The sequence below is a fragment of the Pseudomonas sp. JL27(2026) genome (genome assembly GCF_056933555.1).
The window spans coordinates 5,037,507-5,260,074 of the sequence record NZ_CM167794.1 but is presented as its reverse complement, the minus strand read 5'-3'; the positions used below and the strand labels follow the sequence as shown (position 1 = coordinate 5,260,074).

Sequence of the window (222,568 nt, the reverse complement as noted above, 5' to 3'; positions counted from 1 at the left end):
GCCCGCCAGCGCGGCGATCTCGCTGTCATTGAAGTGCGCGACCACGTGGCCCGCCGGGTTCAGTTGGTTGATCGCCAAAACGGTGGCCAGCGTCAGGTCGTCGGAGCGGGTCCGCACCAGCACGCGTTCGGCGCCGGGGACGCCGGCGCGTAACAACAGCGCTGCCGAGGACAGACTTTCGCCCTTGATGAACGATGCCTTGCCGGGCATGGGGTTCTCTTCCAGTGTGGCATCGCAAATGACGATCAGGTTGTCGTTCGAGGTTTCGTCCTGAAGCAACAACTCAATGACACGTTCGCTGGACGAGCCTTCCCAGCCAATGAGGACGGTATGGCCGGTCTTGCCGGTGTAATCGCCTTTGCCCTTCATGCCTTTTCTCCATACATCAATGACGCTGCCAGTGGTTTTGCCGATTGCGGCGGTCAACAGGGCGATGCCGCCGAGCATCACCCAGGTGGCCACGAAAATTCGCCCTGCCGGGGTTTGTGGCGCGAGGTCGCCATAACCGACTGTCAGCGTAGTCGTGAGGTAGAAATAGATGAATGTCGCGGGATTGGTGAGCGGTAGCTCACCCAGTGCCAGCAGGCCCAGATAGGCAGTGGCAATGTGTACGCCCAGGGCAATGGCAAGGCCGGCCCAGCCAAACTTGTGGAAGAAGGACGCTGCGTACACGCGTAACAAGAGGAAAATCGACATTCGTCCCTGGCTCCCTGGGGGTGACGCGTGCGTGGCGAAGAAAGCCGCCGCAGACCTTGTTGGGTACAGCGTGTTTACCGGGCAGCATTAGACCCGTTGCGTGGCGCCGAGAACAGTAGTCGCGCAGCAATAAATCCGGCAAATGCGCCGCCGATATGGCCTTCGAAAGACACGCCCTGACGTGGAATGAAGCCCAGAATCAGCCCGCCATACAGGAAGGCAACAATCACCGCGATCAGCACGTTGCTCCAGCTGCGGTGGAACCAGGCGCGGGCCAGCAGGTAGGCCCAGAGGCCAAAGATCCAGGCACTGGCGCCGATATGTACGCCTTTGAAACCGAACAGCCAGACCAGTGAGCCGCCGAGCAGGATGATGATGGCGCTGACGGTCACAAAACGTTTGAGCCCATCGGCGATCACCAGGGTGCCCAGCACGAGGAACGGCACCAGGTTGGTGAGCAGGTGCGCAAGGGAGCCGTGCAGAAACGGTGAGGTGACAATCCCGACGAGGCCGTACCCGGTGCGGGGCACCAGGCCGAACATCGTCAGGCTGTAGCCTGTCAGCATGTTCAGCAGTTGTATGGCGACCATCGCCAGGGCCAGGCCTGCGATGATCTTGAAGCCCGATACCTTGTCCATCCTTGTCCTCTGGTCGATAAAAAGAAGGGCATCCAATATGTCGATGCCCTTCTTTTTGAATGTGTGCCTGAGCCGGTTATTCGGCCGTTTGCTTCTTCAATCGCTCCAGAATCGCGTTCGCGCTGCCCTGGTCCGGGGTGATACCGGCTTCGCGCAGCTTGCGCTCCAGGTCATTACCGGTGGACGCGTCCGCCAGTTCGTCGTGGGCTTCGAGTTCGGCGGCGCGTTGTTCCTGCTTGGCTTGCAGGCGGTTCAAGGTGCCGACCGCGGTTTCCAGTTTGCCGTTGGCACCGCCGCTGGCGATGGACGCGCTGACCTGTGCTTTCTGTACGCTTTCACGAGCCTTGGCCATGTCCACTTGCTGGCGCAGGCTCTTGATGCGGGCTTCGGCCTTGGTGATGTCCTTGCGCATTTTGTCGGCGTAGGCACCAAACTCGGTGGCTTGCTTCTGTTCGGCGTCGAGGTCGTTGGTCAGGGTCGAAATGGCTTCGGCCACTTCCAGTGCCAGGTCTTCACGGCTGGCCTGGAGCGCGGCCATGGCCTTGGACTCCAGGTCCTTGATCTTGGCGTTGAATTGCGACACGCGTTCGGCCGAGAGTTTGTGCTTGGCCATGATGGTGACCAGTTCGCGCTTGGCGTTGGCCAGGGCGTTGTCAGCGTCGCGGATTTCCTGGTCGAGGATGCGCAGGGCCTGTTGGTCGGCAATGGCTTCGCCGACTTCGCTGGCGCCGCCGCGCAGGGCGGTGAACAACTTGCTCCAGATCGATTGGTTTTGCATGAGTCGGTACTCCCGGAAATTAGTTGAAGAAGCTTTCGAAGGCTTCGCTGGCACGCTGAACGTTGTCGACGAGGGTTTTGATCTCGGTCACGACGTTGGTCAGGCTGGATTCGGAGCTGAGTGCGCCGAACATGCTGTAGACGGTCTGGCCGTTGGGCATGGCTTCGATGCCGATCGACGACAGCGGGAACATTTCCCGGCTGCGCAGCACGGCTTCATTGAAGCGTGGCACGTCCTTGATCGATTCGAGGTCGACCAGCACGGTGTCGACGATGATTTGCTCGCCCACGACAGCGATGTAAATCGGCAGCCCGCCAAACTCGTTCATTTCCAGCTTGATGCTTTGCTCGGAGCCTTGAACCAGTGTCAGGGTGATTTCGTTGGAAACCACCTCATCAAGGGCCTGCAGGGCGCTGAAGAGACGGTCGATGTTCCAGTTATTACCTGCGCTCATGTAATCCTCCAAGTTGAATGAGCCCGCCAGAATCGGCTGGCGTAGCTGTTTCTCCATGAGCTTGAGCAGGCTTCGGTTTTCAGGAAGCACCCAAGTCTCATGCTTTACATAACCGGCGGCGCTAAGGCCTCCGCGCATCTGCTTCATGTAGAAGCTCGATGGTTTTTTCGCGGCAGGTTTCGAGCGCTCTCCCTGGCGGCTCTCTGGAGCAGTATCTGACGCTGGTGGAGAGCGGCGTTTCATGACTGTGACTCCGTTTTGCTTTTATCACGCGTGATAAAGCTACAGGCGATTTATGGCGCCATCAATAGCTCACGCGTGAGATTGTTATCTACCCGACGAAGAGACCAGGCAGCCTCAATGCCTGATCAGTTTGTTGTGTAATTCAGCGTGAGCCTGTTGATCGAGATCCAGCCAGAAATGCTGGGTGCCGGCAATGTCGGCGGCGGCCGGTAGTCCGTCGCGGTACACCAGTCGATTGTTCGTCAGTGCCGGGACTTTGGGCCCTGGCAGCAAGGTGCCGGCGAGGTTCAGCGGGTCGACGCCACACACGGCAACCAGGCTGCCGTCGTGGGGGCGGCGCCGGACTTCGCGCAGCAACGGGATCGCTTCCGGCAGCGCAAATTGCTCACCGGCCAGACCGCTGACGAAGCGCCCGCCGCGAATCTCTCCGCGTGCCTCCAGTCGATGAAAAGTGCGCAGCAATTCACGCCAGCTCGGCAACCAGTCGGCCTCGCGTGCAAGCAACCGCCAGAACACCACGCCGTAGCGGTGCAGCAAGGTCATGGCGATGTGTTCGAGGGTGTCGCCCGGTGTCGATGCCGGGCGTTTGTTATCCACAATCGGCGCTGGCGTTCCGCGTCGCAGCAAAGCCCAGCGCCCGGCATCGTCCATCCCGCCAATGAATGCCCCGCGACCACGCCGGCTGCTGCGGGCCTGGCGTTTGCTCGCCGGGGTAATCAAGGCCCGCAGGCCGGCGAAACTGTCGGCGTTCACCAGGCCTGCGCCTACCAGTTCCTGCAAGGCGATTTCCAGTTCGCTGCGCAGCAGGTGGGCTTCGTGGATCAGTTCATCGAAAAACAGCGCACCGTGTTGGCTGAGCGCGGCATGGACTTTTTGGGTCTTGGGCGACAGTTCGCTGGCCGGTGTCTGCTCGGTCAAACTGCTCCACAAGGCAACCTGACTGCGCGGCAGCAGCACAATCGGCGTGCTGCGAAGCGCCGTGCCGGTGCCTTGGTGGCGGGCAGTCAGGCGGGTCCAGACCAGTTTGCCGCTGCGGCACAACTCATCCAGCCAACTCGCCGAATAGTCTTTGAGCCGCGCGGGCAGAATGTCGCTGTCCCAGGCTGATGCGGCCGCCGGATAACCTTCGAACTGACGGATGATGGCCGGTAGCATCGCGCTGCCCTGGCCTTGGGTCGCACTGGAGAGGTGTTGCCAGTCAAACAGAAACCGCATGAAGTCCTGCAACGCCACCGGCTCGATTTCCCGCCGCAGGCGTTTGACGGTGTAGCGATGAATCCGCGCCAGCAGATGCCGCTCGCACCACTGCTCCTGCGTGGCGCCAGGGCTGAAGTGACCGCGCAGCACGTAACCTTCGCGTTCCAGTTGTGCCAGGGCCTGGCCGACGTGAGCCGTGGTCAGCCCCAGCGGTTCGGCGATCTCGCGCAAGGTCAGCGGGCCGAATGCGCCGAGCCGCGCGCGGATCAGCTCGACCAGCGCCTGGTCGGCTTCCCACGGCTCATCGAAATCCGCCAAGGCGTACAGCGGCGGTTGCAGCGAGGCCTGTGGATAAACCGCTTGCAGGCAGGTCAGGCGTTCCAGCGCCAACCATAACGCTTGATTGGCGTTGATCTGCAAACGGCTGGCGCGACCACCGTCGGCCAGGGTTTGCAGCCAACCTGACCACTGTGGGTTGGCCTGCGCTTCGGCATCGCTGATGGCGGCGAGGCTCATCAGGGCTTCATGCATTTCATCGACGCTGGCAGGCGCAGGCCAAGCCTCTTCACGCACGGATTGAATGGCTTCGGCATCCAGTGCGCCAAGGTCGTCGGTTGAGTGCGGGTCGCTCCAGCGGCGGTTGAGCACCGCTTGGGTGCGGCGTTCTTCCAGAGGCGCGTCGTCGAGAAAGGTGTACGGCCGGGCGCTGAGAATCTCTGCCGCAAGCGGCGAGGGTGCGGGTAAGTCACGGCTGAGCAAGCGCACCTCGCCACGCTCCATGCGCCGCAACAAGGCGAGCCAGCCGTCGCAATCCATGGCGTCGTGCAGGCAATCGTCGAGGGTTTGCTCCACCAGCGGGTGGTCGGGAATTTCACGCTCGCCCGCGAGGTTTTCCAGGCAGGCGATCTGATCGGGAAAGACGCTGGCGATCAGGTCTTCGCTTTTCATCCGCTGGATCTGCGGCGGTACCTTGCGGCCACCGCTGTAGCGCGGCAGCGCCAGCGCCACACCGGCATTCCAGCGCCAGCGCACGCCGAACAACGGCGCGTCGAGCACGGCTTGAGTCAGCAGGTGTTCGGCGCTGTTGCTATGCAGGTAACGCCACACCTCATCCAGTTCGAAACTGTGGCTGGTGGACAGTGACAACACAATCGCGTCTTCGCTGGCGGCGGCCTGTAGCTCGAAGTTGAAGGTGCGGCAAAACCGCTTGCGCAGGGCCAGGCCCCAGGCGCGGTTGATGCGGCTGCCGTACGGCGTGTGGATGATCAGCTGAGTGCCGCCGGACTCGTCGAAAAACCGCTCCATCAGCAGCGTGTCCTGGGACGGCAGGGCACCGAGGGTCAACCGTGCACGGGCGAGGTAGTCCACCAGTTGTTCGGCGCTGGCCAGGTTCAGGCCGAGTGTCTCGGTCAGCCAGTCGAGGCTGGGCTGCAAGTCACCGGGGCTGGCGCCGAGCAGTTCATCGAGCCGGGCGTGCAGGCGCGCCACGGCGAACGACAGTTCCGCACTGCGCCCCGGCGCTTCGCCGAGCCAAAACGGAATAGTCGGCGGCTGCCCCTGGGCATCTTCGACCCGGACCTTGCCGGTTTCGACCCGCAGGATCCGGTACGAGGTATTGCCCAACTGAAAGACATCGCCCGCAATACTTTCCACCGCGAAGTCTTCGTTGACGCTGCCGATGTTCAGGGCTTGCGGCTCCAGCAGCACGGCGTAGTCGGCGTTGTCCGGGATGGTTCCGCCGCTGGTCACGGCGGTCAGCCTGGCCCCGCGTCGGCCGCGCAGGGTGCGGCTGACGGCGTCGCGGTGCAGGTAGGCGCTGCGGATGCCCTGGCGGCCGTTGTAACCCTCGGCGAGCATCTGCAACAGGGCCTGATAGTGACGCTCATCGAGCCCGGCGTAAGGGGCGGCGCGGCGCAGGGTGTCGAGCAGCGCCTGTTCCGGCCATTCCTGACAACTGACCTCGGCAATGATCTGCTGCGCCAATACGTCCAGCGGCGCGGTGGGGATCAGCAGGGTGTCCAGCTCGCCCCGGCGCACGCAGTCAAGCAGGGCGGCGCATTCGATCAGGTCGTCGCGGGTGGTGGCGAACAACCGCCCCTTGGGCGTGCCGCCGACCTGATGCCCGGAGCGTCCGACCCTTTGTAGAAACCCGGCAATAGAACGCGGCGAAGCGATCTGGCAGACCAGGTCGACGTCGCCGATGTCGATGCCCAGTTCCAGCGAGGCGGTGGCGATCAGCACTTGCAGCTCGCCGCGCTTGAGCCGTTGCTCGGCGTCGAGTCGGAACTCCTTGGCCAGGCTGCCGTGGTGGGCGGCCACTGCGTCTTTGCCCAGGCGTTCACTCAAATGGCGGCTCAGGCGTTCAGCCAAACGACGGGTGTTGACGAAAATCAGCGTGGTCCGGTGTTCGCGGGCCAGTGTGGCGAGGCGGTCGTAGACCAATTCCCAGACATCGTTGGCCATCACGGCCGACAGCGGCACGGGCGGGACCTCGATGTTCAGGTCCCGAGGGCGGGCGTGGCCGATGTCGACGATTTCGCACGGACGCTCGGTGCCCACCAGAAACCGTGACACGGCATCGATGGGTTTTTGCGTGGCGGACAGACCGATGCGCATCAGCGGTTCGCCGCCTGCCTTGCTTAAGGTCAGCGCCTGCAAACGCTCCAGGCTCAGGGCCAGGTGGCTGCCACGTTTGCTGGCGGCGATGGCGTGGATTTCATCGACGATCACCGTGCGCGTGCTGGCGAGCATGCGCCGCCCGGAATCAGAGCCGAGCAGCACGTAAAGCGATTCCGGGGTAGTCACCAGAATGTGCGGGGCGCTTTTACGCATGGCACTGCGGTCTTTTTGCGGGGTATCGCCGGTGCGCACGGCGGTGTTGATCGTCAGTTCGGGCAGGCCCATCCCGCGCAATTGTTCGGTGATGCCGGCCAGCGGGTTTTGCAGGTTGATTTGAATGTCGTTGGACAAGGCCTTGAGCGGCGAGACGTAGACCACCAGGGTTTCGTCCGGTAAATGGCCGCCGTTGGCCAGTCCGCGATGAACCAGGTCATCAATGACCGCGAGAAACGCAGTGAGGGTTTTGCCTGAGCCGGTGGGTGCGGCGATCAACGTCGAGCGGCGTTGGCGAATCAACGGCCACGCCGCGGCTTGAGCGGCGGTGACCGAGGGGAAAGTACTGTTGAACCAGGCACTGACGGCGGGGTGGAAGTCGTTCAGCACGCGGTTGGCTGATTCGGGCAGGTTCATGGGGCAATTTATGCGGGTAGAGGAATGAAGAAGCAAGTACCGCTCAAGATCTCCAGCGATCCTTATGGCCCTTTCGCGAGCAAGCCCGCTCCCACACTGTGAATGCAATATTTGTGAACCACAGAGAACACTGTGGGAGCGGGCTTGCCCGCGAAGAGGCCAGTAGCGGCACCACAAACACCTGCGATCTACACTTTACGGATGACGGTTGCGCACTAAACCCGCAAAATGCAACGATTCTGGCAACTTTCAACGACAACGCCTGCGGGCGCTGTCGATAAAACCATCGTTCCAATCAGACTGGGCCTGCTGACTCTATGCGAATGCGCCTTATGTTACTGGGCGGCGGAAATGCCCTTGGGCAGGCGCTGATTCGCCTCGGTGCAGAGGAAGACATCGGTTTCCTCGCCCCCCGTCCGCCTCAGGACGGCTGGGATGCCGCGAGCCTGACGCAACTGCTCGACGACACCCGCCCGGATGCGGTGATCAACCTCGCCTATTACTTCGACTGGTTCCAGGCGGAGACGGTCAGCGAGACGCGCCTGGCTGGCCAGGAACGCGCCGTCGAACGCCTGGCCGAACTGTGCCAGCACCACAACATCGTGCTGGTGCAGCCTTCCAGCTATCGGGTGTTCGATGGTTCACGGGCAACCGCCTACAGCGAAAAAGACGAACCGGTACCGCTGGGCCTGCGCGGTCAGGCGTTGTGGCGTATCGAGCAAAGCGTGCGCGCCACCTGCCCGCAGCATGTGATGCTGCGATTTGGCTGGCTGCTCGATGACAGTGTCGACGGCACCTTGGGGCGCTTTCTCGCCCGCGCCGAACAACCGGAAGAATTGCTGATGGCCGACGACCGGCGCGGCAACCCGACGCCGGTGGACGATGCGGCGCGGGTGATCATTTCGGTGCTCAAGCAACTCGATTGCGCGGCGCCGTTGTGGGGCACTTATCATTACGCCGGGCACGAAGCGACCACACCGTTGGCGCTGGGCCAGGCAATACTCACTGAAGCACGCAACCTGCATGCGCTAGCCATCGAAGCCCCGACCGCCCAGGCTCACGCCGCGCGACCGGACGCCGCCGAGGAGCCGCAACACGCGGTGCTGGCCTGCAAGAAAATTCTGCACACTTTCGGGATCAAGCCCCGCGCCTGGCGCGCGGCACTCCCGGGTTTACTGGATAGGTTTTATCGCCATGGCTGACGGCCCTGTTTTGATCACCGGTGGTGCCGGTTTTATCGGTTCGCACCTCACGGATGCTTTGCTCGCCAAGGGCCATTCGGTACGTATTCTCGACGACCTGTCCACGGGCAAGCGCAGTAACCTGCCGCTGGACAATCCCAAGGTCGAACTCATTGAAGGCGATGTCGCCGACAGCGCTTTGGTGGCGCGGTCGATGATCGGTTGCAGCGCGGTGGCGCATCTGGCCGCCGTGGCCTCGGTGCAAGCCTCGGTGGACGACCCGGTGCGCACGCACCAGAGCAATTTCATCGGCACCCTGAACGTGTGCGAAGCCATGCGCGAGGCCGGGGTCAAGCGTGTGTTGTTTGCCTCAAGCGCAGCGGTCTACGGCAACAACGGTGAAGGCGAGTCGATCGATGAAGACACCGCCAAGGCCCCTCTGACGCCTTACGCTTCGGACAAACTGGCCAGCGAATACTATTTCGACTTTTACCGTCGCCAGCATGGCCTGGAGCCGGCAATTTTCCGCTTCTTCAACATTTTCGGCCCACGCCAGGACCCGTCCTCGCCGTACTCCGGGGTCATCAGCATTTTCAGCGAGCGCGCGCAAAAAGGCCTGCCGATCACCGTGTTCGGCGACGGCGAGCAGACCCGCGATTTTCTGTATGTCGAAGACCTGGTAGACCTGCTGGTGCAAGCCATTGAAGCGCCGCAGGTGGAAGTCGGTGCGGTCAACGTCGGCTGGAATCAGGCGACGACCCTCAAGCAAATGCTTGCGGCCCTGAGTGAAGTGGTGGGGCAGTTGCCACCGATCAGCTATGGCCCGGCGCGCTCGGGCGATATCCGCCATTCGCGGGCGAACAACCAGCGCCTGAAACAGCGTTTCACGCTGCCGGAACGCACGCCAATGAGCGTGGGGCTGGCGCGGTTGTTGGGGCGCTAGAAATAGCCCCCGAGCGATCAACAAGAAAGGCGCCCAAGGGCTAATGCCAGTCAGTGAAAGAAAAACCAGATCTGAAACCGCGAAGATCTAATGTGGGGGCGGGCTTGCTCGCGAAGGCGATCAGTCACTCAACTATGATGTTGACTGACCCACCGCTTTCGCGAGCAAGCCCGCTCCCACAGATATTTCACTTAACTGACAGGCATTAGCCCAAGGGCGCCTTTTTTGTGCGTGTACGGTTTAGAACTTGTAGCCCAGGCCGACCATGTAGACCCATGGGTCCACGTCGACGTTGACCTTGGCGCGAGTGCCTTGGGCCAGGGCGTTGTTGTCGACGTAGGCGCGGGTGTCGATGTCCATGTAACGCGCCTGGGCGTTGATCATGACGTTGTCGGTCAGCATGTAGTCAGCACCGATCTGCCAGGCCATGCCCCACGAGTTTTTTGCGCGGAAGTTGCTGAAACCGTTGTTGCTGGCCTGGCTGCCGACGTGTTCGTCGTAGATCCAGGTGTAGTTGATGCCGCCGCCGACGTACGGCTGGAACGCGGACTTGGCGTCGAGCGGGTAGTAAACCAGGCTGAGGGTCGGTGGCAGGTGCTTGAGTGTGCCGAGTTTGCCGTTGGCCGCATCCAGAGAGGTGCCCTTGATCTTCACGTCGTGCTCGAACGGCGTGGCCGCGAGCAACTCGATCCCCAGGTTGTTGGTGATCATGTAGGCGAAGTTCAGGCCCAGTTGCGTGTCGCTGGACATGGTGGCCTTGCCACCCAGGTTGGCGCCGGCCAGTGGGCCGCGGTCGACCTTGACGCTGGAGCTGTCGGCTTTCGGGTTGACGGTGATTGCGCCGGCCCGGACGATGATGTCGCCAGCCTGGTGGGCGTGGGCGAGCGGGGCTGCGAGCGCGAGGGCAAAGAGGGAAGCGCTGAGCAATGACTTGTGCATGGGGGCTCCAAAGGACAGATTCAAATATTCTGTGTCCAATTGTATGGAGCACCCGGTCAGGGGCTTTGACTCAGCTCAATGAAATCGCAAGAGGGAATAAAAACCGCTTTATCCATTGCGTTTTTGGTCTTTACTCCGGCAATTCGTACACGTAAATCTTGTCCGCATCCATCTGGTAACCCGCGTCCGCCAACTCACTGGTGGAGGCTTTCACCTGCATCGCGCCTTCGACCCAATACGGCTGATACAGCTCATCGAGTTTGACCCCGACCGCGCTCTTGACGTGAACGATCTGGTTCGACGGTGGCGGTGGCACGTGGATGCACGCGCCGAAATACGGCACCAGCAGAAAGTCCGTCGTGCGGCCCTCTTCGTTGACTTCCAGCGGCACGATGTACCCCGGCAGGCGAATGACCTGACCGTCGAGGCTTTTCACCACCGGTGCGTTGGGCATGTCCTGCCTGGCGGCCGGCGCTGATTCGGCGGCGAGCGCATCGCTCATTTGCGACAGGTCGTGCAGCGGTTTCATGTTCGGCACTTCCGCCGGGGCATCTGGCGGGATCATCTCGGACCACGCCAGGTCCTTGGGCTGCGCCGCCCAGAGCGGCAGCGCGACCAGCATCAACAGCGCAAGCAGAGCGCGGGGCATGTTCAACGTCCTCATAAACGGATCGACAGGCCATCGGCCAGCGATTGGCGATAAGCGCGCCAGGCGGGCACGCTGCCCATCAACAGGGCGGCCGCCAGAATGCCACCCAGCAGCGTCCATTCATATTCGCTCGGCCAACTCAGTGGCAGGAACAGCCCATACGTCGACTGCACATACCCCTGGGCCGCCGCGATGCAGGCATAGAGCAGCGCCACCCCGGCGATCACCCCGGACAACGCCAGGGCAAACGCCTCCAGCACCAGCAAGGTTGCGATGTGCCAGGGCCGGGCCCCCACCGAGCGCAGGATCGCCATCTCGCGGCGGCGCTCGTTGAGGCTGGTGAGAATCGCGGTGAGCATGCCGATCAACCCGGTCAGCACCACAAACAACGACACCACGAACAAGGCTTTTTCGGCGGTGCCCATCAGGCTCCACAACTCTTGCAAGGCCACGCCCGGCAGGATCGCCAGCATCGGCTCGCCACGGAATTCATTGATCTCGCGCTGCACCGAGAACGTCGCGATTTTGCTGTTGAGGCCGAGCATGAACGCGGTGATGGCTTGCGGGGTGAGGTCCATGTTGCGCGCCTGATCGGCGCTGATCCGGCCATTGCCCTGGGCAGGCACGCCGTTGTGCCAGTCGATGTGGATCGCCTCCATGCCACCGAGGCTGATGTGCAACGTGCGGTCGACCGGCGTACCGGTGCGTTTGAGGATACCGACCACGGTGAACGGTTTGTCGTCATGTTTGACCAGGCTGATCACGGCCACGCCGTGGGCCAGCACCAGTTTGTCGCCGAGCTTGTAATGCAGCGCATCGGCCACTTCGGCGCCGAGCACCACTTCGAACGGGTCGGTGGCGAACGCCCGGCCACGGGCCAATTGCAGGCTCTGCTGACGGCCGTACTGGTAATGCTCGAAGTAGGCGTCGGTGGTGCCCATCACGCGGTAGCCGCGATGGGAATCACCGAGGGAAATCGGGATCGCCCATTTCACTTTCGGGTTGTTGGCGAAATGCTCGAAGCTGTCCCAACGGATGTTGTTGGTGGCATTGCCGATGCGAAACACCGAGTACAACAGCAGGTTCACCGAGCCCGAGCGTGCGCCGACAATCAGGTCGGTGCCGCTGATGGTGCTGGCGAAGCTGGTCTTGGCTTCGGTGCGCACCCGTTCCACGGCCAGCAACAGGCAAACCGACAGGGCGATGGCGAACGCGGTCAGGAGCGCGGTGAAGCGGCGGTTTGCCAGGCTGGCCATGGCTAGACGAAACAAATACATCTCAAACCTCTAACGGCGTGGCGGCGCGATTGAGTTCGCTCAGCGACAGGTGACGATCGAACAGCGGTGCCAGGCTCTGGTCGTGGCTGACGAACAGCAGGCTGGAACCGGCCTCGCGGCATTCGGCGAACAGCAGGCGGATAAACGCCTCGCGGGCGTCGTAATCGAGGGCCGAGGTCGGTTCGTCGGCGATCACCAGTTCCGGTTGCCCGATCAGCGCCCGGGCGGCGGCGACCCGTTGCTGCTGGCCGATGGACAGCGAATCGGCGCGGCGGCTCAGGATGTTTTGATCCTTGAGCCCAAGGTGCGCAAGCAAGGTCGCGGCCGCTTGATCGACACTGCCGTGGCGCTGCACCGCACGGCTGGCGCGCAGTGTTGAGAAGTGGCACGGCAGCTCGACGTTTTCACGCACCGAGAGAAACGGCAGCAAGTTGAACTGTTGGAAAATGTAGCCGGTGTGGTCGACCCGAAAACGGTCGCGGGCACCGGCCGACAGGTCGGTCAGCTCCTGGCCGAGCAGGCGAATGCTGCCGCGATCAGGTTTTTGCACGCCACCCAGCAGGCCGAGCAGCGTGGTCTTGCCGCTGCCGCTCGGGCCCTTGAGAAACAGGGTTTCACCGGGTTCCAGGCGAAACGCCGGGATGTCCAGCAAGGGCGGATGAGCGGGCCAACTGAAGCTCAGGCCGGACAGTTCGATAAGGGGTTGGGTCATGTGAAACCGGTCAGGTTGGAAGTGAACCCTGTGGGAGCGGGCTTGCTCGCGAAAGCGGTGGGTCAGTCAACATCAATGCTGAATGATAAATCGCCTTCGCGAGCAAGCCCGCTCCCACATTCATTTTGGGTGTATCAGAATTTGAGGGTGGCAGCCTTGGCGGTCACTTCGACGCCTTGCTGGCCACCCGGGCTGATGAGTTGTACCTGAATTTTCTGAGTCGCGGGGAAGGTCTTGAACACCTGCGTCAGGTCCAGGGTTTTCAACGCGCCAGGGTTTGCACAACTGAACTGATAGCGAGCGTGAATCTCGCTGTGATCGTGATGATGCTCTTTGGCGGCCAGGCCTTTGCCGTCGGTGGCATGGTCGTCGTCATCGTCATGCTCATCGGCGTCCGGTTTATCACCGAACAACGGGCTTTCCAGTTCCTGCTGGCTGACCACGCACTGGGCGGCTTTCGGCAGGTTGAACAGCACCAGCGGTTTTTCCAGCTGCGCGCGGGCGGCGGTGACGTTGGCTTTGTCTTCTGCGCTGCTGGCGACGTGTTCGAAACCCACCAGGTTCATCGCCGGGCTTTCCAGTTCCAGCTCCAGGGTCTGGCCGTCCAGCGCTGCGTTCAACCGCCCGACACCATGTTCATGGGCGCCGAGGCTGCCGTGCTCATGTTCGTGATCATGAACCTCGGCGGCTTGAGCGGCAGCCAGTGGCAACAGGGCGAACGGCAGAGCGAGAAGCAGACGGCGCATGGCAAGTCTCCAGGAGAGAAGGTGAAATATTTGTTATGTGATCTTATAACAATTAAGCCAGGAGTTTGACTGTCCGCTTGGCGTTGCGCAAGGCGCGTGGGAGCATGTTCGTCAGAAATGTGAGGAAACCCTAATGTTGCGCATACGTGGAAGCATCGGCGACTGGCCGGTGGATTTGACGCTGGAACTCGATGATGGCGACTGGGCAAGGCTCGGCGCGCAATTGCAGGTCAGTCAACCGGTGAGCGATAGCGCGCCGGTGATCAAACCGGTCAATCAGGACGAAGCGCTGTGGCAGATCGCCAAGGACTTGCTGCGCAAGGCCGGGCAGTTGACCGGGCCGGACTTGCTGGAGCAGTTGGAAGGGTTGACCGGCAACGCGGTCGCCGGCAAGCGCTTGCTGGTACGTTTGCGCCACAGCGCCGACGTCAAGGTAGTGAGCGGTGGGGATACGCCGCTCTACAGCTGGATTGAGCCCGCGTAGGCACTGAGCTTGCTCCGGGCGGCTTGCCGGCGATGGCGATCAAGGGCGCCATCGCCGGCAAGCCGCGCTCCTGCGAGGCCGCTTAGTACAGCGCGGCGAACAGCTTGCGGCGGTACACGGTCACCAGTGGGTGATCGTTGCCCAGCAGTTCGAATACTTGCAGCAAGGTCTTGTGCGGCAGGCCTTCGCTGTAGCTGCGGTTGCGGATGAACAGCTTGAGCAGCGAATCCAGTGCCGGCTCGTATTGCTGGCGGGCCAGTTGCTGCACCGCCAGTTGATAGACCGCTTCGTCATCTTGCGGGTCTTTCGCCAGGCGGGCTTTCAGATCCGCCGCATCCGGCAAATCCTTGGCCTGCCCCAGGAACTGGATCTGCGCCTTGGCGCCAGCCAGGGCAGCCTTGTGCTCATCGGTCTTGACCGCGTCGAGCACGATTTGCGCTTCGCCCAGTTCACCCCGTTCGGTCAGGCAGCGTGCGTACAGAATCAGCGCACGGGCGTGGGTGTTGTCTTCGCCCAACAGCACTTTCAGCGTGGCTTCGGCGTCGGCGAAACGGCCTTCGTCGAACAGCGCTTGAGCCTGCTCGAACGGGTCGGCGGCGGCTGGCGGCGGCATTTGTACATGCGGTTCAAGCAGGGCGCGCACGGCAGACTCGGGTTGTGCGCCGGCAAAACCGTCTACCGGCTGGCCATCCTTGAACAGCACCACGGTCGGCAGGCTGCGAATGCCGAAGCGCGAAACGATGTCCGGCTCGACGTCACAATTGACCTTGGCCAGCAGCAACTCGCCCTGATAGCTCTCGGCGATGGTTTGCAGCATCGGCATCAGCGCCTTGCACGGCGCACACCATTCGGCCCAGAAATCCACCAGCACCGGTTTGTGGAACGAGTTTTCGATCACCGCCTGGTCGAAATCGGCAGTCGTGGCGTCGAAGATGTACGGCGTGTCTTGACTCATGGGCTCTCTCGAAAGAAACGTGAATGGGGCAACTATAAGGCTTGGCGGGGGGCGGCTGAAAGCCGGAACGATCAGGGGCGGGCGGCATGGTAGAGGCTCACATGCCGAAACTCTTGCGGTTCGGCCAGGTCCGGCAAGGTCATGGCTTCGAACATTCCCAGCCGTTGATACGAGGGATGACGAAAATCCCGAACCCGCGAGTCCGCCACCAGCGCTTCCCGCCCACGGCTCAAGAACTCATCGAGCAATGGCAGGTTCGCCCGGTCATACAGCACGTCGGCCACCAGAATCAGATCAAAGCGATCCGCCTCGGCGAAGAAGTCTGTCGAGTAGCTCAGGTGCACGTCATTGAGTTCGGCATTGGCCCGGCATGCGGCAATCGCCAAGGGATCCAGGTCACAGGCCACCACCTCCAGCGCTCCGGCTTTCACCGCCGCGATACCGGCCATGCCGGAACCGGCACCGAAATCCAGCACGCGCTTGCCGGCAACCCACTGCGGGTGTTCGGCCAGATACCGCGCCACCGCCAGGCCACTGGCCCAGCAAAAGCTCCAGTACGGCGGTTCATGCAGAATGCGTCGGGTTTCTTCGGGGCTGAACGCGCGGTCCATGTTGTCGCCGTCGATCAGCCAGAGTTTCAGGTCGGTGTCCGGCAACTCGCAGGCCACCAGTTGTGCGTCGCCGAGCAGTTCACCTAACGCCTGTTGCAGGTCGAGCGGCGTCTTCATGGGGCTTTGATGAACTGCAATTGGCCCAGGGCCTGGGTGGTCGGTTGATTGATGCGTTGCGCCGGCAGGTGCAGGATCAGTTGCCCGGACTGGCTGGCACGGCCGCGCAGTTCAACGCGGGCTCCGGCGGGGAAGGCGTCGGGGTTGAAGCGCAGGCGAAACGGCAGCGCCTGGCTGGTGCCGATCAGGTTGGTGCTGGCGAGCAATTGCTGGGGCCGGTCACGGTCATCGATTACCAGCAACGCCAGTTCTACCTCGGCACCGGCCGGCACGCCCAGCAAGCTGCCGCTCAATTCTCGCTGGTAGGCGGGCAGGGGGCCGAGCTCGGCCGGCGCCTGGGCTTTTTTCTGCGCCTGTTGCGCAGTGCCCTGGGTCGGTGCTGCCGGTTTGGGCGCATCGCTGCTGCAGGCGATCAGCAGGCTGGCGAGACTGAGCAAAACAAGCGGTCTTAGCGGCATTTGCGGCTCCAGCAAGGTGAAATCCATGGATCAGACAGGGTGTTTTGCCTCGCAAATGTTCCTTTTTGACGGTGTCTGTTGTCGTCATGCGGCGTTGCCGTTCCTCGCCATGGCGGGCTACGACTCGTCGCGGCGCCTTGCTTGACGACAACAACCATGTGTCAAAAGAGCAACATTTGGTGAGGCAGGACACTAGCCAGTCTGTATACCGTAAACCCTATGGCTTGTCTTGCCAGTGGGATGCGCTACCATGGCCCTCCCTTTTTTTGTTGCCTGCCACCATGCACTGTCCCTTCTGCGGTGCCAACGACACCAAGGTCATCGACTCTCGTCTGGTCGCCGAGGGCGAACAGGTGCGCCGCCGGCGCGAATGCCTGGCCTGCGGTGAGCGTTTCACCACCTTCGAAACCGCCGAACTGGTGTTGCCGCGCCTGATCAAAACCGACGGCAGCCGCCAGCCCTTCGACGAAGAAAAACTGCGAGCCGGCATGCAGCGCGCGCTGGAAAAGCGCCCGGTCAGCGTCGAACGCCTGGAATTATCGCTGGCGCATATCAAGCACAAACTGCGGGCGACCGGCGAGCGCGAGGTCAAATCCCTGGTGGTCGGTGAGCTGGTGATGGCCGAGCTGCAAAAACTCGACGAAGTCGCCTACATACGATTCGCTTCGGTGTATCGCCGCTTCCAGGACCTCAACGAGTTCCGCGAAGAGATCGATCGCCTGGCCCGTGAGCCGGCCAAACCATGACGATTTCCCCGGAACAAGCGATCCTCGACGCCCACTACATGGCCCGTGCCCTGGAGCTGGCGCGCAAAGGTCACTACACGACTCACCCCAACCCACGGGTTGGCTGCGTGATCGTGCGTGATGGGCAGATAGTCGGTGAAGGCTGGCACGTGCGCACCGGCGAACCCCATGCCGAAGTCCACGCCCTGCGCGCCGCTGGCGAAAACGCTCGCGGCGCCACCGCGTACGTGACGCTCGAACCGTGCAGTCACCACGGACGCACACCGCCGTGCGCCGATGCGTTGGTGAATGCCGGTCTGGCCCGCGTCGTGGCGGCGATGCAGGACCCGAACCCGGACGTTGCCGGGCGCGGCCTGCAACGCCTGGAGCAGGCCGGCATCGTCACCGAAAGCGGCGTGCTCGAAGGCGAGGCCCGCAAACTCAATCAAGGGTTCCTCAAGCGCATGGAACACGGCTTGCCGTTCGTGCGGGTCAAGTTGGCCATGAGCCTCGACGGTCGTACCGCCATGGCCAGCGGCGAAAGCCAATGGATCACCGGCCCTGCTGCTCGCTCGGCGGTGCAGCGTCTGCGCGCGCAGGCCAGCGTGGTGCTGACCGGCGCCGATACGGTGCTGGCCGATGATGCCCGCTTGACCGTGCGCGCCGATGAGTTAGGCCTGGATGCCGAGCAAACTGCGCTCGCCATGAGTCGTCCACCGCTTCGCGTGCTGATCGACGGCCGCCTGCGGGTGCCGCTCGACGCGCCGTTTTTCAAGGCTGGTCCAGCACTGGTCGCCACCTGCGTCGCGGTGGAAGAGCAATACGCCAACGGTCCCGAATGTTTGATTGTGCCGGGCGACGACGGTCAGGTCGACTTGCGCAAGCTGCTGCTCGCACTCGCGACGCGTGGTGTCAACGAAGTGCTGGTGGAAGCTGGCCCGCGCCTGGCCGGGGCGTTTGCCCGGCAAGGGTTGGTGGACGAATTCCAGATCTTCATCGCCGGCAAGTTTTTGGGCTCCACGGCCCGGCCGCTGCTCGACTGGCCGCTGGCGCAGATGAAAGACGCGCCGGAGCTCAAAATCACTGAAATTCGTGCTGTTGGCGATGATTGGCGAGTCACCGCCATCCCTATGCCCCAACCTGTGTGAGAACTACTGCACTCGGCAATACTGCGTTAAAAACAGGCTCGGAATGCTCATTTACAACCCGTAAACTCCGCTTCCTCGCCTGTTTTTGCCTTGTCTTGCCTTCGCTCGTTACGTTCTCACACAGGCTGATCGGCGAGCGTATAATTCTCGGCCATTGCGTTAGCACTGGCCCTGTTCTCGAGGAGGACTCCATGTTTACCGGCATCATCGAATCCATCGGCAGCATCCGTGCATTGACCCCAAAGGGCGGTGATGTGCGGGTTTATGTAGAGACCGGCAAGCTCGACCTGAGCGACGTCAAGCTCGGTGACAGCATCGCGGTCAACGGCGTATGCCTGACAGCGGTCGAGCTGCCGGGCAATGGTTTTCTGGCTGACGTCAGCCGCGAAACCCTTGATTGCACCGCCATGAACGACTTGAAAACCGGTAGCCCGGTCAATCTGGAAAAAGCCCTGACCCCGACCACGCGTCTGGGTGGGCACCTGGTCAGCGGCCACGTCGACGGCGTCGGCGAAGTGATTGCCCGCACCGAAAACGCGCGGGCCGTGGAGTTTCGCATCCGTGCGCCGAAAGACCTGGCCAAGTACATCGCGCACAAAGGCTCGATCACCGTCGACGGCACGAGCCTGACGGTCAACGCAGTGGATGGCGCCGAGTTCGAACTGACGATCATCCCCCACACCCTCAGCGAAACCATCATGGCGGCCTATCAGCCAGGTCGCCGGGTGAACCTCGAAGTGGACCTGCTGGCCCGTTACCTGGAGCGTTTGCTGCTGGGCGACAAGGCTGCCGAGTCCACCAAGGGCACCATTACCGAAAGCTTTCTGGCCGCCAACGGCTACCTCAAATCCTGACTCAAGGGGGTGCCGCGTGGCGCTCAATAGCATCGAAGAACTGGTTGAAGACATCCGCCAAGGCAAGATGGTCATCCTCATGGATGACGAAGACCGCGAGAACGAAGGCGACCTGATCATGGCCGCCGAGTGCTGCCAGCCTGAACACATCAACTTCATGGCCAAGCACGCCCGTGGCCTGATCTGCATGCCGATGAGCCGCGAGCGCTGCGAACTGCTCAAGCTGCCGTTGATGGCGCCGCGCAACGGTTCCGGTTTTGGCACCAAGTTCACCGTGTCCATCGAGGCGGCCACCGGCGTGACCACCGGTATTTCCGCAGCCGACCGTGCGCGCACCGTGCAAGCGGCCGCGGCCCGTGACGCGAAGGCTGAAGACATTGTCAGCCCGGGCCACATCTTCCCGCTGATGGCCCAGGCCGGTGGCACCCTGGCCCGTGCCGGCCACACCGAAGCGGCGTGCGACCTGGCGCGCATGGCCGGTTTCGAGCCGAGCGGGGTGATCTGCGAAGTGATGAACGACGACGGCACCATGTCCCGTCGCGCCGAGCTGGAAACCTTTGCCGCTGAACACAACATCAAGATCGGCACCATCGCCGACCTGATTCACTACCGGATGATCCACGAACGTACCGTTCAGCGGATTGCCGAGCAGCCACTGGACAGCGAACTGGGTCACTTCAACCTGGTGACCTATCGTGATTCGGTAGAAGGCGACGTGCACATGGCACTGACCCTGGGCACCATTTGCGCCGAAGAGCCGACCCTGGTTCGCGTGCACAACATGGACCCGCTGCGTGACCTGTTGATGGTCAAGCAACCTGGCCGCTGGAGCCTGCGCGCCGCCATGGCTGCGGTCGCCGAGGCGGGCAGCGGTGTGGTGCTGTTGCTCGGTCACCCGCTCGATGGTGACGTGTTGCTGGCGCATATCCGCGAAACGGCCGACCACGCGCCGGTGAAAAAACCGACCACCTACAGCATTGTCGGTGCCGGTTCGCAGATCCTGCGGGACCTGGGTGTACGCAAAATGCGCCTGATGAGTGCGCCAATGAAATTTAATGCGATATCCGGTTTCGACCTGGAAGTTGTAGAATACGTGCCCTCCGAATAAAGGCCGGTCCTTTTCGCCCCTTGTTCGCGGTTCAAATATCACTGAGGGACGCGTACTGAACGCGTCCCGGCTCTTTAAGAGATTTGTCGAATGACCCTGAAGACCATCGAAGGTACCTTCATCGCCCCCAAAGGCCGCTACGCTTTGGTTGTTGGCCGTTTCAACAGCTTCGTCGTTGAAAGCCTGGTAAGCGGTGCTGTTGATGCCCTGGTTCGCCATGGCGTGAGCGAAAGCGACATCACCATCATCCGTGCCCCTGGCGCCTTCGAAATCCCGCTGGTTGCGCAAAAAGTCGCTCAGAAGGGCGAGTACGCGGCAATCATCGCACTGGGCGCGGTCATCCGTGGCGGTACTCCGCACTTCGAATACGTGGCTGGCGAATGCACCAAGGGCCTGGCCCAGGTGTCCATGGAGTTCGGCGTACCGGTTGCCTTTGGCGTGCTGACCGTCGACTCGATCGAGCAAGCCATCGAACGTTCCGGCACCAAAGCCGGCAACAAAGGTGCTGAAGCTGCCCTGTCCGCTCTGGAAATGGTCAGCCTGCTGGCGCAGTTGGAGGCCAAGTGATTAGCGACGAAAGCGATCGTTTCAACCCGCGCGATCCAAAACCTGCGGATGCTGGCAAACCATCGAAAAGCGTCAAGCGTCGCGAAGCCCGTCAGCTCGCGACCCAGGCGCTGTATCAATGGCACATGGCCAAGCAATCGCTGAACGAGATCGAAGCGCAGTTCCGGGTCGATAACGATTTCAGTGATGTCGATGCTGCCTACTTCCACGACATCCTGCACGGGGTTCCGGCGCACCGCACCGAAATCGACACCGCGCTCAAGCCATGCCTGGACATCGAAATCGAAGAACTGGACCCGGTTGAACTGGCCGTTCTGCGCCTGTCGACCTGGGAACTGATCAAGCGTGTCGACGTGCCTTACCGCGTGGTGATCAACGAAGGCATCGAGCTGGCTAAAGTCTTCGGTTCCACCGACGGCCACAAGTTTGTCAACGGTGTCCTCGACAAACTGGCCCCGCGCCTGCGTGAAGCTGAAGTGAAGGCGTTCAAGCGCTGATCAGTGCTTGCCGTGCCCTGTCTCGCCGATAGGTTCCCTTTTGGCGAGTGACTGTTGTCGCCGACAAGACGCCGCGACGTGTCATCGCCTGCCAGGGTGAGGCGCGCCAACGCAGTCTGGCGACAGCAGGCTCTGCCCAAAAAAAGAACAGTACCGGTGAGACAGGATACCCAATGGGTGAGTTTGAGCTGATCCGCAACTACTTCGCCGCCGCGCCGTGCGCACAGGCCGGCGAAGGGGTGGCCCTGGGGATCGGCGATGACTGCGCCTTGCTCGCTGTTCCCGCTGGGGAACAGTTGGCCATTTCCACCGACACCCTCGTGGCCGGTGTGCATTTCGCAGACCCTTGCGACCCGTTTCTGCTCGGTCAGCGCTCGCTGGCCGTGGCGGTCAGCGATCTGGCTGCCATGGGCGCCACCCCTGTCGCTTTTACCCTTGCCCTGACATTACCGACGGTCACCGCCGATTGGCTGGACGCCTACGCCCGTGGTTTGAACGCCATGGCGCAAAACTGTGGCGTGCGGCTGGTGGGCGGCGACACCACGCGCGGCCCGCTGAGCCTGACGATGACCGTGTTTGGCCGAGTCCCGACCGGCCAGGCCCTGACCCGCAGCGGCGCGCAACCTGGCGACTTGCTGTGTGTCGGCGGTGAGTTGGGGAACGCCGCCGGGGCATTGTCGCTGGTGCTGGGTGGGCGCGTCGCCCCGGCGAATGTCAGCGAGCCGCTGCTGGCGCATTATTGGTCGCCACAGCCGCAGTTGGCGCTGGGGCAGGCCCTGCGCGCCAAGGCGACCTCGGCGCTGGACATCTCCGACGGCCTGCTCGCCGATTGCGGGCATATCGCCAAGGCCTCAAAGGTGGGCTTGCAGGTCGAGCGCGAGAAAGTGCCGCTGTCGGCGGCGTTGCTGACGTTCCTCGGTCGGGACGCTGCGCAAGTCGCGGCCCTCAGCGGCGGCGACGATTACGTGCTGGCCTTCACCTTGCCGCCGCTGGAGCTGCCGGCATTGCTGGCCGACGGCTGGCCGATCCACGTCATTGGCCGGGTCGTGACCGGGCAGGGCGTGACCCTCATGGACGCAAACGGAAAGGACATCACCCCGCAAACCCGGGGTTATCAACATTTTCGGGAGACCCCGTGACAGATCACCCCAAACAGGTTCCGGCAGCGAGTGTGCCGCCATCGGTCTGGCGCAATCCCTGGCATTTCCTGGCCTTCGGTTTCGGCTCCGGCACCCTGCCCAAGGCACCGGGCACCTGGGGCTCATTAGTTGCGCTACCCTTTATCCCGTTGTGGCAGATGTTGCCCGGCTGGGGTTACTGGCTGATGCTCGGCGTCACCCTGCTGTTCGGCATCTGGTTGTGCGGCAGGGTGGCCAGCGATTTGCGGGTACACGACCATGAAGGCATCGTCTGGGACGAGATGGTCGGGATGTGGATCACCCTGTGGCTGGTGCCGCAAGGTTGGTATTGGATGTTGGCGGGGTTTTTGATATTCCGTTTTTTCGACATTCTCAAGCCGTGGCCGATCAGTTGGGTCGACCGGCATGTGCACGGCGGCTTCGGGATCATGCTCGACGATGTACTGGCCGGGGTGTTTGCCTGGCTGGCGATGCAGGGGCTGGTCTGGTTCTTCGTCTGAAGGACTGAATAAGGGGTTAAGGATGGTGGGGCGTTGGTGGTGGGTTCTGGTGTTTGCGCTGCTCTGTTCGGTTGCCCGAGCGGAGGAAGTGGCGTCGACGCCTGTGCGAATACAACTCGTCAGCGAAGACTGGACCGACTACACCGCCGCTGACGGTCATGGGCTGGGCTGGGACATTCTTCGGGAAATCTTTGAGCCGGCTGGCGTCAAGCTGCAGATGCGCACCGAGCCTTACACCCGGTCTGTCGGCCTGGTACAGCTTCGCGAGGTAGACGCGGTGGTGGGGTCCTACCGTGACGAAGCAAAGAATGTGCTGTATCCGCACTGGAACTACGACGCCGATCACATCTACACGCTGGGCCTGGCGAGCAGTCCGGCGCCGACCCTGGCGACCTTGGGCAAGTACCGACTGGCCTGGGTGCGTGGTTACCGCTATGAAACCTATCTGCCCAACATCCGTCGCTACAACCAGATCGAGCGCCGTTCCGGCATTCTGCCGATGCTCAAGCAGAGCCGCGCCGATTACTACATCGATGCCCTGACCGAAATCAACAGCCTGCTTGCCGAGGCGCCAGATGTGTCGCTGTACAAAAGCACGCACTTGGCAGAATTGCCGCTGTACCTGGGTTTTGCCGATACGCCACAGGCCCGCGCCTTGATGGCCTTGTACGATCAGCGCATGGAAGCGCTGATCAAGAGCGGCCAGTTGAAACCGATCTTCGAGCGTTGGAAGCAACCTTACCCATTCAATGCGAACTGAAAGCAAGCCTTGTGGCTGGCAACGATCCATTGTGGGAGAGGATGTCGGTGTAGTTATCAAACTTCCTGATCGTTATGGCCGATAATTCAGCCTAAGCGTCTGTCAGAACCTGCTGTTACAATGCCGCCTCTGCGAATCTCCACTCCTCATACAGATCAGGAGCACACGGTGCCCGTCGTTTTCGTCGCTGCTTCCAAGCTGCCAACCCCTTTTGCGCAATTCACCATGCATGGCTTTCTCGATGAGGCCACAGGCCGCGAGCACGTTGTACTGAGCCTGGGTGAGTTCGCCGATGGTGCCCCGGTACTCGGCCGGTTGCACTCCGAGTGCCTGACCGGCGATGCCTTGTTCAGCCAGCGTTGTGACTGTGGTTCGCAACTTGAGGCTGCCTTGCAGGCGATTGCCCGCGAAGGCCGTGGCGTGTTGCTGTACTTGCGTCAGGAAGGTCGTGGCATTGGCCTGCTGAACAAGATCCGCGCCTATGAACTGCAGGACGGCGGCGCCGATACTGTGGAAGCCAACGAGCGTCTGGGCTTTGCCGCGGATCAGCGCGACTACGCCATGTGCCTGCCGATGCTGGAGCACCTGGGCGTCAAATCCCTGCGCCTGATGACCAACAACCCGCGCAAGGTCAAGGCCTTGACCGACATGGGCATCGTCGTTGCCGAGCGCGTGCCGCTGCACACCGGTCACAACCCGCACAACAAACTCTATCTGGCGACCAAGGCCAGCAAGCTCGACCACATGATGGGCAACGAGCATCAGGGCGAGGCGGACCGGGCGTGACTCGCGGCCAGGTTCGGCGGCGACTGTCCGTCAGTTGGTGGCAATACCTGGCGCTGGCCTTGTTGCCGCTGTTCGTGATCAACGGTGTGTTTGGCCTGGGCGAGGCGATTCTGCCGATGCTGGCGATGCCGTTTTTCATTGCGGGCGTGGCGTCGATGTTTGTCAGCCTGCGTTTTTTTGGCGGTTACAAACACGCCCTGATCGCTACCCAAAAAGCCCTCGACACCCCGGATGAGCCTGCGGCCTGGATCGCCTTGGCGGCCAAGCGCCGCGTGGCGTTTCTGGCGGCAGGGCTACCGGCCTGGATTGGCGCGCTGGCGGTGTTTGTCGGCCTCGAAGCGGTGCCATTGGTGCTGCTGGCGTTGTCCACTACGGTGCTGTTTTACCTCTACCGTATTCCGCGTCAACTCGGTTGATGCGCCGCTGGCTGGCGGTTCTGCTGCTGGTCGCCAGTGGCTCGGCGGTGGCGCTGGAACGGGTGGTCAGCCTCGCGCCGTCACTCTCGGAAATCGTCGTCGAACTGGGTTCGGCGGACCTTCTGGTCGGTGTGCTGGATGCGGGCGACCGCCCCGCTGAACTCAAGTCCGTGCCGTCGGTTGGCCGTTACGGTCAACTGGACATGGAGCGCCTGCTCAGTCTCAAGCCTGACTTGCTGCTGCTCTGGCCCGGCAGCGTCGGCCCGGCACAACGCGAGCAACTGAGCCGCTTGGGGATCCCCACGCTCGTTGCCGAACCCCATAGCCTCGAACAACTCACCACCCAAATCGAAGTGATTGCCCAACAGCTTGGCCGGCCCGAGCGTGGGCAGAAACTGGCGGCCGATTTGCGCACGCGGCTCGGCGGTTTGCGTCAGCGTTATCGTCGCGATGAGCCGCTGAAGGTGTTTTATCAGGTCTGGGATCAGCCGCTCTACACCGTGGGCGGTGGCCAGATCATCAGCGATGCGCTTGAAGTGTGCGGGGCGCGCAACGTGTTTGCCGACCTGAACCTGCCCGCGCCGCAAGTCAGCGTGGAGGCCGTGCTGCAACGCAACCCGCAAGCGATCCTCGCCAGCACCCAGGCACAACTGGATGCCTGGAAAACCTGGAAGCAGGTGAGCGCGGTGGTGCAAGGGCAATTGCTGCTGGTGACAGACAAAGGCCTGGAGCGCCCGAGCGGGCAGATGATCGACGCGACCGCCAAGCTGTGCCGGTTGATCGCGCCCGACCGCTGACCTGTGGCGAGGGAGCTTGCTCCCGCTGGGCTGCGAAGCAGCCCCAAGACCTGCCAATGGTTTTCTTCAGATCAATAGTGTCGTATTTGATTGCGGCTGCTGCGCACCCGAGCGGGAGCAAGCTCCCTCGCCACAATGGCCAGTGTTGTTTGTTAGATTTCCGGCGTCCAGGTCACGCCAAACATCCACGCCCGACCTTCTTCGCGATAGCCATACGGGTTGCCTTCGTGCTGGTACAGCGCGCGGCTATAGCCTTTGTCCAGCAGGTTATCGACCTTCAGCTCAAGCTTGACCTCGCGATTCATCGCCCAACTGCTGCGTAGCCCGAGCAAGGCATAACCGCCCAGTGGCCGGGTGTTTTTTTCGTCGTCGTAACTGCTGCTCACCGCTTGCCAACTGGCGCCGAGGCCCAGTTGATCGAATTGACGGTCAAGGTCCAGGCTCAACGTGCGCCGGGCGCGGCGTGCCAGGGTATGGCCGCTGTCACGGTCCCGTGGGTCGATGATCGAAACCCCGAGGTTGCTCTGCCAGCCGAACAACTCTTGTTTGAGCGCCGCTTCGAAACCGTTGATCTGTGCCGAGGCGACGTTTTCTGGACCGTCGCCGCCGAACACAATCGCCTCCTTGATATCGGTTCGGTACAGCGAGGCTTCCAGTCGGCTGCTGTCGCTGAGCTGGCTGCGCCACTGCACTTCGTAGCTTTTCGAGGTTTCAGGCTTGAGGTTCGGGTTGCTGTTTTTCTGGTATTGGTCGTCCGGGTAATAGAGGTCGTTGAACGTCGGCGCGCGGAAACCTTCGCTGTAGTTCAGCAGTACGTCGTTGTTTGTGTTCAGCGGCAGGGTGACGGTGCCACTCCAGCTGTTCTGGCCGCCAAACTGCTGGTTCTGGTCGCGGCGCAGGCCCAGTTCGGTGGAGAAATGTTCAGCCTGGAAGCGATGCTGGATGAACGCCGCACGGTTCCAGCGGCTGTCTTCGTCGAGCGTTTTGCGCTCGCCAAAGACGTCGAAGTCGCTGCTGAGCCGGTCTTCATACCAGTCGCCGCCGAGGATCAGGCTGTTCTGTTTGTTGAGCGTCAGGTCGTTCTGCCAGTTCAACGAGTTGCGGTAAGTGTTGAATACGCTGTGTTCGTCGCTGAGCGTGTCGAGCGTTTTTTCACGGTTTTCGCTGTGGCCCAGCTCCACGCGGGACTTCCATGCATCGTTGATGCGGGCGTCGACGTAACTGCTGACGCCGCTGACCATGAACTCGCTATACGGCTTTTGCTGATAGCTTTTTCTCGTGACGGAATCATAACGCCCGAACGGGCTGTCAATTTCGCTCTTGCCTCGGTTATCCAGCACATTGAAACCAACCTCAAGTCTGTCATTAAAGGCGTGGCTCAAGCTCAGGCTCAGGGACTTGTTGCGATAGGCATCGTGGTCGCCATCGCTTGAGTAGGACTGATGCGTGCGGTTGATCCCGGCCGTCTCATCGAGGCTGGCGCCCAGGTTGAAGCGGGTTTGCGCATCGCCGCCAGACACGCCGAGGCTGCGTTCCCAGGTCTGGTTGCTGCCAAACCCCATGTGCAGGCGCGGTTGCAGGCCCTGTTCGGTGCTGCGGCGGGTGAAGATCTGAATCACCCCGCCAATCGCGTCACTGCCGTAGATCACCGAGCGCGAGCCACGCAGTACTTCGACGCGCTCGATCTGCTGAATGTTCAGGTGCTGCAGGTTGCTGTCGCCGGAGGTCGAACTGCCGATACGCTGGCCGTCCACCAGCACCAGGCTTTGCGCCGATTTGGTGCCGCGTATGTAAATCCCGGGCAGGCTGCCGCGTCCACCGGTCTGCGAAACCTGCACGCCCGGCACACGGCGCAGCAGATCGGTCACGCTGCCCGGTTGCAGGCGATCGATGTCTTCGCGGGTGAACACCGTGTTGGCGGCGCTGCTGTCATTGCGTGCCTCGACCTGGCGGTTGGCGCTGATCACTACGTCGGGCAGCTTCAATGCCTGTTCGCGCTCGAAGGTGTCGGCCAGAAGGTGTCCGGCCGGCAGAAGGGTCAGCGTCAGGGCGAGGCGGGGGAGTTTCATGGGCAATCCATTGTCATTTTGCAGCGAGTACATATCTGAAGGTTGCACAAAACCAATGTGGGAGCGGGCTTGCTCGCGAAGACGGTGGCACATTCAACATCAATGTGACGTTTACACCGCTTTCGCGAGCAAGCCCGCTCCCACAGGGTATTGCGTGAATCCGGGGTTTAGAGGCCCAGCAGTTGCAGGCGCTCGCGCACCGCCGCTTCGATCCCGGCCTCATCCAACCCACATTCGGCGAGCATTTGCGCCGGTTTGGCGTGCTCGACGTAAATGTCCGGCAGGCCCAGGTGCAGCACAGGCTTGAGGATGTTTTCTCGGGCGAGAAACTCGCTGACTGCGCCACCGGCACCGCCCATGATGGCGTTCTCTTCAACGGTCACCAGCAGCGCATGGCTGCCGGCAATCTCGCGGACCAGCGCTTCATCCAGCGGTTTGACGAAGCGCATGTCGACCACCGTCGCATCCAGCGTCTCGGCGACTTTCAGCGCTTCGGCCAGTTGCACGCCGAACACCAGCAAGGCAACGGTGCTGCCCTGACGACGAATCACGCCTTTGCCGATCTCAATCGGTTCGAGGTTCTTCTCGATGGTTGCGTTCGGGCCGGTACCACGCGGGTAACGCACTGCCGCCGGGCCGTTGTACAGGTGGCCGGTAGTGAGCATTTTGCGCAGTTCGTTTTCGTCGCTCGGGGTCATCACCAGCATGCCGGGGATGCAGCGCAGGAACGACAGGTCGAAACTGCCAGCGTGGGTCGGGCCGTCTTCGCCCACCAGGCCTGCGCGGTCGATGGCGAACAGCACGTCGAGGTTCTGCACTGCAACGTCATGCACCAACTGGTCGTAGCCGCGTTGCAGGAAGGTCGAATAGATCGCCACCACCGGTTTTGCGCCTTCGCAGGCCATGCCGGCCGCGAACGTCACGGCGTGTTGCTCGGCAATCGCCACGTCGAAGTAGCGCAGCGGGAAGCGCTCGCTGAAGGCCACCAGATCGGAGCCTTCTTTCATTGCAGGCGTGATGCCGACCAGCCGTGGATCAGCGGCGGCCATGTCGCACAGCCACTCGCCAAATACGCCGGAGTACTTCGGCCCGCCGGATTTCTTCGGTGCGGCAGCCGGTGCGTCCAGCGGTTCGAGTTTGGTGATGGCGTGGTAACCGATCGGGTCGACTTCCGCCGGGGCGAAGCCTTTGCCTTTTTTGGTCACCACGTGCAGGAACTGCGGGCCCTTGAGGTCACGCATGTTGCGCAGGGTGGCGATCAGGGTCGGCAGGTCATGGCCGTCGATCGGGCCGATGTAGTTCCAGCCCAGTTCTTCGAACAAGGTGCCGGGTACCAGCATGCCTTTTGCGTATTCTTCGGTACGACGGGCGATTTCCCAGGCGCCGGGCAGGCGCGACAGGACCTTTTTGCTGCCTTCACGCATGCTTGCGTAGGTGCGGCTGGAAAGGATTTTCGCCAGGTAGTTCGACAGCCCGCCGACATTGCGCGAGATCGACATGTCGTTGTCGTTGAGGATCACCAGCATGTTGGCGTCGACTTCAGGCGCGTGGTTCAGCGCTTCGAACGCCATGCCGGCGGTCAGTGCGCCGTCGCCGATCACTGCAATAGCCTTGCGATCACTGTTTTGCAGGCGGGCAGCAATGGCCATGCCCAGCGCGGCGCTGATCGAGGTGCTGGAGTGGCCGACGCCAAAGGTGTCGTACTCGCTCTCGGAGCGACGCGGGAACGCGGCAATGCCGTCCTTCTGGCGCAGGGTGCCCATGCGCTCGCGGCGGCCGGTGAGGATCTTGTGCGGATAAGCCTGATGACCCACGTCCCACACCAGCCGGTCGTCCGGGGTGTCGAAGACGTAATGCAGCGCGATGGTCAGTTCGATGACGCCAAGACCTGCACCGAAATGCCCGCCCGTCTGACCGACGGTGTAGAGCAACTCCAGGCGCAACTCATCGGCCAGGGTTTCCAGCTCGGCTTCGCCTAACCTGCGCAGGCCGTCCGGCGTGTGGGCACGGTCGAGCAGGGGCGTGGTCGGGCGCTTGCGGGGAATCTCATGAAACGTCGTGGGCATCAGGCGAATCGTTATAGGTATAAAAGAGGCGGCAGTTTACCTGATGCATCGCCCCCTGCCCACGCGTTGCTTTTAAGTTGGCGGATCCGCTGTCAGCTGCGGCGTTCGACGATATAGCGGGCCAGCTCGCGTAGCGGCTCGGCGCACGCGTCAAACGGTCGCAGGGCGTGCAGGGCCTGATCGCGCAGTTCCAGGGCATAGGCCTTGGCCGCATCGAGGCCGAGCAGGGCCGGGTAAGTCGGTTTGTCGCGGGCAATGTCGGCGCCCTGGCGTTTGCCGAGGGTCGCGGTATCGCTTTCGACGTCGAGAATGTCGTCTTGCACTTGAAAGGCCAGGCCGATGGCCTGTGCATAAGCCTGCAAGGACTTGAGTTCGTCTTTTTCGGCGCGACCACTGGCCAGTGCGCCCAGTTTGACGCTGGCTTCGATCAGCGCACCGGTTTTGTGCCGGTGCATGTATTCGAGGGCTTTCTGGTCGAGCTTGAGGCCGACCGAACCGAGGTCGATGGCCTGGCCGCCGACCATGCCGGCCGGGCCTGCCGCCAACGCCAGGGCGCTGACCATTTGCAGGCGAGTCTGGGCGTCGGCACCGTTCAGGTGCGGGTCGAGCAGGGCGGTGAAGGCCAGGCTTTGCAGGCCATCACCGGCCAGAATCGCACAGGCCTCATCGAACGCCTTGTGGGTGGTGGGCTGGCCGCGACGCAGATCGTCGTCGTCCATGGCCGGCAGGTCGTCGTGCACCAGCGAATACGCGTGGATCAACTCCACCGCACACGCCGCGCCGTTGGCCTGTTCAGGGTCGGCGCCCAGCGCTTCGCAGGCCGCGTAGGCCAGCAACGGGCGCACGCGTTTGCCGCCGTTCATTACGCTGTAGCGCATGGCTTCATACAGGCGCGCCAGTTCCGGGCTCGGCGCGACGAAGAGCGTTTCCAGTGCCGCGTTGACCCGGGCCTGACTGCTGGCCGAATACGCTGCGATCATTCTGGCTGTTCCGCGTCAAAGGGCGCCTCGGTCAGCTCGCCGTCACGCTCGAGCAACACTTGAACCTTTTGCTCGGCCTGGGCCAGCGCAGCCTGGCAGTCGCGGGTCAAGCCGATGCCTTGTTCGAAGGCGGTCAGCGAGTCTTCCAGCGACAACTCGCCGTTCTCCAGGCGCTCGACCAGTGTTTGCAGGTCAGCGAGAGATTGTTCGAAATCCAGTGCAGCTTTTTTGCGGGCCATGGCGGCAATTCCGGTAGACGTTAAACCGGCGCGACACTAGCAGATAGGGGGGGGAGGGGCAATTCGCCTGTCAGCATAGCGCTGCCGCGCGCCGGGTTGATTTGTGTTCGGGGCCTGACGTAGGCTGGCGCGGCTGGCCGTTTGCGGCGCCGCTCAGGGTTGAGCGCTCAGCGTGGTTCTTCAGGATGCAGGCGACAGGCTCGGTTCGAGGCGTGTCGGCTGCCTTTAATGCATTAGCGACACCCGTTCATTGAGACGCGCATGTCCTTGTACTTTTTCTCCTCCATTCGGCAGCCCTTGACGACCCGTCCAGGTCACGCCGTTTCGGATCCTCATTCGGCCAACAGCCGCCGTCGCAGCATTTTGTTCGCGTTCACTTTTTCGCCTCCCGCCAAAAAACACTGATTTCTTCGCGAGACGTTCGCCACCTCGACGGGCGTTTGGGCGCATGGCCTGAACCGTTGATGGGCGAGGGCGTGTCTGTGTGGTTTTTTTGCGGATGTGGAGGATTGATGAATAGCTCAATGAATCGAGCGTTGTTGGCGGCGCTGATACTCGGTGTGTCGATTGTCGGCCTGAGTATCGGCTCGACGGTCCCGGTGGTCGCACTGCGCCTGTATCAGGCCGGTGCATCGAATGTGCAGATCGGCGTGATGTCGGCGCTGCCTGCGGCGGGCATGATGCTCTCGGCGTTTATCGTGGGGTGGCTATGCCAGCGGCTGAGTCGCCGACACATTTACCTCGGCTGTTTCGCGCTTTCAGGCCTGAGCATTGCGGCCATTGAGGGCCTGTCGACCAATGGCTATGGCCTGGCGGTGGCGCGGCTGCTGATGGGGCTGGCGGCCGGGGTCATCATTATTCTCGGGGAGTCCTGGGTGAATGAGCTGGCCGAGGACGGCCATCGCGGCCGGACAGTGGCGATCTACACCACGTGCTTCACGGTGTTCCAGTTGCTGGGGCCGGGCATGGTCGCGGTGTTCGGCACTGAAGGCCCGCACGTGATTGCCAGCGTGGTGGCCGGGCATGTGCTGGCCATGGTGGCCATTGGCTGGGCGATGCCGGGCGGTGTGAGCAGCCACCCGCAGGACGGGCAACGGTCTTTTTCGGTGCTGGGGTTCATTCGGGTGGCGCCAGCGCTGTGCATGGGGATCATCTTCTTTTCGTTCTTCGATAGCGTGATTCTGTCGATGTTTGCGGTTTACGCCGCCAGCCACGGCTACGCCATCCAGCTCGCGGCGTTGATGGTGACGGTGATCCTGCTGGGCGATGCGGTGTTTCAGTTTCCCCTGGGCTGGCTGTCGGACAAGATCGCCCGGCCGAAAATCTACCTGGCCTGCGGCGTGCTCGCGGTGCTGATCGGCATCAGCCTGCCCTGGCTGATGGGGCGGCCGTTGCTGCTGTGGCCGGGCCTGGCCGTGCTGGGCGCCGTTGCGGGCGGGATTTATACCCTGGCGATTATCCTGATCGGCCAGGGCTTCAAAGGTCAGGACCTGGTCACGGCCAACGCCAGCGCCGGGTTTCTATGGGGGCTGGGCAGCCTGCTCGGCCCGCTGCTGAGCGGTGTGGCCATGTCGACCAGCGCCCATGGCCTGCCGTTGGCGTTGTCCGCCGCGGCTTGCGTGTTTGTGGTGTTTGCACTGTCGTTGTTACGGCGTTCGGTGCTGGTTGGTGTGCTGGAGTGATTACGGTTTGATCGTCTGAGGGTAGTTGATTCGATAACGGGTGCTCCGTCCGCCGCCCGGCAGGCGGGCGAGGCAGCCTTTTTCCAGCAGTTCAGCCAAATGGCGAGTGGCAGTGGCTTTGGAGACCTTCGCGACGGTTTGGTACTGAGCAGCGCTGATGCCATCCTCAAAGCCCTTTTCTCCACCATCGAGCAGACGGTTCAGGACTTTGATTTGTTCGACGGACAACGGCTGCTCTCGATGGTCATTCCAGAAGCGCGCCTTGCCGAGTACTCGTTCGATGCGGACCATCGCCTGTTGAAGGCTGCGTAGCAACGTTTGCAGAAACCACTCCAGCCATTCGCTGATATCCAGGTTGGCTTTCTGGGTGGTTTCAAGTACGCGGTAATAGCCTGCCCGGTCATCGAGAATGCTGGCCGACATGGCATAAAAACGGATCGACTGGTTTTCGCCCTGAGCGAGCGCAAGGTCGGTCAGGGTACGTGTCAGGCGGCCATTGCCATCATCGAAGGGGTGCAGTGTCACGAACCAGAAATGGGCCATCCCCGCCCGCAAAAAGGGATCGAGGCCAGCTTGCCGCTCGCTGGCATTGAACCAGTCGAGGAAACCCCTCAGTTGTTGTTCCAGACCCTCTCGCGGCGGCGCTTCGAAATGCACTGTCGGTCGGTCCAGTCGGCCGGACACTACTTGCATCGGTTCCTCACCACGCAGTGCACCGACGCGAAAAGACCTTGGCATAAGGTCGTCCTGTGCGGGAAACAGACATTCATGCCAATGCATCAGCCGTTCAAGGGTCAACGGTTGAGCGAAATGTTGTGTCGCGTCCAGCATCAACTCCGCCAAACCTTCGCTGCGTTTGCTTACGCGGTTATCGGCGTCCTGCTCCAGGCCTAACCGACGGGCGAGGGATGAACGTACCGAGCCAACATTTAACGGTTCACCTTCGATGGCCGACGAAGTCACGATGTTTTGCAACAAGGCATCGAGTTCGTTCTGTGCACTGAGTGCTTCATTGACGGTGCCTGCCATGCCCAGCAGCTTTCCCTGGGCCTGCACGCACTCGCGCAATAAGGGTGCGAGACGCTCGGTTTGCCAGTGAAATTCTGGCCAATCGGGGTGCTGCCAGATCCAGTGAGGGTATGACATGAGGTCGGTACTCGGGCTGTGAGCCGAATAGAAAAGCTATTCGGCTCATTTAGTGAGCCGATTGTCGACGCTAATCGGCTCACCGTCCAGCTCAGGCTTGCCAGTGTGGCAGTCTCAGAGGGTGATGGTTACCTCAAAAACAAATGTATCCGATTGTTAATAAGTAGCCGAATCGCTAACCTTCCGACCTTTCGTACAACCGTCGACGATAGCGCTGCTGAATCAGGCTCTATCCTGTCTGTACTGCGTCGAGGAATGGGCGCAAGGTTTCGTCATGCATGGCAGGAGGCATCACATGCGTCTTTTTCTTTCGCTCGCGATGACGCTGGTGTGGGCGACGGTTGCCTGGGCAGAGCCTTCGGCCGAACTTCAGGAGCCAGTGGGCGGCTGGCGGTATTCCGGCCTGATGGACCGCACTGAAAACCCTCGCGTCGCCTACCCCACGCCGCCCATCGACCGTGGCGTTCAGCGTAATCGCACGATGATCGAAGGCCAGCTCAAGGCCATCGGCAGTCAGCGCGGGCCGCACACCCTGGCTGTCAACGGCAATCCCCTGAACCTGTACACCGACGAGCAAGGCCGTTTCGCCCGCCCGTATGCGTTTGGCGCCGGTTCCAACAGCGTCGAAGTGCGCAGCGCCGAAGGGCGCTCGCTCAAGCGCGTGCAATTTTACGAAGCCAATGATTTGCGAACCCCGGTGCGCATCCGCGTGGTGCTCGGCTGGGACGATCCCAAGGCTGAACTCGACCTGCACATCATCACCCCGGACGGCCAGCACGCGTTCTTCGCCCATACCGCGTTGACCAATGGTGGCGGACTCGACCCGGACGGCGTCGACGGGCCGGGGCCGGAAATGTTCACCATGACCGCGCCGATGAAGGGCACCTATCTGGTTTACGTGAACTACTGGGGCAACTTCGGCGACGGCGGCTATAACTTCGAAGAAGGCAGCAACCAGAACGAAGTGATCACGTCGCAGATCAACCTGGTGCTCAACGAAAACACCGTTAACGAAAAACGCGAGAGCTTCGTCGTGCCTTTACGGGCAATCGGCGACCTGCTGCTGGTCAAGACTTTCAACTATTGAACATCCCGCTCCACGGATGAATTGGGTTTTGTGAATCATGAGCGAAAACATTGCTTCCCCGGACGCCGGCACACCGGCTACCACACCCTCTCGCCGTTGGCCGGCGCTGCTGATCGGGCTGTGCCTGGCGGCGGGCGCGGCGGGTGGGCTGGGGTGGTTTTTGCACACCTCCAAAGCCCCGCCCGCGCAGTTGGCCAGCGACAAACTGGGCCTGAGCCGTCCCGATGGCCTGCTGGAAACCCATTCCCTGAGCCAGTTGCCCAAGGACCTGCTGGCGGTGCCGTTCCTGCGCGAAACGCTGACCGAGGACTTCGTTTTCTATTACGAGGCCCATGCCGACCGCCTCGGGCTGATCGGCAGCCTGCGCCGGATCATCTACGAGCATGACTTGAAGATGCAGGACAGCATGATTGAGGAGTTGCTCGACCAACCGGCCGATGTCGCCTTGTGGCGCGGGGCCGACGGGCGCTTGAAAGACTTCCTGCTGGTGATGGACCGTGGCGGCCTGGCCAAAATCCTTGAGCCGCTGGCCAAGGTTGCCCTGGACGACTCGCAGTTGAGCCAGGTGGGCACCTTGAACGTGGGCGGCGATGAGGTGGCGCTGTACCAGCTCAATTTCAACGCCAGCCGATCGCTGCTGTTCGCTTCCCGTGGCGACAAACTGGTGGTGTTGTCCAACCCCGGCAAGCTCTACGACTTCAGCAACGGCCCGACGGATGTGACGGGCGCCGTGTCGACCGAGGCCCTGGAAGCGCTGCTCAAGGGCGACAAACTGTTCCCCGAAGCCTTTGGCCTGACACCACGGGCACCCGAGGTCACTCAACGGATCTCGGTGAACGCCAGCGTGTTGGCCATGGGTTACCAGCGCTTTATTCCGAACTTTGCCGGCCTGCGTTTCGACATGGACGACAAGGGCTGGCACAGCTTCCTGGCGCTGGATGAACTGGAAAACCAGCCGGACTTCGACTTCAAGCCGATCTGGCAGGCCATGCCGATGGGCGCCAGTGCCTGCGTGGCCTTGCCATTGGCGGCCGAACAGCAGAAACCCTTGCTGGTGAAACTGGGTGCCGAAGAGCCGGTGGCCCAGGCGTTGACCGAGCACATGGCCGGTGCCGCAGGCCTGTGCTGGTACGCCGATTCGCGGCTGTACACGCCGCTGCTGGTGGCCAGCCTCAAGGACAAAAACAGCGACAAACTCGATGGCGACCTGGGCAGCCTGTTCGGCTCGATGGTCGGCGCCTATGAGAGCAAGGTCGCTGAGCATGCATTCCCGGTCGAGGAAAAACAGCAGGGCGAGGTCCACCAGTGGCAGCGTCAGGTCAGCTCCAACTTCGGGCAGTATCCGGCCAGGGAGGCGAGCGATCCGAACGCGATTACCGGCAAAAGCTTCCTGCGGGTGAGCCTGGCGCGGCATGCCTCGACGTTGCTGTTTTCGTTGGACGACAAACTGGTCGACAAAGCCCTCGGCACCCTCGACAAACGCTTCCCGCCATTGGCCGACGTGCTGCCCAAGGATGTGCTGATGCCGATCTACTTCGGCCCGGACGCCATGGCGCAACTGATGCAGCAGGAAACCCTCGACAGCCTGCCGCAGGATATGGAGCCGGTGTTCTACAACGCTGCCCAGACGTACCTGATTCCGAAACTGCGCAAACTCGGCGGTTACGGCAAATATGCCCTGACCTTGCCTGAAGGCAGCGAGCCGGACGGCCACTGGCAATGGCTGCCGCTGCAATGGAAAGCCCTGTGACAGCGTTGCTCAGAGGCCTGGGGCTGCTGGCGTTGTTGCTCGGCACGCGTTTGCACGCCGCCGAAGCACCGCCCGTGGCGGCCCTCGATGCACAACAGTCCCAGGTGTTTCGGGCCTGGTTCGTGCGTATTGCCCAGGAACAACTGACCCAAGGCCCGAGCCCGCGCTGGTATCAGCAGGACTGCGCCGGGCTGGTGCGGTTCGCTGCCAACGAAGCACTGAAAACCCATGACGACAAATGGCTGCGCAGCAATGGCCTGTCCAATCGCTACCTGCCGCCCGAGCTGCAACTCAGCGACGGCCAGCGCCGCCTCGCCCAGCAATGGCAGCAGGGCGGCGGCAAGGTCGGGCCGTACGTCAACGCGATCAAACTGATCCAGTTCAACAGCCACCTGGTGGGCCGTGACCTGAGCCAGGCACGCCCCGGCGACTTGATGTTCTTCGATCAGGGCGACGACCAGCACCTGATGATCTGGATGGGCCGCTACATCGCCTATCACACCGGCACCACCACCCCCACCGACAACGGCATGCGCTCCGCTAGCGTGCAGCAACTCATGACATGGAAGGACACCCGATGGATACCCGACGCAGCCAACCCCAACTTCATCGGCGTCTATCGACTGAACTTCCTCTCGCAATGATCGGAGCCCGCATGCTGCGTCTGTGTTCACGTTTGCCCCTGTTGCTGGCATTGCTCGCGCCCCTGGCCACGGTCAACGCCGAGGACTCGGTGGAGCCGAGCAATTACACGCCGATGTCCGGCGAGAGCTTTTTCCTGCTGGCCGACAGCAGTTTTGCCAGCGACGAGCAGGCGCTGGTGCGACTCGAAGCGCCGGGCCGCGACTATCGGCGCTTTCGCATGGAACCGTACGGCGGCGCGGACATCCGCGTGTATCGGATCGACAAGCCGCTGGACTTCCTCAAGCGCCAGAAAAACCTGCACCGGGTGGTCAGTGACGGCCAGTTCAAGGGCGAAGGCTTGTCCAACACCCTCGCGTACCTGTGGGACAACTGGTATCGCAAATCCCGTCGGGTGATGCAGCGGGCGTTCTCCTACGAGTCGCGCAAGCAAGTGACCGAAGACGTCCCGGAACTGAAAATGGGCAACGCCATCGTCGCTCCGACACCGTACGAGGCGCAGCCGCAATTTGCGCTGATCCCGGGCCTGCCGGTGGTCAGCCAGTTCCGTTATCCGCTGTGGCAAGCCAAACCGATCCAGCCACCGGCCGGGGTCAACCTGGCCGGTTCATCCAGTGAGTTCGTCAGCGTCGCACCCGGCAACGTCTATATTCCGTTGGGCAAGCTCAAACCGGGCCTGTACCTGGTCGAAGCGCTGATCGGCAAGTACCGCGCCACCACCATGGTTTTTGTTTCCAACACCGTGGCCGTGAGCAAGATTGCCGGTGACGAGTTGCTGGTCTGGGCCGCGGGCAAACATGAAGGCAGCTCGGTGCCCAAGGTCAACGTGCTGTGGACCGACGGTCTGGGCGTGATGAGCAGCGGCGCGACCGATACCGATGGCCTGTTACGCTTGAAACACGTCAGCCCGGAGCGTTCTTTCGTGATCGGCGAGGACGAGGAGGGCGGCGTTTTCGTCTCCGAGAACTTCTATTACGACAGCGAAATCTACGACACCAAACTCTACGCCTTCACCGACCGGCCGCTGTACCGGCCGGGCGATTGGGTGTCGCTGAAAATCGTCGGCCGAGAGTTCAAGAACGCTCGCGACTCGGTGCAGCCAGGGGCGGCGGACGTGAACGTGAGCGTGCTCGACGCTACGGGCACGGCGTTGCAGTCACTGGCGCTGAAGCTGGACTCGAAGGCGGGCACCCAGGGCCGTTTCCAGTTGCCGGACAATGCGGTGGCGGGCGGTTACGAGCTGCGTTTCAGCTACAAGGATCAGGTCTACAGCAGCGCGTTTCGCGTGGCTGAATACATCAAGCCGCATTTTGAAATCTCCCTGAACCTCGCCAAGCAGGACTTCCACACGGGCGAACCGGTCAAGGGTAATCTCGTGTTGCTGTACCCGGACGGCAAACCGGTGACCGATGCCCGGCTACAACTCAGCCTGCGTGCCCAGCAACTGTCGATGGTCGACAACGAGCTGCAATACCTGGGGCAATTCCCGGTGGAGTTGACCAGCACCGAACTGACCACAGACGCCAAGGGCAACGCGACCATCGACCTGCCGGCCGCGGAGAAACCGAGCCGCTACATGCTCACCGTGTTCGCCAGCGATGGCGCGGCGTATCGGGTCAAGACCACCAAGGAAATCCTCATCGACCGTGGCGCCGCGAATTTCCGCCTGAGCGCGCCGCAGCGTTTCAGCGCCGTGGGTGACAAGGTCAACTTCAGCTACACCAACGAGGGTGGCAACACCCCGGCCAAGGCTGGTAAACCGGTGCGCTACAGCTGGGTGCGGCTGGAAGACCAGTCTACCGGCGAGGGCAAACTGGCCCCTGCCGACAAAGGTTTCAGCGTGGCGTTCGACCGTCCCGGCACCTACAACCTGACGATCAAGGACGAGCAGCAACGCGTGCTCGGCGCCACCGGGCATTCGGTCACCGGCGAGGGCGTCAAAGCCGTGCCCGGCACCGTGGAAATCGTGCTCGACAAGGCCGAGTACAAGGCCGGTGATGAAGCATTGGCGTTGATGACTTTCCCTGAACCGATCAACGATGCGCTGCTGTCGCTGGAGCGCGACAAAGTCGAAGCCACGGCGTTGCTGTCCAAGGGCGGCGACTGGTTGAAACTGGAAAAACTCAGCCCCACCCAATACCGTGCGCGGATTGCGGTGAAAGACAACTTTGCGCCGAACCTGACCTTCTCGGTGCTCTACACCAAGGGCGGCGAGTACAGCTTCCAGAACGCCGGGATCAAAGTTGTCACGCCGCAAATCGACGTCGCGATTGCCACCGACAAAGAGCGCTACCAGCCAGGCGAAACCGTGACCGTGGACCTGACCACCCAGTTTGTCGGCAAGCCGGTTCCGGCGCACCTGACGGTCAGCGTGGTCGACGAAATGGTCTACGCGTTGCAACCGGAAGTGGCGCCAAGCATCGACCAGTTCTTCTATCACCCGCGCCGCAACAACGTGCGCACCAGCGCCAGCCTGTCATTCATCAGCTACGACGTGGCGTTGCCGGGCAGCCCTGGCGCGCCGGGCAAAGCCAACCGCAGCGAACGCGGGGTGAAAGTGCTGGAGCGTCCGCGTCGCGAAGACGTCGACACGGCCGCGTGGCAGCCGGAGCTCGTCACCGACGCCAACGGCAAAACCCGTTTCACCTTCAAGATGCCGGACTCCCTGACCCGCTGGCGCATCACCGCGCGGGCGATTGCCGATGGCGGTCAGGTCGGGCAGAAGAAGCAGTTCATCCGCTCGGAAAAACCGCTGTACCTGAAGTGGAGCGGGCCGACCCGTTTCCGCACGGGCGACAAGCCTGACCTGGGGGTGTTTGCCTTCAATCAGGCCGAGCAAGCGGTCAAGGCCGAACTGGTGATCCATTACGCCGGGCAGGAACAACGCCTGTCGCAGACACTGAACAGCGGCATCAACTACATCGCCTTGCCGGCCTTCGTGGTCGGTAATGGCGACTGGAGCGCCGAGCTGGTGCAGAACGGCAAAACCGCCGATGGCCTGGCGGTGCACCTGACGACCACCGGCGACGGCTGGCAAGTGGTGAACACCCAGAGCGTGGACGTTGCCAGTGGCGATACCCCGCTGAGCCTGCCGGCCGACGCCAGCGAGGTTCGCCTGCGTCTGGACGACAGCCCGCAAGCGCTGTTCCGTGCTTCGCTCGATGACTTGTTGGGTTACCCGTACGGCGGCGTCGAGCAAACCGCCAGCCAATTGTTGCCGTTGAGCATGGCTTACCCGGTGCTGTCGGCGAACCCGCAAATCCGTGACCGCTTGCGCCTGATCATGCAGAACAGTCGCTTGCGGCTGGTGCAAATGGCCGGCCCGTCGGCGAGCTTTACCTGGTGGGGGCAGGACGGTGAGCCGGACGCGTTCCTCACCGCTTACGCCTACTACGCCGACTGGCACGCCAGCAAAGCGCTGGAGTTGACCCTGCCGCCGGAGCACTGGCAACGGGTGCTGGACGTCTACGCAAAACAGGCGGGCAGCACACCGCTGTTGCAGCGTGCATTGATCCTGTCGTTCGCCCGCCAGATGCAATTGCCGGTCAACACGCTGTTGAGCGGCCTGATGGAAGATCTGGCGAAAGCCGGTGAGGGTGACGGTGATTTTTTCAATGAGGATGGCGAAGGCAGCGTGGTAATGAGCGCTTCTGACTCTTCGCTGGGCCTGGCCAGTGCGCGGGTACTGACTGCGTCCCTGGCGCGGCAGGCCAAGGTCACGCCACCGGACGCGTTCACGCAGCAGTTGGCCAATGCACAGCAGTTGCTGGCGGTCAGCTCTGAGCCGTTTGCCGAAGCCTTGAGCCTGTCGGTGCAGGCCTTCGATCAGGCCCATGCGCAAGCGTTGCTGCAACGCCTGTTGCCACAGCAATCGACCCTGGAACGCGCATTGGCGTTGAGCTGGCTGCAACGCAGCCTCGAACAGACGCCGACGCCGGTCGCGCTGACACCGGGTCAAGGCTGGAAGCAACAGCAGGGCGCTACCGGCGAAACCTTCTGGCAATGGCAAGGTGCGCAAGCGCCGAGCGTCCTGTCGCTGAGCGGCGCACAGGAACGCCCGGTACGTGCGGCCCTGAGTTTCCTGAGCAAACAACCGGCGTCCGGTGTGGTGCCTGCGACCATTACCCGCCGCTTGTCGCGTCTGGTACCGGGGGACGAAGCGTTCAGCTTCAAGTTGGAGCCGGTCGGGACCAAACCGCTGTCCAGCGACAGCCTGTACCTGGACGAAATCATCATCAACAGCAAAAGCAAGAACCCGCTGCGCTACGGCATGGTTGAAGTGCCGCTGCCACCGGGCGCGGATGTCGAGCGCACCACGTGGGGCATCAAGCTCATCGGCAACGATGGCGACGAACCTGCACCGCTGGAAAAGGCGCGCTTCGAGCAAGGCCAGATGGCCTACGCGATTCCAGTGGACAGCCTCAGCGGCGAACTGCGGATGCGGCATCTGGTGCGCTTCTCGCAAAAAGGCCAGTTCAACCTGCCGCCAGCGCGCTTCACCCAGGTGTACGCGCCGCAGAATCAGGTCCAGGAGCAGAAGCCGGCGCTTGGTCAGGTCACGGTCAAATAACATGACGTGGCGTTTGGGCTGCCTGCTGTTGTGTCTACTCCCTGCGCTGGCAACCGCGCAGGGCGAACCGCTGCGGCTGGCCTGGAAAACCGGGCAGGCCGCCGAACTGGTGCACCTGAGCAAAACCCGGGTGCAGGAACGTGAGCCATTGCCGGCCAGCCTCCAGGCCCCGTTGGGCAGTCTGTGGAAACTGTTCGTCTACGCCTGGCTGGTCGACACTGCCAGCAACGAACCGGCCTACGAGTGCCGTGGCCAGTCCCGCGAAGAAGTCTATTGCTGCACGCCGGGCGCCAGCATCGCCCGGGATCAGGCACTGGTGCGTTCCTGCGGTTTGTACTTCGACCCGCAACGGCTGCAATTGCAGGCACCGGTCTGGCGAGCTTACTGGCAGGCCCGACAGGCGCCGGCATGGTTGCAGGACCTCAACCAACTTCAGCCTGAAACCCGAGTGTCGGTGACGGAACTGCTGCAAACACTCGCCACCTTACCGGCTCAGCAACAGGCGCGCCGGGTGTTGCTCGACGTGGTGCTGAACGCAGCGGACGGCACGGTGGTCGGTGCGTTGGGCGGGCGTCTGCGGGTCAAAACCTGGAGCTGGCTGGCCGATCAGGACGCTAGGTCGCGCCAGGGCGGGTTTGCCGGTTGGCTGACGGACGGCACGCCGATCTGGGTTGGCGGGCGGGGCACCAGTCAGCGGGTACTGAAGGATTACGCCAGCGTTCTCGCAAGCTTTCTGCCGGCCACCTGGCCGGTGGAGGCCGGACGCTGTGTCGAGGTCAGCCTGTTTTCGCGTTATCCGGTGCAACGGGTGACTCAGGATGGCCGGCCAGCGGCGGCGGGGGCTTTGCAGGGGGATTACCGGGTCGAGTTCGCCAATGGCAACCAGCTCGATATCCACAGCGGCGGCGAAGTCTTTCTCCAGCAGGACGCGTCTGCGCCCCGACTGATCGCCCGACTGGACCGTGAGGAGTACGTGGCGCGGGTGCTGCAACGCGAGGCCAGCAGCAAACCGGCAGAAGCCGCCAAGGCACTGGCCGTGGCGATCCGCACCTACTTGTTACAGAACGCCGGACGCAGTGGCGAGTGCCTGAGCATCGACGACAGCAGCAGCCGTCAACGGGTGGCGCCACGTCCGGCCACCGCCGAATCGCGCAGCATCGCCGCCTGGACCAGCGACATCGTGCTGGCCGGGACACCGGTCACCTATCACTCCGATCAGGCGGCGCCAGACAAACTGTCGTGGCAACAAGCCGTCGAGCAGGCCAGCGCCGGGCAGCGTTACGACGCCATCCTGCTGCACGCTTATCCACGTGCAAGTTTGAGCCGTTGGGACAACCCGGTCGCGTCCTGCGTGCCGTTGCCCGCCGCGCAGGAGTGGCTGCAAAACCAGCGTCGCCGCTGGCGCCAACCGCTGGAAAGCGAAGTCGGCTACAACGAAGTCAGCCAGTTCGCGGTCTGTCGTCTGGGCTTCGGTCGACCTTATGTCGACCGCGAGCGTCAGCGCATCTACGTGCGTGGCGTGCTCTCGCTGCAAGACCGCCTCGACCTGACCCATGAATACCTGCACCTGGCCTTTGAAGCCCATCCCAATGGCCAGGATGAAACCTACATCGAAGGGCTTGCCCGTCACCTTTTACTGGAATAGGCCATGAAATTCCGTTATCCACAGGTCATCCTGTTCCTCTGCGGCGTGCTGACACTGCCAGCTGTGATCGCCGAGAGCAGCATTCAGCTCGACACCCCCAAGGGTGGCTGGCGCAGCGGCGCCGTCGAGGGCGATGGCGAGTATTTCCAGCAGACCGTCAACTACCCGGCCTCCTCGGTCAATACGCGGCCAGGCCAAGCAAACACGGCGCGCATCATGGGCGAGATCAAAGGCGCACCCAAAAACGCCAATGAGCCGGGAAAACTCGTCGTCAACGGCGTCAGCATGCCGCTGAAAATCGATGCCAGCGGTCGCTTCGACCGGCCGTTCTCTTTCCCCAGCGGCAGCAACAGCGTCGAAGTGCGCAGCGCCGACGGCCAGCAACGCAAGCGCGTGCAGTTCCTCAACAGTAGCGGTGGCGCAACCCCGGCCAAGCTGCGGGTGTTGTTGTCCTGGGACAGCGACAACACCGACCTCGACTTGCACCTGGTCACGCCCGACGGCGCCCACATTTGGTACGGCGACCGCACGGCACCCAACGGCGCAGCGCTGGACGTCGACGTCACCACCGGCTACGGCCCGGAAATCTTCGCCATGCCGGCGCCGATCAAAGGCCAGTACCTGATTTACGTGAATTACTTCGGCGGCGGCTATCGCAGCGACGAGGAGGGTCAGGAAGATGCGGTGCAACCGCTGACCACGGCACAAATCACCCTCATCACCGAAGAGGGCACGCCGAACGAAAAAATGGAGTCATTCCTGGTGCCGATGCGTGCGGTCGGCGAGCTGACGCTGGTCAAGGCGTTCAGCTATCCGTGACGGGGCGAGGCTCCCGGCTCAAGGGCGGGGAGCCTGTGATCAGTTGTTCTGGTCGGCTGGGGCTTGAACGTCGTCGATCTTCCAGCAGGTTTTGTCTTTCACCAGCCGCACCTCCAGCCGCTGCGTCGTCTCGGGCGTGTTGCCCAGCGTCACACGTTCCCTGGCCGATGTGCCCTGTATGGCTGGCTCGCTGACCGCGATGTGGGAAACCCATTCGTCCATGTAATCCTGAGCCTTGATGAAATAGTCCTCATCAAGCCCATCCGGGCTGGCCATCTGCTTGTTGATCGACTGGATCAGCGCCTGCGACACGTACTGTTTCATCTGTGGCACGTCATCGGTCAGCGGATTCTTGTCCTGGCTGACACTCATGAGATACCAGGTGTAAAACGCTTCCGCTGTCTGCCTGGGCGAACTGGCGCACTCGGCCAATGCCAACGAAGTGTGCAATGAAGCGACGGCCAACAGAGGCAACAGCAGCTTTTTCATGGTTGTGTCCCTACAGATGAAAGTTGAATCGGCACTTTACCTGTTGCGGTTGGGCGTGAGGTGATGCCGGCGTCATCATCCAGCGCTAACGCCCATTGCTGGCCCAGGGAATCGGCTCATTCTGGGTAGCGTCTCGACACGGTTACGGCCGTTATCCTTGGCGTCGTACAGTGCTTCATCAGCCTGCGAGAGCAGATGAGAAAGCTCGTCACCCGACTCGTGGGTGGTCACGACACCGATGCTGACGCTGAGCAGTCCCGGCTCCAGCAGGGGCAGTTGCGCAAACGCCTGGCGAATACGCTCGGCCACGTCTACGGCGGTATGTTCGTCGGCGTTCATCAGCAGACAGGCAAACTCTTCGCCGCCTATGCGCCCCAGCAGATCCTGCGGACGCAAACTGTCCCCCACGACCTGGCTGAAGGCGATCAGGGCTTGGTCCCCCATTTGATGGCCGAAGGTATCGTTCAGGCGCTTGAAGTGATCCAGATCGCACAACAAAAGGGCGACGGGTTCGCCCCGGCGTTTGCCATCAACCAGCATCTGCTCCCCGTGAAACATGAAGGCGCGACGGTTGCCGATGCCTGTCAGCGGGTCGCAAAAGGCTGCGGCCTTGAACTTGAGTTCGGCCCGCTCCTTGACCATTGCCAACGTCACATAGGCGATCCCGATGACGTACAGCATGGACTCGAACAGCATGAAGGAGAAAAAACACACACCCGGACCGCTTCCCTGCAGTGCTTCATCCATGGAAAAGCCCTGATCGCTGATACTCCGTGCTCCATAGAAACCGGTATGCAACAAGGTCAGTATCAATGCCGGCATGTAAGCAACTTCGAGGTGATTGCGACTACGCCAAAACTCCAGAGCGGTCAGTAGCCCATAGCCGACGGCTAGCACGGAGTACACGGATACTCGCGCCGGTGTCGATTCATGGAAAGCCGGAATCAGGCACAAAACCAACCAAATGCCTGCACCTGCGAAGATTCCCGGTACAGAGGGTGAACGGCCGACGAATACGCGCATGGCGGTCCAGTTCATCGCGGCACTCAGTAACAGGACAACGTTGGCGAGTACCACCGGGATGACGTCGTACACCTTGCCACGCAAGCCGATGAGTACCACGCCCAGCGCGGCAAGCAACATCATGGCGCCCAAATAGGCCAACGGTCGTTCACGTGTTTCGCGAAGCCAGGCGTGCCCGGTCAACAAGCCCATCAGACAAAACACGAAGACCGAGACTGTCAGCAGGGTCGGGATGTGAAGCACCATTTCCTTGGCTCCCGTTGAGCGCAATACCGGCACCAGCCCAGAGAAGAGGATCCGGATAAAAGATGAGGCTTTTGTAAGGGGCTGGATTTAGCACTTAAGCGAGATGACTGGCAAGCTCTCGACCAGGGCGAGCCGTGGTTTGGAGCGGCATCAAACGTTGCTAACCTGCTTCCCCGCCTTCGAGGCGCTTGCGCCGCAGGGTTTCACAGAACATGAAGATCAGTCATTTGAAGCTTTGCTTTGGCTTCTTCATATATCAACTCAAGGGAAAGAGTCAGGTCGCTCATTCCTTCTTCCTCTGTCCACAGTGGAACGTGGAGCGCTATGCCAGAGCCATCCTTGTACTTATAAGTATCTATTTTCTCTACGAAAGAAGCTGGAGGTAATACTACTGTATTACCGTACTCAGAGATTCTTGCCTCAATATCCGGTCTGTTGAGTCTGCCATACCAGCTTTTGGCGGAAATTTTATCGAAGTCGCCATTAACGAGTGCCTCAATCAGATCAATTATTTCTTGCTCGAGACGCTTATCAATTTTCATTTTCGTCTGTTTCCTGACATGCGAGTCGAAGTCTGCGATTAAACATAGATAGCTCTTGAAGTGCTCGTCAGCATTTCTGATCAAGGCTTCGCATCAGACACCAGCGGACAGGGGAGCGCCTGAAACGCCTGTGATAGCTAGGCTATCAGGCAGGTGGATTCTCGGACGGGATAGGATTATTTCAGGCATTAAAAAGCCGGCTTGTGGCCGGCTTCTCGGGGACTGGCTTGGTTTATTTTTGGTAAACCGTACCAGCCTTCAAAACGTACACCCGGATCTTGCGTCCGGCTGTGGGACTTGGCGAGAAAGTCATCTGCCTTGTCGGGGCGATCTGACCGGCGCTGGGCGGGTTGATGCCAATGTGGGGCGCAGCATACTGATTTTTCACGGGAATGCCCAGTGGGAAGTGCAGAGTAGAGCGTTGTGGTCTCAGTTGAACGGCACTGGCGGTCGGCGTTTGTTGAGGGTGGACCACCAGAAGACCCAGCCCAGAATCTGGATGTTCTGACGCTGGATCTGTTCGGCGCTGAACAGTTCGTCGGGGTATTCGGCGCTGTTGTGGCTGCGCAGGCGCAGGGCGTTGCCGGGCATGCGGTGCAGGTACTTCACGCGCAGCATGCCGTCGTGTTCCAGGGCGTAGATCTCGCCGTCGACGACCTGGGTCAGGCTGCGGTCGAGGGCGATGATCGAGCCGTCGTCGATTTTCTCCGACATGCTGTTGCCGATCATTGGTACGCAGATGGCCTGGTTGGGATCGACTTCCAGGCTTTCCATGTGCCGTCGCGGCAGGCGAATGGATTGGCCGGGGACTTCGATCACGTGGGTCTGGGTGGCTCCCGGGTTGATCGGGGTTTCCTTGTACAACGGGAGCTCGACATCGGCCGAATGCAGGTCGACGGTGTAGATGCCTTTGACTTCCGCGGCTTCAAACACTTGGCCCGGGTAGTTCAGGGCGTACAACGGGCTTGTGTGCTTCGGGCCTTCGCCGGTACTCAGCCATTTGCTGGTGACCGACAATAACCCGGCAATTTCTTCCATTCGGTAATCCGGCACACCGCGGTGATACCAGTTGTTGACGTGCTGCGGATCGACGTTGCAGAACGTGGCAAATTCCGAAGGTTTGATGCCCACCTCTTTGAGCAACGCCCTGAAGCGCGGGCCGCATGTCTTTTTCTTTTTCATGAGCACGGAGTCTACTGACGAGTGCCGGGCGTTTAAATAAACAACTGGTTCAATTTTCGCGGGAAGTTTTTGTGATGGGCGGAGGCAGTTGCGAGGGTATTTAAACGCGGATAAACGTTTTACGGATTGCTCAATAAACAATGTGTTTATTGATGTTGCCCAGACATAAAAAAACCCCGGTCAAACCGGGGTTTCTTGAAGCGTGCAGCTAAAAGCTTGCAGCTCAGCCTTTATAGGCAGCAACCGACTTCATGATCTCGGCGCGAGCGGCTTCTGCACCGGCCCAGCCTTCAATCTTCACCCATTTGCCTTTTTCGAGGTCTTTGTAGTTCGCGAAGAAGTGCTCGATCTGCTGAATCAGCAGCGGTGGCAGGTCGGTGTATTCCTTCACGTCCACGTACAGCTGGGACAGCTTGTCGTGTGGGACTGCGATGACTTTGGCATCGCCGCCGCCGTCGTCGGTCATGTTCAGGATGCCGACCGGACGGGCGCGGATAACCGAACCTGGAGCAACCGGGTAAGGGGTTACAACCAGCACGTCCAGCGGGTCGCCGTCGTCGGCCAGGGTGTTGGGGATGAAGCCGTAGTTGGCCGGGTAGAACATTGGGGTGGCCATGAAACGGTCAACGAACAGGCAATCGCTGTCTTTGTCGATTTCGTATTTGATCGGCGCGTGGTTGGCCGGAATCTCGATCGCGACGTAGATGTCGTTCGGCAGGTCTTTGCCAGCCGGAATCTTGCTGTAGCTCATTGGGCGGTGCCCCCGTAAGTTGGCCAAATGACTTGGCCGGATTGACCAAAAAGTGGCGGCGATTATAGGCATATTCTGCCGTCGATGCCACGTACCAAGGGTCGTACAGACCTTAGTCGTGTTCGCGATAAGCCGGGTGTTCGGCTTGCAGTTGCCGCAGGCGACTCAGTGGGTCCTGACGGTAAAACAGCGTCAGTTGCCGGTAGACCTGTGGATAAGTGTCGTGCAGCAAATCCGGGGCGCTGAAGAAGTATTCACTGGTCACGGCGAAGAATTCCGCCGGGTTTTCCGCGGCGTAAGGGTCAATTGCTGTTTCGGCGTCCGGGTTGTGGTCCAACTGCCGGTTCAGGTCGTCGTAGGCCTGTTGCATCACGTGTGCCCAGTCACTGACGCGCATGTCGCTGTGCAACGGTGGCAAGCCATTGGCGTCGCCGTTGAGCATGTCGAGTTTGTGCGCCAGTTCGTGGATCACCAGGTTGTAGCCTTCCCAGCCACCACTGGCCATCACGCCGGGCCATGCGAGGATGATCGGCCCCTGTTGCCAGGCTTCGCCGCTGTGCTCGCCGTCCCATTCATGCTCGACACCGCTGGCATCGCGATGGCGCTGCGGGCTGAGAAAGTCGTCGGGGTAGAGCACGATTTCGTGAAAACCCTGATACCAGTTCAGATCGCCCAGGTGCAGCAGTGGCAATTGGGCTTGCGCGGCCAGCAACAGGCGTTGCTCCTGGTGCAGTTCAACGCCGGGCAGGCAGGTCAGGTGTTTGTCTTGCAGGAAGAGCACGGCGGTTTCGCGCAGCCACTGCTCCTCGGCGTCCGTCAGGCCGTCGAGGAAGCTCAGTTGCTGGCGCACCCGCTGCCAGGTGTCATCGGCGACAGGGTGCCTGGCCAGTGTGCGACGGCGCCGCCAGGCCTTCAGGGGCCACATGGTCGATCAGCGCGATTCGGCTTTGGAGCTCGCGTTGGCCAGTCGGTTGCGGACTACACCAATGATCATCGGTACCAACGACAGCAGGATGATGCCTATCACCAGCAGCGACAGGTTTTTCTTGATGAACGGCACGTTGCCGAAGAAGTAGCCCAGGGTCACCAGGCCGCCGACCCACAGGATGGTGCCGAAGACACTGAAGCCAAAGAAGCGTGCGTAAGGCATTTTTGCCACGCCGGCGACGAAAGGCGCAAAGGTCCGGATGATGGGCAGGAAGCGCGCCAGAGTCACGGTCTTGCCACCATGTTTGTCGTAGAAATCATGGGTTTGTTGCAGGTAATCGCGGCGGAAGATCTTCGAGTTCGGGTTGCTGAACAACTTCTCGCCGGCCGTTCGTCCCACCACGTAGTTGGTGCTATCGCCCAGAATCGCCGCGAGCATCAGCAAACCGCCCAGCAGCACAGGGTCCATGCCGCCGCCCGCGGCGACTGCGCCGGCGATGAACAACAGCGAGTCACCCGGCAGGAACGGCATGACCACCAACCCGGTTTCACAAAAGATCACCAGGAACAGGATCGCGTAGATCCACGGCCCGTAATTGGTTACCAGCATGTCGAGGTAGACGTCGAGATGCAGAATCAGGTCGATCGGGTTGAAATCCATGCTTGGCACCTGTGGTGATGGCCTGGCTCGGCAGGCCTGTGCGATGACGTCAGAGTAGAAGGCTACACGCAGGTGTAGGTTTTCTTACGGTCCGAAAAGATCGGCATTATACGGACCAGGAGGTGAAAAGCGTGTCGAGTTTGTAGCGGGGGATGTCGAGGGGAACGCTTCGGCGCTTGCCCTGTTTGTCCTCGAAGGACTGTAGACCCATTGGCGGATTTCGCGCGACAGGTCGTGCGCTCAGGGTTTTGAGGCGCGCAGCCTTCCAGCGGGGGGCAACCCCCCTCGCCGCAGAAGCCCATCTCGCTGGGAGGCGCCTTACAACTCGTTGCTGATCGGCAAGATGTAGTTCTTGAACTCGGTGTCTTCGCGAAAACCGATGGATTCGTAGGTTTTGCGCGCCACCTCGTTGTCGACGCTGGTGGACACGCGCATGCGAACGGCCTGGGTTTCCTTGGCCATTTTTTTTGCGGTGCGCATCAGGTTGTCGGCGACCAGTTGCCGGCGGGCGTCTTCGGCGACATAGATGTCGTTGAGGATCCACACGCGTTTGAGCGACAACGACGAAAAGCTTGGGTACAGCTGGCAAAAGCCCAGCAGTTTATTGTCGTCGTCATCGGGCAAGGCCAGATAGATCACAGATTCCTTGCGTCGCAGGCGCTTTTCCAGAAAGGCCCGGGACGAGTCGGGGTAGGGCAGCGCGCCATAAAATTCGCGGTATTTAACGAACAATGGCGTCAACAGATCCAGGTGCTCGAGGGTTGCTTGAGTAATCCGCATGCTAGGCCTCAACTTCCAGTGGGTATGACGGCAATGGGTCCATTACTCGGGCAGCCGTTCGTCGATGCTGCCCCAAAGCGTAGCCAATGCGCAATCAGGTAACGGCTCAGGCATCCGGCGGACTTAGCAGGAAATTGCCCTTCATATCGCCTCCAGTATCTGTCTCCAGTGTCTGAATTTGCGCTTCATCCTTCAAGTTGACCCCGGACAACTGCCGCCGACAGGCCTCGCGCATCAAGTACAGCAAGCGGTGCGCGGCCATGCCGTAGCTCAGCCCTTCGAGCCGCACGTTGGAGATGCAGTTGCGATAGGCGTCCGTCAGGCCGACCTTTGGATTATAGGTGAAATACAAACCGAGGCTGTCTGGAGAGCTGAGTCCAGGGCGTTCGCCGATCAGGATTACCACCATTTTGGCGCCCAGCAGCTCACCGATTTCGTCCGCCACCGCGACCCGGCCCTGTTCTACCAGAATCACGGGTGACAGCGACCAGCCTTCGGCTTCGGTTTGTTCTTCCATGCGCGCCAGGAACGGCAAGGTGTGTCGATGAACGGCCAGCGCCGACAGGCCATCGGCCACCACCACCGCCAGATCGACCCCGCCGGGATGGGCATGGGCGTATTCACGCAGCGTTTGCGCCGAGGCATCGCTCAGCTTGCGCCCCAGGTCCGGGCGTTGCAGGTAGCTGTGGCGATCAGTGGCCGCGCTGTGCAACAGCAGGCTGGCACGCCCGCGTTCGGCCAGTTGAGCGTTCAGCCCGACGTGATCGAATGGCAGGTGCACCGCATCGCGGGCCTGGGCGTGGGCGTACTGAAAATCCAGCTGTGCGCCGGTTGGCAGGCTGGTGCCGGTGCGGCCCAGCGCAATGCGCGCCGGGGTCAGCTTGCGCAGTTCCAGCCAAGGGTTTTGCGGGTCGAGGGGTGGTTTATCCATCAGCAGATCACTCATCCCAGTTGCGCCAGGGCCTGACGGAAGGCCGGTGGCAGGTTGTTGCCGAAGTGCACCTTGCCGTCACCTTGGGTGAAGATGCCCATTTTGGCCAGCCATTGCTCGAACTCCGGTGCCGGTTTCAGGCCCAGGGTCTGGCGGGCGTAGAGCGCGTCGTGGAACGAGGTGGTCTGGTAGTTGAGCATGATGTCGTCGGAGCCAGGGATGCCCATGATGAAGTTGATTCCGGCCACGCCCAGCAGCGTCAGCAGGGTGTCCATGTCGTCCTGGTCGGCCTCGGCGTGGTTGGTGTAACAGATGTCGCAGCCCATGGGCACGCCGAGCAATTTGCCGCAGAAATGGTCTTCGAGCCCGGCGCGGATGATCTGTTTGCCGTTGTAGAGGTATTCCGGACCGATGAAGCCGACCACGGTGTTCACCAGAAACGGCTTGAAGTGCCGCGCCACGGCGTAAGCGCGGGTCTCACAGGTTTGCTGGTCGATGCCGAAGTGGGCGTTGGCCGACAGGGCGCTGCCCTGGCCGGTTTCGAAATACATTAGGTTTTGCCCCAGCGTGCCGCGATTGAGGCTCAGGCCGGCCTCGTAGCCTTCTTTGAGTACGCTCAGGCTGATGCCGAAACTGGCGTTGGCGGCTTCGGTACCGGCGATGGACTGGAACACCAGGTCCAGCGGCACGCCACGGTTGATTGCTTCAATGGAGGTGGTGACGTGGGTCAGCACGCAGGCCTGTGTCGGGATTTCGTAGCGCTGGATCACCGCATCGAGCATGTCCAGCATGGCGCAGATCGAGGCGATGCTGTCGGTGGCCGGGTTGATGCCGATCATCGCGTCGCCGTTGCCGTAGAGCAGGCCGTCGAGAATGCTCGCGGCGATGCCGGCCGGCTCGTCGGTGGGGTGGTTGGGTTGCAGGCGTGTCGACAGGCGACCGCGCAGGCCGAGGGTGCCGCGAAATTTTGTCACCACGCGGATTTTCTGGGCCACCAGCACCAGGTCCTGCACGCGCATGATTTTCGACACGGCGGCGGCCATTTCCGGGGTCAGGCCGGGGGCCAGCGCCCGCAGGCTCTGCTCGTCGGCGGCATCGCTGAGCAACCAGTCGCGAAAGCCGCCGACGGTGAGGTGGCTGACGGTCGCAAAGGCTCTGGCGTCGTGGGTGTCGATGATCAGCCGGGTGACTTCGTCGGATTCGTACGGAATCAGCACTTCTTGCAGGAAATGTTTGAGCGGGATGTCAGCCAGCGCCATTTGCGCGGCAACCCGCTCGCCGTCGTTCAGCGCCGCGACCCCGGCCAGGAAATCCCCGGAACGTGCCGGGCTGGCCTTGGCCATGACGTCCTTGAGGTCGTCGAAACGGTAGGTCTGGGCGCCGACGGTATGGGAAAATGCAGCCATGGGCGGTGTCCTCCTGGTTCTATAAGTGACTTAAATACACCGCTGACCCCCTGTGGGAGCGGGCTTGCTCGCGAAGACGGACTAACATTCACCTCTGATGTCGACTGACAGTCCGCTTTCGCGAGCAAGCCCGCTCCCACATTGGATTGGCGTGCACTTCAATAAGGCCGGCACCGGGTGATTTGCCCGGCACCGGTGCACTCAGATACCTGTGAGCATAGCGTCCGCCGGTGCGTCGGAACGCTGTTTGGCAGTCAGTTGGAAGTAGATGAAGCCTGCCGCCATGAAGCCGAGGAAGATCAGCCCGATCAGGGTGTTGAACCAGGCCATCGCCACCAGGCAGACCACCGCCAGGAACAGCGCAATGCCCGGCACGATCGGATACCCCGGCGCGCGGAAGGTGCGTTCCAGCAGTGGCTCGGTTTTGCGCAGCTTGAACAGGCTGAGCATGCTGATGATGTACATCACGATGGCACCGAACACCGACATGGTGATCATCGCCGCGGTCAGGGTCATGCCTTGCAGGTTGACCAGGCCGTCGCTGTAGATCGCCGCGATGCCGATCACGCCGCCCGCCAGGATCGCCCGGTGCGGGGTCTGGAAGCGCGACAGTTTGGCCAGGCCACGGGGCAGGTAACCGGCGCGGGCGAGGGCGAAGAACTGCCGTGAGTAGCCAAGAATGATCCCGTGGAAGCTTGCCACCAGGCCGAACAGACCGATCCACACCAGCATGTGCATCCAGCTGGAGTTATTGCCGACCACGGCTTTCATCGCCTGTGGCAGCGGGTCGTTGATGTTTGCCAGTTGACGCCAGTCGCCCACGCCACCGGCCATGACCATCACGCCAATCGCCAGGAACACCAAGGTCAGGATGCCGCTGACATAGGCCCGTGGAATGGTGCGTTTCGGGTCCTTGGCTTCTTCGGCGGCCATGGCCGCGCCTTCAATGGCGAGGAAGAACCAGATGGCGAACGGAATGGCAGCAAAGATGCCGGGGATCGAGGCAATCGTGAACTCATTGGCGCCGGACCAACCGTTAAGCACGAAGTTGCTGAAGCTGAAGCCCGGCGCAACCACACCCATGAACACCAGCAACTCGGCCACTGCCAGCACGGTCACCACCAGTTCGAAGGTCGCGGCAATGCTGACACCGAGGATGTTCAGGCCCATGAACACAAAATAGGCACCGACCGCAGCGATTTTCGGGTCCAGTTCCGGGTATTGCACGTTGAGGTAGGCGCCGATGGCCATGGCGATGGCCGGTGGCGCGAAGACGAACTCGATCAACGTGGCGATCCCTGCGATCAGTCCGCCTTTCTCGCCAAAGGCCCGACGGCTGTAGGCAAAAGGCCCACCTGCGTGGGGAATGGCGGTGGTCAACTCGGTGAAACTGAAGATGAAGCAGGTGTACATCGTCGCCACCATCAACGCGGTGACGAGAAAACCCAGGGTGCCTGCGGTGCCCCAGCCGTAACTCCAGCCGAAGTACTCGCCGGAGATCACCAGGCCGACGGCAATGCCCCACAGGTGCAGGGTGCCGAGTGTGGGTTTGAGCGTGGTTGTTGTAGTCATAAGTCCTCTCTGTCTTTTTTATTGTTTGAACTGTTGGACTTTCGGGGGTGGTTGTCGGGTTGATGAATGCTGTTCACGCAGCGGCTGTTGTGTCGAAAATCCTGAATCACGGGTACGCAAAGCCCGTGCCAGAGCGGCCAGGCAATGTGTGGTGTATCAGTTAAGGCGCCTTCGCGAGCAAGCCCGCTCCCACAGTGGACTTGCGTCAGCCCACGCAGGTGGGTTCACCACAAACCCCCTGTGGGAGCGGGCTTGCTCGCGAAAGCGGTTGAAAGGGCGACACAGGAATACCTGTATCGCCCTCGGTTTCTAGAAGAAGCCCAACGGATTGATGTCGTAGCTCACCAGCAGGTTTTTAGTCTGCTGATAATGATCAAGCATCATTTTGTGGGTTTCACGGCCGACGCCGGACTTCTTGTACCCGCCGAACGCGGCGTGAGCCGGGTACAGGTGGTAGCAGTTGGTCCACACGCGACCGGCCTTGATCGCCCGGCCCATGCGGTAGGCGCGGTTGATGTCGCGGGTCCAGAGGCCGGCTCCGAGGCCGAACTCGGTGTCGTTGGCAATGGCCAGGGCTTCGGCTTCGTCCTTGAAGGTGGTGATGCTCACCACGGGGCCGAAGATTTCCTCCTGGAACACGCGCATTTTGTTGGTGCCCTTGAGCAGGGTCGGCTGGATGTAATACCCGGTCGCCAGGCTGCCTTCGAGTTTTTCCACCTTGCCGCCGGTCAGCAGTTCGGCGCCTTCGCCCTTGGCGATTTCCAGGTACGAAAGGATTTTGTCGAATTGCTGCTCGGACGCCTGTGCGCCGACCATGGTGTCGGTGTCCAGCGGGTCGCCACGCTTGATTTGCAGGACTTTGTTCATGACCACTTTCATGAAGTCGTCGTAGATCGACTCTTGCACCAGGGCCCGCGATGGGCAGGTGCAGACTTCGCCCTGGTTGAAGAACGCCAGCACCAGGCCTTCGGCGGCTTTTTCGATGAAGGTCGGTTCGGCCTGCATGATGTCGGCGAAGAAGATGTTCGGCGACTTGCCGCCCAGTTCCACGGTGGACGGAATGATGTTTTCGGCGGCGCATTTCATGATGTGCGAGCCGACCGGGGTCGAGCCGGTGAAGGCGATCTTGGCGATGCGTTTGCTGGTGGCCAGGGCTTCGCCGGCTTCTTTGCCGAACCCTTGCACCACGTTCAACACGCCGGGCGGCAGCAGGTCGCCGATCAGCTCCATCAGCACGGTAATGCCCAGCGGGGTTTGCTCGGCAGGCTTGAGTACCACGCAGTTACCGGCGGCCAGGGCCGGGGCGAGTTTCCAGGCGGCCATCAGGATCGGGAAGTTCCACGGGATGATCTGCCCGACCACGCCCAGCGGTTCGTGAATGTGGTAGGCAACCGTATTGCCATCGATTTCGGCGGCACTGCCTTCCTGGGCGCGAATGCAGCCTGCGAAGTAACGGAAATGGTCAGCGGCCAGCGGAATGTCGGCGTTGAGGGTTTCACGTACGGCTTTGCCGTTGTCCCAGGACTCGGTGATTGCCAGCAGTTCCAGGTTTTGTTCGATGCGGTCGGCGATTTTCAGCAGCACCAGCGAGCGCGCCTGAGCAGAAGTGCTGCCCCAGGCATCGGCAGCGGCGTGGGCAGCGTCCAGGGCTTTGTCGATGTCTTCGGCCGTGGAGCGTGGGAATTCGGCAATCGGTTGGCCATTTACTGGCGAGGTATTGGTGAAGTACTGACCTTTGACAGGCGCGACGAACTCGCCGCCGATGTAGTTACCGTATTTGCTCTTGAACGAGACGATAGCGCCTTCAGTACCGGGGTGAGCGTAACGCATGATGAATGTCTCCTTGGCTTTTGTGCTTATAAGGGAGTACGCGCAGTAAGCGCTTGTATAAGCGTAGAGCAAAGGTCGGGCCAGTGCTGTGCAGGTCAGTTAAATCAAGGGGTTATAGGTTTTCTGCGGTGACTGAAAATGTACCCTGTGACGGATGCGATACACGCGCCGTGACACTTTGTACCGCTTGTGGCACAGCCTGTGACCGGGCGGTCTTGCCAGCATTGCAATGCGCTCGGTGCTGGAGGATGCTGGGCGTTCTGTGGCGAGGGAGCTTGCTCGCGCTGGGTTGCGAAGCAGCCCCAAGATGTCCGCCGATTATGGTTTTTGGCGAGCGCTTCGCACTCGAACGGGAGCAAGCTACTTCGCCACAAGATGTGTTCAGCCCTTGATGGGACCAGCACAGCTCTCGGGGAGAATAATAAGAAATGCACAACACCCATTTAAGCCGCCACGCCCAGCAAGTGCTGACCGTGACCCAAGGCAAATCCCGCCTTCAGGGACCTGGCAGCGATCCGTCCATCGCCCGTTCCTGGTTGCGCTGCCTTGAGGATTATCACCTCGACCCGACCCTGACCATGGCGCCGACCGTCCTTGAACACGGTCGGGTGCTGGAAAGCCGCGAGCGCTTGCAGCAAGTGCTGCACATTGCCGGCAATGAGATGACCAGCCTGCATCAACAACTCTCCGGCGCCGGTCATGCGGTGCTGCTGACCGACGCTCGCGGCGTGATCCTCAACTGCGTCACCGCGCCGGCCGAACGCAAGATCTTCGAGCGTGCCGGCCTCTGGCTCGGCGCTGACTGGAGCGAGGCCTGTGAAGGCACCAACGGCATCGGCACCTGCCTGGTGGAGCGTCAGTCGCTGACGATCCATCAGGACGAACATTTTCGCGGCCGTCACACCGGGCTGACCTGCTCGGCGAGCCCGGTGTTCGATCCGCACGGTGAGCTGCTGGCGGTGCTCGACGTGTCGTCGGCGCGCCACGATGTCTCGCGCCAGAGCCAGTTTCACACCATGGCGCTGGTCAACCTCTCGGCGAAGATGATCGAGAGCTGCTATTTCCTGCGCTACTTCGACAACCAATGGCTGTTGCGCTTTCACTTGCAGGCCGAATCGGTCGGGCTGTTCAGCGAAGGGCTGCTGGCGTTCGACGGGGAAGGGCGGATCAGTGCGGTCAACCAAAGCGCGTTGAACCTGCTGGGGCATATTCGTGGCGGGTTGCTGGGCAAACCGGTCGAGGCGTTTTTCGATTGCTCGCTGGATGAACTGCTCGGCCGGGCCAGCGTGAATGCCAGCGCCAGTTGGCCGTTGCGCACCCGCGACGGGCGGGTCTTGTTTGCGTTATTGCGCGGGCAGCCGCGCAGCGTGCCGACGCCGGTGGTGCACGCACAGGTGATTGCCGAGCGCCCACGCTTGTTGGGTATTTGCCTGGGCGATGAAGGCTTGCAGAACGATTTTCGCAAAGCCTTGCGGGTCTTCGAGCGTGATGTGCCGCTGTTGATCAATGGCGAAACCGGTTCGGGCAAAGAGGCTTTTGCCAAAGCGGTGCATCAGGCCAGCCAGCGGGCCGACAAAGCGTTTGTTGCGCTCAACTGCGCCGCGATTCCGGAAAGCCTGATCGAGAGCGAACTGTTCGGTTATCGCGGCGGCAGTTTCACCGGTGCCCGCAAGGAAGGCATGCGCGGTAAGTTGCAGCAGGCCGATGGCGGGACGTTGTTCCTCGACGAAATCGGCGACATGCCGCTGGCCTTGCAAACCCGGCTATTAAGGGTGCTGGAGGATCGGCTGGTAGTGCCCATCGGCGGTGAGCCGCAAGCGGTCAACGTGCGGATCATCAGCGCCACCCACCGTGACTTGCTTGACCGGGTGCAGGACGGCAGTTTCCGCGAAGACTTGTACTACCGGCTCAACGGTCTGGAGATCGGTTTGCCGGCGTTGCGCGAGCGCAGCGACAAATCCCAGTTGCTGGACTTTTTGCTGGCTGAAGAGTCGGGCGGGGAGGCGGTGATGATCGAGGCGACGGCGCGTCAGGCACTGCTGGATTTCGCCTGGCCGGGCAACGTGCGGCAATTGCGCAACGTATTGCGAACCCTGGCGGCGCTGTGTGAAGACGGACGAGTCGGGGTTGAGGATCTGCCGGTGATGATTCGCCAGGGCCGGCCGGTTCAGGCCTTGGCGCCTGTGGATGAAGTGTCGGAGCATCCGCTGGACGATGCCGAGCGCCTGGCATTGCTCAATGCACTTGAGCAGCAGCGCTGGCACATGACCCATACCGCCGAGCAACTGGGCGTCAGCCGCAACACCCTTTATAGAAAGCTGCGCAAGCATGGGATTGCCCGTTGAACCGTGTTGCGGTCATTCGCGAGCAAGCCCGCTCCCACAGGGGATCGGCGTTGTTCACATAATGTGTACTCACTGAAGATCCAATGTGGGAGCGGGCTTGCTCGCGAAGGCGTCCGGAAGGCCGAAACACAAGGTGCGATTTTTCCCACCCTACGCTAACCTGCCTCGATGTTTAAGAGGTTGACTATGCACATTCATATTCTGGGTATTTGTGGCACTTTCATGGGCTCGATGGCAGTTCTGGCCAAAGAGCTGGGCCATCGCGTGACGGGCTCCGACGCCAACGTTTATCCACCGATGAGCACTCAGTTGCAGGCCCAGGGCATTGAGTTGACCCAAGGTTACGATCCCGCCCAGCTTGATCCTGCGCCCGACCTGGTGGTGATCGGCAATGCCATGTCCCGTGGTAACCCGGCCGTTGAGTACGTGCTGAACAAAGGCCTGCCTTACGTTTCCGGCCCGCAATGGCTGGCCGACCACGTGCTGCAAGGTCGCTGGGTGTTGGCAGTTGCCGGTACTCACGGCAAGACCACCACCAGCAGCATGCTCGCCTGGGTGCTGGAACACGCCGGCATGGCGCCGGGTTTCCTGATCGGTGGCGTGCCGCAGAATTTCTCGGTGTCGGCGCGTCTGGGCGACACCCCGTTCTTCGTGATCGAAGCCGATGAGTACGACAGCGCCTTCTTCGACAAGCGCTCGAAGTTCGTTCACTACCGTCCGCGCACCGCGATCCTCAACAACCTTGAGTTCGACCACGCCGACATCTTCCCCGACTTGCCGGCCATCGAGCGGCAGTTCCACCATTTGGTGCGGACCATCCCGAGCGAAGGCCTGGTGATCCATCCGACCACCGAACCGGCCTTGCAGCGCGTGATTGAAATGGGCTGCTGGACCCCGGTGCAAACCACCGGCAACGGCGGTCAGTGGCAGGTCAAGCTGCTCAGTGAAGACGGCTCGCGATTTGAAGTGATGTTCGAAGGCGTTGTCCAGGGTGTGGTCGAGTGGGACATGACTGGCCAGCACAACGTGGCCAACGCTTTGGCCACATTGGCGGCGGCGCGCCACGTTGGTGTGGTGCCGGCCATGGGTATCGCCGCGTTGAGCGCGTTCAAAAGCGTGAAGCGGCGGATGGAAGTCGTGGCGCAGGTCAACGGCATCACCATTTATGATGACTTCGCCCACCACCCGACCGCCATTGCCACCACCCTCGACGGCTTGCGCAAGCGCATCGGCGATGCGCCGTTGATCGCGATCATCGAGCCGCGCTCCAACTCGATGAAGCTCGGCGCACACCGTGACGGCTTGCCGGAAAGTGTGGTCGATGCCGATCAGGTGATCTGGTACGCACCGGCCAATCTGGGTTGGGATCTGGCTGCAACCGCTGCGCTGTGCACAGTGCCGTCGGTGGTCAGCGATTCGCTGGACGGCATCATCGAACGTGTCAAAAGCCAGGTCCAACCCGGCACTCACGTGGTGATCATGAGCAATGGCGGCTTCGGCGGCCTGCACGGCAAACTGGCCGAGGCGCTGCAATGAACAACGGCCCGGACCGCATCACGCTGGCGATGACCGGCGCATCCGGCGCCCAGTACGGTTTGCGCCTGCTGGACTGTCTGGTGCGTGAAGACCGCGAAGTGCACTTCCTGATTTCCAAGGCTGCGCAATTGGTGATGGCCACCGAGACGGACGTTTCGCTGCCGCCCAAGACCCAGATGATGCAGGCCTTCCTCACCGAATACACCGGGGCTGCCGCTGGGCAGATTCGTGTGTATGGCAAGGAAGACTGGATGTCGCCCGTGGCTTCGGGCTCCGGTTCGCCGGCTGCGATGGTGGTGGTGCCGTGTTCCACCGGGACCTTGTCGGCGATTGCCACAGGCGCCTGCAACAACCTGATCGAACGCGCCGCCGACGTCGCGTTGAAAGAGCGGCGGCAGTTGATTCTGGTGCCGCGTGAAGCGCCGTACTCAAGCATCCATCTGGAAAACATGCTCAAGCTGTCGAACATGGGCGTGACGATTCTGCCGGCCTCACCGGGGTTCTATCACCAGCCGCAGACCATCGATGATCTGGTGGACTTTGTGGTGGCGCGGATTCTCAACCTGCTCAACATCCCGCAAGACATGCTGCCGCGCTGGGGTGAACATCACCTGAGCAGTGATGAATAAATTGCTGTGCCTGGCGCTCGCCCTGCAACTGGGCGGGTGCGCCACGGCACGCACCCTCAATGCCGCCAAACCGGGCGCGCCGGTGGTGTATTCGGGCATGCGTCTTGATCTGTATGCACTGGACGGTGGTTGCTGCGCCAAGGACCGCTTTGGCGCCGAGGCACCGGGTTACCCTGGCCTAGACCTGCCAGCCAGCGCACTGCTCGACACATTGCTGTTGCCGTTGTCAGTGCTGACGGTGTTGGGGGTTGGGTTCCAGGCGACGGGTGGGTTGTAGCGTTCGGCTTTGAATCGGGCTTGCTCGCGAAGGCGTCCATTCAAGCGCCGCAGAATTACTTGCCTAACTTGCGCAACTCGTCCGACTCGACAATCCGCACGCCGTCCTGTTCTTCCAGCGCCAGGCGCCACATGGCGCGGGCCAGTTGGCAGGCTTCGATACCGCGGTACTTGCCGGGAATCAGTCTGGACAGCGGCCCGACCACTTGCTCGGCCAGGCGAGGTTCAAGGCGATCGCCGAGTAACAGGGAAGGGCGGCAAATGGTCAGCTGCGGCCAGCCCTGAGCCTTGAGCGCTTGCTCCATTTCCCCTTTTACGCGGTTGTAGAACACCGAGGATTTAGGGTCGGCACCAATGGCGCTGATCACGATCAGGTGCCGCGCACCCATCTCGCGAGCGCGTTTGGCGAAGGCCACCACCATGTCCAGGTCGACCGCGCGGAAGGCCTGTTCGGAGCCGGCCTGTTTGATCGTGGTGCCCAGGCAGCAATAGGCGATATCGACCCGGCCACTGAGTTGTGGAAGAAACACGGTGGGGTCGCCGACCGGGTTTTCCAGGTGCGGGTGTTCGGCTAACGGACGGCGTGAAGGCGCCAGCACGCGGCTGATGGTGGGTTCATTGAGCAGGCGGTCGAGCAGGTGTTCACCGGTTAATCCGGTCGCTCCGGCGAGCAGGATGTGCTGAGGCGTCAAGTACATAATATTTTCCCCTTGATACTGTTTCAGCTTAGTTGCTCTTTGCTTCCTTGCTGGCAATCGCGGCACTTTGCAGGGCCTTTTGCGCTTGCTGTTTGCGCAGCAGTTGCCAGTGGGCAATGACGGTTTTCGGTGCCCAGATCTGCGGCTCGGAGGCTTCGAAGCTGTCTGCCAGTTCGCGCTCGGCAACGGTGACCTTGGCCTGGTTGAAGGCCTGTTGCAGGTCGTCGGTCTGGTTCAGTGCCTGGGCGAACAACGCATCGCCGAAGTACGTGAAATCAGCCTCTTCCGAACAGCCAAAGGACACTCGGTCGGCTCGCGAGGCCGTCATGATCAGGGTGTGTTCGTCCTTGAGTGCGGGAATGAAACCGCCGGAGTAACAGGCCGAGATCACGATGATCTTGTCGCGATTCTTCAATGGCGCGAGGACGCTGGCCAGTTCATCGGCTGGCAGGTCGGCCAGCTCCATGCGCGGCTGGTCGAGCACCAGTTCATGCTCGCTGGTGCCGTGGCTGGTCAGGTAGATGAACAGCAAGTCTTCCGGACCGCTGCGTTCGGCCAGCGTCAGGGCGGCGCGGCGCAGGTTCTCGCGGGTGGCCATCGGCCGGTCGACGAGATGGTCGCGATGGTTGACCAGGCGGATCTGGCCACGGGCGCCGAAACGGCTGGCGAGCATGTTGCTGACGTAATCGGACTCGCGCAGGAAAACGCTTTGCTTGCCATCGCCACCCAACGTCAGGGTGTACAACTCGACGGCTGGCGTGGAGGCCGGCACTGCGGCCAGGGCTTGTTCGACCAGGCGGCCCTGCGCCAGCAACCCGAGTTCAAGGCTGTCGGGCAGCAACCTGCCGTCGGCATCGCGCACGCGCTGGCCGTTAGCCCAGTAGCCGCTCTGTACTGTGCCGTCGACGAGCACCAGCGTGCCCTGGCCCTGATAGCTGTCGCTGTCGAACTGGCCGATGTAGAAACTGCCGTCCGGCAGATTCAGGCGGCCGGGGCCGGTAAAGCGCCAGTCGCTGAATTGGCCGGTGTAATGGCTGCTGTCGGCACCGATCAACTCGCCCTTGCCGTTCAGCGCACCGTCCTTGAACTGGCCGATCCAGACGTCGCCATCGGCGTTCTCGTAGCGGCCCTTGCCGTTCAGTTGGTTCTGTTTGAAGCCGCCGACGTAGATGTCGCCGTCAGCACTGTTGAACGTGCCGTTGCCTTCCAGCTGACCGTCGACAAAATGCCCGGTGAACTGATTGCCGTTGCCATCACTGCGCTGGCCTTCGCCGTTGGGTTTGCCCTGGGCGAACTGGCCTTGATACTGGCTGCCGTCTTCAAGTTCGAGACGGCCAAGCCCTGAATATTGATCGGCCTTGAACTCGCCACGGTACGTCATGGCGTTTTCTTTAAGGGTGCCTTCACCGTCACGCCGCCCGAGCTTGAAGCCGCCGGTGTAGCTGCTGCCGGTGGTGGTCAATGTGCCCTGGCCATGGAACAGCCCTTGCTGGAATTCCCCCCGATAGACCTCGCCGTTGCTGCCATGCCATTCACCCTGGCCGTGCCACTGGCCCTTGTCGAACTGCCCGGCGTACCAACTGCCGTTCGGGTAGTCGATGCGACCCTGGCCCTGTAACAGCCCATTGACCAGATCGCCGCGATAACGGCCGCCATCGGGCAGGCGTGCGTCAGGCGGCAACAGCGATTCGCCATCACCGCACGCGGTGAGCAACAGGGTCAGAGCAAGGGGTACAAGTGAGCGCATAGCGGGATCCGGGCAATTAGGCGACCGAGTATGCCGCAGCAAGATGGCTTGTATATAGAGACGCGCGAAACAGCGTGAGCTCAGCCCCCATAAAAAACTACTACGCTCAGAAATACTGCGTTGAAAAAAGGTTCGGACTGCTCATTTACAACACGTAAACTGCGCGTCCTCACCTTTTTTCGCCTTGCCTTTCCTTCGCTCGTTACGTTTTTATGCGGCCTGTTCGTTTCGCAGTCAGGCGTGCTTCAGACGAAGCACAGCGACAATGGTTCAGCGATGTACGCCGGTTTTTCCGAACCTTCGATTTCCAGGGTGGCGGTGGCCTTGAGTAGCCACTGGCCGGGTTTCTTCTCGGTGACCTCGGCCAGGTCGACCTTGAGCCGGACCCGGGAATCGACCTTCACCGGTTGAATGAAACGCACGCTGTCCAGGCCGTAGTTGACCGCCATCTTCAGGCCTTGTGGCAGGATCAGGATGTCTTCCATCAGCTTGGGGATCAGTGACAGCGACAGGAAGCCGTGGGCAATGGTGCCGCCAAACGGGGTCTGTGCGGCTTTGACCGGGTCGACGTGGATGAACTGATAATCACCAGTGGCTTCGGCGAACAGGTTGATGCGGTCCTGATCGATGGTGAGCCATTCGGAACGTCCGAGTTCCTTGCCGACATAATCTTTGAGCTCTGCTACGGGAACATAGGGCATTGAGACTCTCCTTGGGTTCATCGGTTTTATAGTTTTCTGGATGGGGGGATGCCCCTCCGAACAACCACTTTAGATCATCATGGCGATTTGCTCCGGTCAAGCCTCCATACCTTTGGCGAATACCCTCGCATAGCACGTGTCGTGCTTATAATGCCCGGCCCGTTTGTGAGGGCCGAGTTCTGCTGGAGATGACGGATGTTGCTACGCGGCCTGACCTGGCTGGTGCTGTTTCAATTGCTTGGCACGGCCATCAATCACTTGTGTTTGCCGGTGCTGCCGGGGCCGATTGTCGGCCTGCTGCTGATGCTGGTTTTCCTGATTGTGCGCGGTGAAGTCGGTGAGCCGCTGAGTCAGGCGGCCAGCAGCTTGTTGCGTTACCTGCCGTTGCTGTTGGTGCCGCCGGCCGTGGGCGTGATGGTGTATGCCGCCGATATCGCTGCGGATTTCTGGGCCATCGTCGGCGCGCTGGTGCTGTCGCTGGTGCTGTCCATGGCATTCGCCGGGGTGCTGATGCAGCGTCTGGTCAAGCGCCAGGCTCGCCGTGAGGACGTGCAATGACGTTTGACTGGCAGGGCGCCTGGGCGGCGGTGATCCACCATCCGTTGTTCGGCATCGGCATTACCTTAGGCGCGTATCAACTGGTGCTGGCGGCGTTCGAGAAAACCCGCTGGATCTTCCTGCAACCGGTATTGGTGTCGATGCTGCTGGTGATCGGCGTGCTGGTCGGTTGTGGCCTGAGTTATGCCGAGTACCGCAAGAGCACTGAAATCCTCAGCATATTGTTGGGGCCGGCCACGGTCGCCCTGGCAGTGCCGCTGTACCTCAATCTGCGACGGATTCGGCAGTTGTTCTGGCCGATATTTACTACGCTGGTGATAGGTGGCGTTGTAGCCACCGGCATGGGCGTGTTGCTGGGTTGGTGGTTTGGCGCCGAACACATGATCCTGATGACCATGGCACCCAAGTCGGTGACCTCGCCGATTGCCATGCTGGTCTCCGAGCAGATCGGCGGCGTGGCGGCGTTGGCGGCAGTGTTTGTGTTGATCACCGGGGTGATCGGGGCGATCTTCGGACCGAGTCTTCTGACCCGCCTGGGTGTCCATAGTCCTGAGGCGCGTGGCATGGCGCTGGGCATGACGGCCCACGCTGTTGGCACGTCGGTGGCGTTGCAGGAAAGTGAAGAGTGCGGCGCGTTTGCTGCCTTGTCGATGAGTTTGATGGGCGTGGCCACGGCGGTGTTCCTGCCGTTGGCGGTGTCGATGGTGGTTTAAGGAAACCTTTATGAGCCTGGCGCTTTTCCCGCTGAACACCGTGCTGTTTCCCGGTTGCACCCTCGACTTGCAGATTTTCGAGGCGCGCTACCTGGACATGATTGGCCGCTGCATGAAGCAGGGGGCCGGCTTTGGCGTGGTGTGCATTCTCGATGGTGACGAGGTCGGCATCGCCCCCGAAGGTTATGCGCTGGTCGGTTGCGAGGCCTTGATCACCGATTTTAAACAGCAGGAAAACGGCCTGCTGGGCATTCGTGTCCAGGGTGGGCGGCGCTTCAACGTGCTGCGCACCGAAGTGCAGCGCGACCAGTTGACCGTGGCCGATGTCGAGTGGCTTGAAGACGAACCCGAGCAACCCTTGCAGGAAGAGGACGCCGACCTGCTCGCGTTGCTCAAGGCCCTGGCCGAACACCCGATGGTCGAAGCCCTGAACATGGGCACTGAAGCCACCGGCCAGCAATCGCTGGCCAATCAGCTGGCGTATCTGTTGCCGTTTTCCGAGCTGGACAAGATTGATCTACTGCAACTGGATGACCCGCAACAACGCCTGGATGCGATCCAGGCGTTGCTCGATGAGTTGCAGGGCGAGTTGTTCGCCTGACGATCATCTCCGCGAGGTGTCAGTACGCGTATCGCAACATTGCATGGGGCAAGTGCCGTAGTGCGAACAGCGTAAACAATGCCCCCAGTGTCGGGAGTATCCACCACCAGACCCGGGGTGGCAGCGCGGTGAGCGGACTCTGGCGCTGATTCAGCCAAAGGCTGGCGGCGCACACGCAGGCGGCGAGCAGGGTCCCGGCCAGCACATCGGTTGGCCAGTGGGCGCCCAGATACACTCGCGACAGGGCAATGGCCGCGGCTGGCAAGCTGCCGAGCAGCAGCCACGTCAGGCGCATGCGCGGTGGCTGGCCACGGCCGGCAAGCACCGCCAGGGTCAGGAACAACGCAAACGAACCGGAGGCATGGCCGCTGGGCATGCTGTAGCTGGTCAGTGGGTCGCTCAAGACTTCCGGGCGCACCCGGGCGAACAGGTGCTTGGTCGCTGTGTTCGCCAGCGCGGTGACCAGCAACGTGCTGCCCGCGAAGATCATGTGTCGCCATTGCTTCGTGACCAGTAGCAGGATCGTCAGCGCTGTGCTGATCACCAGCATGTTCCGGAATTCGCCGAGTTGGGTCACGCCTACGGCGATTTCATCGAGCATCGGGCTGCGATGCTCCTGCACTAGCGTCATCAGGCCCTGGTCAAGGGCGTTCAAGTGCGGATAACCGATAAACAGCCCGGTCAGAATCGCCAGGCTCAGGCCGGCAATCAATAGCGTGGCCTTGCGGTGCTGTCGCAGGCTGCTGTTGATGCTCAAGCCGATCAACACGGCAAGGCTGCCGACCACGACACCTGCCTGCGGCCAGAAACCTTCGGGCAACGGCAGGCGGATGGCCGCGCCGGTGGCCCAGCCCGGCAACAGATACGCCACCGACCAACCGGCGCCGGCCAGCAGGCTCACGGCAAAGAAACGCGGGAACGGCATGTCGAACATCCCGGCGACCATCGGCAGCATTGGCCGCAACGGCCCGATAAAGCGCCCGACCAGCAGGCTGGCTATCCCGTAGCGCTGGAAATAGGCCTCGGCGCTGCCGATCCATTCAGGGTGGTGGCGCAAGCCTGGCAGGCGTCGGATGTTCTGGTGGAAGTGTCGTCCGAGAAAGTACGACACCACATCGCCGAGCACACCGCCCAGAAAGCCCAGAAGCAGGGTTTCACCCAGCGACAGCGCGCCGCTGCCGGCCAGTACCGCGACGGCAAATAACAACACCGTGCCCGGTACGATCAGCCCGGCGATGGCCAGGCATTCGACGCAGGCCACGATGAATACTGCGGCTGCCAGCCATTGCGGGTTGACCGTCAACCAACCGGTCAGGTTATCGAGCCATGGGCCCATGGAGTGTGTTTCCTTACGTCAGGGAGAGTCAGTTCAGCAGAAAATAATCGCGCCCTTCGACCTGGCCACGGCGCAAAGGGTTGCGCGTGCAATAAGGCGCGTAGGCACTGTCTACGAAGCGGTACATCAGGTGCTCGTCACGTCCGTGGGGAATGCCCAGGCGCGTGGTCTGGATGATATGGGGCGGTGGTGTGCCAACGTCTTCGACAAACAGCACTTCATGGTCGAAGCGTTTGGCGTCCCAGGTCGGGACTTTGAGCCCCAGTGCCTTGCACAGCAATGTCTGGCCAGCGCAGAGTTTCTGCGAGGGGCGAGGGCGCCCGGCAGCATCGGGGTTGTTCAACAGCATTTGCGCCAGGCTGGCCGGGCCGGACACCTCGTCGACCCATGGATAAGCCGATTTGATCAGCACTGCGTTACCTGGCCCATGGGCGCTGAAATTCAGCGAATCACCGCCACGGGCGTAATACATATAGATGTGGCCGCCATCCAGAAACAAAGCCTTACGTTTTTCTGTGTAGCCGAGGGAGGCGTGGCTGCCTTTCTCTTCGCAGTAATAGGCTTCGGTTTCGATGATTCGCGCCGACAGCCACAGGTCACCCACTCGATGGCGGATCACTTTACCCAGCAGTTCACGGGCAAGGAGCAGGGCATCACGGTCGAAAAAGCGGTCAGGCAGGGCTTTTGGCAGCTTCGCAGAGGTCAGGATGGACATGGGATATCAGCGTCATGAGGCCAAACAGACCTGAATGATAACAACTCCAGTCTTAATCGAGGCTGAACGCCGGCAGAGCCCGACTATTTGCGGTCCATTTTGACCATCCGCCCGTCACCGCTGTTAGTAGGAGAGCGCGACAGCTATAATCTGCCGCTTTCCTCTTTGCCAAGACCACAGAGACCATGACTGAGTCCGTTCTTGACTACATGACCCGCCTGGGTCGCGCTGCCCGCGAAGCTTCCCGCGTCATCGGCCGTGCCAGCACTGCGCAGAAAAACCGCGCCCTGCAGGCTGCTGCCAATGCGCTGGACGCTGCTCGCGCCGAGTTGACCGCCGCCAATGAACTGGACCTGGCCGCTGGCCGGGCCAATGGTCTTGAGCCGGCCATGCTCGAACGTCTGGCTCTGACCCCCGCACGCATCGACGGCATGATCGTCGGTTTGCGTCAGGTGGCGGCGCTGCCGGACCCGGTCGGTGCGATCCGCGACATGAGTTACCGGCCGTCGGGTATCCAGGTCGGCAAGATGCGCGTGCCGCTGGGGGTGGTGGGGATCATCTATGAGTCGCGGCCGAACGTGACCATCGACGCCGCGAGCCTGTGCCTGAAGTCGGGCAACGCGACCATCCTGCGTGGCGGTTCCGAGGCGATTCATTCCAACCGTGCCATCGCCGTGTGCATTCAGCGCGGTCTGGCCGAGGCCGGTTTACCGGCCGCCGTGGTGCAGGTCGTCGAAGTGACGGACCGTGCCGCCGTGGGCGCGCTGATCACCATGCCCGAGTACGTCGACGTAATCGTGCCGCGCGGCGGCAAGGGCCTGATCGAACGGGTCAGCCGCGACGCCCGCGTGCCGGTCATCAAGCACCTGGACGGCATCTGCCACGTGTATGTCAGTGCTCACGCCGAGCTGGCGAAGGCCCAACGCATTGCATTCAACGCCAAGACTTACCGTTACGGCATCTGCGGCGCGATGGAAACCCTGCTGGTTGATCAAGCAGTCGCCAGGGAATTCCTGCCGGCAATGGCTGAACAGTTCCGCGAAAAAGGCGTCGAACTGCGTGGCTGCGAGCGGACCCGGGCGATCATCGACGCGGTGGCCGCGACCGACGCAGACTGGAACACCGAGTACCTGGCGCCGATTCTCTCGATCCTTGTGGTCGACGGGCTGGACCAGGCCATTGAACACATCAACCATTACGGCTCCCATCACACCGACTCGATTGTCACCGAACACCAGGGCGAAGCCCGGCGTTTTGTGGCTGAAGTCGATTCCAGTTCGGTGATGATCAACACCCCGACCTGCTTCGCCGATGGCTTTGAATACGGATTGGGTGCCGAGATTGGCATTTCTACTGATAAGCTGCACGCCCGCGGACCGGTGGGTCTTGAAGGCCTGACCTGCGAGAAGTACATCGTGGTCGGTGATGGCCAGTTGCGCGGCCAGGAGCCGGTCTGACTTGGGCGATCTCGACCCGTCAGCCGCAGTGATCGTCCCCCGGCGCATTGGCGTACTGGGTGGAACCTTCGATCCGGTGCACATCGGCCACTTGCGTGGTGCGCTGGAGGTGGCCGAATCGCTGGCCCTCGACGAGTTGCGCCTGATGCCCAGTGCACGGCCGCCTCATCGGGACACGCCACAGGTGTCGGCGCTGGATCGGCTGGCGATGGTCGAGTGTGCGGTGGCCGGTGTGGCACCGTTGGTGGTGGACGACCGCGAGCTCAAGCGCGACAAGCCGTCCTACACCCTTGATACCCTGGAGTTGATGCGCGCCGAGTGGGCCGCTGAGACCCAGGTTTTTCTGCTTTTGGGCTGGGACGCATTTTGCGGCCTGCCCACTTGGCACCGCTGGGAAGAGTTGCTCCAGCATTGCCACATCCTGGTGCTGCAACGCCCGGATGCCGACAGCGAACCGCCGGATGCCTTGCGCAACCTGTTGGCGGCGCGCTCGGTGAGCGACCCGTTGGCCCTTAAAGGGCCGAGCGGACAGATTGCATTCGTCTGGCAGACACCGCTCGCGGTATCCGCCACCCAGATCCGTCAACTGCTGGCCAGCGGTAAGTCGGTACGTTTCCTGGTGCCCGACGCGGTCCTGGCCTATATCGATGCGCACGGTCTGTACCGTGCGTCGAACTGAAACGGAGTGCTTCAAGGCACGAATCAACGTGTATTGAAGCGCCCGAACATATGAGCAAAACGAGTTTTATATGACTGACAAAGACGTATCTAAAGTAAAGCGCAAAGGCACGTTCAAGAGCGCCCCGCTGCCGGAAAAAGTGCTCAGCGGCGAGCCCCTCAAAGGCCAGGCACTGGTTGATGTGGCGGTAGCCGCCCTGGAAGATGTCAAGGCTCAGGACGTGCTGGTCATCGATGTCCGTGACAAGCAAAGCATCACTGACTACATGATCATCGCCACCGGTACTTCCAACCGCCAGATCGGCGCGATGCTGGATAAGGTTCGCGAAGCGGTCAAGGCCCTGGGCGTCAAGCCGTTGGGTGAAGAAGGCAAGGGCGACAGCGACTGGGTACTGCTGGACATGGACGAGGTGATCGTCCACATGATGACGTCCAATGCCCGCCAGTTCTACGACCTGGAACGTCTGTGGCAGGGCGCCGAACAGAGCCGTGCCAGCAGCGCTGCTCACCACAGCCCGGAAAACACTCACGAGCATTTCATCAAGCTCAACAAAGACCAGGAATAAGGAACGGCTGTGCGCCTGCGTCTGATCGCCGTCGGTTCCCGCATGCCCAAATGGGTGGAAGAAGGCTGGCATGAATATGCCAAGCGTCTTCCTTCCGAGCTGGCGCTGGAATTGGTGGAAATACCGCTCAATACCCGTGGCAAGAACGCTGATGTGGCGCGCTTCATCCGTCAGGAAGGCGAAGCCATGCTGGCCAAAGTCGGCCCGAACGAGCGCGTTGTCACCCTCGAAGTGCACGGCAAGCCCTGGAGCACCGAGCAACTGGCGGTCGAACTGGACCGCTGGCGGCTGGATTCGCGCACGGTGAATTTCATGGTCGGCGGCCCCGAGGGGCTGGCGCCGGAAGTCTGTGCGCGGGCCGATCAGCGTTGGTCGCTGTCGCCTTTGACCTTGCCGCACCCGCTGGTGCGGATTTTGATCGGTGAACAGCTGTATCGCGCCTGGACAGTGCTGTCCGGGCACCCTTATCACAAGTAATAGCCCTTAAATGTCCCAGCCGATCCGCATCAAGGACCACGAGAAAGACGCCCGTCTGGTGCGCGGCCGGGTCGTGTTCGGGGCAATTACAGTGGTCACGCTGATCGGCGTGCTGATCGCGCGGCTGTATTTCCTTCAGGTGATTCAGTACGAGTACCACTCGACCCTGTCGGAAAACAACCGCGTCCACGTACAGCCGATTCCGCCGACGCGCGGTTTGATCTTCGACCGCAATGGCGTGGTGGTGGCCGATAACCGGCCCAGCTTCAGCCTGAGCATGACCCGCGAGCGCTCCGGTGACTGGAAACAAGTGCTCGACGTGATCGTCGAGGTGCTTCAGCTCACGCCGGAAGACCGGGTGCTGTTCGAGAAACGCATGAAGCAGGGGCGCCGGCCATTTGAGCCGGTGCCGATCCTGTTCGAACTGACCGAAGAACAGATCGCCCGGATCGCGGTGAACCAGTTCCGGTTGCCGGGGGTTGAAGTGGTCGCGCAGTTGGTGCGTCATTACCCGCAGGGCGCGCACTTTGCGCACTCGGTCGGGTACATGGGGCGGATCAACGAAAAAGAGCTCAAGTCCCTCGATCCGGTCAACTACAGCGGCACCCACCATATCGGCAAGACCGGCATCGAACGTTTCTACGAGCCGGAGTTGCACGGTCAGGTCGGTTACGAAGAAGTCGAGACCAACGCCCGGGGCCGCGTATTGCGTGTGCTCAAGCGTACCGATCCGATTCCCGGCAAGGACATCGTCCTGAGCCTGGACATCAAATTGCAGGAAGCCGCCGAAGCCGCACTGGGTGGTCGTCGTGGCGCCGTGGTGGCGCTGGACCCTAACACCGGCGAAGTGCTGGCGATGGTCAGCCAGCCGAGTTTCGACCCGAACCTGTTCGTCACCGGCATCAGCTTCAAGGCGTACGCCGAGTTGCGTGATTCCATCGACCGGCCGCTGTTCAACCGCGTGTTGCGCGGCCTGTACCCGCCGGGTTCGACCATCAAGCCTGCCGTGGCGATTGCCGGGCTGGACTCGGGTGTGGTGACCGCATCGAGCCGGGTTTTCGACCCCGGCTATTACATGCTGCCCAACTACGATCACAAATACCGTAACTGGAACCGCACCGGCGACGGCTATGTGGACCTGGACACGGCGATCATGCGTTCCAACGACACCTATTTCTATGACCTGGCGCACAAGCTGGGTATCGACCGGTTGTCGGCGTACATGGGCAAGTTCGGCATCGGCCAGAAGGTCTCGCTGGACATGTTCGAAGAGTCGCCGGGGCTGATGCCGTCCCGCGAGTGGAAACGCGCTACCCGCCGTCAGGCCTGGTTCCCCGGTGAAACCCTGATTCTGGGGATCGGCCAGGGCTACATGCAGTCCACGCCGCTGCAACTGGCCCAGGCCACCGCGCTGGTGGCGAACAAGGGCAAATGGAACCGTCCGCACCTGGCCAAGACCATCGAAGGCGAGAAACCGGTGGATGAAAACCCGATGCCGGACATCGTCCTGCGCGACCCGTCGGACTGGACCAAGGTCAACCACGGCATGCAGCAAGTGATGCACGGTGCCCGAGGCACCGCCCGTAAAGCGGCCATCGGCGCGCAGTACCGGATCGCCGGCAAGTCGGGTACGGCCCAGGTGGTCGCGATCAAGCAGGGCGAGAAGTACGACCGCTCCAAGGTTCAGGAACGCCACCGCGACCACGCCTTGTTCGTCGGTTTTGCGCCGGCCGATAACCCGAAGATCACCGTGGCGGTGATGGTCGAGAACGGTGAATCCGGTTCCGGCGTTGCCGCGCCGGTGGTGCGTCAAATCATGGATGCCTGGCTCCTGGGCCAGGACGGCCGACTCAAGCCCGAGTACGCCAGCCCTATCAGCGCGGAGGCTACGGCCCGTGAAGAGTAATTTTGATCGCATCCTCTCCAGCGAGGATGTGATGCGTCGCCGCGCGACACTGTTGCAGCGCATGCACATTGATGGCCCGTTGCTGGTCCTGTTGCTGATCCTCGCCGCCGGCAGCCTGTTCGTGCTGTATTCGGCCAGCGGCAAGAGCTGGGACCTGCTGGCCAAACAGGCGACGTCTTTCGGTATCGGCCTGGTCTCGATGATTGTCATCGCCCAGTTCGAACCGCGGTTCATGGCCCGTTGGGTGCCGCTGGGCTACGTGTTCGGCGTGGTGTTGCTGGTGGTGGTGGACATCATGGGCCACAACGCCATGGGCGCCACGCGCTGGATCAACATCCCGGGGGTGATTCGTTTCCAGCCTTCGGAGTTCATGAAGATCATCATGCCTGCAACCATTGCCTGGTATCTGGCCAAGCGCAGCCTGCCGCCGCAGCTCAAGCACGTGGGTGTCAGCCTGATTTTGATCGGCATTCCGTTCATTCTGATCGTGCGTCAGCCTGACCTCGGTACATCGCTGCTGATTCTGGCGGGTGGTGCATTCGTGCTTTTCATGGGCGGGCTGCGCTGGCGCTGGATCCTCAGCGTGGTGGCGGCGGCCGTGCCCGTGGCCATCGCCATGTGGTTCTTCATTATGCACGACTACCAGAAGCAGCGAATCCTGACGTTCCTCGACCCGGAGAGCGATCCGCTGGGCACCGGCTGGAACATCATTCAGTCCAAGGCCGCCATCGGCTCCGGCGGTGTGTTCGGCAAGGGCTGGCTGCTCGGTACCCAGTCGCACCTGGACTTCCTGCCCGAAAGCCACACCGACTTCATCATCGCGGTGATGGGCGAGGAGTTCGGCCTGGTGGGCATTTGCGCCTTGCTGTTGATTTACCTGTTGTTGATTGGTCGCGGCCTGGTGATTACCGCCCAGGCGCAGACGTTGTTCGGCAAATTGCTGGCCGGCGCGCTGACCATGACGTTTTTTGTTTACGTTTTCGTCAACATCGGTATGGTCAGTGGCCTGTTGCCGGTTGTGGGGGTGCCGTTGCCGTTCATTAGCTACGGAGGAACTTCGCTGGTGACGCTGCTGTCAGCGTTTGGGGTTTTGATGTCGATCCATACCCATCGTAAGTGGATCGCGCAGGTTTGAATAAGGTGAAGATTTCAATGCACGTAATGCGTGGCTGGGCGACTCGATACGCTCCGTGGGTCGGCCTGGTAAGCATCCTTGGTGTGGCGCAGGAAGCGCTGGCCGGCGATTATGAAGGCTCGCCCCAAGTGGCCGAATTCGTCGGTGAGATGACCCGCGACTACGGTTTTGCCGGTGAACAGCTGATGGGCGTGTTCCGCGAAGCCGAGCGCAAGCAGTCGATCCTCGACGCGATTTCCCGGCCTGCCGAGCGGGTCAAGCAGTGGAAGGAATACCGGCCCATGTTCCTCACCGACGCGCGAGTCGCGCGCGGTGTGGATTTCTGGCGTCAGCACGAAGCCGTGCTGGCCCGTGCCGAGCAGGAATACGGCGTGCCGGCTCAGGTGATCGTCTCGATCATCGGCGTTGAAACCTTTTTCGGGCGCAATACCGGCAATTATCGGGTAATCGACGCGCTCTCCACGCTGGGCTTCGACTATCCTCCTCGTGCCGAGTTTTTCCGCAAGGAGTTGCGCGAGTTCCTGTTGCTGGCCCGCGAAGAGCAGGTCGACCCGCTGACGCTGAAAGGCTCGTACGCCGGCGCCATGGGCTTGCCGCAGTTCATGCCGAGCAGTTTTCGCGCCTACGCGGTGGATTTTGACGGCGATGGTCACATCAATATCTGGACCAACGCGGACGATGCCATTGGCAGCGTCGCCAGCTACTTCAAACGTCACGGCTGGGAAGCCGGCTTGCCTGTGGTCAGCCGCGCCGATGTTCGCGGCGACCGGGTCGACGAAGGTCTGACCACGGGCATCGAACCGACGAAAACCGTCGGGGAGTTGCGAGCCCTGGGTTGGTCGAGTCATGATGCGCTGCGCGACGATATGCCGGTCACCGCGTTCCGTCTGGAAGGTGACAATGGCCCTGAATACTGGATGGGCCTGAAGAATTTTTACGCGATTACGCGTTATAACCGCAGCGTGATGTACGCCATGGCTGTACATCAGTTGTCTGAAATGCTGGTCCAAGCACGGGGCGTCAAGTAATGCTGGCATCGCCAATCCGCAAACCCCTGAAGCTGGTGGCTTTCGCCGCGTTGTCGTTGCTCGTGGTCAGTTGTTCGACCAGTCGCGCCCCCCAGCAAAAATCCACCGCCGGCGTACGTGCCATGCCGGGCCTGGACATCAACCGGGCCCACAAGGATGGCGCGCCGTGGTGGGACGTCGATGTTTCGCGCATCCCGGACGCCACCCCGACCCTGCACACCGGCCCGTATAAAGCCAACCCGTATACCGTGTTGGGCAAGACGTATTTCCCGATGCAAGAGTCCAAGACCTACGTGGCCTCGGGCACTGCGTCCTGGTACGGCACCAAGTTCCATGGCCAGAACACCGCCAACGGCGAAGTCTATGACCTGTACGGCATGAGTGCCGCGCACAAGACCCTGCCGCTGCCGAGTTACGTTCGGGTGACCAACCTGGACAACAACCGCACGGTGATCCTGCGGGTCAACGACCGTGGGCCGTTCTATTCGGACCGGATCATCGATTTGTCCTACGCGGCGGCCAAGAAACTCGGTTACGCCGAGACCGGCACCGCGCGGGTCAAGGTCGAAGGCATCGACCCGCAGACATGGTGGGCCCAGAAAGGTCGCCCGGCACCGTTGATGCTTAACGAGCCGCAGGTCGCGCAAAATGCTGCGCCGGTGATCACTGCATCGACCGGCACCGTCGAGCAATGGACGCCACCGCCGCAGCAACACGCCGCGGCCATCGTGCCTGTGCAGATGGATGCAAAAAAAAACGTTTCTGTACCAGCCTCTGGCCAGTATCTGCAGGTGGGCGCGTTCGCCAACCCGGACGCTGCAGAACTCCTGAGATCGAAGCTCAGCGGGATGGTGAGCGCTCCGGTGTTCATCAGCTCGATCGTGCGCAATCAACAGACGCTGCACCGGGTTCGCCTGGGGCCGATCGGTTCACAGGGTGAAATCCAGCAAGTGCAGAACAGCGTGCGCCTGGCCAATCTCGGCTCGCCGAGCCTGGTCACCGCCGAATAAGTAATACCTGATTCAGGGTTCGCTTGCGGTTTGGGGGGTGAACCTGGTTGTTGGCTCGTCGAACAACAAAAGCCCGGCAAGGGTCAGAGAGTGAACAACTGAACACGCGACAATTGTCGGGTTCCGATACGAAAGCTCGCCGAGCGGCGACCAGGCAAGGCAAAAACAGGCGAGGAAGCGGAGTTTAGGGTCCTAAATGAGCATTCCGAGCCTGTTTTTAACGCAGTCTGGTCGACGCGCAGGCAGGTTTCGTGCGGAACCTGGGTTGTCTGATTAGTTTTGCCCGTAGGGCAGTTTCCATTAGCGATTTCGAGAGACGGATGAACATCACCACCTTTGCCAAACGCCTGTGCCTGCTAGTCCCGCTGCTCCTCTCGCCTGCCGCTTTCGCGGTCGAGATGATGCCGTCTGCCCCGCAACTGGCCGCCAAAGCCTATGTGCTCATGGACGCCAGCAGCGGTAACGTGCTGGTCGAGAACAACGGTGACCAGCGCCTGCCACCGGCCAGCCTGACCAAGCTGATGACCGCGTACATCGCGACCCTGGAAATCCGTCGCGGCCAGATCGGCGAGAACGATCCGGTTACCGTCAGCGAAAACGCCTGGCGTACCGGCGGTTCGCGGATGTTCATCAAGGTTGGCTCGCAGGTGACGGTCAGCGATCTGCTGCACGGCATCATCATCCAGTCGGGTAACGACGCCAGCGTTGCGCTCTCCGAGCACATCGCCGGCAGCGAAGACGCGTTCGCCGACATCATGAACAAGACCGTTACCGATCTGGGCATGACCAACAGCCACTTCATGAACCCGACCGGTCTGCCGAACCCTGAGCACTACTCGTCGGCTCACGACATGGCCGTACTGGCTCGCGCGATCATCCACGAAGACCCGGCTCACTATGCGATCTACTCGCAGAAAGAGTTCTTCTGGAACGGCATCAAGCAACCGAACCGCAACCTGCTGCTGTGGCGCGACAAGACCGTTGACGGTCTGAAAACCGGTCACACCGACGAGGCCGGCTACTGCATGGTGTCCTCGGCCGTACGTGATGGCATGCGCCTGATCGCCGTGGTGTTTGGCACCAACAGCGAATCCGCCCGTGCTGCTGAAACCCAGAAGCTGCTGACCTACGGTTTCCGCTTCTTCGAAACCCAGACCTTCTACCAGAAGGGCGCAGAGCTGGCCCAGGCTCCGGTCTGGAAAGGCACCACCAACCAGGTCAAGGCTGGCCTGGCTGAAGACCTGACCATGACCCTGCCAAAAGGCCAGCTGAAAAAGCTCGCTGCCAGCATGACCATGAACCCGCAACTGGTCGCGCCGATCGCCAAGGGCGACGTGATTGGTAAAGTCGAAGTGAAACTGGACGACAAAGTGGTGCACAGCGCCAACCTGATCGCTCTGGACGCGGTCGACGAGGGTGGTATCTTCCGCCGCATGTGGGATAGCATCCGTCTATTCTTCTTCGGCTTATTCAACTGATATTGTCGACCTGCATGCCCCTCTCCCTGATGTAGGGTGGGGGGCATGTCCGTCGCCACGGCTTACGAGGCCGTTACGCCATGACAGACACAGAAGTAAAGGCGCCAAAGATCGAATTCCCTTGCGCGGATTACCCTATCAAGGTGATCGGCGACACCGGCGTGGGTTTCAAGGACACGATCATCGCGATCCTCGAGAAGCATGCCACCGTTGACCATAAGACCCTGGCCGAGCGCCAGAGTACCAATGGCAAGTACACGACCATCCAGCTGCACATCATCGCCACCGGCCAAGAGCAGCTGTACGACATCAACAGCGAGTTGCGAGCGACCGGTTTCGTACACATGGTGCTGTGATGTCCGAACCGCTCGGCTTTCGCGAGCTCGGCCAGATGGCTTACGAGCCGGTCTGGCAGGCCATGCAACGGTTTACCAATGAGCGCGGCAGTACGGCCCCCGATGAAATCTGGCTGGTCGAGCACCTGCCGGTGTTTACTCAGGGGCAGGCTGGCAAGGCCGAGCACTTGCTGCTGCCCGGCGACATCCCGGTGGTGCAGGCCGACCGTGGCGGTCAAGTGACCTACCACGGCCCCGGCCAGTTGGTCGCCTACCTGCTGCTGGATGTACGCAAACTGGGTTTCGGTGTGCGTGACCTGGTCAGCCGCATGGAACAGTGCCTGATCGAGTTGCTGGCCAGTTACGGCGTTACTGCCGTGGCCAAGCCCGACGCGCCGGGCGTGTATGTCGACGGGGCGAAAATCGCTTCGCTGGGTCTGCGGATCCGCCACGGTTGCTCCTTTCATGGCCTGGCCCTGAACGTGGATATGGACCTGGAGCCGTTTCGACGGATTAATCCCTGTGGCTACGCCGGGCTGGCAATGACCCAGCTGCGTGATCACACCGGGCCGATTGAATTTGCCGAGGTAAGTGCCCGGCTGCGTGCGCAGCTCGTCAAACACCTCGACTATGCTGAGCAGACGACCCTAACGGGCGGAATCGACTGATATGACTACTGCGCAAGACGCTGTGCAAACCCTGATCCCGACGCTGGATGTATCCGAGCGCGCCCCCCGTCCGAAAGTTGAGGCGGGCGTCAAGCTGCGGGGCGCCGAGAAGGTTGCGCGCATTCCGGTGAAGATCATTCCGACCACCGAGTTGCCGAAAAAACCCGACTGGATTCGCGTGCGCATTCCGGTTTCCCCGGAAGTCGACCGCATCAAGGCTTTGCTGCGCAAACACAAGCTGCACAGCGTCTGCGAAGAAGCGTCCTGCCCGAACCTGGGCGAGTGCTTCTCCGGTGGCACCGCGACCTTCATGATCATGGGCGACATCTGCACCCGTCGCTGCCCGTTCTGCGACGTGGGCCACGGTCGTCCGAAGCCACTGGACGTCAATGAGCCGCAAAGCCTGGCCATCGCCATCGCTGACCTGCGCCTGAAGTACGTGGTGATCACCTCGGTTGACCGGGACGACCTGCGTGACGGCGGTGCCCAGCACTTTGCCGACTGCATCCGTGAGATCCGCAAACTGTCGCCGAACGTTCAGCTTGAAACCCTGGTCCCGGACTACCGTGGCCGCATGGACGTAGCGCTGGAAATCACCGCGGCCGAGCCACCGGATGTGTTCAACCACAACCTGGAAACCGTGCCGCGCCTGTACAAGGCTGCGCGTCCGGGCTCCGATTACCAGTGGTCGCTGACCCTGCTGCAACGCTTCAAGCAGATGATGCCGCACATTCCGACCAAGTCCGGCTTGATGCTGGGCCTGGGCGAAACCGACGAAGAAGTGATCGAAGTCATGAAGCGCATGCGCGAACACGACATCGACATGCTGACCCTGGGCCAGTACCTGCAACCGTCGCGCAGCCACTTGCCGGTGCAGCGTTTCGTGCACCCGGACACCTTCGCCTGGTTCGCCGAGGAAGGTTACAAGATGGGCTTCAAGAACGTCGCGTCGGGCCCGCTGGTACGTTCCTCGTACCACGCCGATGAACAGGCGAAACTGGTCAAGGCCGAGTTGATGTCGTCCTGACCCGCAATGCCCGCAAGGCTTACACCTTGCGGGCATTTTTGTTTTCCGGCGCTGACCTCGGTGCTACCTCACCTTCAGTCTTTTCCTGCACCCTGTGGGGCGGCTGACCCTCTTCTGTTTGCAAACAATCGCGTCTACTGTGCGTTGATACCTTTACGCAGGGAGAATCATGGATGAGCGCTCGTTCGCCTCACCTTATTTGTGAACACACCCCGGTTCCGGCGTTGCCCGTCGAAGGACGGATCGGCGTCATTGCCCCCGCAGGGCCGGCACCACTGGACACCGACAAGGCCTTTCAGTGGATGCGTGCCCGCGGTTACTCGCTGAAGATTTTCCCAGGGGTGGCAGAGAGTGACGGCTACCTGGCGGGCAGCGACGCGGTGCGCCTCAAGGACCTGCACGACGCTTTTGCCGACCCGGCAATCGACGCCATTCTCTGCCTGCGCGGCGGTTATGGCAGCCCGCGGCTGCTCGACCGGATCGACTATGACTTGCTGAGACGCAACGCCAAGCCGTTTGTCGGCTACAGCGACATCACGGCGCTGCATCTGGCGATCAGCCGTTATGCGGGCTTTGTGACCTTCCACGGGCCGATGCTCAACGCCGACCTGTTGGGTGACAAACAGCAACCGACCGAGTCGGCGATGTTCAGCCTGCTCAGGGGCCAGCTCAAGGCCGGCAGCATGCTCGCGCACCCGGTGGCCTACCCCTTGGCCACGATTGAGCCAGGCATCGCCCGTGGGCGGTTGATCGGCGGTAACCTCTCGATGATTGCCGCGACCATGGGCACACCCTTCGAAATCGATGCCGACGGGGTCATTCTGTTCATCGAGGACGTTAACGAGCCGCTCTACCGTATCGACCGGCTGCTGACGCACCTGCGCCTGGCCGGCAAGTTGAGTCAATTGCGGGGCGTGCTGGTGGGGGATGTGGCGGGGGTGGACGCTGATGCGTTGGCGCGGCTGCTCAAGCAAACCTTTGAACCGTTCTGTATTCCGGTATTGGCCGGTTGGCGCAGCGGCCATTGCGACCCGAACCTGACGCTGCCCATGGGGGCATTGGTCAGGTTGGATGCGGGGAGCAAAGAGTTGTGGCTGGAGCAGGATGTGGTCGTTCGCTAGGCGCGTGGCTTTTGTGGCGAGGGAGCTTGCTCCCGCTCAGCTGCGAAGCAGTCGTCGTTCGGTCAACGGGCTCTTGCAGGTACTGCGCATTTACCCAATTGGAGGCGCTTCGCACCTCAGCGGGAGCAAGCTCCCTCGCCACAGATTGAGGCCGAGCCTCAGCGGTTACGAAGGCCTTCCAGTAACTTGTGCGTCGGGTAGCCATCAGCCGGCCAGCCAAACGACTGCTGAGCGCTGCGAATGGCTTTGCGGGTGTTGGCGCCAATGATGCCGTCGGCCGTCCCGGCGTCGTACTGATGGGTGCTCAGCAGGTTCTGCAATTCAATCCGTTCACTGCGACTCAGCGGCAGGTCATCTTTCGGCCACTCGCCGTTGATCAGGCCCGCACCGCTGAAACGTTGCGACAACAGGCTCACGGCCAACGCATAGGACGACGAGTTGTTGTACTTGAGAATGGCGCGGAAGTTGTCGAGGACCAGGAACGCCGGGCCGCGATAACCTGCCGGCAACAGCAGGGCGGCGGACAGGTGTTCGGAGCCGGCCGGCACGTTGGCGCCGTTGGGCAGGGTCAGGCCCAGTTGCATCCACTCGGCAACGCTCTTGCGGGTCGCGCCGTCGGCCAGCGAGTAATCGAAACCTTTCGCTAACTGCACCTCAAACCCCCACGGTTGCCCACGCTGCCAGCCCGAGCTTTGCAGGTAGTGCGCGGTGGATGCGAGGGCGTCGGCCGGGCTGCCCCAGATGTCGCGGCGACCATCGCCATCGAAGTCCACGGCATGGGTGTTGTAGGTGGTCGGGATGAACTGGGTCTGGCCCATGGCACCTGCCCAGGAGCCGAGCATCTTCTCGGGCTCGATATCACCTTGTTGCAGGATTTGCAGGGCGGCCAGCAATTGGGCGTGGGCGAAGCCCGGGCGGCGGCCTTCGTAAGCCAGGGTTGCCAGCGAGCGGATCACCGACTTGTTACCCTGGAATTGCCCAAAGTTGCTTTCCATGCCCCAGACCGACACGAGCGCCTGACGATCCACGCCATAACGTTGCTCGATGCTTTGCAGGGTGTCGGCGTATTGATTGATCAGCACCTGACCTTTACGCACACGCACGGGCGACAAGGCGCCGTCGAGGTATTCCCACACCGGGCGGGAAAACTCAGGTTGGCTGCGGTCGGCCTTGATGACGCTCATGTCGGGCGTTACATCGGCGAAGGCGCGGTCGAACAGATCAGCGCGGATACCGGCGGCCAGGGCGTCCTTACGGAAACCTGCCTGCCATTCGGCGAAGGTCTGGGTCGGCTGGATCTCCAGGTTCTCGCCTGTTGGCACCACCGGAGGAATCACGGCGGGTGCGGGGACGGAAGGAACGGTCTGAAGAGGTTGGGCGTCGGCGGCGGTCGGTTTTTCCGCACAGGCAACCAGCAGAACAAGGCTTGCGGCAGTCATCAATTGGCGCAGGTGCCAACGGCGGGAGTTACAAAAGGGCATGCACGGGTCCAGAGAATACGAATTCAGGGAGGGACCTTATCACGGGGAGGGGGGTGTTTGCTTTAGGCGGCCAGAAAGTAAGAAGCCTCCCAGCTTTTAGACTGGAAGGCTTCGCGGCGGTAGCTGCCTTTGCCCTTGCCGGCGGGTTCCTGACGGCTACGGAACAGTGGCTGGGCGATAATGGATTTGGCCTTGTTGGGCCGCTTGTTTTTGCTCATGGGCGTTTCTCTCGTGGAGGTGGGGTTTGCGGGGCAAATAATCTGCCTAAGTCAGGGATCTGTCTAGTCCCACGATGTGTAGGAAATGACGGCCTGTGGCGAGGGAGCTTGCTCCCGTTCGGCTGCGAAGCAGTCGTAAATCCAAGCGAATCGGTATGTCTGAAAGAATTCAGGGGGTCGCTTCGCAACCCGGCGGGAGCAAGCTCCCACGCCACAGAAAGACTTACTCGGCCGGCAAGGTCAGGCGCTGACCGGCCATCAACAATGCCAGGCGACTCAAGCTCATCCACGGTGATCCGGCGGCCTGCCCCTTGATTTGTGCGTCGATGCGTTGCGCTTCGAGCAGCAATTGCGCCCAGCGCTGTGTCGAGTAACGTTGCAGGGCTTTGCTCATCAGTGGTTTGCGTTTGTCCCAGACTGGCGGTCGAGCCTGGCTGAACGCCTTGTCCAATGGCACACCCTGGCTGTATTGCAGCGACAGGTTGGCCAGCAGTCGCAGCTCTCGCGCCAGTGCCCAGAGAATCACTGGCGGTTCGACACCTTCGCCGCGCAAGCCTTCGAGCATGCGCAGCGCGTGGGCGGCTTCACCGTTCAGAATCGCATCGGTCAATCCGAAGACATCGAACCGCGCGCTGTCGGCGACTGCAGCTTGCACCGTTTCGACCGTGATCTGGCCACCCTCGGCCATCAGCTTGAGCTTTTCGATTTCCTGGGCTGCCGCCAGCAAGTTGCCTTCTACCCGTGCCGCAATCAGTTCAACGGCATCCTGGCTGGCGGCGAGGCCGGCCTGGGACAGACGCTGACGAATCCATTGCGGCAACTGGTTGGCATCCACGGGCCAGATCTGCACGAACTGGGTGTGCGAACCTTCGACCAGCGCCTTGCCCCACTTGGTTTTCTGCGCGCTGCCATCGAGCTTGGGCAGGCTGATCAGCAACACGGTGTCTTCGGCGGGGCGCGAACAGTATTCGATTAACGCTGCGGCGCCTTTGTCCCCCGGCTTGCCAGACGGCAAGCGCAACTCCAGCAGGCGTTTTTCGGCGAACAACGACATGCTGGCACCGGCTTGCAGCAACGTGCCCCAGTCGAAACTGGCGTCGGCGCTGAATACCTGGCGTTCGTCGAAACCTTGCTGGCGAGCGCTGGCGCGAATGGCGTCGGCGGCTTCCTGACAGAGCAACGGGTCGTCGCCGCTGACGATGTAGACAGGCGCGAGGTTACCTTGCAGGTGTTTGGCGAGTTGGGCGGGCGCGAGTTTCATAAGGCGGGGCGAGCGGGGCGCTGGTGCGCCCCGCATGGCTTACTCGGTCGGAATTTGCAGAGGCGACTGGCGCGGCGTTTGCGCTTCAGCCTTTTGCGCGGCTTCCAGGGCGTCGGCTTCTGCCTTGGCCTTGGCTTCTGCCGTTTGCTGCAATTGCTCCAGTTGAGTCGGCGTGATCAGTTGCAGGCGCAACATCATGCGCTGCACCAGGTCGCGACGCATTTCCTTGCGCGCTTCGGCGGCTTGCTGGTCGGACCCGACGAGGTTGTTACCGTCCTGCATGTACACTTTCTGCACTTGCAGCTTGTCAGTGAGCAACACAAGGTTGTCGTGACTCAGGATCTGGAAGTTCAGAACGCTGGTCAGCTCGTTTTCCGCCGAACGACCGGCACCGGAATAGCTGAGGCTGCGTCGGGTTTCCTGTTCGTCGGTCAAGATCAGTTTGTAAGGTGCGCCGGCGTGGACGTTAACGCCACTGCCTTGCATTACCTGACGAAGCATCACCACGGTTTCGCCGTAGGCATTGCGGGCGCTCAGGTCGAGTTCCTTGATCGCCAGTTCGGTGGTGCCGGTGCCGCGCAGCTGGAAGCCGCAGGCGCTCAACAGTACCGCGAGGCCCATCACCAGCAGGTTGCGTTTGATCATCTTGTTGCTCCCCTTGAAACCATGTGGGCCTTATCGAAGGCCCGAAAGGTTTGTGCGGCGCCAGGTCTGTACCCTGGCGCCTGATCCAATTAGCTCGCGACGATGTTGACCAGTTTCCCGGGCACTACGATCACTTTGCGAATAGTCAGGCCATCGACGAAACGCAGCACGTTTTCGTTGGCACGTGCGGCGGCTTCGACTTCTTCGCGGCTGGCGCTGGCTGGCATTTCGATCTGGCCGCGCAGCTTGCCATTCACTTGAATGACCAGTTGCAGGCTGTCCTGCACCAGAGCGCTCTCGTCCAGCACCGGCCAGCCTGCGTCGATCACCGGGTCGGCGTGACCCAGGCGATGCCACAGCTCGTGGCTGATGTGCGGGGTGATCGGCGCCAGCAGCAGGACCACGGTTTCCAGGCCTTCGTGAACCAGTGCGCGGTCCTGTTCGGTGTCTTGCGCGGCTTTTTCCAGCACGTTCATCAGCGTCATCACCTGGGCGATGGCGGTGTTGAATTTGTGGTTTTGGCCGACGTCATGGCTGGCCTGCTTGATGGCCTGGTGGATCGAACGCCGAATGGCTTTCTGCTCGTCGTTCAGGCTGGCGATGTCCTGTTTGCCCGGCAGGCCCTGAGTGACGTGCGCTTGAGCCAGGCGCCAGACGCGCTTGAGGAAGCGGTGCGAACCTTCGACGCCGGAGTCGGACCATTCCGCGCTCATGTCAGGTGGCGAGGCAAACATCATGAACAGGCGGCAGGTGTCTGCGCCGAACTGGTCAATCATCGACTGTGGGTCAACGCCGTTGTTCTTTGACTTGGCCATCTTCTCGGTTCCGCCGATTTCCACCGGCAGGCCGTCCGCAATCAGCTTGGCGCTAATCACTTTGGCTTTGCTGTCACGCTCAAGCTCGACGTCCGCCGGGTTGAACCAGGTGTAGGCGCCGTTGGCTTCGCGACGATAATAAGTCTCGGCGATCACCATGCCCTGGGTCAGCAGGTTCTTGAACGGCTCGTTGGAACTCACCAGGCCTTCGTCACGCATCAGCTTGTGGAAGAAACGCGCGTACAGCAGGTGAAGAATGGCGTGTTCGATACCACCGATGTACTGATCGACCGGCAGCCAGTGGTCGGCCGCTGATTTTTCTACCAGGCCGCCTTCATAGTGTGGCGAGGCGTAGCGGGCGTAGTACCAGGACGACTCCACGAAGGTGTCCATGGTGTCGGTTTCGCGCTTGGCAGGCTGGCCGCATTTCGGGCAGTTGCACTCATAGAACTCGGGCATGCGCGCCAATGGCGAACCGGCGCCGTCCGGTACGACGTCTTCCGGCAGCACGACAGGCAGTTGGTCTTCCGGCACCGGCACGTCACCGCAGGTATCGCAGTGGATGATCGGGATCGGGCAGCCCCAGTAGCGCTGACGGCTGATGCCCCAGTCGCGCAGGCGGAACTGGGTGCGCGAGGCACCGAGGTTTTTCTTGATCAGGGCGACTTCCATGGCGTCGAATGCGCCTGCGAAGTCGAGGCCGTCGAACTCGCCGGAGTTGATCAGCGTGCCGTGTTCGCCGTAAGCGTCTTGCCATGGCGCCGGGTTTTCGTCACCGGAACTGGTGCGCACCACGGATTTGATCGGCAGGTTGTACTTGTGGGCGAATTCGAAATCACGTTCGTCGTGAGCCGGAACCGCCATGACCGCGCCGTCGCCGTAGTGCATCAGCACGTAGTTGGCGACCCACACCGGCAGTTTTTCGCCGGTCAGCGGGTGCTCGACGAACAGCGACGTCGGCAGGCCTTTTTTCTCCTGGGTCGCCATGTCGGCTTCGGCAACGCTGCCGCCCTTGCATTGCGCGATGAACGCTTGCAGCTCGGGGTTGTTCTGCGCCGCCAGGGTGGCCAGGTGGTGCTCGGCAGCCACGGCAACGTAGGTCGCGCCCATCAGGGTGTCCGGACGGGTGGTGAAGACTTTCAGTGTGCCGGTTTCGCCGATGGAGTCGACGTTGTACGGGAACTGCACTTCCATGCCACGGGATTTGCCAATCCAGTTGCGCTGCATGGTCTTGACCTGTTCAGGCCAGCCTGTCAGTTCGTCGAGGCTTTCCAGCAGCTCATCCGCGTAGGCGGTGATCTTGAAGTAGTACATCGGGATTTCGCGCTTTTCGATCAGCGCGCCGGAGCGCCAGCCGCGACCGTCGATCACCTGTTCGTTGGCCAGGACGGTCTGGTCGACCGGGTCCCAGTTCACGGTGCCGTTTTTACGGTAGATCACGCCTTTTTCGAACAGGCGAGTGAACAGCCATTGTTCCCAGCGGTAGTAATCCGGCTTGCAGGTAGTGACTTCGCGCGACCAGTCCACCGCCAGGCCCAGGCTGCGCAGCTGGGTTTTCATGTAGGCGATGTTTTCGTAGGTCCACTTGGCCGGTGCGACGTTGTTCTTCATCGCGGCGTTTTCCGCCGGCATGCCGAAGGCGTCCCAACCCATGGGTTGCAGGACGTTCTTGCCTTGCATGCGCTGATAGCGGGAGATCACGTCGCCGATGGTGTAGTTGCGCACGTGCCCCATGTGTAGCTTGCCGCTGGGGTAAGGGAACATCGATAGGCAATAGAAAGTTTCCTTGCCTGGCTGTTCGCTGACTTCAAAGGACTTTTGCTCATCCCAGAACGACTGGGCGGCGGCTTCTATTTCACGGGGCTGATAGTGTTCGTGCATGGCTACTTTTGTACTGAATAGGGGTGGCCTAATCCTCTTCAATGCAACGGTGGGCGGTGAGGACGCCAGAAGGGCGTTTCGATGCCCAGCCGAGCTGGAAGTGGAGTTACAGGAAGCGCCGTAGCATACATGACCGCGCTCGGCCTAGGGAAACCCTGATTACGTCCTGTCAACCGAGCCGAGGGCCGTTGGTCGCGGCGCCAGACCGGTTTGCTCAGCGAAGCTAAGCTCTAAATGGGGAGTGAGTCTTACTTTCAATGAGGTGAGGGATGGTTGAGTCACAACGAAAAGTCACGAAGCCCGAGTTGTACGAAAGGCTGATAGAGCGCTTGGGCGTTGCCTTGGACGCAGCAAAAACGGCTGGCCGGTTACGCGATGAGCGCCCTGTCGAACTGGAGCTTCGCGGGTTGAGCAGTGCCGAGTTCGCACTGATCGAGGCCTATCTGGACCGTAGTGAACGTGAGGCGCAAGGATGCTTGATAGAAGAAGCAAAACAGGCCGGCGCGCAGCGCTCGGCGAAGATCATCTGGTTGAAAGACAAGGCACCTGTCGGCGGCGCGGTAAGGGTCCGGTCCCTGCAGTTCAAATAAGTCGGCGTTGCCCTGTGCGGGCACCTGACGTCAGCAGTAAAGGCTGTTTGTTAGAAAAGTCTGATGCATTTGTTGTCGCTTTGCTTCAACCCTCTTAGGCTTCGGGCATCTTTGGAGATGCTCGATGCCTTTTCGTTATTTCATCAAACAACTTCTCTTGCCTCCCGGCATTTTGTTGCTGCTGCTTTTGTTCGCCTGGTGGTTGCGCCGCTCAAGACCGCGCCTTGCAGGCGTGTGTTTTGCGTTGGGGGCGGGTGGCTTCTGGTTGATGAGTTTGCCGGTGATGGTGCAGTGGGGGGCGCACGCCCTTGAGCAGGAGCCGCCCTTGCCCCGTAGTGAGTGGGCGACGCTGGCCCAGCGTGCCGATGCAATTGTGGTGCTGGGCTCTGGGCGCGAGCGTGGCGACCTGGCGTGGGGCGCTGATCAGCCGACGGGGGTGGGCCTGGAGCGCGAGCGTTATGCGGCGCGGTTGGCCAAGGCGTCCGGGCTGCCGGTTCTCACCACTGGAGGGCTGCACTACGGCACGCCACCGACTGAAGCGAAACTGATGGCGGATTCATTGCTGGACGATTTCGGCGTGACCGTTCGTTGGCAAGAAGGGCGTAGCCGTACCACCTGGGAGAACGCGCAGTTCACTGCCCAGATGTTGCTGCCGGAGGGGATCAAACGGATCGTGGTGGTGACTCAGGCCTGGCACATGCCGCGCAGCGTCTGGAGTTTCGAGCAGGCAGGTTTTACCGTGGTGCCGGCACCGGTGGGTTTTCTGGGTGTGGATAACGCGCGCCCTCTGGGCGGCTGGATGCCGGAGTTCAAGTCGATCTGGCAGTCGGGGCAGTTGTTGAACGAAGCGGTGGGGCAGGTCGGGTATTCGCTGTTTTATCGATAGTCGGGTCGATACCCCGGACCTGTGGCGAGGGAGCTTGCTCCCGCTGGGTTGCGAAGCGGCCCGAATAACGGTAAATGGGGCTTGCCAGATACACCCCATTGACCGAATGCGGCTGCAGCGCAACCGAGCGGGAGCAAGCTCCCTCGCCACAGTAATCAGACAGTCTTCGAGATGCGGCTGGCCAGCAGTGCCCAGCCAAACAACAAGACGCACAAAATGATCAACGGCCATGAGCGCCATTGCAGGTACGGCGTCAGGTTGTGCATCGGCACGACTTCGCCGTACAGAATGCCGCGCTCGAACTGCGGGATCTGTGTGGTGATTTTGCCGTACGGATCAATCAGTGCAGTCACGCCGTTATTGGTTGCACGAATCATCCAGCGGCCTGCTTCGAGGGCACGCATCTGAGCCATTTGCAGATGTTGCAGCGGGCCAATGGATGTGCCGAACCACGTGTCGTTGCTGATGGTCAGCAGTAAATCACTGCGGGCCGACAGGCTGGCGGCAAATTCCGGGTACACCACTTCGTAGCAGATGAACGGGGCCACCTGATAACCCTTGGCCTGTAGCAATGGCTGGTCGGCCGGGCCTCGGGCGAAGTCGGACATTGGCAGGTCGAAGAACGCGATCAGCCCGCGCAGCAGTTCTTGCAACGGCACGTACTCGCCGAACGGCACCAGTTTTTGCTTGAGGTAAGTGCCATCGCCTTCGCCGACCACCGTGATGCCATTGAAGAAGCGTTTCTCGTGGTGGATCACCTGGCGAATCGGCACGCCGGTAATCAGCGCCGTATTACGCTCGGCGGCGAAACTTCCCATCATGTCCAGGTAGCCCTGCGCCGACTCCTTGAGTACCGGCACGGCGGTTTCCGGCCAGATCAGCAGGTCGACGCGCCTGGAGCTCAGGCTCATGTCGCGGTACAGCGCCAGTTGTTCGTTGAGCTGCGCGGGGTCCCACTTCATGCTCTGTTCGATATTGCCCTGAATGGCGGCCACGCTCAGCGGGTCACCCGATGGACTGGTCCAGGCATGGCCCTTGAGCGATACGCCGATTACCCACGGTGCAACCAGCAACGCCAGGCCCGCGACGATAAAGCCTTTGCGTCCGGCCTTGATCAGGCGGGGCAGGTTGTAGATCAGTGCGGCGGTCAGTGCCAGGGAGAAGGAAATCAGCCACATGCCGCCCAGCGGCGCCAATCCGGCCAAAGGCCCGTCGAGCTGGCTGTAACCGGAATAGAGCCACGGAAAACCGGTGAGGAACCAGCCACGGAACGCTTCCTGGCCCAACCACAATGCCGCGAAGGCCAGGGCATCGGCCAGCGGTGCTTCGTTGCGGCGCAACCAGCGTGCCCAGACCCAGGCGGGCAGGGCAAAAAACCAGGCAATCGCGGCGGTGAACGCCAGCATCAACAACCCGGCCAGCAACGCCGAAGCGCCGCCAAAGTGGTGAATGCTGTAGTAGATCCAGCTGGTGCCAGCGCCAAACAGGCCGAAACCGAAACACCAGCCACGACCCAGCGCCTGACGCGGTGTCAGTTCACGAAGGCCTGCATAGAAAAAACCGACCGCCAGCAATGCCAGCGGCCAGATATCGAACGGCGCCAGCGTCAGGGTGGTGAGAGCACCGGCCGCCACGGCCAGCAGGTTACCGGGCCAGCCGGGGCGGGTGATCCAACGCATGTCAGTCCTTAGCGGGCTATAGGGGTCAGGCGCAGCAAGTGAATGCGACGGCTATCGGCATTCAGGATGCGAAAGCGATAGGCGCCGATTTCAGTGATTTCGTTGCGTTTTGGCAAGTGCCCGAACGCGCTCATCACCAGGCCGCCGACGGTGTCGAATTCGTCATCGGAGAATTCGCTGTCGAAGAACTCGTTGAAATTCTCGATCGGCGTCAGGGCCTTGATCAGGAAGTCACCGCTGGGCAGTGGCTTGATGTAGCTGTCTTCCTCGACGTCGTGCTCGTCTTCGATGTCGCCGACGATTTGCTCCAGCACGTCTTCGATGGTCACCAGGCCTGCCACGCCGCCGTATTCGTCAATGACGATGGCCATGTGGTTGTGGTTGGCGCGGAACTCGCGCAGCAACACGTTCAGGCGCTTGGACTCGGGCACGAAGGTGGCCGGGCGCAGCAGGTCCTTGATGTTGAAGCTGTCGCCATTCTCCTTGAGGATCAATGGCAGCAAGTCCTTGGCCAGCAACACGCCCATGACGTCGTCGTGGCTCTCACCGATCACCGGATACCGCGAGTGCGCGGAATCGACGACAGCCGGGAGGAACTCGCGGGGTGTCTGGGTCGCCTTGATGCTGACCATTTGCGAGCGCGGGACCATGATGTCTCGTACTTGCAGGTCGGCGACCTGGATGGCGCCTTCGACGATGGCCAGCGCTTCGCTGTCCAGCAATTTGTTCTGATGGGCATCACGCAGGAGCTCCAGCAGCTCCTGACGGTTTTTCGGCTCGTGGGCAAAAGCTTGGGTGAGTTTACCCAGCCAGGACTTTTGCCCGTTGCTCGATCGATCTTCGCTCATAGCGATTACTCTGAATCCTTTGTTGTAACGATAGGGGATGTTTCGGTTTCGTCGTCTGCATAAGGGTCAGGATGACCCAGCTCTGCAAGCAACGTTCGTTCCAGTGCTTCCATTTCCTCGGCTTCATCGTCATCTATATGGTCGTAACCGAGTAGATGCAAGCAGCCGTGAATCACCAGATGGGCCCAATGGGCCTTGAGTGCCTTGCCTTGTTCAGCGGCTTCGCGTTCGACCACGGCCACGCAGATCACCAGATCGCCCAGCAGCGGGATGTCGAGAAACTCGTCGGGTACATCGGCGGGAAACGACAACACGTTGGTCGCGTAATCCTTCTGCCGCCAGGTGTGGTTCAGCTCGCGACCTTCTGCTTCGTCGACCAGGCGAATGGTCATTTCCGAGTCGGCGGTGCGCTGGCGCAGGGCCAGTTCGCACCATTGGCGGAACTCGGCTTCGCTAGGTGCAGACGCTTCGGTCGCCAGTTGCAGATCAAGCTCAAGCATCGCGGCGGCTGTCCTTTTCGGTGGAAAGCGTCACAGGCTCGTCGATCAGGCGATTTTCGAAGCGCTCGTAGGCTTCGACAATACGCTGCACCAGCGGGTGGCGGACAACGTCCTTGGGCTTGAAGTGGGTAAAACTGATGCCCGGTACTTCCTTGAGCACGTCGATCACGTGAATCAGCCCGGACTTGGTGCCCTTCGGCAGGTCGATCTGGGTGATGTCGCCGGTGATGACGGCGGTCGAGCCGAAACCGATCCGGGTCAGGAACATCTTCATTTGTTCGACGGTGGTGTTCTGGCTTTCATCAAGGATGATGAAGCTGTTGTTCAGCGTGCGGCCGCGCATGTAGGCCAGCGGCGCGACTTCGATTACCTGGCGTTCGATCAGTTTGGCCACGTATTCGAAGCCCAGCATCTCGTAGAGCGCGTCATACAGCGGGCGCAGGTACGGGTCGATTTTTTGCGACAGGTCGCCGGGCAGGAAGCCGAGTTTCTCGCCAGCCTCGACCGCCGGACGTACCAGCAGGATGCGGCGGATCTGCTCGCGCTCCAGTGCATCAACGGCGCAGGCCACGGCCAGGTAGGTCTTGCCGGTACCGGCCGGGCCGATGCCGAAGTTGATGTCGTTGGCCAGGATTTCCTTCACGTAGCGCTGCTGATTCAAGCCGCGAGGGCGAATCATGCCTTTTTTGGTGCGCAGGGCGACGGAGGGTTCGGCGGGGGAGACGTTGTCCATGTCCTCGACGGCCGACTCCTGCAGGAACAGGTGGACCATGTCTGGCGACAGCTCGCTACCCTTGGTTTCGCGGTAGAGGCGGCGCAGAAGGTTTTCCGCGGAGGTGGTGTGTTTGAGCTCGCCGATCAGTTCGAACTGATTGCCGCGATTGCGGATCACGATCGCCAGGCGCTGTTCGATCAAGCGCAGATGCTCGTCGAATTGCCCGCACAGATTGGCGAAGCGATGAGCCTCAAAGGGCTCGAGGATAAAGCGATGAGGTTCTATGGGTGCGTTCAAGGTTGTTTTAAGCCGCCCTGGGGCAATGAAGATAAATCAAGGATAACGCCAGCAGGCTACGTGCGAAAGCTCTTAAATAACCCAGCCTCTATTGGTTGCTTCACACCTGTGGCGAGGGAGCTTGCTCCCGCTGGAGTGCGAAGTACTCCCAGTTCAATCACTGCGGTTTTTTAAGTGATGCCGAGGCGCCCGGTTTGCGGTTGCTTCGCAACCGAGCGGGAGCAAGCTCCCTCGCCACACAAGCCCGCAGCCACAGCTACCGCGGTGATTACTGGATCAGCGACCCGCGCAGCGAGTGCGGCTGGGCGGCGTCGATGTGCACGTCCGCGAACTGGCCGATCAGGGTAGGATTGTCGCAGCGAAAGTTTACGATTCGATTATTCTCGGTGCGGCCTTGCAGTTCGCCCGGGTCTTTTTTCGAGTAATCGGTCACCAGGATCCGCTGGGTGGTACCCACCATTTGTCGGCTGATCTCGAAACCCTGCTGGTTGAGGCGATGTTGCAGGGCGTTCAGGCGCTCTTTTTTCAGCTCTTCCGGGGTTTCGTCGGTCAGATCGGCGGCCGGAGTGCCGGGGCGCTGGCTGTAGACGAAGGAGTAGGAGAAGTCGAAACCGACGTCTTCGATCAGCTTCATGGTCTGTTCGAAGTCTTTTTCTGTTTCGCCAGGAAAGCCGACAATAAAGTCCGAACTGATGCAAATGCCTGGCACGGCGGCCCGCAGTTTACGCAGTTTGGACTTGTACTCCAGCGCGGTGTGGTTGCGCTTCATCGCGGCCAGCACCCGGTCAGAGCCCGACTGCACCGGCAAGTGCAGGTGTTTGACCAGTTCCGGCACTTCGGCATGGGCCTGGATCAGGCTGTCGGAGAACTCCAGCGGGTGCGAGGTGGTGTAGCGGATGCGGTCGATGCCATCCACGGCGGCAACCACGCGGATCAGCTCGGCCAGATCCGCCAGGCGCCCGTCGTGGGTCAGGCCACGGTAACCGTTGACGTTCTGCCCCAGCAGGGTCACTTCACGCACGCCGTTTTCGGCCAGGTGGATGACCTCGGCGACCACGTCGTCGAACGGTCGGCTGACTTCTTCGCCGCGGGTGTAAGGCACCACGCAGAAGGTGCAGTACTTGCTGCAACCTTCCATCACTGACACGTAGGCGCTCGGGCCGTCGATACGTGGCTCGGGCAGGTGGTCGAATTTTTCGATTTCCGGGAACGAAACGTCGACTTGCGGCAATTTGGTGATGCGCGCCGCGTCGATCATTTCCGGCAGACGGTGCAGGGTCTGCGGGCCGAACACCACGTCGACGTACGGAGCGCGGTCGCGGATCGCCGCGCCTTCCTGGCTGGCCACGCAACCGCCGACGGCGATCACCATGTCCGGGTTGGCGAGCTTCAGTTCGCGCCAGCGGCCGAGCTGGGAATACACCCGGTCCTGGGCGCGTTCGCGAATCGAACAGGTGTTGAGCAGGATCACGTCGGCATCTTCAGCGCGTGCGGTGACTTCCAGGGCCTGATGTTCACCCAACAGATCGACCATGCGCGAGCTGTCGTACTCGTTCATCTGGCAACCGTGGGTTTCGATGTAAAGCTTCTTGGCCATGGACGGAGTCATCACGTGATTCAAAGAACCGCGCATTATAGGGAACATGTTCCCAGGTTCCTACCGCTGTGCGTCTGGCGGCTATGCTATAGTTCGCCCCCCTTCTTTTTATCCCCCGATGTGTTACCCGCCCACCATGACCAAACGTGAAGCTCCAATCTACAAGGTGATTTTCCTCAATCAGGGCCAGGTGTTCGAAATGTACGCCAAGCAGATCTATCAAAGCGATCTGTGGGGGTTCCTGGAAGTGGAAGAGTTCGTCTTTGGCGAGCGCACGCAAGTGGTCGTCGATCCGAGCGAAGAGAAACTCAAGGCTCAGTTCGAAGGCGTGGTGCGCAGTTTCGTGCCGATGCATTCGATTGTGCGCATCGACGAGGTCGAGCGCCTGGGCACACCGAAAATCAGCGAAGCCCGTGGCGCGGTTGGCAATGTCATGCCGTTTCCGATGCCGATGCCTGAGAAGTAAGCGGTTGCCCCTGTGGCGAGGGAGCTTGCTCCCGCTCGACTGCGCAGCAGTCGTAAAGTCAGCTGACGCGGTGTGACAGATAGAATTCAGGGCCGCTTCGCGCCCCAACGGGAGCAAGCTCCCTCGCCACAGTAGCTCGCGCTGGATTCAGGGAAGGGGCGAAAACGGTGTACGCCCGTCCGCGCTTTGCAGTTCCATCAGGTATTTACGGAAAATTTGCCCCAGTACCTGAGTCGCCACTTCCAGTTCATCGCGTTGCATGTGCTCGGCGACTTCGTCGGCGGTGTCCAGTGCGTCTTCAGCGCCGTTGACCGCAGCCATTTTCAGCACGATATACGCCTGAACATTATTGGCCGGCACGCCTTCGCCGTGGAAGAACATGGTGCCGAGTTTGAATTGCGCCTGAGCATGGCCTTGCAGCGAGGCTTTTTCGAAGTAGTTCAGGGCTTGCTTGAGGTCGCGCGGTGCGTTTTTGCCGTCGTAGTAGAACTCGCCCAACTCGTACTGCGCCTGCGCATCCCCGGCGTCCGAGGCTTTCTGGCAGGCGGCGAGCGCTTGGGAAAGGTCTTCAGGCTGGGTATTGAGGGTGCAACGACCCATCGCTGGGATCAACAACGAGTTGCCGCCTGCTTGTGCATGCGCGAGCAGGGGCTGAAGGAGCAACAGGCAGCCCAATGCAAGGGTGCGGCCGGTGCGGTTCATGGGAATCGACTTACCTCTGACGGGGCACGCGGACCCGCGGGGGGATCCAATAAGCGCGCATTATGAAATAAGCAGGACCTACCTTACAAAGTCTTTACTCGTTTTTCTGCTGCGCGGGGACTATATCTGCCGCTTTCGGGGTGCTTTTCGACGCTTGTGTCGGAAAACAGCGGCAGATGTAGGCAAAAGCTGACGCCGGCAATAGCCGACGTCTGCTGCGATGGCTTACTTGAGTGCAGCGAAGGCGCGCTCGGCAGCATCCAGCGTCAGTTTCAGCTCCGCTTCGCCATGGGCGATCGAAGTGAAACCGGCTTCGAAGGCGCTCGGTGCCAGGTACACGCCACCTTCCAGCATCAAGTGGAAGAAGCGCTTGAACAGGTTCGCATCGCTGGACATCACGTCATCGAAGGTCACGATGGCGTCGGCGCCGCTGAAGTACAGGCCGAACATGCCACCCGCCTGGGTGGTCACGAACGGGATGCCGGCGGCGTCTGCGCGCTGTTGCAGGCCGTCGAGCAGGCGGCTGGTGTAGTCGCTCAGCTCGGCATGGAAGCCCGGACGGCTGATCAGGCGCAGGGTGGTCAGGCCGGCAGCCATGGCCAGCGGGTTGCCCGACAGCGTGCCCGCCTGGTAAACCGGGCCCAATGGCGCGATGTGCGACATGATTTCGCGTTTGCCGCCGAAGCAGCCAACCGGCATGCCGCCACCGATGATCTTGCCGAAAGTGCTCAGGTCCGGTGTGACGCCAAAGTGCGCCTGTGCGCCCCCGAGTGCCACGCGGAATCCGGTCATCACTTCGTCGAAGATCAGCACCACGCCATGTTTGTCGCACAGGGTGCGCAGGCCTTCGAGGAAGCCAGGCGCTGGCGGCACGCAGTTCATGTTGCCGGCCACGGGCTCGACAATGATGCACGCCACTTCCTGGCCGACATCGGCGAGCATTTTTTCAACGGCATCGATGTCGTTGAACGGCAGCGTCAGGGTGTGTTTGGCAAAGTCCGCAGGTACACCGGCGGAGCTTGGCACGCCTTGGGTCAGCAGGCCGGAACCGGCTTTCACCAGCAGGCTGTCGGAGTGACCGTGGTAGCAGCCTTCGAACTTGATGATGCTGTCGCGGCCGGTAAAACCACGGGCCAGGCGAATAGCGCTCATGGTCGCTTCGGTGCCGGAGCTGACCATGCGGACCATTTCCATCGACGGCACGATCGAGCAGACCAGGTCGGCCATCTCGGTTTCCATCGCGGTTGGCGCGCCATAGGACAGGCCGTGTTCAAGCTGCTTGCGCACGGCGTCGAGTACATCCGGGTGGCTGTGGCCGAGGATCATCGGGCCCCAGGAGCCGACGTAGTCGACATAACGCTTGTCGTCTTCATCGGTCACGTAGGCGCCTTCGGCGTGCTTGAAGAACAGCGGCGTGCCGCCGACGCTCTTGAACGCGCGAACGGGCGAGTTCACGCCGCCGGGGATGTGTTTCTGGGCATTGGCAAACAGGGTTTCGGAACGAGACATGGTGGGCTCTCAAAAATCAGGAATTAAAGACTTAAACAGTGAACAAGTCGTTGAAGGCGCGAGCACGGCGCGTCACTTCTTGAGTGTCTGGCGCGCCAAACAGGCCATGCACCACCGCCAGCAGGTCAACACCGTGGGCCACCAGTGGCGCGGCGTTCTCCAGGGTAATGCCGCCGATTGCGCAGATCGGCAGGTGCAGCGTGCTGCGGGCCTGGTCGAGCAAATCGAGGCTGGCGGTCGGCGCTCCGGGTTTGGTGCTGGAGTTGAAAAAGCGGCCGAAGGCGACATAGCTGGCGCCTTCCTTTGCCGCTTGTTCCGCGAGTTCCAGTTGCGCGTGGCAAGTCGAACCGATGATCGCCTGACGCCCCAGCAGCGCACGGGCCGGGGTCAACGGGCCGTCGGTCTGGCCCAGGTGAACACCGACACCCAGGCGTGCGGCCAGTTCGGCGTCGTCATTGATGATCAGCTGCGTCTGGTAGCGTTCGCACAGGTTGCGCAGGGCTTGGGCCTCACGCAGGCGGCGGGCCTCATCGCTGCTTTTATCGCGGTACTGCAACAGGACGACGCCGCCATCGAGCGCGGCTTCTACAAACGGCAGGAACTTGCCGGCCAGTAACTGGCTGTCGGTAATGGCATACAGGCCACGTAATTTCATCGGACAAGCCTCATGGCGTTACGAGCAGAAATCCAGCGGCAAACGGCGCGGCACGAACTGGCCTTTGCCCAGCTGTTCGGCATCACGCAGGGTTCGCCAGGTGTAATTGAGGGCCGATTGCACCGCGCTGGCGAGCTGTTCGCCCTGAGCCAGGCGTCCGGCCAGTGCGCTGGCCAGCGTGCAACCCGAACCGTGATAGCTGCCGGGCAAGCGCTGGCACGTGAAGGTCTGGCGGCTGCCATCTCGGCTGTACAGGCGATTGTGCACTTCGTGTTCGTCGCCGTGGCCGCCGGTGATCAGCAAGTGTTTGACGTAAGGCAGGAGTTTTTCTGCGCATTCATCGGCCGTGCCTTCGGGCAATTCGGCGAGGATGCGCGCTTCAGGAAGGTTAGGGGTGGCAATGATCGCCAGTGGCAGCAGGCGTTCGCGCATGGCGTAGCCAACTTCGTCCTTGCCCAGTCGTCCGCCGCCGCCGGCGCGCAGCACCGGATCGCAGACTACCGGCAAGTGCGGATGCGCCCGGAGCAGTTCGACCACGGTGTCGACCATTTCCAGTGAGCCGAGCATGCCCAGCTTGACCGCCGCGACCGTCGAGTCGTTGAGCACGGCGTTGGCTTGCGCCAGCACCCATTCACGGTCGAGGACGCGGAAGTCGCTGACGTTGACGGTGTCTTGCACGGTCAGGGCGGTGACTGCCGGGGCAGCATGACAACCCTGAGCGAGCAGGGCTTCGATATCTGCCTGCAAGCCGGCGCCACCACTTGGGTCGTGGCCGGAGAGACAGAGGACAACGGGGCGAGAGCAGTAGGTATTCATGGTGCGCGAGCTTACCACCAAACAGGTTTTTTCGGTTGTCGGGCCAGCACTCCTGGCTCGGCAACGGCTGTGCAAGACGCTCGCCAGCGCCCACGTGAATCAACGGGCTTCGCGCGACCGCTCTAGATCAATGGATAGCGCTGAAACGCCCGTTCTAGAGCCTTTAAACTAAAACTTTCAATGGTGTTCAATGGCCATCAACGGCTATGCTAGCGTGGATCCAAACCAATAACAGGTCATGCCGGTTTTACGTCTACTCAAAGGGAATGGGGGGCTTCCTGACACAACCGGACAGGCCACGCTGGGGCTTTATGCGCTATTTGCTGCTGTTGCTGTTGAGCTTGCCAATCTGGGCAGGCGCGGCCGAGTTTGATGAGTTCACCCAAAGCCTCCCCTTGGGTCGAGTCATGCAAGTGTACGAAGATGCAGCCGGTACGGCGGACATCGCCGAAGTCCGCGCGCAAGCCGCTGCCGGCAACTTCAAGACCCACGACAAGGCCACGTTGAACGCCGGTTACTCGCATTCGGTGTTCTGGCTGAAAGTCGACCTGCACTACCGTCCGGCCAATCCTGGCGCCCAACGCACCTGGTTGCTGGAACTGGCGTATCCGCCCCTCGATCATCTGGACCTGTACCTGCCCGACGCTGCCGGCAACTATCGCCTGGCCCAGCGCACGGGTGACGCGCTGCCCTACGCCAGCCGGCAGATCCGCCAGAACAATTACCTGTTCGACCTCGACTTTTCTGCCGAGCAAAGCAAAACCGTTTACCTGCGCCTGCAAAGCCAGGGGTCGATCCAGGCGCCGCTGACCCTCTGGTCCAGCACCGCGTATCTGGAAGACCAGCCCGCGCGCCTTTATGTGCTGGGCCTGATCTATGGTGTGTTGCTGGGGATGCTGGTTTACAACCTGTTTATCTACCTCAGCGTGCGTGACACCAGTTACCTCTATTACATCGTCTATATCGCCTCGTTCGGGCTGTACCAATTGTCGGTCAACGGCGCGGCGGTTGAGTACTTCTGGCCGGACAACCCGTGGTGGGCCAATGCTGCGACGCCGTTCTTCATCGGTGCGGCGGCACTGTTCGGCAGCCAGTTCGCCCGCAGCTTCTTGCAGACCGCCAGCCATTCGCGCTGGCTCGATCGCCTGTTGCTGCTGTTGATCGGGTGCAGCGCGGTGGTGGTGGGCCTGTCGTTGATGGCCAGCTACGCCCTGGCACTGCGCCTGGCGACAGCGCTGGCGCTGGTGTTTACCGTGGTGATTTTTGCTGCCGGGATCTTCGCCTGGTGGCGTGGCTTGCGAGTGGCGCGGTACTTCATCATCGCCTGGTCGGCGTTCCTGCTCGGCGGCATCGTCAACACACTGATGGTGCTGGGTTATCTGCCCAATGTGTTCCTGACCATGTACGCCAGCCAGATCGGCTCGGCGATTGAAGTGGCGCTGCTCTCGCTGGCGCTGGCCGACCGTATCAACGCCATGCGCGAACAACAGGCGCAGACCTTGTTCGATGCCGGGCAGAAGCTCGAAGTCCTCAACCAGCAACTGGCCCGCAGTAATCAGCTCAAGGACGAATTCCTCGCGACCCTGACCCACGAACTGCGCACCCCGATGAACGGCGTGATCGGTTCGCTGGAGTTGATGCAGACCGTGGACCTGGGCCCGGAACTGGAGCAATACCAGCAGACCGCCGCCGGTTCGGCGCGGGACATGATGCGTATGGTCAACGGTATCCTGACCCTCACCGAGCTTCAGGCTGGCAAGCTCAAGATTTTCTCCGAAGCCTTCAGCCTGCGGGGTGTCGTCGATGGGTTGCAGCGCCAGTTCGCCGGCAATGCCGCGAGCAAGGCGCTGGATTTCAAGGTGGAACTGGCAGCGGGCCTGCCGGACCGACTGCACGGTGACAGCGGAAAACTGGCGCAATGCCTGGAGTGCCTGTTGGACAACGCCATCAAGTTCACCCGCATCGGTGGGCTGGCCTTGCGGGTAGCCGGCAAACCCGGTGACGAAGGCCGGCTGGCGTTGTCGTTCGTGGTGATTGACACCGGCATCGGCTTCACCAACCTCGATGAAGCCACGCTCTATCAACGCTTCTTCCAGCTCGATGGCTCGATGACCCGCGAATACGGCGGGCTCGGCGTGGGGCTGGCGATCTGTCGGCAACTGGTGGAGCTGCTCGGCGGGCGACTGACGCATCGCTCCGAGCCTGGGCGTGGCAGCCGTTTTCAATTGGATGTTGAGTTTGATGTGCCCGCGCCGTTGCCCGGTGCCACGCCGGCTTCATTTCAGGACTGTGGTGCACTGAGTTCGCGCACGCCCCGCGAGTGCACGGTGTTGCTGGTTGACGACGACAGCATCAACCAGTTGGTGCTGCGCGGCATGTTGCTCAAGCTCGGTTATCAGGTGCGCACCGCCGACAGTGGGTGGGCGGCGCTTGAGTTGCTGCGCGCTGAAACCGTGGACGCCGTCCTGCTCGACTGTCAGTTGCCGTCGTTCGATGGCTTGTCGTTGTGTTTTCAGATTCGCGCATTGCCTGGCTACGCCGAGGTGCCGGTGCTGGCCGTCGCCCATCAGGTTGATCAGGTGCAATGCCAAGCGGCCGGGATGACCGATTGCCTGGGTAAACCGGTGAAATTCGAGGCGTTGCAGGCGACGTTGCATCGACGGGTGCTTTGTCGGAAATAGGGTGAAAGCGCCGACAGTTAGGCGGGTATGTCACTTTGTTAGGTTCGGCGGCGGTGCTTAACTGAGGTCAGACGCTGACCCCAAGGAGGCCCCGCCATGAACCTGCATCAGTTCGCCGAAACCCACGACGTCACCAACCAGCCGCCGTCGCTGGACGGTGCCAACCTGTACCGCATCGATCTGCCGTTGCAGGAGTGGTCGCAACGTTTCGGGGCCGGTTGGGCCGACACACGCATCGACGCCTACGGTGCGTTGGCCGGTGGCCCGTTGATGGCGGCCGGTTTCCTCGCCAATCAGAACAAACCGGTGTTTTCCAGCCATGACCGCTACGGTCACCGGATCGACCTGGTGGAATTTCACCCGGCCTATCACGAGTTGATGCGCACGGCGGTCGAGCATGGCCTGACGTCCATGCCCTGGACCGACCCGCAGTCAGGCGCCCATGTGGCTCGCGCGGCCATGAGCTACCTGCACAGTCAGGCCGAGGCCGGCAGCGGTTGCCCGTTGACCATGACGTTTGCCAGCGTACCCGCGATGCGCCTGCAACCGGACATCGCGAAGCAGTGGCTGCCGAAAATCCTCGCCACCGAATACGACCCGCGCAACGTCGGCATGGCCCACAAGGCCGGTGTCACCATTGGCATGGCAATGACCGAAAAACAGGGCGGCACCGACGTGCGGGCCAATACCACCAAAGCATATCCGGTCGGCGCTTCGGGGCCGGGGCAGGCGTATGAGCTGGTGGGGCACAAGTGGTTCTGTTCGGCGCCGATGTGCGACGCCTTCCTGACCCTGGCCCAGACCGACAAGGGCCTGACCTGTTTCCTGCTGCCGCGCCATCGCCCGGACGACACGCGTAATCAGTTCTACATCCAGCGCTTGAAAAACAAGCTTGGCAATTGTTCCAACGCGTCCAGCGAAGTCGAGTTTCGCGGGGCTTTGGCATGGATGATCGGCGAAGAAGGGCGCGGCGTACCGACCATCATCGAGATGGTGGCCATGACCCGTTTCGATTGCATGGTCGGCTCCAGCGCCCTGATGCGTCAGGCATTGACCCAGGCCAGCCATCACTGCGCGCACCGCAAGGTCGGCGGCAAGTTGCTCAGCGAACAACCGCTGATGCAAAACGTGCTCGCGGATCTGGCGCTGGAAAGCGAAGCGGCGCTGGCCTTGAGCCTGCGCATGGGCCGGGCGCTGGATCATCTTGATGATGCGCAGGAAGCCAGATTCGCCCGGCTGGTGACGGCGGTGGGCAAGTACTGGATCTGCAAACGTGCGCCGGCCATGATCAATGAAGCCGCCGAGTGCATGGGCGGTGCCGGGTACGTCGAGGACAGCATTCTGCCGCGCCTGTACCGTGAGGCGCCGGTGAATTCGACGTGGGAAGGTTCCGGCAACGTGCAGTGCCTTGACGTGTTGCGTGCCTTGTCGAAAGAGCCGGGCGTGCTCGATGTGCTGTTCCATGAGCTGGGCGATGGGCATGGCGACAAACGCTTGGCCGCGCACATCAACCAGTTGCAGGCCGCGTTCAAGGACACTGGCGACATTCAATACCGTGCCCGGCAACTGACCGAAGACATCGCCCTGGGGCTGCAAGCCAAACTACTGCTGGAAGCCGGCAATGCCGCTGTCAGCGATGCCTTCATCGCCAGCCGGTTGGGAACGGCCGGGCGGGTGTACGGCACCTTGCCGCGCGGGCTGGATGTGGAAGCGATTGTCGCGCGGTCGACTCCGCAAGGCTTTTAAGCGCGGACCATACTTTTGTGATCAACCCTGATCCAATGTGGGAGCGGGCTTGCTCGCGAATGCTGACTGTCAGTCAACATCATTGTTGAGTATTGAACCGCCTTCGCGAGCAAGCCCGCTCCCACAGGGTTCCCGTCAGACTGTGTTGCAGGCAAGATGAAGGCCTGCAAGCCAGAACACAGGAAGCTGATCGTGACCGAAGCCTTTATTGTCGTTCAAACCGCCGAGCAAGCCGTGGATCGGCTTGCCGCTCTGCATGAGCGGGCCACCACTGCGCTGAATCAGGCGCTCAAGCGTTACCTCAAGGATCGCATCGAACCGGACGCTGAACAGCGTGCGATGTTTCGTTATCCCGAACTGCGTCTGACCTACCTTTGCCAAGGTGAAGTCCCACAGACTACCCGAGCTTATGCCAAGGTCCAGTTGCCGGGGACCTACAGCGTCACCGTCACTCATCCGGCGGCTTTCCGTAAATACCTGCTGGAGCAACTGGTGCCGCTGATGCACGACTTCACCGTGACGGTGGAAGTGGGCATCAGCCAGCAGAACATTCCGTACCCGTACGTGGTCGAGCAGGGCGACGAACTGGCCGGTTCCGGCGTGACCGCTGCCGTGCTGGCGCGGGTGTTTCCGAGTACCGACCTGTCGGCCGCCACCGATGGTATCGCCGATGGCCTCTACGATTGGGAAAACACCGACCCGCTGCCGTTGGCGCTGTTTGACGCGGCGCGGGTGGACTTCTCCCTGCGCCGCCTGGTGCATTACACCGGCAGCGACTGGCGTCACGTGCAGCCGTGGATTTTGCTGACCAACTATCACCGTTATGTCGACCAGTTCATCGTCCATGGTCTGGAACAGTTGCGCAGCGACCCGCGTTTTGTGCGGATGGTGCTGCCGGGCAACGTGATCATCGAAAAGAGCATGGATCACGGTGAAGCCTCGGCGATTGCTGCGGGCGTGGTCTGGCACCGTTACCAGATGCCGGCCTATCACTTGCTGGCCAGCGATGGCCATGGCGTGACGCTGGTAAACATCGGCGTCGGCCCCTCCAATGCCAAGAACATTACCGACCATTTGGCTGTGCTGCGTCCGCATTGCTGGCTGATGATCGGTCACTGCGGTGGCCTGCGTCAGTCGCAGACCATTGGCGACTACGTGTTGGCGCACGCCTACATGCGTCGCGACGGGATTCTCGACCGGGTGGTGCCGCCGAACATTCCGATTCCGGCCCTGGCCGAAGTGCAGATGGCGTTGCAGCAAGCGGCGGCCAACGTCACGGGCGAGAAGGGCGATGACCTGAAAAAACGCCTGCGCACCGGTACCGTGCTGACCTACGACGACCGCAACTGGGAGCTGCGCTGGGCCCAGGAGCGCCCGTTGATCAACCTGTCGCGGGCCGTCGCGGTGGACATGGAAAGTGGCACCATCGCAGCGCAAGGTTATCGCTTGCGGGTGCCGTACGGCACGTTGCTGTGTGTCTCGGACAAACCCCTGCACAGTGAAATCAAGCTGCCGGGTTCGGCCAACGCGTTCTATGAACGCGCGGTCAGCCAGCACTTGAAGATCGGCATTGCAGCGGTGGACCTGCTGCGCACTGAACTCAACTCGCTGCACTCGCGTAAACTGCGCAGCTTTGACGAGCCGCCGTTCCGCTGATTGTTGTCATGGTCATTTGACGGTCGGGCCACTAGCATAGTGAGCCCTGACCGTTAGATGTTGTGTTTGCCATGTCCCGTCCACCTCGTCCCGTTTCGCGCCGCCCTGGCGTGAAACCTGCGCCATCCTCTTCAGCTCCACGACGTGTCGCCAAGGCGCCACCGGCCGAGCCGAAACTGATTCTGTTCAACAAACCGTTCGACGTGCTGACGCAATTCAGTGATGGAGAAGGGCGGGCGACGCTCAAGGACTTTATCGAGATTCCCGGGATTTACCCGGCAGGGCGGCTGGACCGCGACAGCGAAGGTTTGCTGTTGCTGACCAACGACGGTCAGCTTCAGGCGCGCATCGCCGACCCGAAACACAAATTGGCCAAGACCTATTGGGTGCAGGTCGAAGGCGAGCCGAGCGCTGAGCAGTTGCAGCGCTTGCGCGACGGTGTGGAGTTGAACGACGGCATGACGTTGCCGGCTGAGGCGCGACACCTTGAAGAGCCCGCGTTGTGGCCGCGTAACCCGCCGGTACGCTTTCGCAAAAGCGTGCCGACCAGTTGGCTGGAACTGGTGATTCGTGAAGGGCGCAACCGTCAGGTACGGCGCATGACCGCAGCGGTTGGCTTGCCGACCTTGCGACTGGTGCGGGTACGGATCGGTGACTGGTCGATCGAAGGTCTCGACCAAGGCCAGTGGAAAGAAGTGCCGGCGCGCTTATAAAGTGCCGGATTCGATCAGGCCGATAACCACGCTTTTGATGATGAACGCGGCCACGCCCAGACCCAGCACAAAGAACAGGATGAACGAGCCGAAGCGTCCGGCCTTGGATTTTTTCGCCAGGTCCCAGACGATGAAACCCATGAAAATGATCAGGATGGTCACCAGACCAGTCATCATCCACTCTTCAAACAACGCAGGATCAATGGAATTCACGGGGGTCTCCGGCAGGGGCAGGCCAAACAGGGCGGCGCGCAGTATACGCCAAGGGTCAAGGGTGGCGCATTGACCTGCGTCGGTCTGCCGCACTCTTGAGGCGCCTGTCCCCTGTGGCGAGGGAGCTTGCTCGCGCTGGGTCGCGACGCGACCCCAAAACCTGCGCCTGTACTTCACGGGGTAGATCGTATTCGCTGGTCTTGCGACTGCTTCGCAGTCGAGCGGGAGCAAGCTCCCTCGCCACCAAAGTGGAATCAGCTGCGCAAATGGGTCAACGGCAACTCGGTACTGTTAAGCACCTGGTTGAGCACGAAGCTGGAACGCACGCTGGTCACGCCTTCGATGCGGGTCAGGTGGCCGAGCAGTAGTTTTTGGTAGTGGTCCATGTCGGGCACCACCACCTTGAGCTGATAGTCGGCGTCCATTCCGGTCACCAGGCTGCATTCGAGCACTTGCGGCAACGTGCGGATGGCCGCTTCGAAGTTCTCGAAACGCTCGGGGGTGTGTCGGTCCATGCCGATTAGCACGTAGGCGGTCAGGCTCAGGCCGAGCAGCTTGCGGTCGAGCAGGGCGACCTGGCGGGAGATGTAGCCGTCGTCTTCCAGTTGCTTGACCCGTCGCGAGCACGGCGATGGCGACAGGCCGATGCGTTCGGCCAGCTCTTGATTGGAGATGCGCGCGTCGCGCTGCAATTCCGCCAAAATGCTCAGGTCGTAACGGTCGAGTTTGCTCATGAATCAGGCCTTTGTCATATCTATTGCGGAAGATTATCTATCCAAGGTTAAAAATTGCGCAAGTCATGTTTAATTGAGCAATATTCGCAATCCTCTGTCGCGGCTCCACGCCTATTCTTATCACCAGAATCACTGCCCGGACAAACAGTCCACAGCGGCCCGCCGAAACAGGCCAGCCGCGGCCACCACTCCCACAGGGGTTGAGCTGGCCCCCGGGCTACACACTGTCCAGAAGACGGCGTGAGGTGAGCCGACGTCAAAAGCGTCGAGCACGGACGAAGTTCTCAAAGGGAGGCCGACGGGTCTCCCTTTTTTATTGCCTGCGAAATAAGTTCCGTGACTGATAACCTGTTGCAGAACCGGCCTGCGCTTTTCCAGTCTTACGTACAGGTCCTGAACCGCAATGAGGAATAGCATGAAGTCGCGCATCTGGCGTCTGGCAGGTGTTGGTTTGCTTTGCATGAGTGTCAGCGCGCAGTTGCTGGCCGAGAACGAGCAGCAAGATCCCTATCACGCTTCGCAACACAACGCAGGCAATGGCCGCGGTCAGCATGAGCATGGACCTGAAGGCGGGCCAGCGAATAATCAGCAGCGCCCGGAAAACACGCCACCACGCCCGCAGAATAATCAGCCACGGCCACAGAGCGAGATCATTCGCGGCGACAACAGCCGCCAGTTCGAACACAACGGCCAGCATCAGGGCGGCGACTGGCAGAGCCGTCCGCCCCACGATCCGAATGGCCAGGGCCGACCTGCGCCCGCACCGGTGCCGAGCAATAACCTGCCGATCCAGGGCCGTCCCGACACCGTGCGCCAGACCCAGGAACCACAACGCGGCTATTACAAGGACATTCCACGGCGCAACGATTACAACCCCAACTGGCACACTGGCGGTCCACGCCCCGGCTACGAGGATCACCGCTGGCCGGGTCGCCCGGACGGCCATGGCAATGGTTGGGGCCCCGGCCCACAGTACCGGCCGGGTTACGTCGTCGACCGCTTCCCTGATCGCAATTACCGCGTGCCGTACCGTGGGCAGGATTACTTCTTTTCCGGTGGCTACTGGTATCGCCCGCAAGGCCCGCGCTATGTGATAGTCCAACCGCCTCGCGGGATTCGGGTGAGTTACCTGCCCGACTATGCGCGTGAAGTCTGGATTGGCGGTGCGCTGATGTTCCTGGCAGCAGGGGCGTACTACACCTATGAGGAGAGTACCCAGCAATACGTGGTGGTTGAGCCGCCGATGGGTAACCCCGCCCCGGAATCGACCGGCAATGGTTACGACGTCGTGGCGTACCCCGCCAACGGTCAGTCTCCCGAGCAGGTCAATCAGGATGGTTACGATTGCTATCGCTGGGCGGTCCAGCAGAGCGGGTTTGACCCGCGGACGGTGACGTATCAGCCCGATCCTTCGGTGGTCCAGGCCTACCGTCAGGCGCAGGGCAGTTGCCTGAGTTCACGTGGGTATCAAGTGAATTACTGATCCCGCGCGGCCTTCACCACTTCTTGCGGGTCGGCGTGCACCAGCACTTCGGCTCGCGGGTAGGCGGCATGAATGGCATCGGCGGCTTGATCGCTGATGCCGTGGGCCACCGACAGCGTGAGTTCTCCCGGCAACTCCAGGTGTAACTGCACGAACCAGTGGCTGCCGGATATCCGTGTGCGCAGGTCGTGTGCGCCGAGTACGCCCGGCACGCTGCACGCCAGTTCGAGCATGTGCTGGCTGACGTCGGGCGGCAGTTCTTCATCCATCAACACCGCAAAACTTTCCCGGGCGATCTGAATCGCGCTCCAGAAAATGTACACGGCGATCCCCAGGCCGAACCACGCATCCAGCTGTTGCCAGCCGACACTGGCCAGCACCAGCGCCACCAGAATGCTGCCGTTGAGCAGCATGTCCGAGCGGTAATGCAGCGAGTCGGCTCGCACGGCGTTGGAGCCGGTTTCACGGATGACCCGGTGTTGCAACGTCAGCAGGGCCAGGGTCAGTGCGAGGGAAAAAATAATCACCCCGATACTGATCAATGGCGCGCCCACCGGCTCCGGATGCTTCAAGCGTTCAAACGCCTGGAACGCGATCAGCACCGCACTGCCACCGATAAACAACGCTTGTGCCATGCCCGACAAGGACTCCGCCTTGCCGTGGCCATAGCGGTGATCCTCATCGGCCGGGCGTAGCGCGTAATGCACTGCCAGCAGGTTGAGTAACGAGGTCACGCCGTCGAGCGCCGAGTCCGTCAGCCCGGCGAGCATGCTCACCGATCCACTCAGCCACCAGGCGATGGCCTTGGCGATAATCAGCGTGCTCGCCACCGCTACCGAGGCGCGGGTGGCCAGGCGTAGCAGGCGAGCGTGTTCCGGGCTGGTGGTCATTGCGACGGCGTTTCCTCGTGGTCAGGCATCAAATGGCGGGTTGCAGGCCGAGCATGGCCAGTTGTTGAGCGCTGCCCTTGTGCTGGATCAGGCGGGGGTCATCCAGCGGGAAGTCGCGGCCCAGTTCACTTTCGAGAATAGCCTGCAGCTTGTGGTTATCGACCTGGCCGTCGGCACCGATGGCTTGTTGAAGTTTCTCGGGCGCCACCTGCGCGGTCTTGCCCGGCTCGAAGTAAATCGCCCCCGTGGTGAAGTCCACGGCAAAGGCGATCAGCCCCGGGATCACATAAAACAGCAGGCCTACGGCATCGAGTACGGCAATTGCCGGGTCGATCTTGCCGTCGATCTGGCCACGGCGGTCAGGGTAGAAAATCGAACCGCACGCGGTCACTTGGGTCAGCAGGGTCGCAACCAGTACACCGCCCATCAGGCGAAAGGGAGCACGCATGGAAAATCTCCTGAGTAAAACTTGAAACGAATCGTCGTCGGTCAAAATTAGGACCGTCATTAACGCTAGGCAGTTCGCCGTTATACTCGTGGCTCTGTTTTGGAGCCAGCATGATTTCTTTGCCGATTGATGAAGTTTTACCTGCCTTGCGTGACGCCCTGGCGACACGCCATGAAGCCGTGCTGGAAGCACCGCCCGGTGCCGGTAAAACCACCCGCGTGCCTCTGGCGATGTTGAATGAGCCGTGGCTGGCCGGGCAAACCATTCTCATGCTGGAGCCGCGTCGGCTGGCGGCGCGGGCGGCGGCCGAGCGGCTGGCCAGCGAACTGGGCGAAAAGGTTGGTGAAACGGTCGGCTACCGGATTCGCCTGGACAGCAAAGTCGGGCCGAACACCCGCATCGAGGTGGTCACTGAAGGCATCCTCACGCGTCGCTTGCAGGATGACCCTGCGCTGGACGGCGTGGGCCTGCTGATTTTTGACGAATACCACGAGCGTAGTCTGGATGCTGACCTGGCGTTGGCCCTGAGCCTGAATGGCCGTGAACTGTTTCGCGATGACCAGCCGCTGAAAATCCTGCTGATGTCGGCGACCCTGGAAGGCGAACGCCTGGCCGGTTTGCTCAATGACGCGCCGATCCTGCGCAGCGAAGGCCGCATGTACCCGGTGACAATGCGCTGGGGCCGGCCGTTTCAACCGGGTGAATTCATCGAGCCGCGTCTGGTGCAAACCGTGCTGGAAGCCTTGAATGATGAAAGTGGCAGCCTGCTGGTGTTCCTGCCCGGTCAGGCGGAAATCCGTCGCGTGCATCAACAGTTGGCCGACAGTTTGGGCGAGCGCGCTGATGTGCTGCTCTGCCCGTTGCATGGTGAACTCGACCTCGCAGCGCAACGTGCGGCCATCGAACCAGCGCCGCCCGGCCAGCGCAAAGTGGTGCTGGCCACCAACATTGCCGAAACCAGTTTGACCATCGACGGCGTGCGGGTGGTGATCGACGCCGGGTTGGCGCGGGTGCCGCGCTTCGATCCCGGCAGTGGCATGACCCGTCTCGACACCCAGCGTATCTCCCGGGCCAGCGCCACCCAGCGCGCCGGTCGGGCCGGGCGGCTTGAACCCGGTGTGTGTTACCGGTTGTGGTCGCAGGATCAGCACGAACAACTGGCGGCCTACGCCAGCGCCGAAATCCTGTCGGCGGACCTTGCCGGGCTGGCCTTGCAGCTTGGGCGCTGGGGCGTGGCGCCAGGGCAACTGGTGTGGCTCGACGTGCCTCCGGCGGCCGCTTATGCACAGGCGCAGGATTTGCTCGAGCGACTGGGCGCGCTGCAAGGCACATCGGCTGAAGACTGGAAGCTGACCCGCCACGGTCAGGCCATGGCTGAACTGCCGGCCCATCCACGTATCGCTCATTTGTTATTGCGCGGGCAGGCGCTGGGGCTGGCGAACATGGCCTGTGACGTTGCCGCGTTGCTGGGCGAACGGGACATTTTGCGCGGTGCCGGTGCGGACCTGCACAGTCGTCTGGTGCTGCTGTCCGGCGAAGAACGCGCTGCGCGTGGCGCTCAGGGTGGCGTGCAGCGGGCGCGGCAGTTGGCCCGACAATATCGCGGCTACCTGCGGGGCAAAGCGGAGGCGCCGGTCAGTGACCCGGATCATCCGCGCTGGCTCGGTGCCTTGCTGGCGCTGGCCTACCCCGACCGCGTGGCCCAGCAGCGCCGCGCCGGTGGGGCAGAATATCGGCTGGCCAACGGTCGTGCGGCATTGTTCGCTGAAGCCGACAGCCTGATGAAGCAACCCTGGCTGGTGATTGCCGATTTGGGCAGTCGTCAGGGCCAGCGTGAAGAGCGCATTTATCTGGCGGCGGACTTTGATCCGACGTTGTTCGACTCGGTGTTGGCGGAGCAAGTGCGTTGTGTCGATCAGCTCGATTGGGACGAACGCGAAGGCGTGCTGCGGGCCGAGCGTCAGCGCAAGGTCGGCGAACTGGTACTCAGCCGCGAGCCGTTGACCGGTCTGGATGAGACGGCGCGCAGTCAGGCGCTGGTCAACCTGGTACGGCGCAAGGGCCTGGAGTTGCTGCCCTGGACCCCGGAACTGCGGCAATGGCAGGCGCGGGTGGCACTGCTGCGTCAGCTCGACTTGAGCAAGCAGGATCACAGTGAATGGCCGGACGTCAGCGATGGGGCGTTGCTCGTCAACCTTGAGCATTGGCTGATGCCGTACCTGGGGCGGGTGTCGCGGCTCAGCCATTTTGCCAACCTGGACCTGTCGAGCCTCGTGCATAACCTGTTGCCGTGGCCTTTGCCGCAACGCCTCGATGAGCAGGCTCCTCATCATTTGAGCGTGCCTTCGGGGTCCTCGATCCGCCTGGACTACAGCGAACAGCCGCCGATTCTCGCGGTGCGTTTGCAGGAGTTGTTCGGCCTGGCCGAAACCCCGCGTATTGCCGGTGGGCGGCAGGTAGTCAAGTTGCACCTGCTGTCCCCGGCGCGTCGTCCGGTGCAGGTGACGCAGGACTTGGCGAACTTCTGGCGCAGTACTTATGCCGAGGTGAAGAAGGATTTGAAGGGACGCTATCCGAAACACTACTGGCCGGATGATCCGCTGGTGGCCGAGGCGACGGCGCGGGCGAAACCGCGTAAGTAGACGGGTCCTGTAGTGTGGAACGGCTGACACCAATCCTGTGGCGAGGGGGCTTGCCCCCGTTGGGTCGCGAAGCGGCCCTGAAATCGATGGTCGTATTGCTTCAGAGAGAACGCATCTGCCGGTTTACGACTGCTTCGCAGCCGATCGGGGGCAAGCCCCCTCGCCACAGGTTGTTCATTGCTTCAGGGGGCGGCGGGCAGCAGAAACCGCGCAATCACCGGCAAGTGATCGGAGATGCGCAAGGTATCGTCCTGCCGCACCTGGGCTTCGACCCGTTTGATCCGTGGGCTGTAAAACAGATAGTCGACCGTGCGGTCCGGGCCATTGAGGGCGGGGTCGTTGGGGTAGTGGGTGAGCCAGTCCGCGCGGTCGACGCCGCTGGCTTCGTTGTTGGTCGGGATCATCGGGTACTTGTCCCACAGCAGGTGCAGCGTGCTGTCGGGCGAGTAGGGCGTGCGTTGTTCCGGCGCCAGGCGTTGGTACTGGCCCAGCGGCAGCAGGTTGAAATCTCCGCCGATCAGCCACGGTGTGCCGCGCCCCTCGAATTTGTCGATGACCTTGGCAACGGCTTCTACCTGGGGTTGCAGGGTGTCGTCCGGTTGCGTTGCCCGGTCCAGATGGGTATTGAGCACTGCGATTTGTCCGCCATCGCTTAATGGCAAGTAACTGACGAGCAGGGCGTCCCGAGGCTGGAACTGTCGGCGGACAAGGTTGGCCGGGGCTTGCGGTAATTGCAGGCGTTCGGCGTGTTCGATCTGGTAGCGGCTCAGGGTTGCCAGTTGCCGGCCGACGCTGCCAAAGATGTGCGTGTCCGGGACGAAGTCGGCTTTCCAGTCAAACGTGTAGACGCTGCACGGATAGAGGTCGCTCAGGCGTTCCTGGAGCAGTTTGAGCTGGTCCTGATAGTCGCTGGCCTTGGCGCCAGCGTCGAGTTCCTGTAGCAGGACAATGTCCGGTTTCTCGTCACGCACCACCCGCGCCACTTCGTCGAGGCTGAAGGCCATGTCCTCCAGGGTCGGGCGTTCGTCGGTGCCGTTGGCCAGGTCATTCCAGAACACATAGCGCTTGCCGGCCAGATACTGGACGTTCCAGGTCATCACCTTCAAGGCCTGGCCGGGCACCAGCGTGGGCGCCTCGGCGCGGCAGCTGACCGGCAGCGTTTCCTTGGCGTCGGGGCGCCAGGTCAAGCTGTAGACCATGGCGAACAACAGGCCGACGAAGATCAGCAGGCCCAGCAGGGTGTAGCGCAGTAGACGGGTCATGGCTCGGCTTATGGCGTTACAAATTTGACCCCGAGCATAGCCCAGAGCCGGGCAGACCCCAAGGGTAGAGCGCTCAGGCCATGCTGTCAGGCGTGTCAGGCTTTTCGCAAATCAACATATACAGGCGATACAGCACCACGCTGAGGAACAACTGCAAAAAGCTGTAGGCGCTTTCCATCAGCAATGACAGCGCCGGGTTTTGCGGTTCGGAGTAGATCGTCACGCTGGTGCCCTTGAGTACCCACAACGGCACCATCACGCAGAGCATACACACCAGAATCCGCAGGAAATGCCCCTTGGTCAGTTGAAAACTCTGCTTGATGGCGTCCAGTGGTTCCAGGCCCCGCAACACCAACAGGTATTCGGTGAAGGCCAGCATCACCATCAGCCAGACCCCCGGCAGAAAGTACAGCGACAGGCCCACGCGAAGCAGCATGCTGTTGATCGCGACGAGCACCGCCAGGCGCGGCCATAACGTCACGGACATGGCCAGCAGGTCGAGGGTTTTGGGGGACTCACCCCGGCTGCGGGCGTCGAGGAACAGAATCAGCGCGCCGGTGTACAGCGGATACACCAGCAACCCGACAATCAGGCTGTAGCCGGGAAACACGTCTGGCTCCACGGCATGGCCGAGCAGTTGCTGGAGCAGCGCTTCGAACACCACCAGCGGCAGGCACAGGGTGACGATCCGGCTCAGGTTGCGCTGGAAGAAGTAGAAGGAGTCGCGGAGCACATCTAGCGGATTCATTGGCAGCGGTCACAAGTAACAAGCTATGTCGACACTCTAACCGATGCGACCGTCAGTCGAGCAAACGTAAACGTTCGGTAAAGCTCGTTGAAACAATCTGTAACAGCCCCATAACTCATAGGCACCTTATCCACAATGGATAGGGCGAGGATTTTCCCGGCAATCTATGAGGTCGCCATGAACAGCGAAGAACAAACCCTGATCGATGGACTGTTTTCACGGCTGCAACAGGCCGAAACGGATTCAGCCCCGCGCGATGCCCTGGCCGAGACGCGGATCAAGGAACACCTGGGGCGCCAGCCGGCGGCGGGCTATTTCATGACCCAGGCGATTCTGGTGCAAGAGGCCGCCATCAAGAGCCTCGACGAACAGAACAAACAACTGACCCGGCACATCCAGCAACTGCAAGCCGAGCTGCAAGACGCCAGGGCACAGGCCGCCGCACCGGCACCGAGCAGCGGTGGCGGATTCTTGTCGAGTATCTTTGGCGGTGCCCGTGATACGCCGCCGGCACCGGCCTCCAGCGGTGGCTGGCGCGAGCCGGGGCGTCCTTCGGCAGCCCCGTCGCCCAGCTATGGCGCGCCACAGCAAAACTATGCTGCACCCCCTCAGCAAAACTACGCCGCGCCGCCGCAACAGGCGCCCGCAGCAGGTAGCAGTTTCCTGGGGGGTGCCTTGAAAACTGCCGCCGGGGTGGCCGGTGGCGTGATGCTGGCAGAGGGCATCAGCAGCCTGTTCCACAGCCATCAGCAACCGCAGGAAATCGTCGAAGTCATCAAGGAAGTACCGGCTCAGGTCAATGACAGCGGCAACGGTTGGGGCAATGACGATCAGCGCCTCGCCAACAACGATGCCTGGGGCAACGACCAGGGCGATGCCGATTTCAGCGACGACAGTTCCTCTTTTGGCGACGACGATTCCTTCGTCTGACACACCATTCGTCCGGGGCGTTGTAGCGCCCCGGACTGATTTTTCGCGGAACATTCCATCTGGCTGGCATACTGGGCGACTTTTCAGGCCTCGGGCCTGATCAATCGCCTGCGCTTGTGTGCGCCATGAGGATTTGCGGTGAAGAAGATCGCGGTGTTCGCCGATGTCCAGAACCTCTATTACACCGTGCGCCAGGCCTATGGCTGCCATTTCAATTACGCCGCCCTGTGGGCTGACATCAGTCAACGCGGGCAGATCGTCGAGGCCTATGCCTACGCGATTGATCGCGGCGACAGCAAGCAGCAGCAGTTCCAGCAGATCCTGCGCAATTTAGGCTTCACCGTGAAACTCAAGCCGTACATCCAGCGCAGCGACGGCTCGGCCAAGGGCGACTGGGACGTGGGCATTACCCTCGACATCATGGACGCCGCCGATCACGTCGACGAAGTGGTGCTGGCTTCCGGTGACGGGGATTTCGACATGCTGCTGGAACGCATCATCAGCAAGCACGGGGTGGAAGCGGTCGCCTATGGCGTGCCGGGGCTCACCGCCAACTCATTGATTCGCGCAGCGACGCGCTACGTGCCGATCGAAGGCGCGTTGCTGCTTAAAAACTGATTTTTACCAGTAGGAACACGTTTGGAACGCATAGCTGTCATCGACTTTGAAACCACCGGGATCTCCCCGAGCAGCAGTTGCCGGGCCACGGAAATCGCCGTGGTGATCCTTGAACAGGGGCGCATCGTCGAGCGTTACCAAAGCCTGATGAACGCGGGCGTGCGAGTGCCGGCGTTCATCGAGCAACTGACCGGCATCAGCAACGCCATGCTGCGCACTGCGCCTTCGGCAGAGCAGGTGATGAACGAGGTCAACGAGTTCGTCGGCTGCACTCCATTGCTCGCGCATAATGCGGCGTTCGACCAGAAGTTCTGGGACTTTGAACTGGGGCGGATCAAACGCACCCGCTTGCAGAATTTTGCTTGCTCGCTGCTGTTGGCCCGTCGCCTGATGCCGGCCGCGCCTAACCACAAACTCGGCACCCTCACCACCTACGCAAAACTGCCCCACACCGGACAGGCTCACCGGGCTATGGCCGACGCGGAAATGGCGGCGAACCTGACGGCCCACCTGGCCGAGGAACTGCGGCACACACACGGGGTGCGCGAGTTATCCCACGACTTGCTGTGCAGCTTGCAGAAAGTGCCAGCGGCGAAAATCAACGAACACCTCAAGCGCCATCGCGGGTTTTAAGTTCAGTGGCGCTTTAGCTGGCGCCATCGGGGGCTGAACAGTCTCCACAGAACCCAACTCACCCGCCATTTTTGCCATTGCTTTCCAACTGCCCCAACGGCACGCGCCGTTCTATGGCGCTGGAAAGCACAATCGATGTCTTGCTGGAACCGAACCGCGCCACGCGGTTGATCAGTTCCTCAAGCTCGGTCATCGAACCGACCGCCGCCCGGATGATCACGCACGGGTCGCCGGTGACTCGATGGCATTCAGTGATCTGGGGGATGCTGGCCAGTTCGTCGTATGCCTTCTGGTTACCGTGCAGGGCCAGGCGCAACTCGATCATGCACTGGATCGGCAGACCTATTTTGCTCATGTCGACAGTGGCCTGGTAGCCGGTGATCACCCCGCTGGACTCCAGCTTCGCCACGCGTTCGGCGACGGCCGGTGCCGACAGGTTCACCTTGCGGGCCAGTTCGGCGTAGGACGCCCGTCCGTTTTCCAGCAGGGCACTGAGCAGCATGCGGTCGTACTTGTCCATAAACAGGCTCCTGAAGTGGCTGGCTTTTGAAAGCACGGTTTATAGCCGTGATCTCCATGCTTTGAAAAGTGTACGGTCCTTATAAACAGGTTTTGTAACTTAAGTTCCGCCTGTCGGTTTTCTAGAATAACGTTCCACTTGTCCTGTCGTAGAGCATCCCATGCCTGGCCTTCGCCGTTTCCCGTTACCGTTGATTGGTGCCTTTTTTGCGCTGTATGTGATCTGGGGATCGACCTACCTGGTGATTCGCATCGGTGTGGCCTATTGGCCGCCACTGATGCTCGGGGGTGTGCGTTTCATCATTGCCGGGAGCCTGATGTATGCCTTTCTGCGCTGGCGTGGCGTCCCGGCGCCGACCTGGCCGCAATGGAAAGCCGCTGCGGCGATTGGCGTGTTGCTGCTCAGTTGTGGCAATGGCGCGGTGACCGTCGCCGAGCACGCGGGTGTGGCTTCCGGCGTGGCGGCGTTGGCGGTGGCGACGGTGCCGTTGTTTACCTTGCTGTGCGGGTATTTCTGGGGTGCGCGTAATACCCGTCTGGAGTGGGCGGGGATTGTGCTCGGGCTGATCGGCATCGCCATGCTCAATCTGGGTTCCAACCTGCAATCGAGCCCGCTGGGCGCAGTGTTGCTGATTTTCGCTGCCGCGGCCTGGGCCTTCGGCTCGGTGTGGAGCAAGCACTTGCCGTTGCCACAAGGGGCGATGGCCAGTGCCGCCGAAATGCTCGTGGGCGGCGTGGTGCTGATGATCGGCAGCGCATTGTCTGGCGAACGTCTGCAGAGCATGCCGCCGCTCGAAGGCTGGGTGGCGCTGATGTACCTGGTGGTGTTCGGTTCGATTGTCGCGTTCAACGCCTACATGTACTTGCTGAAAAACGTTCGCCCGGCGGCGGCCACCAGTTATGCCTACGTCAACCCGGCAGTGGCGGTGTTGTTGGGGATCATGTTTGCCGGTGAAAGCATTGGCTGGGAGGAAGCGATGGCGATGACGGTGATCATCAGCGCTGTGGTGCTGATCGGCTTGCCGCAGTGGCGACGTGTTCCTGAGCGGCGTGCTGTTTTGGTGCCGACAGAATCCCGTGTGAATTAGGGTAAACTGCGCGCCATTGCACACTTGCGCTGATTTCTCCTACGGTATTCCCATGACTTTCGCCACTCTTGGCCTGATCGAACCCTTGCTGCGCGCCCTTGAGACGCTCGGTTACCAGACGCCGACCCCGGTGCAGACGCAAGCCATTCCGGCGGTGCTGGCCGGTCGCGACCTGATGGCTGCGGCCCAGACCGGCACCGGCAAGACCGCCGGTTTCGCGGTGCCGCTGTTGCAGTTGCTGGCCATGGAAGGGCCGAAAGTCACCAGTAACTCGGTGCGTGCGCTGATCCTGGTGCCAACCCGCGAGTTGGCCGAGCAGGTTCACGAAAGCGTGCGCCAGTACGCCGAGAACCTGCCGCTGAGCACCTACGCGGTGTACGGCGGCGTCAGCATCAACCCGCAAATGATGAAGCTGCGCAAAGGCGTCGACCTGCTGGTGGCCACGCCCGGTCGTCTGCTGGACCTGTTCCGTCAGAACGCGCTGAAGTTCAACCAGTTGCAAACCCTGGTGCTGGACGAAGCCGACCGCATGCTCGACCTGGGCTTTTCCGAAGAGCTGGGGAATATCTACAGGGTGCTTCCAAAGCAGCGCCAGACGCTGTTGTTCTCTGCGACCTTCTCCGACGCGATCCGCGAGCTGGCCGGGAAAATGCTCAATGATCCGCTGAGCATCGAAGTCAGCCCGCGCAACGTGGCGGCCAACACCGTCAAGCAATGGGTGTACACGGTCGACAAGAAGCGCAAGCCCGAGCTGTTCGTTCACTTGATGCGCAAGGGCAAGTGGAAGCAGGTGCTGGTGTTCGCCAAGACCCGCAACGGCGTGGACGCCCTGGTGGAGAAGCTTCAGGGCCTGGGCGTGAACGCCGACGGCATCCACGGCGACAAACCGCAAGCCACGCGCCAGCGTGCACTGGACCGTTTCAAGGCCAGTGAAGTGCAGATTCTGGTGGCCACTGACGTCGCGGCCCGTGGGCTGGACATCGAAGACCTGCCGTTGGTGGTGAACTTTGACCTGCCGATCGTCGCCGAGGACTACATCCACCGTATCGGCCGCACCGGCCGTGCGGGCGCGACCGGTGAGGCGATTTCGCTGGTGTGCGCCGATGAAGTGAACTTGCTGTCGGCCATCGAGATGCTGACCCGTCAGACCTTGACCCGTCACATGGAGCAAGATTTCGAACCGGAGCACCGCGTGCCGGACACCGATGCCAGCGGCCAGGTGATCAAGAAACCGAAAAAGCCGAAAAAACCCAAAGCCTCCGGTGGCGGCAAGCGCAACCTGGGCAAATGGGTAGACAGCGGCGAGACGGTCGCGGATGTGCCGGTCAAGGCCGTACGCAAAGTGCCGGTGTTCAACACCGGGCCGCGTAAGCGTAAGCCTTGATTAGACCCAACGCCTGTTAGACCGCTTTCGCGAGCAAGCCCGCTCCCACATTTGATCTGGGTTGTATGCAAAATTTTCGTCAAATGAAAATCCAGTGTGGGAGCGGGCTTGCTCGCGAAGGGCACGACCCAGTCTTCAACTCTTACGTTTCAACCACTCCACCATCCCCAACCCTGCCGCTCGCCCGCTGGCGAAACATGCGGTCAGCAAGTAGCCGCCCGTCGGCGCTTCCCAGTCGAGCATTTCCCCTGCGCAGAACACGCCGGGAAGCTGCTTGAGCATCAGTTGTTCATTCATCGCTTCGAACGTCACGCCACCGGCGCTGCTGATGGCCTCGTCCAGTGGGCGGGTGTTGACCAGCGTCAGGGGCAAGGCCTTGATGGCGCTGGCCAGCGAGAACGGGTCGCTGAAGGTCTCGGCCGGCGTCAGTTCACGCAGTAACGCGGCTTTCACGCCGTCGATACCGAGTTGGCTGTGCAGGTGTTTGGCCATGGAGCGTGAACCACGGGGTTTGCTCAGCGCCGCCTGGATTTTATCCACAGGCTTGCCGGGCAGCAGGTCGAGGTGCAGGGTCGCTGAACCGGTGTGGTTGATGGCCTCGCGGATCGGCGCCGACAACGCATAAATCAGACTGCCTTCGATGCCGGTGGCCGTGATCACGCATTCGCCCAGCCGCGGCACATCGTGATTCAGCCCGATGGCGATGTTCTTCAGCGGGGCACCGGCGAATTTGCTGACCATCAATTCGCTCCAGGCCTGCACTTCAAATCCACAATTGCTCGGTTGCAACGGTGCCAATGCCACGCCGCGTTGCTCCAGTGGCAACATCCATGCGCCGTCCGAGCCCAGGCGCGACCAACTGCCGCCACCCAGTGCCAGCAGCACGGCATCGGGGTGGATGGATTGTTCACCTTCGGGGCTGTCGATGCGCAGGCTACCGTCGGTGTTCCAGCCCTGCCAATGGTGGCGGGTGTGGATAGCAACGCCGGCCTCGCGCAGGCGTTTGAGCCAGGCGCGGAGCAGGGGAGCGGCTTTCATGTCGGTAGGAAATACCCGGCCAGAGCTGCCGACAAAGGTTTCGATGCCCAGCTCATGAATCCATTGGCACAAGGCGTCGGCCCCGAATGCCCGCAGCAACGGGGCGATCTGCGGGGCGCGTTCGGCGTAGCGCGAGAGGAACGCGGGGTAGGCTTCGGAGTGGGTGATGTTCATACCGCCGACACCGGCCAGCAGGAACTTGCGCCCCACTGAGGGCATGCCGTCGTACAGATCGACCTTGACCCCGGCCTGGCTCAACACCTCGGCCGCCATCAGGCCGGCGGGGCCGCCGCCGATGATGGCGACGTGAGGGGGGAGGGAAGTCGAGAACTGAGTCATGAGAGGCGCTGAGATATGGCGGAATAAGCCGGGGATTCTACCAGCACCGATCTATGTGGGAGTGTGCTGCTCCCACATTTGATCTTCGGTGTGCCCAGGGCTGTTCAAAAAACAACCACCTCTTTGCAGGCTATACACGCTGTGGCCTGTAGGGCCTTTCGCTCAGGTTATCCACAGGCCGTTCCACAGGCATTGTGGGTAAAGCACTCACAACTCAATGACACCCTGATGACTGCCAGACTCGCTGTGCGCTGTGATGGAGGATGCCGTGGCGCCGCGCCAGGGCCTTGCGGTCCTTGCTGTAGCCGCCGCCGATCACCCCGACCACCGGAATATCGCGCCCCAGGCAATGGCGCAACACGCTTTCATCGCGGGCGGCGACGCCTTGGTCGGTCAGTTTCAGGTAACCCAGCGCATCGTCTTTGTGCACATCGACGCCCGCGTCATACAGCACCAGATCCGGTTGATAGAGCGGCAGCAGATAGTTCAGCGCGTCATCGACCACCTTCAGGTACGCCTCATCGCCCATGCCCATCGGCAGCGGGATGTCCCAGTCGCTAGTGGCTTTGCGTGCGGGAAAGTTCTTTTCGCAGTGCAGGGAAACCGTCACGGCGTCCGGGGTATGTTCCAGAATACGTGCCGTCCCGTCGCCCTGGTGTACGTCGCAGTCGAAGATCAGCACCCGACCGACCCGGCCGCTTTCCAGCAGGTAATGGCTGATTACCGCCAGGTCGTTGAAGATGCAAAAACCGGCCGGGTGATCGTAGTGGGCGTGATGGGTGCCGCCCGCCAGGTGGCAGGCCATTCCGTGTTCCAGCGCTTGCTCGGCGGCCAGCAGTGAACCGCCGACCGCACGCACGGTACGCCGGGCCAGGGCTTCGCTCCAGGGCAGACCGAGGCGCCGCTGGTCCTCGCGGGACAATTCGCCGCCCATGTAGCGCTCGATGTAGTCCGGGGCGTGGGCCAGGGCAAGAATGTCTGCCGGGCAGAGCTGCGGACGCAGCAAGGCGTGGTCCTGGGTCAGGCCGCTGTCCACCAGGTGATCGCGCAGCAGGCGGAACTTGTCCATGGGGAAGCGGTGTTCCGCCGGGAACTCGGGGCTGTAGTCTTCGTGGTAGATCAGCGGCAGCGGCATGGCAGATTTATCTAGGAAGGTATGTAGGAATAAGTGAAGGATCCTACCAGCGATGTAGACTTGTGGCATGGAAACGGAGGGGATCGATGGAGCCAATACTGGAACTCGAAAGCGCACGGTTGTTGATGCGCCAGTGGCGTGATGAGGATCTGCCGGCGTTTGCAGCGATGTGCGCTGACCCGCAGGTCATGCGTTACTTTCCGGCGCTCCTGAGCCGCCTGGACAGCGCGGCATTGATCGGGCGAATGCGCGGTCATTTTGCCGAACATGGTTTTGGTTTTTGGGCGTTGCAGCGCAAGGACACCGGGGCTTTCATCGGCCTGACCGGTTTGTTGCATGTCGGTTTCGAGGGGGCTTTTACCCCCGCCGTGGAAATCGGCTGGCGCCTGGCACGCGAACATTGGGGCCTGGGTTACGCCAGTGAAGCGGCGTGGACCGCTCTGCGCTGCGGCTTTGACCGATTGGCGCTGGACGAGGTGGTGGCGTTTACCACCGAGGCCAACCTGCCGTCGCAGAAAGTCATGCAGGCGATCGGCATGCATTACGACCCCTCGGCGGATTTTGAACACCCCAAGGTCGGGGCCGATAATCCGCTGCGTCACCATGTGCTGTACCGCATCACCCGTGAACAGTGGCTGGAAACCTTGCATGGATAAGCTGGGCGGGATGTTTACAATGTGCCCATTGTGGGTCCGAGCCTGAATCTGAATTAACCGCCGCAGCCCAGACTGCGCGGTATAGCCTGTGTGAGGAGCGTCTGAATGAGCCAAGTGTTGGAAGACCTGGTCGACTTGCTGACCCTGGAAGCGATCGAAGAAAACCTGTTTCGCGGTCGCAGCCAGGACCTGGGTTTTCGCCAGTTGTTCGGCGGCCAGGTGTTGGGCCAGTCCCTTTCCGCGGCCAGCCAGACCGTCGAGGAAGCGCGCCATGTGCATTCGATGCACGGCTACTTTCTGCGTCCCGGTGACGCCGCGTTACCCGTGGTGTATCAGGTGGACCGGGTGCGCGATGGGGGCAGTTTCAGCACCCGCCGCGTGACTGCGATTCAGAAGGGCAACCCGATTTTTACCTGCAGTGCGTCGTTCCAGTACGACGAAGAAGGTTTCGAGCACCAGAGCGTGATGCCGCAGGTAGTGGGCCCGGAAAACCTGCCCTCGGAACTGGAAATTACCCGGCAACGCGCACACCTGATCCCGGAGCACATGCGCGAAAAGCTGCTGTGCCCCAAGCCGATCGAAGTGCGCCCGGTCACCGAAAAAGACCCCTACAACCCGCAACCGGCCGACCCGATCAAGTACGTGTGGTTTCGTGCCGACGGTGCGTTGGCCGATTCGCCGGCGTTGCACAAATACCTGTTGGCCTACGCCTCGGATTTCGGTTTGCTGACCACCTCGATGCTGCCGCACGGTAAGTCGGTCTGGCAGAAAGACATGCAGGTCGCCAGCCTCGATCACGCGTTGTGGTTCCACGCTGACCTGCGTGCCGATGACTGGCTGCTGTATGCCATGGACAGCCCGTGGGCCGGCAACTCGCGCGGTTTCTCTCGTGGCAGCGTGTTCAACCGCGCCGGGAAACTGGTAGCGTCGGTCACTCAGGAAGGTTTGATTCGTCATCGCAAGGATTGGGCATGAGCCTTTCTGAAGTACGGCACTGGGTGTTTGACATGGACGGCACGCTGACGGTGGCCGTGCACGATTTTGCGGCGATCCGCGAAGCGCTGGCGATCCCCGCCGAGCACGACATTCTGACTCACCTCGCGGCGTTGCCCGCCGCCGAAGCGGCGGCCAAACACGCCTGGCTACTGGAGCATGAGCGTGATTTGGCGCTCGGCTCAATGCCGGCACCAGGCGCGGTGGAACTGGTGCGCGAGCTGGCCGGGCGCGGTTATCGCCTCGGCATCCTGACCCGCAATGCACGTGAACTGGCGCATATCACGCTGGAGGCGATTGGCCTGGCGGACTGCTTTGCAGAGGACGATGTGCTGGGCCGTGACGACGCACCGCCCAAGCCCCATCCCGGCGGTTTGTTGAAACTGGCCGAGGCCTGGGACGTGGCACCAGGCGAGTTGGTGATGGTCGGCGATTATCGTTTTGACCTGGACTGCGGCCGGGCGGCGGGGGCGCGGACGGTGCTGGTGAATCTGCCGGACAATCCATGGCCGGAACTGACCGACTGGCATGCGCAGGATTGTGTGGCGCTGCGGCAGATGCTGTCGGCTTGAAAGTACCTTTGTGGCGAGGGCGCTACGGGAACAACGCCTTCTGCCCCTCGGGCGAGGTGAACATCCGGTTCCCGTCATGCCCGACGCCGGGCACTTCGATCAGCCGTTGATTCAACCCTTCGGGATGGCGTTGTTGCAAATAGTCGAAATAGCTGTGCCCACGAATCAGCCGATACGCGCCCTGCGTCTCGGCGGCGCAGCTTCTGTCCAGGGCCGGGTGATGGGGGTTGATGTCTCTTTGGCCCAGCAAGTAGGTGACATCGCGCTGAATGTAAGCCTGCTCCAGTTGTTGCGGTGTTTGCCCGTCGGCGTAGTCCGGCAGTTTCTCCAGACCGTACTTCCAGTCATTGAAACCGGGGCACGTCGCGACATCGAACGCTGCTGGCCGCTGTGCATCGAAGTACGCGTACGAGGACGGGTTGGCGACCACAAACCGCAAGGCAATGCCGGCGGCTTTCAGGCTGGGCACGTCGTGTTCGAGCAGCGCATAGCGTTGCACCACTTGTGCGCCGCCAGAGTGACCGGCGATGACGATTTCTTTCAGGGCGGGAAACTGCTGGCGGTCACTCAGGCGTTCCAGAATCTTGTCGAGCACCGCGTAGGAACTCAGTGGGTTCGGACCGGTGGACGGCGCGCCCGCCATCCAGTCATTGCCCTGCCAGCGCAGTAAGCTGTCGGGCAAGTGATGGCGTGCGACATCGGCTTCGTTGAGAAACTGCGGCGCGATCACCAGGGTAGTGGCGCTTTGTCCGGCGTGCTCGGCGGCGGCTTCAGCACTTTGGCGATAACTTTGTGCGTTGCGCAGCCGACCGTGAATCACGATCAATACGCGCAGGATCTGCGGTGACGCCTGGCTGACGTCGACCGCCATTTCGCCAGCCCCCAGGTCCAGCCGTCCGGGGCTGATGACCTTGACCCCGCGCTCGGCGGCCTGACTGGCGGCGCAGACGATCAGCAGACCGAGCAGCACCAGCCGTTGACGGCTCATTTACAGGCTCTTCGCCGCAAAGGTGTCGCACTGGCCGACCTGGCCCTGGGCGAAACCGGTCTTGAACCAGCGTACCCGCTGCGCGGAAGTACCGTGGGTAAACGAGTCCGGTACCACGCGGCCCTGACCCTGTTGTTGCAAGCGGTCATCGCCGATGGCATTGGCTGCGTTAAGGGCTTCTTCGATGTCACCTGGTTCGAGCCAGTTCAGGCGTTTTTGCGCATTGTTGGCCCAGACCCCTGCCAGGCAATCGGCCTGCAACTCCTGGCGCACCAGCAAGCCGCCGTCGCCTTCCATGCGTTGACCTTGCTGACGCGCAGCCTGGATTTTCGCCGACACGCCGAGCAAGGTCTGCACGTGATGGCCCACTTCGTGAGCGATCACATAGGCCTGTGCGAAGTCGCCGGCGGCGCCAAAGCGCTGGGACATGTCCTTGAAGAAACTCATGTCCAGGTAGACCCGTTGATCGGCCGGGCAATAGAACGGGCCGGTCGCCGAGGATGCGCCACCGCAGGCCGAGTTCACCCGACCGCTGAACAGCATCAGCTTGGGTGCCGAGTACTGGCGGCCGGCCTGCTGGAAAATCTGGCCCCAGGTGTCTTCGGTGTCACCGAGGATGCGCGCCACGAATTCCGCCTGCTCATCGTTGGCCGGTGGCGCCTGGCGGGTTTGCGTGGTGGCCGGGGCCGAGGTTTGATCCATTTGCCCGACCAGTTGCCCGAGGATTTGCAGCGGGTCCTGGCCGGTGATCCAGCCAATGCCGACGATCAGGACGATGGCCGTCAGGCTCAGGCCCTTGCCGCCGCCGAAACGCATGCCCCCGCCACCACTGCCAACGTCATCGCCCCGCGCATCCACCACGTTGTCGCTGCGTCGGCCTTTTTTCCATAGCATGTGGGAATCCTCTGAATGAACGTGGTGATGAGTGTCGCTGTTGAGTGGTACTGACGCCAGTCCGATCGTCAGCCGGCGCCTGCTACAGTGGCTCGGCCGCAAAGGTATCGCACCGCTCGAGTCGTCCCTGGGTAAAGCCGACGTTGAACCAGTGCATGCGCTGGGCGGAGGTGCCGTGGGTGAACGTCTCAGGCAGCAGGGCGGCCGTTTGGTTCCGTTGCAGGTAGTCGTCACCGAACACGGTAGCGGCGTGCAGCGCGGCTTCGATGTCGCCCGCCTCCAGCCAGTTCAATCGGTGTTGCGCATGCTGCGCCCAGACACCCGCCAGGCAATCGGCCTGCAGTTCACTGCGCACGTGCAAACCGCCATCGCCGTCGACGGATTGGTGAGCGTCGAGCGCATCGTCCAGCGGCTTCGCCAGCCCGAGTACGTTTTGCACGTGATGGCCGACTTCGTGGGCGATGATGTAGGCCTGCGCAAAATCGCCGACGACCGAATACTTCCGGGCCATGTCATCGAAGAACGCCAGGTCCAGATAAATCCGCTGATCGCCAGTGCAGTAAAAAGGCCCGATGGCCGAGGACGCGAAGCCGCAGCCGGAAACCACGCCGTGGTCGAAGAGGGTCAGCGAGGGGCTCGGATAGGCTTGGCCCAGCGGCTTGAAAAGCTGTGTCCAGGCGTCTTCGGTGTCACCCAGAATCGACTCGACGAAGGCCCGCGAGCGGTCGTCTTCCGGTGTGTCGTGCCCCCGTAAATCCGTGCCCAGCAGGCCGATGACCGCCAGCGCCACGAGACCCATTCCGGCGGCAGCCTTGCGGTTGATCCCGGAGCGTGGGACCGAGGCTTCCCGGGTGTCCAGTACGTTGTCGCTGCGTCGTGCCTTGTTCCATAACATGATGATATTCCTTGTAGGTTGATCGGCATCCATTGCCGCCCACAGGGATAACAGCTGGCCCGCCCGCCGTTCAGGCAAATGTGTAAAGGCAAGTAATCGTGCACCGGGCGAAGTTGTATAAGAATCGTAAACGCGGGCCCAAATGGCCACCTCCCGGCTTCCTTCACTGTGGGGTGCGGCCCATAATCGCGGGCCCCTGCAGTAATGGCCGTGAACCCAGAATGACAATGACAATAGAACTTCCCGCAGCCCTCCAGGCCCCTGTGGCCGAGCCGCGCAAGAGTCGCAAGAACAACCCGGAAAAGACCCGCGAAAACATTCTGCAAGAAGCCATTGTCGAGTTCGTCCAGCAGGGGCTGGCCGGCGCGCGGATCGATGCAATCGCCGAACGAATCCACACCTCCAAGCGCATGATCTATTACTACTTCGGCAGTAAGGAGCAGCTCTATGTCGAAGTGCTGGAGAAGCTCTATGGCGATATTCGCCACACCGAAAGTTGTCTGCACCTGGCTGAGCTGGCCCCCTTGGACGCGATTCGGCGGCTGGTGGAATTCACCCTCGATCACCATGATCGCAACGTCGATTTCGTGCGCATCGTCAGCACCGAAAACATTCACAACGCCGAGTACGTGAAGCAGTCCGGGGCGATCAAGGCGATGAACAACAGTATCCTCGATTCGCTGGGGGACATCCTGCGGCGCGGTGCCGAGCAGGGGGTTTTCCGCTCGGGGCTGGAGCCGGTGGATGTGCATTTGTTGATCAACTCGTTTTGCTTCTACCGGGTGTCGAACCGCCATACCTTCGGTGAGATCTTTCAGGTCGACCTGTCGGATGAAGTGATCAAGGAACGCCATCGCCAGATGATCTGCACCTCGGTGCTGGGTTACTTGCAGGCGTAACGGCTGCTGTCATCGTTCCTGGCGCATTTCAGAACTTCCCCCCCTCATCAGGCCGGACTCCGGGTCGGCCTGCGCGCCTTTGTGTGTGCGAACTTTCTGCATTAATTGAAAATCATTCTCGACAAGACGTAAGATGCGGCCCTGTTTCCTTCAAGTTCCAGGGAGTCGGTTTGTCGGACGTGGATCTCAAAGGCCTGTTTCTCAAGCACGCCGTTACCCTGCGCGGGTACCTGGCCCGCAAGGTACGGGACCCTCAGTTGGCTGCTGATCTGGTGCAGGAAAGTTTCCTGCGCCTGGCCGAACAGACGCGCGCGGAGCGCATCGACAATACCCAGGGCTATCTCTATCGAACGGCGAGTAATCTGCTGATCGACCATGTTCGCCAGGAAGCGCGGCGCAAGACCGACTCCGTGCCCCATGAGGCGCTGGCCGAGATCGAGGATGAAATGGCCGGGTTGGAGGCTCAGGCGATGGCCGAGCAACAGCGAATGGCATTGAAACAAGCATTGGCGGAGCTGCCAGAGCGGACCCAGGAAATTTTCCGCCTGAACCGCATCGAAGGCCTGACCCACGCCGAAGTCGCCCGGCAGTTGGGCATCAGCGACAGCTCGGTGCAAAAGCATCTGTCTCGGGCGCTGGCCTACGTCATGCAGCGCTTGGGCGATCATCCGACGAACGCGTTACGGTAAATGCCGGGTTGAATCGTCACTGCTTATATATAACGAGAATTCGAGATTCACACGTGAATAGCCAGGGCCAGGATCACAGCATCACCGAGGCCGCCGCCGACTGGGCGGTGCGTCTGCACGCGGGGCCGTTGAGCGCCGCCGAACAGGCCGAGTTGCAGCGCTGGCAAGCGGCGGACAGCCGTCATGACGACGCCTTGCGCTTCGCCGAGCAGACGTGGGCGGCCCTCGGCGACTTGCGCCACGATGCCGATTTCAAACACGCCCCGGCCCCGCATCGGCGCCCGCCCGCAGCGGCACTGGTGCCGCCCCGTTCGACACGGCGACGGCGTCCCTGGCGTGTGGCCGCCAGCGCTGCGCTATTGCTGCTGGCGATCAGTGTCGGATGGCTGCGCGGCCCGCAAGCGCTGCTGCACCTGCAAGCGGATTACGTCACGGCCAAGGGCGAAGTGCGCACCGTGCACCTGGCCGATGGCAGCACCGTGGAGCTGGATTCGGCCAGCGCCATCCGCCTCGATTTCAATGGCACGCAGCGGCGGATTCGCTTGCTCAGCGGCGCCGCGTGTTTTGACGTGGCGCCCATGGGGCCGAAGGAAACACGGCCCTTTGTGGTCGACAGCGCCGGCGGCCAGACCCGCGCCCTCGGCACACGGTTTGTGGTCGGGCGTGAAGACGCCGGGCATGCGTGGGTCGGCGTGCTGCAACACAGTGTTGCGGTGACCCTGCAAACCCCGCCCGCACAAGGCTCGGCCGAGCGGGTGCTGCAAGAAGGTCAAAGCGCACGCTATAGCCAGACAGCCGGGGTGCGGGCGCTGGACGGTTTCGACCTGCAACGGGCGACCAGTTGGCGGCGCGGCGTGCTGATTTTTGATCGGCTGCCGCTGGCCACGGTGATCGAGCAACTCAATCGCTACCGTCCCGGTCGCGTGTTGCTGAGCAATCCTGAACTGGGTACGCGGGAAGTCAGCGGCGTGTTTCGCCTCGACATGCTCGACGCCGCGTTGCAGACCCTGACCCGTGAATTGCAGGTGCAACGCTTCGATCTCGCGGGCGTCAGCCTGATCTATTGAGCCGGCTTCACACCAAGGCTTCCCCCCTCATTGAAAAACTTCTGAAAAAAAACTTACTGAGTTTCGCTGCCTGACACGTCTTGCTAAGTGAGATGCATTCTCACAAACAAGCATAGTCAGCGCAGGGATATCGAGCATGGTTGTCAGCAGTTGCAAGGAGCGCCTCACCGCCAGCCGGTTGGCCCTTGCCATTCACCTTGGAGTTGCCGGGATGTTGGCCAGCGGCGGCGTGTTGCACGCCGCTGAACCACAAGGTGTCGTCACGCAGCAGGCCGACCAGCAAACCGTGCAGATGTTCGATATTCCCGCCCAGTCGCTGGGCACGGCCGTGCTGCTGTTCGCCGAGCAGGCGGGGCTGCAAGTGTTGTTCGACAGCCAGCGTTTGCAAGGCTTGCAGAGTGCTCCGCTCAAGGGCCGCTACAGCGTGCAGGAAGGCCTGGCCCGTTTGCTCGGCACGGCGCCAGTGGAATACCGCTTCACCGGCGAGCGCCAGGTGACGTTGAACCGGGTGGCTGGCCATGACGGCGCGCTGGCATTGGACACCACCACCGTCTCGGGCAACCACAACGAAGGCCAGCCCAGTGACTGGGTCTACCAGACCCCGCGTTCGGTTGCGGTGATCACCCGCGATCAGATCGACAAACGTCCACCGCGCCATGCTGCCGACATGCTCGAAGAAACCGCAGGCGTCTACAGCGCCGTCAGCCAGCGTGACCCCGGTTTGTCAGTGAACATCCGCGGCGTGCAGGACTACGGTCGGGTCAACATGAACGTCGATGGCATGCGTCAGAACTTCAACGTCAACGGCCACCAGCAGCGCAACGGCACCATGGTGATCGACCCGGAGTTCATCTCCAGCATCGAGATCGACAAGGGCAGCCAGTCCGGCATGGGCGGTGCGGGTGTGCTCGGCGGTATCGCCACCTTCAAGACCCTGGAAGCCAGCGAGTTCATCGGCGAGGGCAAGGAATACGGTGGGCGGGTGCGGGCCGGCAGCGGCATTGGTGAGCTGGGCAACGGCACCTATTTCAACGGCAGCGGGGTGTTTGCATTCGGCAATGAAGTGGGCGACGTGCTGCTGGGTTTCAGCGAACGGCATTTCGGCGACTACCGGGGCGGAACGCATAATTCCGACAACCTGGGCAGCGAGATCATGGTCAAGAAGTACCGCCCCGAGGCCTGGAACGACTGGCTCAACAGCGAAGTCGGCGACTCCGGCAGCGTGACCCGCTCGCAACTGATCAAGTTCGGCCTGAACCTGCCCCAGGACCAGCGTCTGCAACTGAGCTATATGCAATCGGACAGCGACAGCAACGATTCGTGGATCTATGAAAACGGCAACGCCTACGACTATCGCCGCCACAGCAAGAACAACCTCAGTGCGCAGAACATTGCGCTGGACTACCACTACACCCCCGACAATCCGCTGATCGACCTCAAGGCCAAGGTCTATTACGTGACCACCCAGCTGGATCGGCGCAACGCTGGCAACGATGCCACGGTGTCTTCGGGCAACCGCTATGCCGCGTACACCGATCACTACCGCACCGACACCTGGGGCGGGCAACTGGAGAACACCGCGCGTTTTGATTTCGACACGTACGGCTCGTTGAGCTGGAACCATGGCCTGGAGCTGTACCAGGACAAATTCCGCCCACGGGTCGACAAGATTCCTGCGCCCAACGAGGTGGTCCTGCCGTACATCGAGGGCGGAACTCCGGCCGGCAAACGCACCATGGCCAGTCTGTTCAACACCCTGCAATACGAATACGGCGGCTGGCTGACCCTGGACGCGGGCCTGCGTTATGACCGTTATCGGCTGGAAGGCCAGACCGGCATGACGCTGTTCAAGTACCCCGACGTGGGCGTTCGCGGCGCGGCGTCCCACGACGTGTACGACATCGACCGCGAAGAAGGGCGCTTCTCGCCGACCTTCGGCATCGGCATCAAACCGGGCGTGGACTGGATGCAGGTCTACGCACGCTGGGGCGAAGGCTGGCGTCCGCCGGCCGTGACCGAAGCGTTTATGACCGGTCGCCCGCATGCCGGTAACTCCGGGGAAATGGTGTACCCCAACCCTTACCTCAAGGAAGAGAAATCCCGGGATTGGGAAGTGGGCGTCAACGTGTTCAAGGAGTCGCTGTTTTTCAACAATGACCGGCTGGGCGTGAAGGTCGCGTACTTCGATACCAAGATTCAGGACTACTCCTTCCTCAACACGGGCGTGTCGATTCCGCACTCCACGCCAGGCCTGGGCTTCGGTCGCATGGCCTATGTGAACAACCTGAGCGACACGCGTTTTCGTGGCCTCGAGTACCAGCTCAACTACGACATGGGGCGGATGTACACCAACCTCAGCTACACCCACATGATCGGCACCAACGAATTCTGCTCGAAGAACTTCTACATGGGCGGCGCCAAGAAAAGCGGTGGGCGGGTCGGCACCATCACCGAGAAGGTCACGCTGCCCAACGGCAAGGTCGGCACGGTGCGCAGAACGGTCTACAAATGGGTCGACGACGAAAAGGCCAACGCGGCCTACGACTGCAAGGGCGTGTTCGGCAACGCCACCTACATGCCGGCCGATCGCGGCTCGCTGACCGTCGGTGCGCGGTTCCTGGAACGCACCCTGGATACCGGCGTGCGGGTGCGTTACAGCTCCGGCAACGGCGAAAACCTCGACAGCCACAGCTATGAATTCCTCGACCAGGCGACCTGGCCGAAATACACCGTCTATGACCTGTACGCCAGCTACTGGGCGACCGAAAACCTGAACATTGCGCTGGCCCTGGAAAACGCCACCGACGAAGCCTATTTCGTCGCCATGGGCGACGCCAACAACCTCACCCTGGCCCGCGGGCGAACCCTGAGCGGGATGCTGGAGTACAAGTTCTGAGTCGGCGTGTTGCCACTCGAAAGGTTTTGCTCACGAGGAGCAAAAAGTACGCCGTACGTGCGTATCGATGTTCATCATTAACTTATGAAGGATCCTGTAATGACTATCTCGGTTAACTACGCAGCATCGCAAGGCTCGACCACCATCGCCCAATACCTGGTCGACTGGACCGCTGGCTTCCAGACCGCCGGTCACGGCTACAGCAACACCGGTGGCTTCAGCAGCGGTGGTCGCAACATGAATGGCGACCAGTACGCCACGCATGGCAGCAATGGCTCCGACTACGCGTTCATTGCCGACAGCAACACCACCAACGGCCTGCACTACGTGTTCACCCCGGGCGTACCGGCCAGCAGCAACATGAACCACTACCTGTGGGGCAACCTGGACAACGTGCAACTGGGCGAAGTGCTGGGCGGCGGCAGTGGCCATGACTTCACCCTCGACAACTACGTGGTGGCGTTCAATGGTCTGGACCTGTCTGCCGCCCAAGGCGCTGGCCGTGCCGGCAACGTGGTACAGGACGTGATCTACGGCCTGATGCAAGGCAACACCGCCAACCTGGAAACCGTGCTCAACAACCTGCTGGACGACTACGGCCTGTCCACCGCATCGACCTTCGACGCACTGGCCGCCAAGGGCCTGGGACACGCCACTGCCGAATCCTTCGCTGCCGCCGACGTGGCGCTGGTGGGCGTGCAGGACGTTGGACAGGACTGGGCACTGGCTGCCTGATTTCCCTGCTGCATAAAAAAAGCGAATGAAAGATCGCTCTTTCATTCGCCGTGCTCAAACACCGACGCCGCCCGAGTTTTCGAAGGCCAGGGCGGCGCCGGTGGCGAATTCTGGGGACCGCCACGGCGACTGTCAACGCGCTAGGCGAGCCTCGAACCGAGCGGCTCCGCTTGAGCCCTCGGTCATGCAAGACCCTCAATTGCCCACGGAAGTACTTGATGAACAGGCCTCATACCCCCGCCGGTAACGAGACGCTGGCCGCACTCACGGCCTATAAAAGCGGCTTCTTCAACATCGGTCTGTTCTCGGCAGTGATCAACCTGCTGATGCTCGCCCCGGCGTTGTACATGTTGCAGGTGTACGACCGGGTGCTGGCGTCCGGCAACCAGATGACGCTGCTGATGCTGACGCTGATGATCCTCGGCATCTTCGGCCTGATGGGCGCATTGGAATGGGTGCGCAGCCAGGTGGTGATCCGCCTCGGCACGCAAATGGACATGCGCCTGAACCAGCGGGTGTACGACGCTGCATTCGAGGCGCAACTCAAGGGCGGCGTGCAGACTGCCGGCCAGGCCCTGAACGATTTGACCGCGCTGCGCCAGTTCGCCACCGGCAACGCGTTGTTCGCGTTTTTCGATGCGCCGTGGTTTCCGGTCTACCTGTGGGTGATTTTCATGTTCCACCCCTGGCTCGGTTTGCTGGCGCTGGGCGGCGCGGTATTGCTGGTGGCACTGGCGTGGATCAACCAGCACATTTGCCAGGCACCGATGACCCAAGCCAGTCAGCTGTCGATCAGTGCCAGCCAACAAGCCACCGCCCATTTGCGCAACGCCGAAACCATCGAAGCCATGGGCATGCTTGGCACGTTGCGCGAGCGCTGGTTCGGCCAGCATCAGGCGTTTCTGGCCCAGCAGAACCTGGCCAGTGAAAAGACCGCCGCCATCAGCGCCTGGTCCAAAGGCGTACGCCTGGCGTTGCAATCGTTAGTGTTGGGCCTCGGTGCGCTGCTGGCGGTGCAGGGCGAAATCACGCCGGGGATGATGATTGCCGGTTCAATCCTGATGGGCCGGGTGTTGAGCCCCATCGACCAGTTGATCGCGGTGTGGCGCCAATGGAGTTCGGCGCGCCTGGCGTACCAACGGTTGTCGGCGCTGTTGCAGGCCAACCCGGCGCGCCCGCCGCGCATGCCGTTGCCGACGCCCAAGGGTGAGCTGACGGTGGAACAACTGAGCGCTTGCGCACCGGGCAGCCGACGCCCGGCCCTGAGCAACCTGGGGTTCAGCTTGCCGGCCGGTCAGGTGCTGGGGGTGATCGGGCCGTCGGGTTGTGGCAAGTCGACACTCGCCCGGTTACTGGTAGGCGCCTGGAGTCCGGTGACCGGCAAGGTGCGTTTGGACGGCGCGGAACTGGCGCAGTGGGACAAGCAACAACTGGGGCCGCACATCGGTTATTTGCCCCAGGACATCCAGTTGTTCGCCGGCAGCATCGCCGACAACATCGCCCGGTTTGGCGCACTCGATTCGGACAAGGTCCTCGCCGCCGCGCAAATGGCCGGCGTGCATCAATTGATCCTGCAACTGCCCCAAGGCTACGACACGCAACTGGGCGAGGGCGGCGCCGGGTTGTCCGGTGGGCAGAAACAACGCATCGGCCTGGCCCGCGCGTTGTACGGCTTGCCGGCGCTGATCGTGCTCGACGAACCTAACGCCAATCTCGACGAAGCCGGTGAGCAGGCGTTGTTACAGGCCATCGCGGCCCTCAAGCAACAGCGTCGCACGCTGATCCTGATCACCCACAAACCCAACGTACTGAGCCTGACCGATCAGTTGATGATCCTGCGGGACGGCCAGTTGCAAGCGTTCGGGCCGACGGCGCGGGTGCTTGAGGCCTCGCAGAAAAGCAAGCCCGGCGCACCGGCCCCGGCAAGCAAACCGGTGTCGGGCGTGAACATGAGTTATCGGCTCGGCGTTGCCGCCAGCAGTGAAGGAAGCAAAGCATGAGTCAGCAACACGCGGCCGTCACACCGACCGTCCACGGTCCCCAGGCTTCGGCCAAGGTATTGGCGCTGGACCACACAGGGTATTCGCGGCTCGGCTGGTGGCTGGTGATCGGCGGGTTTGCCGGGTTTATCGCCTGGGCTGCCTGGGCGCCGCTGGACAAGGGCGTGGCGGTGTCCGGCAAGGTCATGGTCTCGGGCCACCGCAAAGCGGTGCAGCATCCCAGCGGCGGGGTGGTCGAGCGCATCGAGGTCAAGGACGGCGACCTCGTCAGCGCCGGGCAGGTGCTGATCCGTCTCAAGGAGACCCCGTTACGCACGCAGATGCAGTCGTTGCGTACCCAGTTCCTTGGCTCGCTTGCCAGCGAAGCGCGCTTGAATGCCGAACGCGACGGCGCAGCGAGCCTTGAGTTCGCCGCGGAACTGGTCGCGCTCAAGGATGACCCGCAGGCTGCCGCGACCATGGACCTGCAACGGCAGTTGTTCGGCAGTCGCCGCCAGGCATTGGCCATGGAGCAGCAGGGCATCGACCAGAGCATTGCCGGTTCCGAGGCGCAGTTGCGCGGGACTCGCGACTCCCAGGCCAGCAAGCTGTTGCAGCGCGACGCGTTGCGCGAACAGTTGCAAGGCCTGCGCGAACTGGCTCGCGACGGGTACATACCGCGTAATCGCTTGCTCGACAGCGAGCGGTTGCTGGCGCAGATCGAAGGGGCGATTTCCGAAGACTTCGGGCGCATCGGCCAGTTGCAGCGGCAGGTGCTGGAGATGCGGTTGCGCATTCGTCAGCTCACCGAAGAATTTCAGAAAGAGGTGCGCAGCCAGTTGGCTGACACCCGTATCCGCAGCGATGACTTGCGCAATCGCCTGGCCAGCGCCGAGTTCGAACTGGCCAACAGCCTGCTGCGCGCACCGGCCGCCGGAGTGGTCGTGGGGCTGGAGGTATTCACTGAGGGCGGGGTGATCAAACCCGGTCAGGCGCTGATGGAAATCGTCCCGCAGGGTGAGCCGCTGGTGGTGGAAGCGCGGGTACCGGTGCAGATGATCGACAAGGTTCACCCTGGCCTGCCGGTGGAGCTGATGTTCTCGGCGTTCAGCCAGAGCACCACGCCACGGGTGGTGGGGCAGGTCATGCTGGTGTCGGCTGACCGCCAGGTCGATGAGCGCACCGACGAGCCGTATTACACGCTGCGTGCCCAGGTCGGCGAGCAGGGCATGGCGCAACTGGCCGGGCTGCAGATTCGTCCCGGCATGCCGGTGGAAGCGTTCGTGCGCACGGGGGAGCGCTCGATGCTCAATTACCTGTTCAAGCCGCTGCTGGACCGCACGCACATGGCACTGGTGGAAGAATGAGCAGGGGCGTTTTACGTGTTGCAGTGCTGACGCTGTGCTGCGTCGGCACGCCAGCGGCTCAGGCCTTGGGATTGCTGGACGCCTATGACCTGGCGTTGCGCAATGATCCGACCTTTCAAGCGGCGATCGAGGAGCGCGCTGCCGGTGAAGAGCAGCGCATCATTGGTCGCGCCGGGCTGTTGCCGAGCCTGTCGTGGAACTACAACAATTCGCGCAATGAGTCCGAGGTCACCCAGGCGGATGTCAGCAAGGACCGCGACTACCGCAGCTACGCCTCGACCCTGACCCTGCAACAACCGCTGCTGGACTATGAAGCCTACGCACGCTTTCGTCAGGGCGCCGCGCAGGCGTTGTTCGCCGATGAGCGTTTTCGCAGCAAGAGCCAGGAATTGGCCGTGCGATTGCTCGGGGCCTACAGCCAGGCGTTGCTGGCGCAGGAGCGGATTGAACTGAGCCGGGCGCAAAAGCGTGCGTACGCCGAGCGCTTGCAACTCAATGAACGCTTGCTTCAGGGCGGTGAGGGCACCCGCACCGATCTGCTGGAAACCAAGGCCCGCCTGAGCCTGGCCCAGGCCGAGGAAATCGAAGCCCTGGACGTGCAGGACGCGGCACTGCGTGACCTGCAAGCCATCGTCGGGCAACCCTTGCAGATCGAAGAACTCGACCCGTTGGTTCGTCAGTTCGACATCCAGCCGTTGCAGCCCAACCGCTTCGAGAGCTGGCGCGACCTGGCCATCGCCCACAACCCGGAACTGGCCTCCGAGCAGCACGCTTTGAGCATTGCCGAATACGAAGTGGAGCGTAAGCGCGCCGGGCATTTGCCCAAGGTCAGCCTGTACGCCAGCAGCCGTCAGACCCGCTCGGATTCGGAAAGCACCTACAACCAGAAGTACGACACCAACAGCGTCGGGGTTCAGGTCAGCCTGCCCTTGTTTGCTGGTGGTTCAGTGTCGGCATCGACCCGGCAGGCAGCACGTCAACTGTCCCAGGCGCAGTTTGAGCTGGATGCCAAAACCGCCAGCACCCTGACCGAGTTGCGCAAGCAGTTCAACCTGAATACCAGTGGCGCGGCGCGTATCAGCGCTTATGAGATGGCGGTCGAGTCGGCAACGGCGCTGGTGACCGCGACCCAGAAAAGCGTGCGCGGCGGCGAGCGGGTCAACCTGGACGTGCTGGACGCCGAGCAACAACTGTTCAGCGCCCGCCGCGATCTGGCCGACGCCCGCCACGCATATTTGCTGGCGCGGATTCAGCTCAAGTATTACGCCGGGCTGCTTGATGACCGGGACTTACAGACGTTGGCCGGGTATTTCCAACCGGTCGGTTGATACCTTCCATCGCGGGCTTGCCCTGATGCCAGCAAACCGCCCTTGTAGGCGCGGGGGATAAGGCCGCAATGCAAACAGCCGTCACGAGGACGGCTGTTTGGGTGTTGCGTGCAGGCGACTCAGCGCCGGGTCAACAAGACCCCGGATTCCATGTGGTGCGTCCACGGGAACTGGTCGAACATCGCGCAGCGGGTGATGCGGTGCGTGTCGTGCAACTGGGCGATGTTGGCTGCCAGTGTCTCGGGGTTGCACGAGATGTACAGGATGTTCTCGAAGCGCCGGGTCAGCTCGCAGGTGTCCGGGTCCATGCCGGCGCGAGGCGGGTCGACGAACACGCTACCGAACTGGTAGCTCTTCAGGTCGATGCCGTGCAGGCGACGGAACGGGCGGACTTCGTTCAGTGCTTCGGTCAGCTCTTCAGCGGACAACCGCACCAGCGTGACGTTATCCACCGCGTTTTCGCTGAGGTTGCTCAGCGCAGCATTCACCGAGGTCTTGCTGATCTCGGTGGCCAACACTTTGCGCACGCGGGTTGCCAGCGGCAGGGTGAAGTTGCCGTTGCCGCAGTACAACTCCAGCAGATCATCCGAACGCTCGCCGAGGGCGTCATACGCCCAGTTCAGCATCTTCTGGTTCACCGTGCCGTTGGGCTGGGTGAACGCGCCTTCGGGCTGGCGATAGCTGAACGTGCGACCACCGACCTCGAGTTTCTCGACCACGTAATCATGGCCGATCACTTCGCGCTTGCCCTTGGAGCGACCGATCACGCTGACGTTCAGGTCTGCGGCCAGTTTCGACGCCGCCGCGTGCCAGTGCTCGTCCAGCGGTCGGTGATAACACAGGGTGATCATCGCGTCGCCGGCCAGGGTGGTCAGGAACTCCACCTGAAACAGCTTGTGGCTCAGGGCGGCGCTGGCCTGCCAGGCAGCCTTGAGTTGCGGCATCAACTGGTTGATGCGCAGGCTTGCGATCGGGAATTCTTCGATCAGGATCGGCGTGCGTTTGTCTTCCTGGGAAAACATTGCATAGTGACGCTCGCCGGCTTCACGCCACAGGCGAAATTCGGCGCGCAGGCGAAAGTTCGCCAACGGTGAGTCGAACACTGAAGGTTCTGGAGCATCGAACGGCGCGAGCAGGTCACGCAAACGCGTGACCTTTTCTTCGAGCTGGACGGCGTAAGCCTGGGAATCGAATGTCATGCGGCGAACCAACCCAACTTGATCACAAACAGAATCGACAGGATCACCAGCGCCGGGTTCAGTTCACGGCCACGGCCGGACAGCAACTTGATTGCGGTCCAGGCAATGAAACCGAAGGCGATACCGTTGGCGATGGAGTACGTGAACGGCATGGCCAGGGCGGTCACCACCACCGGCGCGGCAACAGTAATGTCATCCCAGTCTATTTCCGCCAGGCCCGAAGTCATCAGCACGGCGACGAACAGCAGGGCAGGCGCGGTGGCGAATGCCGGAACGCTGCCCGCCAGTGGCGCGAAGAACAGTGCCAGCAGGAACAGAATGGCGACGACCACCGCGGTCAGACCAGTACGGCCACCGGCGCTGACGCCTGCTGCCGACTCGATGTAGCTGGTGGTGGTCGAGGTGCCCAGCAGGGAGCCGGCCATTGCGGCAGTACTGTCGGCGATCAGCGCACGGCCCATTTTCGGCATGTGGCCGTCCTTGCCCATCAGGCCGGCGCGCTTGGCGACGCCGATCAGGGTGCCGGAGTTGTCGAACAGGTCGACGAACAGGAAGGCGAAGATCACGCTGACCAGGCCGATGTCCAGTGCGCCCATGATGTCCAGTTGCAGGAAGGTCGGCGCCAGCGAAGGTGGCATCGACATCACGCCGTTGAACGGGGTGAAGCCCAGCGCGATGGATACGATGGTCACGCTCAGGATGCCGATCAGCACCGCGCCGCGCACTTTCAGGGCTTCCAGGGCAACGATCAGCGCAAAGCCCAGGGTGGCGAGGATCGGTGCCGGTTTTTTCAGGTCACCCAAGCCGACCATGGTCGCCTGGTTGCTGACCACGATGCCGGCGTTGTGCAGGGCGATCAGCGCCAGGAACAGGCCGATACCGGCCGCAATCGCCGAGCGCAGCGGCAGCGGGATGCTGTTGATGATCCACTCGCGGATGCGGAAGATCGACAGCAGGAAGAACAGCACCGCCGAAATGAACACCGCGCCCAGCGCCACTTGCCAGGTGTGGCCCATGTGCAGGACCACGGTGTAGGTGAAGAAGGCGTTCAGGCCCATGCCCGGCGCGAGTGCGATCGGGTAGTTGGCGATCAGGCCCATGACGGTCGAGCCGATGGCTGCCGCCAGGCAGGTTGCGACAAACACCGCGCCCTTGTCCATGCCGGTCTCGCCGAGGATGCTCGGGTTGACGAACAGAATGTAGGCCATGGCCAGGAAGGTCGTGATACCCGCAAGAATCTCGGTACGCACGTTGGTGTTGTGTGCCTTGAGTTGAAACAGCCTTTCCAGCATGTCTGCTCCCCGTGGCGCGCCTTGCGCCGTGAATGTATCGACCTGAACAGCAAAGCACAGACCGCCATGGGCGCCTGATAATTTTCTGTTGGCCGGAAAAAGCCGCGCATCATACCAGCAGCGTGCGGCTATGGCTGCTTATGGCTGTGATCGTCGGCGATGTTTTGCCACGAAGTGGACTGGGGCATACTGCGCGCAGGTTTTGGGGAGCGTTATGGACGGTATAAAGAGCAGGATCATTCTGGCCCTGGGCGTGTGCAGCGCCCTGTTAATGGGCGCACCAACGGCCTCGGCTGCCTCGGCTGCGCCATTGAGCGAGGTCAAGGTGCTCAAGGTCGAATCGCCCGGCTGCGGCTTTGAAGACATCGAAGAGGGGCAGGCGCAGACGCGTTGCGATCACGCCGGTGCCAGCATCAAGGTCTACGTGCTGGAGATGGGCTACGGCCGCATGCCCCACGTCGGGCTGGACGGTTTCGAAATCGATGGCACCCGAACACGGGTCTGCGCCTTCGATAACGGCAACCTGACCGAGTGCACCGGCAACAGCAAGATTGTCGGTTACCTGTACATCTTCGATCTGGCCGGCAAGCAGCAAGGCACGTTCACCTTCAGCAACACCTCACTCAACGCGCCGGGCAACACTCTGTCGACTCAGCTCTACATCAAGTGATCGCGAGGCGGTAACGAGGGCTACGCTTTAAGGATCACTTGGTGGAGTCTGCCCATGACCTTTAGAGCCCTGATCACCCTCGCCGAAGGCATCGACGACCTGCAAAGCGTGACCCTGATCGACGTGCTGCGTCGTGCCAAGGTCGAAGTGGTGGTGGCGAGCGTCGAGTCGCGACGCATGCTGACCTGCGCTCGCGGCACCCGGTTGACCGCCGATGCCATGCTGGTCGACGTGCTGGCGCAACCGTTCGACCTGATCGTCCTGCCCGGTGGCGTCGTCGGCGCGCAGCACCTGGCCGCTCATCAACCGCTGCAACAACTGCTCAAGGATCAAGCCGCTGCCGGTCGCCGGTACGCCGGCATTGCCGAAGCCCCGGCGGTAGCGCTGCAAGCCTTCGGTGTACTGCGCCAGCGGCGCATGACCTGCCTGCCATCGGCAAGCCATCAGTTATCCGGCTGTACCTTCGTCGACCAACCGGTGGTGGTCGACGGCACGTGCATCACTGCCCAGACCTCGGCCGCCGCGTTGTCGTTTGCCCTGATGCTGGTGGAACAGGTGTGCGGCAAGGCCCGACGAGCGGCGGTGGCGGGGGAGATGGGGGTTTAATCGGCCTCAGGGTTTCGCTTCATCCACCGGTACAGGCATGCGGTCGCTAGAGGTTTCAGCCAATGGCCACGGTGAGCATCTGAAACCCGCTGGCGGTAAACACCCGTGCCAGCCAGAACGCAATGAAAGGGCGATGAAGACGCAACAGCAGCGGGGCTTCGGTGAGCATCGGCAGGCTGGCCTGAGCGTGGGAGAAACCGGGATTATCACCAAGCTGTAACCAGAAGTTGCAGAGGCTGGGAGTTTAGTTAGCTAGACATCAAATGAAACGGGGCTCCGCGCCCCAGGGCCTCGAAAAAATCCGTGAGACAACCTGTCACGCGACAAAAGACCACACAGTTCGGCCCTGAAAATGGGACTACTCTTTCAGCGTTGATTGATCCAGGTCAACAAGCTTTGCGCGGTGGGCCGGATTCCCTGCGTCGTGATGGAAAAAGAACGGACTCCAATCACCACACTCCATAACCGTGGGGGCAGTGGATGCAGGTCACGAGCCTGCAGCCGGTATTACCTGACAGAGGAAGACTTATGTTCGGTTTGGAGGCACTTGATCTCGCCCGAATTCAGTTCGCGTTCACCATCTCGTTCCATATCCTGTTCCCCGCCATCACCATCGGTCTGGCGAGTTACCTGGCGGTGCTTGAAGGCTTGTGGCTGAAAACAAACAACAACACCTACCGTGACCTGTACCACTTCTGGTCCAAGATCTTTGCCGTGAACTTTGGCATGGGTGTGGTTTCCGGTTTGGTCATGGCCTATCAGTTCGGCACCAACTGGAGCCGATTCTCGGACTTCGCCGGTTCCGTCACAGGTCCCTTGCTGACCTATGAAGTGCTCACGGCCTTTTTCCTTGAAGCCGGATTCCTGGGCGTCATGCTGTTTGGCTGGAACAAGGTGGGGCGCAAGCTGCACTTTTTCGCCACGGTCATGGTCGCCATCGGTACGTTGATTTCGACCTTCTGGATTCTCGCGTCCAATAGCTGGATGCAGACCCCGCAGGGCTACGAAATCGTCAACGGCCAAGTAATCCCGGTGGACTGGATCGCGGTGATTTTCAACCCGTCGTTCCCGTACCGCCTGATGCACATGGCGACCGCCGCGTTTGTGGCCACGGCCTTCTTCGTCGGTTCGTCGGCGGCCTGGCACTTGCTGCGCGGTCGGGACAACCCGGCCATCCGCACCATGCTGTCGATGGCCATGTGGATGGCACTGATTGTGGCGCCTATCCAGGCAGTGATCGGCGACTTCCATGGCCTCAATACACTCAAGCACCAACCGGCAAAAATTGCGGCGATCGAGGGCCACTGGGAAAACCACGGCGACGAACCGACGCCGCTGATCCTGTTCGGCTGGCCGGACATGAAAGAAGAGAGAACCAAGTACGCGGTCGAAATTCCGTACCTGGGCAGCCTGATCCTGACGCACTCGCTGGACAAGCAAGTACCGGCCCTCAAGGAATTCCCGCCTGAAGACCGGGCGAATTCGACCATCGTGTTCTGGTCGTTCCGGATCATGGTCGGCCTGGGCATGCTGATGATCTTCACCGGTTTGTGGAGCCTGTGGCTGCGCAAGCGCGACCGGTTGTACGAGAACCGTGCCTTCCTGCATCTGGCCTTGTGGATGGGCCCGTCCGGCCTGATCGCGATTCTCGCTGGTTGGTTCACCACTGAAATCGGCCGTCAGCCGTGGGTCATCTACGGGGTGATGCGCACCGCAGATGCTTCGTCCGGGCACAGCGTGGTGCAGATGAGCATCACCCTGGTGCTGTTTGTCGTGGTGTATTTCTCGCTGTTCGGTGTTGGCCTGGGCTACATGATGCGCCTGGTGCGCAAAGGGCCGAAGATCGACGAAGGTGCCGAGCCGAGCCATGGTGGCCCTGGTCAGCAACGTACGCCGGCCCGTCCGCTTTCCGCTGCCGATGATGGCACCGAAGGTGATCACAGCCACAGCCTGAACAAGGGGAATTGAGTCATGGGTATTGATCTTCCGCTGATCTGGGCCGTGATCATCATCTTCGGCATCATGATGTACGTGGTCATGGACGGTTTTGACCTGGGCATCGGGATTCTCTTCCCGTTCATCAAAGGTAAAAGCGACCGCGACGTGATGATGAACACCGTCGCTCCGGTCTGGGACGGTAATGAAACCTGGCTGGTACTGGGTGGCGCGGCGTTGTTCGGCGCCTTCCCGCTGGCCTATTCGGTGGTGTTGTCGGCGTTGTACCTGCCGTTGATCCTGATGCTGGTCGGCTTGATCTTTCGCGGCGTGGCCTTCGAGTTCCGCTTCAAGGCCAAGGACGACAAGGTTCACATCTGGGACAAGGCGTTTATCGGTGGCTCGATCACCGCGACCTTCTTCCAGGGCGTGGCCCTCGGTGCGTTTATCGATGGTTTCAAAGTGGTCGATCGGCAGTTCGCCGGCGGTTCACTGGACTGGCTGACGCCATTCACGATGTTTTGCGGCGTGGCGTTGGTGGTGGCGTATGCGCTGCTCGGCTGCACCTGGCTGATCATGAAGACCGAAGGCAAGTTGCAGGAACAGATGCACAACCTGGCGCGACCGCTGGCGTTCGTGGTGTTGGCGGTGATCGGTATCGTCAGCCTCTGGACGCCGCTGGCCCATGCCGAGATTGCCGCACGCTGGTTCACCCTGCCTAACCTGTTCTGGTTCCTGCCGGTGCCGATCCTGGTGTTGGTGACCATGTACGGATTATTGCGCGCGGTGGCACGCAATGCTCATTACACGCCGTTCCTGCTGACGCTGGTGTTGATCTTCCTGGGTTACAGCGGGCTGGGTATCAGCCTGTGGCCGTATATCGTGCCGCCGTCGATCACCATCTGGGACGCCGCCGCACCGCCGCAAAGCCAGGGCTTCATGCTGGTCGGCACGCTGTTCATCATTCCGTTCATCCTGGGCTACACCTTCTGGAGCTACTACGTGTTCCGCGGCAAGGTGACTCACGAAGACGGTTATCACTAGTCACACGATGACGGCGCGAGCCTTGGGCTTGCGTCGATGACTCAGAGGAGATTTGCATGATGGCCGGTAAACCTGACTTGCAGGAAATCGAAGCGGCTGAGAAGAAGCCGCTTTGGCAGCGACTCGGCTGGCTGGCCGGGATCTGGGTCGGCAGTGTCCTGGCGCTGTTTGTGGTGGCGAGCCTGATGCGCCTGTTCATGAACGCGGCAGGCCTGAGCACTCACTGAAACACCGGACTTCCCATCCCGTTGCCTTGCGGCACGGATTTATAACCCTCCTGACCAGGAGGGTTTTTTTTGCCTGCTACCTGCTGGAATTTGCTCGCGATGACGATCCTCAGGGCGCCATCGCAAGCAAACCATGCACCCGCGTAACGATGTGAGTCAGCTTTACTTGCGGGCCTTGAGAATGACGAATTTCGGGGTGGCCGCCACCTGTTCCACTCCCCGGAACAGCCTTGCCAGTTTGCTGTGATAACCCAGGTGCCGGTTGCCGACGATGTACAGTGCGCCACCGACCACCAGGGCTTCGCGGGCCTGCTGGAACATCCGCCAGGCCAGGAAATCACCGACCACTTGTTGCTGGTGGAACGGCGGGTTGCACAGCACCACGTCCAGCGACAGCGGCTCCTGACCGGCCAGGCCATCGGCGGCGCGGACAATGACATCGCGTTCCCCGAAAGCGGCGCGCCAGTTTTCAGCGGCCGATTGCACGGCCATGAACGATTCGTCCACCAGCGTGTACTGTGCGTCGGGGTTTTGCAGGGCGCTGGCGATGGCCAGCACGCCGTTGCCGCAACCGAGGTCGGCGACCCGTGCGTTGCCCAGGTTCGTCGGCAGGTGTGGCAGGAAGGCTCGCGTGCCGATGTCCAGGCCTTCACGGCAGAACACGTTGGCATGGTTGAGCAGTTCGATGGCGGGTTGGTCGAGGGTGTAGCGCGTCGGGTAGGGCGACACGGCCGGTGTTTGGGTGTGTGGCGTGGCGATCAGCAGCCGGGCTTTTTTTACCGCCAGTGACGCTTGAACCGGGCCAATGTAGCGCTCCAGCAAGTCGCCAGCCGCACGCGGCAGGTGTTTGATCATGGCACTGGCGATAACTTGAGCGCCGGGGGCCAGTTGGTCTTGCAGGCGGATCAGTTGTTCTTCGAGCAGGGCCAGGGTTTTCGGCACCCGGATCAGCACGCGATCGAAGGGGCCGGCGAGTCGTTCGCTGGCCGGCACACTGGGCACTGCGTCAAACGCCAGGCCATTGCGCACGAGGTTCTTTTCCAGGCCTTGAAGCGCCAGGAAAGAGTCGCTGCTGCTGGTGACCTGGAGCTTTCCGGCCAGGCTGGCCGCCAGCGCGCCGAAGCTGTCATTGAGCACCAGGACACGTGTCGTCGCTGTCGGTTGCTGTTCGGCCAGATAGTTGAGCAGGTATTCGTCCGCCGCGTCGAAGGCTTGCAGCGGTTCGTTCTGCTGTTCGGGCTGGCGAATCAGGTCGAGTTGGGCGAAAGCGGTGTCGAGCAGGGGCATGGTGCGGGGACTCTGGATGATCAACGAATGTCCCGGGCGCATGCTGGATGCTGGCGGGACTGCCTGAGTGGACTTCGACGCGGGTTCTTGTGCGTCATCACCCAACAGGACCGCAAATGGTACGTTTTTTTACCTTGGATTACTTGCAGGTTTTACTGCGCGTAAGCCTGGAGGGCGGATCCTGTGGTGTTCAGTCGTCTCAGATCATTCCGGTCATGGCGGCGCGTACGACGGCCGAGATTTTGTTGGAGACGCCCAGTTTCTTGATGGAGCTGTTGACGTGAAAGTTCACCGTTCGCTCTGTGAGGTTGAGGATAGTGGCAATCACTGCCGCTGTTTTGCCTTCTGCGGACCATTTCAGGACCTCGACTTCTCGGGGCGACAGTCGCGTGATGTCGTGGCAGGCAGGTTTATCCCGCTTGAGCTTCTCGGTCGCCAGTGAGTGCAGTTTCTGGCTGATGAACACCGCGTAGCCAAAGTTTTCATAGAGCTCATATGCCGACACTGCCAGGTGGCTACGGGCGATACTCAACATCCCGCACATACCGTTTTTTACGTCATGCACCGGTTGTGACCAGCCGTGCTGCAATCCTTGTATCTGCAAGGCGATCCAGAGCTCCGGTGTTTTTGAAAAAACACTGTCTTCCCAGAGAATAGGGAGCATTGACTGGTTGCAATGAGCCACTAGTGGGTCTGTGGCTTCGTAGTTGTGGTGGTCGTATTGTTTGTTCCAGTTGTGGGGGTAGTTATTCATCCTCAGCGTGTGCAACGGATTGTTGCAATTAAGGGAGGTTATTGAAAAAGCACAATATTCGAAGCCGAGGTTGTTAACAAAATTGAGTGCCATGTCATAAGCCGCGTCGATCTTCGTCTCGTGAGCCAGCTGCTTGAGTTGAGATTCTCTCCATCTGTCCATAGTCACTCTCCAAGAGTGTTGCCTCTGCGTGTCGCGGATCCAATCTCGACACGGAAGCGAGTGTAGGATAAGTCTTACGCTATGGGTGGGATTATTTTGCTCTGATGAATATCGCTGGCGGTATAAAAAAGTTTATATTGCGAATACAAGAGCTTAGTAATTTGGATTTTAGTTGCCAGGTAGCGAACTCTAAAATATGTACGATTCAGTGAGTGATGATTCAGTCGTAAATACCACTATAAAGGTGAGGTTTTTCTCTCGGCGGGTTTGCGTGACACTAGAGGGACCTGAACACCGGAGCGCCCCATGACCGCCAGTGCAGAAAAATTCACCCGCCAGACATTGCTCGACGTACAGCCTTTGACGCCCAGCCTGTTTACCCTGCGCACCACAAGGGATGCGGGTTTTCGTTTCCGCGCCGGGCAGTTCGCCCGCCTGGGCGTAACCAAGGCCTGCGGCAGTACGGTCTGGCGTGCCTATTCCATGGTGTCTTCCCCCTATGACGACTTTCTGGAGTTCTTTTCCATTGTCGTGCCCGGGGGCGAGTTCACCAGCGAACTGAGTCGTCTGGGTGAGGGCGATACCCTGATGGTGGAGCGTCAGGCGTTCGGTTTTCTGACCCTGGACCGTTTTGTCGATGGTCGTGACCTCTGGTTATTGTCCACTGGTACGGGCATCGCGCCGTTTCTGTCGATCCTGCAGGACTTCGAGGTCTGGGAAAAGTTCGAGCGGATCATTCTGGTCTACAGCGTGCGTGAAGCCCGTGAACTGGCTTATCAGGCACTGATCAGTGGCCTGGCAGAGCGCGATTACCTGGCAGAGTACGCACATAAGTTGCAATTCATCGCCACGGTCACGCGTGAGGACCACCCCGGCGCGTTGAACGGGCGGATTACCCACCTGATCGAGAATGGCGAGCTGGAGCAGGCCGCGGGCGTCGCCCTGACGGCTGAGCACTCGCGGATCATGCTGTGTGGCAACCCGCAGATGATCGATGACACGCGTCATCTGCTCAAACAGCGAGGCATGCACCTGAGCCTCAGCCGTCGTCCTGGCCACGTTGCGGTAGAAAACTACTGGTAAAAAAACGGCGCCCCGAGGGCGCCGTTTTTCAGGTTTTATTCCCGCTTAAGGCCGATTGTTCTGGGCCTTGAGCAGGTCGCGGATCTCTCCCAGCAACTCTTCTTCCTTGGTCGGAACCGGTGGCAGGGTTGGCGCCACGGCTTCTTCGCGTTTCAGGCGGTTGATGGCTTTCACACCCATGAAAATCGCGAACGCGACGATCAGGAAATCAATGATGCTCTGGATGAATTTACCGTAGGCCAGCACCACGGCCGGGGCCTCACCCTGCGCGGCTTTGAGCGTGACCGCGAGGTCCGCGAAGTCCACCCCACCGATCAGCAGACCGATTGGCGGCATGACGACATCACCGACAAACGACGACACGATCTTGCCGAACGCGGCGCCGATGATGATACCGACGGCCATGTCGACCACATTCCCTTTGACCGCGAAGGCCTTGAACTCACTTAGCACGCCCATAGGTTATTCCTTGTTACAGATGAGGTTGGTGAACGCAGTGTAAATCAGCAGTCCGGGTCTTGCTCGACACAACGGCTGACAACGTTCGCAGTTATCGACCCTCGTTCCGGCAAATAGTTTTCAAAGTGCCATCATTCGCGCGCGATTTACGTGCCAAGCCTCTGATAGGCCAGCATAAAATCTCAATCGGCACGGTGTGTTCTTTCTATTTATATTTTGACTCCCCGGTCACTAGCCTCTGTTCAGCGCATCTGGATGCGCTCCATAAAACCAGAGGATTTCGACATGACCACCACCCTTGGCCGAGGGACTTTCCCCCATCGCCGCACATGGGGTCTTTTGACCGCCAGCCTGTTGTCCTGCTCCGTCCACGCCGCCACCCTGACCCGGGACAATGGCGCCGCCGTGGGCGATAACCAGAACTCGCAAACCGCCGGCGCTACCGGCCCGGTGCTGTTGCAGGACGTGCAACTGCTGCAGAAGTTGCAGCGTTTCGACCGTGAACGGATACCCGAGCGTGTGGTGCATGCACGGGGGACGGGCGCTCACGGCAGCTTTACCGTGACTAACGATCTCAGTGACCTGACGAAGGCCAAGGTGTTTGCCGCAGGCCAGACGACACCGGTCTTCGTGCGATTCTCAGCCGTGGTGCACGGTAACCATTCCCCGGAAACCCTGCGCGATCCTCGTGGTTTTGCCACCAAGTTCTACACCGCGGACGGTAACTGGGACCTGGTGGGCAACAATTTTCCGACCTTTTTCATTCGCGATGCCATCAAGTTTCCGGACATGGTCCACGCTTTCAAGCCGGACCCGCGCACCAACCTCGACGACGATTCACGTCGCTTCGACTTTTTCTCCCATGTACCTGAAGCCACGCGCACCCTGACCGAGCTGTATTCCAACGCCGGCACACCGGCCAGTTATCGGGAAATGGACGGTAATGGTGTTCATGCTTACAAGTTGATCAATGCCAAAGGCGAAGTGCACTACGTAAAGTTTCATTGGAAGAGTTTGCAGGGGATTAATAACCTCGATCCAAAAGCCGTTAGCAACGTTCAGGGTAAAGATTACAGTCATATGACAAATGACTTGGTGGCTCATATTAATAAAGGCGACTTTCCAAAGTGGGACTTGTACATTCAGGTTGTCAATTCGCAAGACCTGTACAAGTTTGATTTCGATCCATTGGACGCTACCAAGGTCTGGCCAGGTATTGCTGAACGAAAAGTTGGACAAATGGTGCTCAACCGTAATCCGGCGAATGTGTTTCAGGAGACCGAACAAGTTGCCATGGCACCGGCCAATTTAGTGCCAGGTATTGAACCCTCGGAAGATCGTTTGTTGCAGGGGCGAGTGTTCTCGTATGCCGATACCCAACTGTATCGCCTGGGGGCCAATGCCTTGCAGTTGCCGATCAATGCGCCAAAGGTCGCGGTGAACAACGGCAATCAGGACGGTGCGATGAACATCGGTCACAGCAGCACGGGTGTGAACTATCAGCCGAGCCGCCTGGAGCCACGTGAAGAACCGCAGGCGGCGCGCTACAGCCAGTCGATCCTGGCGGGCAGCACCCAGCAGGCGAAAATCCAGCGAGAGCAGAACTTCAAGCAGGCCGGCGATTTGTATCGTTCGTTCAGCCAGAAGGAGCGCAGTGACCTGATCGAAAGCTTCGGCGGCTCGCTGGCGATGACCGATGACGAGAGCAAGCACATCATCCTGTCCTTCCTTTATAAGGCAGACCCGGAGTACGGCACGGGTGTGACCAAAGTCGCCAAGGGTGATCTGAACCGCGTCAAAGCCCTCGCGGCCAAGCTGGCGGACTGATCCAGCAGCCACCCACCGGGCCACGCGCAGGTGTCGTGCGCGTGGCCTCTGGAGCACTTGTCATGAGAATTTTTCTTGGTTTGTTTTGGGTGGCGCTGTCGATCAGCGCTCACGCCGAGTCGGGCACGCCTTCTTCAATGAAGGCCCAACTGCAGGATTATTACTTCGACGCCGCCCGCCGGGGTGACGTGCCGATGCTCGACACTTTCATCGAGGCGGGTTACTCCCTTGATACCCGTGACAACAAGGGTTACACCGCGTTGATTCTGGCGGCTTATCACGGCCAGGGCGATGCCGTGGAACGCTTGCTGGGTGCGGGGGCGGACGCTTGTGCCCAGGACCATCGCGGCAACACCGCGCTGATGGGCGCGATCTTCAAAGGTGAAGTGCAGATCGCCCGACGCCTGTTGGCTGCTGATTGCAGCCCGGACCAGCGTAACGGCGCCGGCCAGACTGCCGCGATGTACGCCGGTCTGTTCAAACGGGTGGAGTTGCTTGACGCCTTGACCGCCAAGGGGGCCGACCTCAATGCCGAGGATTCGCTGGGTAACAGCGCCGCGCGTCTGGCTACCGGGCAAATCCGTACGGCGGTGCCGCGCTGAACGTGTCCGGCTGAGCTATCATCGCGGTTTTTTCCTGGGAGTTCAGATGGCCAAGGCAAAGCGCATGTACGGCTGCACCGAGTGCGGTTCGACCTTCCCCAAGTGGGCCGGCCAATGCGGCGAATGCGGGGCCTGGAACACCCTGACCGAAACCATGGTGGAAAGCGGCGGTGCTGCGCCACCCAGCGGTCGTACCGGTTGGGCCGGGCAGCAGGCGCAGATCAAGACCCTGGCCGAAGTCAGCGTCGAAGAGATTCCGCGTTTTTCCACCGCCTCCGGTGAACTGGACCGCGTCCTGGGCGGCGGTCTGGTGGACGGTTCGGTGGTGCTGATTGGTGGTGATCCGGGCATTGGCAAATCGACCATCCTCCTGCAAACCCTGTGCAACCTGGCCACTCGCATGCCGGCGCTCTACGTCACCGGCGAAGAGTCCCAGCAGCAAGTGGCCATGCGCGCCCGGCGCCTGGGCTTGCCCCAGGACCAGTTGCGGGTGATGACCGAAACCTGCATTGAAACCATCATCGCCACCGCACGGGTAGAAAAGCCCAAGGTCATGGTGATCGATTCGATCCAGACGATTTTTACCGAGCAACTGCAATCTGCTCCCGGTGGCGTGTCCCAGGTCCGCGAAAGTGCGGCGTTGCTGGTGCGTTATGCCAAACAAAGCGGCACGGCGATTTTCCTGGTTGGCCACGTGACGAAAGAAGGCGCGTTGGCAGGGCCGCGGGTGCTGGAGCACATGGTCGACACCGTGCTGTATTTCGAAGGTGAGTCCGATGGTCGCCTGCGTTTGTTGCGGGCAGTGAAAAACCGTTTCGGCGCGGTCAATGAGTTGGGCGTGTTCGGCATGACCGACAAGGGCCTGAAGGAAGTCTCTAACCCATCGGCGATTTTTCTCACGCGGGCCCAGGAAGAAGTGCCGGGCAGTGTGGTGATGGCGACGTGGGAAGGCACGCGTCCGATGCTGGTGGAGGTTCAGGCGCTGGTGGACGACAGCCACCTGGCCAACCCGCGCCGCGTAACGCTGGGGCTCGATCAAAACCGCCTGGCCATGCTGCTGGCGGTGCTGCACCGCCACGGCGGCATTCCGACCCACGATCAGGACGTGTTCCTCAACGTGGTGGGTGGGGTCAAGGTGCTGGAAACCGCGTCCGACCTGGCATTGATGGCGGCGGTGATGTCCAGTTTGCGCAACCGGCCGCTGCCCCACGACCTGCTGGTGTTTGGTGAGGTCGGGTTGTCTGGCGAAGTGCGGCCGGTGCCAAGCGGTCAAGAGCGCTTGAAAGAAGCCGCCAAGCATGGCTTCAAACGCGCCATCGTACCCAAGGGCAACGCCCCGAAAGAGGCGCCAGCGGGGTTGAAGATCATTGCGGTTACCCGTTTGGAGCAAGCCCTCGACGCACTGTTCGAGTAGTTTTCACTAGGTTTCGATCAAGGCCCCCAGCTCGCGCTCAAGTTCGTCCTGGTCGCCAAGATTGAGTTCGATCAGGCGTCGCAGGCGGCTGACGGACTCCAGGCTGATGTAGCGGCAAACGAAGCCGAGCTGGCGGTCATTGTCATGGGACAGTTGGATGTCCATGCGAATTTCGGCTTCGTTGCTCAAGTGAATCTCGACCGAAAACATCTTCTTGCTGTCCCCCAGCCAAGGCTCGGGGCGCTCGATCAGCAGGCCCTTGAGTGACAAATCGATCAGCCTTACCGGCCAGATGCAATTGCCCTGGCTCAGCTCGGTTCGGGCATCGAACGCAATACGTTTGAAGCGGCGGCGATTGGCAGGGTGGTCGCTCATGGCGCGGTCCTCTGGTTGTTCGCTGACTATAGACCCGCATCTGCACAGGCTGCCACTACAGCGATGGCGCTAGACCAACGTCGAGCTATGGTCTTTATCGCCACTAGCGCTAAACTCGGGGTGGCTGTCTTTCTTGTCCACCCTGGCTGGATTAAAAAAATGAAAAATAATAATAGCCTGCTACGCCATCTACCCTGGCTGCTGCTGGCAATCGTAGGCGCGTGCGCCCTGGGCGTCGTGGCCTTGCGCCGAGGCGAGGCGATCAACGCCTTGTGGATTGTGGTCGCGGCAGTGGCCATTTACCTGGTTGCATACCGTTACTACAGTCTGTTCATCGCCAACAACGTGATGCAACTGGACGCGCGTCGGGCCACCCCCGCCGTCATCAATAACGACGGTCTGGACTACGTCCCCACCAACAAACACATTCTGTTCGGACACCACTTCGCGGCCATTGCGGGCGCGGGGCCTTTGGTCGGTCCGGTCCTGGCGGCGCAGATGGGCTACCTGCCCGGTACGCTTTGGCTGATCGCAGGCGTAGTGTTGGCCGGTGCCGTTCAGGACTTCATGGTCCTGTTCATGTCCACCCGCCGCAACGGCCGTTCACTGGGCGACATGGTCCGTGAAGAAATGGGCCGCATCCCCGGGACCATCGCGCTGTTTGGCTGCTTCCTGATCATGATCATCATCCTCGCGGTGCTGGCGCTGATCGTGGTCAAGGCGCTGGCCGAGAGCCCGTGGGGCATCTTTACGGTGATGGCGACCATCCCGATCGCGATGTTCATGGGCATTTACATGCGCTACATCCGCCCGGGCCGCATCGGTGAAATCTCGGTCATCGGCGTGTTGCTGTTGCTCGGTTCCATTTGGCTGGGCGGGCAGATTGCCGCCGATCCGGTGTGGGCCAAGGCGTTCAGTTTCACCGGGATCCAGATCACCTGGATGCTGATTGGCTACGGCTTCGTGGCGGCGGTGTTGCCGGTCTGGCTGATCCTCGCACCGCGTGACTACCTGTCGACCTTCCTGAAAATCGGCACCATCATCGCCCTGGCAATCGGCATCCTGGTGACCATGCCCGAGCTGAAAATGCCGGCACTGACCCAGTTCATCGACGGCACTGGGCCGGTGTGGAAGGGCGGTCTGTTCCCATTCCTGTTCATCACCATCGCCTGCGGCGCGGTCTCGGGTTTCCACGCACTGATTTCTTCGGGCACCACGCCGAAGCTGCTGGATAACGAAACCAACGCCCGTTACATCGGCTACGGCGGCATGCTGATGGAATCCTTCGTGGCCATCATGGCAATGGTTGCCGCTTCGGTGATCGAGCCAGGCGTGTACTTCGCCATGAACAGCCCGGCCGCAGTGGTCGGTGGTGACGTGGTGGCGGTGGCGCAAACCGTCAGCAGTTGGGGTTTTGCGATTACACCCGAGGCCCTGCAAGCGGTGGCCCATGACATTGGTGAAACCACGATCCTGGCTCGCGCCGGTGGCGCACCGACCCTGGCCGTCGGCATCGCGCAGATCCTGCACAGTGTCCTGCCGGGTGAAAACACCATGGCATTCTGGTACCACTTCGCGATCCTGTTCGAAGCGCTGTTCATCCTGACCGCCGTCGATGCTGGCACCCGTGCCGGTCGATTCATGCTGCAGGACTTGCTTGGCTCCTTCGTACCGGCGCTCAAGCGCACTGAGTCCTGGACCGCCAACCTGATCGCGACCGCTGGTTGTGTAGCGATGTGGGGTTACCTGCTGTACCAAGGCGTGATCGACCCACTCGGTGGCATCAACACCTTGTGGCCACTGTTCGGTATCTCCAATCAGATGCTGGCCGGTATCGCGCTGATGCTTGGCACGGTTGTGCTGATCAAAATGAAACGCCAACGCTACATCTGGGTGACCTTGCTGCCAGCGGTCTGGCTGCTGATCTGCACCACCACCGCAGGCTTCATCAAGCTGTTCGACGCCAACCCAGCGATCGGCTTCCTGTCGCTGGCCAAGAAATACAGCGATGCCCTGGCCAACGGTCAGATCCTCGCCCCGGCCAAGGACATCAACCAGATGCAGCACGTGATCTACAACGCGTACACCAACGCAACGCTGACGGCGCTGTTCCTGTTCGTGGTGTTCAGCATCCTGTTCTATGCGCTCAAGGTCGGTATTTCCGCCTGGGGCACGAAAGAGCGTACGGATAAAGAATCGCCATTCCAGGCGCTGCCAGACGCGTAATCGAGGATTGCAACCATGTTCAATGACCTGAGTCGCCTCGGTAAATACCTCGGTCAGGCCGCGCGCCTGATGGTCGGCATGCCCGACTACGACACCTACGTCGAGCATATGCAAACCAAACACCCGGACAAACCGGTGATGAGCTACGAAGCGTTCTTTCGGGAACGCCAGGAAGCCCGTTACGGTGGCAAGGGTGGGCCCAAGTGCTGTTGACCTGAGGTCAGGTTGACGCAATTCCCCTTGTGGGAGCGGGCTTGCTCGCGAAAGCGGTGTGTCATTCAACATCAATGTCGACTGACACGGCCCCTTCGCGAGCAAGCCCGCTCCCACATTTGTTTTGTGTTGTTTTCTTATTGTGTGAAACAGGAGATTCCAGTTGTCTTCTCCCATTCCGGTAACGATCCTGAGCGGCTTTCTCGGCGCGGGTAAAACCACGCTGCTGCGCCACCTGCTCAAAGCCGAGCACGGCCTGAAAATTGCCGTGATCGAAAACGAATTCAGTGATGCCGGCATCGACACTCAACTGTTGGGCGATGAACCGGTTCAAGTCATGACACTGTCTAACGGCTGCGTCTGCTGCACCATTCACACCGATCTGACCAAGGCGCTGTACCTGCTGCTGGAACGTCTGGACAGCGGCGAAATCACCTTCGACCGTCTGGTGATTGAATGCACTGGTCTGGCCGATCCGGCGCCGGTGGCACAAACCTTTTTCATCGATGAAGAGCTGCGCGAGCGCTACCTCCTCGACGGCATTATTACCCTGGTCGACGCCGCTCACGCCGAGCATCACCTGACCCAGACCATCGCCCAGGCACAGATCGGTTTTGCCGACCGCTTGCTGGTGAGCAAACGCGATCTGGTGGACGAAGCGACCTTCGAGGCGCTGAGCGAACGCCTGACCCGTATCAACCGTCGTGCGCCGATCCGCGTGGTCGAGCACGGCAACATCGACCTGGCGCAATTGCTCGATGTGCGCGGGTTCAATCTGAACGCCGATCTGGGCGGTGGTGTGAGTTTGCGCCCGGTGAGCAAGGCACCCTCCATTGACCGCATCGCAAGCCTGGTGCTGCGCACCGACAAACCGCTGGATATCGACAAACTCAGCGAGTTCATGAACGAACTGCTGGAAGACCACGGCAAGCAACTGCTGCGTTACAAGGGCGTGCTGAACATCGTGGGCGAACCGCGTCGGATGGTGTTCCAGGGCGTGCTGAAGCTGTATGGCTTCGACTGGGATACCGAGTGGGGAGAGGGCGAACCACGCGAAAGCGTGATTGTGTTTATTGCCGATGATTTGCCGGAAGAGAAAATTCGCCAAGGGTTTGCGCGGGTGGTGGCTGATTAGGACTATTCGGTGGCAAGCCTTGCTCCAGCGCGATTGCATGTGAGGCTTGCCCGGGATGACGTTCTAATCGGCAATACGGTTCTGGCCGGTGAGCGATTGCGGATTCAGCAATGTCTCCTCCAACCAACTGACCGCGCAAACAGGCTGCTTTACGCTGTATCGCGATCTGGAAGGTGCGTGCTGAGAATGTTCAGATTGAACGTGACAGCATCATCCATACCAATGTCGGCAATATAAGAGAAAGGTGAGCCGCGCACTTTCATTCCGCCAATAAACCCACCATCCCTGGCTTTGAGTTTTAGTCGGTGACGGTTGCCCTTCAAGTTGTCCAGGGTCACAACGTTATTGTCTTGGTTAAATAGGTCGAATGCGGTCAATTTGTTAAGGTTTCGATCTACCGCTCCCAGGATGTTGTTTGTGCTTTTACTTAAGCGCCATGAAGGGAGATGAGGCTCATTGTCCAGGATGTAGATTTCATAACCTTCGGATGTGTACCAAAAGTACAGTTTCAATTGTGCGATAACACCAATATCTGCGTTGGGGCGAGAGCCCAGTAACCTTGAGTCGTCACGCGGCTGTACGCGGCCACTGAAGACGCCGCCACTGCCCATGGTCGGGTGTGAGATGGCCGGTTTGCCGTGGAGAGTGGCGAGCAGGTTCAACGTTCTGTGGGGTATTTCAAGGTTGGCGCTGAAGGACTTCTGATGGGATGGGGTCATGAAAAAAATCTCGAAGGTTGATAGTTTGGTTAGTTTGGTTAGTTTGGTTTTCCTAAGTTTCGAGCTAAAGATTAAGTTATTTTTTGTGGGGCGTGTTTGTGCGTGTATTTCAAAACATTGGTGGCGTGGATGAATTGCTTTGTTTGAAGTAATTCAGTGGGGGACTTTAAGTGAAGATTGGTAATGAAGGGTTTCGAGCTCTGGAGTGATGCTGGACTTAAAGAGTGGCGGTTGCATGAGCTGAGTGCAACACGGTTATTGAACTGAAGCAGGAGTCTCATGTTGCAAGCCCATGAGCTGAGTAAATACCTCGGTCGGACACAGTCAGTTAAATCGCTTGGGTGGTCGGATGTTCAGCAAATCCGCAAACTTATCCAGCTCCTTGCGCAACTCTCCGACGGGCATCGCATAGATCGCTTTATAAATGGTTTCCCGGAAAACGTAGGCTTCTTCGAAATTGATCTTCATGACGCGCGTCTTGCCCGCGATGTGTTCTGGAGAAAAGCGTTCTTGAAGCAAATGAAGCACCTGCTCGAAGCGGTCATTGCCCAGAGCCAATTTTCTGGCCGGGCGGCAAACTTTACGGCGCTCGCGAGTATGAGCCTGTGCAGCGTGGGCAACGTATCCCCCATTAAGGGATCGATTACGACGTAACTCGCGGCTGATCGTACAGAGCCTAAAATCTTGACATTGCCGGACCTGGATCGTGGCGCGTTCTTCGACGCTGAGTTCTGTATAGGACATGGTGGCACCTTACCGGAGGGTGAGGTGTTGCACTCAATTTTTGCGGCCGCCGAGTTAATATTTCTCCCTATTCTTTCTGAGCAGATATTGCCGTGCTCGGCTTAAATGTTTACTGCGTGTGTTAAGTGCGGCGGATAACTGATTCAGATTGTCTTTCAGAAAGGGAGGTTGGAGGGGGTTGTAAGTTACATTTGGTCCGATTTCTAAACTTTCATTATTTCATTTGGGTGATAAGGTTTTTGGGCGCCGGTGTTGGCGTCAACTTATTTAGTCTGGAGAAATATATGGAAGAGCAAATCATGGACCTGTCGGGAGAGTTCGACGCGGAGTTTGAAGCCTACGTAAACGCAGGCGACAGCCAGATGGCCGGCGCAGAGGTCATGGCGACCACCGTGTCGTGCGGAACCCTGGGCTGCACTGTTATCGGTTGCTAAGCCGGTCGTTCTGTATGGCGAGTCATTGACTCGCCATTTTTGTTAAAGGTGTCATCAAATGCTGGCTGATGGACTGACATTTCAAGAGCGTGAAGCCGCGGGAGCAGGTGCGCCGCCAGATACAGACCTGTTACGCAAGACCCTTGAGAAACTGCATAAAGATGATAAGGCCCTCCTGAATTATTTTGGATTGGATCGACAACATCTTATTCAAAGAGTTGAAAGCCAACACAGGCTTGCCGAGCAGGTAGAAGAATCACCAGTAGTAGTGTCGCTGAGGCGCGAAGTTGATATTGTTGATTCGCTGTCGATGGGGGCGCCGGCGGAAGAGGACCCTCAAGAAAACTTCTGTGGGTTTTATTATCGATTTTATAGCTACTTCAAAAAGCGCTTTGAAGAGGATCGGCGATACGTTGCAGTTCATGAACATGTCGATATTGAAAGTTTGTTATCAGGTGCTCAGCATTACGTGATTGCAGGCGTCAAACGCTTATCTGAAAAGTCCCTCGTCCATGCGTTGAATACGCAGATATCCAAAGACCCTGACCTTGATCTTGAGACCTTCAATCAGCAATTGAAATCCAGGTTGGCAGGCACGATTTTGAAGTCGTACCCCGTTTTGACTCGCCTCTTGATCGAGCAGATCGAAAGCACGGTAGCGTATCTGTACAAGGTCATTGCTCATTTCGCCGCGGATGCTGACCTGCTTCAGCGCACCTTCATGTTGCCCGGCAAGCGGCTAGACGCGATCACTCTCGGGCTGGGGGATCCGCATGCCAATGGTGAGACGGTTTGTTCAGTGCAAATCGGCGATCAATCGCTTGTCTACAAGCCACGGAGCAATCATGAAGCGGTGTTCTATAACGCGCTGCTCAAGCGCCTTCATGAGCGTACCGGTGATGACTGCTTTGCGGTCTATGCGCCGGTAATGGTCTCCAGGGAGGGGCACTGCTGGATCGAAAAAATCGAGAACCTGGCGTGCGGGACAGAAGCCGATCTGTCGCTGTTCTATCGGCGCATAGGGGCGCAGATTGCCGTTGCTCACGCCTTGAACGGCATCGATTTTCACTACGAAAATATTATTGCCAGCGGCAGCAGCCCGGTGATGATTGATCTTGAGTGTCTGTTTACGGCCGCTATGGTTGATCTGAAAATCAATCTTCCACACACCAGTGCATTGTTCAAAACTCTCAAGCGCAACAGTCAGTCCGTCTTCTCGAGCGGTTTTGTCGCCTATTCGCCAGGTGCCGACAATGACACCAGTGGGCTGACCCGGCAGAAGACATTCATATCGAGCAGCAAGCAATTGATTCGTGAACACGGTTTCTATCGATTGAAACGGGTTCAGGTCGACAGGAGTCCTGTGATCAGGCACTTGCCGGTTTTTGAAGGTGAGCCGCGTTCAGTCGGGGATTACCAGGATGAATTCTTTCAGGGGTTCGAATGTGGTTACGACCATGTGATGAATAATAGGGAGACGGTACAAGGGCTGATCACCCTGCACGCCAGCGAGCTGAAAACCCGAGTATTGATAAAAAACACACAGCGCTACGCCGACTTCATTGAGTTGTCCCTTCATCCGCGCTTCATGCAATGCATGGTTCAGCGTGAATTGCTGTTGGCCACGCTGTGGTCGGAGTCGAACGAAACGCTCACCGGCCATGAACTCCCGCGGTATGAGTTGAACGATCTGCAGAGGGCGAACATCCCTTGTTTCACTATGCCTGTGGGTTCGAGCCGGATAATCGGTGCCGCAGGCGCGCAGTTGGCGCAACTGGCTATCGAAACGCCGTTTGACAGTTGCCAGCGCAAGCTCAGCGCACTTTCGCCCAGCGATAAAACCTTACAGAAGTACATTCTCCAGGCGTGTCTGTTTCCCGTTTCCAATGATGCTGTGCCCTTGAACCGAAAACATCGGTACAGCGGCGTGTCGAGCACGGTCACGCCGCATTATCTTGAGGGTGCCTCGAACATTGCCAAGGTCATCGAGCGGCTACGCGTCAAGGGTGAGGAGGGCGATGCGGGATGGATGTTCATGAATACTCATCCTCGCACCCAGCGCAAATACATCTCTGCAATGGGGAACAGCGTATACAACGGCATGGGCGGGCTGGCGATTTTCTACTTGAGTCTTTTCCGCGTCAGCGGCCAGGAACATGACAAGGACAAGGTCGATGAGATTCTGCGTTCGATGGCCAGGTCCCATGGGCACTTTGACAGTGATGTAACGGTCAGTGCCTATTTCGGGCTGGCATCCTATCTGTACGTCCTGATCAATTACCAGCGCATGACCGGGCAGGAGAATCACCAGCGGACCATTGACGACTTGCTGGTAAAACTCGCCACCTTCCCACGCGTGGACGATGAGTACGACTTCCTCAATGGCTGGTGTGGCACGCTGACGATGCTGGCCAACCTTTATCGGCTGCAGAGGCGCGCAACGTTACTGCCACTGATCAAAACGTTCACCGATGCCATCAAGTCCTGCCTGTTGTATGAAGACGGAACGTTTTTCCACGCAACCACTCGGGCACCGCTGCTGACGGGGTTCTCCCATGGGATCTCCGGCATCCTCCATGCGCTTGCCAAGGTGTATGAGATCACTCGGGATCCGTCGCTCGTGACGTTGATCACTCAGTTGCTGGAGGCCGAAAACCGTCTCACCGTCCAGGGCTTCTGGCTTGATCTGCGCGACCCCGGCGAACAGAGCTACATGAACAAATGGTGTCATGGGGACGCGGGTATTTTGATCTCCCGGATGCAACTGAGAAGGGCGCTGGGAAATGTCTTGAGCAACGACTTGAGGGCGGTGATCGAAGCGGACATCAGAACCTGTGAACACAATATCTGGGGCCATGGTCTAGGGAGTGGCTACAGCCTGTGCCACGGCGACTTCGGCAATCTGACATGCTTGCTGGATCTGTATCGTTGTGAGGCAAACAGCCAGGGTATCACCCGGGTCTTGCAGGCGTTTTCTGAGGTTTCGCACACGTTCTTCAATGAGGGTTTCATCGATGAACACAGCATTCCCGATCTCGGGATGCTGCTGGGTATTGCCGGTGTGGGTCAGGCGTTACTCTTTGCCCTGGACGCGAGCCTGCCTAACGTGTTGTCCCTGGAGTTTCAGGGGGCGGGGCCGTCAGTGTCTGTGCAGGATGCCCCAGATACCTGATCACCCAGTGAACCGCTGCGCTGATGCCTTCGCCCTCCAGGGGCTGTGCGAACAGTGGACGAAAAAAAACCGGTCATCGCTGACCGGTTTTTTACTGCCGCGGTTTAACGGGCTGATTAAGCGCCGTATACCGGCAGCTTCTTGCAGATGGCCTTGACCTTCTCGCGAACGGCGTCAATGACGGCGTCGTTGTTCAGGTCAGCCAGGATGTCGCAGATCCAGCCAGCCAGTTCCTTGCACTCTGCTTCCTTGAAGCCACGAGTGGTCACAGCCGGTGTGCCGAAGCGCAGGCCGGAAGTGACGAACGGGGAGCGTGGATCGTTCGGTACGGAGTTCTTGTTCACGGTGATGAAGGCTTTGCCCAGAGCGGCATCGGCGTCTTTACCGGATATGTCCTGCTTGATCAGCGACAGCAGGAACAGGTGGTTTTCAGTACCGCCGGAAACTACGTCGAAACCGCGCTCGATGAACACACCGGCCATGGCCTGGGCGTTCTTCAGCACTTGTTGCTGGTAGGTCTTGAACTCTGGCTGCAGAGCTTCTTTGAAGCAGATCGCTTTAGCGGCGATCACATGCTCCAGTGGGCCACCCTGGGAGCCAGGGAACACGGCGGAGTTCAGTTTCTTCTCGATGTCGGCGTTGGCGCGAGCCAGGATCAGGCCGCCACGTGGACCGCGCAGGGTCTTGTGGGTGGTGGTGGTCACGACGTCAGCGAATGGAACCGGGTTCGGGTAGATGCCAGCAGCAACCAGACCGGCCACGTGAGCCATGTCGACGAACAGGTAAGCGCCAACCTTGTCAGCGATTTCGCGGAAGCGCGGGAAGTCCAGGATCTGCGAGTACGCAGAGAAACCGGCCACGATCATTTTTGGCTTGTGCTCAACAGCCAGACGCTCGACTTCGTCGTAGTCGATCAGGCCATTGGCGTCGATGCCGTACTGAACGGCGTTGTACAGCTTGCCGGACGAAGAAACGCTGGCGCCGTGAGTCAGGTGACCGCCGTGGGCCAGGCTCATGCCCAGAATGGTGTCGCCCGCTTGCAGCAGAGCCAGGTAAACGGCGCTGTTGGCTTGGGAGCCGGCGTGCGGCTGGACGTTGGCGTAATCGGCGCCGAACAGTTCCTTGGCTCGATCAATTGCAAGTTGCTCAACCACGTCGACGTATTCGCAACCGCCGTAGTAGCGCTTGCCTGGGTAACCTTCGGCGTACTTGTTGGTCAGTGCCGAGCCTTGAGCTTCCATCACCGCTGGGCTGGTGTAGTTCTCCGAAGCGATCAGCTCAATGTGTTCTTCCTGGCGCTGAGCTTCTTGCTCCATCGCGGCAAAAAGGTCGGCGTCGTACTTGGCAATAGTCAAATCACGGCTGAACATGGCGGTCCTCAAGGATCGGGGTGGGGGCAGAAAAAAGCCATTCTAACTCAATGGGTTTTGTCTGGCATATGAAAGGACATCATGTCGCAGACAAGTGGCTTTCATGCACGGATTTGCGGTGCCTGGGCAGGCCCATCACGAGCAAGTCGCACCGTCGCACCGTCGCTTCCATAGTTGAAATACGTTCCCCTGTGGGAGCGGGCTTGCTCGCGAAGGGGCCGTGCGCATCACCACAACATTTCAGTTGAACATGAACAGCGCTTCGAACCGACCGGCTGACGACCCTGGGGCGACCGGATTCCTGTCTGTTAAGCGAGAACTACTGGTTGATGCAGATCAGCGATAAAGTGGCTGAGCCCGATGGGGCTTCTCTATCGTGTATCGGTACCGCTGAATCTGCGCGTCTGGGTACCGCTCTAATGTTTTAAACGTAGAGGGCGGGTTTTAAATTTCGTCGGGATGGTCAAGATAAGGGGCATTTCTCTGGAGTATGTTTAATGTGAAGAACGCAGAGTGTTCGGTACGGTCTGTCACGAAGTACTTTTTTGGTAGTCCATGGAGAGCTACTTCCCTGGAGTTTTTTAATCTCACTCTCTGTCCATGATGAACGTCTATCCAAAGATTAATGGTATCTGTTTCCATAATGTCCAGTGACATGCCACCAAGATCGAATTTTATTTCGCCCGCCCATTCACTCGAGCTGGCTGCGATTTCTCCGTGACTGTTCAGGTTGACCAAAAAGCCCTTAGTAAGGATGTCGGAACGAACATAAATAACATAAACGCCATTCTCGACGCGAAAGTAGAACTCGGTAGGGATGGCTCCAGGTCTGGCTACCAGCCGGTGCCGCGCTAGGCCGGGACCAGGATAAATGGTTTCGATGGTGACAGGATCTCCTAGGCAACTAAGAGTTCCAGTAAAGGATTTCTGGCGATCAGTACTCATGGGTTTTCCTTTATGCTGTATTTGTAGGTGGCTACTATGCTTTTGATGGCAGCCAGGAAAGGGGAATATAACAGGCGTGTATTGTTAGTGGGTGTGCTGAGTGTTTCAATTTATCTGTTTAAAATTGCGTATTAATTAGGTTTTGTCAGCAGGCATGCGTAAGTTTGTAGAGGTCCAAAGACCGCATGTTCTACGTCTGAGTTTTAAGTTTTAGTGTGTGTCTGGGCCGTTTGAGGTTTGCAGTTTTTAACGTGATAAAACTTGCGTAGCGCATCATTGCTGAACGGCACATCCAATCGGCTCGCCAGCATCGGACGACCGGGCAGGTAACCCTGCCCCTCATTGCCCCGTGCTCATACAGGAAACCCGGCACGCCCTTGGCAATCTGCGCACTCTGCTCGCCGGACGGCAGGCCGTAGATCAGGGAGTGCTCGGACTTCATTCTGTAAGGGGGAACTACGTGATGTTGATCCGCGATCAAGTCATTGATCGCGATACTGGGTCGAATCTTTTCGCGTTGTTTCTGTATCGCAGATATTACGCGTCAGGGTGTTCTTTAAATGAAGTATCAGTAGTCGCGGGTGTTTTACACTTCGTCGGGGTGGCCAAGGTGAGCGGCGTTTTTCTCGAGTATGTTCAATTTGAAGTGAGCGTGCAGTTGATGCTCTAAGGTCCCGAAATATTTTTTTCTTTTGGATAGGCGTTTGAGCAAGAAAGGTGAAGGCTCGTTAATGACTCCCTTTATTGTCCATGGCTGAAGGTTGTTGTAATAAATATTAAGGGCGCCGCTCTCGGGTGGTGTAGGCGCCGGACGCTCAAAGACAAGATGAAATTTTATGTTCTCAGCGATGTGTGCCGGGCTCACGGCAATTTCACCGTGGCTGTTCAGGTTGACCCGTTGGCCCAGATGGGATTCGTCGCGAACATACATGACATAGGAGCCCTGTTCGAGCCGAAAGTAGAACTTAGTAGGTGTTCTCCCGGCGCTGGCGACTAATACGCTGTAGCTCCCACGGTGCGGGTCCTGTAAATCATCGATGCTGACGGGATCACCATAGCAACTCAGTGTTCCAATAAAAGACTGTTGACGGTCAGTAGGCATATTATTTCCTTGATGTAGGTTTACGTGGGTTGCGGTATTTTCAGTACGCGCTCTGAAACGAAAACCTAACAGTCCGAAAATTATAAGTCTCTGAAAAAAGCTTTTCGATTTGTACGCCATGAGGGACGTGTGTTGTTTGCGAAGGGAAGTTCTGATTTTTCAGCGGGGTTTTTATTTGACGCTTTTATCTGGAGGGGTTCAGGCCTGTGACTTTAGTCTAATCAAACATGAACAGCGCATCATTGCTGAACTGCGCTTCAAATCGGTTGGCTGGCATTGGACGACCAAACAGATACCCCTGAACTTCGTCGCAACCATGTTCGCGCAGGAAGTCCAGTTGCTCATGGGTCTCCACACCCTCGGCGATCACCGCCAGGTTCAGGCTGTGGGCCATGGCGATGATCGCCCGGGCGATTTGCGCGTCCTGCTCGCCGGATGGCAGGCCGTCGACGAAGGTACGGTCGATTTTCAGCACATCGATCGGGAACTGCTTGAGGTAGTTGAGCGATGAGTAGCCGGTGCCGAAGTCGTCGACCGCAATGCTCAGGCCGAGGTTTTTCAGACCGGCCAGAATCTGCATGGCTTCACTGACTTCACGCATCAGGATACTTTCGGTCAGCTCCAGTTCCAGGCAGGCCGGCGGCAGACCGGTGTCCTTGAGAATGGTCGCGATCCGCGTACCCAGTTGGCCGTCGGAGAACTGGCGGGCCGAGATGTTTACCGACACTTTCGGTACCCGCACCTTGGCCAGGTGCCAACTTTTGAGCTGGCGGCAGGCTTCGCTGATGACCCAGTCGCCGACGTCCACCACCAGCCCGAGTTCTTCGAGTACCGGAATGAAATCGCCCGGTGGCACCAATCCGCGTCGCGGGTGGCGCCAGCGCAGTAGGGCTTCGGTGCCGGTCAGGCGTTTACCGTCGCCGCTGAATTGCGGCTGGTAGTAGAGAACGAATTCGTTTTGTTCGAGCGCGTGGCGCAGGTCGCTTTCCAGTTCCAGTCGCTCCAGGGCGCTGGCGTTCATGTCGGCCTGATAGAACTGGAAGTTGTTTTTGCCGCGTTCCTTGGCGTGGTACATCGCGGTGTCGGCGTTTTTCATCAACTGGCTCAGCTCGCTGCCGTCCTGCGGGCTCAGGGCGATGCCGATACTGGCGGTGACGAAAAACTCGCGACCCTCCAGCACGAACGGTCTCACCAGGCTGGCGAGGATCTGCTCGGCCACGTGAATCGCCCGGTTCAGGGCAATCTCGCGGTTGGCTCGCGGTTGCAGCAGCAAGGTGAATTCGTCGCCGCCCATGCGCGCCACGGTGTCGTCATCGTCGACGCAACCGAGCAGGCGGGTGGCCATCTCCTTGAGCATGCGGTCACCCGCGGCATGGCCGAGGGAGTCGTTGATCGGTTTGAACCGGTCCAGGTCGAGGAACATCAACACCACCCAGGACTTCTGCCGCTCGGCCGATTGCAGCGCGGTGTGCAGGCGATCCTGGAACAGTGTGCGGTTGGGCAGGTGGGTCAGGGCGTCGTAATAAGCCAGGCGATGAATCCGTTGCTCGCTGGCCTTGCGCTCGCTGATGTCGCTGAAGAAGCACACATAGCTGGCAAGGTCGCCTTCGTCATCCAGCACGGCCGTGATGCCAACCCAGGCCGGATAATGTTCGCCGTTGCGGCGCTTGAGCCAGACTTCACCTTCCCAGGAACTGTGCTGGTGCAGCTGCTTGAGCACATAACGCAGATGGGCTTCCTGCTGCTCATCGACGGTGAGCATGTTCGGCAGTTGATCAAGGACTTGCGACACCTCGTACCCACTGACGCGGCTGAACGCTTCGTTGGCCTGCACGATGTAACCGGCCGGGTCGGTGATCAGGATCGCGGAGGTCGAGTGCTCGAAAACCGTCGCGGCCATGCGCAGGTCTTTCTCGGCGCGTCGTTGCTGGCTGATGTCGCGACCGACGCCGAGCACGCCTTCGAAGGCGCCGTGTTCGTCCCACACCAGCACCAGGCGCAACTCGATGGGGATCTTGCGACCGTCGGCCCGCAGGCAGTCGAACAGGAACAACTGGGTTTGCACCTGGTTGCGCAACAGGGCCAGTTGCTCGGGTTTGTCCAGGGCCTTGCTGACCCGATCCATCAGGTTGTAGATGCCGGTCAGTTGCTGCGGGTTGGCAATGGTCGTCTGCCAGCCGTTCTCGAAAATCCACTCGGCGTCATAGCCCAGTACGGCTTGCACCGAGGGGCTGACGTAATTGAGCGAGAGCTTGCTGTCGGTGGAAAAGATCACGTCGCTGATGCTTTCGGCGAGCATCCGGTAGCGTTGCTCGCTGTCGCGTAACGACTCGCTGGCCTCAATCTGGTCGGTGATGTCCTTGGCCACGCCGATGATGCGCGTCACCTGATCGTGTTTGTCTCGCGCCAATGCCTGTTCGCGAATATCGAACCGCCGCCATTTGCCGTCGCGGTGACGAAAGCGCAATTGCGCCTGGAGCAGTTGGGCGTAGCCGGACTGGCGTTGTTCCTGGCGCAGGCGGTGGTAGTGATCGGCGTCTTCGGGGTGCAGAAGGATTTCCCAGAAGTATTCGCCCATCTGGTGCAGCTCGTTCCGGTTGTAGCCCAGGGTCTGGCCGAGGTGATGGTTGCTGAAAATCATTCGCTGGCTGATCACGTCCTGCACGTAGAGGTGATCCGGCACCGTGCGCACCACATCGGACCAAAAGCCTTCGCGCTCAAGCAGCGACAGCTCGATCAGCTTGCGGCTGGTGATGTCGCTGATGCTCAGGATCACCGCTTTATAGTCGTGCTGTTCTTCCGGCAGGCGCAGCACCAGCCACAGGTGCTGGTCGCGGCCCTGGGCGTCCTTGAGGTTGATCTCCAGTTCAAGCTGTTTCTGCTGGCTGATCAAGGCGTCGAGCAATTGGTTGCCGATGGTGTTGTCGTCCAGCGGCCGGCCTTCGATCAACAGTTTCCAGGCTTGCTCGCACGACTGGACATTAAGCAGGTGCAAGGCAACCTGGTTGACCTCGGTAATGCGCAGTTCCTGCAACAACTGCTGGCGTTGTTCGGGGACCTGGAGCCAGGCGTGCAGTTGCTCGAGGTTGTGCAGGTGAGCCTTGTCGAAAAATGCTTTCAAGCCTGAAAGGTCGAGCACGCACAGGGCCACGCCGGTGCCTTCGAAAATGTCCTGATAGCGACGGCGCCCTTCATGCAACTGGCGCTGGCGGCGGCGCATGTTCAGCAGGGCGATCACGGGCAGCAGCGAAAAGGCCAGGCCCAGCAGGCATTTGCCAATGAAGGCCGGCAGCAGTTGTTCGATCACCTGTTGCCGGTCGAACAGCCCGCGCAGTTGCCAGTCGCTGCTGCTCAACGGCACCACCAACACACTGTTGGCCAGGTCGTCGGGCGTCAGGATACCGGGTGTGGCGGAAGGCAAGGTTTCGTCGCGGCTGATGATCTGATGATTGATGCGGCTTTCAACCAGCCACAACGGCCGCTGGCCAACGTCGCCCTGTTTGGTCAGGGTCGAGAAAAAGGTCGGGGTCAGTCGCAGCGCCCAATACCCGCGACTGTTGCCGCTGGCCTGGCGCAGTAACAAATGCACCACCGAGCCGTCATTGGCGTTGCTGAAATAGTGCGCCTGGGCGTGGCTGCGTCGGACCAGGTCGCTGAGGTAATCGGCGTCCTCGCTGTCGGGGGCGCTGTCGCTGATGACTTTGCCCGAGGGGGTCAGCAACGCGATGCTGCGCAGGTCCGGCAGCGATTGCTGCATTTTGCGTAGCAGCGCTTGTTGCTGTTCGCCGCTTTGCGGCTGTTCGACGATCGGTAACAGGTTGAGGGCGATTTGCGCGTTCAGTGCCATGTTCAGGCTGACTTGCGCGGCCAGGTCGGCGGTGTAGTCGATGGTGTACTGGCGCTGGTTTCTCTGGGTCTCGTGGAGTTGGTCGAGCAGTTGCCAAAACAGCAGCCCGAGCAACAACAGGACGAGCGTCGCCAGAGCGCCTTTCAAGGTGCCACGCAGGGGAGAGCCGGGCGCAGGGTGCAATGCGCGCACGGACGAGTGAGGAGTGACATTGGACAAACTGTAATCCTGCGGTTTGGCTGGACTGGCGCGACGTGCACTATAAGCCGGACGCCCGAAGGGCGGCTAGCATGCCTTGAGTTGTGGCAAAGTGCCAGCCCCTTGCGGCTGGACGGGTATGTCGCATTGAGGTAGCTTTGCCGGTTACGCAGGGCGTTCTAGCCCAAGATATTCAGGCTCTTTATACGTGCGCAGGCATTGATCATGATCAAGTGTCTGCGCCGCGCATGGCCTGGCCGGGCTTCGCCCGCTTTATTCATCAGTCACTGACGCTAGGTTCACCATGGCTCAATACGTCTTCACCATGCATCGGCTGGGCAAAGTTGTTCCGCCGAAGCGGGAAATCCTGAAAAACATTTCTCTGTCTTTTTTCCCGGGCGCCAAGATCGGCGTGCTCGGCCTCAACGGTTCGGGTAAATCCACACTGTTGAAAATCATGGCCGGCGTCGACACCGAGTTCGACGGCGAAGCCCGCCCGATGCCTGACCTGAACATCGGCTACCTGCCGCAAGAGCCGATCCTGGACCCGACCAAGACCGTGCGTGAAGTGGTCGAGGAAGCGGTCAGCGTGATCAAGGACGCCCAAGCGCGTCTGGACGAGGTCTACGCGGCTTACGCTGATGAAGATGCCGACTTCGACAAACTGGCCGCAGAACAAGCCAAACTCGAAGCCATCCTGCAAGCGGGCGACGGTCACAACCTGGAGCGCCAGTTGGAAGTCGCCGCCGATGCGCTGCGTCTGCCGGCCTGGGACGCCAAGGTCGAATTCCTGTCCGGTGGTGAAAAACGTCGTGTGGCCCTGTGCCGTCTGCTGCTATCCGCCCCCGACATGCTGCTGCTCGACGAACCCACCAACCACCTGGACGCCGATTCCGTTGCGTGGCTGGAGCATTTCCTCCACGACTTCCCGGGCACCGTGGTTGCGATCACGCACGACCGGTACTTCCTGGACAACGTGGCTGGCTGGATTCTGGAACTCGACCGCGGTGCGGGCATTCCTTACGAAGGCAACTATTCGGGTTGGCTGGAAGCCAAGTCCGATCGTCTGGCTGCCGAATCCAAGCAGCAGTCGGCTCACGAAAAAGCCATGAAGGAAGAACTGGAGTGGGTGCGCAAAGGCGCCAAGGCTCGCCAGTCCAAATCCAAGGCTCGTCTGCAACGCTTCGAAGAAATGCAATCGCAGGAATTCCAGAAGCGCAGCGAAACCAACGAGATCTACATCCCGGCCGGTCCACGCCTGGGCGACAAGGTCATCGAATTCAAGAACGTCTCCAAGGGCTACGGCGACCGCGTGTTGATCGACAACCTGTCGTTCTCCATGCCTAAAGGCGCCATCGTTGGCGTGATCGGTGGTAACGGCGCGGGTAAATCCACGCTGTTCCGCATGCTGATGGGCAAGGAAACACCAGATTCGGGCAGCATCGAAGTCGGTGAAACCGTGCAACTGGCCTGCGTCGACCAGAGCCGCGAAGACCTGGACGGCAGCAAGACTGTGTTCCAGCAGATCTCTGACGGTTCCGACCAGATCCGCATCGGCAACTACGAGATCCCGTCGCGCACTTATGTTGGCCGTTTCAACTTCAAGGGCGGCGATCAGCAGAAGTTCGTCAAGGACCTGTCCGGTGGTGAGCGTGGCCGCTTGCACCTGGCCCTGACCCTGAAAGAGGGCGGCAACGTCCTGCTGCTCGACGAACCGTCCAACGACCTCGACGTTGAAACCCTGCGTTCCCTGGAAGAAGCCCTGCTGGACTTCCCAGGCGCCGCCATTGTGATCTCTCACGATCGGTGGTTCCTTGACCGCGTTGCGACTCACATCCTGGCGTACGAAGATGACTCGCAAGCGATCTTCTTCGAAGGTAACTACACCGAGTACGAAGCCGACCGTAAAAAGCGTCTTGGCGAAGCTGCTGCCCAGCCACACCGGGTGCGTCACAAGAAACTGGCCTGATTTCGGGTTGGTTGCATAAAGAGCGGAGCCTTCGGGTTCCGTTTTTTTTTGCGCATTTTTTCAGTGGTACCGCAGCGCGCCCTTCTTGCGAAAGCGGTCTTCAGGACTGAGCATGACTTGAGTGGCGAGTCCCTGTTCTGGTGCGAAAACACCCAGAAATCGGATTAATTTATATCCAGTGCACCATTTAATTTCATAACTGCGACATTTTGCGCTGTGCTGGTGCTCAATTCGTTTGCTAGAGTCCAGGTCAATCTCTTCCAACGACAATAAATTTGCCGAGACTTTTCCATGATCGAATCCGTCGAATCCTTCCTTGCCCGCCTCAAAAAACGCGACCCCGACCAGCCTGAATTCCATCAGGCGGTAGAAGAAGTCCTGCGCAGCTTGTGGCCGTTTCTCGAAGCCAATCCGCACTACCTGACCTCGGGCATCCTGGAGCGCATGTGCGAGCCGGAGCGGGCCATCGTGTTTCGGGTTTCCTGGGTCGACGATCAAGGCAAGGTGCAGGTCAACCGTGGTTTCCGCATCCAGATGAACAGCGCCATCGGTCCGTACAAGGGCGGCTTGCGTTTCCATCCGTCGGTGAACCTCGGAGTGCTGAAGTTCCTCGCCTTCGAACAGACCTTCAAGAACTCCCTGACATCCTTGCCGATGGGCGGCGGCAAGGGCGGTTCGGACTTCGATCCAAAGGGTAAGAGCGACGCCGAGGTGATGCGCTTCTGCCAGGCATTCATGAGTGAGTTGTACCGGCACATCGGTGCGGACGTGGATGTGCCGGCCGGTGATATTGGCGTCGGCGCCCGTGAAATCGGCTTCCTGTTCGGCCAGTACAAGCGCCTGGGCAACCAGTTCACCAGCGTGCTGACCGGTAAGGGCATGAGCTACGGCGGCAGCCTGATTCGCCCCGAAGCCACCGGTTTCGGCTGCGTGTACTTCGCCGAGGAAATGCTCAAGCGTCGGGGTGAAAAGGTTGAAGGTAAACGCGTGGCGGTCTCGGGGTCGGGCAACGTCGCGCAGTACGCGGCGCGCAAGGTCATGGACCTGGGCGGCAAGGTGATTTCCCTGTCCGACTCCGAAGGCACGCTGCACTGCGAGGCCGGTTTGACGGAGGAACAATGGCTGGCGTTGCTGGAGCTGAAAAACGTCAAGCGCGGACGGATCAGTGAATTGGCCGGGCGCTTTGGCCTGGAGTTCCGCGCCGGTCAACATCCCTGGGGCTTGCCGTGTGACATCGCGCTGCCGTGTGCCACCCAGAACGAACTCGATGCCGAGGCTGCCCGTACGTTGTTGCGCAATGGCTGTGGCTGCGTGGCGGAAGGGGCGAACATGCCGACCACCCTGGCGGCTGTGGATATCTTTATCGAGGCCGGGATTCTGTTTGCCCCAGGCAAGGCGTCGAACGCCGGTGGGGTGGCGGTCAGTGGTCTGGAGATGTCGCAGAACGCCATGCGCCTGCTGTGGACGGCTGGCGAAGTCGACAGCAAATTGCACAACATCATGCAATCGATCCACCACGCCTGCGTGTATTACGGCGAAGAGAACGGCCGGGTCAATTACGTCAAAGGCGCGAACATCGCAGGCTTCGTCAAAGTCGCCGACGCCATGCTCGCTCAGGGCGTGGTTTAACTGGGCTCGATGCGGATGATCTCGATCAACTGATCGCCGGCCGGTCGCTGCCAGAGCACTTCGTCGTTCAGTTGTGCGCCGAGCAGCGCCCGCCCGAGCGGTGAACTCCAGTTGATCAGGCCTTTGGCGGCAACGGCCTGGTCTTCGCCCACCAGTTGCACGCGCCGTTCGGTGCCGCTTTCATCAGCGTACGTCACCCAACTGCCGATCTGGACCTTTTGGGTCGAGGTTGCGGGGGGCACCACCTGGGCGCTTTGCAGGCGTTGATTGAAGTAACGCAGATCGCGCTCCAGATCGGCCTGGCGCTGCGGGTCAGCCTGGTCACCGAGGGCCGATTGTTCGCTGTGCAGGGTTTGCAGCTCTGCAACCTTGGCCTGAAGCAGGGCCAGGCCTTGGGGCGTGACGTAGTTGGGCTGTGCGCTGACCTGACGTTCTACCGGCTGGTCGGCTTGCGCAGCGGCGTTATCTTCATTGACGAAAGCGCGGCTCATGGCAATTCTCCCTTGATGGGGTTTAGGCCATGGTGGCAGGCTTTTGGTTTCACAGGTTGTCCGAAAACGACCTACTGCGAACGATAAGCCCGCGCCGCGCCCTGATCCTTCTCGTGCTGCCAGGCGCGATCACGCTCGTTCAGATAACGGTTCTGATAGTCGCTACGGTCCTGGCTCTCACGCATGGCCTGGCACTGACGGAACCCATCGCTCCAGCCTTCGGCGTACTGCGCATCCTTGAGGTAGCGGGGGACGTCTTTCCTGAAGCCGCCCGTGATGGCGCCTGCCGCTTGCCGGCCACTGCTGCAACCATCATCGAAACCGTCGGCGAAGGCCGGTGGATACCCTTTGGCAATCAAGTCTTCGTGGGTCGACTGGCAACCCGCAATCAACAGCAACATTCCCAAAACACCCGCACACCGCCACATCTCAGACTCCCGCGCCGCTGAACGGCTTATCAGGAAAGTCTAGATGGGCGTTGGTCAGGCGTTTGTGAAACAGCTGTGATTATTCTGTTGGCGCGTCAGCCAGCCGGGTGTGTTCCGCCAGCTCCTGTTCGATGAACGCGGCGATCATGGCGCGGTACACCTGTTCGGTAACCTGTGGGTTGGCGCCAACCTGTTCCGACAGAGCCCGGACTTTGGCGATGACCTGTTCCGCACGCTGCGGCGCTTTCACCGCGTCACTGTCTTTTTTGAAGCGGGCGGCCTGTGACACGTAGGTGCCGCGTTCGGCCAGCAGGCTGACGATTTGCCGGTCCAGCCGATCGATGTTGTCGCGGATGGCTTCGAGGGAATCACAGATAACGGCCATGTTGAATCAACTCCTTGAATAAACGTCAGTGTGAGCATTGCGCCCCTACGGTACACGGAACCTGCTGGCGCGAGCGATGCGGCGATCCGACGTGCCCGCGAAGGCACTGCCGCGATTCTGCCAGTGGTCAGTAGTGATACCACTTGAGCTCAAGCATGACTTCGTTTTCCGGCGTGGCCATGTGGCTGAACTCGCGTTGTGCGCTCAGGCGCAAGCCGAGGTTGCGTGACAACTCCCACTGCTGGTTCAGGCTCAGGCTGCGACGGACTTCGCCGTTGGTGAAGAAGTCGCCCTTGGCTTCGAGGCTCAAGTTGCCCAGCGGGTTTTTCCACAGCAGGCCACTGTTGAACCCGGCCGCCGGGGCGATGAACCCCGCAAAGTCGTTGTTGTGTTCAATGCGTACCGTGCCGAGGGCAAAGCCCAGCAGGTCCTCACCCAATTGCCAGGTGCCGCCCGCGCCGCCATTGACGTGGCTGACCAGGGTTTCGTCATCATGCTTGCCCGGCACCCGCTCCAGCCCCCCGGTGACTTGCCACGACCAGGGTTGCAGCAACGCGTTGCGCGGCGTCAGCGAGCGGATGGTTGCGAGGTCCAGTTGCTGAAGCTGCCAGTGATTGCCTTCGTATTGGCGCAGTTTCATCTGCAGGATTTCGATTTGCGCGCCCAAGGGGAAACCCTCGGCGTTGTCATTGAGGTCGTGATAGGCCATGCGCAGGCCGTACTCGCCAAAAGCCTTGTCGCCCCGGGTGCCGATGCCGGCCTGCCAGGTGCGGGATTCGTGGCCGTCTTCCGGCAACCCCGGGCGCTCTATTTTGAGGTCCGGCGCCGGGTTCTGGTTGATCGCCCGCAGGAGTTCGAAACTACGCTGGGCGCGCTGCGGATCACGCTCCTGGCCGTTGGCGCGGTAGCGTTCCAGGCGATAGGCCGCGTCGATGATCAGTGCCTGTCGGTCACGTGGCAGGGCCTTGAACGCCGGGTCTTGCAAGCGCTTTTGGTCGGCGCTGATGTTCAGTACCCAGTCCTGTTCTTCGTTGGTCAACGGCTCGGCGCGGCTCAGCAGTTCCCGTTCGCGGGATGGACGATAGTCGATTTTTTCCACCAGCCCGGCGGCCTTCACCGCTTTGACGGTGTCGGTGGGGATGGCGGTCAGCGGGAATTGCTCGGTGAGCCGCAGGCTCGGCCGGGCCACTTGCAGCAGTTCGAGCAAGCGGTAGGAGCAGTTTTCATCGAAGAAGAAGTAGTCGAACTGGATTTGCTTGAGTTCCCAGATGTGCTCGACCATGCGCTCGGTTTCGACCTGCGTCAGGTTCAGCCGGTACTCCCACAGGTCGCGGTTCTCCAGGCTGCGGTACTCCGAGAGTTTTTCCTGGTAGGGCACCAGCGCGAACAGGCCGGGATAACCGCCCATCAGGCCTTTCCAGGCATACAGGATGCTGTTGTCCGACCCCTCGATGTAGGCGCCGAAGTTGATCGCATAACTGAGCAGGGCGGTGTGGTCGCTTTGTACGTCGGCCTGATCGATGCGCAGCAACGTGTGGCCGAACATCGAGGAGGGGCTGTTCAAGTAGGCCGCCGGGAAAATCATCACCGCGCTGTGGGGCGATACGTCCTTGAACCATTGTTTGAATTCGGTGCAATCCAGCGCCGGTAAGTCGGTCAGGTTGAGGTGGGCTTTCAACCAGCGAGTGCGAGCCGGGTAGACGCACTGCGCATGTTTTTCACCGGCGCTGGTTGGGGCGTAGAGCGCTTGCACGGTGGCCGCCAGTTCCGCGTCGGGGTGTTCGGCGCCGTTGTCGGCGAGGAAGAACTGCTTGTCGCTGACATAGCTGCGCCAGCCACCGAGCTTGGCGGTTTCGTAATGGCCCAGGGAAATCCAGAAAGGGTCATTGGCCAGTTGCTGCAAACGGACGTTGTCGATACGAGGCGCGGCGGACAGCGGGGCGCAGACGAACAGCGCCAGACAGGCAAGGCGTTTGAGCATGGTGGGCTACTTATTTCGAAAAAAAGACCCAAAGAGGGCTAGGTCCAAAAACAAAACCCGCCCCGGTGAAGGGGCAGGTGAGGTCGAGCTTATGCCGGGGTCGCATATTTGGCCAGGCGAGCATCGCCTTTGAGCACGGCCAGGGTGTTGGTGTGGACATCTTCAGCGGTCACGTCAGCCTTGCTGAAGATCTGCTGGAAGTGCTCGTGGGTGACGGCCGCAAAATGCTCGCGGTCTTCAGGCGCAACGCCCAGGACCACGGCATAGGTGGTCAGCGCTTCGCCCTGCCCCTTGGCCATGTCTTCGGACAGTTCGTTCATCATGCCGTTCATGGCGAACCAGGACTTGCCGCCGTAGGTCAGTGAAGCATTGGTGGCGCAACCGTTGGTGCCGGACGTCATCCCGAAGGTGGCGTTACCGGACGTGCCGTTGGTGGTGGAGGCCAGGAAGTGTGCCGGAGTGCCACGCTGACCTTCGAACAGCATGTTGCCCCAGCCGCAGTTCGGGCCACCTGGCGATTCGGCCATGGCGTTGAGGGATACAACGGTGAAGAGAGTACCGAGAAGAATCCGTTTCATAGCTGTGTTCTCTTTATGTGCATACCAATGGACAGGAGTTCTGGCCCGACCCGGCACCAGTGGGCCGGTTATTTGCCCAGCCGCGCAGTTTGGAGTTTAGGCATGATCCTGGGGTTCCGTGTTTTTTTGCAAAACAATGGCTCAATCCGGCGACAAGGCGCGGGCCCGCGTGGGCTTTGAGCCTTGACTATGCTTTTACGCAAGGCGCGCCTTGCCAGTTCGGCACGGCCGGCGCCAGAATGCCGCCAACTGCCCCGCCTGATGTAAGGAAGCCCGATGCCTGATCCTGTTGCTGCCAGCTTGCGTCTAGCGCCCGAAGCGCTGACCCGTCCGTTTTCCGCTGAACAGTTCAGCTTCTCTACCACCAATGAGCTGGAGCCTTTTCGCGGTGTGCTTGGCCAGGAACGCGCGGTCGAAGCCTTGCAGTTCGGCGTGGCCATGCCGCGCCCCGGTTACAACGTATTTGTCATGGGCGAACCCGGCACCGGCCGGTTTTCCTTCGTCAAACGCTACCTCAAGGCCGAAGGCAAACGCCTGCAAACCCCGGCGGACTGGGTCTACGTCAATAATTTCGATGAACCTCGCGAACCCCGCGCCCTGGAACTGCCCTCGGGCACGGCGGGCGCATTCATCACCGACATCAACGGGCTGATCGACAACCTGCTGGCGACCTTTCCGGCGGTGTTCGAGCATCCGTCCTACCAGCAAAAGAAAAGTGCCATCGACCGCGCCTTCAATCAGCGCTACGACCGCGCTCTGGACGTGATCGAGCGCCTGGCGCTGGAGAAGGAAGTCGCGCTGTACCGCGACAGCAGCAACATTGCCTTCACCCCGATGAGCGAAGGCAAGGCACTGGATGAGGCTGAATTCGCCCAGTTGCCGGAAGCCGACCGCGAGCGGTTTCACACGGACATCTCCGAGCTTGAAGAACGCCTGAACGAAGAACTGGCGAGCCTGCCGCAATGGAAGCGTGAATCCAGCAACCAGATGCGCCAGCTCAACGAAGAAACCATTACCCTGGCGTTGCAGCCATTGTTGTCGCCGTTGTCGGAGAAGTACGCGGAAAACGCGGCCGTCTGCGGTTACCTGCAAGCGATGCAGGTTTACCTGCTCAAGACGGTGGTCGAGCAACTGGTCGATGACAGCAAGACCGATGCAGTTGCCCGCAAACTCCTGGAAGAACAGTACTGCCCGAGCCTGGTGGTCGGTCATCCGGCCAGCGGCGGTGCGCCGGTGGTGTTCGAGCCGCACCCGACGTACGACAACCTGTTTGGCCGTATCGAGTACAGCACCGACCAAGGCGCGCTCTACACCACGTATCGGCAATTGCGTCCGGGCGCCTTGCACCGGGCCAATGGCGGTTTCCTGATCCTGGAAGCCGAAAAAATGCTCGGCGAGCCGTTTGTCTGGGACGCGCTGAAACGCGCCTTGCAGTCGCGCAAGTTGAAAATGGAATCGCCGCTGGGCGAACTCGGTCGCCTGGCCACGGTGACCCTGACGCCGCAACATATTCCGTTGCAGGTCAAAGTCATCATCATCGGTGCGCGGCAGCTGTACTACACGCTGCAGGACCTGGACCCGGATTTCCAGGAGATGTTCCGGGTCCTGGTGGACTTCGATGAAGACATCCCCATGGTCGACGAAAGCCTTGAACAGTTCGCCCAACTGCTGAAAACCCGCACCTCGGAAGAGGGCATGGCGCCGTTGACCGCCGATGCCGTGGCGCGTCTGGCCACTTACAGTGCGCGACTGGCCGAACATCAGGGGCGCTTGTCGGCGCGTATTGGCGATCTGTTCCAGTTGGTCAGCGAGGCCGACTTCATTCGCGACCTGGCCGGCGACGACAAGACCGACGCCGGTCACATCGAGCGTGCGCTCAAGGCCAAGGCCACTCGCACCGGGCGTGTCTCGGCGCGGATTCTCGACGACATGCTGGCGGGGATCATCCTGATCGACACTGCGGGCGCTGCCGTCGGCAAGTGCAACGGGCTGACGGTGCTGGAAGTCGGCGATTCGGCCTTTGGTATACCGGCGCGGATCTCCGCCACGGTCTACCCCGGCGGCAGCGGCATTGTCGACATCGAGCGCGAGGTCAACCTCGGGCAGCCGATTCACTCCAAGGGTGTGATGATCCTTACCGGGTATCTGGGCAGCCGTTATGCCCAGGAATTCCCGTTGGCGATCTCTGCCAGCATTGCGCTGGAACAGTCCTACGGTTACGTCGATGGCGACAGTGCCTCGCTGGGCGAGGCTTGCACCTTGATTTCGGCGTTGTCGAAAACCCCGCTCAAGCAGTGCTTCGCCATTACCGGGTCGATCAACCAGTTCGGTGAAGTGCAGGCCGTGGGTGGGGTCAACGAGAAGATCGAAGGCTTCTTCCGTCTGTGTGAGGCGCGCGGTCTTACCGGCGAGCAGGGCGCGATCATTCCGCAGGCCAACGTGGCCACACTGATGCTCGACGAGAAGGTGCTGGCGGCCGTGCGGGCCGGGCAGTTCCACGTTTATGCGGTGCGTCAGGCCGATGAGGCATTGAGCTTGTTGGTCGGTGAGCCTGCGGGCGAGCCGGACGCGGACGGTCAGTTCCCGGAAGGCAGTGTTAACGCACGGGTGGTGGAGCGATTGCGGGCGATCGCGGAAATGATCAGCGACGAGGACTTGAAAGAGGCCGAGAAGGCGCTGGCTCAAGAAGCGTTGGCAGAGGCCAAGCCGGCCTGATGCACACCTGGTTTGACGTTACACAAAACCACTGTGGGAGCGGGCTTGCTCGCGAAGACGGTCTGACATTCAACACTTGTGTTGTCTGGCACGCCGCCTTCGCGAGCAAGCCCGCTCCCACATTTGGATCCGGTTGAAGCTGGAATAGTGTCATCACTCTGGCGTCAATGTTCACACAATGACCATTCGGCGCCTTCTGGTTTCACCTGACGTGCTAGTCAGACTTTTCTTCTATCCTCAGGTCAAGGATATCGACAGTTATCACTGGATCGAGACAGCGTCCCCGTGGAGGCTGAATACCGGATCTACCGAGGGTCGCCGCCATGTCGCGCAACCTCTGCCTTACCCGCCAGTGCCTCGGCCTGGTGACCCGTATCGAATGCAGTATTCGCCCGTTGGCGGGGGATACCGGTATGTGGACCTTGCTGTTTGCTGCCGGAATGGCGGGCGAACAACCTTCTGCGATCAAAGCCCAAGGGCCTTTCCATGGCCCGTTCGTGGCCGAGTCAATCCTCGAAACCATCGTTGAAAGCCTGACCCTGCACGGTTACGAGCTGGCGGACGACCCGCAGATCTGGTGCCTGCATTTGCAGGCGCAGTTGCGGGAAATCAATGGCGGGCGTTGTCGCAACCTCGGCGGCTTCGAGTTTCACCCCGAACACTGATCGACCGGCTCGGGCTATTCGACAGGGCTGGGGTTCTCGGCCTTGTCGAGTTTGACTTCGAAACCGTACTCGACCGTCGTCAGGTCGGTGCGCTGGTAGGTTTCCAGGCTCGTCGGCTGGCCGTAGAAGTAATGCACCTCGAACAGCGCCGGCCCTTCGTTGCCGGCGTCATGGCTGACGGCAAGGATTTCCTTCAGGTAGTTGCCGCTCGCATCCTTGGCAAAAAAGCGCCAGTCCTGGGCCGGGAACAGCTTTTGGTCAACCACCAATGCATTGCCCTTGAGCTCCAGGCCTTTGGGCAGTGCGTGAGTATCCAGGTTGTTCTTTTCAATGTCGGCCAGAAACAGCGGCATGGAGCCGACCACATACGCCGGGGTTTCGGGGAACAACGTCAGGTCATACGTGATGGTGGCGCGCAGCGGGTCGATTTCGTAGGCCTCGGGCGGCAACTCGATTGGCTCACCTCGTTTGCCGCTCGCATCCTGGGTAAAAAAGGTCACCGGTGTATCACCCGGGCTGAACGAGGAGCCGAGCAGTTCATCGTTGAAGCTTTTCGGGTGGAAAAACTCGATGCGCGCGGCGCTGGCATCCTCCACCGACTGGCTGACGCGAATGCTCTTTTTCAGTTGCTCGTCATCCAGCGTGGCGCCCTTGAGCCAGTTCGTGGCCTGATCGTCATACACCACCACGGGCAGGCTCAGGTTTTGCACGGTCTTGTCAGTGGTGTTGCGGTCGAAATGGCGCACAGGCAGGTCCAGGTCCCTGCGGGTCACGGCCACGGTGGAGAAATCCAGGACGCTGACTTCCAGTTGCTCGACAGGGCCGTTGAAATACACCTTGGAGTAATGGCGGGTGCGTTTTTGATCGAAGGCGCGCTGTTCGTCTTCCAGGTGTTTTTCGAAGGTGTCGCTCCAGGCGGTCTGCTTCTGCATCTCGGCCAGTTGCTTCTCGTAGAAGGCGATATGGGCAGCGTCTTCGTTGATCGAGCCTGAGCGCGAGAGAAACTGCCCGGTTGTGTCGCGGGCCTGAACGATCAACGGGTTGAGGGGGATGTCACTGACTTCCGGGGCCAGCGCGGCGCTGTTGTTGACTTCGATTTCGGCGTAGTTCCTGGCAAGGGTTCGCAAGGTGACGCTGATGTTGTCGTCGCTGCGGGTCTGGCCAACGTCTTTTTTCGTCAGTTCGAAGGTGAAGACTTTGCGTGGCGCGATGATTTGCGCTTTGCCGTGCAGGCTGACCGGCTGCGGCTGGTGCTCGTTGTCGACTTCCACCCCTTCGGTGAACGGGTAGGCGACGGTCAGGTCATCCGGGCTGGTGACGCTGGCGCTCGACGGGCTGAGCTGGATGCCGGGGTCGGTTTCCGACCATTCGGGTTGGAAAGGGATGACCTTCTTGTTGCTCAACGTCACCGACTGCCATTCCAGCCCGTGAGGGAAGGGGAACTCGGCCGGCATGTTGAAGGTGAACGGGAATATGGGCTGCAAGTCGGTCAGGTAGTCGGAGCTGGAAGCCTTGCGCAGTACGAACAGGCCGTCGAGGTAGGTGTCGACCAGCGCCTGTGGCGTCGGGTAGTGCTTGAGCAGCGCCATGGCGTCGTCGCCGTATTCGGTTTCGAGCGGTTTGCCGGCGAGTTTTTGCTGAGCCCGTTCGAGTAGCAGCAGCGAGCCGCCGAGGTTGGCGATTGCGTCCTTGAGCTTGGGGTCCTGGATGGCGTCCAGCGATTTTTCGAACTGTGCGGTCTTGTCTTCGAGGCGGGTGGGTTTTTTCTCATCGCTGGGCGAGCAACCGCTGAGCAGCAGTGCCAGGCACAGTCCGGTCCCGGCTAAAGGCAATCGCAAATCCATACTTCAGTCTTCCTGTCCGACGTCGGTGAGCTGGCTTGGACACTAGCAGAAAAACGCCGGAACGGATTTGCAGGTGACGGATTTTGCGACGGTTTATGGGGTTTTGAGCCGCTGGTATACTCGCCGCCATTTCCAGCCCCCCCCACGTGTGAGATTCAATGGAACGCTTTATCGAAAATGCAATGTACACCTCGCGCTGGTTGCTGGCGCCGATCTACTTTGGTCTGTCGCTGGGGTTGCTGGCGCTGGCCTTGAAGTTCTTCCAGGAAGTTTTCCACGTCATTCCCAACGTGTTCTCGATGGCCGAGTCCGACCTGATTCTGGTGCTGCTGTCGCTGATCGACATGGCGCTGGTAGGCGGCCTGCTGGTGATGGTGATGATTTCCGGCTACGAGAACTTTGTCTCGCAACTGGACATCGACGAAGACAAGGAAAAGCTCAACTGGTTGGGCACGATGGACTCCTCGTCGCTGAAAATGAAAGTGGCCGCCTCCATCGTGGCGATTTCCTCCATTCACCTGCTGCGCATCTTCATGGACGCCAAGAACGTCGATCCCGAGCACCTGCAGTGGTACGTGATCATCCACATGACCTTCGTGGTTTCCGCGTTTGCCATGGGTTACCTGGACAAGTTGACCAAGCACTGATCGTTATACCTGTAGGCGCAAAGCTTGCTCGCGATAGCGGTATCGAGAGCAGCAGAAGGACCGAGTCGCGCTCATCGCGGGCAAGCCTTGCTCCTACAGGCAGCCGGCAACAGGCAGCCGGCAGCAGAAGATTGTGAAACAGACAAACGGTGTCGTCTGTGGCTTGTGCTTTGATGCGCCGAGGCATATGCCTGTAAGGGTCCTGGCTTGCCATTGCGCGGGGTGCGCCCATGAACCTGCAAGAGCTGAACGCCTATGCCATCGCCGGAAAGGTCGACGAGCTGAATCTGATCTCGCTGGAGGGCGGTATCTACCTGATTGAAGCGCGGATCCATGGTGCGGCCTACCCGCTCAATGATTCCCACGGCCAGGCGCTGCATCTGCGTTCGGTGGAGCACGCGCGGGAGGTGCTGCACAGCTTTCCGCGGCTGCCCCTCAACCTGATCCACACCTCGGTTCACGATGAGATGTGTGGTCTGGGCGCCAGTGCAGAAGAAAACCTGAAGGTGCCCATCGCCTTTCGCACGGTGTAACCGCCCAGCCCCTGGATCACCGCAAGGGCATCTGTGCTAGTCTGCTCGCCCTTTTGGTTCCGGGCGCCCGGGATGCGCTGTGCACGCACGGCAAACCCCCGAGCCGTCCGCACAGCGGAGCAGTGTTATGTCCGAAGTAAATCTGTCCACCGACGAAACCCGCGTCAGCTACGGCATTGGCCGTCAGTTGGGCGACCAACTGCGCGACAACCCGCCACCGGGCGTTAACCTGGACGCCATCCTGGCGGGCCTGACCGACGCATTCGCCGGTAAGGAAAGCCGTGTTGGTCAGGAAGCGATGTCTGCCAGCTTCAAGGTCATCCGTGAAATCATGCAAGCCGAAGCGGCGGCCAAGGCTGAAGCGGCTGCTGGCGAAGGCCTGGCATTCCTGGCTGAAAACGCCAAGCGTGATGGCATCACCACCCTGGCTTCCGGTCTGCAATTTGAAGTGCTGACCGCAGGCGATGGCGCCAAGCCATCCCGTGAAGACACCGTGCGTACTCACTACCACGGCACCCTGATCGACGGCACTGTGTTCGACAGCTCCTACGATCGTGGCCAGCCTGCAGAGTTCCCGGTCGGCGGCGTGATCGCTGGCTGGACCGAAGCCCTGCAACTGATGAATGCCGGCAGCAAATGGCGCCTGTACGTGCCGAGCGAGCTGGCTTACGGCGCACAAGGCGTTGGCAGCATTGCACCGCACAGCGTTCTGGTGTTCGACGTCGAGCTGCTGGACGTTCTGTAACACCTCGCCTGTCACTATGACAGGCTGACATTGTGGGAGCGGGCTTGCTCGCGAAGGCGTCCTTTCAGTCAACCCATCAGTTGCCTGACGCACCGCTTTCGCGAGCAAGCCCGCTCCCACAGTTTTTACGGTGTTTCATACTTCGAACTTGGTATTCAGCTCATTCGAGGGGCGCAACGCCCGGGCATAGCAAAACAGAAACAGATTGCGTACCAGTTCCTTGAGCACCACCGGCTCGCTGGAGCTCAGGCCGTTGACGTCCAGGTCGCCCTGGTCTTGCAGCTCGTTCAGGGCTTCTTCTTCCAGTACCGCACAGACTTCACCTGTTTCCCGATGCAGGATCCGGAGGTATGGGTGTGGGCGATCCAGCCATGCATCGATCAAATAAGTCATGGTTCTCATCTCCTTTGATGGGGTTCATTGAGAATAATTCTTATTCAGCGAATAGCAAGTACCTATTGGCAGTTTCTGTTTTTTTCTGTGTGGGAATTGCTGGAGGTCAAAACGGCTGGCGTTTGGCTATTGCGCGGGATTACGGGGGGGGGAGTCAGGGGAGGGTGAAGCACCATCCCACGCCGGGCGCGGGATGGAGTACGAAAGACTCAGACCTTTCTGACGAACTCGGATTTGAGCTTCATCGGGCCGATGCCATCGATCTTGCAGTCGATGTCATGGTCGCCATCACACAGGCGGATGTTCTTGACCTTGGTGCCGACCTTGACCACCAGGGACGTGCCCTTGACCTTGAGGTCCTTGATCACGGTGATGGTGTCGCCATCTTGCAGGACGTTGCCGACCGAATCTTTTTTCACGGTTTCATCGGACGCTACGTCGGCTTCGCCATTGGCGGACCACTCGTGGGCGCACTCAGGGCAGATCAGCTGTGCGCCGTCTTCGTAGGTGTATTCGGAGTTGCATTTCGGGCAGGGTGGCAACGTGCTCACTAAAGCTCCTTGATTTCAGGATGGCTAAAAAGCGCACATTGTATAGGGTTTTAGGCAGGAGGGGGTGAGGGCGACAAACCTGTGGGAGCGGGCTTGCTCGCGAAAGCGGCATAACAATCGACATCAATGTTGAATGTTAGTCAGTCTTCGCGAGCAAGCCCGCTCCCACAAAGATTCGCAATCAGTGCGTGCGTGCGACCGCAAACTCGCTCAGTTCGACCAGCGCATCGCGGTATTCGCTGGCGGGCAGCGTTTCGAGGCACTTGATTGCACGGGCGACGTAATCGCGAGCCAGTTGGGCGGTGTAATCCAGCGAGCCCGAGGCTTCCACGGCGGCGCGGATGCTTTCCAGGTCTTCGATGCCACCTTTCTGGATCGCCTGACGCACCAGTGCTGCCTGCTCTGGCGTGCCTTCGCGCATGGTGTAGATCAGCGGCAGGGTCGGTTTGCCTTCGGCCAGATCGTCACCGACGTTCTTGCCCAGGGTTTCGGCGTCGCCACGGTAGTCGAGCAGGTCATCCACCAGTTGGAAAGCCACGCCCAGGTGATCGCCGAAGGTGCGCAAGGCTTCGCTCTGCGCAGGCGTAGCGCCGGCCAGGGCGGCGGCACTGTGGGTCGACGCCTCGAAGAGCATCGCGGTTTTGCCGCGGATGACTTCCATATAGGTTTCTTCGGTGGTGCTGGCGTCGCGGACCTTGGACAACTGCAGCACTTCGCCTTCGGCGATGATGCGCGTGGCCTGCGACAGGATCTTCATCACCGGCATCGAGCCCAGCTCGACCATCATTTCGAACGAGCGCGAGTACAGGAAGTCGCCCACCAGCACGCTGGGCGCGTTGCCCCACATGGCGTTGGCGGTCGAACGGCCACGGCGCATGCCGGACATGTCGACCACGTCGTCGTGCAGCAGGGTGGCGGTGTGCAGGAACTCGATAGTGGCAGCCAGCAGGCGCATGTCATCGCCTTCGCGACCCAGGGCCTTGCCACACAGCAACACTAATAAAGGACGCAGGCGTTTACCGCCAGCCGAGGTAATGTAGTCGCCGATTTTCGACACCAGCGGCACTCGGGAAGTCAGCTGCTTCTTGATGATGCCGTCGACGGCGTTAAAATCGTCCGCCACCGCGCGGTAGAAAGCTTGGGGTTGCATCAGAGACAGTTGCTCCAGAAGGGTTGCGCGGCATGCTAGGACCCACGTCCGGGCCTGTCAAGGCGTGATGGGCGGCCCCTTGCAACGCGCTCGCGCCTTGCGTACAATCGCGCACCCTGAACTTCCTGGGCAGCACCTGCCTTACGCAATTGCATTTGGGGCGTTCCATCCCATGCAGCCATGCCAGCCAATACCTCTTCTTATAAAGAGCTGGGTGAGCAGGATTATCGGAGAAATACCATGTCGTACGCAGTAATCGTTACTGGTGGCAAGCAATACAAGGTCGCACCAGGTGAATACCTGAAGATCGAGAAACTGGAAGTCGCTACTGGCGAATCCGTAACTTTTGATCGCGTTCTGTTGGTCGCCAATGGCGACGACGTGAATATCGGTGCTCCAGTTGTTGCTGGCGCTACCGTTGTGGCTGAAGTGATCTCCCAAGGTCGTCACGATAAAGTCCGCATCATCAAGTTCCGTCGTCGTAAGCACCACATGAAGCGTATGGGCCACCGCCAGTGGTACACCGAGATCAAAATCACCGGTATTCAGGCTTAATTTCAGCCTAATTCCTCACTAGGAGAATTGAACTCATGGCACACAAAAAAGCTGGTGGTAGTACCCGTAACGGTCGCGACTCAGAAGCCAAACGCCTTGGCGTGAAGATGTATGGCGGCCAGAAAATCATTCCGGGCAACATCATCGTGCGTCAGCGCGGCACCCAATTCCACGCCGGTTACGGTGTAGGCATGGGTAAAGATCACACCCTGTTCGCGAAAATCGAAGGCGTGATCAAGTTTGAAGTAAAAGGCGCGTTCAACCGCCGTTACGTGAGCGTTGTCTCGGCTTAATTGCGAGATCGCTGGAAAAGCCCTGTCTTGCGACGGGGCTTTTTCGTTTGTGGGGTGAGTCTCTTGCAAAGCTGTTTGTAATGGGCTCCAGCGCTGGATTTGCGGTCGTTGATTGAGGTCGCTGCGCTCATTTTTGCAAGAGTCTTATGTCTTAGTGTTTTTCGGCTCGTCCGTATGACGAGAGGCGTTTTGTTATGAAGTTTGTTGATGAAGTATCGATCCGAGTAAAAGCTGGCGACGGCGGCAATGGTTGCATGAGTTTCCGTCGGGAAAAGTTCATTGAAAACGGTGGTCCGAACGGTGGTGATGGTGGTGACGGCGGCTCGGTCTTCATGATCGCCGACGAAAACCTCAATACCCTGGTGGACTACCGTTACACCCGGCACTTTGATGCCGAGCGTGGCTCCAACGGCGGCAGCACCGACTGCACCGGCAAGAAAGGCGAAGAGCTGGTGTTGCGGGTTCCGGTTGGTACTACGGTCATCGACTCCGCGACCCAGGAAGTCATTGGCGACCTGACCAAGGCTGGCCAGCGTCTGTTGGTGGCTCATGGTGGCTGGCACGGTCTGGGTAACACCCGATTCAAATCCAGTACCAACCGTGCGCCGCGCCAGACTACGCCGGGCAAGCCGGGCGAGCAGCGTGACCTCAAGCTGGAAATGAAGGTATTGGCTGACGTCGGCCTGCTGGGCTTGCCGAACGCCGGTAAAAGTACCTTTATCCGTTCGGTGTCGGCAGCCAAGCCGAAAGTTGCCGACTATCCGTTCACCACGCTGGTGCCGAACCTGGGTGTGGTCAGTGTCGATCGCTGGAAGAGCTTCGTGGTCGCCGACATTCCGGGTCTGATCGAGGGGGCTTCCGATGGTGCGGGCCTGGGGATTCGCTTCCTCAAGCACTTGTCGCGCACCCGTCTGCTGTTGCACCTCGTCGACATGGCGCCGCTGGATGACACCAGTGCTCCGGATGCTGCTGAGGTGATCGTCAGCGAGCTGACCAAGTTCAGCCCGTCCCTGGCTGAGCGTGATCGCTGGTTGGTGCTGAACAAGTGCGACCAGATCCTTGAAGAGGAGCATGATGCTCGGGTCAAGGAAATCGTTGATCGTCTGGAGTGGACGGGGCCGGTGTACGTGATCTCGGCTATCGCCAAAGAGGGTACCGAGCGCCTGTGCCACGACATCATGCGTTACCTGGAGGATCGTGCCGATCGTCTGGCTAACGACCCGGCTTACAAAGAAGAGCTGACCGAGCTCGATCAGCGTATCGAAGATGAAGCCCGTGCCCAGTTGCAGGCGCTGGATGACCAGCGTGCCCTGCGCCGTAGCGGCGTGAAGTCGGTCCATGACATCGGTGACGATGATTGGGACGAAGAAGATGTGGATGACGAAGACGGTCCGGAAATCATTTACGTCCGCGACTGATTCGTTGCAGTAAACTTAAGCGCCGCTCAATCGAGCGGCGTTTTGGTATCTGGAAATCGGTAGTCACGAATAACGTTACGGGCAGCGCTGGGTCGCGCTGCCCTCAAGCCAGGGTTGAAGATGATGCGGAGCAAGGTGACAGGTGCGCAGCGTTGGGTCGTGAAGATCGGCAGCGCTTTGCTGACGGCGGATGGCAAGGGGCTGGATCGCGCAGCGATGGGCGTCTGGGTTGAGCAGATGGTGGCGCTGCACGAGGCAGGCGTCGAGCTGGTGCTGGTGTCCTCCGGGGCGGTGGCGGCCGGCATGAGTCGCCTTGGCTGGACCGTACGACCCAGTGCGATGCATGAATTGCAGGCGGCGGCCGCCATCGGTCAGATGGGGTTGGTGCAGGCCTGGGAGTCGAGCTTTGCCGAGCATGGCCGGCACACTGCGCAGATTCTGCTGACTCATGACGACTTGTCTGACCGCAAGCGCTACCTGAACGCCCGCAGCACTTTGCGCGCGCTGGTCGAGCTCAAGGTGATCCCGGTGATCAACGAGAACGACACCGTGGTCACTGATGAAATCCGTTTTGGCGACAACGACACGCTGGCAGCGCTGGTGGCCAACCTGGTCGAGGCTGACTTGCTGGTGATTCTGACCGATCGGGACGGCATGTTTGACGCGGACCCGCGCAATAATCCCGATGCCAAGCTGATTTACGAGGCGCGTGCCGATGATCCTGCTCTGGATGCGGTGGCGGGCGGTACGGGCGGTGCGCTCGGTCGTGGCGGCATGCAGACCAAGTTGCGCGCGGCACGCCTGGCGGCGCGTTCGGGGGCTCACACGATTATCGTGGGTGGGCGCCTGGAGCGTGTGCTGGATCGTTTGAAGGCGGGCGAGCGCATCGGCACTTTGCTGTCGCCGGAGCGCGGCTTGCTGGCGGCGCGCAAGCAGTGGCTGGCCGGGCATTTACAGACTCGCGGCACGCTGGTGCTGGATGAGGGGGCGGTGTCGGCGTTGTCTCAGGGCAACAAAAGTTTACTGCCGGTGGGTGTGAAGCTGGTTCAGGGCAGTTTCCGACGTGGCGAGATGGTGGTGTGCGTGGCGCCGGACGGTCGTGAGATCGCTCGCGGGCTCGCCAATTACAGTGCGCTCGAGGCGCAAAAGATCATTGGTCAATCGTCTGAGGCGATTGTGGGTTTACTCGGTTATATGGCGGAGCCTGAGTTGGTTCACCGCGATAACCTGATTCTGGTTTAAGGAAAATGCGTATGCGCATGGCGAAAGGATTGTTGGGTCTGCTGTTGGCGATGCCGCTGCTGGCTTCGGCGGAAGAAATTGGTCAGGTCTCGACCGTGTTCAAGTTGGTTGGGCCGAATGACCGGATTGTGGTCGAGGCTTTTGATGATCCGAAAGTTGAGGGTGTGACGTGCTATCTGTCGCGCGCCAAGACGGGTGGTGTAAAGGGTGGTTTGGGTCTGGCCGAGGATCGTGCGGAAGCGTCGATTGCGTGCCGTCAGGTCGGGCCGATCAATTTCAAGGGTGAGCTCAAGGATGGCGAGGAAGTGTTCAAGGAGCGCACGTCCCTAGTGTTCAAGACCATGCAAGTGGTGCGCTTCCTCGACAAGAAGCGCAATACCCTGGTGTACCTGGTCTATAGCGACCGCGTGATCGAGGGTAGTCCGCAGAATGCCGTGACCGCGATCCCGATCCTGCCGTGGGCGCACGCTCAGTAATTTGATGCAGGTCTAGTGTGGGAGCGGGCTTGCTCGCGAAGGCGGTGTAACAGTCAATGAAGATGTTGAATGTTATGGCCTCTTCGCGAGCAAGCCCGCTCCCACATTTTTTTGCGCTGCATTCACTAAATCGCAGGCAATAAAAAACCGACCCTGGGGTCGGTTTTTTAATGAGCGTGTCGCTTAGGCAGCAGCGGCAACGTTCAGAGCCTTTACGTGGCCATTCAGGCGGCTCTTATGGCGAGCAGCTTTGTTCTTGTGGATGATGCCTTTATCGGCCATGCGGTCGATAACTGGCACGGCCAGAACGTAAGCAGCTTGCGCTTTAGCAGCGTCTTTTGCGTCGATGGCTTTAACTACATTCTTGATGTAGGTACGAACCATGGAACGCAGGCTGGCGTTGTGGCTGCGACGCTTCTCAGCCTGTTTTGCACGTTTTTTGGCGGAAGGTGTGTTGGCCACCGTCGAGCTCCTCGAAAGACTTTTTAGGAAATAGCAAACAAAATAGGCCGCGAATCATGCCGATGAGTTGAAGTCTTGTCAAGGGCGGGTGATGCGTTCCGCTGAGTGGTCGATCTAAAGAGGCGGGATATTTATTTCCGGCGCTTGACCTGTAAACTCGCGAGCTTTGGCTCTGTGCTGTTGCGGCGCGGAGTATCGCATAAGTGGGCGCTTTGTTCGCCTGCTGTTTATCGACAGGCAAAAACTCTTCAATGAACCTGCTTAAATCGTTGGCCGCCGTCAGCTCTATCACGATGCTTTCCCGGGTTCTGGGCTTTGTGCGTGACACCCTTATTGCCCGCATATTCGGTGCCGGCATGGCCACGGACGCCTTTTTTATTGCCTTCAAACTGCCCAATCTGCTGAGGCGGATCTTTGCCGAGGGGGCATTTTCCCAGGCGTTTGTGCCGATTCTTGCGGAATACAAAAGCCAGCAGGGCGAGGAGGCGACTCGAACCTTCATCGCTTATGTGTCGGGCTTGCTCACGCTGGTACTGGCGCTGGTCACTATTGTGGGGATGATCGCCGCGCCCTGGGTGATCTGGGCCACGGCGCCGGGTTTTACCGATACACCGGAAAAATTCGAGCTGACCTCCAGCCTGCTGCGGGTGACGTTCCCCTATATATTGCTGATTTCCCTGTCCTCGCTGGCCGGGGCGATCCTTAACACGTACAACCGTTTTTCGGTGCCCGCCTTCGTGCCGACGCTGCTTAACGTCAGCATGATCGTTTTTGCGGTGTTCCTGACGCCGTACTTCGATCCGCCGGTCATGGCGCTGGGATGGGCCGTGCTGGCTGGTGGCCTGGCGCAGTTGCTCTATCAACTGCCACACCTGAAAAAGATCGGCATGCTGGTACTGCCGCGCCTGAATCTGCGCGACACCGGCGTCTGGCGCGTGATGAAGCAAATGCTGCCGGCAATCCTCGGGGTTTCGGTCAGCCAGATTTCGCTGATCATCAACACCATTTTCGCCTCGTTCCTGGTAGCCGGTTCCGTGTCGTGGATGTACTACGCCGACCGCCTGATGGAGCTGCCGTCCGGCGTGCTGGGCGTGGCGCTGGGCACGATTTTGCTGCCGACGCTGGCCAAGACCTACGCCAGCAAGGATCGTCACGAATACTCGCGGATTCTCGATTGGGGGCTGCGCCTGTGCTTCGTGCTGGTGCTGCCGTGCTCGCTGGCGCTGGGGATTCTGGCCGAGCCGCTGACGGTTTCGCTGTTCCAGTACGGCCAGTTCAGTGCATTCGATGCCGCGATGACCCAGCGAGCGCTGGTGGCTTATTCGGTCGGATTGCTCGGGATTATCGTGATTAAAGTGCTGGCGCCGGGTTTTTATGCGCAACAAAACATTCGCACGCCGGTAAAAATCGCGATTTTCACGCTGATCGTGACGCAACTCTTCAACCTGGCCTTGATCGGGCCCTTGAAGCACGCCGGTCTGGCCCTGGCCATCAGCGCCGGTGCGTGCCTCAACGCCGGCCTGTTGTTCTATCAACTGCGCAAACAACAGATGTATCAGCCGCAGCCAGGCTGGGGCCTGTTCGGGCTCAAGCTGATCGTGGCCGTAACGGTGATGTCGGCGGTTCTGCTGGGCTTGATGCACTTTATGCCCGCGTGGGGTCAGGGCCACATGCTGGAGCGTTTCCTGCGCTTGGGGGCGTTGGTGGTCGCTGGTGTGGTGGCTTATTTCGGGATGCTGGCGCTGATGGGCTTCCGTCTGCGGGACTTCAACCGCAAGGCGTTGAGCTGAACAAATTGCCTCGATAAACGCAGGTCTGGCAGAGGTTTTGTCGGTTCGATCACTTTGGGTTACGGTGTTGCCTGTCGTCCGTCGCCGGGTGTGGTTATAATCGGCCACTTTATGAGCAAGAAGCGCGTTATGCAGCTGGTTCGAGGCCTCCACAATCTGCGCCCCCAGCATCGGGGCTGTGTCGCCACTATTGGCAACTTTGACGGTGTTCACCGTGGTCACCAGGCTATCCTGGGCAGGCTGCGTGAGCGTGCGCTCGAGTTGGGCGTGCCCAGCTGCGTGGTGATTTTCGAGCCCCAGCCGCGTGAATTCTTCGCCCCGGACACGGCTCCGGCCCGTCTGGCGCGTTTGCGCGACAAGTTGCAGTTGCTGGCCAATGAAGGGGTTGACCGGGTCCTGTGCCTGGCCTTCAATCAACGGTTGAGCAAGCTCAGCGCCGCCGAGTTCGTCGACACTATTCTGGTAGACGGCCTCGGTGTGCAGCATCTGGAGGTCGGCGACGACTTCCGTTTCGGCTGTGATCGGGTAGGGGATTTCGATTTCCTGCAACAGGCCGGGATCGTTCAGGGCTTTACCGTCGAAGCGGCGCAGACCGTGGAACTGGACGGGTTACGCGTCAGCAGCACCCAGGTGCGTAATGCCCTGGCCGCCGCTGATTTTGCCTTGGCCGAGCGGTTGCTCGGTCGTCCGTTCCGGATTGCCGGACGGGTGCTGCACGGTCAGAAGCTGGCGCGCCAACTGGGCACGCCAACTGCCAACGTGCAACTCAAGCGTCGTCGCGTGCCGCTGTCCGGGGTTTACCTGGTCAGTGTCGACATCGACGGCAAGACCTGGCAAGGCGTCGCCAATATCGGCGTTCGACCCACGGTTGCAGGTGATGGCAAAGCCCACCTTGAAGTACATCTCCTGGATTTCGCCGGCGATCTGTATGACCGGCGTTTGACGGTGGTTTTCCACCACAAGCTGCGTGAAGAGCAGCGTTTCGCCTCTCTGGAGGCGCTTAAGACGGCGATCAATGCGGATGTCGCCGCCGCCCGTGCCCATGCCGCACCTAGCGCCAATCGCTAATGAAGAGCCATAAATGACCGACTATAAAGCCACGCTAAACCTTCCGGACACCGCCTTCCCAATGAAGGCCGGCCTGCCTCAGCGCGAACCGCAGATTCTGCAGCGCTGGGACAGCATTGGCCTGTACGGTAAGTTGCGCGAGATTGGCAAGGATCGTCCGAAGTTCGTACTTCACGACGGTCCTCCGTACGCCAACGGCACGATTCACATCGGTCATGCGCTGAACAAGATTCTCAAGGACATGATCATCCGCTCGAAAACCCTGTCGGGTTTCGACGCGCCTTATGTTCCGGGCTGGGACTGCCACGGTCTGCCGATCGAGCACAAAGTCGAAGTGACCCACGGCAAGAACCTGGGCGCGGATAAAACCCGCGAACTGTGCCGCGCCTATGCCACCGAGCAGATCGAAGGCCAGAAGTCCGAATTCGTCCGCCTCGGCGTGCTGGGCGACTTCGCCAACCCGTACAAGACCATGGATTTCAAGAACGAGGCCGGTGAAATCCGTGCCCTGGCTGAAATCGTCAAGGGCGGCTTCGTGTTCAAGGGCCTCAAGCCTGTGAACTGGTGCTTTGACTGTGGTTCGGCCCTGGCTGAAGCGGAAGTCGAGTACGAGAACAAAAAGTCCTCGACCATCGACGTTGCGTTCCCGATTGCCGACGAAGCCAAACTGGCTGCCGCTTTCGACCTGCCGTCGCTGGGCAAACCTGCTTCGATCGTGATCTGGACCACCACCCCGTGGACCATCCCGGCCAACCAGGCGCTGAACGTCCACCCGGAATTCAACTACGCCCTGGTCGATGTCGGCGACAAACTGCTGGTATTGGCTGAAGAGCTGGTCGAGTCGTGCCTGGCCCGTTACAGCCTGGAAGGGTCGGTCATCGCGACCACTACCGGTAAAGCGCTGGAACTGATCAACTTCCGTCACCCGTTCTACGATCGCCTGTCGCCGGTTTATCTGGCCGAGTACGTTGAACTGGGCGCCGGCACCGGCGTGGTTCACTCCTCGCCAGCCTACGGCGTAGACGACTTCGTGACCTGCAAGAAGTACGGCATGGTCAACGACGACATCCTGAACCCGGTGCAAAGCAACGGCGTTTACGTGCCGGCGCTGGAGTTCTTCGGCGGTCAGTTCATCTGGAAAGCCAACCCGGCCATCGTCGACAAGCTGACCGAAGTCGGTGCGCTGCTGCACACCACCGTCATCGAACACAGCTACATGCACTGCTGGCGTCACAAGACCCCGCTGATCTACCGCGCCACCGCGCAGTGGTTCATCGGCATGGACAAAGAGCCAGCAACTGGCGACACCTTGCGCAAACGCGCCATCAAAGCCATCGAGGACACCCGGTTCGTTCCGGCCTGGGGCCAGGCGCGTCTGCACTCGATGATCGCCAACCGTCCGGACTGGTGCATCTCCCGTCAGCGTAACTGGGGCGTACCGATCCCGTTCTTCCTGAACAAGGAAAGCGGCGAGCTGCACCCACGCACCGTTGAACTGATGGAAGTTGTGGCCAAGCGCGTCGAAGTCGAAGGCATCGAAGCCTGGTTCAAGATGGACGCCGCCGAACTGCTGGGTGACGAAGCGCCGCTGTACGACAAGATCAGCGACACCCTCGACGTCTGGTTCGATTCGGGCACCACGCATTGGCATGTCCTACGTGGTTCGCACCCGATGGGCCACGAAACCGGCCCGCGTGCCGACCTGTACCTGGAAGGTTCGGACCAGCACCGTGGCTGGTTCCACTCGTCCTTGCTGACCGGTTGCGCCATCGACAACCACGCGCCGTACCGCGAACTGCTGACCCACGGTTTCACCGTCGACGAAGCGGGCCGCAAAATGTCCAAATCACTGGGCAACGTGATCGCGCCGCAGAAAGTCAACGACACCCTGGGCGCCGACATCATGCGTCTGTGGGTCGCTTCGACCGATTACTCCGGCGAAATGGCGGTGTCCGACCAGATCCTGCAACGCAGTGCCGACGCCTACCGGCGGATCCGTAACACCGCGCGCTTCCTGCTTTCCAACCTGAGCGGTTTCAACCCGGCCACCGACATCCTGCCGGCCGAAGAAATGCTCGCGCTGGACCGTTGGGCCGTGGACCGCACCCTGCTGCTGCAACGCGAGTTGCAAGAGCACTACGGCGAATACCGCTTCTGGAACGTCTACTCCAAGATCCACAACTTCTGCGTGCAGGAGCTGGGCGGTTTCTACCTCGACATCATCAAGGACCGTCAGTACACCACTGGCGCCAACAGCAAGGCCCGCCGTTCGGCACAAACCGCGCTGTTCCACATCAGCGAAGCGCTGGTCCGCTGGATCGCGCCGATCCTGGCGTTCACCGCCGACGAACTGTGGGAATACCTGCCGGGCGAGCGCAACGAATCGGTGATGCTCAACACCTGGTACGAAGGTTTGACCGAGCTGCCGGAAGGCTTCGAACTGGGTCGCGCGTATTGGGACCGGATCATGGCGGTCAAGGTAGCGGTCAACAAGGAAATGGAAATCCAGCGTGCGGCCAAGGCCGTCGGTGGCAACCTGCAAGCCGAAGTGACGCTGTTCGCCGAAGACGCCCTGAGCGCCGACCTGGCCAAACTGAGCAACGAGCTGCGCTTCGTGCTGATCACCTCGACCGCCAGCATTGCACCGTTCGTGCAAGCGCCAGCGGACGCGGTGGAAACCGAAGTCAGCGGCCTGAAACTCAAAGTGGTCAAGTCGAGCTTCGTCAAGTGCGCCCGTTGCTGGCACTGCCGCGAAGATGTCGGCGTAAACCCAGAGCATCCTGAAATCTGTGGCCGTTGCGTCGACAACATCAGCGGCGCTGGCGAGGTTCGTCACTATGCCTAACGCTGCTGGCCGTTTCGGACGGCTGAGCTGGCTGTGGTTGAGCGTGCTGGTCCTGGTCATTGACCAGGCCAGCAAGTTCTACTTCGAAGGTTCACTGAGCATGTACCAGCAGATCGTGGTCATTCCCGACTACTTCAGCTGGACCCTGGCCTACAACACCGGCGCGGCCTTCAGCTTCCTGGCTGACAGCTCCGGCTGGCAGCGCTGGTTGTTTGCCCTGATCGCGATTGTGGTCAGCGCGGTGCTGGTGGTCTGGCTCAAGCGTCTGGGGCGCAACGAAACCTGGCTGGCGGTTGCGCTGGCCCTGGTACTCGGCGGCGCGCTGGGCAACCTGTACGACCGCATCGCCCTGGGCCATGTGATCGACTTCATTCTGGTGCATTGGCAGAACCGCTGGTATTTCCCGGCGTTCAACTTTGCCGACAGCGCCATCAGCGTCGGGGCCGTGATGCTCGCGCTGGATATGTTCAAAAGCAAGAAAACCGGAGAAGCCGTTCATGACTGAACAGGTATTGGCTGAGCAACGCATCGGCCAGAACACGGAAGTCACCTTGCACTTTGCATTGCGCCTGGAGAACGGCGACACCGTGGACAGTACTTTCGATAAAGCCCCGGCGACCTTCAAGGTCGGCGACGGCAACCTGTTGCCAGGTTTCGAAGCGGCGCTGTTCGGTTTCAAGGCTGGCGACAAGCGCACCCTGGCAATCGCGCCCGAAAACGCCTTTGGCCAGCCCAACCCGCAAAACGTGCAGATCATCCCGCGTTCGCAGTTCCAGGACATGGAACTGTCCGAAGGCTTGCTGGTGATCTTCAACGATGCGGCGAATACCGAGCTGCCCGGTGTGGTGAAAGCGTTCGATGACGCCCAGGTGACCATCGACTTCAACCACCCGCTGGCCGGCAAGACATTGACCTTTGACGTCGAGATCATCAACGTCAAAGCGCTGTAACTGACCGAGCACGGTCAAAATGTGGGAGCGGGCTTGCTCGCGAAAGCGTCATCACATTCAACTTTAATGTCGATTGACACACTGCTTTCGCGAGCAAGCCCGCTCCCACATTGGATTTCACCGTTTTCGAGTCCATTGTTCGAATGACAGGTGGCAATACTATTTCTTGCGCGCAAGACACGAGGCACAGCATGCACATCAAACTCGCCAACCCCCGTGGCTTCTGCGCCGGTGTGGACCGGGCGATCGAAATCGTCAACCGCGCCCTGGAAGTTTTCGGGCCGCCGATCTATGTGCGCCACGAAGTGGTCCACAACAAATTCGTCGTTGAAGACCTGCGCGCACGCGGGGCGATCTTCGTTGAAGAGCTGGATCAGGTACCCGACGACGTCATCGTGATTTTCAGTGCCCACGGCGTTTCCCAGGCTGTGCGTACCGAAGCGGCCGGCCGTGGCCTGAAAGTGTTCGATGCCACCTGCCCATTGGTGACCAAGGTGCACATCGAAGTGGCCCGCTACAGCCGCGACGGTCGTGAGTGCATCCTGATCGGCCATGCCGGCCACCCGGAAGTCGAAGGCACCATGGGCCAGTACGACGCCAGTAATGGCGGCGCGATCTACCTGGTCGAAGACGAAAAGGACGTCGCCGCGTTGCAAGTACACAACCCGGAAAAACTGGCGTTTGTGACTCAGACCACCTTGTCGATGGACGACACCAGCCGCGTGATCGATGCCCTGCGCACACGTTTCCCGGCCATTGGCGGCCCGCGCAAGGACGACATCTGCTACGCCACCCAAAACCGCCAGGATGCGGTCAAGCAACTGGCTGATGAATGTGACGTGGTGCTGGTAGTCGGCAGCCCGAACAGCTCCAACTCCAATCGCCTGCGTGAACTGGCCGAACGGATGGCCACGCCCGCCTACCTGATCGACGGTGCCGAAGACATGCAGCGCAGTTGGTTCGAGGGTGTCGAGCGTATTGGCATCACCGCCGGGGCCTCGGCACCGGAAGTGCTGGTGCGTGGCGTTATCCAGCAATTACAGGCCTGGGGCGCTACCGGTGCCGATGAACTGGCTGGTCGTGAGGAGAACATCACGTTCTCCATGCCCAAAGAGCTACGCGTTCGCTCCCTGCTCTGATTCCTCTCCTCCCGCGCACAAGGCCTGCCCGGCCTTGTTGCTGCGCAGGCTGACCCGACCCGTGGGCGACAGCACCACCTGATGGTGGCTGACAGGTTCGCGTGCGGCACAAATGTGCAGCGTCCCGGCCTGGAACGCACCACTGGGCATCAATGGTTCCCCCAGGCTGCTGAAGCGCACAAATAGTTTGACCGGCCGATTACCGACGATCGGGATGTCTGCGCTGTCCTGATGCTCAAGCAGCAGCGGATTGCTGGCGTCCTCATGGCCTTTGCCATTGCGGTCCAGAATGATTCGCCAGCCTCGACTCCAATCCTCTTCCAGCGCGTGCATGACCACCACCTGATTGCGCAGGATGGCTTCGTTGCGGGCGTTGCGCATGCCGCTGGCAAGGTGTTGCGCCGCTGTTTCACGGCGCACCCCTTCGGCGTAATCGCTGAGTGCCGGCACGGCAAGTTGTAGAACGATCGCTGTGATTGCCAGTCCGATGAGCAGTTCTATCAGGCCAAACCCCTTTTGATGCATGACGGCTCCTTCCCTGGAGTGGCTGTGAGTTTGTGCAATAGGAGGCAAATCAACCCTGCGGCTATCGGTCGAATGTTCTAGCGTGTAGAGCTAGGTGTAGTCGTTGGCAGCGGAGGGCAGCGATGAAACATCGTTCAAAAGGTTTCACCCTGATCGAGTTGATGATTGCGGTGGCGGTGCTGGCAATCCTGATCACCCTGGCTGTGCCGGCGTTCACCGGGACTATCCAGCGGACCAAAGCCGATACCGAGATCAGCGACCTGCAACGCGGGATCAATTACGCACGCCTGGAGGCAATGGACCGGGGCATCACCACGCGGATCAGGCCCACGGCGGGCGGCAGCGTCTGGACTGGGGAGTTGTCGGTTTATGACAGCACCGGTACGCCGGCGAATGTATTGCGGGTTGTTCCGGCCATGAGCAGCGGCGCGACTCTGACGCTAACCTCTGGAGTGACCAACATTGATTTCAATAACCTGGGCGGGTTGGCGGCCCCGGCCACGGCGGTGGTGATCAGTTACGCACTGGGGGCGCAGAGCAGGACGCTCAGCGTGTGTCTGAACGGACGGATTGTCTTGGGTGGAAGTTGCGGATGATAGCAGGGAGCAAGCGTGCACAGGACGGCATGACGTTGATCGAGGTGTTGGTTGCGTTGCTGATTCTGGCGGTCGGTTTGCTGGGCGCGGCGGCGATTCAACTCAATGCCTTGAAATACACCGACAGTTCGCTGATGACCAGCCAAGCGAGTTTCATCGCCTACGACATGATGGACCGGATCCGCGCCAACTCGGCCGCCGATTACACCGTCACGCCGCCGACTTCGGGCAACTTGAACGTTGCGCGGGATCAGGACCTGTACGACTTCACCACCAACATCACCAGTTTCGGCGGTCCGACCGCTACCGGCAGCATCACTCTCAATCAGCGGGTGTACACCATCACCATCCAGTGGAACGACTCGCGGGCCACGGGTGTGTCCGGCAGCACCCGCAGCTTTGTACTGACCAGCCGTGCCACCGTCGACCCGGTGGCCTCGCCATGAACAAAAACTCCCGAGGCTTCGGCCTGATCGAACTGATGATTGCATTGGCCATCAGCCTGATCGTGGTGCTGGGCGTGGCGCAGATATTCATTTCGGCGAAAAACACCTACATCAATCAAGGGGCAGCGGCGGCCATGCAGGAGGACGCGCGTTTTGTCCTGAGCAAGATGATTCAGGAAATTCGCATGGTCGGCATGTTCGGTTGCCTGGCAACGATCACCGATGCCAGTTCGGCCGGTGACTTCAATGCCAGCCAGATCGCGCCGGTCAGTTGGGACAATACCGCGCTCAAACTGACCCTTGTTACGTCGGATGTCGGCGCTAACGGCGGGGCGCCTACCTGGACGGTGGTTTCCGATTGCCGAACCGGTGCCACCGCGTACACCGGTGTCCATGCTGCCGCTGCCGGGCAGTTGGCGTTCCCCATCAGGCGGTTGGTCTACACCTTCAGCGGTGGCCAGCTCCTGATGTCCACGGGCACCGGGACCACTTCGGCGGTACTGGTGAGCAATGTCAGTGCGTTCAACGTGACCTTTGGCATCGCCACCAGTGCCACCGATGTTGCCGCATCGAGTTACACCACCAACCCGAGTAACCCGGCGCTGATTCGCAGTGTGCGTTTGACACTGACCCTGACCGACCCCGGCAACCGCGTGCGTAATCAGACGTTTAACGTGGCTGCCGCTTTGCGCAACCGGCTGATGTAGGGAGATGCCCATGACCCTTTTTTCCGGCAAGGCCGATAACCAGCGTGGCATGGCGCTGCTCATGAGCCTGGTGTTTCTGCTGCTGCTGACGCTGATCGGTATTTCCTCGCTGCAGAACGCCACCCTCCAGGAAAAAATGGCCGGCGGTGTCACGATGCGCAACCAGACCTTTCAGAGTGCGGAAGTGGCACTGCGTATCGGTGAGAGTGCGGTGCAACTGGGCACCTACACCCTGGCGGTCTGTGCCAATACCACCCAGTGCGCGCCGCCCGCCGAATCTTCGGTGGTTACGGCTGCCGGGACCAACGCCACCTCGGGAGTGACCTGGATCGCTGCCGGCAGTGGCTTTTACGCGGTACAAAATATCGGCACCACACTGAATGCGGTCAATGTGCCCAGTAACACCTCGGCGACGCTGTATCGGGTCACGGCGGTGGGGTTTGCCGCCAATAACCTGAATGTGCGCAGCGTGCTGGAGAGTGTTTATGCCAAGTATTAAGGCTCGCCACAGCCGTGGATGGCATGGGTTGTCGAAACTGCTGTGTGGCGCCCTGTTGGGTCTGTATCTCACGGCACCGGCTTATGCCTTCACTCCTTCGGATTCGCCCCTGTTGAGCGCGGCGGCGGTGGCACCCAATGTCATGTTGCTGATTGACGATTCGGGGAGCATGAACAGCATCATTTATGCCACCGGGTTCGACCCGACGGTTTCACGAACCCCGGCCCGACAATGCAATTACTTTTTCTTCGGGTGCGTTAGCGGTTCCGACATCGTTGGTGATCCGATTTTTTTGTCCAGCCTGCCGACGTCCGGTTGTTCCAGCGGTTACTACGCGTTCTACAACAACAGCACGACGCCGTTGTGCCTCAAGCTCCCTGACCCGGTGGGCAACGGCAACACCCGTTACTACGACGACTACATCTCCTACCTGGTAAGCCTGGCCAATGGTAAGAACCGTGATTTTACCGACGGCTCGATACCCAACGACTACCGCATTAACGTGGCGCGCAACGTTTCCACTGCGTTGGTTACCAGTAACCGCTCACTGCGTATTGGTCTTGCGACCTTCAATCCGCCGGTCAACAACGACTCAGGGAATGGTGGATACATCGTCCGATCTGTCAGTGATCTGGTGCCGGTCAGCGGCAGCGTGACCCAGGCCCAGGCCGATGCGAACTACAACGCACTGACATCCGCCATCAATGGCTTAAGTGCGGTGACCAACACTCCGCTGGCGGAAACCTACTATGAGATCACTCGCTATTTTCGCGGCATGACGCCCTACTACAATTCGACGCCGAAAACCTATACCCGCCCGATCCAGTATCGCTGCCAGAAAAACTATGGTGTGGTAATCACAGACGGCTTGCCCACCTATGACCGAACGTTCCCTCCCAACGATCCCTTGGGCGGTAAAAACCTGCCCAACTGGGACGGAATCAACAATGACGGTAACAATCTCAAGGGAGATAACGAGGGCGACACTCTCTACCTGGATGACATCGCCAAGTTCGCTTTCGACATTGACATGCTCTCTAATGGTACTGATGCCGCAGGCAAAAGCTGGGACTCGACCGATTTTCCCAAGCAAAACATGAACACCTATACCGTAGGGTTCACCGCCGCCAATCAGATGTTGTCGGATGCGGCCAACTACGGGCAGGGCAAGTACTACCAGTCCAATGACAGCGCCAGCCTCAACACTGCGTTGTCCTCGGCCTTGAGCGACATCACCGCCAAGGCCGGCTCTGGTGGCAGTGGCGTGACCAGCAGCACCACACTGGCCAGCGGCTCCAGTTATTACCAGACCACCTACGACCCCAGGGACTGGCGCGGCACCATCAAGTCCTTTGGTTTCACCGCCAGCGGCGCCGTGGACACCGCGTCGGTGCTGTGGACCACCGACACGGCCATCGTGCCGGGGGCTGCGGCGCCGACCTATCAGTCCTGGAACACGACCACCAATGCGGCCGTGACCCTCGGTTACGGTAATTTTTCCAGCGCGCAACAGACCACCCTCAGTCAGAACCTGCCGGCCGGTATCACCGGCAGTGACCTGGTGGAGTGGAGCAAGGGCACCAATAAAACCGGCTTGAAAGTGCGAAGCGTACTGTTGGGCGACATCGTCAACTCCCCCTTGGCTCTGGCCTCACCCAGCGACAAAACGGCTTCGGACCTGACTGGCAGCACCAGTTACAGCACGTTCCTGACCGCCAAGGCCGCCAACATGAACACCAGCCTGGTGGTCAATGCCAATGACGGTTTTGTGAACGTCATCAACACCGTCAACGGCGCTCGCCGATACGGTTACATGCCCTCAAGCGTTCTACCGTCGCTGCATTTCATTGCCGACACGGGCTACATCAATGGCACCAGCCACAAGTTTCTCAATGACGGCCAGGTCGGTGTGTTTGATGCACAGCTCAGCAGCACGTGGAAAACCCTGGCCCTGGGCGGTGTAGGGGCCGGTGGCAAGACGTTTTACGCGGTGCAGTTGTTCGATGCGTCGGCGGGGAACGTGACCAACGCGTTGTGGGAAATCAGCGCGCCGACCACCGCCAACACGGCGAACGTCTTCAACGACCTGGGGTATGCCTATTCCCGCCCCGAGGTCGCGCGTTTGGCGGATGGGCGTTGGGCCGCCTTCATTTCCAACGGTTACGGGAGCAACTCGGGAGTGGCGGCGTTGTACGTGGTGGATATTCGTGACGGATCACTGATCAGGAAAATCGTGATCGACAGCACTGAAACCACCAATGGCTTGTCGTCGGTCAAGCTCAAGGTCGATTCGCAAAGTATTGTGCAGGCGGCCTATGGCGGTGATCTGAAAGGGCGGATGTGGAAGTTCGACCTGAGCAGTTCGAACGTCGCCAGTTGGGGCGTGGCATTTTCCGGCAAACCGCTGTTCACCACGCCAGGTGGCGCAACGCAGCCGATCACCGCGCAACCCTTGCTGGCGGACAACCCAGTCAGCGGCAAAGAGGTGTTTTTCGGTACCGGGAAGCTCAACGAGACGGCAGACAAGGTCAGTAAGGACTTGCAGGGTTTCTACGCGGTATGGGATGCAGATGGCGGTTCGGGGCAAATCACCGTGTCGACGCTGCAGGCCCAGTCCATCACTGGCGTATTTACGGGGAGTGCAGGAGGGCAGTTCATCACCACCTCCCAGAATAACGTCACGTATCCGGCGCAGAACGGCTGGTATTTACCGCTGGTGTACAACAACGTGCTGACCGGCGAGCGGGTCATCAACCAGGCAAGTCTGGTGCTCGGGCGGATCGTGTTTACCACCGCAGGCGTGGACACCTCGGACCCGTGCGCGAGTTTTGGCACCGGCAAACTGGTCGAACTCGATGCATTCAGCGGTAAGATGCTCAACTATGCGGTGCTCGACACCAATGGCGATGGCCTGGTCGACAGCACGGACAGCATATCCAGCGGGGTTATTTTCACCGGTGGCATTCCCACCCTGAACGCGATCGTCAATAGCGCGAGCCGCAAGATCGTGAATGATTCCAGTGGCGGCATCACCACGTTGGTGGAGAAATCCGGGGGTGGCAGCCGTCGCATCATGTGGCGACAAATCCAGTAAGCGAGAGTTGAGGCAATGCGTAGATCCAACCAAGGTTTTACCCTGATCGAAATCATGATCGTGGTGGCAATTCTAGGGATTCTCCTGACGATTTTTACCCCGATCCTCACCGAATACGTGAAACGCAGCCACCGCACGGAAATCGCCGGGTTGTTGTCGGATCAGGCGCAAAACCTGGAGCGGTTCTATTCAAAGAACAACGTCTACACCAACGCCACGGGTGTCAGCACCGGCAATGATTACTACACCCTCACCGCAACGATTACGGATCAAACCTTCCTGTTGACGGCCGTGCGCAAGGCCGGCACCACCATGGCTGGCGACAAGTGCGGGGATTTCACCCTCACCAACACGGGCGTGCGGGGCATGAACAACGCAACTACCGGGCTGACCACCAAGGATTGCTGGGGCCGCTGAGTTTTCTTTTTGGGGCGCGTTTTGCGCCCCCTGTCTTTTTAATGGTTGGATCAGAAAATGGTCAGGCAACAGCAAGTGGTGATTGTCGGTGGCGGAGTGATCGGCCTGCTGACGGCGTTCAATCTCGCGACGCAAGGGCTGGGCGTGACTCTGCTGGATCGCTCGAATGTCGGGCAGGAGTCGTCCTGGGCCGGTGGCGGTATTGTTTCGCCGCTGTACCCGTGGCGCTACAGCCCGGCGGTCACCGCATTGGCACATTGGTCTCAGGATTTTTATCCACAACTGGCCGAGCGTTTGTTCGCCGCGACAGGGGTCGATCCCGAGGTGCACACCACGGGGCTGTACTGGCTGGACCTGGATGACGAGGCCGATGCACTGGCCTGGGCCAAGCGGGAAAACCGGCCGCTGAGCGCCGTGGATATCTCGGCTGCCCACGATGCGGTGCCGGTGTTGGGCGCCGGGTTTTCACGGGCGATCTACATGGCGGATGTGGCCAATGTGCGTAACCCGCGGCTGGTGAAGTCCCTCAAGGCGGCATTGCTGGCGCTGCCCGACGTGACCATTCACGAGCAGTGCGAGGTCAGCTCGTTCATTCGTGAAGGTGAGGCCGTGGTGGGCGTGCAGACGTCGAAAGGCCCGATCCATGGCGATCAGGTGGTACTGACTGCGGGTGCCTGGAGCGGCGATTTGCTCAAGACCCTTGGCCTGGCGTTGCCGGTCGAGCCGGTCAAAGGCCAGATGATTCTCTACAAGTGCGCCTCGGACTTTCTCTCGAGCATGGTCCTGGCCAAGGGCCGTTACGCCATTCCCCGTCGCGATGGCCACATCCTGATCGGCAGCACGCTGGAGCACGAAGGCTTTGACAAAACCCCGACCGAATCGGCACTGGAAAGCCTCAAGGCTTCGGCGGTGGAGTTGATTCCGGCCCTGGCGGATGCCGAGGTGGTCGGGCATTGGGCGGGGCTGCGGCCGGGTTCGCCGGAAGGCATTCCCTACATTGGGGCGGTGCCGGGGTTTGAAGGGCTTTGGCTGAACTGTGGGCATTACCGGAATGGATTGGTATTGGCGCCGGCGTCGTGTCAGTTGTTTACGGATGTGATGCTGGGCCGGACGCCGATCATTGATCCGGCACCGTATGCGCCTGCTGGGCGGATCTGAAGCCCATAGGCCATGTGGCGATGTTTTTGTGGCAAGGGAGCAAGCACCCTTGCCACAGGGACCCTCATTCCAGGCCCAGTTTCTTGAGCCTGTAGCGCATCGACCGAAACGACAGGTTCAAGCGCTGAGCCGCCGCCGTGCGGTTCCAGCGGGTTTCTTCCAGGGCCTGAAGAATCAGTTTGCGCTCGATGTCTTCCAGGTAGTCCTCAAGGTTGTCGATTTGCGTCAGGTCCGGTGCGCCGGGCTCGGCGCTGCAATTGCCGTCCGCCAGGCGCAAGTCGCCAGCTTCGATCTGCTTGTTCTCGCACAGGGTGTGGGCTCGTTCGAGCATGTTCTCGAGTTCGCGCACATTGCCTGGGAAACGATAGTTTTTCAGGGCGTCCAGCGCTTGTGGGTGGAGGCGGGCGGGCGGCAAGCCGCTGTCTGCTGCCAGACGCTTGAGCACGTTGCCGGCCAGCAGCTCGATATCGTCTCGGCGTTCGCGCAAGGGCGGAACGCGTAGCTCGATGACATTCAGGCGGTAGTACAAATCCTGGCGAAAGCGTCCGGCGGCGACCTCGGCATCCAGGTCCTTGTGAGTTGCGCAAAGGATTCGCACGTCGACCACTGTTTCCTGTTGGCCACCCACGCTGCGCACGGCTTTTTCCTGGATCGCCCGCAGCAACTTGACTTGCATGGCCAGCGGCAGGTCGGCGACCTCGTCAAGGAACAGCGTGCCGCCGTGGGCCGCCTGGAACAATCCTGGTTTGTCCTCGATAGCGCCACTGAAACTGCCTTTTCGATGGCCAAAGAACTCGCTTTCCATCAACTCGGACGGAATTGCCCCACAGTTGACCGGTACAAAGGACTGGCTTGCACGCGGGCCTTGGTCGTGGATCAGCCGCGCCACCAGTTCCTTGCCGCTACCGGACTCGCCGCTGATGTACACCGGAGCCTGGCTGCGGGCGAGTTTGTCGACTTGCTGGCGCAGGCTGCGCATGGGTAACGAGTCGCCCAGCAGGCGTCGGTCGAGGGTGGTATTCGCCGCGCCGGTTGCCGGCAAGCGCAGGGCGCTGCCGACCAGTTCACGCAAACGCAGCAGGTCGACCGGTTTGGTCAGAAAGTCGAAGGCCCCGGCCTTGAGGGCATTGATCGCGACTTCGAGGCTGCCGTAGGCGGTAATCATCGCCACCGGCACCTGTGGATAACGTTGCTGGATGTGTTGCACCAGTTCCAGGCCGGTTCCATCCGGCAGGCGCATGTCGGTAAGGCACAGGTCAAACGCGTCCTGAGCCAGCAAACCGCGGGCCTCGTCGACATTGCGTGCGCTGAAGGTGTCGAGTTTCATCCGGCCCAGGGTGATTTCCAGGAGTTCGCGGATATCCGGTTCATCATCGACGATCAGGACTTTTTGCCGTGGGCTTGTCTTCAACTTTGTTTCCGTCCGTGAGCAAAGGTGATGCGAAAGCAGCCGCCGCCTTGGCGTGGAATGAAGTCTAGGCGGGCCTGGTTGCTTTCGCACAGCTCACGGGACAGATAGAGACCCAGGCCGGTGCCCTGGTTGCTGGTGGTGAAGAAGGGTTCGAACAGATGCGTGTGCTGCTCCGGCGCCACGCCGGGGCCGTCGTCCAGCACCTCCAGGGTCGGCAACTGGCTGTGCGGGTCGATGAACAGCGAGAGCCAGACCTGCGCCTGCGAGTGCAGCATGGCGCTGTGACGCCAGGCATTGCGCACCAGGTTGTCGAGAATCTGGGTCAGTTGGTCCGGGTCCATCAGGGTGATGAAGTGGCCTTCGGTGATCCGTACGTGGACAGGTTGCTGTTGCGGTCCGCTGGCCCGTATTTTGTGGACAAAGTCCTGTAACCAGGCCTTGAGGTCGAGCCGTTGCGGTTCGGTGGGCTGGCGTCTGGAGAGTTGCAGGACGTTTTCGATGACTCGATTCATGCGCTGGGAGTGGTCTTGGATAATCTGCGTCAGACGTCGGTCCCCGCTGGTCAGTTCCTCGGATTCGCGCAGCAACTGCGCCGCATGGCTGATCGCGCCCAGCGGATTGCGGATTTCGTGGGCGATACCGGCCGTCAGCCGCCCTAGTGCGGCCAGTTTGAGCTGCTGGGCCTGTTGCGCCACCTGAGCCTGATCTTCGAGGAACACCAGGGTCTGGTGCTGCAGGGGCTGGCCCAGCGCGATAAAGCTGGGTTGCAGCTCCAGGCCATTGCTGGCGATTTTCAGGCTTTGGGGGCGCAAGGTCGGGTTGTTGAGCCACAGCTGCAGGCGTTCGACCAGCGGCGGTGCGTGGGTGTCGATTAACTGGCCGCTCAGGTCATGCACGCCCAGCAGGCTCAGGGCGCTCTGATTGGCCAGTTGCACCCGACGCTGGTCATCCAGCACCAGAATGCCGGTGCGCATGCGTTGCAGGATCAGCGCATTGAGGGCTTCCAGGCCGATCACTTTGCTGGCCCGTTGTTCGGCCAGGGTTTCGCTGAGTTCCAGGCGCCGGGTCAATCCTTGCACCAGCAACGCCGCCGCGAAGCACAGGGCGCCGAGGGTGCCGGCCTGCAAGTAACTGCTGACGCCTGTCGAGTGGCTGAGGTTAAGGTAAAAGCTCAAAAACACGATGCCGATAGCCGCCACCGCCGCAATCAAGAGGCCAATGCGCCCGCGCAGCAGGGTGTTGCTGATGGCAACGGAGATGATCAACAGGTTACCGACGGCGCTGGCAGCTCCGCCAGCAGCGTAGAACAACACTGAAAGCAGCAGCACGTCGACCAGGGCCAGGCTGAAGATTTGCCCGTGACGGTGGGGGTTTTCGAGAAACACCACCAGCAGGATGTTCAGCACCAGGTAGAGCCAACTGGTGTTGCGCAGCAGTTCGTCATTGGCGAACTCCAGCAACTGGTTGTCCAGGTTGCTGGAGATCAGCAGCACCAGAACGATGCCGATGCTTAAACGGTAGAGATGATAGAGGCGCAGCAGACGCTGCGCCTGTTTGCCGTCGGGACTGATCGCCTCAGCGATCACGTGAGCCGGGGCCTTGCTCCAGATGTTTCTGGCTGCAATACCATTGTTGTTGAAGCATCAGCGCCCGGTCGCGGGGCACATGCACGCCACAATGGGCGCAGCGGACCATGGGCGCAGCGCTCTGCTCGCCGGGCGCAGGGTGGTTATTGGCAGGGCTCTTGAATTTGCGCCAGAGCCATACCGCGGCAGCAATCAGTGCGATCCAGAACAGTAAACGAAACATGGTGGCCAGCTTCTCGACTAATGATCCGGCAGTTTAGCCAAGGACCCGCACAGCGCACAGCGCAATAAAACGCGGCAATAAAAAAGGGAGACTCGAAAGTCTCCCTTTTGGGTGCTGCGCAGGCTTCAGTCGAATACGCCGAAGGTCATGTAGCTGAACCACGAACGGTCGCTATTGTTGCCTTCTGCTTCGTGCTGTTCTTCCTCGACCGCGTCGCCATTGGCGTCTTTAGGCTTGAGGTCGGCCGGAATCGCGTCTTTGGCGTCCTGGAACTGCTTCATGACGTCCTGGTTGGCGCGGGTTTCTCCTGGCGGCAGCGGTGGACGAGATTCGATCAGGCCCAGGGTAGCCTTGCTCAGCCACGAACGGTTGTCGGCTTCGGCCACGCGAGGCGTGAACTGACCGTCGACCAGGGTCGGGTGGTTCGGGTAGTTGAGCTTCAGGGTTTCGAGGCTGGTGTTGGCCAGTTCGTCCAGGTGCATGCGCTGGTACGACTCGACCATGACCGCCAGGCCGTCGCCGACCGCTGGGGTTTCCTGGAAGTTTTCCACCACGTAGCGGCCACGGTTGGCCGCGGCAACATAGGCCTGACGGGTCAGGTAATAGTCGGCCACGTGGATCTCGTAGGCCGCCAGCAGGTTGCGCAGGTAGATCATGCGCTGCTTGGCGTCAGGCGAGTAACGGCTGTTGGGATAGCGGCTGGTCAGCTGGGCGAACTCGTTGTAGGAGTCGCGGGCAGCGCCCGGGTCACGCTTGGTCATGTCCAGCGGCAGGAAACGCGACAGCAGGCCCACGTCCTGGTCAAAGGAGGTCAGGCCCTTGAGGTAATAGGCGTAGTCGACGTTCGGGTGCTGCGGGTGCAGACGGATGAAACGCTCGGCGGCAGACTTGGCAGCCTCAGGCTCGGCGTTCTTGTAGTTCGCATAAATGAGCTCGAGTTGAGCCTGATCGGCGTAGCGACCGAACGGATAGCGCGATTCCAGGGCCTTGAGCTTGGCGGTGGCGCTGGTATAGCTGTGGTTGTCCAGGTCGGCCTGCGCCTGCTGGTACAGCTCGACCTCGCTCAGGTTCTCGTCTACGACTTCCTTCGATGAGCAAGCAGCGGTCAATGCGAGGATGGCGATCAGCAGCAGGTGTTTCACTTGCATGGCGGCTTGCGTCCCTATGACGGCCGCTGTCTTGGGCGTGGCCGTCCTGTTATGATGAGCGCCCCGTTGAAAGCCCCGGGGCAAAAGACGCCGTATTTAACCACAAGCGCGCAGCCGAAACCAAAGGCTGTAGCCGACGCCTAGTCTGAGCATGTCCGATAAAATTGAACTTAGCGCAGAGGTGCCGTCCGAATTGGGCGGCCAACGCCTCGATCAAGTCGCCGCACAACTATTCGCTGAGCACTCGCGCTCGCGCCTTTCCGCCTGGATCAAAGACGGCCGCCTGACTGTGGATGGAGCGGTTATCCGCCCGCGAGACATCGTTCATGGCGGCTCCATCCTTGAGCTGACTGCCGAGCAGGAAGCTCAAGGAGAATGGATAGCTCAGGACATCGCCCTGGACATCGTCTATGAAGATGACGACATCCTGGTGATCAACAAGCCTGCTGGCCTGGTGGTGCACCCTGCCGCCGGTCACGCCGATGGCACCTTGCTCAACGCTTTGCTGCACCACGTGCCGGACATCATCAATGTGCCGCGCGCCGGTATCGTGCACCGTCTGGACAAGGACACCACCGGTCTGATGGTGGTCGCCAAGACCATTCAGGCGCAGACGCAGCTGGTAACACAGTTGCAGAGCCGCAGTGTCAGCCGGATCTACGAGTGCATCGTGATCGGTGTGGTCACCGCCGGTGGTAAGATCAATGCCCCGATCGGTCGTCACGGCCAACAGCGCCAGCGCATGGCGGTGATGGAAGGCGGCAAGCAGGCGGTCAGTCATTACCGCGTACTCGAGCGTTTCCGTTCCCACACTCACGTGCGGGTCAAGCTGGAAACCGGTCGTACGCACCAGATCCGCGTGCACATGGCCCACATCAACTACCCGTTGGTCGGAGATCCTGCCTACGGCGGTCGTTTCCGTATCCCGCCGGCAGCCAGTGTGACCATGGTCGAATCGCTGAAGCATTTCCCGCGTCAGGCGCTGCATGCGCGTTTCCTGGAACTGGATCACCCGACGACCGGTAAGCGCATGAGTTGGGAATCGCCACTGCCGGACGATTTTGTCTGGTTGCTGTCGCTGCTCAAGCAAGACCGTGAGGCGTTCATCGGATGATGACTTGGCTGATTCCTGACTGGCCTGCGCCGGCCGGGGTGAAAGCCTGCGTCACCACCCGTGCGGGCGGCGTCAGTCTGGCGCCGTTCGACAGCCTCAACCTGGGCGATCACGTCGAGGACAGCCCTGCGGCTGTCGCCGAAAATCGCCGTCGCCTCACCGATTGCTTCTCTATTCAGCCGGCCTGGTTACAACAGGTTCACGGCATTGTGGTGGCTCACGCTGACCCGACGACGGTCGCGATGGCTGACGCCAGCTGGACTGAAACACCGGGTATCGCTTGCACAGCGATGACTGCCGATTGCCTGCCAGTGCTGTTTTGCGACCGTGCCGGCACCCGCGTTGCAGCGGCGCATGCCGGTTGGCGTGGCCTGGCGAATGGTGTGCTTGAGGCGACTCTGGACACCCTGGCGACGGACCCTGACCAGGTATTGGTCTGGCTCGGTCCTGCCATTGGTCCGAAAGCGTTCGAAGTCGGTCCGGAGGTTCGCGAAGTCTTTGTCCAGCAGCTCCCGCAAGCGGATCAGGCATTTGTCCCAAGCCAAAACGCCGGCAAGTTCATGGCTGATATCTATCTGCTGGCGCGCCTGCGTCTGGCGGCACGCGGTGTGACGGCTGTTTACGGTGGCGGTTTCTGCACCGTGACCGATCCACGCTTCTTTTCTTACCGCCGCGCGTCCCGCACGGGTCGGTTTGCCTCCCTGGTCTGGCTCGAGCATTAGACTCTCCTGACCTGCATCAACCTTGCAGCGCTTGAATCTTCCAGAATCGACCGCATCTAGTGGGGTATCTGGCAGGTTTCTCTATTTAGGTGTGTCCATCGCTCCGGCCTGCTCAAAGGAAGGTGACCAATGCGTATAGACCGTTTAACCAGCAAATTGCAGTTAGCCTTATCCGATGCCCAATCCCTGGCCGTCGGCCTCGATCATCCGGGCATTGAACCTGCGCACTTGATGCAGGCGCTGCTTGAACAGCAGGGTGGCTCGATCAAGCCACTGCTGATGCAAGTAGGCTTTGACGTCAACAGCCTGCGCAAAGAGTTGAGCAAAGAGCTCGACCAGCTACCGAAAATCCAGAATCCTACCGGCGACGTCAACATGTCGCAGGACCTCGCACGCCTGCTCAATCAGGCCGATCGCCTGGCTCAGCAGAAGGGCGACCAGTTCATCTCCAGTGAGCTGGTGCTGCTCGCCGCCATGGACGAGAACAGCAAGCTCGGCAAATTGCTGCTAGGGCAGGGCGTCAGCAAAAAAGCCCTGGAGAATGCGATCAACAACCTGCGTGGCGGCGAAGCGGTAAATGACGCCAACCACGAGGAGTCGCGTCAGGCGTTGGACAAGTACACCGTCGACCTGACCAAGCGCGCCGAAGACGGCAAGCTCGACCCGGTGATCGGTCGCGACGACGAAATCCGTCGCACTATTCAGGTCCTGCAACGCCGCACCAAAAACAACCCGGTGCTGATCGGTGAGCCTGGCGTGGGTAAAACCGCCATCGCCGAAGGCTTGGCCCAGCGCATTATCAACGGTGAAGTGCCGGATGGTCTGAAAGGCAAGCGGCTGCTGTCGCTGGACATGGGCGCGCTGATTGCCGGCGCCAAGTACCGTGGCGAGTTCGAAGAGCGCCTCAAATCCCTGCTCAATGAGCTGTCGAAACAGGAAGGCCAGATCATCCTGTTCATCGACGAACTGCACACCATGGTCGGCGCCGGTAAAGGCGAGGGCTCGATGGACGCGGGCAACATGCTCAAGCCGGCCCTGGCCCGTGGCGAGCTGCATTGCGTCGGCGCAACCACGCTCAACGAGTACCGCCAATATATAGAGAAGGACGCTGCGCTCGAGCGGCGCTTCCAGAAAGTGCTGGTGGATGAGCCGAGTGAAGAAGACACCATCGCCATCCTGCGTGGCCTGAAGGAGCGCTATGAGGTTCACCACAAAGTGGCGATCACCGACGGTGCGATCATTGCGGCAGCCAAGTTGAGCCATCGTTACATCACTGATCGTCAGTTGCCGGACAAGGCCATTGACCTGATCGACGAGGCGGCCAGCCGCATTCGCATGGAGATCGACTCCAAGCCGGAAGTGCTGGACCGTCTGGAGCGGCGCCTGATTCAACTGAAGGTCGAATCCCAGGCCCTGAAGAAAGAAAGCGACGAAGCGGCGAAGAAACGTCTGGAAAAGCTGCAGGAAGAAATCGCTCGTCACGAGCGCGAGTACTCGGACCTCGAAGAAATCTGGAACTCGGAAAAAGCCGAAGTACAGGGTTCGGCGCAGATCCAGCAGAAAATCGAACAGTCCCGTCAGGAACTGGAAGCCGCACGCCGTAAAGGCGACCTCAACCGCATGGCCGAGCTGCAATACGGGGTGATCCCGGACTTGGAGCGCAGCCTGCAAATGGTCGACCAGCACGGCAAAAGTGAAAACCAGTTGCTGCGTAGCAAGGTGACTGAAGAAGAGATTGCGGAAGTCGTGTCGAAATGGACCGGTATTCCCGTCTCGAAAATGCTCGAGGGCGAGCGCGACAAGCTGCTGAAGATGGAAAGCCTGTTGCACCAGCGTGTGATCGGCCAGAACGAGGCCGTAGTGGCTGTGGCCAACGCTGTACGGCGGTCCCGCGCGGGGTTGTCGGACCCGAATCGCCCAAGCGGTTCGTTCATGTTCCTCGGCCCGACCGGTGTCGGTAAAACGGAGTTGTGCAAGGCCTTGGCCGAATTCCTCTTTGATACTGAAGAGGCGATGGTGCGTATCGACATGTCCGAGTTCATGGAGAAACATTCCGTGGCGCGGCTGATCGGGGCGCCACCAGGCTATGTAGGTTACGAGGAGGGCGGTTACCTGACCGAGGCAGTGCGTCGCAAGCCTTACTCGGTGATCCTCCTGGACGAAGTCGAGAAGGCCCACCCGGACGTGTTCAACGTATTGCTGCAAGTGCTGGAAGATGGTCGCCTGACCGACAGTCATGGCCGCACCGTGGATTTCCGCAATACGGTAATCGTCATGACGTCCAACCTGGGCTCGGTACAGATCCAGGAACTGGTCGGTGATCGTGAAGCGCAACGTGCGGCGGTGATGGATGCGGTGTCGACACACTTCCGTCCGGAGTTCATCAACCGGATCGACGAAGTGGTGATCTTCGAACCATTGGCTCGGGATCAGATCGCCGGCATCACCGAGATCCAACTGGGTCGCCTGCGCAACCGTCTGGCCGAGCGTGAGCTGAAGCTGGAACTGAGCAGTGAAGCCCTGGATAAGCTGATCGCAGTGGGTTACGACCCGGTCTATGGCGCGCGGCCGCTCAAACGAGCGATTCAGCGCTGGATCGAAAACCCGTTGGCCCAGCTGATTTTGTCCGGCAGCTTCCTGCCAGGCGCCAGTGTGATGGCCACCGTGGCGAACGACGAAATCGTGTTCAACTAAGCGTTCGTTTCACGGTAAATAGAGAAGGCCCTGCATCGCAGGGCCTTTTTTTCGTTAGGGTGTTGAACTGTAAGGAAAAGGCTTGTAAAGTGCGCCCCGCAGTAAGTCGCCCCAACGGTTTCTTCTCCCCAAGGAGAAATCTGAAATAAGTTGCAAATCATTGTCTTGAAAGCAATTTAGGGGGTTGACAGAGGGTTTTAAAATTGTAAAATAGCGCGCCTCAGACACACGAACGCAGCGATGCGAACGAGTCGAAGAGAGTGAAGCAAAGCGTCAAATGTTGTAGATGTAATTGAAATATGTAGTTCCGTGATAGCTCAGTCGGTAGAGCAAATGACTGTTAATCATTGGGTCCCAGGTTCGAGTCCTGGTCACGGAGCCAATTTCAAACCGGGGTATAGCGCAGTCCGGTAGCGCGCCTGCTTTGGGAGCAGGATGTCAGGAGTTCGAATCCCCTTACCCCGACCATTTTTGGGTCGTTAGCTCAGTTGGTAGAGCAGTTGGCTTTTAACCAATTGGTCGTAGGTTCGAATCCCACACGACCCACCATTTTTGAAACCAGTTAACGCTGGAATCGAATCTTAAGATCAGAGGCCAAAAGCACTGATCGAAGAAGGCGCCTTTTAAAGGTGCCTTTTTTTTACCGGGGTATAGCGCAGTCCGGTAGCGCGCCTGCTTTGGGAGCAGGATGTCAGGAGTTCGAATCCCCTTACCCCGACCATATTAAAAATCCTCGTATCGAAAGATACGGGGATTTTTTTTGCCCAGAAGAAACACACGGGCACCGCAAAAACAATGTGGGAGCGGGCTTGCTCGCGAAGAGGTCGTGTCATTCAACATTTATGTCGACTGACACAGCGCTTTCGCGAGCAAGCCCGCTCCCACAGTTTTTTAGTGCAGTTTCAGACGCGGCTCAGTCCCGCGCCCAATCTTGCTGCCCAGCATCAACATCGCCGTACGGAATGGCCCGTACAGCGCCACTTGGTGCATGCGGTACAACGACACGTAAAACATCCGCGCCAGCCAGCCTTCCAGCATCACGCTGCCGGTCAGGTTGCCCATCAAGTTACCCACAGCCGAAAAGCGCGACAGTGAGATCAAGGAGCCGTAGTCGGTGTACTTGTATGTCGGCAAAGTCTTGCCTTCGATGCGCAGTTTCAGCGATTTGGCCAGCAATGATGCTTGTTGGTGCGCGGCCTGCGCACGAGGCGGTACGTTGCGGTCGGTGCCTGGTTGAGGGCACGCGGCGCAGTCACCAAAGGCGAAAATATTTTCATCGCGGGTGGTTTGCAGGGTCGGCAGTACTTGCAGTTGGTTGATCCGGTTGGTTTCCAGGCCGTCGATGTCCTTGAGAAAGCCCGGCGCGCGAATGCCGGCCGCCCAGACTTTCAGGCTGGCGTGGATTGCTTTGCCATCCGCGGTGATCAGGCTGTCGGCCGTCACTTCGCTGACGGAGGCATTGGTCATCACGTTGACCCCGAGTTTTTCCAGGGTTTTATGCACAGGCCCGCCGATGCGTTCCGGCAGGGCAGGCAAGACCCGTGGGCCCGCCTCGATCAGCGTGATGTGCATGTTTTCCGGTTTGATCCGGTCCAGGCCGTAAGCCGCCAGTTCATGAGCCGCGTTGTGCAGTTCAGCGGCCAGTTCGACACCTGTGGCGCCCGCGCCGACGATGGCCACGCTGATTTGCTCGACTTTGTCGGTCTGCCCGGCGTGGGCACGCAGGTAGTGGTTGAGCAACTGTTGGTGGAAGCGCTCGGCCTGTTTGCGGGTGTCCAGGAACAGGCAGTGCTGTGCCGCGCCCAGCGTGCCGAAATCATTGGTGGTGCTCCCCACCGAAATCACCAGCGAGTCGTAAGCCACTTCCCGCGCAGGCACCAGCTCCAGGCCTTGTTCGTCATAGGTGGCGGCCAGCTGGATTTTCTTCTGTGCGCGATCGAGCCCGCTCATGCGCCCCAGCTGGAACTCGAAGTGGTTCCATTTTGCCTGGGCGACATAGTTGAGTTCGTCTTCGGAAGAGTTCAGCGAACCGGCTGCCACTTCATGCAGCAGCGGTTTCCAGATGTGGGTCAGGTTCGCGTCGACCAGCATCACGCTGGCCGTACCGCGCTTGCCCAGAGTCTTACCCAGACGGGTAGCCAACTCCAGACCGCCGGCGCCGCCGCCAACGATAACAATACGATGAGTCATGGGGATATCTCGCAAGGCTAAAAGAAAACGGTGCAATTACCCGAGCGAGCGCGATGCAGCTCATAGCGTCAGGTAACTCACAAGTCGGCTCAGCAGGCCCAGGCCGATGGTCACTGCCAGTACCACCACGAGGAGCATCCACGGCCGGAAAGGCCGGCGCTCGACTCGGTGCTGGGACAGTTGCAGGTACTCTTCGACATGCTGTTGGTCATCGGGGTTCAAACGGCTGGTCATAGAAGGCCTCGTCAGGTAGACGTTGCAAAATGTATTGACGCTACAACACGGATTTATCCGGTGTTAAAGGCAGCATAGCCGCTGGCTGTAAGGGGCTTGACGCTGACGCTGTCGTCCAGGCGAATGATTGCGCTTTGTATCACTCGTGCGGTGATTGCGCCATGCCCGCGTACCCGGCCTTGTTACGACACCGCAGCAATCAGATCCTGCAACGTGTTCACAGGCTGATCCCGACGTCGAAGACGATGCTGCGGCCCAGGTTGCTGCGCAGAAAGTCCGGTGCATCGGGGTGGGCGAACAACACGCGGGCGAACGTCGGCCCGACCAGCGACAACGAGCGCCAGCCCTGGCGCAGGTACTCGGTGGGCGGTGGGAAGTGGCTGTTGAGGTCCAGGACTTCACGCTTGAGGCTGGCGAAGGCAATGATGTCCAGCTCCCCCAGGTCCATCCCGCGTTCCTTGTAGTTGTGGGCTTTTTTGCGCAAGGTCGGCGCCAGTCTCAACAGGAATTCATTGGCGGGGATGCGCCGTGGCTTGGCTTCGCGGCGCACCAGTTGGCTCAGGGAAAACGCGCTGCGGCGCCGTTGCAGTTCGTCGCGCCATTCGTCATTGAGGCGCCGCCCCTCGTCGAGCACGAAGAACACCTCGAAATTCGCTTCGCGAAACAACACGTCAGGCGGCTCGCCGGCAGGGCTGAATTCGTCGGCGCGATACGCAATATTCAAGCCTTGCAGCAGGCGCTGGCAGACCCAACGCTCACGCTCCCATTTGCGGGCATTGGACAGGAACGCGTTGGCTTGCTCGGCCGCGATGGTCAGCAGGCGCAGGTAATCTGAGTCATCCATAGGCCCAAGCTTAGCGTTCAAATGTGCTTTGGAATATTAAAGTCTTTGGTCCAGGCTTCAGAAGTGACTGGCACCCTCGGCTGGCGCAATGTCATCATTGGCGGCCCGGATATGTGGTCCTCAGCAGTGGCGAGTCAGGCCTGTACCTGACGGCTAAGCCAAGATGTACCGATATCGTTAACTTCTCTTTTGGACAGTTGAAAGCATGGAAGCTGAAAAGATTAATCTTCCTGATGGTACGACAGCGTGTTTTGCAGCCGCTCACACGCTGAGCCCCGTGAATGACAAACAAATAAAGCAAGTGAGCGTTGCCGAACGCAAGGCAGTTGCATTTTATATCGGTGGTGCGGCGGATAAAGAAAGTTACTACACGTTTGGTCCTGATAAACATGTGGAAAAACTTGAGCTGTATATGAGGACAAGGCTTCAAAAATATTGGGGCACGAAATACATTTCTAAGTGGCTGGACTACAGTGAGGCGAAAGGCTGGTACGACATCGAGCATAAAGTGATCAAGCTGATACCCAATAAGTCCAGCCCTGTCTACATAGTCGGCCATAGCCTGGGTGGCTGGAACGGTGCGCACTTATCGCAGATTCTGACCGATAAGGGCTACGTTGTTAAATTATTGGTCACGCTGGATCCCGTTGGACGAGGTTTCCTGGTGTCGTTGGGCTCTGATATTCACTTCGCGGAACCCAAGCCTAAAGCAGAACAGTGGATCAATGTCTGTGCCAATCCCTCAACGCCTGATGACACGGATGGTGTTGCAAACTTCGGTGAGAAGTGGCTGGTTTCCTGTGGGCCTGATATCAATGACACCATGGATGCCAACCACTATATGGCGATGCGAATGTTCGATACAACGCTGTCGAGTGGCAAGTCGGCAGCGACTATTATTCATGAGTCCATTACCGACTATTTGGGGTAAAGCCATGAAGCGGTTTTTGATTGTCGTGCTGTGTGCCTTATGTGTTTCGTGTGCCAAAAGTCATAATAAACCTGAGGCTGAACTTACCTTTTTGTCGGTCGCCATTGAGCATCCGCAACTATACAAGGTCGCTTTTGCGTCAAATCAAGACCTGTTAAATGTATTTTCCAAGACGCGAGGAGAAATTCAAACCCACGAGCAATTGCTGTGCGCACTTGAGGACGATCTGGATTTTTCATCGACCCACACGATGACGCGTTCCCTGCGGGGGGCTTTTCATGCAAGCCGGGGGGCTGAGCCAGTAGCGGCTGCCAAAGGTTATGAGTTTACGGCAGATGCATTTTTCGAAGCGGTGGACAGCGACGACAATGTGAGTCCCATCCCCAATGCGACACTCGATGTCCTTTTAGCCAGTAAGCCAAGTATTGCCTGCAAGGTGGTCGTTCTGGGGTACGGGTTCAAACCGTTCTATAGCAATACCGTGTATATCCCGACGAAAGACCTGTTGCGTGAAGTGAAAAAGGCCGAAGCGGCGCCGTGACGAAGGCGCGTTCGATCGCTGCGTACCGGGTTGTTGCTGAGTGCTGGAGCCTGGGATCACGCGGTGTAGACTGCTGACTTATTGATTCGCACAGAACAACAAGGAGTGTGTCGTGAAGTATTGGTCGGTGTTGTGGTTGCAGCTCAAGGACGGTCAATTGATTGGCCGGCACGAGTACGCCACGGCCACGCAACTGCGCGAGGCGCTGGAGAGCGTTCAACCATGATCGGTGCAGGGTTGCTCTCACCTGAAACCCTCACGGTCGGCTGGCTGATTTATGTGCCGGTGCTGGTCTGGGCGGTTTTGCGGGCACCGTGGGTCGAGTTGTTCAGCGACAGTCGGCGCCAGCATTTACTGTTTGGCACGGTGTTCGCGTTGTTCATGTTGTGGCTGGTGCGGCGGGACTTCAATACCGGTGTGTCGTATCACTTCATTGGCATGACGGCGGTGACCCTGTTGCTCGACTGGCCGCTGGCGATTATCGGCGGGCTGGTGGCGCAAGTCGGTCTGGTGCTGCTTGGGCGCCAGGATCTGGCGGCGATGGGCGTCAACGGCACCTTGCTGATTCTGCTGCCGGTGTTGGTTACCGAATGCTGTGCAATCCTTGTAGAGCGGGCGCAGCCGCGCAATCCCTTTGTGTATATCTTCTGTTCCGGTTTTTTTGCCGCCGCGCTCTCGGCATTGCTGTGCCTGTTGGTGGGGCTGGGGTTGTTATGGTTTGACGGGCGCTTCGCGATGCCGGAATGGCTGGAGGACTTTATCGGCTACCTGTGGCTGGTGATGTTCCCCGAGGCCTTTATCAACGGCATGGTGATCAGTGCGTTGGTGGTGTTTTGTCCCGAATGGCTGGAAACCTTCAACCGCACGCGCTACCTCAGCGCCCCCTGGAATGATAATGAGCCGCGCTCTTGATCCCCGCAGGTAATCGCAAGCCTTGATCCACATCAAATCGTCGAAGGGCTGGCGATCTCATGCTCTGAAAAACCTTCAGGAGTATCGGCATGAGTGTTTACGAGTGGGCCCGGCAGGAGTTGCGCAACAGCCTGGAGTCGGCGCATGAGGCGGGGTTTGAACCCGGTTTGACGTTGCGAGCCTTGCTCAGTGCGGTGGTGCAGCAGAGCAAGGACGTACGCAGTGTCGAGGATTTGGCCGACGAGTTGCAGTTTCTCGCCGAGAACCTCGACGACGGGCAGGATTACGGCTTTATGCGACCCTGACGGTCGGCATCAGTGACGCGGGTCGAAGTCTTCGCTGAACAGCTCGTCTTCAGCGTCCGGGCTGACCGGGATCTTGTGCTCTTCCGACGCCCAGGCACCCAGGTCGATCAGTTTGCAACGGTCCGAGCAGAACGGCCGGAACGTGCTGGTCGCGCTCCATTCAACGGGTGCGCCGCAGGTTGGGCATTCGACAATAGGGGGTTGGCTCATGATTGGCCTCCACGCAAAGTAAGGTAAAAGTGGTGCAGGCGTTCGACCTCGTTGTGCAGCCACGCGAGGTCGCGGTCGTTGACCACCACATCGTTGGCATGCAGCAAGCGGTCCTGACGCGTGGCCTGCGCTTTGAGAATGGCGTGCACCTGCTCGGCGCTGGTCTGGTCACGTGCCAGGGTGCGTTCGACTTGCAAGTGTTCCGGGGCATCGATCACCAGCACCCGCTGGGTCATGGTGTACTGCCCGGATTCGATCAACAGCGGTGAGACCAGAATCGCGTATGGCGATTCGGCGCGAGCCAGATGGCTGGCGATCTCCTGAGCAATCAGCGGGTGCAGCAATGCTTCCAGCCAGCGCCGCTCATCGGGCACCTCGAAGATCAGTTTACGCAAGGCTGCCCGGTCCAGTTGCCCATTGGCTTGCAACACGCCAGCACCAAAGTGCCCGGCGATCTGCGCCAGCGCCGGGCGCCCCGGCTCCACTACCCAGCGCGCCGCATGATCGGCATCCACCAGATGCACGCCCAGGTCGATGAAGTGCTGGGCCGCGGCACTTTTGCCGCTACCGATGCCGCCAGTCAGGCCGAGGATCCAGGGTTTTTCCACAGGGGTATTCATTTAAAACCGACAGACTGCCAATAGAGATCGGTTATTTGACCACCCCAGAGCAAGGCAATCCAGCCGGCAATGGCCAGATAAGGACCAAAGGGGATGGGCGTCGAGGTTTTTGCATCGCGCAGACGCAGTAAAACCAGCCCCAGCACGGCGCCCACCAATGAAGACAGCAGAATGGTCAGCGGCAGGATTTGCCAGCCGCCCCAGGCGCCGAGCATTGCCAGCAGCTTGAAATCGCCGTGGCCGATGCCGTCCTTGCCGGTGAGCAGCTTGAATACCCAAAACACCGACCACAGCGCCAGGTAGCCGGCCACGGCGCCCCACACGGCATCAGCCAGGGGTACGAACAGGCTGAAGCTGTTGAGGATCAACCCCAGCCACAGCAGCGGCATGACCAACACGTCGGGGAGCAATTGGTGCTCGGCATCGATCAGGCTCATCGCCAGCAAGCCCCAGCTCAGGAGCGATACCCAACCGGCCTGCCAGCCGAACCCGAAGTGCCAGGCGATAAACGCCGAGAGCACGCCACAGGCCAGTTCGGTCAGCGGGTAGCGGCGGCTGATGGGCGTCTTGCAGCTGGAACAGCGCCCCCGCAGTGCCACATAGCTGAGCAGTGGAATATTTTCCCAGGCGCGTATGCGGTGACCGCAGTGGGGGCACTCGGAGTGCGGCAGCATCAGGTTGTAAACCGGCCCTGACGATTCGGTCGGTAAACCAAGTACTTCGTGGGCCTGTAACCGCCATTCGCGCTCAAGCATTTTCGGCAGGCGCCAGACCACTACGTTGAGGAAGCTGCCGATCAGCAGCCCCAGCACCAGTGCCGTCAACACAAACGCCAGTGGAACGCTGGCCAGAAACTCACTCAAAGGCATGTTCAGATCGCTGTGCCGAGTTGGAAAATAGGCAGGTACATGGCAACCACCAGACCGCCGACGATAACGCCAAGCACCACCATGATGAAGGGTTCCATCAGGCTGGTGAGGTTGTCGACCATGTTATCGACTTCAGCTTCGTAGAAGCTTGCGACCTTGTCGAGCATGTCATCCAGTGCGCCGGATTCTTCGCCGATGGCCGTCATTTGAACCGCCATGCTGGGGAACATGCCCGTGGCACGCATGGAGAAGTTCAACTGCATGCCTGTGGATACATCCTGCCTGATCCGGTTCACCGCGTTCTTGAACACGACGTTGCCCGTGGCTCCTGCCACCGAGTCGAGGGCTTCAACCAGCGGCACGCCGGCAGCGAACGTGGTCGAGAGGGTGCGTGCATAACGGGCCACGGATGACTTGTACATCAGCGCGCCCACCAGTGGCATTTTCAACAGGTAGGTGTCGAGTGCGTCGCGAAAGCGTTGCGAGCGCCTGAACGCTTGCCGCACGCCGAAGCCTGTGGCGATCAACACCAGTAGCACCAGCCACCACCACGCCTGCAAGAACTCGGAAAGGGCGATGACCATCAGGGTGAAGACCGGCAACTGGGCGCCGAACCCGGCAAACACCGATTGGAATTGCGGTACGACCTTGATCAGGAGGATGCCGGTAACAACAATCGCGACAAAAACCACGGCCAGTGGATAGGTCATGGCTTTCTTGATTTTGGCCTTGAGGCTTTCGCTTTTTTCCTTGTAGGTGGCGACACGCTC

General features: G+C 60.5%; 207 protein-coding genes, 4 tRNA genes and 3 pseudogenes (2 of these 214 only partly in view). 117 read left to right on the top strand and 97 right to left on the bottom strand.

All coding sequences use genetic code 11. The features are described from left to right. From AC1Z1G_RS23985 to AC1Z1G_RS23965, 5 genes are all read right to left on the bottom strand, one after another. On the bottom strand, positions 1 to 696 hold the 5' portion of the coding sequence (locus AC1Z1G_RS23985) for an ion channel (RefSeq protein ID WP_483622809.1). 339 nt of this gene lie to the left of the window's left edge; 696 of the gene's 1,035 nt are visible here — the first part of the coding sequence; its start codon is at positions 694 to 696; its stop codon lies beyond the left edge, outside the window. 74 nt (positions 697 to 770) lie between these two features. After that, entirely contained in the window at positions 771 to 1,334 is a 564-nt protein-coding gene (locus AC1Z1G_RS23980) for a rhomboid family intramembrane serine protease (protein ID WP_483622807.1), read from the bottom strand. Between the two features lie 76 nt (positions 1,335 to 1,410). Further along, entirely contained in the window at positions 1,411 to 2,112 is a 702-nt protein-coding gene (locus tag AC1Z1G_RS23975; protein ID WP_483622806.1) for a PspA/IM30 family protein, read from the bottom strand. Between the two features lie 19 nt (positions 2,113 to 2,131). Then, positions 2,132 to 2,809, bottom strand: a complete 678-nt coding sequence (locus AC1Z1G_RS23970; RefSeq protein WP_483622804.1) for a YjfI family protein — start codon at positions 2,807 to 2,809, stop codon at positions 2,132 to 2,134. A gap of 114 nt (positions 2,810 to 2,923) precedes the next feature. Beyond that, positions 2,924 to 7,255 (bottom strand): DNA glycosylase AlkZ-like family protein, encoded by a 4,332-nt coding sequence (locus tag AC1Z1G_RS23965; protein WP_483622802.1) that lies wholly within the window; start codon positions 7,253 to 7,255, stop codon positions 2,924 to 2,926. Positions 7,256 to 7,572: 317 nt separating this feature from the next. Here AC1Z1G_RS23965 and AC1Z1G_RS23960 point away from each other — a divergent pair, with 317 nt between their 5' ends. Together AC1Z1G_RS23960 and AC1Z1G_RS23955 are read left to right on the top strand one after the other, a co-directional pair. Then, the gene (locus AC1Z1G_RS23960; protein ID WP_347902269.1) at positions 7,573 to 8,457 is read left to right on the top strand and encodes a sugar nucleotide-binding protein; all 885 of its coding nucleotides are present in this window, start codon (positions 7,573 to 7,575) and stop codon (positions 8,455 to 8,457) included. Then, positions 8,450 to 9,379, top strand: coding sequence for an NAD-dependent epimerase/dehydratase family protein (locus AC1Z1G_RS23955; protein ID WP_483622800.1), 930 nt, complete (start codon positions 8,450 to 8,452; stop codon positions 9,377 to 9,379). Before AC1Z1G_RS23960 ends, AC1Z1G_RS23955 begins: the two co-directional genes overlap by 8 nt. A gap of 240 nt (positions 9,380 to 9,619) precedes the next feature. Here the strand turns inward: AC1Z1G_RS23955 and AC1Z1G_RS23950 are convergent, their stop codons facing one another. The 5 genes from AC1Z1G_RS23950 to AC1Z1G_RS23930 form a co-directional block, all read right to left on the bottom strand. Next, positions 9,620 to 10,318 carry an OmpW/AlkL family protein gene (locus tag AC1Z1G_RS23950; RefSeq protein WP_483622798.1) on the bottom strand — a complete coding sequence of 233 codons (699 nt, stop codon included), beginning with the start codon at positions 10,316 to 10,318 and terminating at the stop codon, positions 9,620 to 9,622. A gap of 130 nt (positions 10,319 to 10,448) precedes the next feature. Continuing rightward, positions 10,449 to 10,967, bottom strand: coding sequence for a DUF3299 domain-containing protein (locus AC1Z1G_RS23945; protein WP_483622796.1), 519 nt, complete (start codon positions 10,965 to 10,967; stop codon positions 10,449 to 10,451). Between the two features lie 11 nt (positions 10,968 to 10,978). Continuing rightward, positions 10,979 to 12,244, bottom strand: coding sequence for an ABC transporter permease (locus tag AC1Z1G_RS23940; protein WP_483622794.1), 1,266 nt, complete (start codon positions 12,242 to 12,244; stop codon positions 10,979 to 10,981). A 1-nt stretch (position 12,245) separates the two neighbouring features. Beyond that, entirely contained in the window at positions 12,246 to 12,956 is a 711-nt protein-coding gene (locus tag AC1Z1G_RS23935; protein WP_483622792.1) for an ABC transporter ATP-binding protein, read from the bottom strand. Positions 12,957 to 13,090: 134 nt separating this feature from the next. After that, positions 13,091 to 13,702: a DUF2796 domain-containing protein gene (locus AC1Z1G_RS23930; protein WP_483622790.1), complete on the bottom strand. Its 612-nt coding sequence runs from the start codon at positions 13,700 to 13,702 to the stop codon at positions 13,091 to 13,093. 133 nt (positions 13,703 to 13,835) lie between these two features. Here AC1Z1G_RS23930 and AC1Z1G_RS23925 point away from each other — a divergent pair, with 133 nt between their 5' ends. After that, the gene (locus tag AC1Z1G_RS23925) at positions 13,836 to 14,186 is read left to right on the top strand and encodes a hypothetical protein (RefSeq protein WP_483622788.1); all 351 of its coding nucleotides are present in this window, start codon (positions 13,836 to 13,838) and stop codon (positions 14,184 to 14,186) included. Positions 14,187 to 14,268: 82 nt separating this feature from the next. On the opposite strand, the gene trxA is transcribed toward AC1Z1G_RS23925, so the two are convergent. The 3 genes from trxA to AC1Z1G_RS23910 all read right to left on the bottom strand — a co-directional run bounded on the left by trxA (position 14,269) and on the right by AC1Z1G_RS23910 (position 16,327). After that, positions 14,269 to 15,141, bottom strand: coding sequence for a thioredoxin (gene trxA / locus AC1Z1G_RS23920; RefSeq protein WP_483622786.1), 873 nt, complete (start codon positions 15,139 to 15,141; stop codon positions 14,269 to 14,271). Positions 15,142 to 15,212: 71 nt separating this feature from the next. Continuing rightward, the gene (locus tag AC1Z1G_RS23915) at positions 15,213 to 15,869 is read right to left on the bottom strand and encodes a class I SAM-dependent methyltransferase (RefSeq protein WP_483622784.1); all 657 of its coding nucleotides are present in this window, start codon (positions 15,867 to 15,869) and stop codon (positions 15,213 to 15,215) included. Continuing rightward, positions 15,866 to 16,327, bottom strand: coding sequence for a YbaY family lipoprotein (locus AC1Z1G_RS23910; RefSeq protein WP_483622782.1), 462 nt, complete (start codon positions 16,325 to 16,327; stop codon positions 15,866 to 15,868). Before AC1Z1G_RS23910 ends, AC1Z1G_RS23915 begins: the two co-directional genes overlap by 4 nt. Before the next feature lie 281 nt (positions 16,328 to 16,608). On the opposite strand from AC1Z1G_RS23910, the gene nrdR reads away from it, so the two are divergent. The 12 genes from nrdR to AC1Z1G_RS23850 all read left to right on the top strand — a co-directional run bounded on the left by nrdR (position 16,609) and on the right by AC1Z1G_RS23850 (position 25,624). Further along, a complete protein-coding gene (nrdR, locus tag AC1Z1G_RS23905; protein WP_483622780.1) occupies positions 16,609 to 17,073 on the top strand; it encodes a transcriptional regulator NrdR in 465 nt (154 codons plus the stop codon). After that, complete coding sequence (gene ribD, locus AC1Z1G_RS23900) at positions 17,070 to 18,200, top strand: bifunctional diaminohydroxyphosphoribosylaminopyrimidine deaminase/5-amino-6-(5-phosphoribosylamino)uracil reductase RibD (RefSeq protein ID WP_483622778.1); 1,131 nt, start codon at positions 17,070 to 17,072, stop codon at positions 18,198 to 18,200. Before nrdR ends, ribD begins: the two co-directional genes overlap by 4 nt. Positions 18,201 to 18,391: 191 nt before the next feature. Beyond that, positions 18,392 to 19,054, top strand: a complete 663-nt coding sequence (locus tag AC1Z1G_RS23895; RefSeq protein WP_483622776.1) for a riboflavin synthase — start codon at positions 18,392 to 18,394, stop codon at positions 19,052 to 19,054. 16 nt (positions 19,055 to 19,070) lie between these two features. Then, positions 19,071 to 20,162: a bifunctional 3,4-dihydroxy-2-butanone-4-phosphate synthase/GTP cyclohydrolase II gene (gene ribBA, locus AC1Z1G_RS23890; RefSeq protein WP_483622774.1), complete on the top strand. Its 1,092-nt coding sequence runs from the start codon at positions 19,071 to 19,073 to the stop codon at positions 20,160 to 20,162. A 90-nt stretch (positions 20,163 to 20,252) separates the two neighbouring features. Next, entirely contained in the window at positions 20,253 to 20,729 is a 477-nt protein-coding gene (gene ribH, locus AC1Z1G_RS23885) for a 6,7-dimethyl-8-ribityllumazine synthase (RefSeq protein WP_003185938.1), read from the top strand. Further along, positions 20,726 to 21,226 (top strand): transcription antitermination factor NusB, encoded by a 501-nt coding sequence (nusB, locus tag AC1Z1G_RS23880; protein WP_347902252.1) that lies wholly within the window; start codon positions 20,726 to 20,728, stop codon positions 21,224 to 21,226. Before ribH ends, nusB begins: the two co-directional genes overlap by 4 nt. A gap of 173 nt (positions 21,227 to 21,399) precedes the next feature. Beyond that, positions 21,400 to 22,365: a thiamine-phosphate kinase gene (gene thiL, locus AC1Z1G_RS23875; RefSeq protein WP_483622772.1), complete on the top strand. Its 966-nt coding sequence runs from the start codon at positions 21,400 to 21,402 to the stop codon at positions 22,363 to 22,365. Further along, on the top strand, positions 22,362 to 22,865 hold the full coding sequence (locus tag AC1Z1G_RS23870) for a phosphatidylglycerophosphatase A family protein (protein WP_483622771.1): 504 nt from the start codon (positions 22,362 to 22,364) through the stop codon (positions 22,863 to 22,865). Before thiL ends, AC1Z1G_RS23870 begins: the two co-directional genes overlap by 4 nt. Before the next feature lie 22 nt (positions 22,866 to 22,887). After that, on the top strand, positions 22,888 to 23,625 hold the full coding sequence (locus tag AC1Z1G_RS23865) for a substrate-binding periplasmic protein (RefSeq protein WP_483622769.1): 738 nt from the start codon (positions 22,888 to 22,890) through the stop codon (positions 23,623 to 23,625). A 168-nt stretch (positions 23,626 to 23,793) separates the two neighbouring features. Further along, positions 23,794 to 24,411, top strand: coding sequence for a GTP cyclohydrolase II (gene ribA, locus AC1Z1G_RS23860; RefSeq protein WP_347902248.1), 618 nt, complete (start codon positions 23,794 to 23,796; stop codon positions 24,409 to 24,411). After that, positions 24,408 to 24,827 (top strand): MFS transporter, encoded by a 420-nt coding sequence (locus AC1Z1G_RS23855; protein ID WP_483622767.1) that lies wholly within the window; start codon positions 24,408 to 24,410, stop codon positions 24,825 to 24,827. Before ribA ends, AC1Z1G_RS23855 begins: the two co-directional genes overlap by 4 nt. After that, on the top strand, positions 24,827 to 25,624 hold the full coding sequence (locus AC1Z1G_RS23850; RefSeq protein ID WP_483622765.1) for a cobalamin-binding protein: 798 nt from the start codon (positions 24,827 to 24,829) through the stop codon (positions 25,622 to 25,624). The genes AC1Z1G_RS23855 and AC1Z1G_RS23850 overlap by 1 nt, the downstream gene beginning before the upstream one ends. Positions 25,625 to 25,776: 152 nt before the next feature. Here AC1Z1G_RS23850 and AC1Z1G_RS23845 read toward each other — a convergent pair whose 3' ends face one another. From AC1Z1G_RS23845 to AC1Z1G_RS23830, 4 genes are all read right to left on the bottom strand, one after another. Then, positions 25,777 to 27,693 carry a TonB-dependent receptor domain-containing protein gene (locus AC1Z1G_RS23845; RefSeq protein WP_483622763.1) on the bottom strand — a complete coding sequence of 639 codons (1,917 nt, stop codon included), beginning with the start codon at positions 27,691 to 27,693 and terminating at the stop codon, positions 25,777 to 25,779. A 167-nt stretch (positions 27,694 to 27,860) separates the two neighbouring features. Continuing rightward, positions 27,861 to 29,759 (bottom strand): 1-deoxy-D-xylulose-5-phosphate synthase, encoded by a 1,899-nt coding sequence (dxs, locus tag AC1Z1G_RS23840; RefSeq protein ID WP_483622762.1) that lies wholly within the window; start codon positions 29,757 to 29,759, stop codon positions 27,861 to 27,863. A 92-nt stretch (positions 29,760 to 29,851) separates the two neighbouring features. Beyond that, positions 29,852 to 30,739 (bottom strand): (2E,6E)-farnesyl diphosphate synthase, encoded by an 888-nt coding sequence (gene ispA / locus AC1Z1G_RS23835; RefSeq protein WP_483622760.1) that lies wholly within the window; start codon positions 30,737 to 30,739, stop codon positions 29,852 to 29,854. Beyond that, positions 30,736 to 30,978 carry an exodeoxyribonuclease VII small subunit gene (locus AC1Z1G_RS23830; RefSeq protein WP_019693836.1) on the bottom strand — a complete coding sequence of 81 codons (243 nt, stop codon included), beginning with the start codon at positions 30,976 to 30,978 and terminating at the stop codon, positions 30,736 to 30,738. The genes ispA and AC1Z1G_RS23830 overlap by 4 nt, the downstream gene beginning before the upstream one ends. Positions 30,979 to 31,502: 524 nt before the next feature. Here AC1Z1G_RS23830 and AC1Z1G_RS23825 point away from each other — a divergent pair. Then, on the top strand, positions 31,503 to 32,660 hold the full coding sequence (locus AC1Z1G_RS23825; protein ID WP_483627981.1) for an MFS transporter: 1,158 nt from the start codon (positions 31,503 to 31,505) through the stop codon (positions 32,658 to 32,660). On the opposite strand, the gene AC1Z1G_RS23820 is transcribed toward AC1Z1G_RS23825, so the two are convergent. Further along, positions 32,661 to 33,806: a Fic family protein gene (locus AC1Z1G_RS23820; RefSeq protein WP_483622758.1), complete on the bottom strand. Its 1,146-nt coding sequence runs from the start codon at positions 33,804 to 33,806 to the stop codon at positions 32,661 to 32,663. Between the two features lie 295 nt (positions 33,807 to 34,101). Between AC1Z1G_RS23820 and AC1Z1G_RS23815 the strand changes: the two genes are divergently transcribed. The 6 genes from AC1Z1G_RS23815 to AC1Z1G_RS23790 are packed head-to-tail and all read left to right on the top strand — an operon-like array spanning position 34,102 to position 44,319. Continuing rightward, on the top strand, positions 34,102 to 34,893 hold the full coding sequence (locus AC1Z1G_RS23815) for a YfaP family protein (protein ID WP_483622756.1): 792 nt from the start codon (positions 34,102 to 34,104) through the stop codon (positions 34,891 to 34,893). 37 nt (positions 34,894 to 34,930) lie between these two features. Next, positions 34,931 to 36,643 (top strand): DUF2138 domain-containing protein, encoded by a 1,713-nt coding sequence (locus AC1Z1G_RS23810; RefSeq protein WP_483622754.1) that lies wholly within the window; start codon positions 34,931 to 34,933, stop codon positions 36,641 to 36,643. Then, complete coding sequence (locus AC1Z1G_RS23805; protein WP_483627980.1) at positions 36,628 to 37,287, top strand: DUF1175 domain-containing protein; 660 nt, start codon at positions 36,628 to 36,630, stop codon at positions 37,285 to 37,287. Before AC1Z1G_RS23810 ends, AC1Z1G_RS23805 begins: the two co-directional genes overlap by 16 nt. After that, entirely contained in the window at positions 37,284 to 41,855 is a 4,572-nt protein-coding gene (locus AC1Z1G_RS23800; protein ID WP_483622752.1) for an alpha-2-macroglobulin family protein, read from the top strand. Before AC1Z1G_RS23805 ends, AC1Z1G_RS23800 begins: the two co-directional genes overlap by 4 nt. 1 nt (position 41,856) lies before the next feature. Then, positions 41,857 to 43,500, top strand: a complete 1,644-nt coding sequence (locus AC1Z1G_RS23795; protein WP_483622750.1) for a DUF2300 domain-containing protein — start codon at positions 41,857 to 41,859, stop codon at positions 43,498 to 43,500. Between the two features lie 3 nt (positions 43,501 to 43,503). Then, positions 43,504 to 44,319, top strand: coding sequence for a YfaP family protein (locus AC1Z1G_RS23790; RefSeq protein WP_483622748.1), 816 nt, complete (start codon positions 43,504 to 43,506; stop codon positions 44,317 to 44,319). A gap of 39 nt (positions 44,320 to 44,358) precedes the next feature. Here AC1Z1G_RS23790 and AC1Z1G_RS23785 read toward each other — a convergent pair whose 3' ends face one another. The 12 genes from AC1Z1G_RS23785 to exaC all read right to left on the bottom strand — a co-directional run bounded on the left by AC1Z1G_RS23785 (position 44,359) and on the right by exaC (position 56,659). Continuing rightward, positions 44,359 to 44,808: a DUF3828 domain-containing protein gene (locus AC1Z1G_RS23785; protein ID WP_483622746.1), complete on the bottom strand. Its 450-nt coding sequence runs from the start codon at positions 44,806 to 44,808 to the stop codon at positions 44,359 to 44,361. 75 nt (positions 44,809 to 44,883) lie between these two features. Then, positions 44,884 to 46,077, bottom strand: a complete 1,194-nt coding sequence (locus AC1Z1G_RS23780; RefSeq protein ID WP_483622744.1) for a GGDEF domain-containing protein — start codon at positions 46,075 to 46,077, stop codon at positions 44,884 to 44,886. A gap of 203 nt (positions 46,078 to 46,280) precedes the next feature. Continuing rightward, positions 46,281 to 46,619, bottom strand: coding sequence for a DUF7668 domain-containing protein (locus AC1Z1G_RS23775; RefSeq protein WP_483622742.1), 339 nt, complete (start codon positions 46,617 to 46,619; stop codon positions 46,281 to 46,283). A gap of 429 nt (positions 46,620 to 47,048) precedes the next feature. After that, positions 47,049 to 47,801, bottom strand: coding sequence for a S24 family peptidase (locus AC1Z1G_RS23770; protein ID WP_483622741.1), 753 nt, complete (start codon positions 47,799 to 47,801; stop codon positions 47,049 to 47,051). A gap of 223 nt (positions 47,802 to 48,024) precedes the next feature. Then, positions 48,025 to 48,552, bottom strand: a complete 528-nt coding sequence (ppa, locus tag AC1Z1G_RS23765; RefSeq protein WP_347902228.1) for an inorganic diphosphatase — start codon at positions 48,550 to 48,552, stop codon at positions 48,025 to 48,027. Positions 48,553 to 48,664: 112 nt separating this feature from the next. Further along, positions 48,665 to 49,477, bottom strand: a complete 813-nt coding sequence (locus AC1Z1G_RS23760; protein ID WP_483622739.1) for a M90 family metallopeptidase — start codon at positions 49,475 to 49,477, stop codon at positions 48,665 to 48,667. A 6-nt stretch (positions 49,478 to 49,483) separates the two neighbouring features. Beyond that, on the bottom strand, positions 49,484 to 50,140 hold the full coding sequence (locus tag AC1Z1G_RS23755) for a DedA family protein (RefSeq protein ID WP_483622737.1): 657 nt from the start codon (positions 50,138 to 50,140) through the stop codon (positions 49,484 to 49,486). A 318-nt stretch (positions 50,141 to 50,458) separates the two neighbouring features. Continuing rightward, entirely contained in the window at positions 50,459 to 50,920 is a 462-nt protein-coding gene (locus tag AC1Z1G_RS23750; RefSeq protein ID WP_483622735.1) for a GNAT family N-acetyltransferase, read from the bottom strand. A gap of 106 nt (positions 50,921 to 51,026) precedes the next feature. Further along, positions 51,027 to 51,851 carry an ethanolamine ammonia-lyase subunit EutC gene (gene eutC / locus AC1Z1G_RS23745; protein WP_483622734.1) on the bottom strand — a complete coding sequence of 275 codons (825 nt, stop codon included), beginning with the start codon at positions 51,849 to 51,851 and terminating at the stop codon, positions 51,027 to 51,029. Between the two features lie 11 nt (positions 51,852 to 51,862). Next, positions 51,863 to 53,257: an ethanolamine ammonia-lyase subunit EutB gene (locus AC1Z1G_RS23740; RefSeq protein ID WP_483622732.1), complete on the bottom strand. Its 1,395-nt coding sequence runs from the start codon at positions 53,255 to 53,257 to the stop codon at positions 51,863 to 51,865. Positions 53,258 to 53,458: 201 nt separating this feature from the next. Next, positions 53,459 to 54,829: an ethanolamine permease gene (gene eat / locus AC1Z1G_RS23735; protein WP_483622731.1), complete on the bottom strand. Its 1,371-nt coding sequence runs from the start codon at positions 54,827 to 54,829 to the stop codon at positions 53,459 to 53,461. A 309-nt stretch (positions 54,830 to 55,138) separates the two neighbouring features. Continuing rightward, positions 55,139 to 56,659, bottom strand: a complete 1,521-nt coding sequence (exaC, locus tag AC1Z1G_RS23730; protein WP_483622729.1) for an acetaldehyde dehydrogenase ExaC — start codon at positions 56,657 to 56,659, stop codon at positions 55,139 to 55,141. A gap of 428 nt (positions 56,660 to 57,087) precedes the next feature. Here exaC and AC1Z1G_RS23725 point away from each other — a divergent pair, with 428 nt between their 5' ends. From AC1Z1G_RS23725 to AC1Z1G_RS23710, 4 genes are all read left to right on the top strand, one after another. Then, positions 57,088 to 59,004: a sigma-54-dependent Fis family transcriptional regulator gene (locus tag AC1Z1G_RS23725; protein ID WP_483622727.1), complete on the top strand. Its 1,917-nt coding sequence runs from the start codon at positions 57,088 to 57,090 to the stop codon at positions 59,002 to 59,004. A 186-nt stretch (positions 59,005 to 59,190) separates the two neighbouring features. Next, positions 59,191 to 60,540 (top strand): UDP-N-acetylmuramate:L-alanyl-gamma-D-glutamyl-meso-diaminopimelate ligase, encoded by a 1,350-nt coding sequence (gene mpl, locus AC1Z1G_RS23720; protein WP_483622725.1) that lies wholly within the window; start codon positions 59,191 to 59,193, stop codon positions 60,538 to 60,540. Next, positions 60,537 to 61,169: a flavin prenyltransferase UbiX gene (gene ubiX / locus AC1Z1G_RS23715; protein WP_483622723.1), complete on the top strand. Its 633-nt coding sequence runs from the start codon at positions 60,537 to 60,539 to the stop codon at positions 61,167 to 61,169. Before mpl ends, ubiX begins: the two co-directional genes overlap by 4 nt. Then, positions 61,162 to 61,446 (top strand): YceK/YidQ family lipoprotein, encoded by a 285-nt coding sequence (locus AC1Z1G_RS23710; protein ID WP_483622721.1) that lies wholly within the window; start codon positions 61,162 to 61,164, stop codon positions 61,444 to 61,446. The genes ubiX and AC1Z1G_RS23710 overlap by 8 nt, the downstream gene beginning before the upstream one ends. A 55-nt stretch (positions 61,447 to 61,501) precedes the next feature. Here AC1Z1G_RS23710 and AC1Z1G_RS23705 read toward each other — a convergent pair whose 3' ends face one another. From AC1Z1G_RS23705 to AC1Z1G_RS23695, 3 genes are all read right to left on the bottom strand, one after another. Continuing rightward, on the bottom strand, positions 61,502 to 62,143 hold the full coding sequence (locus tag AC1Z1G_RS23705) for an oxidoreductase (RefSeq protein WP_483622719.1): 642 nt from the start codon (positions 62,141 to 62,143) through the stop codon (positions 61,502 to 61,504). Positions 62,144 to 62,171: 28 nt separating this feature from the next. Further along, positions 62,172 to 63,890, bottom strand: coding sequence for a C13 family peptidase (locus tag AC1Z1G_RS23700; RefSeq protein WP_483622717.1), 1,719 nt, complete (start codon positions 63,888 to 63,890; stop codon positions 62,172 to 62,174). Positions 63,891 to 64,135: 245 nt separating this feature from the next. Beyond that, positions 64,136 to 64,591, bottom strand: a complete 456-nt coding sequence (locus tag AC1Z1G_RS23695) for a MaoC family dehydratase (RefSeq protein ID WP_483622715.1) — start codon at positions 64,589 to 64,591, stop codon at positions 64,136 to 64,138. A gap of 195 nt (positions 64,592 to 64,786) precedes the next feature. Here AC1Z1G_RS23695 and AC1Z1G_RS23690 point away from each other — a divergent pair, with 195 nt between their 5' ends. The 3 genes from AC1Z1G_RS23690 to AC1Z1G_RS23680 are packed head-to-tail and all read left to right on the top strand — an operon-like array spanning position 64,787 to position 66,463. Then, entirely contained in the window at positions 64,787 to 65,149 is a 363-nt protein-coding gene (locus AC1Z1G_RS23690; RefSeq protein WP_483622713.1) for a CidA/LrgA family protein, read from the top strand. Next, positions 65,146 to 65,862 (top strand): LrgB family protein, encoded by a 717-nt coding sequence (locus AC1Z1G_RS23685; protein WP_483622711.1) that lies wholly within the window; start codon positions 65,146 to 65,148, stop codon positions 65,860 to 65,862. Before AC1Z1G_RS23690 ends, AC1Z1G_RS23685 begins: the two co-directional genes overlap by 4 nt. A 10-nt stretch (positions 65,863 to 65,872) precedes the next feature. Further along, complete coding sequence (locus tag AC1Z1G_RS23680) at positions 65,873 to 66,463, top strand: LON peptidase substrate-binding domain-containing protein (RefSeq protein WP_483622709.1); 591 nt, start codon at positions 65,873 to 65,875, stop codon at positions 66,461 to 66,463. A 19-nt stretch (positions 66,464 to 66,482) separates the two neighbouring features. Here the strand turns inward: AC1Z1G_RS23680 and AC1Z1G_RS23675 are convergent, their stop codons facing one another. Continuing rightward, positions 66,483 to 67,799, bottom strand: coding sequence for a bifunctional DedA family/phosphatase PAP2 family protein (locus AC1Z1G_RS23675; RefSeq protein WP_483622708.1), 1,317 nt, complete (start codon positions 67,797 to 67,799; stop codon positions 66,483 to 66,485). A gap of 28 nt (positions 67,800 to 67,827) precedes the next feature. Beyond that, on the bottom strand, positions 67,828 to 68,514 hold the full coding sequence (locus AC1Z1G_RS23670) for a DNA-3-methyladenine glycosylase (protein WP_483622707.1): 687 nt from the start codon (positions 68,512 to 68,514) through the stop codon (positions 67,828 to 67,830). A gap of 185 nt (positions 68,515 to 68,699) precedes the next feature. Here AC1Z1G_RS23670 and AC1Z1G_RS23665 point away from each other — a divergent pair, with 185 nt between their 5' ends. The 13 genes from AC1Z1G_RS23665 (at position 68,700) to AC1Z1G_RS23605 (ending at position 81,400) form a co-directional block, all read left to right on the top strand. Then, positions 68,700 to 69,971, top strand: a complete 1,272-nt coding sequence (locus AC1Z1G_RS23665; RefSeq protein ID WP_483622705.1) for a glutamate-5-semialdehyde dehydrogenase — start codon at positions 68,700 to 68,702, stop codon at positions 69,969 to 69,971. After that, a complete protein-coding gene (nadD, locus tag AC1Z1G_RS23660) occupies positions 69,940 to 70,650 on the top strand; it encodes a nicotinate-nucleotide adenylyltransferase (protein ID WP_483622704.1) in 711 nt (236 codons plus the stop codon). Before AC1Z1G_RS23665 ends, nadD begins: the two co-directional genes overlap by 32 nt. A 70-nt stretch (positions 70,651 to 70,720) precedes the next feature. Beyond that, positions 70,721 to 71,215, top strand: coding sequence for a ribosome silencing factor (gene rsfS / locus AC1Z1G_RS23655; RefSeq protein ID WP_347902206.1), 495 nt, complete (start codon positions 70,721 to 70,723; stop codon positions 71,213 to 71,215). A gap of 9 nt (positions 71,216 to 71,224) precedes the next feature. Further along, a complete protein-coding gene (rlmH, locus tag AC1Z1G_RS23650) occupies positions 71,225 to 71,692 on the top strand; it encodes a 23S rRNA (pseudouridine(1915)-N(3))-methyltransferase RlmH (RefSeq protein ID WP_007937439.1) in 468 nt (155 codons plus the stop codon). A 10-nt stretch (positions 71,693 to 71,702) separates the two neighbouring features. Continuing rightward, positions 71,703 to 73,598, top strand: a complete 1,896-nt coding sequence (gene mrdA, locus AC1Z1G_RS23645) for a penicillin-binding protein 2 (RefSeq protein ID WP_483622701.1) — start codon at positions 71,703 to 71,705, stop codon at positions 73,596 to 73,598. Positions 73,599 to 73,629: 31 nt separating this feature from the next. Then, positions 73,630 to 74,733: a rod shape-determining protein RodA gene (gene rodA / locus AC1Z1G_RS23640; protein WP_483627978.1), complete on the top strand. Its 1,104-nt coding sequence runs from the start codon at positions 73,630 to 73,632 to the stop codon at positions 74,731 to 74,733. Between the two features lie 17 nt (positions 74,734 to 74,750). Next, positions 74,751 to 75,761: a lytic murein transglycosylase B gene (gene mltB / locus AC1Z1G_RS23635; RefSeq protein ID WP_483622699.1), complete on the top strand. Its 1,011-nt coding sequence runs from the start codon at positions 74,751 to 74,753 to the stop codon at positions 75,759 to 75,761. Continuing rightward, complete coding sequence (locus AC1Z1G_RS23630) at positions 75,761 to 76,771, top strand: septal ring lytic transglycosylase RlpA family protein (protein WP_483622698.1); 1,011 nt, start codon at positions 75,761 to 75,763, stop codon at positions 76,769 to 76,771. Before mltB ends, AC1Z1G_RS23630 begins: the two co-directional genes overlap by 1 nt. Positions 76,772 to 77,091: 320 nt before the next feature. Then, a complete protein-coding gene (locus AC1Z1G_RS23625; protein WP_483622697.1) occupies positions 77,092 to 78,249 on the top strand; it encodes a D-alanyl-D-alanine carboxypeptidase family protein in 1,158 nt (385 codons plus the stop codon). An 80-nt stretch (positions 78,250 to 78,329) separates the two neighbouring features. Next, the gene (locus AC1Z1G_RS23620) at positions 78,330 to 78,605 is read left to right on the top strand and encodes a DUF493 domain-containing protein (protein WP_347902201.1); all 276 of its coding nucleotides are present in this window, start codon (positions 78,330 to 78,332) and stop codon (positions 78,603 to 78,605) included. Beyond that, positions 78,605 to 79,252, top strand: coding sequence for a lipoyl(octanoyl) transferase LipB (gene lipB, locus AC1Z1G_RS23615; protein WP_483622696.1), 648 nt, complete (start codon positions 78,605 to 78,607; stop codon positions 79,250 to 79,252). The genes AC1Z1G_RS23620 and lipB overlap by 1 nt, the downstream gene beginning before the upstream one ends. Before the next feature lies 1 nt (position 79,253). Further along, the gene (lipA, locus tag AC1Z1G_RS23610; RefSeq protein ID WP_483622695.1) at positions 79,254 to 80,279 is read left to right on the top strand and encodes a lipoyl synthase; all 1,026 of its coding nucleotides are present in this window, start codon (positions 79,254 to 79,256) and stop codon (positions 80,277 to 80,279) included. A 173-nt stretch (positions 80,280 to 80,452) separates the two neighbouring features. Then, on the top strand, positions 80,453 to 81,400 hold the full coding sequence (locus AC1Z1G_RS23605; RefSeq protein WP_483622694.1) for a S66 peptidase family protein: 948 nt from the start codon (positions 80,453 to 80,455) through the stop codon (positions 81,398 to 81,400). A gap of 158 nt (positions 81,401 to 81,558) precedes the next feature. Here the strand turns inward: AC1Z1G_RS23605 and AC1Z1G_RS23600 are convergent, their stop codons facing one another. The 5 genes from AC1Z1G_RS23600 to leuS form a co-directional block, all read right to left on the bottom strand. Beyond that, positions 81,559 to 82,881 carry a lytic murein transglycosylase gene (locus tag AC1Z1G_RS23600; RefSeq protein ID WP_483622693.1) on the bottom strand — a complete coding sequence of 441 codons (1,323 nt, stop codon included), beginning with the start codon at positions 82,879 to 82,881 and terminating at the stop codon, positions 81,559 to 81,561. Positions 82,882 to 82,943: 62 nt separating this feature from the next. Further along, positions 82,944 to 83,099: an alternative ribosome rescue factor ArfA gene (gene arfA, locus AC1Z1G_RS23595; RefSeq protein ID WP_483622692.1), complete on the bottom strand. Its 156-nt coding sequence runs from the start codon at positions 83,097 to 83,099 to the stop codon at positions 82,944 to 82,946. Positions 83,100 to 83,322: 223 nt separating this feature from the next. After that, positions 83,323 to 84,360 (bottom strand): DNA polymerase III subunit delta, encoded by a 1,038-nt coding sequence (holA, locus tag AC1Z1G_RS23590; protein ID WP_483622691.1) that lies wholly within the window; start codon positions 84,358 to 84,360, stop codon positions 83,323 to 83,325. Positions 84,361 to 84,399: 39 nt separating this feature from the next. After that, positions 84,400 to 85,005, bottom strand: coding sequence for an LPS-assembly lipoprotein LptE (locus AC1Z1G_RS23585; protein ID WP_483622690.1), 606 nt, complete (start codon positions 85,003 to 85,005; stop codon positions 84,400 to 84,402). Between the two features lie 89 nt (positions 85,006 to 85,094). After that, the gene (gene leuS / locus AC1Z1G_RS23580; protein WP_483622689.1) at positions 85,095 to 87,701 is read right to left on the bottom strand and encodes a leucine--tRNA ligase; all 2,607 of its coding nucleotides are present in this window, start codon (positions 87,699 to 87,701) and stop codon (positions 85,095 to 85,097) included. A gap of 269 nt (positions 87,702 to 87,970) precedes the next feature. Here leuS and AC1Z1G_RS23575 point away from each other — a divergent pair, with 269 nt between their 5' ends. Then, on the top strand, positions 87,971 to 88,291 hold the full coding sequence (locus tag AC1Z1G_RS23575; RefSeq protein ID WP_483622688.1) for a hypothetical protein: 321 nt from the start codon (positions 87,971 to 87,973) through the stop codon (positions 88,289 to 88,291). 124 nt (positions 88,292 to 88,415) lie between these two features. Further along, positions 88,416 to 89,177: a YdcF family protein gene (locus AC1Z1G_RS23570; RefSeq protein WP_483622687.1), complete on the top strand. Its 762-nt coding sequence runs from the start codon at positions 88,416 to 88,418 to the stop codon at positions 89,175 to 89,177. Between the two features lie 155 nt (positions 89,178 to 89,332). Here the strand turns inward: AC1Z1G_RS23570 and lnt are convergent, their stop codons facing one another. From lnt to miaB, 5 genes are all read right to left on the bottom strand, one after another. Beyond that, positions 89,333 to 90,856 carry an apolipoprotein N-acyltransferase gene (gene lnt, locus AC1Z1G_RS23565; protein WP_483622686.1) on the bottom strand — a complete coding sequence of 508 codons (1,524 nt, stop codon included), beginning with the start codon at positions 90,854 to 90,856 and terminating at the stop codon, positions 89,333 to 89,335. A gap of 8 nt (positions 90,857 to 90,864) precedes the next feature. Further along, positions 90,865 to 91,704 (bottom strand): HlyC/CorC family transporter, encoded by an 840-nt coding sequence (locus tag AC1Z1G_RS23560; RefSeq protein ID WP_016773041.1) that lies wholly within the window; start codon positions 91,702 to 91,704, stop codon positions 90,865 to 90,867. A gap of 5 nt (positions 91,705 to 91,709) precedes the next feature. After that, positions 91,710 to 92,204: an rRNA maturation RNase YbeY gene (gene ybeY / locus AC1Z1G_RS23555; RefSeq protein ID WP_483622685.1), complete on the bottom strand. Its 495-nt coding sequence runs from the start codon at positions 92,202 to 92,204 to the stop codon at positions 91,710 to 91,712. Next, positions 92,197 to 93,216, bottom strand: coding sequence for a PhoH family protein (locus tag AC1Z1G_RS23550; RefSeq protein ID WP_483622684.1), 1,020 nt, complete (start codon positions 93,214 to 93,216; stop codon positions 92,197 to 92,199). The genes ybeY and AC1Z1G_RS23550 overlap by 8 nt, the downstream gene beginning before the upstream one ends. A gap of 268 nt (positions 93,217 to 93,484) precedes the next feature. Next, complete coding sequence (gene miaB, locus AC1Z1G_RS23545; RefSeq protein WP_483622683.1) at positions 93,485 to 94,813, bottom strand: tRNA (N6-isopentenyl adenosine(37)-C2)-methylthiotransferase MiaB; 1,329 nt, start codon at positions 94,811 to 94,813, stop codon at positions 93,485 to 93,487. A gap of 136 nt (positions 94,814 to 94,949) precedes the next feature. Here miaB and AC1Z1G_RS23540 point away from each other — a divergent pair, with 136 nt between their 5' ends. Then, positions 94,950 to 95,279: a DUF1820 family protein gene (locus AC1Z1G_RS23540; RefSeq protein WP_003185742.1), complete on the top strand. Its 330-nt coding sequence runs from the start codon at positions 94,950 to 94,952 to the stop codon at positions 95,277 to 95,279. Between the two features lie 147 nt (positions 95,280 to 95,426). Here the strand turns inward: AC1Z1G_RS23540 and AC1Z1G_RS23535 are convergent, their stop codons facing one another. From AC1Z1G_RS23535 to AC1Z1G_RS23520, 4 genes are all read right to left on the bottom strand, one after another. Continuing rightward, a complete protein-coding gene (locus AC1Z1G_RS23535; RefSeq protein WP_347902187.1) occupies positions 95,427 to 95,981 on the bottom strand; it encodes a tetratricopeptide repeat protein in 555 nt (184 codons plus the stop codon). Positions 95,982 to 96,206: 225 nt separating this feature from the next. Next, positions 96,207 to 97,490: a glutamate-1-semialdehyde 2,1-aminomutase gene (gene hemL, locus AC1Z1G_RS23530; RefSeq protein ID WP_483622682.1), complete on the bottom strand. Its 1,284-nt coding sequence runs from the start codon at positions 97,488 to 97,490 to the stop codon at positions 96,207 to 96,209. Positions 97,491 to 97,521: 31 nt separating this feature from the next. Then, entirely contained in the window at positions 97,522 to 98,145 is a 624-nt protein-coding gene (gene thiE / locus AC1Z1G_RS23525) for a thiamine phosphate synthase (RefSeq protein ID WP_483622681.1), read from the bottom strand. Positions 98,146 to 98,163: 18 nt separating this feature from the next. Next, positions 98,164 to 98,961: a hydroxymethylpyrimidine/phosphomethylpyrimidine kinase gene (locus tag AC1Z1G_RS23520; RefSeq protein ID WP_483622680.1), complete on the bottom strand. Its 798-nt coding sequence runs from the start codon at positions 98,959 to 98,961 to the stop codon at positions 98,164 to 98,166. 311 nt (positions 98,962 to 99,272) lie between these two features. Here AC1Z1G_RS23520 and AC1Z1G_RS23515 point away from each other — a divergent pair, with 311 nt between their 5' ends. The 4 genes from AC1Z1G_RS23515 (at position 99,273) to AC1Z1G_RS23500 (ending at position 105,757) form a co-directional block, all read left to right on the top strand. Beyond that, a complete protein-coding gene (locus tag AC1Z1G_RS23515; RefSeq protein WP_483622679.1) occupies positions 99,273 to 101,642 on the top strand; it encodes a 7TM diverse intracellular signaling domain-containing protein in 2,370 nt (789 codons plus the stop codon). 96 nt (positions 101,643 to 101,738) lie between these two features. Next, the gene (locus AC1Z1G_RS23510) at positions 101,739 to 103,388 is read left to right on the top strand and encodes an acyl-CoA dehydrogenase family protein (protein WP_483622678.1); all 1,650 of its coding nucleotides are present in this window, start codon (positions 101,739 to 101,741) and stop codon (positions 103,386 to 103,388) included. A 156-nt stretch (positions 103,389 to 103,544) separates the two neighbouring features. Beyond that, the gene (gene amn / locus AC1Z1G_RS23505; RefSeq protein ID WP_483622677.1) at positions 103,545 to 105,044 is read left to right on the top strand and encodes an AMP nucleosidase; all 1,500 of its coding nucleotides are present in this window, start codon (positions 103,545 to 103,547) and stop codon (positions 105,042 to 105,044) included. A 71-nt stretch (positions 105,045 to 105,115) separates the two neighbouring features. Beyond that, positions 105,116 to 105,757, top strand: a complete 642-nt coding sequence (locus tag AC1Z1G_RS23500; RefSeq protein ID WP_483622676.1) for a pseudouridine synthase — start codon at positions 105,116 to 105,118, stop codon at positions 105,755 to 105,757. Here AC1Z1G_RS23500 and AC1Z1G_RS23495 read toward each other — a convergent pair. Together AC1Z1G_RS23495 and AC1Z1G_RS23490 are read right to left on the bottom strand one after the other, a co-directional pair. Next, positions 105,752 to 105,961 (bottom strand): DUF2788 domain-containing protein, encoded by a 210-nt coding sequence (locus AC1Z1G_RS23495; protein ID WP_347906284.1) that lies wholly within the window; start codon positions 105,959 to 105,961, stop codon positions 105,752 to 105,754. The two genes, AC1Z1G_RS23500 and AC1Z1G_RS23495, sit on opposite strands and share 6 nt — an antisense overlap. A 263-nt stretch (positions 105,962 to 106,224) precedes the next feature. Next, the gene (locus AC1Z1G_RS23490; protein WP_483622675.1) at positions 106,225 to 106,704 is read right to left on the bottom strand and encodes an Lrp/AsnC family transcriptional regulator; all 480 of its coding nucleotides are present in this window, start codon (positions 106,702 to 106,704) and stop codon (positions 106,225 to 106,227) included. A gap of 415 nt (positions 106,705 to 107,119) precedes the next feature. On the opposite strand from AC1Z1G_RS23490, the gene AC1Z1G_RS23485 reads away from it, so the two are divergent. Continuing rightward, positions 107,120 to 108,187, top strand: coding sequence for a DUF6515 family protein (locus AC1Z1G_RS23485; RefSeq protein WP_483622674.1), 1,068 nt, complete (start codon positions 107,120 to 107,122; stop codon positions 108,185 to 108,187). Here the strand turns inward: AC1Z1G_RS23485 and AC1Z1G_RS23480 are convergent. Together AC1Z1G_RS23480 and AC1Z1G_RS23475 are read right to left on the bottom strand one after the other, a co-directional pair. Further along, positions 108,181 to 109,077, bottom strand: a complete 897-nt coding sequence (locus AC1Z1G_RS23480; protein WP_483622673.1) for a cation diffusion facilitator family transporter — start codon at positions 109,075 to 109,077, stop codon at positions 108,181 to 108,183. The two genes, AC1Z1G_RS23485 and AC1Z1G_RS23480, sit on opposite strands and share 7 nt — an antisense overlap. Positions 109,078 to 109,105: 28 nt before the next feature. Further along, positions 109,106 to 109,525, bottom strand: a complete 420-nt coding sequence (locus AC1Z1G_RS23475; protein ID WP_483622672.1) for a polyribonucleotide nucleotidyltransferase — start codon at positions 109,523 to 109,525, stop codon at positions 109,106 to 109,108. Positions 109,526 to 109,635: 110 nt separating this feature from the next. Here AC1Z1G_RS23475 and hrpB point away from each other — a divergent pair, with 110 nt between their 5' ends. Next, positions 109,636 to 112,167 (top strand): ATP-dependent helicase HrpB, encoded by a 2,532-nt coding sequence (gene hrpB, locus AC1Z1G_RS23470; RefSeq protein WP_483622671.1) that lies wholly within the window; start codon positions 109,636 to 109,638, stop codon positions 112,165 to 112,167. A gap of 182 nt (positions 112,168 to 112,349) precedes the next feature. Here hrpB and AC1Z1G_RS23465 read toward each other — a convergent pair whose 3' ends face one another. Then, on the bottom strand, positions 112,350 to 113,429 hold the full coding sequence (locus AC1Z1G_RS23465; protein ID WP_483622670.1) for an endonuclease/exonuclease/phosphatase family protein: 1,080 nt from the start codon (positions 113,427 to 113,429) through the stop codon (positions 112,350 to 112,352). 73 nt (positions 113,430 to 113,502) lie between these two features. After that, on the bottom strand, positions 113,503 to 114,177 hold the full coding sequence (locus AC1Z1G_RS23460; protein ID WP_483622669.1) for a YciC family protein: 675 nt from the start codon (positions 114,175 to 114,177) through the stop codon (positions 113,503 to 113,505). 177 nt (positions 114,178 to 114,354) lie between these two features. Between AC1Z1G_RS23460 and AC1Z1G_RS23455 the strand changes: the two genes are divergently transcribed. The 3 genes from AC1Z1G_RS23455 (at position 114,355) to AC1Z1G_RS23445 (ending at position 116,358) form a co-directional block, all read left to right on the top strand. Continuing rightward, a complete protein-coding gene (locus AC1Z1G_RS23455) occupies positions 114,355 to 115,107 on the top strand; it encodes a DUF2076 domain-containing protein (protein ID WP_483622668.1) in 753 nt (250 codons plus the stop codon). Between the two features lie 138 nt (positions 115,108 to 115,245). Then, a complete protein-coding gene (locus tag AC1Z1G_RS23450) occupies positions 115,246 to 115,725 on the top strand; it encodes a LabA-like NYN domain-containing protein (RefSeq protein WP_347902172.1) in 480 nt (159 codons plus the stop codon). Between the two features lie 21 nt (positions 115,726 to 115,746). Then, positions 115,747 to 116,358 (top strand): 3'-5' exonuclease, encoded by a 612-nt coding sequence (locus AC1Z1G_RS23445; protein ID WP_483622667.1) that lies wholly within the window; start codon positions 115,747 to 115,749, stop codon positions 116,356 to 116,358. A gap of 58 nt (positions 116,359 to 116,416) precedes the next feature. Here the strand turns inward: AC1Z1G_RS23445 and AC1Z1G_RS23440 are convergent, their stop codons facing one another. After that, entirely contained in the window at positions 116,417 to 116,878 is a 462-nt protein-coding gene (locus tag AC1Z1G_RS23440) for an Lrp/AsnC family transcriptional regulator (protein ID WP_483622666.1), read from the bottom strand. 160 nt (positions 116,879 to 117,038) lie between these two features. On the opposite strand from AC1Z1G_RS23440, the gene yedA reads away from it, so the two are divergent. Both yedA and rhlE1 read left to right on the top strand, forming a co-directional pair. Further along, complete coding sequence (gene yedA, locus AC1Z1G_RS23435; protein ID WP_483622665.1) at positions 117,039 to 117,965, top strand: drug/metabolite exporter YedA; 927 nt, start codon at positions 117,039 to 117,041, stop codon at positions 117,963 to 117,965. Between the two features lie 52 nt (positions 117,966 to 118,017). Further along, entirely contained in the window at positions 118,018 to 119,349 is a 1,332-nt protein-coding gene (gene rhlE1 / locus AC1Z1G_RS23430) for an RNA helicase RhlE1 (protein WP_483622664.1), read from the top strand. Positions 119,350 to 119,484: 135 nt separating this feature from the next. On the opposite strand, the gene AC1Z1G_RS23425 is transcribed toward rhlE1, so the two are convergent. Both AC1Z1G_RS23425 and AC1Z1G_RS23420 read right to left on the bottom strand, forming a co-directional pair. Continuing rightward, positions 119,485 to 120,726 (bottom strand): TIGR03862 family flavoprotein, encoded by a 1,242-nt coding sequence (locus tag AC1Z1G_RS23425; protein WP_483622663.1) that lies wholly within the window; start codon positions 120,724 to 120,726, stop codon positions 119,485 to 119,487. A gap of 214 nt (positions 120,727 to 120,940) precedes the next feature. Further along, on the bottom strand, positions 120,941 to 121,861 hold the full coding sequence (locus tag AC1Z1G_RS23420; RefSeq protein WP_483622662.1) for a histone deacetylase family protein: 921 nt from the start codon (positions 121,859 to 121,861) through the stop codon (positions 120,941 to 120,943). Positions 121,862 to 121,947: 86 nt separating this feature from the next. Here AC1Z1G_RS23420 and AC1Z1G_RS23415 point away from each other — a divergent pair, with 86 nt between their 5' ends. The 3 genes from AC1Z1G_RS23415 (at position 121,948) to AC1Z1G_RS23405 (ending at position 124,082) form a co-directional block, all read left to right on the top strand. Continuing rightward, positions 121,948 to 122,517 carry a GNAT family N-acetyltransferase gene (locus AC1Z1G_RS23415; protein ID WP_483622661.1) on the top strand — a complete coding sequence of 190 codons (570 nt, stop codon included), beginning with the start codon at positions 121,948 to 121,950 and terminating at the stop codon, positions 122,515 to 122,517. 105 nt (positions 122,518 to 122,622) lie between these two features. Next, complete coding sequence (tesB, locus tag AC1Z1G_RS23410) at positions 122,623 to 123,492, top strand: acyl-CoA thioesterase II (protein ID WP_347902157.1); 870 nt, start codon at positions 122,623 to 122,625, stop codon at positions 123,490 to 123,492. Next, positions 123,489 to 124,082 carry an HAD family hydrolase gene (locus AC1Z1G_RS23405; protein ID WP_483622660.1) on the top strand — a complete coding sequence of 198 codons (594 nt, stop codon included), beginning with the start codon at positions 123,489 to 123,491 and terminating at the stop codon, positions 124,080 to 124,082. The genes tesB and AC1Z1G_RS23405 overlap by 4 nt, the downstream gene beginning before the upstream one ends. A 22-nt stretch (positions 124,083 to 124,104) precedes the next feature. Here AC1Z1G_RS23405 and AC1Z1G_RS23400 read toward each other — a convergent pair whose 3' ends face one another. The 3 genes from AC1Z1G_RS23400 to ypfJ (AC1Z1G_RS23390) all read right to left on the bottom strand — a co-directional run bounded on the left by AC1Z1G_RS23400 (position 124,105) and on the right by ypfJ (AC1Z1G_RS23390) (position 126,859). Further along, positions 124,105 to 125,070, bottom strand: a complete 966-nt coding sequence (locus AC1Z1G_RS23400) for an alpha/beta hydrolase (protein WP_483622659.1) — start codon at positions 125,068 to 125,070, stop codon at positions 124,105 to 124,107. Beyond that, positions 125,071 to 125,964: a KPN_02809 family neutral zinc metallopeptidase gene (gene ypfJ, locus AC1Z1G_RS23395; protein WP_483622658.1), complete on the bottom strand. Its 894-nt coding sequence runs from the start codon at positions 125,962 to 125,964 to the stop codon at positions 125,071 to 125,073. An 82-nt stretch (positions 125,965 to 126,046) separates the two neighbouring features. Next, on the bottom strand, positions 126,047 to 126,859 hold the full coding sequence (ypfJ, locus tag AC1Z1G_RS23390) for a KPN_02809 family neutral zinc metallopeptidase (protein WP_483622657.1): 813 nt from the start codon (positions 126,857 to 126,859) through the stop codon (positions 126,047 to 126,049). Between the two features lie 221 nt (positions 126,860 to 127,080). Between ypfJ (AC1Z1G_RS23390) and AC1Z1G_RS23385 the strand changes: the two genes are divergently transcribed. The 8 genes from AC1Z1G_RS23385 (at position 127,081) to AC1Z1G_RS23350 (ending at position 137,819) form a co-directional block, all read left to right on the top strand. After that, positions 127,081 to 127,758 (top strand): TetR/AcrR family transcriptional regulator, encoded by a 678-nt coding sequence (locus tag AC1Z1G_RS23385; protein WP_483622656.1) that lies wholly within the window; start codon positions 127,081 to 127,083, stop codon positions 127,756 to 127,758. A 170-nt stretch (positions 127,759 to 127,928) separates the two neighbouring features. Continuing rightward, a complete protein-coding gene (locus tag AC1Z1G_RS23380; RefSeq protein ID WP_483622655.1) occupies positions 127,929 to 128,447 on the top strand; it encodes an RNA polymerase sigma factor in 519 nt (172 codons plus the stop codon). Positions 128,448 to 128,500: 53 nt separating this feature from the next. Next, positions 128,501 to 129,514, top strand: coding sequence for a FecR family protein (locus AC1Z1G_RS23375; RefSeq protein WP_483622654.1), 1,014 nt, complete (start codon positions 128,501 to 128,503; stop codon positions 129,512 to 129,514). A 136-nt stretch (positions 129,515 to 129,650) separates the two neighbouring features. Further along, on the top strand, positions 129,651 to 132,410 hold the full coding sequence (locus AC1Z1G_RS23370) for a TonB-dependent receptor (protein WP_483622653.1): 2,760 nt from the start codon (positions 129,651 to 129,653) through the stop codon (positions 132,408 to 132,410). Positions 132,411 to 132,509: 99 nt separating this feature from the next. Next, the gene (locus AC1Z1G_RS23365) at positions 132,510 to 133,145 is read left to right on the top strand and encodes a heme acquisition protein HasA (RefSeq protein WP_483622652.1); all 636 of its coding nucleotides are present in this window, start codon (positions 132,510 to 132,512) and stop codon (positions 133,143 to 133,145) included. A gap of 218 nt (positions 133,146 to 133,363) precedes the next feature. Next, complete coding sequence (locus AC1Z1G_RS23360; RefSeq protein WP_483622651.1) at positions 133,364 to 135,145, top strand: type I secretion system permease/ATPase; 1,782 nt, start codon at positions 133,364 to 133,366, stop codon at positions 135,143 to 135,145. Beyond that, positions 135,142 to 136,491 carry an HlyD family type I secretion periplasmic adaptor subunit gene (locus AC1Z1G_RS23355; protein ID WP_483622650.1) on the top strand — a complete coding sequence of 450 codons (1,350 nt, stop codon included), beginning with the start codon at positions 135,142 to 135,144 and terminating at the stop codon, positions 136,489 to 136,491. The genes AC1Z1G_RS23360 and AC1Z1G_RS23355 overlap by 4 nt, the downstream gene beginning before the upstream one ends. Continuing rightward, positions 136,488 to 137,819 carry a TolC family outer membrane protein gene (locus AC1Z1G_RS23350; RefSeq protein WP_483622649.1) on the top strand — a complete coding sequence of 444 codons (1,332 nt, stop codon included), beginning with the start codon at positions 136,488 to 136,490 and terminating at the stop codon, positions 137,817 to 137,819. Before AC1Z1G_RS23355 ends, AC1Z1G_RS23350 begins: the two co-directional genes overlap by 4 nt. A gap of 119 nt (positions 137,820 to 137,938) precedes the next feature. Here the strand turns inward: AC1Z1G_RS23350 and trmA are convergent, their stop codons facing one another. Both trmA and AC1Z1G_RS23340 read right to left on the bottom strand, forming a co-directional pair. Further along, complete coding sequence (gene trmA, locus AC1Z1G_RS23345; protein WP_483622648.1) at positions 137,939 to 139,018, bottom strand: tRNA (uridine(54)-C5)-methyltransferase TrmA; 1,080 nt, start codon at positions 139,016 to 139,018, stop codon at positions 137,939 to 137,941. Continuing rightward, positions 139,015 to 140,310, bottom strand: coding sequence for an NCS2 family permease (locus AC1Z1G_RS23340; protein WP_483622647.1), 1,296 nt, complete (start codon positions 140,308 to 140,310; stop codon positions 139,015 to 139,017). Before AC1Z1G_RS23340 ends, trmA begins: the two co-directional genes overlap by 4 nt. A gap of 214 nt (positions 140,311 to 140,524) precedes the next feature. Here AC1Z1G_RS23340 and AC1Z1G_RS23335 point away from each other — a divergent pair, with 214 nt between their 5' ends. Continuing rightward, a complete protein-coding gene (locus AC1Z1G_RS23335) occupies positions 140,525 to 140,980 on the top strand; it encodes a DUF4879 domain-containing protein (RefSeq protein ID WP_483622646.1) in 456 nt (151 codons plus the stop codon). Positions 140,981 to 141,034: 54 nt separating this feature from the next. Continuing rightward, a complete protein-coding gene (locus tag AC1Z1G_RS23330) occupies positions 141,035 to 141,586 on the top strand; it encodes a DJ-1 family glyoxalase III (protein ID WP_483622645.1) in 552 nt (183 codons plus the stop codon). Between the two features lie 58 nt (positions 141,587 to 141,644). Here AC1Z1G_RS23330 and AC1Z1G_RS23325 read toward each other — a convergent pair. Then, positions 141,645 to 141,755: pseudogene (locus tag AC1Z1G_RS23325) on the bottom strand (hypothetical protein); the annotation flags it as partial. 359 nt (positions 141,756 to 142,114) lie between these two features. On the opposite strand from AC1Z1G_RS23325, the gene AC1Z1G_RS23320 reads away from it, so the two are divergent. The 3 genes from AC1Z1G_RS23320 to AC1Z1G_RS23310 are packed head-to-tail and all read left to right on the top strand — an operon-like array spanning position 142,115 to position 144,792. Further along, entirely contained in the window at positions 142,115 to 143,554 is a 1,440-nt protein-coding gene (locus AC1Z1G_RS23320; protein WP_483622644.1) for a cytochrome ubiquinol oxidase subunit I, read from the top strand. A gap of 3 nt (positions 143,555 to 143,557) precedes the next feature. Continuing rightward, the gene (gene cydB / locus AC1Z1G_RS23315; RefSeq protein ID WP_347902137.1) at positions 143,558 to 144,565 is read left to right on the top strand and encodes a cytochrome d ubiquinol oxidase subunit II; all 1,008 of its coding nucleotides are present in this window, start codon (positions 143,558 to 143,560) and stop codon (positions 144,563 to 144,565) included. Between the two features lie 59 nt (positions 144,566 to 144,624). Beyond that, positions 144,625 to 144,792: a DUF2474 domain-containing protein gene (locus AC1Z1G_RS23310; protein ID WP_347906283.1), complete on the top strand. Its 168-nt coding sequence runs from the start codon at positions 144,625 to 144,627 to the stop codon at positions 144,790 to 144,792. 162 nt (positions 144,793 to 144,954) lie between these two features. Here AC1Z1G_RS23310 and AC1Z1G_RS23305 read toward each other — a convergent pair whose 3' ends face one another. Then, positions 144,955 to 146,079, bottom strand: a complete 1,125-nt coding sequence (locus AC1Z1G_RS23305; RefSeq protein ID WP_483622643.1) for a methyltransferase — start codon at positions 146,077 to 146,079, stop codon at positions 144,955 to 144,957. Positions 146,080 to 146,278: 199 nt separating this feature from the next. Beyond that, on the bottom strand, positions 146,279 to 146,995 hold the full coding sequence (locus AC1Z1G_RS23300; protein ID WP_483622642.1) for an autoinducer binding domain-containing protein: 717 nt from the start codon (positions 146,993 to 146,995) through the stop codon (positions 146,279 to 146,281). Positions 146,996 to 147,301: 306 nt separating this feature from the next. Between AC1Z1G_RS23300 and AC1Z1G_RS23295 the strand changes: the two genes are divergently transcribed. Further along, on the top strand, positions 147,302 to 148,078 hold the full coding sequence (locus tag AC1Z1G_RS23295) for a ferredoxin--NADP reductase (RefSeq protein WP_483622641.1): 777 nt from the start codon (positions 147,302 to 147,304) through the stop codon (positions 148,076 to 148,078). 45 nt (positions 148,079 to 148,123) lie between these two features. On the opposite strand, the gene mscL is transcribed toward AC1Z1G_RS23295, so the two are convergent. Continuing rightward, positions 148,124 to 148,537 (bottom strand): large-conductance mechanosensitive channel protein MscL, encoded by a 414-nt coding sequence (mscL, locus tag AC1Z1G_RS23290; RefSeq protein ID WP_483622640.1) that lies wholly within the window; start codon positions 148,535 to 148,537, stop codon positions 148,124 to 148,126. Positions 148,538 to 148,822: 285 nt separating this feature from the next. On the opposite strand from mscL, the gene katB reads away from it, so the two are divergent. The 3 genes from katB to radA all read left to right on the top strand — a co-directional run bounded on the left by katB (position 148,823) and on the right by radA (position 152,380). Continuing rightward, entirely contained in the window at positions 148,823 to 150,364 is a 1,542-nt protein-coding gene (gene katB / locus AC1Z1G_RS23285) for a catalase KatB (RefSeq protein WP_483622639.1), read from the top strand. 62 nt (positions 150,365 to 150,426) lie between these two features. Continuing rightward, positions 150,427 to 150,966, top strand: a complete 540-nt coding sequence (locus AC1Z1G_RS23280) for an ankyrin repeat domain-containing protein (protein ID WP_483622638.1) — start codon at positions 150,427 to 150,429, stop codon at positions 150,964 to 150,966. Positions 150,967 to 151,012: 46 nt separating this feature from the next. After that, entirely contained in the window at positions 151,013 to 152,380 is a 1,368-nt protein-coding gene (gene radA / locus AC1Z1G_RS23275; protein ID WP_483622637.1) for a DNA repair protein RadA, read from the top strand. Between the two features lie 6 nt (positions 152,381 to 152,386). Here the strand turns inward: radA and AC1Z1G_RS23270 are convergent, their stop codons facing one another. Further along, entirely contained in the window at positions 152,387 to 152,755 is a 369-nt protein-coding gene (locus AC1Z1G_RS23270) for a PilZ domain-containing protein (RefSeq protein WP_483622636.1), read from the bottom strand. Between the two features lie 159 nt (positions 152,756 to 152,914). Between AC1Z1G_RS23270 and AC1Z1G_RS23265 the strand changes: the two genes are divergently transcribed. The 3 genes from AC1Z1G_RS23265 to yjiA all read left to right on the top strand — a co-directional run bounded on the left by AC1Z1G_RS23265 (position 152,915) and on the right by yjiA (position 156,329). Then, on the top strand, positions 152,915 to 154,981 hold the full coding sequence (locus tag AC1Z1G_RS23265) for a carbon starvation CstA family protein (RefSeq protein ID WP_347902125.1): 2,067 nt from the start codon (positions 152,915 to 152,917) through the stop codon (positions 154,979 to 154,981). Positions 154,982 to 154,996: 15 nt separating this feature from the next. Beyond that, entirely contained in the window at positions 154,997 to 155,194 is a 198-nt protein-coding gene (locus AC1Z1G_RS23260; RefSeq protein WP_010448516.1) for a YbdD/YjiX family protein, read from the top strand. A 163-nt stretch (positions 155,195 to 155,357) separates the two neighbouring features. After that, the gene (yjiA, locus tag AC1Z1G_RS23255; protein WP_483622635.1) at positions 155,358 to 156,329 is read left to right on the top strand and encodes a GTPase; all 972 of its coding nucleotides are present in this window, start codon (positions 155,358 to 155,360) and stop codon (positions 156,327 to 156,329) included. Positions 156,330 to 156,478: 149 nt separating this feature from the next. On the opposite strand, the gene AC1Z1G_RS23250 is transcribed toward yjiA, so the two are convergent. Both AC1Z1G_RS23250 and AC1Z1G_RS23245 read right to left on the bottom strand, forming a co-directional pair. Next, complete coding sequence (locus tag AC1Z1G_RS23250; RefSeq protein WP_483622634.1) at positions 156,479 to 157,048, bottom strand: hypothetical protein; 570 nt, start codon at positions 157,046 to 157,048, stop codon at positions 156,479 to 156,481. A 375-nt stretch (positions 157,049 to 157,423) separates the two neighbouring features. After that, positions 157,424 to 157,792, bottom strand: a pseudogene (locus AC1Z1G_RS23245) (transposase); the annotation flags it as partial. 284 nt (positions 157,793 to 158,076) lie between these two features. Between AC1Z1G_RS23245 and AC1Z1G_RS23240 the strand changes: the two are divergent. Continuing rightward, positions 158,077 to 158,226 carry a hypothetical protein gene (locus tag AC1Z1G_RS23240; protein ID WP_483622633.1) on the top strand — a complete coding sequence of 50 codons (150 nt, stop codon included), beginning with the start codon at positions 158,077 to 158,079 and terminating at the stop codon, positions 158,224 to 158,226. A 58-nt stretch (positions 158,227 to 158,284) separates the two neighbouring features. Next, positions 158,285 to 161,398 carry a type 2 lanthipeptide synthetase LanM gene (lanM, locus tag AC1Z1G_RS23235; RefSeq protein WP_483622632.1) on the top strand — a complete coding sequence of 1,038 codons (3,114 nt, stop codon included), beginning with the start codon at positions 158,285 to 158,287 and terminating at the stop codon, positions 161,396 to 161,398. A 116-nt stretch (positions 161,399 to 161,514) separates the two neighbouring features. Here the strand turns inward: lanM and glyA are convergent, their stop codons facing one another. From glyA to AC1Z1G_RS23215, 4 genes are all read right to left on the bottom strand, one after another. After that, positions 161,515 to 162,768: a serine hydroxymethyltransferase gene (gene glyA / locus AC1Z1G_RS23230; protein WP_483622631.1), complete on the bottom strand. Its 1,254-nt coding sequence runs from the start codon at positions 162,766 to 162,768 to the stop codon at positions 161,515 to 161,517. A gap of 444 nt (positions 162,769 to 163,212) precedes the next feature. Further along, the gene (locus AC1Z1G_RS23225; RefSeq protein WP_483622630.1) at positions 163,213 to 163,713 is read right to left on the bottom strand and encodes a hypothetical protein; all 501 of its coding nucleotides are present in this window, start codon (positions 163,711 to 163,713) and stop codon (positions 163,213 to 163,215) included. Between the two features lie 586 nt (positions 163,714 to 164,299). Next, positions 164,300 to 164,815, bottom strand: a complete 516-nt coding sequence (locus tag AC1Z1G_RS23220; protein WP_483622629.1) for a hypothetical protein — start codon at positions 164,813 to 164,815, stop codon at positions 164,300 to 164,302. A gap of 217 nt (positions 164,816 to 165,032) precedes the next feature. Beyond that, positions 165,033 to 168,881 (bottom strand): bifunctional diguanylate cyclase/phosphodiesterase, encoded by a 3,849-nt coding sequence (locus AC1Z1G_RS23215; RefSeq protein ID WP_483622628.1) that lies wholly within the window; start codon positions 168,879 to 168,881, stop codon positions 165,033 to 165,035. Between the two features lie 283 nt (positions 168,882 to 169,164). Here AC1Z1G_RS23215 and ettA point away from each other — a divergent pair, with 283 nt between their 5' ends. Continuing rightward, complete coding sequence (ettA, locus tag AC1Z1G_RS23210) at positions 169,165 to 170,829, top strand: energy-dependent translational throttle protein EttA (RefSeq protein WP_347902120.1); 1,665 nt, start codon at positions 169,165 to 169,167, stop codon at positions 170,827 to 170,829. Positions 170,830 to 171,120: 291 nt separating this feature from the next. Next, entirely contained in the window at positions 171,121 to 172,458 is a 1,338-nt protein-coding gene (gene gdhA / locus AC1Z1G_RS23205) for an NADP-specific glutamate dehydrogenase (RefSeq protein ID WP_483622627.1), read from the top strand. Here the strand turns inward: gdhA and AC1Z1G_RS23200 are convergent. The 5 genes from AC1Z1G_RS23200 to AC1Z1G_RS23180 all read right to left on the bottom strand — a co-directional run bounded on the left by AC1Z1G_RS23200 (position 172,455) and on the right by AC1Z1G_RS23180 (position 176,321). Beyond that, complete coding sequence (locus tag AC1Z1G_RS23200; protein ID WP_483622626.1) at positions 172,455 to 172,949, bottom strand: GreA/GreB family elongation factor; 495 nt, start codon at positions 172,947 to 172,949, stop codon at positions 172,455 to 172,457. The two genes, gdhA and AC1Z1G_RS23200, sit on opposite strands and share 4 nt — an antisense overlap. A gap of 71 nt (positions 172,950 to 173,020) precedes the next feature. Further along, positions 173,021 to 173,377 carry a hypothetical protein gene (locus AC1Z1G_RS23195; RefSeq protein WP_483622625.1) on the bottom strand — a complete coding sequence of 119 codons (357 nt, stop codon included), beginning with the start codon at positions 173,375 to 173,377 and terminating at the stop codon, positions 173,021 to 173,023. 79 nt (positions 173,378 to 173,456) lie between these two features. Then, the gene (locus AC1Z1G_RS23190) at positions 173,457 to 173,762 is read right to left on the bottom strand and encodes a chorismate mutase (RefSeq protein WP_483622624.1); all 306 of its coding nucleotides are present in this window, start codon (positions 173,760 to 173,762) and stop codon (positions 173,457 to 173,459) included. A 127-nt stretch (positions 173,763 to 173,889) separates the two neighbouring features. Further along, positions 173,890 to 175,743, bottom strand: coding sequence for an Lnb N-terminal periplasmic domain-containing protein (locus AC1Z1G_RS23185; RefSeq protein WP_483622623.1), 1,854 nt, complete (start codon positions 175,741 to 175,743; stop codon positions 173,890 to 173,892). A gap of 89 nt (positions 175,744 to 175,832) precedes the next feature. After that, on the bottom strand, positions 175,833 to 176,321 hold the full coding sequence (locus AC1Z1G_RS23180) for a DUF3015 domain-containing protein (protein WP_347902113.1): 489 nt from the start codon (positions 176,319 to 176,321) through the stop codon (positions 175,833 to 175,835). 276 nt (positions 176,322 to 176,597) lie between these two features. Between AC1Z1G_RS23180 and AC1Z1G_RS23175 the strand changes: the two genes are divergently transcribed. Further along, positions 176,598 to 179,036, top strand: a complete 2,439-nt coding sequence (locus AC1Z1G_RS23175) for a Lon protease family protein (RefSeq protein WP_483622622.1) — start codon at positions 176,598 to 176,600, stop codon at positions 179,034 to 179,036. Between the two features lie 323 nt (positions 179,037 to 179,359). Then, positions 179,360 to 179,701, top strand: coding sequence for a PA4575 family protein (locus AC1Z1G_RS23170; protein ID WP_347902111.1), 342 nt, complete (start codon positions 179,360 to 179,362; stop codon positions 179,699 to 179,701). Between the two features lie 14 nt (positions 179,702 to 179,715). Here AC1Z1G_RS23170 and AC1Z1G_RS23165 read toward each other — a convergent pair whose 3' ends face one another. Beyond that, the gene (locus AC1Z1G_RS23165; RefSeq protein ID WP_483622621.1) at positions 179,716 to 181,545 is read right to left on the bottom strand and encodes a hypothetical protein; all 1,830 of its coding nucleotides are present in this window, start codon (positions 181,543 to 181,545) and stop codon (positions 179,716 to 179,718) included. Positions 181,546 to 181,703: 158 nt separating this feature from the next. Here AC1Z1G_RS23165 and AC1Z1G_RS23160 point away from each other — a divergent pair, with 158 nt between their 5' ends. From AC1Z1G_RS23160 to bamJ, 3 genes are all read left to right on the top strand, one after another. Next, positions 181,704 to 182,192: a TIGR00645 family protein gene (locus AC1Z1G_RS23160; protein ID WP_483622620.1), complete on the top strand. Its 489-nt coding sequence runs from the start codon at positions 181,704 to 181,706 to the stop codon at positions 182,190 to 182,192. Positions 182,193 to 182,422: 230 nt separating this feature from the next. Next, positions 182,423 to 182,725, top strand: coding sequence for a DUF6482 family protein (locus tag AC1Z1G_RS23155; protein ID WP_483622619.1), 303 nt, complete (start codon positions 182,423 to 182,425; stop codon positions 182,723 to 182,725). Positions 182,726 to 182,852: 127 nt separating this feature from the next. Further along, positions 182,853 to 183,470, top strand: a complete 618-nt coding sequence (gene bamJ, locus AC1Z1G_RS23150; protein WP_483622618.1) for a BamJ family beta-barrel-assembly machinery protein — start codon at positions 182,853 to 182,855, stop codon at positions 183,468 to 183,470. Positions 183,471 to 183,605: 135 nt separating this feature from the next. Here the strand turns inward: bamJ and AC1Z1G_RS23145 are convergent, their stop codons facing one another. The 3 genes from AC1Z1G_RS23145 to AC1Z1G_RS23135 all read right to left on the bottom strand — a co-directional run bounded on the left by AC1Z1G_RS23145 (position 183,606) and on the right by AC1Z1G_RS23135 (position 185,564). Beyond that, positions 183,606 to 183,863 (bottom strand): PA4570 family protein, encoded by a 258-nt coding sequence (locus tag AC1Z1G_RS23145; RefSeq protein ID WP_483622617.1) that lies wholly within the window; start codon positions 183,861 to 183,863, stop codon positions 183,606 to 183,608. A 209-nt stretch (positions 183,864 to 184,072) separates the two neighbouring features. Then, positions 184,073 to 184,414: a zinc ribbon domain-containing protein YjdM gene (locus AC1Z1G_RS23140; protein ID WP_347902106.1), complete on the bottom strand. Its 342-nt coding sequence runs from the start codon at positions 184,412 to 184,414 to the stop codon at positions 184,073 to 184,075. A gap of 181 nt (positions 184,415 to 184,595) precedes the next feature. Next, a complete protein-coding gene (locus AC1Z1G_RS23135; RefSeq protein ID WP_347902105.1) occupies positions 184,596 to 185,564 on the bottom strand; it encodes a polyprenyl synthetase family protein in 969 nt (322 codons plus the stop codon). A gap of 240 nt (positions 185,565 to 185,804) precedes the next feature. On the opposite strand from AC1Z1G_RS23135, the gene rplU reads away from it, so the two are divergent. The 5 genes from rplU (at position 185,805) to AC1Z1G_RS23110 (ending at position 189,548) form a co-directional block, all read left to right on the top strand. Beyond that, on the top strand, positions 185,805 to 186,119 hold the full coding sequence (gene rplU / locus AC1Z1G_RS23130; RefSeq protein WP_007950961.1) for a 50S ribosomal protein L21: 315 nt from the start codon (positions 185,805 to 185,807) through the stop codon (positions 186,117 to 186,119). A 35-nt stretch (positions 186,120 to 186,154) separates the two neighbouring features. After that, a complete protein-coding gene (gene rpmA, locus AC1Z1G_RS23125; protein ID WP_029292052.1) occupies positions 186,155 to 186,412 on the top strand; it encodes a 50S ribosomal protein L27 in 258 nt (85 codons plus the stop codon). 194 nt (positions 186,413 to 186,606) lie between these two features. After that, positions 186,607 to 187,830: an Obg family GTPase CgtA gene (cgtA, locus tag AC1Z1G_RS23120; protein ID WP_483622616.1), complete on the top strand. Its 1,224-nt coding sequence runs from the start codon at positions 186,607 to 186,609 to the stop codon at positions 187,828 to 187,830. Positions 187,831 to 187,953: 123 nt separating this feature from the next. Beyond that, positions 187,954 to 189,072: a glutamate 5-kinase gene (gene proB / locus AC1Z1G_RS23115; protein ID WP_483627976.1), complete on the top strand. Its 1,119-nt coding sequence runs from the start codon at positions 187,954 to 187,956 to the stop codon at positions 189,070 to 189,072. Positions 189,073 to 189,083: 11 nt separating this feature from the next. Further along, a complete protein-coding gene (locus AC1Z1G_RS23110; RefSeq protein WP_347902103.1) occupies positions 189,084 to 189,548 on the top strand; it encodes a CreA family protein in 465 nt (154 codons plus the stop codon). A gap of 183 nt (positions 189,549 to 189,731) precedes the next feature. Here AC1Z1G_RS23110 and rpsT read toward each other — a convergent pair whose 3' ends face one another. Then, entirely contained in the window at positions 189,732 to 190,010 is a 279-nt protein-coding gene (gene rpsT / locus AC1Z1G_RS23105) for a 30S ribosomal protein S20 (RefSeq protein ID WP_007901883.1), read from the bottom strand. 251 nt (positions 190,011 to 190,261) lie between these two features. Between rpsT and murJ the strand changes: the two genes are divergently transcribed. From murJ to ispH, 6 genes are all read left to right on the top strand, one after another. Beyond that, positions 190,262 to 191,800, top strand: coding sequence for a murein biosynthesis integral membrane protein MurJ (murJ, locus tag AC1Z1G_RS23100; RefSeq protein ID WP_483622615.1), 1,539 nt, complete (start codon positions 190,262 to 190,264; stop codon positions 191,798 to 191,800). 129 nt (positions 191,801 to 191,929) lie between these two features. Next, a complete protein-coding gene (ribF, locus tag AC1Z1G_RS23095; RefSeq protein ID WP_483622614.1) occupies positions 191,930 to 192,868 on the top strand; it encodes a bifunctional riboflavin kinase/FAD synthetase in 939 nt (312 codons plus the stop codon). A gap of 13 nt (positions 192,869 to 192,881) precedes the next feature. After that, entirely contained in the window at positions 192,882 to 195,713 is a 2,832-nt protein-coding gene (gene ileS, locus AC1Z1G_RS23090) for an isoleucine--tRNA ligase (RefSeq protein WP_483622613.1), read from the top strand. Next, positions 195,706 to 196,218, top strand: coding sequence for a signal peptidase II (lspA, locus tag AC1Z1G_RS23085; RefSeq protein WP_483622612.1), 513 nt, complete (start codon positions 195,706 to 195,708; stop codon positions 196,216 to 196,218). Before ileS ends, lspA begins: the two co-directional genes overlap by 8 nt. Positions 196,219 to 196,225: 7 nt before the next feature. Next, the gene (fkpB, locus tag AC1Z1G_RS23080) at positions 196,226 to 196,663 is read left to right on the top strand and encodes an FKBP-type peptidyl-prolyl cis-trans isomerase (RefSeq protein WP_483627974.1); all 438 of its coding nucleotides are present in this window, start codon (positions 196,226 to 196,228) and stop codon (positions 196,661 to 196,663) included. A 191-nt stretch (positions 196,664 to 196,854) separates the two neighbouring features. Then, a complete protein-coding gene (gene ispH / locus AC1Z1G_RS23075; RefSeq protein ID WP_483622611.1) occupies positions 196,855 to 197,802 on the top strand; it encodes a 4-hydroxy-3-methylbut-2-enyl diphosphate reductase in 948 nt (315 codons plus the stop codon). On the opposite strand, the gene AC1Z1G_RS23070 is transcribed toward ispH, so the two are convergent. After that, positions 197,779 to 198,327: a GspH/FimT family pseudopilin gene (locus tag AC1Z1G_RS23070; protein ID WP_483622610.1), complete on the bottom strand. Its 549-nt coding sequence runs from the start codon at positions 198,325 to 198,327 to the stop codon at positions 197,779 to 197,781. The genes ispH and AC1Z1G_RS23070 overlap by 24 nt on opposite strands. Before the next feature lie 122 nt (positions 198,328 to 198,449). Between AC1Z1G_RS23070 and AC1Z1G_RS23065 the strand changes: the two genes are divergently transcribed. Genes AC1Z1G_RS23065 through thiO form a run of 7 tightly spaced genes read left to right on the top strand, consistent with a single transcriptional unit; the run spans position 198,450 to position 205,244 of the window. Next, positions 198,450 to 198,923, top strand: a complete 474-nt coding sequence (locus tag AC1Z1G_RS23065; RefSeq protein ID WP_483622609.1) for a GspH/FimT family pseudopilin — start codon at positions 198,450 to 198,452, stop codon at positions 198,921 to 198,923. Beyond that, the gene (gene pilV, locus AC1Z1G_RS23060; protein WP_483622608.1) at positions 198,920 to 199,369 is read left to right on the top strand and encodes a type IV pilus modification protein PilV; all 450 of its coding nucleotides are present in this window, start codon (positions 198,920 to 198,922) and stop codon (positions 199,367 to 199,369) included. Before AC1Z1G_RS23065 ends, pilV begins: the two co-directional genes overlap by 4 nt. Next, a complete protein-coding gene (locus AC1Z1G_RS23055) occupies positions 199,366 to 200,076 on the top strand; it encodes a PilW family protein (RefSeq protein WP_483622607.1) in 711 nt (236 codons plus the stop codon). Before pilV ends, AC1Z1G_RS23055 begins: the two co-directional genes overlap by 4 nt. Positions 200,077 to 200,086: 10 nt before the next feature. Next, on the top strand, positions 200,087 to 200,575 hold the full coding sequence (locus tag AC1Z1G_RS23050; RefSeq protein WP_483622606.1) for a pilus assembly PilX family protein: 489 nt from the start codon (positions 200,087 to 200,089) through the stop codon (positions 200,573 to 200,575). After that, complete coding sequence (locus AC1Z1G_RS23045; RefSeq protein ID WP_483622605.1) at positions 200,562 to 203,669, top strand: pilus assembly protein; 3,108 nt, start codon at positions 200,562 to 200,564, stop codon at positions 203,667 to 203,669. The genes AC1Z1G_RS23050 and AC1Z1G_RS23045 overlap by 14 nt, the downstream gene beginning before the upstream one ends. 15 nt (positions 203,670 to 203,684) lie before the next feature. Next, complete coding sequence (locus AC1Z1G_RS23040) at positions 203,685 to 204,086, top strand: type IV pilin protein (protein WP_347902090.1); 402 nt, start codon at positions 203,685 to 203,687, stop codon at positions 204,084 to 204,086. Between the two features lie 57 nt (positions 204,087 to 204,143). Then, entirely contained in the window at positions 204,144 to 205,244 is a 1,101-nt protein-coding gene (gene thiO, locus AC1Z1G_RS23035; RefSeq protein WP_483622604.1) for a glycine oxidase ThiO, read from the top strand. A 64-nt stretch (positions 205,245 to 205,308) separates the two neighbouring features. Here thiO and AC1Z1G_RS23030 read toward each other — a convergent pair whose 3' ends face one another. The 4 genes from AC1Z1G_RS23030 to AC1Z1G_RS23015 all read right to left on the bottom strand — a co-directional run bounded on the left by AC1Z1G_RS23030 (position 205,309) and on the right by AC1Z1G_RS23015 (position 209,612). Beyond that, positions 205,309 to 206,655, bottom strand: a complete 1,347-nt coding sequence (locus tag AC1Z1G_RS23030; protein ID WP_483622603.1) for a sigma-54-dependent transcriptional regulator — start codon at positions 206,653 to 206,655, stop codon at positions 205,309 to 205,311. Next, complete coding sequence (locus AC1Z1G_RS23025; RefSeq protein ID WP_483622602.1) at positions 206,652 to 208,241, bottom strand: sensor histidine kinase; 1,590 nt, start codon at positions 208,239 to 208,241, stop codon at positions 206,652 to 206,654. The genes AC1Z1G_RS23030 and AC1Z1G_RS23025 overlap by 4 nt, the downstream gene beginning before the upstream one ends. Then, on the bottom strand, positions 208,231 to 208,464 hold the full coding sequence (locus tag AC1Z1G_RS23020; protein ID WP_483622601.1) for a PP0621 family protein: 234 nt from the start codon (positions 208,462 to 208,464) through the stop codon (positions 208,231 to 208,233). The genes AC1Z1G_RS23025 and AC1Z1G_RS23020 overlap by 11 nt, the downstream gene beginning before the upstream one ends. Positions 208,465 to 208,589: 125 nt before the next feature. Then, positions 208,590 to 209,612 carry an outer membrane protein assembly factor BamD gene (locus tag AC1Z1G_RS23015; protein WP_483622600.1) on the bottom strand — a complete coding sequence of 341 codons (1,023 nt, stop codon included), beginning with the start codon at positions 209,610 to 209,612 and terminating at the stop codon, positions 208,590 to 208,592. Between the two features lie 151 nt (positions 209,613 to 209,763). Here AC1Z1G_RS23015 and rluD point away from each other — a divergent pair, with 151 nt between their 5' ends. The 7 genes from rluD (at position 209,764) to AC1Z1G_RS22980 (ending at position 214,863) form a co-directional block, all read left to right on the top strand. Next, positions 209,764 to 210,726, top strand: a complete 963-nt coding sequence (gene rluD, locus AC1Z1G_RS23010; protein ID WP_347902084.1) for a 23S rRNA pseudouridine(1911/1915/1917) synthase RluD — start codon at positions 209,764 to 209,766, stop codon at positions 210,724 to 210,726. Continuing rightward, on the top strand, positions 210,723 to 211,448 hold the full coding sequence (pgeF, locus tag AC1Z1G_RS23005; protein WP_483622599.1) for a peptidoglycan editing factor PgeF: 726 nt from the start codon (positions 210,723 to 210,725) through the stop codon (positions 211,446 to 211,448). The genes rluD and pgeF overlap by 4 nt, the downstream gene beginning before the upstream one ends. A 129-nt stretch (positions 211,449 to 211,577) precedes the next feature. Next, positions 211,578 to 214,142, top strand: a complete 2,565-nt coding sequence (gene clpB / locus AC1Z1G_RS23000) for an ATP-dependent chaperone ClpB (RefSeq protein WP_483622598.1) — start codon at positions 211,578 to 211,580, stop codon at positions 214,140 to 214,142. Positions 214,143 to 214,448: 306 nt separating this feature from the next. Next, a tRNA-Asn gene (locus AC1Z1G_RS22995) sits at positions 214,449 to 214,524 on the top strand. A 9-nt stretch (positions 214,525 to 214,533) separates the two neighbouring features. Next, positions 214,534 to 214,610 (top strand) — tRNA-Pro (locus tag AC1Z1G_RS22990). 5 nt (positions 214,611 to 214,615) lie between these two features. Continuing rightward, positions 214,616 to 214,691 (top strand) — tRNA-Lys (locus AC1Z1G_RS22985). Positions 214,692 to 214,786: 95 nt separating this feature from the next. Beyond that, positions 214,787 to 214,863 (top strand) — tRNA-Pro (locus AC1Z1G_RS22980). Positions 214,864 to 215,033: 170 nt separating this feature from the next. Here the strand turns inward: AC1Z1G_RS22980 and AC1Z1G_RS22975 are convergent. The 4 genes and pseudogenes from AC1Z1G_RS22975 to AC1Z1G_RS22960 all read right to left on the bottom strand — a co-directional run bounded on the left by AC1Z1G_RS22975 (position 215,034) and on the right by AC1Z1G_RS22960 (position 217,410). After that, positions 215,034 to 216,332: an NAD(P)/FAD-dependent oxidoreductase gene (locus AC1Z1G_RS22975; protein WP_483622597.1), complete on the bottom strand. Its 1,299-nt coding sequence runs from the start codon at positions 216,330 to 216,332 to the stop codon at positions 215,034 to 215,036. A gap of 60 nt (positions 216,333 to 216,392) precedes the next feature. Beyond that, positions 216,393 to 216,566: a DUF3094 family protein gene (locus AC1Z1G_RS22970; RefSeq protein WP_347902080.1), complete on the bottom strand. Its 174-nt coding sequence runs from the start codon at positions 216,564 to 216,566 to the stop codon at positions 216,393 to 216,395. Positions 216,567 to 216,619: 53 nt separating this feature from the next. Continuing rightward, a pseudogene (locus tag AC1Z1G_RS22965) lies at positions 216,620 to 216,739 on the bottom strand (MOSC domain-containing protein); the annotation flags it as partial. A gap of 44 nt (positions 216,740 to 216,783) precedes the next feature. Next, on the bottom strand, positions 216,784 to 217,410 hold the full coding sequence (locus tag AC1Z1G_RS22960; RefSeq protein WP_483622596.1) for a DUF1780 domain-containing protein: 627 nt from the start codon (positions 217,408 to 217,410) through the stop codon (positions 216,784 to 216,786). 205 nt (positions 217,411 to 217,615) lie between these two features. Here AC1Z1G_RS22960 and AC1Z1G_RS22955 point away from each other — a divergent pair, with 205 nt between their 5' ends. The 4 genes from AC1Z1G_RS22955 (at position 217,616) to AC1Z1G_RS22940 (ending at position 220,099) form a co-directional block, all read left to right on the top strand. Continuing rightward, on the top strand, positions 217,616 to 218,341 hold the full coding sequence (locus AC1Z1G_RS22955; protein ID WP_483622595.1) for an alpha/beta hydrolase: 726 nt from the start codon (positions 217,616 to 217,618) through the stop codon (positions 218,339 to 218,341). Next, entirely contained in the window at positions 218,313 to 218,882 is a 570-nt protein-coding gene (locus tag AC1Z1G_RS22950) for a hypothetical protein (RefSeq protein ID WP_483622594.1), read from the top strand. Before AC1Z1G_RS22955 ends, AC1Z1G_RS22950 begins: the two co-directional genes overlap by 29 nt. Before the next feature lie 222 nt (positions 218,883 to 219,104). Then, positions 219,105 to 219,794, top strand: a complete 690-nt coding sequence (locus AC1Z1G_RS22945; RefSeq protein ID WP_483622593.1) for an energy-coupling factor ABC transporter permease — start codon at positions 219,105 to 219,107, stop codon at positions 219,792 to 219,794. An 89-nt stretch (positions 219,795 to 219,883) separates the two neighbouring features. After that, positions 219,884 to 220,099: a hypothetical protein gene (locus AC1Z1G_RS22940; protein WP_347902077.1), complete on the top strand. Its 216-nt coding sequence runs from the start codon at positions 219,884 to 219,886 to the stop codon at positions 220,097 to 220,099. Positions 220,100 to 220,108: 9 nt separating this feature from the next. Here AC1Z1G_RS22940 and yacG read toward each other — a convergent pair whose 3' ends face one another. The 4 genes in view from yacG to AC1Z1G_RS22920 are tightly spaced (at most 2 nt apart) and all read right to left on the bottom strand, a layout consistent with a single transcriptional unit that may run on beyond the window. Next, a complete protein-coding gene (yacG, locus tag AC1Z1G_RS22935; protein WP_483622592.1) occupies positions 220,109 to 220,309 on the bottom strand; it encodes a DNA gyrase inhibitor YacG in 201 nt (66 codons plus the stop codon). Next, a complete protein-coding gene (gene coaE, locus AC1Z1G_RS22930) occupies positions 220,306 to 220,929 on the bottom strand; it encodes a dephospho-CoA kinase (RefSeq protein WP_483622591.1) in 624 nt (207 codons plus the stop codon). The genes yacG and coaE overlap by 4 nt, the downstream gene beginning before the upstream one ends. Beyond that, positions 220,926 to 221,798: a prepilin peptidase gene (locus AC1Z1G_RS22925; RefSeq protein ID WP_483622590.1), complete on the bottom strand. Its 873-nt coding sequence runs from the start codon at positions 221,796 to 221,798 to the stop codon at positions 220,926 to 220,928. The genes coaE and AC1Z1G_RS22925 overlap by 4 nt, the downstream gene beginning before the upstream one ends. Before the next feature lie 2 nt (positions 221,799 to 221,800). Further along, positions 221,801 to 222,568, bottom strand: partial view of a type II secretion system F family protein gene (locus tag AC1Z1G_RS22920; protein WP_483622589.1) — the 3' portion only. 450 nt of this gene lie beyond the right edge of the window; only the last 768 of its 1,218 coding nucleotides appear in the window; its start codon lies beyond the right edge, outside the window; the stop codon is at positions 221,801 to 221,803.

What these genes read in the sequence shown, in the direction of transcription:
- AC1Z1G_RS23980 (WP_483622807.1), bottom strand. Translation starts at nt 1,334, where the DNA reads ATGGACAAGGTATCGGGCTTCAAGATCATCGCAGGCCTGGCCCTGGCG.
- AC1Z1G_RS23975 (WP_483622806.1), bottom strand. Translation starts at nt 2,112, where the DNA reads ATGCAAAACCAATCGATCTGGAGCAAGTTGTTCACCGCCCTGCGCGGC.
- AC1Z1G_RS23970 (WP_483622804.1), bottom strand. Translation starts at nt 2,809, where the DNA reads ATGAAACGCCGCTCTCCACCAGCGTCAGATACTGCTCCAGAGAGCCGC.
- AC1Z1G_RS23965 (WP_483622802.1), bottom strand. Translation starts at nt 7,255, where the DNA reads ATGAACCTGCCCGAATCAGCCAACCGCGTGCTGAACGACTTCCACCCC.
- AC1Z1G_RS23960 (WP_347902269.1), top strand. Translation starts at nt 7,573, where the DNA reads ATGCGAATGCGCCTTATGTTACTGGGCGGCGGAAATGCCCTTGGGCAG.
- AC1Z1G_RS23955 (WP_483622800.1), top strand. Translation starts at nt 8,450, where the DNA reads ATGGCTGACGGCCCTGTTTTGATCACCGGTGGTGCCGGTTTTATCGGT.
- AC1Z1G_RS23950 (WP_483622798.1), bottom strand. Translation starts at nt 10,318, where the DNA reads ATGCACAAGTCATTGCTCAGCGCTTCCCTCTTTGCCCTCGCGCTCGCA.
- AC1Z1G_RS23945 (WP_483622796.1), bottom strand. Translation starts at nt 10,967, where the DNA reads ATGCCCCGCGCTCTGCTTGCGCTGTTGATGCTGGTCGCGCTGCCGCTC.
- AC1Z1G_RS23940 (WP_483622794.1), bottom strand. Translation starts at nt 12,244, where the DNA reads ATGTATTTGTTTCGTCTAGCCATGGCCAGCCTGGCAAACCGCCGCTTC.
- AC1Z1G_RS23935 (WP_483622792.1), bottom strand. Translation starts at nt 12,956, where the DNA reads ATGACCCAACCCCTTATCGAACTGTCCGGCCTGAGCTTCAGTTGGCCC.
- AC1Z1G_RS23930 (WP_483622790.1), bottom strand. Translation starts at nt 13,702, where the DNA reads ATGCGCCGTCTGCTTCTCGCTCTGCCGTTCGCCCTGTTGCCACTGGCT.
- AC1Z1G_RS23925 (WP_483622788.1), top strand. Translation starts at nt 13,836, where the DNA reads ATGTTGCGCATACGTGGAAGCATCGGCGACTGGCCGGTGGATTTGACG.
- trxA (WP_483622786.1), bottom strand. Translation starts at nt 15,141, where the DNA reads ATGAGTCAAGACACGCCGTACATCTTCGACGCCACGACTGCCGATTTC.
- AC1Z1G_RS23915 (WP_483622784.1), bottom strand. Translation starts at nt 15,869, where the DNA reads ATGAAGACGCCGCTCGACCTGCAACAGGCGTTAGGTGAACTGCTCGGC.
- AC1Z1G_RS23910 (WP_483622782.1), bottom strand. Translation starts at nt 16,327, where the DNA reads ATGCCGCTAAGACCGCTTGTTTTGCTCAGTCTCGCCAGCCTGCTGATC.
- nrdR (WP_483622780.1), top strand. Translation starts at nt 16,609, where the DNA reads ATGCACTGTCCCTTCTGCGGTGCCAACGACACCAAGGTCATCGACTCT.
- ribD (WP_483622778.1), top strand. Translation starts at nt 17,070, where the DNA reads ATGACGATTTCCCCGGAACAAGCGATCCTCGACGCCCACTACATGGCC.
- AC1Z1G_RS23895 (WP_483622776.1), top strand. Translation starts at nt 18,392, where the DNA reads ATGTTTACCGGCATCATCGAATCCATCGGCAGCATCCGTGCATTGACC.
- ribH (WP_003185938.1), top strand. Translation starts at nt 20,253, where the DNA reads ATGACCCTGAAGACCATCGAAGGTACCTTCATCGCCCCCAAAGGCCGC.
- thiL (WP_483622772.1), top strand. Translation starts at nt 21,400, where the DNA reads ATGGGTGAGTTTGAGCTGATCCGCAACTACTTCGCCGCCGCGCCGTGC.
- AC1Z1G_RS23865 (WP_483622769.1), top strand. Translation starts at nt 22,888, where the DNA reads ATGGTGGGGCGTTGGTGGTGGGTTCTGGTGTTTGCGCTGCTCTGTTCG.
- AC1Z1G_RS23850 (WP_483622765.1), top strand. Translation starts at nt 24,827, where the DNA reads ATGCGCCGCTGGCTGGCGGTTCTGCTGCTGGTCGCCAGTGGCTCGGCG.
- AC1Z1G_RS23845 (WP_483622763.1), bottom strand. Translation starts at nt 27,693, where the DNA reads ATGAAACTCCCCCGCCTCGCCCTGACGCTGACCCTTCTGCCGGCCGGA.
- dxs (WP_483622762.1), bottom strand. Translation starts at nt 29,759, where the DNA reads ATGCCCACGACGTTTCATGAGATTCCCCGCAAGCGCCCGACCACGCCC.
- ispA (WP_483622760.1), bottom strand. Translation starts at nt 30,739, where the DNA reads ATGATCGCAGCGTATTCGGCCAGCAGTCAGGCCCGGGTCAACGCGGCA.
- AC1Z1G_RS23830 (WP_019693836.1), bottom strand. Translation starts at nt 30,978, where the DNA reads ATGGCCCGCAAAAAAGCTGCACTGGATTTCGAACAATCTCTCGCTGAC.
- AC1Z1G_RS23825 (WP_483627981.1), top strand. Translation starts at nt 31,503, where the DNA reads ATGAATCGAGCGTTGTTGGCGGCGCTGATACTCGGTGTGTCGATTGTC.
- AC1Z1G_RS23820 (WP_483622758.1), bottom strand. Translation starts at nt 33,806, where the DNA reads ATGTCATACCCTCACTGGATCTGGCAGCACCCCGATTGGCCAGAATTT.
- AC1Z1G_RS23815 (WP_483622756.1), top strand. Translation starts at nt 34,102, where the DNA reads ATGCGTCTTTTTCTTTCGCTCGCGATGACGCTGGTGTGGGCGACGGTT.
- AC1Z1G_RS23810 (WP_483622754.1), top strand. Translation starts at nt 34,931, where the DNA reads ATGAGCGAAAACATTGCTTCCCCGGACGCCGGCACACCGGCTACCACA.
- AC1Z1G_RS23805 (WP_483627980.1), top strand. Translation starts at nt 36,628, where the DNA reads ATGGAAAGCCCTGTGACAGCGTTGCTCAGAGGCCTGGGGCTGCTGGCG.
- AC1Z1G_RS23800 (WP_483622752.1), top strand. Translation starts at nt 37,284, where the DNA reads ATGATCGGAGCCCGCATGCTGCGTCTGTGTTCACGTTTGCCCCTGTTG.
- AC1Z1G_RS23795 (WP_483622750.1), top strand. Translation starts at nt 41,857, where the DNA reads ATGACGTGGCGTTTGGGCTGCCTGCTGTTGTGTCTACTCCCTGCGCTG.
- AC1Z1G_RS23790 (WP_483622748.1), top strand. Translation starts at nt 43,504, where the DNA reads ATGAAATTCCGTTATCCACAGGTCATCCTGTTCCTCTGCGGCGTGCTG.
- AC1Z1G_RS23785 (WP_483622746.1), bottom strand. Translation starts at nt 44,808, where the DNA reads ATGAAAAAGCTGCTGTTGCCTCTGTTGGCCGTCGCTTCATTGCACACT.
- AC1Z1G_RS23780 (WP_483622744.1), bottom strand. Translation starts at nt 46,077, where the DNA reads ATGGTGCTTCACATCCCGACCCTGCTGACAGTCTCGGTCTTCGTGTTT.
- AC1Z1G_RS23775 (WP_483622742.1), bottom strand. Translation starts at nt 46,619, where the DNA reads ATGAAAATTGATAAGCGTCTCGAGCAAGAAATAATTGATCTGATTGAG.
- AC1Z1G_RS23770 (WP_483622741.1), bottom strand. Translation starts at nt 47,801, where the DNA reads ATGAAAAAGAAAAAGACATGCGGCCCGCGCTTCAGGGCGTTGCTCAAA.
- ppa (WP_347902228.1), bottom strand. Translation starts at nt 48,552, where the DNA reads ATGAGCTACAGCAAGATTCCGGCTGGCAAAGACCTGCCGAACGACATC.
- AC1Z1G_RS23760 (WP_483622739.1), bottom strand. Translation starts at nt 49,477, where the DNA reads ATGTGGCCCCTGAAGGCCTGGCGGCGCCGTCGCACACTGGCCAGGCAC.
- AC1Z1G_RS23755 (WP_483622737.1), bottom strand. Translation starts at nt 50,140, where the DNA reads ATGGATTTCAACCCGATCGACCTGATTCTGCATCTCGACGTCTACCTC.
- AC1Z1G_RS23750 (WP_483622735.1), bottom strand. Translation starts at nt 50,920, where the DNA reads ATGCGGATTACTCAAGCAACCCTCGAGCACCTGGATCTGTTGACGCCA.
- eutC (WP_483622734.1), bottom strand. Translation starts at nt 51,851, where the DNA reads ATGGATAAACCACCCCTCGACCCGCAAAACCCTTGGCTGGAACTGCGC.
- AC1Z1G_RS23740 (WP_483622732.1), bottom strand. Translation starts at nt 53,257, where the DNA reads ATGGCTGCATTTTCCCATACCGTCGGCGCCCAGACCTACCGTTTCGAC.
- eat (WP_483622731.1), bottom strand. Translation starts at nt 54,829, where the DNA reads ATGACTACAACAACCACGCTCAAACCCACACTCGGCACCCTGCACCTG.
- exaC (WP_483622729.1), bottom strand. Translation starts at nt 56,659, where the DNA reads ATGCGTTACGCTCACCCCGGTACTGAAGGCGCTATCGTCTCGTTCAAG.
- AC1Z1G_RS23725 (WP_483622727.1), top strand. Translation starts at nt 57,088, where the DNA reads ATGCACAACACCCATTTAAGCCGCCACGCCCAGCAAGTGCTGACCGTG.
- mpl (WP_483622725.1), top strand. Translation starts at nt 59,191, where the DNA reads ATGCACATTCATATTCTGGGTATTTGTGGCACTTTCATGGGCTCGATG.
- ubiX (WP_483622723.1), top strand. Translation starts at nt 60,537, where the DNA reads ATGAACAACGGCCCGGACCGCATCACGCTGGCGATGACCGGCGCATCC.
- AC1Z1G_RS23710 (WP_483622721.1), top strand. Translation starts at nt 61,162, where the DNA reads ATGAATAAATTGCTGTGCCTGGCGCTCGCCCTGCAACTGGGCGGGTGC.
- AC1Z1G_RS23705 (WP_483622719.1), bottom strand. Translation starts at nt 62,143, where the DNA reads ATGTACTTGACGCCTCAGCACATCCTGCTCGCCGGAGCGACCGGATTA.
- AC1Z1G_RS23700 (WP_483622717.1), bottom strand. Translation starts at nt 63,890, where the DNA reads ATGCGCTCACTTGTACCCCTTGCTCTGACCCTGTTGCTCACCGCGTGC.
- AC1Z1G_RS23695 (WP_483622715.1), bottom strand. Translation starts at nt 64,591, where the DNA reads ATGCCCTATGTTCCCGTAGCAGAGCTCAAAGATTATGTCGGCAAGGAA.
- AC1Z1G_RS23690 (WP_483622713.1), top strand. Translation starts at nt 64,787, where the DNA reads ATGTTGCTACGCGGCCTGACCTGGCTGGTGCTGTTTCAATTGCTTGGC.
- AC1Z1G_RS23685 (WP_483622711.1), top strand. Translation starts at nt 65,146, where the DNA reads ATGACGTTTGACTGGCAGGGCGCCTGGGCGGCGGTGATCCACCATCCG.
- AC1Z1G_RS23680 (WP_483622709.1), top strand. Translation starts at nt 65,873, where the DNA reads ATGAGCCTGGCGCTTTTCCCGCTGAACACCGTGCTGTTTCCCGGTTGC.
- AC1Z1G_RS23675 (WP_483622708.1), bottom strand. Translation starts at nt 67,799, where the DNA reads ATGGGCCCATGGCTCGATAACCTGACCGGTTGGTTGACGGTCAACCCG.
- AC1Z1G_RS23670 (WP_483622707.1), bottom strand. Translation starts at nt 68,514, where the DNA reads ATGTCCATCCTGACCTCTGCGAAGCTGCCAAAAGCCCTGCCTGACCGC.
- AC1Z1G_RS23665 (WP_483622705.1), top strand. Translation starts at nt 68,700, where the DNA reads ATGACTGAGTCCGTTCTTGACTACATGACCCGCCTGGGTCGCGCTGCC.
- nadD (WP_483622704.1), top strand. Translation starts at nt 69,940, where the DNA reads ATGGCCAGTTGCGCGGCCAGGAGCCGGTCTGACTTGGGCGATCTCGAC.
- rsfS (WP_347902206.1), top strand. Translation starts at nt 70,721, where the DNA reads ATGACTGACAAAGACGTATCTAAAGTAAAGCGCAAAGGCACGTTCAAG.
- mrdA (WP_483622701.1), top strand. Translation starts at nt 71,703, where the DNA reads ATGTCCCAGCCGATCCGCATCAAGGACCACGAGAAAGACGCCCGTCTG.
- rodA (WP_483627978.1), top strand. Translation starts at nt 73,630, where the DNA reads ATGCGTCGCCGCGCGACACTGTTGCAGCGCATGCACATTGATGGCCCG.
- mltB (WP_483622699.1), top strand. Translation starts at nt 74,751, where the DNA reads ATGCACGTAATGCGTGGCTGGGCGACTCGATACGCTCCGTGGGTCGGC.
- AC1Z1G_RS23630 (WP_483622698.1), top strand. Translation starts at nt 75,761, where the DNA reads ATGCTGGCATCGCCAATCCGCAAACCCCTGAAGCTGGTGGCTTTCGCC.
- AC1Z1G_RS23625 (WP_483622697.1), top strand. Translation starts at nt 77,092, where the DNA reads ATGAACATCACCACCTTTGCCAAACGCCTGTGCCTGCTAGTCCCGCTG.
- AC1Z1G_RS23620 (WP_347902201.1), top strand. Translation starts at nt 78,330, where the DNA reads ATGACAGACACAGAAGTAAAGGCGCCAAAGATCGAATTCCCTTGCGCG.
- lipB (WP_483622696.1), top strand. Translation starts at nt 78,605, where the DNA reads ATGTCCGAACCGCTCGGCTTTCGCGAGCTCGGCCAGATGGCTTACGAG.
- lipA (WP_483622695.1), top strand. Translation starts at nt 79,254, where the DNA reads ATGACTACTGCGCAAGACGCTGTGCAAACCCTGATCCCGACGCTGGAT.
- AC1Z1G_RS23605 (WP_483622694.1), top strand. Translation starts at nt 80,453, where the DNA reads ATGAGCGCTCGTTCGCCTCACCTTATTTGTGAACACACCCCGGTTCCG.
- AC1Z1G_RS23600 (WP_483622693.1), bottom strand. Translation starts at nt 82,881, where the DNA reads ATGCCCTTTTGTAACTCCCGCCGTTGGCACCTGCGCCAATTGATGACT.
- arfA (WP_483622692.1), bottom strand. Translation starts at nt 83,099, where the DNA reads ATGAGCAAAAACAAGCGGCCCAACAAGGCCAAATCCATTATCGCCCAG.
- holA (WP_483622691.1), bottom strand. Translation starts at nt 84,360, where the DNA reads ATGAAACTCGCGCCCGCCCAACTCGCCAAACACCTGCAAGGTAACCTC.
- AC1Z1G_RS23585 (WP_483622690.1), bottom strand. Translation starts at nt 85,005, where the DNA reads ATGATCAAACGCAACCTGCTGGTGATGGGCCTCGCGGTACTGTTGAGC.
- leuS (WP_483622689.1), bottom strand. Translation starts at nt 87,701, where the DNA reads ATGCACGAACACTATCAGCCCCGTGAAATAGAAGCCGCCGCCCAGTCG.
- AC1Z1G_RS23575 (WP_483622688.1), top strand. Translation starts at nt 87,971, where the DNA reads ATGGTTGAGTCACAACGAAAAGTCACGAAGCCCGAGTTGTACGAAAGG.
- AC1Z1G_RS23570 (WP_483622687.1), top strand. Translation starts at nt 88,416, where the DNA reads ATGCCTTTTCGTTATTTCATCAAACAACTTCTCTTGCCTCCCGGCATT.
- lnt (WP_483622686.1), bottom strand. Translation starts at nt 90,856, where the DNA reads ATGCGTTGGATCACCCGCCCCGGCTGGCCCGGTAACCTGCTGGCCGTG.
- AC1Z1G_RS23560 (WP_016773041.1), bottom strand. Translation starts at nt 91,704, where the DNA reads ATGAGCGAAGATCGATCGAGCAACGGGCAAAAGTCCTGGCTGGGTAAA.
- ybeY (WP_483622685.1), bottom strand. Translation starts at nt 92,204, where the DNA reads ATGCTTGAGCTTGATCTGCAACTGGCGACCGAAGCGTCTGCACCTAGC.
- miaB (WP_483622683.1), bottom strand. Translation starts at nt 94,813, where the DNA reads ATGGCCAAGAAGCTTTACATCGAAACCCACGGTTGCCAGATGAACGAG.
- AC1Z1G_RS23540 (WP_003185742.1), top strand. Translation starts at nt 94,950, where the DNA reads ATGACCAAACGTGAAGCTCCAATCTACAAGGTGATTTTCCTCAATCAG.
- AC1Z1G_RS23535 (WP_347902187.1), bottom strand. Translation starts at nt 95,981, where the DNA reads ATGAACCGCACCGGCCGCACCCTTGCATTGGGCTGCCTGTTGCTCCTT.
- hemL (WP_483622682.1), bottom strand. Translation starts at nt 97,490, where the DNA reads ATGTCTCGTTCCGAAACCCTGTTTGCCAATGCCCAGAAACACATCCCC.
- thiE (WP_483622681.1), bottom strand. Translation starts at nt 98,145, where the DNA reads ATGAAATTACGTGGCCTGTATGCCATTACCGACAGCCAGTTACTGGCC.
- AC1Z1G_RS23520 (WP_483622680.1), bottom strand. Translation starts at nt 98,961, where the DNA reads ATGAATACCTACTGCTCTCGCCCCGTTGTCCTCTGTCTCTCCGGCCAC.
- AC1Z1G_RS23515 (WP_483622679.1), top strand. Translation starts at nt 99,273, where the DNA reads ATGCGCTATTTGCTGCTGTTGCTGTTGAGCTTGCCAATCTGGGCAGGC.
- AC1Z1G_RS23510 (WP_483622678.1), top strand. Translation starts at nt 101,739, where the DNA reads ATGAACCTGCATCAGTTCGCCGAAACCCACGACGTCACCAACCAGCCG.
- amn (WP_483622677.1), top strand. Translation starts at nt 103,545, where the DNA reads ATGAAGGCCTGCAAGCCAGAACACAGGAAGCTGATCGTGACCGAAGCC.
- AC1Z1G_RS23500 (WP_483622676.1), top strand. Translation starts at nt 105,116, where the DNA reads ATGTCCCGTCCACCTCGTCCCGTTTCGCGCCGCCCTGGCGTGAAACCT.
- AC1Z1G_RS23490 (WP_483622675.1), bottom strand. Translation starts at nt 106,704, where the DNA reads ATGAGCAAACTCGACCGTTACGACCTGAGCATTTTGGCGGAATTGCAG.
- AC1Z1G_RS23485 (WP_483622674.1), top strand. Translation starts at nt 107,120, where the DNA reads ATGAAGTCGCGCATCTGGCGTCTGGCAGGTGTTGGTTTGCTTTGCATG.
- AC1Z1G_RS23480 (WP_483622673.1), bottom strand. Translation starts at nt 109,077, where the DNA reads ATGACCACCAGCCCGGAACACGCTCGCCTGCTACGCCTGGCCACCCGC.
- AC1Z1G_RS23475 (WP_483622672.1), bottom strand. Translation starts at nt 109,525, where the DNA reads ATGCGTGCTCCCTTTCGCCTGATGGGCGGTGTACTGGTTGCGACCCTG.
- hrpB (WP_483622671.1), top strand. Translation starts at nt 109,636, where the DNA reads ATGATTTCTTTGCCGATTGATGAAGTTTTACCTGCCTTGCGTGACGCC.
- AC1Z1G_RS23465 (WP_483622670.1), bottom strand. Translation starts at nt 113,429, where the DNA reads ATGACCCGTCTACTGCGCTACACCCTGCTGGGCCTGCTGATCTTCGTC.
- AC1Z1G_RS23460 (WP_483622669.1), bottom strand. Translation starts at nt 114,177, where the DNA reads ATGAATCCGCTAGATGTGCTCCGCGACTCCTTCTACTTCTTCCAGCGC.
- AC1Z1G_RS23455 (WP_483622668.1), top strand. Translation starts at nt 114,355, where the DNA reads ATGAACAGCGAAGAACAAACCCTGATCGATGGACTGTTTTCACGGCTG.
- AC1Z1G_RS23440 (WP_483622666.1), bottom strand. Translation starts at nt 116,878, where the DNA reads ATGGACAAGTACGACCGCATGCTGCTCAGTGCCCTGCTGGAAAACGGA.
- yedA (WP_483622665.1), top strand. Translation starts at nt 117,039, where the DNA reads ATGCCTGGCCTTCGCCGTTTCCCGTTACCGTTGATTGGTGCCTTTTTT.
- rhlE1 (WP_483622664.1), top strand. Translation starts at nt 118,018, where the DNA reads ATGACTTTCGCCACTCTTGGCCTGATCGAACCCTTGCTGCGCGCCCTT.
- AC1Z1G_RS23425 (WP_483622663.1), bottom strand. Translation starts at nt 120,726, where the DNA reads ATGACTCAGTTCTCGACTTCCCTCCCCCCTCACGTCGCCATCATCGGC.
- AC1Z1G_RS23420 (WP_483622662.1), bottom strand. Translation starts at nt 121,861, where the DNA reads ATGCCGCTGCCGCTGATCTACCACGAAGACTACAGCCCCGAGTTCCCG.
- AC1Z1G_RS23415 (WP_483622661.1), top strand. Translation starts at nt 121,948, where the DNA reads ATGGAGCCAATACTGGAACTCGAAAGCGCACGGTTGTTGATGCGCCAG.
- tesB (WP_347902157.1), top strand. Translation starts at nt 122,623, where the DNA reads ATGAGCCAAGTGTTGGAAGACCTGGTCGACTTGCTGACCCTGGAAGCG.
- AC1Z1G_RS23405 (WP_483622660.1), top strand. Translation starts at nt 123,489, where the DNA reads ATGAGCCTTTCTGAAGTACGGCACTGGGTGTTTGACATGGACGGCACG.
- AC1Z1G_RS23400 (WP_483622659.1), bottom strand. Translation starts at nt 125,070, where the DNA reads ATGAGCCGTCAACGGCTGGTGCTGCTCGGTCTGCTGATCGTCTGCGCC.
- ypfJ (WP_483622658.1), bottom strand. Translation starts at nt 125,964, where the DNA reads ATGCTATGGAAAAAAGGCCGACGCAGCGACAACGTGGTGGATGCGCGG.
- ypfJ (WP_483622657.1), bottom strand. Translation starts at nt 126,859, where the DNA reads ATGTTATGGAACAAGGCACGACGCAGCGACAACGTACTGGACACCCGG.
- AC1Z1G_RS23385 (WP_483622656.1), top strand. Translation starts at nt 127,081, where the DNA reads ATGACAATGACAATAGAACTTCCCGCAGCCCTCCAGGCCCCTGTGGCC.
- AC1Z1G_RS23370 (WP_483622653.1), top strand. Translation starts at nt 129,651, where the DNA reads ATGGTTGTCAGCAGTTGCAAGGAGCGCCTCACCGCCAGCCGGTTGGCC.
- AC1Z1G_RS23365 (WP_483622652.1), top strand. Translation starts at nt 132,510, where the DNA reads ATGACTATCTCGGTTAACTACGCAGCATCGCAAGGCTCGACCACCATC.
- AC1Z1G_RS23360 (WP_483622651.1), top strand. Translation starts at nt 133,364, where the DNA reads ATGAACAGGCCTCATACCCCCGCCGGTAACGAGACGCTGGCCGCACTC.
- AC1Z1G_RS23355 (WP_483622650.1), top strand. Translation starts at nt 135,142, where the DNA reads ATGAGTCAGCAACACGCGGCCGTCACACCGACCGTCCACGGTCCCCAG.
- AC1Z1G_RS23350 (WP_483622649.1), top strand. Translation starts at nt 136,488, where the DNA reads ATGAGCAGGGGCGTTTTACGTGTTGCAGTGCTGACGCTGTGCTGCGTC.
- trmA (WP_483622648.1), bottom strand. Translation starts at nt 139,018, where the DNA reads ATGACATTCGATTCCCAGGCTTACGCCGTCCAGCTCGAAGAAAAGGTC.
- AC1Z1G_RS23340 (WP_483622647.1), bottom strand. Translation starts at nt 140,310, where the DNA reads ATGCTGGAAAGGCTGTTTCAACTCAAGGCACACAACACCAACGTGCGT.
- AC1Z1G_RS23335 (WP_483622646.1), top strand. Translation starts at nt 140,525, where the DNA reads ATGGACGGTATAAAGAGCAGGATCATTCTGGCCCTGGGCGTGTGCAGC.
- AC1Z1G_RS23330 (WP_483622645.1), top strand. Translation starts at nt 141,035, where the DNA reads ATGACCTTTAGAGCCCTGATCACCCTCGCCGAAGGCATCGACGACCTG.
- AC1Z1G_RS23320 (WP_483622644.1), top strand. Translation starts at nt 142,115, where the DNA reads ATGTTCGGTTTGGAGGCACTTGATCTCGCCCGAATTCAGTTCGCGTTC.
- cydB (WP_347902137.1), top strand. Translation starts at nt 143,558, where the DNA reads ATGGGTATTGATCTTCCGCTGATCTGGGCCGTGATCATCATCTTCGGC.
- AC1Z1G_RS23310 (WP_347906283.1), top strand. Translation starts at nt 144,625, where the DNA reads ATGGCCGGTAAACCTGACTTGCAGGAAATCGAAGCGGCTGAGAAGAAG.
- AC1Z1G_RS23305 (WP_483622643.1), bottom strand. Translation starts at nt 146,079, where the DNA reads ATGCCCCTGCTCGACACCGCTTTCGCCCAACTCGACCTGATTCGCCAG.
- AC1Z1G_RS23300 (WP_483622642.1), bottom strand. Translation starts at nt 146,995, where the DNA reads ATGGACAGATGGAGAGAATCTCAACTCAAGCAGCTGGCTCACGAGACG.
- AC1Z1G_RS23295 (WP_483622641.1), top strand. Translation starts at nt 147,302, where the DNA reads ATGACCGCCAGTGCAGAAAAATTCACCCGCCAGACATTGCTCGACGTA.
- mscL (WP_483622640.1), bottom strand. Translation starts at nt 148,537, where the DNA reads ATGGGCGTGCTAAGTGAGTTCAAGGCCTTCGCGGTCAAAGGGAATGTG.
- katB (WP_483622639.1), top strand. Translation starts at nt 148,823, where the DNA reads ATGACCACCACCCTTGGCCGAGGGACTTTCCCCCATCGCCGCACATGG.
- AC1Z1G_RS23280 (WP_483622638.1), top strand. Translation starts at nt 150,427, where the DNA reads ATGAGAATTTTTCTTGGTTTGTTTTGGGTGGCGCTGTCGATCAGCGCT.
- radA (WP_483622637.1), top strand. Translation starts at nt 151,013, where the DNA reads ATGGCCAAGGCAAAGCGCATGTACGGCTGCACCGAGTGCGGTTCGACC.
- AC1Z1G_RS23270 (WP_483622636.1), bottom strand. Translation starts at nt 152,755, where the DNA reads ATGAGCGACCACCCTGCCAATCGCCGCCGCTTCAAACGTATTGCGTTC.
- AC1Z1G_RS23265 (WP_347902125.1), top strand. Translation starts at nt 152,915, where the DNA reads ATGAAAAATAATAATAGCCTGCTACGCCATCTACCCTGGCTGCTGCTG.
- AC1Z1G_RS23260 (WP_010448516.1), top strand. Translation starts at nt 154,997, where the DNA reads ATGTTCAATGACCTGAGTCGCCTCGGTAAATACCTCGGTCAGGCCGCG.
- AC1Z1G_RS23250 (WP_483622634.1), bottom strand. Translation starts at nt 157,048, where the DNA reads ATGACCCCATCCCATCAGAAGTCCTTCAGCGCCAACCTTGAAATACCC.
- AC1Z1G_RS23240 (WP_483622633.1), top strand. Translation starts at nt 158,077, where the DNA reads ATGGAAGAGCAAATCATGGACCTGTCGGGAGAGTTCGACGCGGAGTTT.
- lanM (WP_483622632.1), top strand. Translation starts at nt 158,285, where the DNA reads ATGCTGGCTGATGGACTGACATTTCAAGAGCGTGAAGCCGCGGGAGCA.
- glyA (WP_483622631.1), bottom strand. Translation starts at nt 162,768, where the DNA reads ATGTTCAGCCGTGATTTGACTATTGCCAAGTACGACGCCGACCTTTTT.
- AC1Z1G_RS23225 (WP_483622630.1), bottom strand. Translation starts at nt 163,713, where the DNA reads ATGAGTACTGATCGCCAGAAATCCTTTACTGGAACTCTTAGTTGCCTA.
- AC1Z1G_RS23220 (WP_483622629.1), bottom strand. Translation starts at nt 164,815, where the DNA reads ATGCCTACTGACCGTCAACAGTCTTTTATTGGAACACTGAGTTGCTAT.
- ettA (WP_347902120.1), top strand. Translation starts at nt 169,165, where the DNA reads ATGGCTCAATACGTCTTCACCATGCATCGGCTGGGCAAAGTTGTTCCG.
- gdhA (WP_483622627.1), top strand. Translation starts at nt 171,121, where the DNA reads ATGATCGAATCCGTCGAATCCTTCCTTGCCCGCCTCAAAAAACGCGAC.
- AC1Z1G_RS23200 (WP_483622626.1), bottom strand. Translation starts at nt 172,949, where the DNA reads ATGAGCCGCGCTTTCGTCAATGAAGATAACGCCGCTGCGCAAGCCGAC.
- AC1Z1G_RS23195 (WP_483622625.1), bottom strand. Translation starts at nt 173,377, where the DNA reads ATGTGGCGGTGTGCGGGTGTTTTGGGAATGTTGCTGTTGATTGCGGGT.
- AC1Z1G_RS23190 (WP_483622624.1), bottom strand. Translation starts at nt 173,762, where the DNA reads ATGGCCGTTATCTGTGATTCCCTCGAAGCCATCCGCGACAACATCGAT.
- AC1Z1G_RS23185 (WP_483622623.1), bottom strand. Translation starts at nt 175,743, where the DNA reads ATGCTCAAACGCCTTGCCTGTCTGGCGCTGTTCGTCTGCGCCCCGCTG.
- AC1Z1G_RS23180 (WP_347902113.1), bottom strand. Translation starts at nt 176,321, where the DNA reads ATGAAACGGATTCTTCTCGGTACTCTCTTCACCGTTGTATCCCTCAAC.
- AC1Z1G_RS23175 (WP_483622622.1), top strand. Translation starts at nt 176,598, where the DNA reads ATGCCTGATCCTGTTGCTGCCAGCTTGCGTCTAGCGCCCGAAGCGCTG.
- AC1Z1G_RS23170 (WP_347902111.1), top strand. Translation starts at nt 179,360, where the DNA reads ATGTCGCGCAACCTCTGCCTTACCCGCCAGTGCCTCGGCCTGGTGACC.
- AC1Z1G_RS23165 (WP_483622621.1), bottom strand. Translation starts at nt 181,545, where the DNA reads ATGGATTTGCGATTGCCTTTAGCCGGGACCGGACTGTGCCTGGCACTG.
- AC1Z1G_RS23160 (WP_483622620.1), top strand. Translation starts at nt 181,704, where the DNA reads ATGGAACGCTTTATCGAAAATGCAATGTACACCTCGCGCTGGTTGCTG.
- AC1Z1G_RS23155 (WP_483622619.1), top strand. Translation starts at nt 182,423, where the DNA reads ATGAACCTGCAAGAGCTGAACGCCTATGCCATCGCCGGAAAGGTCGAC.
- bamJ (WP_483622618.1), top strand. Translation starts at nt 182,853, where the DNA reads ATGTCCGAAGTAAATCTGTCCACCGACGAAACCCGCGTCAGCTACGGC.
- AC1Z1G_RS23145 (WP_483622617.1), bottom strand. Translation starts at nt 183,863, where the DNA reads ATGACTTATTTGATCGATGCATGGCTGGATCGCCCACACCCATACCTC.
- AC1Z1G_RS23135 (WP_347902105.1), bottom strand. Translation starts at nt 185,564, where the DNA reads ATGCAACCCCAAGCTTTCTACCGCGCGGTGGCGGACGATTTTAACGCC.
- rplU (WP_007950961.1), top strand. Translation starts at nt 185,805, where the DNA reads ATGTCGTACGCAGTAATCGTTACTGGTGGCAAGCAATACAAGGTCGCA.
- rpmA (WP_029292052.1), top strand. Translation starts at nt 186,155, where the DNA reads ATGGCACACAAAAAAGCTGGTGGTAGTACCCGTAACGGTCGCGACTCA.
- cgtA (WP_483622616.1), top strand. Translation starts at nt 186,607, where the DNA reads ATGAAGTTTGTTGATGAAGTATCGATCCGAGTAAAAGCTGGCGACGGC.
- proB (WP_483627976.1), top strand. Translation starts at nt 187,954, where the DNA reads ATGCGGAGCAAGGTGACAGGTGCGCAGCGTTGGGTCGTGAAGATCGGC.
- AC1Z1G_RS23110 (WP_347902103.1), top strand. Translation starts at nt 189,084, where the DNA reads ATGCGCATGGCGAAAGGATTGTTGGGTCTGCTGTTGGCGATGCCGCTG.
- murJ (WP_483622615.1), top strand. Translation starts at nt 190,262, where the DNA reads ATGAACCTGCTTAAATCGTTGGCCGCCGTCAGCTCTATCACGATGCTT.
- ribF (WP_483622614.1), top strand. Translation starts at nt 191,930, where the DNA reads ATGCAGCTGGTTCGAGGCCTCCACAATCTGCGCCCCCAGCATCGGGGC.
- ileS (WP_483622613.1), top strand. Translation starts at nt 192,882, where the DNA reads ATGACCGACTATAAAGCCACGCTAAACCTTCCGGACACCGCCTTCCCA.
- lspA (WP_483622612.1), top strand. Translation starts at nt 195,706, where the DNA reads ATGCCTAACGCTGCTGGCCGTTTCGGACGGCTGAGCTGGCTGTGGTTG.
- ispH (WP_483622611.1), top strand. Translation starts at nt 196,855, where the DNA reads ATGCACATCAAACTCGCCAACCCCCGTGGCTTCTGCGCCGGTGTGGAC.
- AC1Z1G_RS23070 (WP_483622610.1), bottom strand. Translation starts at nt 198,327, where the DNA reads ATGCATCAAAAGGGGTTTGGCCTGATAGAACTGCTCATCGGACTGGCA.
- AC1Z1G_RS23065 (WP_483622609.1), top strand. Translation starts at nt 198,450, where the DNA reads ATGAAACATCGTTCAAAAGGTTTCACCCTGATCGAGTTGATGATTGCG.
- pilV (WP_483622608.1), top strand. Translation starts at nt 198,920, where the DNA reads ATGATAGCAGGGAGCAAGCGTGCACAGGACGGCATGACGTTGATCGAG.
- AC1Z1G_RS23055 (WP_483622607.1), top strand. Translation starts at nt 199,366, where the DNA reads ATGAACAAAAACTCCCGAGGCTTCGGCCTGATCGAACTGATGATTGCA.
- AC1Z1G_RS23050 (WP_483622606.1), top strand. Translation starts at nt 200,087, where the DNA reads ATGACCCTTTTTTCCGGCAAGGCCGATAACCAGCGTGGCATGGCGCTG.
- AC1Z1G_RS23045 (WP_483622605.1), top strand. Translation starts at nt 200,562, where the DNA reads ATGCCAAGTATTAAGGCTCGCCACAGCCGTGGATGGCATGGGTTGTCG.
- AC1Z1G_RS23040 (WP_347902090.1), top strand. Translation starts at nt 203,685, where the DNA reads ATGCGTAGATCCAACCAAGGTTTTACCCTGATCGAAATCATGATCGTG.
- thiO (WP_483622604.1), top strand. Translation starts at nt 204,144, where the DNA reads ATGGTCAGGCAACAGCAAGTGGTGATTGTCGGTGGCGGAGTGATCGGC.
- AC1Z1G_RS23020 (WP_483622601.1), bottom strand. Translation starts at nt 208,464, where the DNA reads ATGTTTCGTTTACTGTTCTGGATCGCACTGATTGCTGCCGCGGTATGG.
- AC1Z1G_RS23015 (WP_483622600.1), bottom strand. Translation starts at nt 209,612, where the DNA reads ATGCAAGTGAAACACCTGCTGCTGATCGCCATCCTCGCATTGACCGCT.
- rluD (WP_347902084.1), top strand. Translation starts at nt 209,764, where the DNA reads ATGTCCGATAAAATTGAACTTAGCGCAGAGGTGCCGTCCGAATTGGGC.
- pgeF (WP_483622599.1), top strand. Translation starts at nt 210,723, where the DNA reads ATGATGACTTGGCTGATTCCTGACTGGCCTGCGCCGGCCGGGGTGAAA.
- clpB (WP_483622598.1), top strand. Translation starts at nt 211,578, where the DNA reads ATGCGTATAGACCGTTTAACCAGCAAATTGCAGTTAGCCTTATCCGAT.
- AC1Z1G_RS22975 (WP_483622597.1), bottom strand. Translation starts at nt 216,332, where the DNA reads ATGACTCATCGTATTGTTATCGTTGGCGGCGGCGCCGGCGGTCTGGAG.
- AC1Z1G_RS22970 (WP_347902080.1), bottom strand. Translation starts at nt 216,566, where the DNA reads ATGACCAGCCGTTTGAACCCCGATGACCAACAGCATGTCGAAGAGTAC.
- AC1Z1G_RS22960 (WP_483622596.1), bottom strand. Translation starts at nt 217,410, where the DNA reads ATGGATGACTCAGATTACCTGCGCCTGCTGACCATCGCGGCCGAGCAA.
- AC1Z1G_RS22955 (WP_483622595.1), top strand. Translation starts at nt 217,616, where the DNA reads ATGGAAGCTGAAAAGATTAATCTTCCTGATGGTACGACAGCGTGTTTT.
- AC1Z1G_RS22950 (WP_483622594.1), top strand. Translation starts at nt 218,313, where the DNA reads ATGAGTCCATTACCGACTATTTGGGGTAAAGCCATGAAGCGGTTTTTG.
- AC1Z1G_RS22945 (WP_483622593.1), top strand. Translation starts at nt 219,105, where the DNA reads ATGATCGGTGCAGGGTTGCTCTCACCTGAAACCCTCACGGTCGGCTGG.
- AC1Z1G_RS22940 (WP_347902077.1), top strand. Translation starts at nt 219,884, where the DNA reads ATGAGTGTTTACGAGTGGGCCCGGCAGGAGTTGCGCAACAGCCTGGAG.
- yacG (WP_483622592.1), bottom strand. Translation starts at nt 220,309, where the DNA reads ATGAGCCAACCCCCTATTGTCGAATGCCCAACCTGCGGCGCACCCGTT.
- coaE (WP_483622591.1), bottom strand. Translation starts at nt 220,929, where the DNA reads ATGAATACCCCTGTGGAAAAACCCTGGATCCTCGGCCTGACTGGCGGC.
- AC1Z1G_RS22925 (WP_483622590.1), bottom strand. Translation starts at nt 221,798, where the DNA reads ATGCCTTTGAGTGAGTTTCTGGCCAGCGTTCCACTGGCGTTTGTGTTG.